This is a genomic window from Prosthecobacter fluviatilis (genome assembly GCF_055388355.1).
This window is the reverse complement of sequence record NZ_AP043782.1, coordinates 1,322,523-1,547,139: the sequence shown is the minus strand read 5'-3', so window position 1 is coordinate 1,547,139 and position 224,617 is coordinate 1,322,523. Positions and strand designations below refer to the sequence as shown.

General features: G+C 60.2%; 198 protein-coding genes, 3 tRNA genes and 1 other RNA gene (1 of these 202 running past the window's edge). 131 read left to right on the top strand and 71 right to left on the bottom strand.

From position 1 onward, the window contains the following. The 3 genes in view from ACZ5WW_RS05950 to ACZ5WW_RS05940 are tightly spaced (at most 46 nt apart) and all read left to right on the top strand, a layout consistent with a single transcriptional unit that may run on beyond the window. Nucleotides 1-637, top strand: partial view of an ABC transporter permease gene (locus ACZ5WW_RS05950; protein ID WP_377166765.1) — the 3' portion only. Its footprint begins 122 nt before the window's first position; only the last 637 of its 759 coding nucleotides appear in the window; its start codon lies beyond the left edge, outside the window; the stop codon is at nt 635-637. A 43-nt stretch (nt 638-680) separates the two neighbouring features. Beyond that, nucleotides 681-2,630, top strand: coding sequence for a Gldg family protein (locus ACZ5WW_RS05945; protein ID WP_377166767.1), 1,950 nt, complete (start codon nt 681-683; stop codon nt 2,628-2,630). A 46-nt stretch (nt 2,631-2,676) separates the two neighbouring features. Then, the gene (locus ACZ5WW_RS05940; protein ID WP_377166769.1) at nt 2,677-4,125 is read left to right on the top strand and encodes a DUF4340 domain-containing protein; all 1,449 of its coding nucleotides are present in this window, start codon (nt 2,677-2,679) and stop codon (nt 4,123-4,125) included. A 470-nt stretch (nt 4,126-4,595) separates the two neighbouring features. Here ACZ5WW_RS05940 and ACZ5WW_RS05935 read toward each other — a convergent pair whose 3' ends face one another. After that, the gene (locus ACZ5WW_RS05935; protein ID WP_377166771.1) at nt 4,596-5,159 is read right to left on the bottom strand and encodes a cob(I)yrinic acid a,c-diamide adenosyltransferase; all 564 of its coding nucleotides are present in this window, start codon (nt 5,157-5,159) and stop codon (nt 4,596-4,598) included. Nucleotides 5,160-5,378: 219 nt separating this feature from the next. Continuing rightward, entirely contained in the window at nt 5,379-6,368 is a 990-nt protein-coding gene (locus ACZ5WW_RS05930) for a rhomboid family intramembrane serine protease (RefSeq protein WP_377166773.1), read from the bottom strand. Between the two features lie 94 nt (nt 6,369-6,462). On the opposite strand from ACZ5WW_RS05930, the gene ACZ5WW_RS05925 reads away from it, so the two are divergent. Together ACZ5WW_RS05925 and ACZ5WW_RS05920 are read left to right on the top strand one after the other, a co-directional pair. Next, a complete protein-coding gene (locus ACZ5WW_RS05925; RefSeq protein WP_377166775.1) occupies nt 6,463-7,665 on the top strand; it encodes a magnesium transporter in 1,203 nt (400 codons plus the stop codon). Beyond that, on the top strand, nt 7,662-8,624 hold the full coding sequence (locus ACZ5WW_RS05920) for a hypothetical protein (RefSeq protein ID WP_377166777.1): 963 nt from the start codon (nt 7,662-7,664) through the stop codon (nt 8,622-8,624). Before ACZ5WW_RS05925 ends, ACZ5WW_RS05920 begins: the two co-directional genes overlap by 4 nt. Here ACZ5WW_RS05920 and ACZ5WW_RS05915 read toward each other — a convergent pair. Further along, complete coding sequence (locus ACZ5WW_RS05915; protein WP_377166779.1) at nt 8,529-9,443, bottom strand: LysR family transcriptional regulator; 915 nt, start codon at nt 9,441-9,443, stop codon at nt 8,529-8,531. The genes ACZ5WW_RS05920 and ACZ5WW_RS05915 overlap by 96 nt on opposite strands. Before the next feature lie 91 nt (nt 9,444-9,534). Between ACZ5WW_RS05915 and ACZ5WW_RS05910 the strand changes: the two genes are divergently transcribed. The 12 genes from ACZ5WW_RS05910 to ACZ5WW_RS05855 all read left to right on the top strand — a co-directional run bounded on the left by ACZ5WW_RS05910 (nt 9,535) and on the right by ACZ5WW_RS05855 (nt 26,389). After that, on the top strand, nt 9,535-10,635 hold the full coding sequence (locus tag ACZ5WW_RS05910; protein ID WP_377166781.1) for a CmpA/NrtA family ABC transporter substrate-binding protein: 1,101 nt from the start codon (nt 9,535-9,537) through the stop codon (nt 10,633-10,635). Next, complete coding sequence (locus tag ACZ5WW_RS05905; RefSeq protein ID WP_377166783.1) at nt 10,632-11,915, top strand: CmpA/NrtA family ABC transporter substrate-binding protein; 1,284 nt, start codon at nt 10,632-10,634, stop codon at nt 11,913-11,915. The genes ACZ5WW_RS05910 and ACZ5WW_RS05905 overlap by 4 nt, the downstream gene beginning before the upstream one ends. 105 nt (nt 11,916-12,020) lie before the next feature. Beyond that, a complete protein-coding gene (ntrB, locus tag ACZ5WW_RS05900; RefSeq protein ID WP_377166785.1) occupies nt 12,021-12,824 on the top strand; it encodes a nitrate ABC transporter permease in 804 nt (267 codons plus the stop codon). Nucleotides 12,825-12,844: 20 nt separating this feature from the next. Continuing rightward, the gene (locus ACZ5WW_RS05895) at nt 12,845-13,765 is read left to right on the top strand and encodes an ABC transporter ATP-binding protein (RefSeq protein WP_377166787.1); all 921 of its coding nucleotides are present in this window, start codon (nt 12,845-12,847) and stop codon (nt 13,763-13,765) included. Then, nucleotides 13,762-14,640 (top strand): ABC transporter ATP-binding protein, encoded by an 879-nt coding sequence (locus ACZ5WW_RS05890; RefSeq protein WP_377166789.1) that lies wholly within the window; start codon nt 13,762-13,764, stop codon nt 14,638-14,640. Before ACZ5WW_RS05895 ends, ACZ5WW_RS05890 begins: the two co-directional genes overlap by 4 nt. 104 nt (nt 14,641-14,744) lie before the next feature. Continuing rightward, the gene (locus ACZ5WW_RS05885) at nt 14,745-16,145 is read left to right on the top strand and encodes an alginate export family protein (protein WP_377166791.1); all 1,401 of its coding nucleotides are present in this window, start codon (nt 14,745-14,747) and stop codon (nt 16,143-16,145) included. Nucleotides 16,146-16,320: 175 nt separating this feature from the next. Beyond that, nucleotides 16,321-17,526 carry an MFS transporter gene (locus ACZ5WW_RS05880; RefSeq protein ID WP_377166793.1) on the top strand — a complete coding sequence of 402 codons (1,206 nt, stop codon included), beginning with the start codon at nt 16,321-16,323 and terminating at the stop codon, nt 17,524-17,526. 31 nt (nt 17,527-17,557) lie between these two features. Next, on the top strand, nt 17,558-19,189 hold the full coding sequence (locus ACZ5WW_RS05875; RefSeq protein WP_377166795.1) for a bifunctional protein-serine/threonine kinase/phosphatase: 1,632 nt from the start codon (nt 17,558-17,560) through the stop codon (nt 19,187-19,189). A gap of 39 nt (nt 19,190-19,228) precedes the next feature. Beyond that, nucleotides 19,229-20,863: a diflavin oxidoreductase gene (locus ACZ5WW_RS05870; RefSeq protein ID WP_377166797.1), complete on the top strand. Its 1,635-nt coding sequence runs from the start codon at nt 19,229-19,231 to the stop codon at nt 20,861-20,863. Then, nucleotides 20,853-22,598, top strand: coding sequence for a NirA family protein (locus ACZ5WW_RS05865; protein ID WP_377166799.1), 1,746 nt, complete (start codon nt 20,853-20,855; stop codon nt 22,596-22,598). The genes ACZ5WW_RS05870 and ACZ5WW_RS05865 overlap by 11 nt, the downstream gene beginning before the upstream one ends. 15 nt (nt 22,599-22,613) lie before the next feature. Further along, the gene (locus ACZ5WW_RS05860; RefSeq protein WP_377166801.1) at nt 22,614-24,194 is read left to right on the top strand and encodes a DmsC/YnfH family molybdoenzyme membrane anchor subunit; all 1,581 of its coding nucleotides are present in this window, start codon (nt 22,614-22,616) and stop codon (nt 24,192-24,194) included. A 2-nt stretch (nt 24,195-24,196) separates the two neighbouring features. Next, complete coding sequence (locus ACZ5WW_RS05855; RefSeq protein WP_377166803.1) at nt 24,197-26,389, top strand: molybdopterin oxidoreductase family protein; 2,193 nt, start codon at nt 24,197-24,199, stop codon at nt 26,387-26,389. Nucleotides 26,390-26,455: 66 nt separating this feature from the next. Here the strand turns inward: ACZ5WW_RS05855 and ACZ5WW_RS05850 are convergent, their stop codons facing one another. Both ACZ5WW_RS05850 and ACZ5WW_RS05845 read right to left on the bottom strand, forming a co-directional pair. Further along, nucleotides 26,456-28,987, bottom strand: coding sequence for a DEAD/DEAH box helicase (locus ACZ5WW_RS05850; RefSeq protein ID WP_377166805.1), 2,532 nt, complete (start codon nt 28,985-28,987; stop codon nt 26,456-26,458). 83 nt (nt 28,988-29,070) lie between these two features. Further along, entirely contained in the window at nt 29,071-30,024 is a 954-nt protein-coding gene (locus ACZ5WW_RS05845; RefSeq protein WP_377166807.1) for a YHYH protein, read from the bottom strand. A 112-nt stretch (nt 30,025-30,136) separates the two neighbouring features. Here ACZ5WW_RS05845 and ACZ5WW_RS05840 point away from each other — a divergent pair, with 112 nt between their 5' ends. Continuing rightward, nucleotides 30,137-31,312 (top strand): AraC family transcriptional regulator, encoded by a 1,176-nt coding sequence (locus ACZ5WW_RS05840; RefSeq protein WP_377166809.1) that lies wholly within the window; start codon nt 30,137-30,139, stop codon nt 31,310-31,312. Nucleotides 31,313-31,317: 5 nt separating this feature from the next. Beyond that, nucleotides 31,318-31,800, top strand: a complete 483-nt coding sequence (locus ACZ5WW_RS05835; RefSeq protein WP_377166811.1) for a hypothetical protein — start codon at nt 31,318-31,320, stop codon at nt 31,798-31,800. A 91-nt stretch (nt 31,801-31,891) separates the two neighbouring features. Here the strand turns inward: ACZ5WW_RS05835 and ACZ5WW_RS05830 are convergent, their stop codons facing one another. From ACZ5WW_RS05830 to ACZ5WW_RS05795, 8 genes are all read right to left on the bottom strand, one after another. Then, nucleotides 31,892-32,389: a hypothetical protein gene (locus tag ACZ5WW_RS05830; protein ID WP_377166813.1), complete on the bottom strand. Its 498-nt coding sequence runs from the start codon at nt 32,387-32,389 to the stop codon at nt 31,892-31,894. Nucleotides 32,390-32,441: 52 nt separating this feature from the next. After that, the gene (locus tag ACZ5WW_RS05825; protein WP_377166815.1) at nt 32,442-32,918 is read right to left on the bottom strand and encodes a DUF2127 domain-containing protein; all 477 of its coding nucleotides are present in this window, start codon (nt 32,916-32,918) and stop codon (nt 32,442-32,444) included. 74 nt (nt 32,919-32,992) lie between these two features. Further along, nucleotides 32,993-33,961, bottom strand: a complete 969-nt coding sequence (locus ACZ5WW_RS05820) for an FAD:protein FMN transferase (RefSeq protein ID WP_377166817.1) — start codon at nt 33,959-33,961, stop codon at nt 32,993-32,995. A 286-nt stretch (nt 33,962-34,247) separates the two neighbouring features. Beyond that, the gene (locus tag ACZ5WW_RS05815; RefSeq protein ID WP_377166819.1) at nt 34,248-34,649 is read right to left on the bottom strand and encodes a roadblock/LC7 domain-containing protein; all 402 of its coding nucleotides are present in this window, start codon (nt 34,647-34,649) and stop codon (nt 34,248-34,250) included. 66 nt (nt 34,650-34,715) lie between these two features. Continuing rightward, the gene (locus ACZ5WW_RS05810) at nt 34,716-35,369 is read right to left on the bottom strand and encodes a GTP-binding protein (RefSeq protein ID WP_377166821.1); all 654 of its coding nucleotides are present in this window, start codon (nt 35,367-35,369) and stop codon (nt 34,716-34,718) included. Between the two features lie 55 nt (nt 35,370-35,424). Continuing rightward, nucleotides 35,425-37,833 carry a hypothetical protein gene (locus ACZ5WW_RS05805; protein ID WP_464694217.1) on the bottom strand — a complete coding sequence of 803 codons (2,409 nt, stop codon included), beginning with the start codon at nt 37,831-37,833 and terminating at the stop codon, nt 35,425-35,427. Continuing rightward, entirely contained in the window at nt 37,796-38,347 is a 552-nt protein-coding gene (locus ACZ5WW_RS05800) for a hypothetical protein (RefSeq protein WP_377166825.1), read from the bottom strand. The genes ACZ5WW_RS05805 and ACZ5WW_RS05800 overlap by 38 nt, the downstream gene beginning before the upstream one ends. A gap of 574 nt (nt 38,348-38,921) precedes the next feature. Further along, nucleotides 38,922-39,140, bottom strand: a complete 219-nt coding sequence (locus ACZ5WW_RS05795; RefSeq protein ID WP_377166827.1) for a hypothetical protein — start codon at nt 39,138-39,140, stop codon at nt 38,922-38,924. A gap of 215 nt (nt 39,141-39,355) precedes the next feature. Between ACZ5WW_RS05795 and ACZ5WW_RS05790 the strand changes: the two genes are divergently transcribed. From ACZ5WW_RS05790 to ACZ5WW_RS05775, 4 genes are all read left to right on the top strand, one after another. After that, a tRNA-Glu gene (locus ACZ5WW_RS05790) sits at nt 39,356-39,430 on the top strand. 183 nt (nt 39,431-39,613) lie between these two features. Continuing rightward, on the top strand, nt 39,614-40,558 hold the full coding sequence (locus ACZ5WW_RS05785) for a GDP-L-fucose synthase family protein (protein WP_377166829.1): 945 nt from the start codon (nt 39,614-39,616) through the stop codon (nt 40,556-40,558). Nucleotides 40,559-40,611: 53 nt separating this feature from the next. Next, on the top strand, nt 40,612-41,895 hold the full coding sequence (locus ACZ5WW_RS05780; protein ID WP_377166831.1) for a class I SAM-dependent methyltransferase: 1,284 nt from the start codon (nt 40,612-40,614) through the stop codon (nt 41,893-41,895). 398 nt (nt 41,896-42,293) lie between these two features. Beyond that, nucleotides 42,294-44,051: an ABC transporter ATP-binding protein gene (locus ACZ5WW_RS05775; RefSeq protein WP_377166833.1), complete on the top strand. Its 1,758-nt coding sequence runs from the start codon at nt 42,294-42,296 to the stop codon at nt 44,049-44,051. A 192-nt stretch (nt 44,052-44,243) separates the two neighbouring features. On the opposite strand, the gene ACZ5WW_RS05770 is transcribed toward ACZ5WW_RS05775, so the two are convergent. The 3 genes from ACZ5WW_RS05770 to ACZ5WW_RS05760 all read right to left on the bottom strand — a co-directional run bounded on the left by ACZ5WW_RS05770 (nt 44,244) and on the right by ACZ5WW_RS05760 (nt 47,256). Beyond that, nucleotides 44,244-44,813, bottom strand: a complete 570-nt coding sequence (locus tag ACZ5WW_RS05770; RefSeq protein WP_184338114.1) for an elongation factor P — start codon at nt 44,811-44,813, stop codon at nt 44,244-44,246. A gap of 314 nt (nt 44,814-45,127) precedes the next feature. Continuing rightward, nucleotides 45,128-46,444 (bottom strand): DUF1552 domain-containing protein, encoded by a 1,317-nt coding sequence (locus ACZ5WW_RS05765; protein ID WP_377166835.1) that lies wholly within the window; start codon nt 46,442-46,444, stop codon nt 45,128-45,130. A 206-nt stretch (nt 46,445-46,650) separates the two neighbouring features. After that, a complete protein-coding gene (locus tag ACZ5WW_RS05760; RefSeq protein WP_377166837.1) occupies nt 46,651-47,256 on the bottom strand; it encodes a 3-keto-disaccharide hydrolase in 606 nt (201 codons plus the stop codon). 333 nt (nt 47,257-47,589) lie between these two features. On the opposite strand from ACZ5WW_RS05760, the gene ACZ5WW_RS05755 reads away from it, so the two are divergent. Next, nucleotides 47,590-48,153 carry an early set domain-containing protein gene (locus ACZ5WW_RS05755; RefSeq protein WP_377166839.1) on the top strand — a complete coding sequence of 188 codons (564 nt, stop codon included), beginning with the start codon at nt 47,590-47,592 and terminating at the stop codon, nt 48,151-48,153. Between the two features lie 73 nt (nt 48,154-48,226). On the opposite strand, the gene ssrA is transcribed toward ACZ5WW_RS05755, so the two are convergent. Continuing rightward, nucleotides 48,227-48,578: a transfer-messenger RNA gene (ssrA, locus tag ACZ5WW_RS05750) on the bottom strand. Nucleotides 48,579-48,823: 245 nt separating this feature from the next. Between ssrA and cysS the strand changes: the two genes are divergently transcribed. Next, nucleotides 48,824-50,233 carry a cysteine--tRNA ligase gene (gene cysS, locus ACZ5WW_RS05745; protein ID WP_377166841.1) on the top strand — a complete coding sequence of 470 codons (1,410 nt, stop codon included), beginning with the start codon at nt 48,824-48,826 and terminating at the stop codon, nt 50,231-50,233. Nucleotides 50,234-50,292: 59 nt separating this feature from the next. Here cysS and ACZ5WW_RS05740 read toward each other — a convergent pair whose 3' ends face one another. Further along, on the bottom strand, nt 50,293-50,922 hold the full coding sequence (locus tag ACZ5WW_RS05740; protein ID WP_377166843.1) for a hypothetical protein: 630 nt from the start codon (nt 50,920-50,922) through the stop codon (nt 50,293-50,295). 194 nt (nt 50,923-51,116) lie between these two features. Between ACZ5WW_RS05740 and ACZ5WW_RS05735 the strand changes: the two genes are divergently transcribed. Next, a complete protein-coding gene (locus ACZ5WW_RS05735; RefSeq protein ID WP_377166845.1) occupies nt 51,117-52,370 on the top strand; it encodes an NAD(P)/FAD-dependent oxidoreductase in 1,254 nt (417 codons plus the stop codon). A 143-nt stretch (nt 52,371-52,513) separates the two neighbouring features. Here the strand turns inward: ACZ5WW_RS05735 and ACZ5WW_RS05730 are convergent, their stop codons facing one another. The 3 genes from ACZ5WW_RS05730 to ACZ5WW_RS05720 form a co-directional block, all read right to left on the bottom strand. Next, nucleotides 52,514-53,944, bottom strand: a complete 1,431-nt coding sequence (locus ACZ5WW_RS05730; protein WP_377166847.1) for a DNRLRE domain-containing protein — start codon at nt 53,942-53,944, stop codon at nt 52,514-52,516. Next, the gene (locus ACZ5WW_RS05725; RefSeq protein ID WP_377166849.1) at nt 53,941-54,471 is read right to left on the bottom strand and encodes a sigma-70 family RNA polymerase sigma factor; all 531 of its coding nucleotides are present in this window, start codon (nt 54,469-54,471) and stop codon (nt 53,941-53,943) included. The genes ACZ5WW_RS05730 and ACZ5WW_RS05725 overlap by 4 nt, the downstream gene beginning before the upstream one ends. Before the next feature lie 438 nt (nt 54,472-54,909). Then, nucleotides 54,910-55,848, bottom strand: a complete 939-nt coding sequence (locus tag ACZ5WW_RS05720) for a TlpA family protein disulfide reductase (RefSeq protein ID WP_377166851.1) — start codon at nt 55,846-55,848, stop codon at nt 54,910-54,912. A 116-nt stretch (nt 55,849-55,964) separates the two neighbouring features. On the opposite strand from ACZ5WW_RS05720, the gene ACZ5WW_RS05715 reads away from it, so the two are divergent. Continuing rightward, on the top strand, nt 55,965-57,410 hold the full coding sequence (locus ACZ5WW_RS05715) for a 3-keto-disaccharide hydrolase (RefSeq protein WP_377166853.1): 1,446 nt from the start codon (nt 55,965-55,967) through the stop codon (nt 57,408-57,410). A 148-nt stretch (nt 57,411-57,558) separates the two neighbouring features. On the opposite strand, the gene ACZ5WW_RS05710 is transcribed toward ACZ5WW_RS05715, so the two are convergent. From ACZ5WW_RS05710 to ACZ5WW_RS05690, 5 genes are all read right to left on the bottom strand, one after another. After that, nucleotides 57,559-59,508, bottom strand: a complete 1,950-nt coding sequence (locus ACZ5WW_RS05710) for a DNA topoisomerase IV subunit B (protein WP_377166855.1) — start codon at nt 59,506-59,508, stop codon at nt 57,559-57,561. 262 nt (nt 59,509-59,770) lie between these two features. After that, complete coding sequence (locus ACZ5WW_RS05705; protein WP_377166857.1) at nt 59,771-60,658, bottom strand: sugar phosphate isomerase/epimerase family protein; 888 nt, start codon at nt 60,656-60,658, stop codon at nt 59,771-59,773. Nucleotides 60,659-60,721: 63 nt separating this feature from the next. Further along, nucleotides 60,722-62,071 (bottom strand): hypothetical protein, encoded by a 1,350-nt coding sequence (locus tag ACZ5WW_RS05700; RefSeq protein WP_377166859.1) that lies wholly within the window; start codon nt 62,069-62,071, stop codon nt 60,722-60,724. A gap of 352 nt (nt 62,072-62,423) precedes the next feature. Further along, a complete protein-coding gene (locus ACZ5WW_RS05695) occupies nt 62,424-64,268 on the bottom strand; it encodes a GreA/GreB family elongation factor (RefSeq protein WP_377166861.1) in 1,845 nt (614 codons plus the stop codon). 144 nt (nt 64,269-64,412) lie between these two features. After that, nucleotides 64,413-65,654 (bottom strand): class I SAM-dependent rRNA methyltransferase, encoded by a 1,242-nt coding sequence (locus tag ACZ5WW_RS05690; RefSeq protein WP_377166862.1) that lies wholly within the window; start codon nt 65,652-65,654, stop codon nt 64,413-64,415. Nucleotides 65,655-65,945: 291 nt separating this feature from the next. On the opposite strand from ACZ5WW_RS05690, the gene ACZ5WW_RS05685 reads away from it, so the two are divergent. Then, nucleotides 65,946-68,048: an AMP-binding protein gene (locus ACZ5WW_RS05685; protein ID WP_464694216.1), complete on the top strand. Its 2,103-nt coding sequence runs from the start codon at nt 65,946-65,948 to the stop codon at nt 68,046-68,048. Between the two features lie 120 nt (nt 68,049-68,168). Here the strand turns inward: ACZ5WW_RS05685 and queA are convergent, their stop codons facing one another. Further along, entirely contained in the window at nt 68,169-69,149 is a 981-nt protein-coding gene (gene queA, locus ACZ5WW_RS05680) for a tRNA preQ1(34) S-adenosylmethionine ribosyltransferase-isomerase QueA (protein ID WP_377166866.1), read from the bottom strand. Nucleotides 69,150-69,385: 236 nt separating this feature from the next. Here queA and ACZ5WW_RS05675 point away from each other — a divergent pair, with 236 nt between their 5' ends. Next, nucleotides 69,386-70,513, top strand: a complete 1,128-nt coding sequence (locus tag ACZ5WW_RS05675; RefSeq protein WP_377166868.1) for a Gfo/Idh/MocA family protein — start codon at nt 69,386-69,388, stop codon at nt 70,511-70,513. A 127-nt stretch (nt 70,514-70,640) separates the two neighbouring features. Next, nucleotides 70,641-71,324, top strand: a complete 684-nt coding sequence (locus ACZ5WW_RS05670; protein WP_377166870.1) for an SDR family NAD(P)-dependent oxidoreductase — start codon at nt 70,641-70,643, stop codon at nt 71,322-71,324. 31 nt (nt 71,325-71,355) lie between these two features. Here the strand turns inward: ACZ5WW_RS05670 and ACZ5WW_RS05665 are convergent, their stop codons facing one another. Together ACZ5WW_RS05665 and ACZ5WW_RS05660 are read right to left on the bottom strand one after the other, a co-directional pair. Then, the gene (locus tag ACZ5WW_RS05665; RefSeq protein WP_377166872.1) at nt 71,356-72,093 is read right to left on the bottom strand and encodes an RluA family pseudouridine synthase; all 738 of its coding nucleotides are present in this window, start codon (nt 72,091-72,093) and stop codon (nt 71,356-71,358) included. Nucleotides 72,094-72,098: 5 nt separating this feature from the next. Further along, nucleotides 72,099-72,794 (bottom strand): M15 family metallopeptidase, encoded by a 696-nt coding sequence (locus ACZ5WW_RS05660; protein ID WP_377166874.1) that lies wholly within the window; start codon nt 72,792-72,794, stop codon nt 72,099-72,101. Nucleotides 72,795-72,856: 62 nt separating this feature from the next. Here ACZ5WW_RS05660 and ACZ5WW_RS05655 point away from each other — a divergent pair, with 62 nt between their 5' ends. Beyond that, the gene (locus ACZ5WW_RS05655) at nt 72,857-74,098 is read left to right on the top strand and encodes a prepilin peptidase (protein ID WP_377166876.1); all 1,242 of its coding nucleotides are present in this window, start codon (nt 72,857-72,859) and stop codon (nt 74,096-74,098) included. Between the two features lie 192 nt (nt 74,099-74,290). Here ACZ5WW_RS05655 and ACZ5WW_RS05650 read toward each other — a convergent pair whose 3' ends face one another. The 5 genes from ACZ5WW_RS05650 to rsfS form a co-directional block, all read right to left on the bottom strand. Beyond that, on the bottom strand, nt 74,291-75,889 hold the full coding sequence (locus tag ACZ5WW_RS05650; RefSeq protein WP_377166878.1) for a sulfatase family protein: 1,599 nt from the start codon (nt 75,887-75,889) through the stop codon (nt 74,291-74,293). Nucleotides 75,890-76,182: 293 nt separating this feature from the next. Continuing rightward, nucleotides 76,183-77,694 carry a sugar ABC transporter ATP-binding protein gene (locus ACZ5WW_RS05645; protein ID WP_377166880.1) on the bottom strand — a complete coding sequence of 504 codons (1,512 nt, stop codon included), beginning with the start codon at nt 77,692-77,694 and terminating at the stop codon, nt 76,183-76,185. 16 nt (nt 77,695-77,710) lie between these two features. Continuing rightward, entirely contained in the window at nt 77,711-78,169 is a 459-nt protein-coding gene (locus tag ACZ5WW_RS05640; protein WP_377166882.1) for a hypothetical protein, read from the bottom strand. A gap of 80 nt (nt 78,170-78,249) precedes the next feature. Then, nucleotides 78,250-79,290: a sugar ABC transporter substrate-binding protein gene (locus tag ACZ5WW_RS05635; RefSeq protein ID WP_377166884.1), complete on the bottom strand. Its 1,041-nt coding sequence runs from the start codon at nt 79,288-79,290 to the stop codon at nt 78,250-78,252. Nucleotides 79,291-79,376: 86 nt separating this feature from the next. After that, nucleotides 79,377-79,850 carry a ribosome silencing factor gene (gene rsfS, locus ACZ5WW_RS05630; RefSeq protein ID WP_377166886.1) on the bottom strand — a complete coding sequence of 158 codons (474 nt, stop codon included), beginning with the start codon at nt 79,848-79,850 and terminating at the stop codon, nt 79,377-79,379. A gap of 120 nt (nt 79,851-79,970) precedes the next feature. Between rsfS and ACZ5WW_RS05625 the strand changes: the two genes are divergently transcribed. The 3 genes from ACZ5WW_RS05625 (at nt 79,971) to ACZ5WW_RS05615 (ending at nt 83,664) form a co-directional block, all read left to right on the top strand. Beyond that, nucleotides 79,971-81,383 (top strand): hypothetical protein, encoded by a 1,413-nt coding sequence (locus ACZ5WW_RS05625; RefSeq protein WP_377166888.1) that lies wholly within the window; start codon nt 79,971-79,973, stop codon nt 81,381-81,383. A 68-nt stretch (nt 81,384-81,451) separates the two neighbouring features. Next, nucleotides 81,452-82,960, top strand: a complete 1,509-nt coding sequence (locus ACZ5WW_RS05620; RefSeq protein ID WP_377166890.1) for a sensor histidine kinase — start codon at nt 81,452-81,454, stop codon at nt 82,958-82,960. 26 nt (nt 82,961-82,986) lie between these two features. Further along, complete coding sequence (locus ACZ5WW_RS05615; RefSeq protein ID WP_377166892.1) at nt 82,987-83,664, top strand: response regulator transcription factor; 678 nt, start codon at nt 82,987-82,989, stop codon at nt 83,662-83,664. Here the strand turns inward: ACZ5WW_RS05615 and ACZ5WW_RS05610 are convergent. From ACZ5WW_RS05610 to ACZ5WW_RS05600, 3 genes are all read right to left on the bottom strand, one after another. Beyond that, the gene (locus ACZ5WW_RS05610) at nt 83,655-84,923 is read right to left on the bottom strand and encodes an exo-beta-N-acetylmuramidase NamZ family protein (protein ID WP_377166894.1); all 1,269 of its coding nucleotides are present in this window, start codon (nt 84,921-84,923) and stop codon (nt 83,655-83,657) included. The genes ACZ5WW_RS05615 and ACZ5WW_RS05610 overlap by 10 nt on opposite strands. A gap of 65 nt (nt 84,924-84,988) precedes the next feature. Then, nucleotides 84,989-87,250, bottom strand: coding sequence for a peroxiredoxin family protein (locus tag ACZ5WW_RS05605; RefSeq protein ID WP_377166896.1), 2,262 nt, complete (start codon nt 87,248-87,250; stop codon nt 84,989-84,991). 113 nt (nt 87,251-87,363) lie between these two features. Then, complete coding sequence (locus ACZ5WW_RS05600; RefSeq protein WP_377166898.1) at nt 87,364-88,227, bottom strand: ThuA domain-containing protein; 864 nt, start codon at nt 88,225-88,227, stop codon at nt 87,364-87,366. A gap of 150 nt (nt 88,228-88,377) precedes the next feature. Here ACZ5WW_RS05600 and aroE point away from each other — a divergent pair, with 150 nt between their 5' ends. From aroE to infC, 3 genes are all read left to right on the top strand, one after another. Then, on the top strand, nt 88,378-89,262 hold the full coding sequence (gene aroE, locus ACZ5WW_RS05595) for a shikimate dehydrogenase (RefSeq protein ID WP_377166900.1): 885 nt from the start codon (nt 88,378-88,380) through the stop codon (nt 89,260-89,262). A 15-nt stretch (nt 89,263-89,277) separates the two neighbouring features. After that, nucleotides 89,278-89,556 carry a hypothetical protein gene (locus ACZ5WW_RS05590; RefSeq protein ID WP_377166902.1) on the top strand — a complete coding sequence of 93 codons (279 nt, stop codon included), beginning with the start codon at nt 89,278-89,280 and terminating at the stop codon, nt 89,554-89,556. A 441-nt stretch (nt 89,557-89,997) separates the two neighbouring features. Then, nucleotides 89,998-90,831: a translation initiation factor IF-3 gene (infC, locus tag ACZ5WW_RS05585; protein ID WP_377166904.1), complete on the top strand. Its 834-nt coding sequence runs from the start codon at nt 89,998-90,000 to the stop codon at nt 90,829-90,831. Between the two features lie 113 nt (nt 90,832-90,944). Here the strand turns inward: infC and rpe are convergent, their stop codons facing one another. After that, nucleotides 90,945-91,619, bottom strand: coding sequence for a ribulose-phosphate 3-epimerase (gene rpe, locus ACZ5WW_RS05580; RefSeq protein WP_377166906.1), 675 nt, complete (start codon nt 91,617-91,619; stop codon nt 90,945-90,947). 71 nt (nt 91,620-91,690) lie between these two features. Between rpe and tadA the strand changes: the two genes are divergently transcribed. Then, nucleotides 91,691-92,248 (top strand): tRNA adenosine(34) deaminase TadA, encoded by a 558-nt coding sequence (gene tadA, locus ACZ5WW_RS05575; RefSeq protein ID WP_377166908.1) that lies wholly within the window; start codon nt 91,691-91,693, stop codon nt 92,246-92,248. A 287-nt stretch (nt 92,249-92,535) separates the two neighbouring features. Here the strand turns inward: tadA and ACZ5WW_RS05570 are convergent, their stop codons facing one another. Beyond that, complete coding sequence (locus ACZ5WW_RS05570; protein ID WP_377166910.1) at nt 92,536-93,162, bottom strand: hypothetical protein; 627 nt, start codon at nt 93,160-93,162, stop codon at nt 92,536-92,538. Nucleotides 93,163-93,501: 339 nt separating this feature from the next. On the opposite strand from ACZ5WW_RS05570, the gene rpsL reads away from it, so the two are divergent. From rpsL to ACZ5WW_RS05420, 30 genes are all read left to right on the top strand, one after another. Further along, entirely contained in the window at nt 93,502-93,906 is a 405-nt protein-coding gene (gene rpsL, locus ACZ5WW_RS05565; protein WP_377166912.1) for a 30S ribosomal protein S12, read from the top strand. Nucleotides 93,907-93,940: 34 nt separating this feature from the next. Further along, entirely contained in the window at nt 93,941-94,414 is a 474-nt protein-coding gene (gene rpsG, locus ACZ5WW_RS05560; protein ID WP_377166914.1) for a 30S ribosomal protein S7, read from the top strand. Nucleotides 94,415-94,461: 47 nt separating this feature from the next. Further along, on the top strand, nt 94,462-96,612 hold the full coding sequence (gene fusA, locus ACZ5WW_RS05555; protein WP_377166916.1) for an elongation factor G: 2,151 nt from the start codon (nt 94,462-94,464) through the stop codon (nt 96,610-96,612). A gap of 40 nt (nt 96,613-96,652) precedes the next feature. After that, on the top strand, nt 96,653-96,961 hold the full coding sequence (gene rpsJ / locus ACZ5WW_RS05550; RefSeq protein WP_294398955.1) for a 30S ribosomal protein S10: 309 nt from the start codon (nt 96,653-96,655) through the stop codon (nt 96,959-96,961). 38 nt (nt 96,962-96,999) lie between these two features. Continuing rightward, nucleotides 97,000-97,653, top strand: coding sequence for a 50S ribosomal protein L3 (gene rplC, locus ACZ5WW_RS05545; RefSeq protein WP_377166919.1), 654 nt, complete (start codon nt 97,000-97,002; stop codon nt 97,651-97,653). Between the two features lie 17 nt (nt 97,654-97,670). Beyond that, nucleotides 97,671-98,282, top strand: coding sequence for a 50S ribosomal protein L4 (gene rplD / locus ACZ5WW_RS05540; RefSeq protein ID WP_377166921.1), 612 nt, complete (start codon nt 97,671-97,673; stop codon nt 98,280-98,282). Nucleotides 98,283-98,284: 2 nt separating this feature from the next. Beyond that, on the top strand, nt 98,285-98,569 hold the full coding sequence (gene rplW / locus ACZ5WW_RS05535) for a 50S ribosomal protein L23 (RefSeq protein WP_377166923.1): 285 nt from the start codon (nt 98,285-98,287) through the stop codon (nt 98,567-98,569). A 36-nt stretch (nt 98,570-98,605) separates the two neighbouring features. After that, nucleotides 98,606-99,445: a 50S ribosomal protein L2 gene (gene rplB, locus ACZ5WW_RS05530; RefSeq protein ID WP_377166925.1), complete on the top strand. Its 840-nt coding sequence runs from the start codon at nt 98,606-98,608 to the stop codon at nt 99,443-99,445. A 24-nt stretch (nt 99,446-99,469) separates the two neighbouring features. Then, nucleotides 99,470-99,748: a 30S ribosomal protein S19 gene (gene rpsS / locus ACZ5WW_RS05525; RefSeq protein ID WP_377166927.1), complete on the top strand. Its 279-nt coding sequence runs from the start codon at nt 99,470-99,472 to the stop codon at nt 99,746-99,748. 22 nt (nt 99,749-99,770) lie between these two features. Next, nucleotides 99,771-100,550: a hypothetical protein gene (locus ACZ5WW_RS05520; RefSeq protein WP_377166929.1), complete on the top strand. Its 780-nt coding sequence runs from the start codon at nt 99,771-99,773 to the stop codon at nt 100,548-100,550. Between the two features lie 26 nt (nt 100,551-100,576). Beyond that, complete coding sequence (gene rplV, locus ACZ5WW_RS05515) at nt 100,577-101,014, top strand: 50S ribosomal protein L22 (protein WP_377166931.1); 438 nt, start codon at nt 100,577-100,579, stop codon at nt 101,012-101,014. A 33-nt stretch (nt 101,015-101,047) separates the two neighbouring features. Continuing rightward, entirely contained in the window at nt 101,048-101,836 is a 789-nt protein-coding gene (gene rpsC / locus ACZ5WW_RS05510) for a 30S ribosomal protein S3 (protein ID WP_377166933.1), read from the top strand. 46 nt (nt 101,837-101,882) lie between these two features. Then, nucleotides 101,883-102,305 (top strand): 50S ribosomal protein L16, encoded by a 423-nt coding sequence (gene rplP / locus ACZ5WW_RS05505; RefSeq protein WP_377166935.1) that lies wholly within the window; start codon nt 101,883-101,885, stop codon nt 102,303-102,305. A 17-nt stretch (nt 102,306-102,322) separates the two neighbouring features. Next, entirely contained in the window at nt 102,323-102,541 is a 219-nt protein-coding gene (rpmC, locus tag ACZ5WW_RS05500; protein WP_377166937.1) for a 50S ribosomal protein L29, read from the top strand. 35 nt (nt 102,542-102,576) lie between these two features. After that, on the top strand, nt 102,577-102,861 hold the full coding sequence (gene rpsQ / locus ACZ5WW_RS05495) for a 30S ribosomal protein S17 (protein WP_377166939.1): 285 nt from the start codon (nt 102,577-102,579) through the stop codon (nt 102,859-102,861). Between the two features lie 42 nt (nt 102,862-102,903). Then, complete coding sequence (gene rplN / locus ACZ5WW_RS05490) at nt 102,904-103,272, top strand: 50S ribosomal protein L14 (RefSeq protein ID WP_294398988.1); 369 nt, start codon at nt 102,904-102,906, stop codon at nt 103,270-103,272. 5 nt (nt 103,273-103,277) lie between these two features. After that, nucleotides 103,278-103,562, top strand: a complete 285-nt coding sequence (gene rplX / locus ACZ5WW_RS05485; protein ID WP_377166941.1) for a 50S ribosomal protein L24 — start codon at nt 103,278-103,280, stop codon at nt 103,560-103,562. 90 nt (nt 103,563-103,652) lie between these two features. Next, on the top strand, nt 103,653-104,237 hold the full coding sequence (gene rplE / locus ACZ5WW_RS05480) for a 50S ribosomal protein L5 (RefSeq protein ID WP_377166943.1): 585 nt from the start codon (nt 103,653-103,655) through the stop codon (nt 104,235-104,237). Nucleotides 104,238-104,264: 27 nt separating this feature from the next. Then, nucleotides 104,265-104,654 carry a 30S ribosomal protein S8 gene (rpsH, locus tag ACZ5WW_RS05475; protein WP_377166945.1) on the top strand — a complete coding sequence of 130 codons (390 nt, stop codon included), beginning with the start codon at nt 104,265-104,267 and terminating at the stop codon, nt 104,652-104,654. Nucleotides 104,655-104,677: 23 nt separating this feature from the next. Then, on the top strand, nt 104,678-105,217 hold the full coding sequence (gene rplF / locus ACZ5WW_RS05470; protein WP_377166947.1) for a 50S ribosomal protein L6: 540 nt from the start codon (nt 104,678-104,680) through the stop codon (nt 105,215-105,217). A gap of 18 nt (nt 105,218-105,235) precedes the next feature. Next, the gene (gene rplR / locus ACZ5WW_RS05465) at nt 105,236-105,592 is read left to right on the top strand and encodes a 50S ribosomal protein L18 (RefSeq protein WP_377166949.1); all 357 of its coding nucleotides are present in this window, start codon (nt 105,236-105,238) and stop codon (nt 105,590-105,592) included. A 19-nt stretch (nt 105,593-105,611) separates the two neighbouring features. Then, nucleotides 105,612-106,208 carry a 30S ribosomal protein S5 gene (gene rpsE, locus ACZ5WW_RS05460; RefSeq protein WP_377166951.1) on the top strand — a complete coding sequence of 199 codons (597 nt, stop codon included), beginning with the start codon at nt 105,612-105,614 and terminating at the stop codon, nt 106,206-106,208. Between the two features lie 31 nt (nt 106,209-106,239). Next, nucleotides 106,240-106,683, top strand: coding sequence for a 50S ribosomal protein L15 (gene rplO, locus ACZ5WW_RS05455; protein WP_377166953.1), 444 nt, complete (start codon nt 106,240-106,242; stop codon nt 106,681-106,683). 94 nt (nt 106,684-106,777) lie between these two features. Next, nucleotides 106,778-108,280 carry a preprotein translocase subunit SecY gene (secY, locus tag ACZ5WW_RS05450; RefSeq protein WP_377166955.1) on the top strand — a complete coding sequence of 501 codons (1,503 nt, stop codon included), beginning with the start codon at nt 106,778-106,780 and terminating at the stop codon, nt 108,278-108,280. After that, on the top strand, nt 108,277-109,128 hold the full coding sequence (gene map, locus ACZ5WW_RS05445) for a type I methionyl aminopeptidase (RefSeq protein WP_464694215.1): 852 nt from the start codon (nt 108,277-108,279) through the stop codon (nt 109,126-109,128). The genes secY and map overlap by 4 nt, the downstream gene beginning before the upstream one ends. Nucleotides 109,129-109,644: 516 nt before the next feature. Continuing rightward, entirely contained in the window at nt 109,645-110,907 is a 1,263-nt protein-coding gene (locus ACZ5WW_RS05440) for an MdtA/MuxA family multidrug efflux RND transporter periplasmic adaptor subunit (protein ID WP_377166959.1), read from the top strand. A 27-nt stretch (nt 110,908-110,934) separates the two neighbouring features. Beyond that, nucleotides 110,935-114,039 carry a multidrug efflux RND transporter permease subunit gene (locus ACZ5WW_RS05435; protein ID WP_377166961.1) on the top strand — a complete coding sequence of 1,035 codons (3,105 nt, stop codon included), beginning with the start codon at nt 110,935-110,937 and terminating at the stop codon, nt 114,037-114,039. After that, nucleotides 114,036-117,158: an efflux RND transporter permease subunit gene (locus ACZ5WW_RS05430; protein WP_377166963.1), complete on the top strand. Its 3,123-nt coding sequence runs from the start codon at nt 114,036-114,038 to the stop codon at nt 117,156-117,158. The genes ACZ5WW_RS05435 and ACZ5WW_RS05430 overlap by 4 nt, the downstream gene beginning before the upstream one ends. Next, nucleotides 117,155-118,564: an efflux transporter outer membrane subunit gene (locus tag ACZ5WW_RS05425; protein WP_377166965.1), complete on the top strand. Its 1,410-nt coding sequence runs from the start codon at nt 117,155-117,157 to the stop codon at nt 118,562-118,564. The genes ACZ5WW_RS05430 and ACZ5WW_RS05425 overlap by 4 nt, the downstream gene beginning before the upstream one ends. 140 nt (nt 118,565-118,704) lie before the next feature. Next, complete coding sequence (locus ACZ5WW_RS05420; RefSeq protein ID WP_377166967.1) at nt 118,705-119,085, top strand: RidA family protein; 381 nt, start codon at nt 118,705-118,707, stop codon at nt 119,083-119,085. Between the two features lie 7 nt (nt 119,086-119,092). Here the strand turns inward: ACZ5WW_RS05420 and ACZ5WW_RS05415 are convergent, their stop codons facing one another. Then, nucleotides 119,093-120,778: a formylglycine-generating enzyme family protein gene (locus tag ACZ5WW_RS05415; RefSeq protein WP_377166969.1), complete on the bottom strand. Its 1,686-nt coding sequence runs from the start codon at nt 120,776-120,778 to the stop codon at nt 119,093-119,095. Between the two features lie 332 nt (nt 120,779-121,110). On the opposite strand from ACZ5WW_RS05415, the gene ACZ5WW_RS05410 reads away from it, so the two are divergent. Both ACZ5WW_RS05410 and ACZ5WW_RS05405 read left to right on the top strand, forming a co-directional pair. Continuing rightward, a complete protein-coding gene (locus ACZ5WW_RS05410) occupies nt 121,111-121,707 on the top strand; it encodes a WcaF family extracellular polysaccharide biosynthesis acetyltransferase (protein WP_377166971.1) in 597 nt (198 codons plus the stop codon). A gap of 69 nt (nt 121,708-121,776) precedes the next feature. After that, nucleotides 121,777-122,607 carry an FkbM family methyltransferase gene (locus ACZ5WW_RS05405; RefSeq protein ID WP_377166975.1) on the top strand — a complete coding sequence of 277 codons (831 nt, stop codon included), beginning with the start codon at nt 121,777-121,779 and terminating at the stop codon, nt 122,605-122,607. Between the two features lie 72 nt (nt 122,608-122,679). On the opposite strand, the gene ACZ5WW_RS05400 is transcribed toward ACZ5WW_RS05405, so the two are convergent. Further along, nucleotides 122,680-123,420, bottom strand: coding sequence for a glycosyltransferase family 25 protein (locus ACZ5WW_RS05400; RefSeq protein WP_377166977.1), 741 nt, complete (start codon nt 123,418-123,420; stop codon nt 122,680-122,682). Between ACZ5WW_RS05400 and ACZ5WW_RS05395 the strand changes: the two genes are divergently transcribed. The 20 genes from ACZ5WW_RS05395 (at nt 123,398) to ACZ5WW_RS05300 (ending at nt 146,754) form a co-directional block, all read left to right on the top strand. Then, complete coding sequence (locus tag ACZ5WW_RS05395) at nt 123,398-124,786, top strand: lipopolysaccharide biosynthesis protein (protein WP_377166979.1); 1,389 nt, start codon at nt 123,398-123,400, stop codon at nt 124,784-124,786. The two genes, ACZ5WW_RS05400 and ACZ5WW_RS05395, sit on opposite strands and share 23 nt — an antisense overlap. A 190-nt stretch (nt 124,787-124,976) precedes the next feature. Next, entirely contained in the window at nt 124,977-126,245 is a 1,269-nt protein-coding gene (locus ACZ5WW_RS05390; RefSeq protein ID WP_377166981.1) for a lipopolysaccharide biosynthesis protein, read from the top strand. Between the two features lie 19 nt (nt 126,246-126,264). Next, entirely contained in the window at nt 126,265-127,143 is an 879-nt protein-coding gene (locus ACZ5WW_RS05385) for an FkbM family methyltransferase (protein WP_377166983.1), read from the top strand. Between the two features lie 146 nt (nt 127,144-127,289). After that, a complete protein-coding gene (locus tag ACZ5WW_RS05380; protein ID WP_377166985.1) occupies nt 127,290-128,222 on the top strand; it encodes a hypothetical protein in 933 nt (310 codons plus the stop codon). 40 nt (nt 128,223-128,262) lie between these two features. Beyond that, complete coding sequence (locus ACZ5WW_RS05375) at nt 128,263-129,099, top strand: methyltransferase (RefSeq protein ID WP_377166987.1); 837 nt, start codon at nt 128,263-128,265, stop codon at nt 129,097-129,099. A 25-nt stretch (nt 129,100-129,124) separates the two neighbouring features. Beyond that, nucleotides 129,125-130,102, top strand: coding sequence for an exostosin domain-containing protein (locus tag ACZ5WW_RS05370; RefSeq protein WP_377166989.1), 978 nt, complete (start codon nt 129,125-129,127; stop codon nt 130,100-130,102). 69 nt (nt 130,103-130,171) lie between these two features. Beyond that, a complete protein-coding gene (locus tag ACZ5WW_RS05365; protein WP_377166991.1) occupies nt 130,172-131,053 on the top strand; it encodes a hypothetical protein in 882 nt (293 codons plus the stop codon). Between the two features lie 140 nt (nt 131,054-131,193). Then, nucleotides 131,194-131,982 carry an FkbM family methyltransferase gene (locus tag ACZ5WW_RS05360; RefSeq protein ID WP_377166993.1) on the top strand — a complete coding sequence of 263 codons (789 nt, stop codon included), beginning with the start codon at nt 131,194-131,196 and terminating at the stop codon, nt 131,980-131,982. A 69-nt stretch (nt 131,983-132,051) separates the two neighbouring features. Next, nucleotides 132,052-133,074 carry a glycosyltransferase family 9 protein gene (locus tag ACZ5WW_RS05355; RefSeq protein ID WP_464694214.1) on the top strand — a complete coding sequence of 341 codons (1,023 nt, stop codon included), beginning with the start codon at nt 132,052-132,054 and terminating at the stop codon, nt 133,072-133,074. 76 nt (nt 133,075-133,150) lie between these two features. After that, nucleotides 133,151-133,882, top strand: a complete 732-nt coding sequence (locus tag ACZ5WW_RS05350; protein ID WP_377166996.1) for an FkbM family methyltransferase — start codon at nt 133,151-133,153, stop codon at nt 133,880-133,882. 210 nt (nt 133,883-134,092) lie between these two features. Continuing rightward, nucleotides 134,093-134,992: a hypothetical protein gene (locus ACZ5WW_RS05345; RefSeq protein WP_377166998.1), complete on the top strand. Its 900-nt coding sequence runs from the start codon at nt 134,093-134,095 to the stop codon at nt 134,990-134,992. An 18-nt stretch (nt 134,993-135,010) separates the two neighbouring features. Continuing rightward, nucleotides 135,011-136,234: a glycosyltransferase family 4 protein gene (locus ACZ5WW_RS05340; RefSeq protein ID WP_377167000.1), complete on the top strand. Its 1,224-nt coding sequence runs from the start codon at nt 135,011-135,013 to the stop codon at nt 136,232-136,234. A gap of 27 nt (nt 136,235-136,261) precedes the next feature. Continuing rightward, entirely contained in the window at nt 136,262-137,386 is a 1,125-nt protein-coding gene (locus ACZ5WW_RS05335) for a glycosyltransferase family 4 protein (protein ID WP_377167002.1), read from the top strand. Between the two features lie 56 nt (nt 137,387-137,442). Beyond that, the gene (locus tag ACZ5WW_RS05330; RefSeq protein ID WP_377167004.1) at nt 137,443-138,162 is read left to right on the top strand and encodes a class I SAM-dependent methyltransferase; all 720 of its coding nucleotides are present in this window, start codon (nt 137,443-137,445) and stop codon (nt 138,160-138,162) included. Between the two features lie 301 nt (nt 138,163-138,463). Beyond that, nucleotides 138,464-139,912: a hypothetical protein gene (locus tag ACZ5WW_RS05325; RefSeq protein WP_377167005.1), complete on the top strand. Its 1,449-nt coding sequence runs from the start codon at nt 138,464-138,466 to the stop codon at nt 139,910-139,912. A 30-nt stretch (nt 139,913-139,942) separates the two neighbouring features. After that, nucleotides 139,943-140,833: a glycosyltransferase family 2 protein gene (locus ACZ5WW_RS05320; protein WP_377167007.1), complete on the top strand. Its 891-nt coding sequence runs from the start codon at nt 139,943-139,945 to the stop codon at nt 140,831-140,833. Continuing rightward, complete coding sequence (locus tag ACZ5WW_RS05315) at nt 140,830-143,130, top strand: glycosyltransferase (protein WP_377167009.1); 2,301 nt, start codon at nt 140,830-140,832, stop codon at nt 143,128-143,130. Before ACZ5WW_RS05320 ends, ACZ5WW_RS05315 begins: the two co-directional genes overlap by 4 nt. Before the next feature lies 1 nt (nt 143,131). Then, nucleotides 143,132-144,307 (top strand): glycosyltransferase, encoded by a 1,176-nt coding sequence (locus tag ACZ5WW_RS05310; RefSeq protein WP_377167011.1) that lies wholly within the window; start codon nt 143,132-143,134, stop codon nt 144,305-144,307. A gap of 178 nt (nt 144,308-144,485) precedes the next feature. Further along, the gene (locus tag ACZ5WW_RS05305) at nt 144,486-145,421 is read left to right on the top strand and encodes a GDP-L-fucose synthase family protein (RefSeq protein WP_377167778.1); all 936 of its coding nucleotides are present in this window, start codon (nt 144,486-144,488) and stop codon (nt 145,419-145,421) included. A 115-nt stretch (nt 145,422-145,536) separates the two neighbouring features. After that, a complete protein-coding gene (locus tag ACZ5WW_RS05300; protein WP_377167013.1) occupies nt 145,537-146,754 on the top strand; it encodes a glycosyltransferase family 4 protein in 1,218 nt (405 codons plus the stop codon). Here ACZ5WW_RS05300 and ACZ5WW_RS05295 read toward each other — a convergent pair. Together ACZ5WW_RS05295 and ACZ5WW_RS05290 are read right to left on the bottom strand one after the other, a co-directional pair. Beyond that, nucleotides 146,726-147,799, bottom strand: a complete 1,074-nt coding sequence (locus ACZ5WW_RS05295; RefSeq protein WP_377167015.1) for an alpha/beta hydrolase — start codon at nt 147,797-147,799, stop codon at nt 146,726-146,728. The two genes, ACZ5WW_RS05300 and ACZ5WW_RS05295, sit on opposite strands and share 29 nt — an antisense overlap. Before the next feature lie 43 nt (nt 147,800-147,842). Further along, nucleotides 147,843-148,538 carry a zinc metallopeptidase gene (locus tag ACZ5WW_RS05290; protein WP_377167017.1) on the bottom strand — a complete coding sequence of 232 codons (696 nt, stop codon included), beginning with the start codon at nt 148,536-148,538 and terminating at the stop codon, nt 147,843-147,845. A gap of 142 nt (nt 148,539-148,680) precedes the next feature. On the opposite strand from ACZ5WW_RS05290, the gene ACZ5WW_RS05285 reads away from it, so the two are divergent. Beyond that, nucleotides 148,681-149,421, top strand: a complete 741-nt coding sequence (locus ACZ5WW_RS05285; protein ID WP_377167019.1) for a hypothetical protein — start codon at nt 148,681-148,683, stop codon at nt 149,419-149,421. A gap of 94 nt (nt 149,422-149,515) precedes the next feature. Beyond that, a complete protein-coding gene (locus ACZ5WW_RS05280; protein WP_184337899.1) occupies nt 149,516-149,755 on the top strand; it encodes an acyl carrier protein in 240 nt (79 codons plus the stop codon). A gap of 295 nt (nt 149,756-150,050) precedes the next feature. On the opposite strand, the gene ACZ5WW_RS05275 is transcribed toward ACZ5WW_RS05280, so the two are convergent. From ACZ5WW_RS05275 to mutL, 5 genes are all read right to left on the bottom strand, one after another. Continuing rightward, nucleotides 150,051-150,374, bottom strand: a complete 324-nt coding sequence (locus ACZ5WW_RS05275) for an FtsB family cell division protein (RefSeq protein ID WP_377167021.1) — start codon at nt 150,372-150,374, stop codon at nt 150,051-150,053. An 8-nt stretch (nt 150,375-150,382) separates the two neighbouring features. Further along, nucleotides 150,383-151,669, bottom strand: a complete 1,287-nt coding sequence (gene eno, locus ACZ5WW_RS05270; protein WP_377167023.1) for a phosphopyruvate hydratase — start codon at nt 151,667-151,669, stop codon at nt 150,383-150,385. A 396-nt stretch (nt 151,670-152,065) separates the two neighbouring features. Next, nucleotides 152,066-152,476, bottom strand: a complete 411-nt coding sequence (locus ACZ5WW_RS05265) for a hypothetical protein (protein ID WP_377167025.1) — start codon at nt 152,474-152,476, stop codon at nt 152,066-152,068. A gap of 324 nt (nt 152,477-152,800) precedes the next feature. After that, complete coding sequence (locus ACZ5WW_RS05260; protein WP_377167027.1) at nt 152,801-154,096, bottom strand: DUF1501 domain-containing protein; 1,296 nt, start codon at nt 154,094-154,096, stop codon at nt 152,801-152,803. 230 nt (nt 154,097-154,326) lie between these two features. Beyond that, the gene (mutL, locus tag ACZ5WW_RS05255; RefSeq protein WP_377167029.1) at nt 154,327-156,270 is read right to left on the bottom strand and encodes a DNA mismatch repair endonuclease MutL; all 1,944 of its coding nucleotides are present in this window, start codon (nt 156,268-156,270) and stop codon (nt 154,327-154,329) included. 136 nt (nt 156,271-156,406) lie between these two features. Here mutL and ACZ5WW_RS05250 point away from each other — a divergent pair, with 136 nt between their 5' ends. From ACZ5WW_RS05250 to tgt, 5 genes are all read left to right on the top strand, one after another. Beyond that, complete coding sequence (locus ACZ5WW_RS05250; protein ID WP_377167031.1) at nt 156,407-156,739, top strand: HesB/IscA family protein; 333 nt, start codon at nt 156,407-156,409, stop codon at nt 156,737-156,739. Between the two features lie 149 nt (nt 156,740-156,888). After that, nucleotides 156,889-157,683 (top strand): hypothetical protein, encoded by a 795-nt coding sequence (locus ACZ5WW_RS05245; protein ID WP_377167033.1) that lies wholly within the window; start codon nt 156,889-156,891, stop codon nt 157,681-157,683. Nucleotides 157,684-157,871: 188 nt separating this feature from the next. Continuing rightward, nucleotides 157,872-158,981 carry a phosphoribosylglycinamide formyltransferase gene (purN, locus tag ACZ5WW_RS05240; protein WP_377167035.1) on the top strand — a complete coding sequence of 370 codons (1,110 nt, stop codon included), beginning with the start codon at nt 157,872-157,874 and terminating at the stop codon, nt 158,979-158,981. Further along, on the top strand, nt 158,978-160,987 hold the full coding sequence (locus tag ACZ5WW_RS05235; RefSeq protein WP_377167037.1) for an ATP-dependent helicase: 2,010 nt from the start codon (nt 158,978-158,980) through the stop codon (nt 160,985-160,987). Before purN ends, ACZ5WW_RS05235 begins: the two co-directional genes overlap by 4 nt. A gap of 75 nt (nt 160,988-161,062) precedes the next feature. Continuing rightward, nucleotides 161,063-162,718, top strand: coding sequence for a tRNA guanosine(34) transglycosylase Tgt (gene tgt, locus ACZ5WW_RS05230; protein WP_377167039.1), 1,656 nt, complete (start codon nt 161,063-161,065; stop codon nt 162,716-162,718). Between the two features lie 141 nt (nt 162,719-162,859). Here the strand turns inward: tgt and ACZ5WW_RS05225 are convergent, their stop codons facing one another. Continuing rightward, a complete protein-coding gene (locus tag ACZ5WW_RS05225; RefSeq protein WP_377167041.1) occupies nt 162,860-163,117 on the bottom strand; it encodes a DUF1232 domain-containing protein in 258 nt (85 codons plus the stop codon). Between the two features lie 157 nt (nt 163,118-163,274). Between ACZ5WW_RS05225 and ACZ5WW_RS05220 the strand changes: the two genes are divergently transcribed. Both ACZ5WW_RS05220 and ACZ5WW_RS05215 read left to right on the top strand, forming a co-directional pair. Next, nucleotides 163,275-164,555, top strand: coding sequence for a tetratricopeptide repeat protein (locus tag ACZ5WW_RS05220; protein WP_377167043.1), 1,281 nt, complete (start codon nt 163,275-163,277; stop codon nt 164,553-164,555). A gap of 131 nt (nt 164,556-164,686) precedes the next feature. Next, on the top strand, nt 164,687-165,139 hold the full coding sequence (locus ACZ5WW_RS05215; protein WP_377167045.1) for a hypothetical protein: 453 nt from the start codon (nt 164,687-164,689) through the stop codon (nt 165,137-165,139). A gap of 93 nt (nt 165,140-165,232) precedes the next feature. On the opposite strand, the gene ACZ5WW_RS05210 is transcribed toward ACZ5WW_RS05215, so the two are convergent. Further along, nucleotides 165,233-166,933, bottom strand: a complete 1,701-nt coding sequence (locus ACZ5WW_RS05210; RefSeq protein ID WP_377167047.1) for a glutamine--tRNA ligase/YqeY domain fusion protein — start codon at nt 166,931-166,933, stop codon at nt 165,233-165,235. 164 nt (nt 166,934-167,097) lie between these two features. Here ACZ5WW_RS05210 and ACZ5WW_RS05205 point away from each other — a divergent pair, with 164 nt between their 5' ends. The 4 genes from ACZ5WW_RS05205 (at nt 167,098) to hemB (ending at nt 169,720) form a co-directional block, all read left to right on the top strand. Then, nucleotides 167,098-168,408, top strand: coding sequence for a phosphoribosylaminoimidazolesuccinocarboxamide synthase (locus ACZ5WW_RS05205; RefSeq protein ID WP_377167049.1), 1,311 nt, complete (start codon nt 167,098-167,100; stop codon nt 168,406-168,408). A 91-nt stretch (nt 168,409-168,499) separates the two neighbouring features. After that, a tRNA-Asn gene (locus ACZ5WW_RS05200) sits at nt 168,500-168,574 on the top strand. An 8-nt stretch (nt 168,575-168,582) separates the two neighbouring features. Further along, nucleotides 168,583-168,657 (top strand) — tRNA-Met (locus ACZ5WW_RS05195). A gap of 88 nt (nt 168,658-168,745) precedes the next feature. Continuing rightward, entirely contained in the window at nt 168,746-169,720 is a 975-nt protein-coding gene (gene hemB / locus ACZ5WW_RS05190; protein ID WP_377167051.1) for a porphobilinogen synthase, read from the top strand. Between the two features lie 19 nt (nt 169,721-169,739). On the opposite strand, the gene ACZ5WW_RS05185 is transcribed toward hemB, so the two are convergent. The 3 genes from ACZ5WW_RS05185 to ACZ5WW_RS05175 all read right to left on the bottom strand — a co-directional run bounded on the left by ACZ5WW_RS05185 (nt 169,740) and on the right by ACZ5WW_RS05175 (nt 173,806). Then, nucleotides 169,740-172,583: a DUF1553 domain-containing protein gene (locus ACZ5WW_RS05185; protein ID WP_377167053.1), complete on the bottom strand. Its 2,844-nt coding sequence runs from the start codon at nt 172,581-172,583 to the stop codon at nt 169,740-169,742. Nucleotides 172,584-172,623: 40 nt separating this feature from the next. Further along, complete coding sequence (locus tag ACZ5WW_RS05180; protein ID WP_377167055.1) at nt 172,624-173,331, bottom strand: class I SAM-dependent methyltransferase; 708 nt, start codon at nt 173,329-173,331, stop codon at nt 172,624-172,626. A 247-nt stretch (nt 173,332-173,578) separates the two neighbouring features. Next, on the bottom strand, nt 173,579-173,806 hold the full coding sequence (locus ACZ5WW_RS05175; protein WP_377167057.1) for a hypothetical protein: 228 nt from the start codon (nt 173,804-173,806) through the stop codon (nt 173,579-173,581). A 136-nt stretch (nt 173,807-173,942) separates the two neighbouring features. Between ACZ5WW_RS05175 and ACZ5WW_RS05170 the strand changes: the two genes are divergently transcribed. From ACZ5WW_RS05170 to purU, 7 genes are all read left to right on the top strand, one after another. Beyond that, on the top strand, nt 173,943-175,004 hold the full coding sequence (locus tag ACZ5WW_RS05170) for a hypothetical protein (RefSeq protein WP_377167059.1): 1,062 nt from the start codon (nt 173,943-173,945) through the stop codon (nt 175,002-175,004). A 161-nt stretch (nt 175,005-175,165) separates the two neighbouring features. Beyond that, nucleotides 175,166-176,188, top strand: a complete 1,023-nt coding sequence (plsX, locus tag ACZ5WW_RS05165) for a phosphate acyltransferase PlsX (protein ID WP_377167061.1) — start codon at nt 175,166-175,168, stop codon at nt 176,186-176,188. Further along, nucleotides 176,175-177,191, top strand: coding sequence for a beta-ketoacyl-ACP synthase III (locus ACZ5WW_RS05160; RefSeq protein ID WP_377167063.1), 1,017 nt, complete (start codon nt 176,175-176,177; stop codon nt 177,189-177,191). The genes plsX and ACZ5WW_RS05160 overlap by 14 nt, the downstream gene beginning before the upstream one ends. 173 nt (nt 177,192-177,364) lie before the next feature. Further along, nucleotides 177,365-179,608 carry a glycosyltransferase family 4 protein gene (locus tag ACZ5WW_RS05155; protein ID WP_377167065.1) on the top strand — a complete coding sequence of 748 codons (2,244 nt, stop codon included), beginning with the start codon at nt 177,365-177,367 and terminating at the stop codon, nt 179,606-179,608. After that, entirely contained in the window at nt 179,605-181,071 is a 1,467-nt protein-coding gene (locus ACZ5WW_RS05150) for a glycoside hydrolase family 130 protein (protein WP_377167067.1), read from the top strand. Before ACZ5WW_RS05155 ends, ACZ5WW_RS05150 begins: the two co-directional genes overlap by 4 nt. A 174-nt stretch (nt 181,072-181,245) precedes the next feature. Beyond that, complete coding sequence (proB, locus tag ACZ5WW_RS05145) at nt 181,246-182,022, top strand: glutamate 5-kinase (RefSeq protein WP_377167069.1); 777 nt, start codon at nt 181,246-181,248, stop codon at nt 182,020-182,022. A 12-nt stretch (nt 182,023-182,034) separates the two neighbouring features. After that, nucleotides 182,035-182,895, top strand: a complete 861-nt coding sequence (gene purU / locus ACZ5WW_RS05140; RefSeq protein ID WP_377167071.1) for a formyltetrahydrofolate deformylase — start codon at nt 182,035-182,037, stop codon at nt 182,893-182,895. Nucleotides 182,896-182,923: 28 nt separating this feature from the next. Here purU and ACZ5WW_RS05135 read toward each other — a convergent pair whose 3' ends face one another. The 6 genes from ACZ5WW_RS05135 to ACZ5WW_RS05110 are packed head-to-tail and all read right to left on the bottom strand — an operon-like array spanning nt 182,924 to nt 186,913. After that, the gene (locus tag ACZ5WW_RS05135; protein WP_377167073.1) at nt 182,924-184,525 is read right to left on the bottom strand and encodes a glycoside hydrolase family 75 protein; all 1,602 of its coding nucleotides are present in this window, start codon (nt 184,523-184,525) and stop codon (nt 182,924-182,926) included. 46 nt (nt 184,526-184,571) lie between these two features. After that, complete coding sequence (locus ACZ5WW_RS05130) at nt 184,572-185,249, bottom strand: ABC transporter ATP-binding protein (protein WP_377167075.1); 678 nt, start codon at nt 185,247-185,249, stop codon at nt 184,572-184,574. A 39-nt stretch (nt 185,250-185,288) separates the two neighbouring features. Then, nucleotides 185,289-185,750, bottom strand: a complete 462-nt coding sequence (locus ACZ5WW_RS05125; RefSeq protein WP_377167077.1) for a tRNA (cytidine(34)-2'-O)-methyltransferase — start codon at nt 185,748-185,750, stop codon at nt 185,289-185,291. A 6-nt stretch (nt 185,751-185,756) separates the two neighbouring features. Continuing rightward, entirely contained in the window at nt 185,757-186,266 is a 510-nt protein-coding gene (locus ACZ5WW_RS05120; RefSeq protein WP_377167079.1) for a GtrA family protein, read from the bottom strand. A gap of 51 nt (nt 186,267-186,317) precedes the next feature. After that, nucleotides 186,318-186,635, bottom strand: coding sequence for a glycine zipper domain-containing protein (locus ACZ5WW_RS05115; RefSeq protein WP_377167081.1), 318 nt, complete (start codon nt 186,633-186,635; stop codon nt 186,318-186,320). Nucleotides 186,636-186,676: 41 nt separating this feature from the next. Further along, on the bottom strand, nt 186,677-186,913 hold the full coding sequence (locus tag ACZ5WW_RS05110) for a glycine zipper domain-containing protein (protein ID WP_377167083.1): 237 nt from the start codon (nt 186,911-186,913) through the stop codon (nt 186,677-186,679). A 212-nt stretch (nt 186,914-187,125) separates the two neighbouring features. Here ACZ5WW_RS05110 and ACZ5WW_RS05105 point away from each other — a divergent pair, with 212 nt between their 5' ends. Continuing rightward, the gene (locus tag ACZ5WW_RS05105; protein ID WP_377167085.1) at nt 187,126-187,737 is read left to right on the top strand and encodes a hypothetical protein; all 612 of its coding nucleotides are present in this window, start codon (nt 187,126-187,128) and stop codon (nt 187,735-187,737) included. A gap of 3 nt (nt 187,738-187,740) precedes the next feature. On the opposite strand, the gene ACZ5WW_RS05100 is transcribed toward ACZ5WW_RS05105, so the two are convergent. From ACZ5WW_RS05100 to ACZ5WW_RS05085, 4 genes are read right to left on the bottom strand one after another with little or no spacing between them, the layout of a single operon-like run. After that, the gene (locus tag ACZ5WW_RS05100) at nt 187,741-188,865 is read right to left on the bottom strand and encodes an AMP-binding protein (RefSeq protein ID WP_377167087.1); all 1,125 of its coding nucleotides are present in this window, start codon (nt 188,863-188,865) and stop codon (nt 187,741-187,743) included. Then, nucleotides 188,850-189,815, bottom strand: coding sequence for an enolase C-terminal domain-like protein (locus ACZ5WW_RS05095; protein WP_377167089.1), 966 nt, complete (start codon nt 189,813-189,815; stop codon nt 188,850-188,852). The genes ACZ5WW_RS05100 and ACZ5WW_RS05095 overlap by 16 nt, the downstream gene beginning before the upstream one ends. 60 nt (nt 189,816-189,875) lie before the next feature. Then, nucleotides 189,876-190,772, bottom strand: coding sequence for a 1,4-dihydroxy-2-naphthoate polyprenyltransferase (locus ACZ5WW_RS05090; protein ID WP_377167091.1), 897 nt, complete (start codon nt 190,770-190,772; stop codon nt 189,876-189,878). Nucleotides 190,773-190,820: 48 nt separating this feature from the next. Continuing rightward, a complete protein-coding gene (locus ACZ5WW_RS05085; RefSeq protein WP_377167093.1) occupies nt 190,821-193,562 on the bottom strand; it encodes a PVC-type heme-binding CxxCH protein in 2,742 nt (913 codons plus the stop codon). Between the two features lie 88 nt (nt 193,563-193,650). On the opposite strand from ACZ5WW_RS05085, the gene ACZ5WW_RS05080 reads away from it, so the two are divergent. Further along, a complete protein-coding gene (locus ACZ5WW_RS05080) occupies nt 193,651-195,876 on the top strand; it encodes a trypsin-like peptidase domain-containing protein (protein ID WP_377167095.1) in 2,226 nt (741 codons plus the stop codon). A gap of 26 nt (nt 195,877-195,902) precedes the next feature. Here ACZ5WW_RS05080 and ACZ5WW_RS05075 read toward each other — a convergent pair whose 3' ends face one another. Next, complete coding sequence (locus tag ACZ5WW_RS05075; RefSeq protein WP_377167097.1) at nt 195,903-196,745, bottom strand: class I SAM-dependent methyltransferase; 843 nt, start codon at nt 196,743-196,745, stop codon at nt 195,903-195,905. Nucleotides 196,746-196,835: 90 nt separating this feature from the next. Here ACZ5WW_RS05075 and ACZ5WW_RS05070 point away from each other — a divergent pair, with 90 nt between their 5' ends. The 11 genes from ACZ5WW_RS05070 (at nt 196,836) to ACZ5WW_RS05020 (ending at nt 209,594) form a co-directional block, all read left to right on the top strand. Beyond that, complete coding sequence (locus tag ACZ5WW_RS05070) at nt 196,836-197,807, top strand: L,D-transpeptidase (RefSeq protein ID WP_377167099.1); 972 nt, start codon at nt 196,836-196,838, stop codon at nt 197,805-197,807. A 9-nt stretch (nt 197,808-197,816) separates the two neighbouring features. After that, nucleotides 197,817-199,238, top strand: a complete 1,422-nt coding sequence (locus ACZ5WW_RS05065; RefSeq protein WP_377167100.1) for a M81 family metallopeptidase — start codon at nt 197,817-197,819, stop codon at nt 199,236-199,238. A gap of 56 nt (nt 199,239-199,294) precedes the next feature. Next, on the top strand, nt 199,295-200,953 hold the full coding sequence (locus tag ACZ5WW_RS05060; protein ID WP_377167102.1) for a prenyltransferase/squalene oxidase repeat-containing protein: 1,659 nt from the start codon (nt 199,295-199,297) through the stop codon (nt 200,951-200,953). Between the two features lie 113 nt (nt 200,954-201,066). After that, complete coding sequence (locus tag ACZ5WW_RS05055; RefSeq protein ID WP_377167104.1) at nt 201,067-201,261, top strand: hypothetical protein; 195 nt, start codon at nt 201,067-201,069, stop codon at nt 201,259-201,261. Then, nucleotides 201,254-203,638 (top strand): cytochrome-c oxidase, cbb3-type subunit I, encoded by a 2,385-nt coding sequence (gene ccoN / locus ACZ5WW_RS05050; RefSeq protein WP_377167106.1) that lies wholly within the window; start codon nt 201,254-201,256, stop codon nt 203,636-203,638. Before ACZ5WW_RS05055 ends, ccoN begins: the two co-directional genes overlap by 8 nt. 20 nt (nt 203,639-203,658) lie before the next feature. Continuing rightward, entirely contained in the window at nt 203,659-203,811 is a 153-nt protein-coding gene (locus ACZ5WW_RS05045) for a hypothetical protein (RefSeq protein WP_377167108.1), read from the top strand. A 10-nt stretch (nt 203,812-203,821) separates the two neighbouring features. After that, nucleotides 203,822-204,457, top strand: a complete 636-nt coding sequence (locus ACZ5WW_RS05040; protein ID WP_377167110.1) for a cbb3-type cytochrome c oxidase N-terminal domain-containing protein — start codon at nt 203,822-203,824, stop codon at nt 204,455-204,457. Nucleotides 204,458-204,472: 15 nt separating this feature from the next. Continuing rightward, nucleotides 204,473-205,906 (top strand): cytochrome c oxidase accessory protein CcoG, encoded by a 1,434-nt coding sequence (gene ccoG, locus ACZ5WW_RS05035; protein ID WP_377167112.1) that lies wholly within the window; start codon nt 204,473-204,475, stop codon nt 205,904-205,906. After that, nucleotides 205,869-206,051 (top strand): hypothetical protein, encoded by a 183-nt coding sequence (locus ACZ5WW_RS05030; protein WP_377167114.1) that lies wholly within the window; start codon nt 205,869-205,871, stop codon nt 206,049-206,051. The genes ccoG and ACZ5WW_RS05030 overlap by 38 nt, the downstream gene beginning before the upstream one ends. After that, nucleotides 206,048-206,740: a sulfite exporter TauE/SafE family protein gene (locus ACZ5WW_RS05025; RefSeq protein ID WP_377167116.1), complete on the top strand. Its 693-nt coding sequence runs from the start codon at nt 206,048-206,050 to the stop codon at nt 206,738-206,740. Before ACZ5WW_RS05030 ends, ACZ5WW_RS05025 begins: the two co-directional genes overlap by 4 nt. Before the next feature lie 505 nt (nt 206,741-207,245). Then, entirely contained in the window at nt 207,246-209,594 is a 2,349-nt protein-coding gene (locus ACZ5WW_RS05020; RefSeq protein WP_377167118.1) for a heavy metal translocating P-type ATPase metal-binding domain-containing protein, read from the top strand. 312 nt (nt 209,595-209,906) lie between these two features. Here ACZ5WW_RS05020 and ACZ5WW_RS05015 read toward each other — a convergent pair whose 3' ends face one another. Further along, nucleotides 209,907-210,605: a class I SAM-dependent methyltransferase gene (locus ACZ5WW_RS05015; RefSeq protein WP_377167120.1), complete on the bottom strand. Its 699-nt coding sequence runs from the start codon at nt 210,603-210,605 to the stop codon at nt 209,907-209,909. Between the two features lie 353 nt (nt 210,606-210,958). Continuing rightward, the gene (locus tag ACZ5WW_RS05010; protein ID WP_377167122.1) at nt 210,959-212,242 is read right to left on the bottom strand and encodes a sulfatase family protein; all 1,284 of its coding nucleotides are present in this window, start codon (nt 212,240-212,242) and stop codon (nt 210,959-210,961) included. 117 nt (nt 212,243-212,359) lie between these two features. Between ACZ5WW_RS05010 and ACZ5WW_RS05005 the strand changes: the two genes are divergently transcribed. Genes ACZ5WW_RS05005 through ACZ5WW_RS04995 form a run of 3 tightly spaced genes read left to right on the top strand, consistent with a single transcriptional unit; the run spans nt 212,360 to nt 215,091 of the window. Next, a complete protein-coding gene (locus ACZ5WW_RS05005) occupies nt 212,360-213,094 on the top strand; it encodes a hypothetical protein (protein ID WP_377167124.1) in 735 nt (244 codons plus the stop codon). A gap of 39 nt (nt 213,095-213,133) precedes the next feature. After that, on the top strand, nt 213,134-214,594 hold the full coding sequence (locus ACZ5WW_RS05000) for a DUF1501 domain-containing protein (protein ID WP_377167126.1): 1,461 nt from the start codon (nt 213,134-213,136) through the stop codon (nt 214,592-214,594). 14 nt (nt 214,595-214,608) lie between these two features. After that, on the top strand, nt 214,609-215,091 hold the full coding sequence (locus tag ACZ5WW_RS04995) for a hypothetical protein (RefSeq protein ID WP_377167128.1): 483 nt from the start codon (nt 214,609-214,611) through the stop codon (nt 215,089-215,091). A gap of 6 nt (nt 215,092-215,097) precedes the next feature. Here ACZ5WW_RS04995 and ACZ5WW_RS04990 read toward each other — a convergent pair whose 3' ends face one another. Beyond that, nucleotides 215,098-216,072, bottom strand: a complete 975-nt coding sequence (locus ACZ5WW_RS04990) for an endonuclease/exonuclease/phosphatase family protein (protein WP_377167130.1) — start codon at nt 216,070-216,072, stop codon at nt 215,098-215,100. 83 nt (nt 216,073-216,155) lie between these two features. On the opposite strand from ACZ5WW_RS04990, the gene fabG reads away from it, so the two are divergent. After that, complete coding sequence (gene fabG, locus ACZ5WW_RS04985; protein ID WP_377167132.1) at nt 216,156-216,902, top strand: 3-oxoacyl-[acyl-carrier-protein] reductase; 747 nt, start codon at nt 216,156-216,158, stop codon at nt 216,900-216,902. Nucleotides 216,903-216,943: 41 nt separating this feature from the next. Here fabG and ACZ5WW_RS04980 read toward each other — a convergent pair whose 3' ends face one another. From ACZ5WW_RS04980 to ACZ5WW_RS04970, 3 genes are all read right to left on the bottom strand, one after another. Next, nucleotides 216,944-217,774, bottom strand: a complete 831-nt coding sequence (locus ACZ5WW_RS04980; protein ID WP_377167134.1) for a CPBP family intramembrane glutamic endopeptidase — start codon at nt 217,772-217,774, stop codon at nt 216,944-216,946. 2 nt (nt 217,775-217,776) lie between these two features. Beyond that, entirely contained in the window at nt 217,777-218,811 is a 1,035-nt protein-coding gene (gene sppA / locus ACZ5WW_RS04975) for a signal peptide peptidase SppA (RefSeq protein WP_377167136.1), read from the bottom strand. A gap of 193 nt (nt 218,812-219,004) precedes the next feature. After that, entirely contained in the window at nt 219,005-220,468 is a 1,464-nt protein-coding gene (locus ACZ5WW_RS04970; protein WP_377167138.1) for a hypothetical protein, read from the bottom strand. 127 nt (nt 220,469-220,595) lie between these two features. Between ACZ5WW_RS04970 and ACZ5WW_RS04965 the strand changes: the two genes are divergently transcribed. Together ACZ5WW_RS04965 and ACZ5WW_RS04960 are read left to right on the top strand one after the other, a co-directional pair. Beyond that, nucleotides 220,596-221,918 (top strand): glutamate--tRNA ligase, encoded by a 1,323-nt coding sequence (locus tag ACZ5WW_RS04965; RefSeq protein ID WP_377167140.1) that lies wholly within the window; start codon nt 220,596-220,598, stop codon nt 221,916-221,918. Between the two features lie 34 nt (nt 221,919-221,952). Beyond that, entirely contained in the window at nt 221,953-222,462 is a 510-nt protein-coding gene (locus ACZ5WW_RS04960) for a hypothetical protein (RefSeq protein ID WP_377167142.1), read from the top strand. Between the two features lie 89 nt (nt 222,463-222,551). Here the strand turns inward: ACZ5WW_RS04960 and cutA are convergent, their stop codons facing one another. After that, on the bottom strand, nt 222,552-222,869 hold the full coding sequence (cutA, locus tag ACZ5WW_RS04955; protein WP_377167144.1) for a divalent-cation tolerance protein CutA: 318 nt from the start codon (nt 222,867-222,869) through the stop codon (nt 222,552-222,554). Nucleotides 222,870-222,881: 12 nt separating this feature from the next. Between cutA and ACZ5WW_RS04950 the strand changes: the two genes are divergently transcribed. Together ACZ5WW_RS04950 and ACZ5WW_RS04945 are read left to right on the top strand one after the other, a co-directional pair. Next, complete coding sequence (locus ACZ5WW_RS04950; protein WP_377167146.1) at nt 222,882-224,045, top strand: two-component system sensor histidine kinase NtrB; 1,164 nt, start codon at nt 222,882-222,884, stop codon at nt 224,043-224,045. Between the two features lie 241 nt (nt 224,046-224,286). Next, nucleotides 224,287-224,568 (top strand): SWIB/MDM2 domain-containing protein, encoded by a 282-nt coding sequence (locus ACZ5WW_RS04945; RefSeq protein ID WP_377167148.1) that lies wholly within the window; start codon nt 224,287-224,289, stop codon nt 224,566-224,568. Nucleotides 224,569-224,617 lie beyond the last annotated feature (49 nt).

Below are 224,617 nucleotides of genomic sequence, written 5' to 3'. Positions count from 1 at the left end.
GTTCTTTTTCTCACGCCTCCTGGACAGTGACGACGTTTCGCTGGCCACCCGTTTCTTTGTCTGGCACCCGTGGATCTACACGGTGCTGGCGCCGGCCGTGGGCATGCGCCTGTGGTCTGAGGAGCACCGGCTGGGCACCATCGAGCTGCTCATGACCATGCCGGTCTCCCCCTGGCAGGCCATCTGGGGCAAGTTTCTGGCGGCTGCGGTGATCTGGTTGATCGGCCTGGCGCTGACCTTCCCGATCGTCGCGACGGTGGCTTATCTGGGCAATCCTGACAGCGGCCCGATCATCAGCGGCTACGTGGCCAGCTACCTCTACGCGATGGCATGCCTGGCGGTGACCTCCGCCATCAGCGCCTTTACGCGCAGCCAGGTGGTGTGCTTCATCATCAGCGTCGCGTTTTGCCTGCTGATCGCCCTGATCGGAGATCCGGGCCTGACCCAGACGGTGGTGAACGCCGTGCCAAACGGGATGGAGAGCGTGGTGCGGTTCATCAGCTACTTCAGTTTCATGGATCACTTTTTTGAAATGACCAAGGGCATCTTCGTCCTGCGTGACGTGCTCTACTTTGTTTCCGTCATCGTTGTGGCGCTGCTGGTGACCGACCTGGGACTCCGTTCCAAGCGCGCCTGATTGTTCCCTGAGCCTTCATTATCCAACCTTTCCTATCATCATCATGAGCGCTTCAAACAAGAATGCCTCTGCCGGCATCATCACCGTGTTGATCATCGCCATCATTTTCGCCCTGAACTTTCTCGTGGGCTGGGTGAATTTTGGCAACGTCCGTCTCGACCTGACCGAGGACGGTCTCTTCACCCTCTCCCAGGGGACGAAGAACATTCTCAGCCGGATCAACACCGATGAACCGGTGTCGATCAAATATTATGCCACGAATGACGACCGCGTCATGCCAAACGTCCTCAAACCGCATGCGCGGGCCATTGAGGATCTTCTGCTGGAATATGAGAAGCAGAGCAACGGCAGCGTGTCCCTGGAAGTCATCCATCCGAACCCGGACACGGATGACGAGGACAAGGCCAAGGACGATGAAATCCGCGGCATGCAGGTCAATCAGGAAGGCGACCAGATCTATCTGGGGCTGACGGTCCAGTGCCTTGACCGCAAGGAGATCTTGCCGTTTCTGAATCCGGAAGATGCCACGGCGCTGGAATACGACGTTTCCCGCGCCATCGCGAAGGTCATCAAGCCGACCAAGACGGTCATCGGCTACATGAGCGCGATGCCCATCGGCGGCGTGCCCTCCATGCCGTTCCAGCAGCAGCGTGGCCCGGAAGCCTGGGCGCTCATCCAGCAGCTTCGTTCTGACTACGAGGTGCGCGAGATTTCGATGACAGCCGACAAGATCGACAGCGACATCACTGTCCTTCTCGTGGTGCATCCTGCCGACATCGGCAAGACGGCCGAGTATGCCATCGACCAGTATCTTCTAGGCGGCGGCAATGTGATCGCCTTTGTGGATCCGCAGAGCCTGCTCGCCCAGGCGATGAGCAGCCAACCCAATCCGATGACCGGCCAGCCGGGCAACATGATCAACACCTCCTCCGATCTGCCGAGTTTGTTCAAGGCCTGGGGCATCGGCTACAAAAAAGACATGGTGCTGGTGGACATGAACTACCGTGGCAATCTCCAAGGCCGCCTCATGCCGACGGCGTTGCAGCTCCCCGGCCAGGCCATCAACCAAGACGACCGTGTGACCTCCGGTCTGCAGTCCTTCACCCTCATCAACTCCGGTGCCTTGACCGTCGAAAATAAGCCTGGGCTCAATGTGATCACGCTCGTGAACAGTTCCGAGGCTTCGGAGCTCATCGACACGGCTGCGGCTGACAAACTGCGCCGGGAGCCCATGGTCAACTTCAACGCCAGCGGCAAAAAGCAGGTGCTGGGCGTGCGTATTGCCGGCAAATTCAAGACCGCCTTCCCGGATGGCAAGCCTGCGGCTGCCGCACCCTCCAAAGAAACCGGAGGCCCTCAGCAGGATGCCAGCGCACCTGGAGCCTCCGAGGCGAAAGCGCCTGAAAAGAAAGCCGACAACTCGCTCAAAGAGTCCAAGGACAGCGAGCGCAACGTCATCCTCTTTTCCGACGCCGACATGCTCTATGATGCCTTCTGCCTGAAGCAGGGGGAACTCGGAGTGGGCCTCGTGACCAACGGTGGCAACCTGCCCATGGTGCTGAATGCCGTGGAAGTGTTCGCCGGCGGCGGTGACCTCATCCAGGTCCGCAACCGCAAGTCTCCGGTGCGTCCGTTCATCAAGCTGAAGGAAATGCGCGAGACGGTGGAGGAAAAATACCGTCCGCAGCTGGTCAATCTCGAGAAGGAACGCCAGGAGCTGGCGGAAAAGCTGAGCAAGGCGCGTCCGCAGCTCGACCTGAAGAAGGGGGCTCTGATCGTGGACCAGGGGACGATGAACAACATCAAGGAGATGGAAAAAAACACCAAGACCATCGACAAGGAAGTGCGGAACATCCGCAAAGAGGTCAACAAGGAGGTGGAATTCCGCAAGACCTTGATCAAGACCCTTAACGTGCTGGTTGTTCCCGTGCTGGTGGGAATGGTCGGGCTCATTTTTGCCATGCAGCGTCGCACCCGCACGGCGGCGGCCTGATTTCGCAGTTTAAAACCAGTCAACACACTGTCTTTTCCTCAAAGCCATGAAGAAGATCATCATCCTTTTGGTTGTACTCGCCGCCATCATCGGCACCGCCCTGGTTCAATCCAAAAAGCGTACTTCACTGCTAAACCGCTCGCTCGTGAGCGTGAAGGCACGGGAGCTGTTGTTTCCGGAGTTTGACATCAACGGCATCAAAAAAATCGTGATCAAGGAGGGCAAAGGTGAAACCACCCTTGTGGTCCAGAACGATACCTGGGTCGTCCAGGAAAGAGCGGCATACCCCGTGGAGAAAGAGAAGCTGCAGACCGCGCTGCTGAGCCTGAAGTATGAAAAGATCAAAGGCGGCCGCCGCATCGGCAAGGACTCCTGGAGCAAGGTGGGGGTGAACTCTCCCGGAAATGCCAACACCACTGGAGCAGGCACCCTCGTGGAATTGTTCGACGAGAAGGGCGCCCTGATGCACTCTTTGGTGCTCGGCGGGCAGGTGAGCAGCTCCGGCGGCTCCAACAATGAGCAGATGCGGATGTTTGGCGGCCCTGCAGGCAACCGCTTTGTCCGCATTCAGGGAGAAGACACGATTTGGGAGATCAATGATCAGCTGCCAGATCTGGTGGCGAAGCCGGACACCTGGCTGGCCAAGGGCTTCTTTGATGTGCAGAAGCTCAAGTCGGTGGAAGTCACCGCTGCAAAGCCGGCTGATTCATGGAAAGCCTCACGTGCCAATGAGCCTGGAGAGTTCACTCTGGATGGAGCCGGTCCCGGCGAAAGCATCGACACGGCCAAGGTGTCCCTCGGCAGTTTGTTCTCCAGCCCGACTTTCAATGACGTGCTGAGCAAAGACAAGGCTGCGGACATCATGAAAGACGCGGTGAAGGCAAGGCTCGTCACCTTCGATGGATTCACCTACACCATCCTGACTGCCAAGAAAGCAGGGCAGGGGGACGGCGACAAATACTACGTCACCGTCACTGTCAGCGGAGAGTTCCCGAAAGAGCGCGCCGCCGTGAAGGATGAGAAGCCGGAGGACAAAAAGAAAAATGATGAAGCTTTTGCTGCGGAAAAGAAGAGGCTTGAGGAGAAGCTCGCTGATGAGAAGAAGTTCGAAGGCTGGGTCTATGAGGTCACGGAATACACAGTGAGCAGCCTCCTGAAAAAGCGCTCTGAAATCCTTGCGGCAGCTCCACCGGCGAAACAGCAGGCTCCAGCCACAGGAAGCGGCGCAAGTTCTTCAGGACTGCCTGACATCAAGAAAATGATTCCAGGCCTGAACACTCTGCCAGCTGCGCCGGGCAGTGCTCCTGCTCCAGCCACGCCCGAGGCAGCTCCCGCAGCTTCCATCAACGTGAATACGCCTGCAGTGCCTCCGCCTGCTGTTCCAAAACCGGAGATCAAGCCAGCTCCGGCCCCTGCGGCCAGCCCGGCTCCTGCAGAAAAGCCGGCGGCCGCACAAGAAACGGCCAAGCCTGCAGCTCCGCAGGCCAAGCCCTGAGCATTGATTGATAGATGCAAGTTTCAAGACGGAGTGGTGCCTCGCATCACTCCGTTTTTCTTTTGGGGGAAGACATGGAAAATCGGGGCTGAAAACACAGTGCCTGATCAGGCAGATCGCGGCAGCGAACAGCGTGTCTGGATCATCTTCAATGATGGCGGATGCGTTTATGAGCCTTGCTGAAACACGTGCATGGAGCGAATCACCTCCCCCTCTCGGGAGCAAGGCATCGCCTAGGACATGTTTGGTGAACCGAAGATGAAATGACGTTTTCGTTTCGTTGTTAACTAGTGATAACTGACTTGAAACTGCTGCTTGGGCGGGTTTTTGCGGATACGATTTGGACGTTACATTTTCGGGTTGGAAATTGAATCGATCCAAAATCTCTGGGAACAACTATTTCATCGTTGTCGGTGTTTCGGTGAAGGAAACGCTTTAAGCGCTATAATTTTATTGAAACGACTGGCTGGTTACATTTGCACAGGGGCGTTATCGGTCACTTGTTCTTCCCATCTCGCAAGCAGCCAGAGTACATCTGACAGGCGGTTGAGGAATCGTATGAGTTCCTCATTTGGAATGTGATCGGGGGTGCCTTGCAGATCAATGACGCTGCGCTCAGCTCGGCGGCAGGCGACACGGGCAAGGTCGGCATACGCACCACTCATGACTCCGGCTTCTCCAGGCAGGGCCCAGCCTTTGAACTTCAGGGCACCGCCCGCCTCCAACTTGGCCACCCAGTCATCCAGCCAGACGACATTGGAGGTAGAGATGCGTTCCGGGTGGCTGGCGGCATAGCGGTCTTCATTTCCCGGTGGGGTGGCCAGTTCCCCCATGAGCTCGATCAGCCAACGCTGAACTTGCGGGACAATTTGCCGCGTCTCCTCGCGGGCTGCTGCGATGCGCAAGGGGCCCAGTGCGGCATTTAATTCATCCACGGCACCGAGGGCGTGGACACGGGGATGGGATTTTGCGAGGCGGCAGCCAAAGAGCAGATCGGTCTGGCCTTGGTCTCCTTTGCGGGTGGCGATGGACATGGTAAGAGATGACTGGCTTTGAATGAATGGTGAGGGGGGGCTTACTCGTCTGGGAAGCTGCCTTGCGGTGATGGCTGCAGGTGGGGGGAGAGTGCGGGAGGCGGGACCTGGGTTGTTGTCCCTTTCCGACACGAGCGCACCATCCATCCGGCCAGCAGGGTCAGCAAAAGCAAGGCTGCCAAGCGTGTGGAACGTGTGGAAAGCATGAAACGACGCTTTTCAGCCTCCTTTTGACTGCCGCTGGCGTCGTTCCACTTCACGGCTGGCTCGTTCCAGGGTAAGCAACTCCTCTGCGGTGAGGCTGTCTTTGCCGTGGAGGTTCATCTTGTCCAGCAGGGGATTGACCACCTGCTCCATCCAGGCGTCTGCGGAGTCCAATGATCCCGGTGCAGCGAGTGGGGATGTGTCAATTTCGCGCTCGGTCAATGGGCGCACTCGGGTGCGTGCCATAGCCGGCCTGCGCTGCTGCTGGTAGCGGGGAGGCTGCCATTGGCTGGCGTAGGTCAGGGGCCTGCCTCCATAGCCGAGGCTGCGTGCATAAAACCACCCCAGCGAAGCACCGCCGAGATGGGCAAAGTAGGCGATTTTCATGCCCTCGGGCAGGATGTGAAACAGCACACCCGTCAGGCCAAAGACCAGCTGGATGATGAAGAGCCCCTTGGCCAGGGTCCAGAGCCTCAGGTGAACAGGTATGATGAAGTAGATGAAGGCGGTGATCTTTTCATCCGGCAAAACCACCGCAAGGGCCATGAGCAGTCCAAAAACCGAAGCCGAGGCTCCCACCAGAGGTGTGCTCACGTCACCCAGCACAAAGCCGTTCACCGCCATCTCTGTGAGGGCCCCCGCGATGCCGGACAAAAGGTAGATCAGGGTGAAATGGCGGCTGCCAAACAGGTGCTGCACCCCGCGCCCCGCGAACCACAGCATCATCATGTTCAGGGCAAAGTGCATCAAATTGCCATGCACGAACATGTAGGTGAGCAGTGTCCAGACATTGCCGCGTGTCAGTTCATCCACACTGACACCGCCCAGCGGTATGTAGTCTCCCGTCCGCGGGTGCCGGACTCCGCCGGTTTCGAACAGGAACTGCATGACGAACACCGCTACATTGATCCCCAGGATTGCATGAAATGCGGTGAATCCCCGCATCACTCCAGCGACGGAACGTGGCGGTCCTTCACGCATGTAATCACGGTCATACAGGGACATGGTGGGGAATGTGCCCGACTGAACGTCCTGCGCGAGGTTTTTTTCGCGTTGGCGATGACAAGCGACTCCAGTGCGGCTAACCTCCCGCCGCAGTATGAAATCGACCTCAGACTCTCTGCTCGACGCCGTATCCCAAAGCGGGGCGCATGATGCCGCCGACCTGCTGGAGCAAGCTTCCGGAGAGGATGCCGCCCGGGTGCTGCAGCAGCTCAATCCCATGGTGGCGCAGCACGTGCTGAACGAGATGGAGGATGAGTCGCGGACTGCCGCCCTGACTTTTGTCCCGCTGAACAAGACACGGCAATGGGCCCGCAACCTCGAGCACCCGGAGGACAGCGTGGGCCGGCTCATGGAGGAGCCGGTGGCGGTGTTCCGCCCGGAGGCCACCGCGCGCGACACCATTGAGGAAGTGCGCAAGCTCGCCAAGAAAGCCTTTATCACCTACGGGTACATCACCGACGAGCAAGGCCGGCTGCTGGGGCTGCTGGTGATGCGGGACCTCATGCTGGCCGAGCCCGACGCGCGGCTGGCGGACGTGATGATCAAGCAACCCTTCACCCTGGCCCCGGACATGGAGCTCACGGACGCGATGAAGCTTGTCGTGAACAAGCATTACCCCGTGTATCCGGTGTGCAGCAAAGACGGCATTCTGCTGGGGCTGGTGCGCGGGCAGACTTTATTTGAGGCGCGCGCGATCGAGATCAGCGCCCAGGTCGGCTCGATGGTGGGGGTGGAAAAAGAAGAGCGCCTGACCACACCGCTGCTGCGCAGCCTGCGCTTTCGGCATCCCTGGCTGCAGATCAATCTCGTGACCTGTTTCATCGCCGCGACGGTGGTCGGAGTTTTTGAGGGGACGCTGGGCCGGCTGGTGCTGCTGGCGGCGTTTTTGCCGGTGCTTGCAGGGCAGTCCGGCAACACCGGATGCCAGGCTCTGGCGGTGACCCTGCGTGGTATGACCCTGGGAGACCTGAAAGCGGGGGATGAGCGAAAGCTCGTGATCAAGGAGGGCCTGCTGGGTTTGTACAACGGCATGCTTGTCGGCATTTCCGCCGCCATCGGCATGGGGATCTATGCACACATGAACAACAATCCCAATGCTTTCATGCTGGCCTTTGTGGTGTGGGTGGCGATGACCTTTAGCTGCGTGGTCAGCGGCCTGAGCGGCGCCTTGATCCCACTGCTGCTGAGGAAGTTCGGCGCTGATCCGGCCACGGCTTCGAGCATCTTTCTCACCACGGCGACGGATGTGATCAGCATGGGCACCTTTCTCGGGCTCGCGACGCTGCTGGTGCCATGATCGTGTGGGAACGGGATGAGTGGCGGGCGCGCATGCATGAGCATGCCGGACGAGTCATGGCGCATGCGGACGCTTTTGTGGAGCGCCGCAGCCGTGATGCGAAACATCCGGTGCATGACTTTCTGTTCACTTATTACAGCTTTGCGCCAGCGAAGCTCAAACAGTGGGTGCCGCCCTATGGGGTGGCCATTGAAGTCACAGCGGAGGATCTCGCCGAGTGCCCCTGGCTGCAGGGGGAGCGTTTTTTGTGTGTGAAGAACCGACTGAGCCTGGACACCCGGCGTTTCACTCAGCGGGAGCGCGAATTTGCCGCGTGGGTGGCCATGCTTTGCGCGCGCATGCTTGGCAGGGCAGGGAGGTTTGCGTGCTACGGGCTGCATGAATGGGCCATGGTTTACCGCCAGTCGGCGCAGCAGGTGAGGCATCAGGGATATGAGCTGCGTCTGCCGCCGCATGAGCTGGCGGCTTTCGTGGAGTCACTGCCTGTGTGCTGCTCCCACTACGATGCCTTTCGTTTTTTCACGCCTGAAGCGCGGCCTTTGAATGTGCTGCAGCCGACGCTGGAGTCGCGCCCGGATTTCGAGCAACCAGCCTGCCTGCACGCCAACATGGATTTGTACAAATGGTCGTCAAAGCTCTGGCCGTGGACCGGCTCTGATTTGATCGGGGCTTGTTTTGAGCTGGCGCTTCAGGGGCGGGACCTCGATATGCGGGCCAGCCCCTATGACCTGAAGTCGCTCGGGTATGAGCCGGTGAGAATCGAAACGGCAGAAGGCCGCGTGCGGTATGAGCGTGAACAGCGTGAACTGGCGGCCAAGGCGGCGGAGCTCCGCAGAAGGCTGCTCGAACAGACTTCGGCGCTTTCACAGGCGGTCATTGCTCATCCGCCGTCCCACCTCCTCGCAAAGTCCGATGAAGGTGCGCTCGGGCAGGTTCAAGGGGCGGTTCTTGAGAGTTGAGACAATCCAGCGGCGCTTGATCTTCGCCTTGGGGAGTGGCAGCGCGATGAGCTGTCCTGCTTCGATCGCGCTGCGGGCGATCCAGCGTGCTGCAATCGCCACGCCGATGCCGAGCTTGGCCAGTTCCACCGTGGCCTCGGAGCTGCCCAGCTCGATGAAGGAGTGGAGACGCACGCCGTTTTTGAGGAAGTATTCCTGAATCATGGAGAAGTTCAGGCTGTTGCGGCTTGCGACGATGAAGGTTTCGTTCGCGGCATCCTTCAGTTTGGGCCGCGTCTGCACCCAGCGGTGCAGCGGCGAAACCAGGAACTCCAGTTCATCATCAAAGATGGGGTGGCAGTTCATGCGCGAGACATCGAGAGGGCGGAGGCTCACCGCCAGGTCAATCTCATTGCCCACCAGGCGTTCAATGGTGTCGGGTGTTTCTCCGCAGATGACTTTGATTTCATAGAGCGGAAAGGATTCTTTGAATTCGCGCAGGACGGTGGGCAGGATGAACTGCGCCGCGGCGGTGGTGCAGCCAATCTTCAGTTTCCCGCGCGGTGTCTGGTCCAGCGTGCCAAGAACTGAACGCGCATGACTCATGGACTGCAGAATCGCCTCCGCATGCGGCAGCAGCTCGCGTCCTGCGTGTGTGAGGTGCACGCGTTTGCCCTGGCGGTGGAAGAGCATGCTGCCCAGATCTGTCTCCAGGGACTTGATGGCATGGCTCACGGCGCTCTGCGTCAGGTGCAGCTCGCGGCCTGTCTGGGTGAAGCTGCCGCTGCGTGCCAGGCGAACAAAGGCGCGGAGCTGTCGGGTGTCGATGGCTTGGTCCATGAATGGAATTCATACATCGATTGAAAAACTTTGCGCGTAGTTTATGCAGGAAATATCGCGGACTGGTCCCTCTGCTGCTGTTGTGTGGGGCATGCCAAAGCTCGCCAAGATCGAAAAGCCTGCCGTCTCCGCCTCCTACAAGCCGGTCCGCATCGGGTTCATCCCGCTGGTGGATTGTGCACCTCTTCTGGTGGCGAGGCACCTGGATCTCTTCGGCAAGCACGGCGCCCGGGTGGAGCTGAGCTGCGAGGTCGGCTGGGCCACCGTCCGTGAAAAGCTGCTCTACGGCCAGCTCGATGCTGCGCATGCCATCGCCGGTCTGGCGCTCGCCATGCGCCTCGGCCTCAGTTCGCCGCCCTGCCGCGTGGTGGCTCCCTTTGTCTTCAATCTTCATGGCAATGCCATCACCCTCAGCCGCGATCTCTGGAACCGCGGCGTGCGGGATGCCGCCAGCCTGAAAAAACTCATCCGCAGCTCCTTCAGCCGCCGCTTCACCTTTGCCATGGTGTCGCGCTATGCCTCCCACTGCTTCCTGCTGCGCCAGTGGCTGCAGTCCGGCGGCATTGATGTGGAGAAGGACGTGCGCATCGTCGCCCTCCCTCCCACGCAGATGACCTCCAGCCTCGCCGAGGGCCTCATCGACGGCTACTGTGTCGGCGAGCCCTGGAGCTCCTATGCTGTGGAGCAGGGCATCGGCTGGATCGCGGCAACCAGCGCTCAACTCGCGCCGGAGCATCCGGAGAAGGTGCTGCTCTCCACCGAGCAGTTTGTCTCCACACACACTGCGGAGGTGCAGGCTGTCATCAGCGCCCTCCAGGAGGCCTGCGAATTCTGCGACCAGCGCGAGAACCGTGCCGAGGTGGTCCGCATCCTGGCCGGCAGCGGCTACTTCTCCGTCAGCGAAAAAATCCTCAAGCGCTCCCTCGTCGGCCCGCTGGACCTCGGCACCGAGAAGTCCGTGGAGGTGACCGATTTTCACATCTTCCACCGCCGGGATGCCAACACGCCGGTGAGCAGCCGGGGTCGCTGGCTTCTCGACCAGTTCATCGCCCATGGCCTCATCACCAGCGCCCAGTACACCGCAGGGGGCACCGCACTGCGCGAGGCCTGGAATGCGGATCTCTCTTTCCCTCAAGCCAAAGCCGCCGCCAGCAACAAAAACATCAAACGCATCCAGCAACTCCAAGCATGAATCCATCCTCTCCGCTCACCCGTCGTTCCCTCCTCCGCTCCGGCACCACCGCAGGTCTCGGTGCTCTCTTCTCCGGCCTGCCTCAGGGCTGGGTGGGCTCCGCCTACGCCTCCGACGCCCCTGAAACCGCCGACCTGAAGTTTGGCATGATCGCCCTCACCGACTGCTCCAGCATCGTGGTGGCGCATGAAAAGGGGCTCTTCAAAAAATATGGCATCAACTCCACCGTCAGCAAAGGTGCCAGTTGGGCCGCCATCCGCGACTCGCTCACCAATGGCGACATCCAGGCCACGCACATGCTCCTCGGCATGCCCATCGCCAGCACGATGGGCCTGGGCGGCGCGCCCAAGAAGCCCATGATCGTGCCGTGGATCGTCAACCGCAACGGCCAGGCCATCACGCTTTCCAACACCTTCAAGGGCAAGGTGGCCGATGACCCCAAGGCGCTGAAGCCTTTCGTCGATGAAGCCAAGGCCAAGGGAAATCCCCTTACTTTTGCGATGACCTTCCCGCCTGGAACGCACGCCATGTGGCTGCGCTATTATCTCGCCGCCGGCGGCATCAATCCCGGAGACGCCGCCGGTGCCGGCGCGGACATCTCCCTGATCACCGTGCCGCCTCCCCAGATGGTGGCCAATATGAAAGTCGGCAAGATGGACGGCTTCTGCGTGGGCGAGCCCTGGAATGCCAAGACCATCGCCGACGAGATCGGCTACACTTCCATCGCCACCCAGGGTATCTGGAAAGATCATCCTGAAAAAGTCTGCGCTTTCACCGAGGAGTTTGCCGCCAAAAATCCCAAGACCGTCAAGGCCGTGCTCAAGGCGCTGCATGAGGCCAGCGTCTGGCTCGACAAGATGGAAAACCGCGAGGAGCAGGCAAAAATCGTCAGCGCCGCCACCTACATCAACTGCCCGCCCGAGGCCATCCTTGGCCGCCTGCAGGGCAAGTATAACATGGGAGACGGCCGCAAGTACAAGGACCCGAACTACATGATCTTCAGCGACCGCAACTGCAACTACCCCCAGGCCAAGTATGCCAAGTGGTGGCTCACGCAGCTTCGTCGCTGGGGCTTCACCGCCGGCGCTCCCGACTACGAAGGCGTGGCCAAGCAGGTCATGCGCTCGGACATCTACGAAGAGGCCATGAAGGAGATCGGCTACGCCCATGGCGGCGTCGATGACAAGGCTGAAACCCTCTTCGATGGCGTCACCTTTGACCCGAAGGCCGACCTCGAAGCCTACGCTGCCTCCTTTGCGGTCAAAACACCCAAAGCCTGAAACCCTCAACCGCACAGCCGCACAATGCACCTGATCCAACGCTTCAAGCTCGAGTCCATCCTTTTGCCGGTGGTGGCAATATTAGTTTGTGGGCTTTTATGGTATATGATTGCCGGAAAATCCATCACGACTGAAAAAGTGGATGAATTTGGTGACAAGATCAAAGTCACCAAACGCGAAGGTCTCTCGGCAGACCTGCCCACGCCCGGGGAGACCTGGACGGCCAGCAGGCTCTACATCACCGAGCCTTTCGCCAAGCGTGGGGAGCTGGATCAGGGCATTCTGCGGTTCACCTGGATGTCGCTCGTGCTGGTGGCGGAGGGCTATTTCATCGCCCTCGTCGTCGGCACGCCGATTGGGTTCTTCCTCGGACTCTCGAAGAAGTTCACCCAGGCGTTTGATCCGCTCATTCAGGTGCTGCGGCCAGTGTCCCCGCTGGCCTGGCTGCCGCTGGGCATGATCCTCTTCAGCGGAGTCAAATTCGTGAATGCCGACGGCCGCACCACCTTTGGCGCCTCGGACGCCGCCGCGCTTTTCACCATCGCCATCTGCGCCATGTGGCCCACCGTCATGAACACCGCCGTGGGCGTGCGTGCCGTGCCTCAGGACTACCTGAATGTGGCCAAGGTGCTGAAGCTCTCCAAATCCCGCACGCTGTGGAAGGTGCTCGTGCCCGCCACGCTGCCCTACATGTTCACCGGCTTCCGCCTCAGCCTCGGCATCGCCTGGCTCGTCATCGTCGCCGTGGAAATGCTCACCGGCCGCCCCGGCGTCGGTGGATTCCTCTGGCAGCAGTACAATGCCAACAGCTACGCCCACATCATCCTCTGCATCCTCACCATCGGCGTCGTCGGCTACGTGCTGGACCGGCTGATGAGCGTGGTGGAGTCCCGCTTCAAGACTGCCTAACCCCAAACCCAGATCCAGATATGCCGCTTATCGAAATCAAAGGTGCTTCCAAAGGCTTTGGCCAGCCGGGTGCGCGCTCGGAGGTGCTTAAGGAAATCAATCTCGCTGCCGAGGAAGGAGAGTTCGTTGTCATTGTCGGTTACTCCGGTTCTGGCAAATCCACTTTGATCAACCTCATCTCCGGACTTGTGACACCGGACACTGGCGAGGCTCTCATCGAGGGGCGTCGCATCACGGAACCCGGTCCGGATCGCGGTCTTGTCTTCCAAAACTACTCGCTCCTGCCCTGGCTCACGGTGGAGGAAAACATCGCCCTCGCCGTGGATGAAGTCTTCAAGGACTGGACTCCGCAGCAGCGCAAAGTGCATGTGCAAAAGTTCATCACCATGGTGAAGCTCGGACACGCCTCCCACAAGCTGCCCAAGGAGCTGTCTGGCGGCATGCGTCAGCGCGTTTCTGTGGCGCGCACAATCGCCATGAACCCGAAGGTGCTCCTGCTGGATGAGCCGCTCAGCGCGCTCGACGCCCTGACCCGAGCGCAGATTCAGGACGAGATCAGCGAGATCTGGCGCGAGAACCTCACCACCGTGCTGTGGATCACCAATGATCCCGATGAGGCGCTGCTTCTTGCCGATCGCGTCATCCCGCTGCTGCCCACCTCACCCGCCACGCTCGGAGAGCCCATCCTCGTGGACATCGAGCGGCCGCGGGACCGCCGCACGCTTAACCATGATCCGAGATTCAAAAAACTCCGCGCCCAGCTCATCAATACGCTGCTGGACGCCAAAGGCCGCAGCAAGGTCAAATCATCGGTGCATGTCTCCCTCCCAGACATCCTGCCGGAGGATCTCACCACTGTGAACAGCCTGCAGTTCCTCAACCGCTCCGGGCCCAGACGCCGCGGAGACCACCAGCGCGAAGAAGTGGAGGTGGCCGCATGAAGACCGCAGCTCCACCCATGCTCGAACTGGATCGTCTGTGGAAGACCTACGACAGCCCCAAGGGGCCGCTGACGATCGTCAAAAACTTCAACCTCAAGCTCAAGGAGGGGGAGTTTGCCACGCTCATCGGCCACAGCGGCTGCGGCAAAAGCACCGTGCTCATGATGGTGGCCGGGCTGAGTGAGCTCAGCCAGGGAAACATGATCCTGGCCGGACGCGAGGCTGCCGGCCCCGGCCCGGACCGAGGGATTGTCTTCCAGTCTCCCTGCTTGCTGCCCTGGATGACGGCCTTTGAGAATGTCATGCTCGGGGTGAACCAGGTGTACTTCACCGCCAGCAAATCCGAGCGCCGACAGATGGCCGAGTACTATCTCACCATCGTCGGCCTTGGGGAGGCCATGCACAAATACCCCGGGGAGCTCTCGCAGGGCATGCGCCAGCGTGTCGGCATCGCCCGTGCCTTTGCCCTGCAGCCCAAGATGCTGCTGCTGGACGAGCCCTTTGGCATGCTCGACTCACTCACCCGCTACGAGTTGCAGGAGGTGCTGCTCGACCTCTGGCGGCGCAACCGCATCACCACCCTCATGGTCACCCATGACGTGGACGAGGCCATCTTCCTCTCCGACCGCGTCATCATGATGACAGACGGCCCCGAGGCCGAGGTGGGGGACATCCTGCAGATCCCCTTTGAGCGCCCGCGCAACCGGCGGGAGATCATGGAGGATCCCCGCTACTATGAGCTGCGGGAGCACCTCATCACCTACCTCAACGACCGCTCCCACATCCGCCCCAGCCGTGACCCGCAGTTTGTCCCCTCTCCGGACATGGCTGCGGAGCTCGCCACCCACGGCACCCCTTTCCCTGCCGCCGCCTAGCCGAAAAACACCGCCCCCATGCCCTGCCATGCAGAAAGCATGAAGAAATACCATAAAGTAATATAATAGAACATAAACGTACGCACGCTCACCACCTGACTCCCATGAAACGGATCGCCCCACTTCTGCTGGCCACCGCCTCCATCGCGCTCGCCCAGGCTCCTGCCTCCAAGACCACTGCGCCGGCCCCTGTGCCCGGCTTCACCCTTGCGCCTCCACCTCCGACGTATGCCCCCATGAAGATGGGGAACTTCACCTTCGATGTGCAGGAGAAAATGCGCTACGAAATCCGTGACAACAACTTCGACTTCAACAGCGCCGTCAACAGCGTGCAGGACGCTGCCTGGCTGCTCCAGCGCTTCCGCCTCGGCATTGGCTATGACATCAATCCCTGGATCAAGCTCTACGTGCAGGGCCAGGATGTCCGCGAAATCGGCGGAGACCGTGGGCACACCATCGGCGTGAACGGTGCTGAAGGAGATGACATCTTCGACATCCTCAAGGCCTACATCCAGATTGGAAACGCGAAAAAGGGATTCAGCTCCACGCTGGGCCGCCAGTTCCTCTCTTTTGGAGATCAGCGCCTCATCGGACCGCTGGAGTGGGCGAATCAGGCGCGCACCTTTGACGCCTTCAAGGTCCGCTACACCGCCACCAAGTGGTCTGTGGACGCCTTCACCGCCAGTCCGGTGAACTTTGCCAATAATAAGTGGAACAAGTCAGACCTCATCGACCAGGCGGACCACCGCAACGCCTTCTTGAGCGGGGTTTACTTCAGCACGCTGTTTGTGCCCTTCAACACGACCACGGACTTCTACGCCCTGCACTACCGGGATGACGGCCAGGCCACCTTTGGCGCCCCAATCGGCTCCACCAGCTTTGTCACACTTGGCACCCTCTGGAAGGGGGACCCCAAGAAGCTGAAGGGCTTTGACTATGAAACAGAGATGGACTTCCAGACCGGCAAGGTGGGCGGACGCTCCTTGACCGCATATGCTGGCCACTGGGCGGTCGGCTACAACTGGCTGAAATCCGCCTGGAAGCCACGCTTTGGCCTGCAGTTCAACTATGCCAGCGGAGATGGCGACCCCAATGACAAGCAGGTGGGCACCTTCCAGAATCTCTTTCCCACCAACCACCTCTTCTACGGCTACATGGACACCACCGGCTGGATGAACATGTACAACCCCCAGGTGAACTTCAGCTTCATGCCCACCGCAAAGATGAAGGTCATGCTGGACTACCACCTCTACTGGAATGCCAACAACGCCGACTCCTGGTACCGTGCCAACGGCGCTACCAAGGTGCGCCCCGTCAATTCCGCTGCCATGAATGCCAGCAGCTTCCGAGGCCAGGAGCTGGACCTCACCATCAGCTACAAGCTCAATCCGCATGTAAACATCCTCACCGGCTACAGCTACTTCGTCGCAGGAGACTATCTCAAGCAGACCGGTGCCGGCAGCAACGCCCAGTTTGGCTACGTGCAGATGCAGATTGATTTCTGATCCCACCACGCCTCCCAGCCATCCTCCGCACGGGTTTCAGCGGCGGATGGCTGGATTTATGCATGAACAAAATCGATGGATTATATAAAAAACATTCAAATTGTTATTTAACTGTCGTGTCGATTTTGGCACGCCTGCGGCTCATGAGAAAGACACCGCCAAACAACGCCCCCTCATGAAACTTTCCGCTCTCAAGACCTCCGGCCACTGGCCCACGCTGCTCACCTCTTTCCTCTACTTTGATGTCAGCTTCATGGTGTGGACCATCCTCGGCGCGCTCGGCGCGCAGATCGGCACCACGCTGGGCCTCACCCCGCAGCAGAAGGGGCTCATGGTGGCCGTGCCCTACCTCTCGGGTGCCTTCATCCGCATCCTGCTCGGCATGCTGGTGGATCGCATCGGTGCCAAAAACACTGGCATCATCGCCCAGCTGATTGTCATCGCGGGCATGACCATCGCCTGGCTCACGGGCCTGCATCAGTTCTCCCACACGCTCATGCTCGGCGTGGTGCTCGGCGTGGCTGGTGCCAGCTTTGCCGTGGCGCTGCCACAGGCGGGCCGCTGGTACCCGCCGCACATGCAGGGCCTGGTGCTCGGCCTGGCTGGTGCAGGAAATGTGGGCGTGGTGATTGATGCTATCCTGGCTCCGCGCCTCGCCGTCATCTACGGCTGGAATGCAGTCTTTGGTCTCGCGCTGATCCCGCTGGTGCTCGTGCTGGCCTGCTACATCCTCTTTTCCAAAGAAGCCCAGGTGCAGGTGAAAAAGAAACGCCTCGTGGACTACGCCCATCTGCTCAAGGAAAAAGACGCACACTGGTTCTGCTTCTTCTACACCATCAGCTTCGGTGGTTTCTCGGGCCTCGCGGCGTCCCTTATCATCTATTTCACCTCCGAGTTTCACCTCGCCCCGGTCGAGGCCGGCACCTGGGCCGCCATGTGCACGCTCGTCGGTGCGCTGGGCAGGCCGGTCGGTGGTGCGCTGGCAGACCGCCTCGGCGGCATCCGCGCGCTGCATGTGTTCTTCCTGGCTGCGGCGCTGGCGCTGGTGCTCGCGGCCTTTGCAGGCACGCTGCCGCTCTGCGCGCTCGGCTTCTTCCTGGCATCCTGCGCCTTCGGCATGGCCAATGGCTCCGTCTTCCAGCTGCTGCCGCAGCGCTTTGCCAAGGACATCGGTGTCATGACCGGCCTCGTCGGCTGCGGTGGTGGTCTCGGCGGCTTCATGCTCGCCAGCTCTCTCGGATATTCCAAGGGGATCACCGGCAGCTACCTCGCCGGCCTGCTCGCCTTTGCCACGCTGTGCGTCTTGGCCCTCATCGGACTGAATCTGGTGAAGATCCGCTGGCGCACCACCTGGGGTGCTCTCTCCGAGGCCCGCATCTGATCATCCTTCTTCTTCATCTCACGCCGCTGCCATGAAAATTCTCACCACCAGCCACGGGATCGCTCGTGAGGAGGGCTCCGCCTCCTCCGACGCCTTCGCCGTGCGTGCGTGGGATGAGACCGTCATTGCCGTCCTCAGCGACGGTGCAGGCAGCGGTGCTCCTGCACGCGAGGCCGCGCAGCGTGCTGTCAGCTCGCTCATTGAAAACTACAGCGCCCGCCCGCGCTCCTGGTCTCCTCGGCAGGCGCTCACCACCTTTGCCCGCATCCTCAATCACTCCCTCTACCAGGAGTCCCAGGTGCGCTATGAGCGCACCGAGATGGTGGCCACGCTGGCCGCCGTGGTCATCGAGGGGGACACGCTCCACGGCATCAATCTCGGAGACTCCGGCGTCTATCTTTGGCGCAATGGCGGCCTCCACACGCTCTCCACCGCCCATGTGGAGCTGGAGCGTCCAAACGTGCTCACGCGCGCTCTCGGCATGCAGGCGGAGGTTGAGCCCGAATTCTTCTCCCTCAGCCTGCAGGATGGAGATGTGGCCATGCTCTGCTCTGACGGAGTCTCCAATCACGTCTCCGAGGAGGATCTCTCCACTGCGCTCTCCCGCCACAGCTCCGCCCGCAGCATCGTCCTCTCCGCACGCCAGCAGTCCAGCGAGGAGACGCTCGATGACATGAGCGCCCTCGTGCTCGACATCCAGCAGACCGGCCGCCTGCGCGCGATGAATGCGCGCTCCCTCACCATCCCCGCCACGCTGAGCAAAGGAGATGTCATCGACGGCTACGAGCTCATCCGCTCCTTCCACGGCACCAGCCGTGTCTGGCTCGCAGAGAAAGACGGCCACCGTGTCGTCATGAAGTTCGCACCCGTGGAGGCCATCGACAGCGCCCCGCACCTGGAGGCCTTTTCGCATGAGGTGTGGAATGCCACTCGCGCACAGTCCTCCCACTTTGTGCGCGCCTATGAGCCGCCAGCTCTCACCACGCGCTGCTACCTCATGGAGTTCATGGATGCGCCCAGCCTCGCCGCGGTGCTGCGGGAGCGCACTCTCTCCGTGGACTCCGCCATCGCTCTGGGAAAATTCCTTGCCGAGGCTGTGCAGGTGCTGCTGCGCCTGGAACTCGCCCACGGCGACATCAAGCCCGAGAATATCCTCTGCATCGGTGACTACACGCGCCTCACCTTCAAGCTTGTCGACCTCGGCAGCGCCGCCGCCATCTTCTCCGTCTCCTCCCGCGCAGGCACCGCCAGCTATCTCGCGCCCGAGCGCTTTCATGAGGCGCCCATCAGCGAGCGCACGGAGATCTTCGCCATCGGCGCCACGCTGTACCAGGCGCTCACCGGAAAGCTGCCTTACGGCCAGATCGAGCGCTTTCAGACGCCCGCCTTCCACGCCGCGCGCCGCCTTTCCAGGATCAATCCCAACATCCCCACCTGGTTGGAGGCCGTCATCCATCGCGCCATCGCCATCCAGCCGCAGCGCCGCTACCAGCACTACTCCGAGCTGCTGCATGATGTCTGCCACCCTGACCGCGTGCAGCCTTTTCATGAAGCCGACACGCCCCTCATCGAGCGCAACCCGCTCGCCTTCTACAAGATCGGATTCTTCATCCTGCTGCTCACCGCGCTCTGCCTCGCCTTCAGGCTTCTCACGCTGAAGTGACGTCGTCCACCGCCGCCTTTCCCTACCCCCGCCGCCGCTATGCCCACAGTCCCCATCATACCAGAAAATGCACCTTTCTCCGCCGAGCAGAGAGCCTGGCTCAATGGCTTCCTCGCCGGTGTACTCAACCGCGGTCCCGCAGCCGCAGGCGCCGCTCTGCCTTCATCACAGGCGGCTGCCATCCCGCTCTTGATCGCCTTCGGCAGCCAGAGCGGCAATGCGGAAAGTTTGGCCAAGCGGCTGGCCAGGGAAGCATCGGGTCGGGGCTTCGCAGCGCGCGCTGCGGGCCTCGACTCGCTGCAACCCGCCGATCTCATCAAGGACAAGAACGTCCTCCTCATCACCAGCACCTGGGGGGAGGGGGACATGCCGGACAACGCCGTCTCCTTCTGGGACAGCATCAATCAAAATGGCAGCAGCCCGAAATTTGACGGCGTGCAGTACAGTGTACTCGCTCTCGGTGACAAAAACTATGGCGATACCTTCTGCCTCGCTGGCAAGAAGCTCGACGCCCGCCTCGCCGAGCTGGGTGCACGCCGCATCACAGACCGTGTCGATTGCGACGTGGAGTTTGACACCCAGGCCAAGCAGTGGAGCAGCAGCGCCTTCACCGTACTCAGCGGCTCCACCGCCGCACCCGCCGCTGAGGCCGCCGTCGAAGAAGAAACCGGCTGGAGCAAAAAAAATCCCTTCCCTGCAAAGCTGATCGACAACACCCCGCTGAACACTCGCGGCAGCAGCAAGGACACTCGCCACATCGCCTTCTCCCTCACCGGCAGCGGTCTCAGCTACGAGGTGGGAGACGCCCTCGGCGTCTTCGTTCAAAACTGCCCGGACGTGGTGGACACCATCCTCGCCGCGCATCAGCTCGATCCCCTGGCCGAGGTGCCGCTGCCAGATGGAGGCACCGCCACGCTGCGTGCGGCGCTCATTGCGCATTACGAGATCCGTCAGTTCTATGGAAAGCCAGCCGCACAGACCGGCATGGCCCCCGCCGCCTTTGTGGCAGACCTGCGCAAGCTCCAGCCACGTCTCTACTCCATCGCCTCCAGCATCAAGGCGCATGCGGACGAGGTGCACCTCTGCGTAGGCGCCGTGCGCTACAGCACGGATGGCGTGCATCACAAAGGCGTGGCCTCCACCTTCCTGGCCGACCGCCTCCCGCTCGGAGAGACCACCGGCATCTACTTCCATGCGGCCAATCACTTCCGCCTGCCCACCGATCTGACAAAGCCCGTCATCATGGTCGGCCCCGGCACCGGCATCGCCCCCTTCCGCGCCTTCCTGGAAGAGCGCGAAGCCACCAAGGCCCCCGGCAAAAACTGGCTCTTCTTTGGCGACCAGAAGCGCGCCTCCGACTTCCTCTACCACGACCAGGTTATCGGTTGGGTGCAGGGCGGCCACCTCACACGGCTGGACACCGCCTTCAGCCGCGATCAGGAGGAGAAGATCTACGTGCAGACCCGCATGCTCCAGGCCGCCAATGAGCTCTGGCAGTGGCTGGAGGAGGGCGCGCACTTCTACGTGTGCGGAGACGCCAAGCGCATGGCCAAGGACGTGGACGACGCCCTGCACTCCATCATTCAAACCGCAGGCGGCAAATCCGCCGACGAAGCTTCCGCTTACGTGAACCAGATGAAAAAGGAGAAACGCTATGCCCGCGATGTCTATTGAACCACTTGCCCTTGCGCCATCCCCCTCTGCCGACTTTACCGGCGAGCAGAAGCGCTACCTCGAAGGCTTCTTTGCCGGCATCGCCGCCGGCGGGGTCTCCTTCGGAGATCTTTCCGCCGCACCTGTGGCCGCCGCGCCTGCAGGCCCCGCTCTCGATGACCTCACCAAGGAGGAGCGCATCAAGCGTGAACTCCACCCCTTTGACGCCATCGAGCAGCTCGTCATGGACGCGCGCTGGAATGCCAAGCCCGAGCCCGAATCCGTCTTCCGCTACAAGTGGAACGGCCTCTTCTGGCTCAATCCCGTAAAGGACGGCTACATGTGCCGCCTGCGCATCCCCGGCGGCATCGTGAAAAGCTACCAGCTCCGCGAGCTGGCCGCCATCGCCCGCGATCTCACCACCGGCTACATCCAGATCACCACGCGGAACAATTTTCAAATCCGCCTCATTGAGCCGAAAAATTGCCCCGAGGTGCTCCGCCGCATTCAGGGCTGCGGCCTCCACTCCAAAGGTGCTGGCGCGGACAACATCCGTAACATCACCATGAACCCCTGCGCGGGGTATGATCCGCATGAGCTCATCGACGTGCGCCCGCTCGTCCATGAGCTGGCCACGCTCATCATCGCCTCCAAGGAGTTCTACGATCTGCCGCGCAAGTTCAACATCGCCTACGACGGCGGTGGGCTCATCTCCGCTGTGGAAGACACCAACGACATCGGCGCCAGCGCCGTGCGCATCACGGAAAACTCCGAGGGCATCGAGCCCGGCGTGTACTTCCGCATCGCCCTCGGCGGCGTCACCGGTCATCAGACCTTTGCCAGCGACTGGGGTGTGATCGTCAAGCCCGAGCAGCTCAATGATGTGATGGTCGCGCTGCTGCGCGTCTTCATCCAGTTCGGCGACCGCACCAACCGCAAAAAGGCGCGCTTCAAATACGTGGTGGAGGACAAGGGTCTCGATGGCGTGCTCGTGGAGGCTGAGAAGTTCCTGAAGTTCAAGCTCACGCGCCTTGCGCCGGACGCCGCCTGCCAGGCCAAACGTGAATTCTCGCAGCAGGGGCACTCGCATGTGGGCACCTACCCGCAGAAGCAGGAGGGGCTTGTTTATGTCGGTGCCAGCGTGCCGGTGGGACAGCTCACCGCACGGCAGCTCGATCGCATCGCCGATCTCGCAGACAGCTACGGCTCCGGCGAGGTGCGCCTCACGGTGTGGCAGAATTTCATCATCCCCAACGTCAAGGCTGCCTACGCCGCCACGGTGGCCAAGTCGCTCAAGAAGCTCGGCTTCCCCACGGAGCAGTCGAATCTCAAGAGCGGCTTCGTGGCCTGCACCGGAAACAAGTACTGCAAGTTTGCTGCCAGCGATACCAAGGGCCACGCCATCGCCATGATGGAGTACCTGGACAAGCGCGTGAAGCTCGACAAGCCCGTGAACATCCACTTCACCGGCTGCGCCCACTCCTGCGCCCAGCACTTCATGGGAGACATCGGCCTGCTCGGCACCAAGGTGAAATCCGTGAGCGGAGAGGGCTACCACATCACAGTAGGAGGTGGTTTTGGCGAGAATCGCAAAATCGGCCGCCAGATCTTCAGCGGCGTGGCCTTTGAGTCTCTCGGCACCACGCTGGAGGCCATGCTCAATGGCTACCTGAAAAACCGGACAGAGGGCGAAACCTTCCACGCCTTCTGCAACCGCCACACCGTGGGAGAACTGCAGGTGGTCTTCAGCTGCTAAGCCATGATCCGCGACATGGAGCGTTCAATCTCAGCCGGAGGCTCCGGCGCTAGCATCATTGACGCCGCCCTCCGCGAGCAGCAGACGCTTCGTACGCCCGTCGCCCTCTTCTCCGAAGAATACGACTCCCGCTCCGTGCGTGAGCGCTTCACGCACCTCATCCCCCTCAGCAAGCCGCAGCCGGGGGAGCAGTACGCCTTTGAGGTCAATCTCGACGCCTGCACCGGCTGCAAGGCCTGCGTGGCCGCCTGCCATTCCCTCAATGGCCTGGATGAAGGAGAGAGCTGGCGGGACATGGGCCTGCTCGTGGGCACGCGCAAGCAGCCCTACCTGCAGACCGTCACCACCGCCTGCCACCACTGCGCAGATCCTGCCTGTGCAGACGGCTGCCCCGTGCTGGCCTATGATAAGGACAGCAGCACCGGCATCGTGCGTCATCTGGACGACCAGTGCATCGGCTGCAGCTACTGCATCCTGAAATGCCCTTACGATGTGCCGAAGTTCAACCTCAAGCGCGGCATCGTGCGCAAGTGCGACATGTGCCAGGGCCGCCTCGCAGAGGGAGAGGCCCCCGCCTGCGTGCAGTCCTGCCCCAATGAGGCCATCAAGATCAAGGTCGTGAAGATCGATGTCGTGCCAGATCGCGGTAGCATGATTGCCGGTGCGTTTGATTCCAGCTATACACGCCCCACCACCACCTACATCTCCACACAGCCCGTGCCCTCCGCCGCGCAGCCAGCCGACGTCGGCCGTCTGGATCTCGATCACGGTCATCACGATCCGCTCGCATGGATGCTCGTTCTCACTCAGATGAGCGCCGGAGCCTTTACTTTCTGCGGCGCAGCCATGTGGCTGCACCTGCTCACCCTGCCGCAGGCTGCCATCACCAGTGCTGCTGCGCTCATCGTCGGTCTGGCGGGCGTGGCTCTCAGCACGCTTCATCTCGGCCAGCCGCTCAAAGCCTGGCGCGCTTTCCTTGGCTGGCGCAAAAGCTGGCTCTCCCGAGAGATCATGGCCTTCGGTGCGCTGCCGGCAGGCGGCACGGCTATTGCTGCCACCTGGTGGCTTGGAAACATCGAGTGGATGCGCCTCGCCGTCACCGGCACCGCAATCGCCGCACTCCTCGCGGTGTGGTGCTCCGTCATGGTCTATGTGGACACACGCAGGCCCTTCTGGTCGCTGAAGAATGTGAGCGTCAAATTTCTCGGCACCACACTGCTGCTGGGTGCTGGCTTGTGCGCCGCCGTGTGGCATTGGGCCGGAATCACGGCCGCCACGTGGGCCATGGCGCTGGTCCTTCTCTTCCGCTGGACCTTGTCACTGTGGGAGATCTCCTCCTACCGCCGTGCGCTGGCAGATGAGGCCTGCCTCTGGCACAAATCCGCACGCATCCTGCAACGGCATCTCCCGCATCACATCGAAGCACGTGGCCTACTGCTCATCGCCACCGGCCTGCTCATACCGGTGACCATCGCCGGTGGTGCTGCCGCCCATTGGATGTTCACCCTCTCGCTGCTGCTCACCTTCGGCAGCCAGCTCATCGAGAGGCTCTATTTCTTCACCGCCTCCGCAGGCTCTAAAATGCCAGGAAACTGACCATGATGAAACTGCCCGCCATGACCTTGCGCGAGTGGGATGGCCCGCTCACCGCCGACCTCGTGCGCGAGCCCGCGCGCTTCGGGCTCGGTCAGGTGCCGGCGCATCTGCTGCCAGACGCCGCTACAAAAGCCGTCTGCGGCTTCTGTTCCACCGGCTGCGGTCTGAAGGTGCATCTTAAAGACGGCGCTGCGGTCAATCTCACACCGGACCCCGACTATCCCGTCAACATCGGCACCGCCTGCCCCAAAGGCTGGGAAGCGCTGAGCGTGCTGGACGCACCCGACCGCGCTCGCATGCCGCTGCTGCATGGCAAAGAGGTGGACTGGGACACCGCCCTCAAGTACTTCTGCGATCAGATGCGCGCCGTGCTGGACAAGCATGGCCCCGAGGCCGCCGCCTTCATCAGCACCGGGCAGATCATGTTTGAGGAGATGGCCTTTCTCGGTGCGCTGACCAAGTTTGGCCTAGGCATGATCCATGGCGATGGCAACACCCGCCAGTGCATGGCCACCGCCGTCACCGCCTACAAGGAGAGCTTCGGTTTTGATGCGCCTCCTTTCACTTACGCGGACTTTGAGGAGAGCGATGTCCTCGTCTTCATCGGGGCCAATCCCTGCATCGCCCATCCCATCATGTGGCAGCGCGTCCTGCGCAACAAGCGCAACCCGCAGATCATCGTCGTCGATCCCCGCGCCACGGAGACCGCTATGGCCGCCACGCAGCATTATGCCATCAAACCCAAAAGCGACCTCGCCCTTCTCTACGGCATCGCCCATCTCATCATCCGGGACGGCGGAGTGGACACCTCCTTTGTGGAGGAGCACACCACCGGCTTCGATGAGTTCGAGAAATTCCTCGCGGACTACCATCCCGCACGCGTCTCGGAGGAGACGGGCATTAGCGTGCATCGCCTTGTGCATTTCGCCCAGACCATCATCCACGGCACGCTGCGCGTCTCCTTCTGGTGGACCATGGGGGTGAATCAGGGGCATCAGGCCACACGCACCGCCCAGGCCATCATCAATCTGGCGCTGATGACGGGAAACATCGGCAAACCCGGCACCGGTGCCAATTCCATCACCGGCCAGTGCAATGCCATGGGCTCGCGCCTTTTCTCGAACACGACAAATCTTCTCGGTGGCCACGACTTCCGCAATCCGCGCCATCGTGAAAAAGTCGCCGCCGCCACCGGCATCCCCGTGCAGCGCATCCCCGACCGCCCCAGCCTGGCGTATGACCAGATCCTCAAGGCCGCCGATGAAGGCACCGTGAAAGCCCTCTGGTTTGTCGCCACCAATCCCAGCCACTCGTGGATCGACCAAAATGAGATCAACCGCATCCTCGACAAGCTCGACTTCATCGTCGTGCAGGACATGTACTGCAGCACAGAGACAGCCAAGCGCGCCCACCTCGTGCTGCCCGCCGCAGGCTGGGGGGAAAAGGACGGCTGCTTTATCAACAGCGAGCGCCGCATCGGCTACAGTCCCAAGGTACGCCGTGCTCCGGGGCAGGCGCTTGCGGACTTCCACATCTTCCGCCTTATCGCCCATTACTGGGGCTGCGAGGATCTCTTCCGCGCCTGGAGCACGCCCGAGGCCGTCTTCCGTGTGCTGCAGCGCTGCACCGAGGGCCAGCCCTGCGATATCTCCGGCATCGCCGGCCATGAGATGGTGCAGAAATCCAGCGGTGTGCAGTGGCCGCTGTCCAAAGATGACGCCGCCAAGTTCAAAGCCACCACCTGGAAGGAGCGCCGCCTGTTTGAGGATGGGAAGTTTTACACGCCCGACAAACGAGCGAAGTTTGTCTTCGAGGCCCCGCAGGCCATTCCGGAGCAGCGCAGCACGGAGTATCCGCTCGTCCTGATCACCGGCCGCGGCACCAGCGCTCAGTGGCACACCGAGACGCGTACGGGAAAGTCCGCCGTGCTCGCCAAGATGATCCCGCAGGAGCTCATGCTCGATCTCCATCCCAACGACGCCGCCCCTCTCGGCATCCGCGAAGGCATGCCCGTGCGCGTTATTTCCAAGCGTGCCGAACTCACCGCCAAAGCCCGCCTCACCACCTGCGTGAGGCCCGGTGAAGTCTTCCTGCCCATGCACGATCCTCGCGTGAACCAGCTCACGCATGCCTCCTTCGACCCTCACAGCCGCCAGCCCAGCTACAAGCACTCGGCGGTGCGGGTGGAAAAGTAGCCCAGTTGCACCGCAACTGGACCGGAAAACCTCTCAGTTGCGGCGCAACTGAGCAACTATGATGAGCTACCCAATCTTCCCCACACCCTTCAGCACCAGCGTCGGCTTTCCATCCTCCCGTGCCTGCGCCAGATCCACGCTGAATTCCGCCTGCCAGTCGTTCAGCTCTTCGGGGTCGATCAGCACCTGGCAGACGCGCCATGAGGCCTGGTCTTCGCTTGGATCCACGTAGGTGTGGCGGCCGTTGCGGGCTTCGTTGTCCAGGCGGATGCGCTCGTGCTCGGCGTAGTATGGGTCCATCATGGCAGCCAGGGCGTCCGCGTTCACGCCACCTGTCACGGTGGCTGCGGCGGTGCCATAGTTCTCCAGAGAGAGAGGACGCAGGAAACGGAAGATCTCGGTGCGGATGAGGGCGGTGAACTCGCGCTTGTTGCGCGTGATGTCGGGCGCCTCCTCGCGCTTCTCCACCACCTCGTCCGGTTTGAAATTCGGGTCGCGCATGCGCTCCCATTCATCCAGCAGGCTGGAGTCCGTGCCGCGCAGCACGCCGGCCAGCCAGGCCTCCATCTCCTGCACGGACTCATTTTTAAAATTCTCCGGCACGGTCTGCGCCAGCACCTTGTGCACGCTGGAGAGGTGGCGCAGCAGCACGCCTTCGGCGCGATGCAGTTCGTAGTCGTTGATGTAGTCGCTGAAGCTGCGGAAGTTCTCAAACATCTCCCGCACGATGCTTTTGGGCCGGATGTTTTCCTGGCCGATCCATGGGTGCACCTCGCTGAAGGCATTGAAGGTGCTGTAGATGAAGTCGCGGCAGGGCTTGGGATATTCCAGCTCCTCCAGCCGCGCGATGCGCTCCTCATACGGCACGCCTTCGTTCTTCATCGCAGTCATGGCTTCGGTCTTCACCTGATCCAGCTGCTTGCGCAGAATGATGTCCGGGTTTTCCAAAATGGACTCGCACAGCGTCAGCACATCCGCCGCGTAGGTGGGCGAGGCGGGATCGATCAGCGCCAGCGTGTCGATGAGGTACAACGACAGCGTGTAGTTCAGCGAAAAATCCTCCTGCAGCTCCACATTCAGCCGCAGCTTGGTGCCTTGAGCATCGCGTTGCTTGGGTGGAATGATCTCGATGATCTTGCGCTGCACCAGCGCGCGGAAAAGCTCCCACGCGCGCTTCTCGTGCTGCTTTTTTGCGTTCGTTGTTTCATGCGAGTCCGCGATGAGCTGGCGCATGGCCGCGCATTCGTCTCCCTTGCGGCTCAGGACCTGGAGCAGCATGCCGTGGGACACCTGAAAGCGGGATGCCAGAGGCTCAGGTGCGGCGTTTTGCAGCTTCTTGTAGGTGTCCTCGTTCCAGCCCACAAAGCCCTCCGGCGCTTTCTTCTTCACCATCTTGCGCAGCTTCTTCGCATCGCCTGCGGCCTTGGCATCCATCTTTGCATTTTCGATCACGTGCTCCGGTGCCTGGCACACGACGTAGCCCACATCGTCATAGCCGCGCCGTCCGGCACGTCCGGTGATCTGGTGAAAATCCCGTGCGCTCAGCGTGGCCACCTTCTCGCCGCCGTACTTGCTCAGGCGTGTCAGCAGCACGGTGCGGATGGGCACATTCACCCCCACGCCCAGCGTGTCCGTGCCGCAGATGACCTTCAGCAGCCCGCGCTGCGCCAGCTTCTCCACCAGCACACGATACTTCGGCAGCAGCCCCGCATGATGAATGCCCACGCCGTGGCTGATGTACTTCTTCACCTCCTTGCCGTAAGGGCTCGTGAACTTGGACCCCACCAGCGACTCCTTGATCGCGGCCTTCTCCGCTGTGCTGCAAAAGTTCAGGCTCATCAGGTCCTGCGCCGCCTGGGCGGCCTCGTTCTGCGTGAAGTGCACGAGATACACCGGCGCCTTGTTCGCCGCCACCAGCTCCTGCAGCGTCACATCCACCGAAGTTTGAGCATAGCTGAACTCCAGCGGCACCGGCCGTTCATAAGCCGCCACCACGGTCGTCTCGGCCTTCGTCAACGTGCTGAGCTTCTCTTTGAAAAAATCAGAGCCGCCCATCGTGGCGGACATCAGCAGAAAGCGCGCGTTGTTCATCGTCAGCAAAGGCACCTGCCAGGCCACGCCGCGCTCGCGGTCGGAGTAGTAGTGAAATTCGTCCATGACCACCTCGCGGAAGGGCGCGTCGGCGCCGTCCCGCAGGGCGTAGTTGGCCAGAATCTCCGCTGTGCAGCAGAGGATGGGCGCGCTGCGGTTCACCGTGGCATCCCCCGTGGCCATGCCCACATTCTCCGGGCCAAAGTCGCGGCACAGGGAGAGAAACTTCTCATTCACCAGCGCCTTGATCGGGCAGGTGTACACGGAGCGCCGCCCCTTGGCCAGAGAGCGGAAATGCAGCGCCAGCGCTACCAGCGATTTGCCCGATCCCGTGGGCGTGTTCAGGATCACATTGCGGTCATCAAAGAGCTCCAGGATCGCCTCCTCCTGCGCGGGGTACAGTTCCAGATTTTTCTCCGCCACGTAGTCCAGAAACGCCGCCAGCAGTTCGTCATTGGAGCAGTCGGTGGATTTCGGCAGTCGGCGCAGCAGCGGGTGGTCGGTCATTCGGCATCACCCATAAAGTAGTACAGTTGCGCCGCAACTGGTCTGGAATCAATCCGCACCCGTTGCGGCGCATCTGGGCAGCTTTAAAACGGCGGCGGGCCAAATCCCGGAGGCCCGGGAGGGCCTGGCGGGCGCATGCCGCCGGGGCCGCCACGACGGCCACGTCCTGGAGGGCCAAAGCCGCCACCGGGAGGGCCACGGCGGGCAAAGCTGGCGTCCGGCGTGCCGGCAAACTGGCGCGGCACATACGGGTAGGTGTCCGTTAGCACGTAGTAGTAGGTGCCTTTGGGAAACTCAGGCGTCACACCGTAGCGTCCGTTGCTGGCGTCCAGGTCGCCTTTGCCCTCCACGTATTCGTAGTCCTGCACAAAGGCGCCGTCATACTTGCCGCCGGGAGATCCCGCCGGGCGCGTGCCTTGCTTCACCGCATAGCTGGCTACCAGCTTCTTCACCAGGCTGTCCGAGTTCTTGGCGTCGCTGTAGGCATAGGGGCCGTAGATGGGGAAGCCGTCCGCCGCCCAGCCGACGAGCACCATCTTCTTCTGGTCGCCCGCCAGCTTTTCGATCAACCCGGTGGGTATGCCGTGGTAATGATACGCGCCATTGGGCTGCACATGCGCATTGCTGGAGTCCAGCCCCAGATCAATAGCTCCGCCGTGCGGCTCGTACTGCCAGCCGCTGGCCGGATTGCCCTGCCACCACTCCGCAGCAAAGGGGTCAAACACCACGCCATTCACCCCGATGCCAAAGGGCTGCATATGGTATGGCACCGGCTTCTCAGCCACCTTCGGGTGCAGCGGCACCTTGTAGTCATACCTTTGCGGCCCGATCACGTTCGGGTTGTGCCGGTTGGGGAACTGCCCCGGCGTGTGGTCTGGGATGCCGTTGGCCTGGATGCGCCGGTACTCCCTGTCCGTGGAGATCTTCACCTCGTTCGGCGGCAGCTGTGACGAGGCCGCCAGACAGGCCGTCACGAGGATCGTGCAGCCTGCTTTCAGCAGCAGGGCAGGGGAGGCTTGGGTACGGGAGAGGCGCATGTTGCGCAGGGTAACCCTAAGCCGTTTGTTTCGTTACAAAAATAATGCCTTCGCCCGTTGCGCTGCTCTTCGTGCTTGCGTCCATGGGCAGATTCCGGTTTGCATCTCACCCATGCCGCAGGCTCCTCGCACCAACCCCGCACGCATCCCGCAGGTCGCCGTACTTGTGGATACCTCACGCTCTTACGGGCGCGACATCGTGCGCGGCGTCCGCCGATATGTGGCTGAGCACGGCCCGTGGTCGCTCTACCTGGAGCCGCGCGATCTCCACAGCCGCTTCCCCGACTGGCTCAAAGACTGGCCCGGAGACGGCATTCTCTCCCGCACGGTGGATGCCGCGCTGCTGCGCCAGCTCAAGGCCACCAAACTGCCGGTCATCGAGCTGCGCACCACCGTGCTGCCGCACAGCTTTCCCTTTGTCGGCATGGACAACAGCATCGTGGGCACCCGTGTGGCCGAGCATCTGCGCAATCGCGGCTTTCAGCGCTTTGCCTGCTACCTGGACACCTCGGAGGCCTTCTTTGAGGAGCGCTGCACTTTCTTTGTCAAAACCCTGCGCGCCCAAGGCTTTGACTGCTCCGTTTTCAAATCCAGCCGCCGCCTGCGCTGGGACGCCCACCAGCAGGCGTTGTCCGAGTGGCTCGTCTCGCTGGAGAAACCCGTGGGCGTCTTTGCCGTGAATGATCAGCTCGGTTTCTGGTTGCTGGATGCCGCGCGGCGTGCGGGCATCGCTGTTCCTGAAGAGGTAGCCGTGGTGGGCGCGGAAAATGACACCATGCTCTGCGACACCGCCTCTCCGCCGCTCTCCAGCGTGCGCCTGCGCGGCCAGGCCGCTGGCTACGAGGCCGCCCGCCTGCTCGATGCCTGGATGAAAAAGCAGCGCATCCCCAAGCCTGGAGAAAATCATCTGCTCCCACCTGGAGACATCGTCGTGCGCCAATCCAGTGACATCGTCGCGGTGGAAGATCCGCGCATCGCCGCTGCGCTGCGCTTCATCCGCCAGCACGCCACCGAGCAGATCGACGTCGCCCGCGTGGCGCGCGAGACCGCGCTCTCCCGCAGCGTGCTGGAGCGCCGCATGAAGGCCTTCATCGGTCGCAGCCCAGGGGAGGAGATCAACCGCATCCGCTTTGCTGCAGTGGAAAAGCTGCTGGTGGAGACCGACCTCACGCTCGATGCCATCGCCGCCCGCTGCGGCTTCACGCACCCGCAGTACATGGCGGAGGCCTTTCGGAAGCGCGCGGGCATGACGCCGGGAGAGTTCAGGAAAAAGAAATCTTTGCTGTGAAACCCATGAAGCTTCCCTTGCTCATAGCCTGCTGTCTGTGGCTTGAATTTGCCGTTGGGTGCACCAGTCGCCGTCAAGATGAAGCCAAATCCGACTTTGCCCGGCTCTACATGGGCGGCTTTTTTGCCAGCACGGTTTATGAAATCAAAGGCAGTCGGATCACCGTGATCCGGACGAGTGATGTTGCAAAAGCCAGGAAGGCATCCCGACTTTTGTCGGAGGATGAAGTCAGCCGCTTTTGGAGAGAGCTGGACTCCCAAAAAGTCTCTTCCTGGCGACCCTCCTATTTTTTCCAAACGCAGGACGATCGTCCGGCATGCTCCTACTTGTCGTGGGAATTGACGGTCCGAAAGAACTCCAAGGAATGGCAGGTTCGTGGCTGTGATGCCTATCCTCGTGATCGAGACCCGCGCCAAATGATCGAGCATAAACTCTCCAAGCGATTTGAGCGTGTCTGGCAGGCCTTCAGCCGCAACATACCAGAGTAGAGTAGGATAGCTGGCGTGACGTGGAGCGCACACTCCATTCCAACACTACCCAGAACCGGCTGAAGCCGGTACTACAATACCCTGACCTGGCTCATGCCCCCTGCCGCTTCTCCTTAAACAGCCTCACTGTCTTCAGGATCATCGACGCGCGTGAGCCAAAGACGAACTGATCAAACTCTGGTCGCAGCTCCAAGAGGTACAGGCACATGGACTCCAAGTTTTTAAGGTCCGCCCCCATGAAGGAGATGGGTTTGCGGTCGGAGAAATAAAACTTCGCGCCCGTGCTCATGGCGATCTCCACTTTGGTCAGGCTTTCCACACGTCCCTCGCTAAGCTTCCAGCGACGGCACAGCCAGTGGGATATCATGCCATCCTCGATCCGGATGGACACGAGCAGGGTGGGCAGCACAAACAGGGGAATCATCACGCCTATGCCGAGAGGAAGAGCCAGCAGCACCTTGAAGTCCAAAGGGCGTCCTTCGTGGTGGCTGAAGCCTGCGGCTGCTGCCGCTGCCACGGCTCCAATGATCAAGCCTGCGATCAGGGTGGATCGAATCTGCTTCCAGGTGTTGCCGAATTCCATGCACATGATGTGGTGGGTTTAGCGTATAGATGCCTTTGAGGGCCATTCAAATAAAGGCTCAGCCTTGCGCCTGCTTCTTGCGGCGCTTTTGCAGCAGCACCTTCGCCATCAGCAGGACCACCACCAGATTGACGACCAGTGCGCCCACATGAATGACAGTGATCTTCCGCGCGATTTCGTAAATTTCAGCCGGCAGGTAGATGCAGCCGCCCACCAGCGCCAGCCACTCCGCCCAGGTCTTCTGCTTCCACAGGCCGTAGGCCTCCACAAAGCGAATGGTCGAGTACAGCAGCGCCATGCCCGCCATGAGCCATAGCTTGTGGTCATTGAGCGAAGACATCAGGTCGATGAAGATGTGCGGGTATTTCCTCGCGGGGTCCATGTGCAGATGGGCCACGATCTCGCCGCTCAGCGCATGCAGGTCGCGGTGCAGCAGCCCCAGCAGGCCAAAGCCTGCCAGCAGCACGAGGGTGCCCTTGGCCGCTTCGATGGCGGCCACCACATCAAGACTCTTGCGCAAACCGGAGGAAGTCATGTTTCAGAATGCGCGGTGGAAGAGAGGCATCAATCAGAAAGCAATAGGCTTTCTTGCCGCTGTGTGCGGTGCGGTTACTTCGCGTCTGCGGTTGTCTGCGCAAACTTCACCGTCACTCCCTTGATCTGCGAAGCCGCTTTCTCTCCACGTTCCTTGCCCAGCACACACATGGCCGTGGCTAGGGCGTCGCTGGTGGTGCAGTCGGGGGCGATGACCGAGCAGGCGATTCTCTCCGTGAGCCCCATGCCGGTGAAGGGAGACACGATGTGCGAGTACCGCTTTCCTTCGATCTCGGTGAACTGATACAAATCCCCCGAGGTGGACACGCCGCAATTGTGCAGGCGCACGGAGATCAGATCCTCCTCCGGCTTCTGAGTGGCAAACTGCCGCAGCTTGATCTCCCACGCATCCTCCCCCGGTGGTGGATCGCCGATGGCGATGTCTCCGCCCGCCATCATCAGCGCGCTGTTCAGGCCGTGCTCACGCAGCACCTTCAGCCCCGCATCCGCCGCATAGCCTTTGGCGATGCCGCCCACATCCAGCAGCATTCCCGGCTTCAGTAGCGTGAGCGTGTGCGCCTTTTCATCCAGCCGCAGGGCGTGCCAGTCCGTGGCGGCCAGCGCCAGCTGCCGCCTCTCTGCAGGCGGGAGCTGGTGCGTGCGCTTGGTGCGCCGCCAAAGATGCGTCAGGTTTCCGCAAGTGATGTCAAAAGCCCCGTCGGTGATCTCTGCTAGCTGCTGCGAGCGATGCACCAGATCGTAGAGATCTGCGCTCACTTTTACCGGCTTGTCCGGTCCGGCATTGCAGCATTGGATCAGCTCGCTGTTCGGCTCGTAGTCGGAAAACACCGCATTGAGCGCGGCGATGCGTTTGAAGGCCGCGTCCGCCGCCTTCTCCGCCTGCGCACGGTCTTGCGCATGCACGGAGATTCGGAAGGTGGTGAACATCAGCGGTGCGGAGAAATCAAAGCGCTCCAGTGCACGTGCCGGGAGTGCGCAGAGAAGGAGAGGAAGCAGGAAAAGCCGGGCTGCTGCGGAAGTCATGAAGGCGCGGGGGATGGGTGGGGCATCCCTATCACAGCCTACTCAAACAATCACCGCGATTGTATCACTCCAGAAGGTTTGGCAAGGCACAGCTCTTTGCTTGGAGTGCTGTGTTCACATCGGCTCAGGACGAGCGTCCCTGTGGCTGTCGGCCTGCTTGCTGCCACGGGGCGTGTTGCGGCGGCGGAGTGTCCCGGAGCCGGCTAAAAACCTGCGCTCCCAGTGCGGACTGGTCTTCCCAGCGTTGGCACTTGAGGCAGAGACTTTGGGCGCTCGTTGCAGGCGCTCACCACCGTGGAGGCGCGTGCATGGCATCGCTGAGATCCAAGGCGGGAATTGGTGGCGTTTGCAGTAGAGGGGAGATGGGACGCATCAGCCGGGTGCAGGCATCTCGCAGGGCAGGGATGGTAGCTGAGCTCTTGCAGCGGACCAGCAGCAGGCGGTGGTGCGGCAGGGCGTGCAGGTAGATCACGCCGCTCTCATGCTGCTGCACAATGTCCAGGCACTCGCCGTTGCCAGAGCGGCGGCCCAGCTCGGCGGCGGCGGAGAGGGTGGCATGCGCCAGCACCAAGACGGCGGCGGTGGGCGGTGCATCGTCTCCAGCGCAGGCCAGCACGCGTCCGGCGTCATCGGCGACGGTAGCCTGAATGACAGCCGGCAGGGATGACACGAGCGCGGCGAGTTCCATGGGAGAGTGGGGTGGCGGCGGAAAAAAGTCAGGATGGAGGGCGGTGCTCTGCGGCGGCGCGGCGTCTCAGGCGGCGGCTAGCTCCTGCGTGCGCATCTCCTTGGGCGTGCCGTTGCTGTCTGGCGGTGCGGTGCGCAGGCGGAACTGATGCAGCACGGCCTGGGAGATGGCATTGAGCGTGGCGAGCACGTTGCGCCCGGTGCGGGCGTCTGACTCGAAGCTGAGGAACGGCGTGGGCCGGTTGTTGAAGAGGTACTCCAGGTACTCCACCGGCGCAGCATTGGGCAGGTCGCGCTTGTTGTACTGGATGACGATGGGCAGGCGCTCCAGCGCACTGCCGTTCATGCGCAGGTTGGCTTCCAGGCTTTGCAGGGACTGCAGGTTGTCGCGCTGCCGGTCCATCTGGGAGTCCGCCACAAAGACGACTCCGTCTGCCTGCCTCAGCACGAGCTGCAGCGTGGCGTTGTAGGTGATCTGGCCGGGCACGGTGTAGAGGTGGAAGGAGGTCTTGTAGCCCGGCAGGGCATCGGCCTCCACCGCGAGGAAATCAAAGAAGAGCGTGCGGTCCTGCGCCGTGGAGAGGGAGACGAGATCGCTCCGTCCGGTGGGGTCCAGCTTGGCGTGGATCTGCTGAAGATTGGAGGTCTTCCCGCTGAGCGGTGTGCCGCAGTACACGATCTTGAAGCTGATGGTGCGGTCGTCGTGATTGATGCTGGGCATGGCTGAGGGGGATGACGAATGGGGAGTGAGGGATGCCGCAGCCTGTCGGTGCGCCTTAGCCCAGCATGCGGTCGAGTTCGCGTGCGATGAGGGTGATCTTGTCGCGCATGCCGGTGGAGGGTTCAACATTGTGCAGCACACCAACGATGGAACTCCCCGGGAAGCAGAACGTGATCAGTCGCCCGCCCGCATTGAGGGTGAAGGTCTCCGCCCCGTCGATGCCGATGAGCGGGGCAAGACCGCGAATCTGACGCGCGATGTCCGGCACCTGGCGCTGGAACTCCAGGGCTTCCGGCTTGGAGGGGTCGGCGTGATTGAGGACGTGGGAGCCGTGCAGGCAGACGCAGGCGCTCAGGCCCTGCTGCAGGGCCAGCAGCTCCACGACACGCGGTGCCGTGAGCTTTTCCTCGGTGCTCAGCAGGGCACGCAGCAGGAGCTGGTCCGTCTGGGTGTCGAGCGGGGAAAGTCCGAGGTAGGAATGCTTGACCTCTGGCATTTTGGCAGAGCCAGCCAGGGTGGCGGGCTGTGCTGCGGGCCTGAATTCCGGCTTTGGCTGCGATGGTGCTGGCTCAGAGAAGAGGGGCACGGCTGCGGAGGCGGCGCTGAAGAGGCTGCGTGAGGCGGGCTGTGACGCTGAAGATGCCGTGCTGGGGAAGGAGGGTATCTCCTCCAGAGCTGGGGCGAAGGAGGGCGTAGGCTGGAAGGGGGCCGGAGATGGTGCGGAGAAGAGGCTGGCGGCGGGCTTGACCTCGGGGGCCGGGGCAAAAATCGAGGCTGGCTGCTGATGCGCGGTGGGTGACTGCCCGAGCAACTGGGCGCTGTTGAAGCCTGACTCCGAATGGGGTTTGGTGGCTGCCAGCGGCCCGGAGGAGGGGGCAAAAGGATCGAAGGGCTTGGTGGTCGCTCCGGAGAACGGCGCATGGTGTGCAGATGCCGCAGGCGAGGGCGGCGGAGCTCCAAAGGCGGGGAATACGCCTGAGAGGGGCTGCAGTGGCTTGGATGGGGTGGCCGCAGTCGGCTGCACGGCTGCAAAGGGAGCAGGTGCGGGTGGCGGTGGCGCGGCTTCGGCGGGAGGGGCAAATGCAAATGATCCAGGCCCTCCGGTTGGAGCCGTGGAGCCAAAGGCTGGTGCTGAGGCCGGGGCACTGAACGCCGACGGCGCTGAAGTACCTCCGTTCTGGGCTGGGCCAAACGCCGGGATCAGCGGTGATGCCGCGGCGGGCTGGCCCTGCTGTGCGAAGGCGGAAAGTGCCGCGCCAAACGTGGGTGCCTGCGCCGCTGGCTCTGCCGCAGCGGGTGCGCTGGCAAACATGGGCTGCGGGGACTGCTGCTGCGGCATGGGCTGCACCGAGAGGCGTGAGGCGGTGTTTTGCGCCTGGCCGGGGTTGCCAAAGGAGGCCCCTGCCGGCGCGGCGGCAGGGGCTGCAGAGGCGTTGGTCATGGCATGAAACACCTCGTTTTGCGGCAGCTTGATCCTGAAATCACGCTTGGCGCTGGCGATGGTGTTGCGGAAACCGAGGTCGGAGATGCCATCGATCAGCATGCCGAGTTCCACGATGATGTTGCCGGAAGAAATCTGCTCGTTGAGCACACTCACCGGAACGCTGGTGGTGATCCATGCTGGCAGGGTGGTCGGATTGAAGCCGAGCTCTTCGACGCTGTAACCACCAAGCACGGCGGCAAAGCCGAGCTTGGCCATGCCGGAAGTCGCACCGCCGGGCGTTGCGGACTGCGGCTGAGGGGCAAAGGGATTCCGCGCTGACGACTCCGCTGGCGGAGCGGCCTCCTTCATTGCTGAGACAAACGGAGAACCGAATGGCAGTCCAGGAGCTGGCGCCACGTCTGAAGGTGTGGATGCCTTCTGCTGGGAAGAGGGCGTGAAGAGGGTGGAAATGGAGGCCGCAGACGGGCCCATCGAAGGTGCCGAGCCGCCTTCCTGCGGTGCAGGAGCGAAAAGAGAAGCGGGTGCCGCAGCGGGAGTCTGCTGCGAGGTGCCAAAGGGAGCGCCGCCCAGGCTGCCGCCGAGCAAGAAAGGCGAGCCCGCAGGTGGCACTGCGGGAGACTGCTGCGGAGCGCTGAAGGGAGAGCCGTTGGTGCTGCCGCCCATGGAGAAAGGTGAGCCAGCAGGTGGCGCTGCGGGAGTCTGCTGCGAAGTGCCAAAGGGAGAGCCGTTGATGCTGCCGCCCATGGAGAAAGGCGAGCCAGCAGGCGGTGCTGCGGGAGTCTGCTGCGGAGCGCTGAAGGGAGAGCCGTTGGTGCTGCCGCCCATGGAGAAAGGCGAGCCAGCAGGCGGTGCTGCGGGAGCCTGCTGCGGAGTGCTGAATGGAGAGCCGTTGGTGCTGCCGCCCATGGAGAAAGGCGAGCCAGCAGGCGGTGCTGCGGGAGTCTGCTGCGGAGCGCCGAAGGGGGAGCCGTTGTTGCCACCACTAGCAGAGAAGGGAGAGCCGTTGGTGCTGCCGCCCATGGAGAAAGGCGAGCCAGCAGACTCGGGTGCCTTGGGCGTTTGAGGGATGTTGAAGGGCGAGCCATTGGAGCCCGCACCCATGGAAAAAGGCGATGCTGCCGGGGAATGCCCCATCTGAAAGGGGGAGCCAGCGGGCGCTGGTGCGGCACCTCCCGGCTGGCCTAGCGAGAAAGGCGATGGCACCGATGCTGCGGACGGGGCTCCGCCCTGGCTTTCGCGTGCTTGGGCGATCAGCCCCGGAAGCTTGGCCGCAGGCAGCGCCACGAGCCGTGGGTCCTGGGGGGGAGATGGGCACCTGAAAAAGTGCGGGGCAGACACGGTAGAGCTCAAACACCGGCAGGGCCGCCTGTCCGCTGCGCAGCGCGTTTTCCAGCAGGGCAGGGGGCAGGGACAGCGGCTGCTCTGCTGGCAGGGCCCCCATGCGCACGACCTCGGCGGGCAGCTGATTGATGACGTCTCCCACCGTCAGCGGTGTATTCGTGGGCGTGGCACCGATCACGCTGAAGGGGGACATCCCTGCAGCTGAATTGATTGGCGGTGCAGCGATCGGTTCATTGCCAGCGGTTTTGAAGAGCGGGCTTCCTCCCATTTGAAAGGGGGAGGCTCCGGCTGAAAACTGTTGGGGGTGAGATGCTTGCATGAAAGAGAGGCTGTGTTTGCCAGCCACTCTCTGGAGATGTGTTACCGCGAAGTTTTGCGGAGCGTCCTGCCTCGGTTCGTTAGAACCGACTCCACGCTGAAACAAACTTCGGAACGAAAAACTCATCGGCAGATGAAGCGGCCCGACATAGCAAGATAGCAAGCCTGTGTGAAAAATCTAGTAATTATAAACAAATACCTCGGCATTTGAGTTATTTAACTGAGGTTAATTATTAATGAACGATTGTTCAAGCATTTTCCACTGTTTTCATTTCTTCTGAACCATTGCTCAGCAACCCTTTCTCCAGATGCTTTTGAACATGCGTTTTGCTCAGTGATCCCTTCGCAATTACAACGCCCCGATGTCCCGCATGCATTCTCTGCCCTGGGACTTGCTAAAAAAGCTCGGGGGCTTTCCTACTCACGAGCTATGACTTCAAAGATTGCCCTCATTCCCAAGGCGCGTGCTTGAGACGCCATCCTGCTGGATGCTGGTTTGAGCTGAATTGCTGATAATCGCCGCGCTCTTGGTCTTTCGCGGCGGGCGCATGAGCGAGATGAGAAGATGGATTTGCGATGGGTGATTGAGCCATGCCATAACCGCTTTCGCCAAACAGCTTGGAGTGTGGGCTGTTCGGGAACGTGCGTGCTTGGAGCCAACGGCTCATGACACGTGCAATGACGCGAGGTGCTGCGGAACGACGCCTACTGCTCAAATATCAGGATCATTCGCGTACTCGCGCCGCAGTCCGCACAGGGGGTAAAAAAATCGGCTGCGAATGTGCTGGCGAGGGGCTTTGCACTTTTTTCATTTTATTATCATTTTCCTCTTGCGAAATTTCACATCGAAAGCACTATCTCCGCCCGCTCAATCCGAGCAAACGACCCCTTCGTCTAGCGGTTAGGACACATCCCTTTCACGGATGCGACACGAGTTCGATTCTCGTAGGGGTCGCCACTCTCTCCAAGAGAGTGGCGGCCAGAGGTGATCAGCAAAGACTGAATCCCAGGCCTGCATGCAAAGACCTGCTATAAAATAGCATGACATGTTTTCACCCGCCCGTTGCAGCCTCCGCAGCATTGTCGCTTGGAAACTGAACCTGTGCTGGACACCGCACGTGCTTCCGCTAGGCATGCAGGCATGTCTTCATCAGGCGGCAAACTATTCATCACCGGTCATCAGGGTCTCGTCGGACGCGCGCTGCTGCGCCATTACGCTGACAAGCCCGAGTGGCAGATCATCACCCGAACCAAGGCCGAGCTGGACCTGCGTGATCAGCATGCCACGGATGCTTTCTTTGCCGCAGAGCGGCCGGACCAGGTCATCCTGGCAGCTGCGACGGTGGGCGGCATCAAGGCCAGCTACACCCAGCCGGTGGATTTCCTGCTCAACAACCTGCAGATCCAGAACAGCGTGCTCTCCGCCGCGCACCGCCATGACACGAAGAAGCTGCTCTTCCTTGGGAGCACCTGCATCTATCCGAAGGTGGTGGAGATGCCCATCCGTGAAGACAGCCTCATGACTGGGCCGATGGAGGAGACCAATGCGCCCTACGGTGTGGCCAAGATCGCGGGCATCAAGCTCTGCCAGGGCTACCGGCACCAATACGGGCGCGACTTCATCTGCGGCATGCCGGCGAACCTCTACGGCCCCTTTGATAATTTTGATCCGGAGCACTCGCACGTGCTGCCTTCGCTGATCCGACGTTTTCATGAGGCCAAGCTGACCGGCGCACCCAGCGTCACCCTCTGGGGCAGCGGCAAGCCTACGCGGGAGTTTCTCTTTGTGGACGACCTCGCCTCCGCCTGCGCCTTCCTGCTGGAAAACTACAGCAGCCCCGACATCATCAACATCGGCACCGGCTCGGAGATCAGCATCCGCGATGCGGCGGAGGCTATCAAAACCATCATTGGCTACACCGGGGAGATCCAGTGGGACACCACGCAGCCGGACGGCAACCCGCGCCGCCTGCTGGACGTCAGCCGCATGGAAAAACTCGGCTGGAAGGCAAAGACCGACTTCCGCCAAGGCGTGGCCCGCACCTACCAGTGGTTCCTTGAAAACCGCGCCACCGCCCGCGTCTGATCCTGCCCATGAATCTAGCTGGACACACCAGCACAACAATGCCAATTGAGCCCATGGCCATCCAAGCTTTCCGCCCCGTCCTCATCACCCGCAACACCTGCCGCATCTGCGGCTCCCGCAGCCTCACTCCCGTCGTCAGCCTTGGAGACCAGTTTATTGGCGGTGTGCTGGCCAGCGAGGACGGCAGCGCGCTCATCAAACGCAAGGTGCCGCTCGATCTCGTGCGCTGCGACCCCTCCCAGGATGAAAACGCCTGCGGCCTCGTGCAGATGCGCCACTCCGTGCCGCCGAAGGTTCTGTATCACCGCTACTACTACGAGTCCGGCATCAACCAGTCCATGATCGACAACCTCACGGGCATCACCCAGCTCGTGGAGCAGACCGTGGGCCTGCGTGAAAAGGACATCGTGCTCGACATCGGTTGCAACGACGGCACGCTGCTCTCCAGCTACAAGACCAAGGGCCTGCGCCACATCGGCATCGACCCCTCTGACGTGGCCCTCAAGGCACGTGCCAAGGGTTTCACGGTGGTGAATGACTTCTTCTCCGCCCGCGCCTTCAAGAGCATTCACGCCACGGAAAAGGCCCGCGTGGTGACGAGCATCTCCATGTTCTACGACCTGGAAAACCCGCACGCCTTTGTGCAGGACATCGCCGACGTGCTGGCCACGGACGGCATCTGGATCCTGGAGCAGAGCTACCTCCCTGCGATGCTGGACATCAACAGCTTTGACACCATCTGCCACGAGCACCTGGAGTACTACTCGCTGGCAGTGCTGGAGCGCCTGTTTGGCGACCACGGTCTGGAGGTCATCGACGTGCATCTCAATGATGTGAACGGCGGCAGCTTCCGCCTCGTCGTCGCCAACGCCGGGCAGGTGAAGCCATCCGCCGAAGCCGCCGCCCGTGTGCAGGAACTGCGCATCCGCGAGTTTGAAATGGCGCTGGACTCCGACGCGCCCTACGCCGTCTTCCGCGACAACATCGAGCGCATCCGCATCGACCTCGATGCCTTCCTCAAGAAGGCCAAGGCCGAGGGCAAGCTGGTGCACGGCTACGGTGCCTCCACCAAGGGCAGCACCACCCTGCAGTACTGCAATGTGACGCCGGACCTGGTGCCTGCCATCGCTGACCGCAACCCGATCAAGTGGGGCAAGTACACCATCGGCACGCAGATCAAGATCATCTCCGAGGAGGAATCCCGCGCCGCCAAGCCGGACTACTACCTCGTGCTGCCGTGGCACTTCATGCCGGAGTTCCTCAAGCGTGAGAGCGACTTCCTGGCCCGCGGCGGCAAGTTTGTGGTGCCGATGCCCCAGGTGCATCTGGTGGGCTGAGTTCCGCTTCGATCTCTTCAAATCAGCTCCGGTGCCGCAAGGGCCGGAGCTTTTTTCGTTTTGAGGGCAGCTGGACTATGGGGATCTTCGCTGAATTTGGAGTGCGGTCGCGGAGGGAGGAACGACCGCAGCTACCGCTTTCCGATGGCCGGGTGGAGGAGCGGGCATCTTCGAGCCTTCGAAGGTAGAGGCTCTCACTGGACATGCAGCTCTCGAGAGGCAGGAATCCTGAGCCTGCCTCGAGACTTTCGAAAGCGGCAGCCTCACTCGTTCCTCGTGCTTTCGCCGCATGGTTTAAAAACGCGATGCCGGCATTTCCTGGAATTGAATGCCTCTCCTGCGCATCAAATTCCACATCCGCTTGAATCCCACGCCGCGCTCGCTCGTCTAGCCTCTCCATGACTCTTGCGCCTGCTCCCATGACCAACAGCGCTGCCCTGCGCCGCCTGCTCGTGTTTGCACGCGCGCACTGGCGGATCGCGCTGCTGCAGCTCGGGCTGGCGGTGGCGGGCACGGGGTTGATCTATGTCTTTCCGGGGGTGGTGCGCTGGTTTGTGGATGAGATCATCCCGCAGCGGCGTGCGGACCTGATCTGGCGCGCGGGTGGCCTGGCGCTGCTGGCCTTTGCGCTGCGTGAGGGGCTTTTCTATGTGCGCACCCGGGTGAACTGCACCTTTGAGCAGCGCATGATCACCGACCTGCGCGGGCGGCTGCACCGCAAGATGGCGAGGCTGCCGCTGGGGTGGTTTGACCACCAGAGCACGGGAGACATCCTCACCAAGCTGGCGGATGATGTGCCTGCGACACAGCGCGTCATTTTGGAAGGCATCGAGCAGGGCTGCACGGCGCTGTTGCAGATCCTCGTCACCGCCATCGTCATGATGGTGGCGGACATGAAGCTGGCGCTGCTGGTGCTGGCGCCCACTCCTTTCATCGCGGCTGGCGGGTGGATCTACTCGCGCTGGGTGTCTCCGCGTGCCACGGCGGCACGGGAGGCCACCAGCGCGCTGAATGCCACGCTGCACGACACGATCTCGGGCATCCGCCAGATCAAGAGCTACACGGCTGAGGAGATGCGGCAGTGGCGGTTTCTGGCCGCCAGCCAGCGGCTGCAGGACCGGCAGACGCGGCTGATGGCGGCGTGGGCCTTTTATGCGCCGTCCATGACGCTGCTGGGAAATGCGGGCCTCGTGCTGCTGCTGATGGCGGGCTCTTGGTGGTGCGTGCAGGGGGCGATGACAGCGGGGCGGCTCATGGAGTTTCTGCTGCTCGTCGGCTTTCTGTATGAGCCCATCTCCCGCCTGCATGGGGTGAACCAGACGCTGCTCAGCGGACTGGCTGCTGCGAAGCGCGTCTTTGCCATCCTCGATGACGAAACGGAGGAAGATCTCGATGCCGGGGAGTCGCTCTCTGCAGTGCGCGGCGAGGTCGAATTCAACGGTGTCACCTTCGGCTATCGCGATGACAAGCCGGTGCTGCATGACATCTCGCTCAAGGCGGCTCGGCATCAGACCATAGCCATCGTCGGCGCCACGGGCTCGGGCAAGAGCACGCTCTTCCAGCTGCTCACGCGTTTCTACGATCCGCAGGGTGGCACCATCACGCTGGACGGCATTCCTTTGCCAAAGCTGAGCAAACGCTTCCTGCGCGCCACGCTGGCCTACGTGACGCAGGAGGCCTTTCTCTTTGCCGGAACCGTGCGCGACAACCTCCTGCTCGGTAAACCCTCCGCCACCGATGACGAACTCTGGGCCGCCCTGCGCGACGCCTGCGCGGAAGACTTCGTGCGCCGCCACCCCGAAGGGCTCGATGCCGAGGTGGGCGAGCGCGGCGTCCTCCTCAGCGGGGGGGAGCGCCAGCGCCTCGCCCTCGCCCGCGCCTTCCTCAAAGATGCCCCCGTGCTCCTGCTTGATGAAGCCACCTCCGCTGTGGATGTGAAGTCCGAGCACCTCATCCAGACCGCGCTGGCCCGCCTGCGCGCCAACCGCACCAGCCTCGTCATCGCCCACCGCCTCAGCACCATTGTGGAGGCAGACGTGATTTACGTGCTGCATCTGGGGCGCATTCTTGCCAGCGGCACGCACGAAGAATTGCTGCAGAGCTCATCGTATTACCGGGAAATGGCCGCGCTGGCGTTTGATGAAGGAGCGGCATGAGTCCGGAGTAGCGCGGGCAATCTTGCCCGCAAAGAGTGCGCTCTACACGGGCAGGATTGCCCGTGCTACTGACGGTGCACGATGCTCCGCCTCATGTATTCTACATTACCCAATCCGATTCACCCCAGACAACAAAAACGCCTGACCGTTTTCACGATCAGGCGCTCTTGAATGGATTCGATTCCGCAGAACTTAGTTCGCGCGGCCGAGGTAGGTGCCGTCTTCGGTCTTGACGCTGATCTTGTCGCCAGGGCCGATGAAGAGGGGGACCTGCACGCGCATGCCGGACTCCGTGGTGGCTTCCTTGTACACGTTGTTGGCGGAGTCGCCCTTCACGCCAGCAGGGCTGTCGGTGACGGTCATGATGATGTTGGCGGGAAGTTCGATGCCGGCGACGACGTCATCCGCAAAGACGACGAGGTACTTCTGGCCTTCGATGAGATAGCCGCGGGTCTTGGCGTCCAGCTTGTCCTCGCCGATGAGCACGTCTTCAAACGTTTCGGGATGGATGAAGTGGTAGCCGTCGCCGTCCTTGTAGCTGAATTCGTGGTTGTCCTTCACGAGGTTCACGGATTCGAGCGACTCATTGGAGGTCATGCGCAGGTTGTACATCTTGCCGATGGTGATGCTGCGGACGGACATCTGCACGAAGGAGGCCATGCGCGGAGGCGTCTTGAGTTCGGTGTCGGTGACGACGCAGACGTCGTTGTTGTAGCGGACGGCGTGTCCCTTGCGGAGATTGATAACTGGGGTGGCTGGCATAAGAGCGTGTTTCCTTGGCGAGTTTGGCGTGTTTTGCAAGCTCTGGTTCGCAACCGCCGACGGGCAGGGGAGTGGGCTGCATAGTGCGGGAACGGCCTCCAGCCAGCCAGGAGGGGGACCATCCAGGACCTTCGGCTTTGGGAAATCCGGGTGCGATGGACGATGCGGGCGCGTGAGGGATCAGGATGATCCCTCTCCTGCCGGAGGCACTGGGCGGGTTTGTAAGGAGTGGGACCATCCTGGTCCCACACGCTCCACAGACACCCCTTCATTCCGAGCTGGCAAGACGCGTTGCTTCTCTCGCACACACGGCCCTAGCTCAGCGCCAGCGCGCCGCCCTCACACAGCTCCTTTTTGCCAAAGGTCTGCAGATCGTGCCCCATGCCCTGCGCCACGGCCATCCAGAGGCGGTTGTGGGCGGCTTTGTCAAACTTGAGGCTGCGGCCCATTTTGAACCCGCAGCCGCCACCGATCATGATGTAGGGGATGTTGTCCAGAGTGTGGGTGTTGCCCTTGCCGAGTTCGTTGGTCCAGACGAGCAGGGTGTTGTCCAGCATGCTGCCGCCGCCGGTGGCCTCGGGAGTCTCGCTGAGGCGCTTGGCCAGGTAGGCGAACTCTCCGGCGAACCAGGTGTTGATCTTGAGCAGCTTCTCGTAGCTGTCTTTTTTGTCGTCGGGGTCGTGGGAGAGCGAATGGTGGCCCTCCTCCACACCGAGCCAGCGCATCTGCGCCATGCCCACGCTGCGCATGTACTGTAGCGTGCCGATGCGGGCCATGTCATTGGCCAGGGAATTGACGAGGAGGTCGATCTGGATGCGGCTGATCTGCGGCGTGTTGTCGTTCACCAGCTCGATGCTGGGATCCACCTGCGGCACGGGGTGCGCCAGCTTGCCCTGCTTGTCGGCATCTGCCAGGTCCTGCTCCATGCTGCGCACCAGCGTCATGTGCTGGTCCAGCAGGGCTTTGTCCCGCGCGCTGAGCTTGGAAGAGATGCGCTTCAGGTCGTCGCGCACGTCGTCCAAGATGCTGACGAGGCTGTCCTTGTCCTTCATCTTTCCATACACCTTCTTGAGAATCTGGTGCGGATCGTCGATGGGGGCCACGGGCTGGTTGCCACCGGCGTAGCACATGCGCGTCCAGGGATCGGCGCGCTCGGGCACGGCCACGCCGAACTCCAGGGAGCCAAAGCGCGTCTTGGTTTCCTTCTTGCTCTGGAGGAAGTTTTTGAGCTCCTGGTCGATGGAGATGTTGCTGGCCCATCCGGCGGGATTGCCGCCGCCGCCCATGATGTTGCCCTTGAGCAGTTCGTCGCAGGTGAGCAGGCAGCTCATGCCGCGCATGTGGCTGTCGCCATCGCCCTTCACCTTGTTGGCGATGCCGTGGAGGATGAGCATCTTGTCCTTGAATGCCTCCAGCGGCTTGAGGATGGACTTGAAGCTGAAATCCGCCCCCTCCTGATCCGGCCAGAACTCATTCGGCAGCGTGCCGTTCGGCGAAAACATGATGATCAGCCTCTGCTTGCGCTGCGGCGTGGGCGCACCCGTCAGGCTGGGCAGCCCGGCAAGAAAAGGCAGCGCCCCGGCGGAGATGCCGAGGTCGCGGAGAAATTCGCGGCGGTAGAGGTTTTTCATGGGGGGATGGGGGGCGGGCTGCCAGAGAGGCTCAATATTAATACCACCGCCGGGGAACCTATCTAGCACCGAGGCGCGGGCATTTATGATTTACGATTTACGATTGATGATTTGGAAGAGGCCGCAATGCGCTCCTCCTCTGAAATCATAAATTAAAAATCGTAAATCATAAATTCGCCCACATCCCACCTCACTCGCTTCTCACCTCACTCCACTTCCTTGATCTGAATGTGCCTGTACTCCATTACGCCGCGATCTCCCTCCAGGCCGATGGGGCCGGTGGCGGGGAGCTTGAGGGCGTCTTCGAGGACTTCGCCGTTGCAGGTGCAGTGGGCCACGCCGTCCTTCACTTCGACGATGATCTGGTTCCACTCCTGGGGCTTGTAGGCTTTCAGTTCCTTATACGGACCGGCCACGAGGTAGTCGCGGCACTGGAGCTGGGGCTTGCGGATGAAGACGCCGCTGTCGGCGTTCACGCTGGCGCGGAATTCGAGCTTGAGGGTGAAGTTCTTCGGGAACTCGGCCACGGTGTAGAGCTGTCCGGTGAGCTTGTCCATCTCCGTGGGGAAGGTCACGGCGATGACGCCGTCCTTCACGATGTACTTGCCCGCATCGGCGGCCTCGGTCTTGCCATCGTGCTTGGCGGTGATGGTGCCGGGGTTAGGGTCGTCCTTCTTGGTCTTCTCGCGGAAGCACCAGCCGGTGAGGTCCTTGCCATTGAAGAGGGAGGTGAAGCCCGCCTCCGGCTGCCAGTCCTCGGCATGCAGGGGAAGGGTGGCGAGGGCGAGGCAAAGGGCGGCGATGCGTTTCATGGTCGGGGCAGGGTGGGTGAAAGGAGAGAGCAGATAAACGCAGCTTTTTCTCCGGCCCTGCGGAAAAAAGCAAAACAAAACCGTGGGCGAAGCGGCCCGCAGCCAGCGGGGCGGCAGTCCCCTGATCGTCAGCGTCCGAAATCGCAGAGTCCTCCCCTGTTGCTCAGCAATAAGCTGCTTTCCGCCAGCCAGCGCATTCCATCCACCCACAGCCATGCAGTAGCGCCCACCTCGCAGTCGCTAACGTCTTTTTTTGTATGGCCCCTGCGTTGGGCGATGTCGGGCGGGAAGTTTTATCCTTGCGTGAATCCCGGGCTCCACAATATTCCTGGCATGAGAATGCTCCTCCTGCTGTCTCTGGCCTTGGGCGCTGTCGCAGCGGCAATCGCGGAAACCAAGCCCAAGTTTCAACTGGGCGCGATCTCCAAGGGCAGGACGATGCCCAGTTCCATACGCGTAAACGGCCAGTATCCTCCGGCAAAGGCGACGATCGAGTTCAGCGTGACACCCACGCAGGACATCCCGATGAAGGAGCTTGTAAACTTCATCTACTTCTTCAATGACCAGAACCAGCTGGTCCAGCAGAGGAGCGCGGCTCTGGACCTCGCCCGCATGAATTTTGACATGACCAAGACCCTGCAGAAGATGGAGGACTTGAGCCGCAAGACCAAGTCCGGGAGCTTCTCGGTGCCGGTGGATCTGCCGGAAACGGCACAGGCCGGCAAGAAATACCACTACCAGCATGTGATCCAGGAGAAGGACCCCAAATGGACCCACGTCGTGGTCGTGGCCGGCAGACGCGACGCCGACCTCAGCGCCCGGGTCTATCCCAAGACAGACCTCAAGTCCCTTAATTTCGCCGACAAAAGCAAGATCACCTACTGGTACCAGCCCTAGCCGCTGACGCCTTGCAGGCCGGGTGCTCCAACCCTAGTGTGTATGCCGCCTGTGTGGCGGTGGTTTGTGAAAATGGTGGAGGCGAGGGGAGTTGAACCCCTGTCCGAATCACCGTTGCCCGTAGCGTCTCCATGCTCAGTCTCATCTTTGGTCTCGGTGGGAGGCGGCTTGAGACAGCCTACTCTTCACCCAGCGTCCTGTTTGATCTCGTCTGTGACCCGGTCGCCCGGCCATCAGACCAGCCTGGTAGTGGCATCGTTCAGGCTACCAGACATTGCCTGAAGGATGTCGCAGTGCTTAAGCTGCGAGTGCTAGCTCGTTAGAGTTTGCATTTATGTTTTTGATCCGGTGTTTAACGAGGCCAACGAATCATCCTCGGCATGCAGCTCCGAACTAAGACGACCCGTCGAAACCAGTACGCCCCCGTTTTGGAGAGGATTCAAGATACCCCATCGCCGCGCAGGGTCAAGGGGCATCGGTAACAGCAAGGGGGCAGTAAGCGGCTGCTGCGCCAGTGGGCAGGCGTGGGGTTTTGGGAAGTGGCAGATGCTGCGGGATCCTTTTCCGGCCGATTTTCGTGCAGGAGGGGGCTCGACTGATTGACTGGCCACCAGCCACCGCATTCCCGCACTCGACAATCTCCATTCGTCATTCACCTTCACCGCCCCTCATGTCTGCCGCTCTGAAACTCCACGACACCCTCTCCCGCACCGACCGCGATGTCACGCCGCTCGACGGCAAAACACTGCGCTTTTACTGCTGCGGACCCACGGTGTATGGCCCGGCGCACATCGGCAACTTCCGCACCTTTGTGGCGCAGGACGTGATGCGCCGCGTGGTGGAGGCCTCCGGCACACCCACGCTGCATGTGCGCAATATCACCGACGTGGACGACAAAACCATCCGCGACTCGCAGAAGGCGGGGCAGACACTCACCGACTTCACCCAGGGCTGGACGCAGAAATTCCACGCCGACTGCGCTGCGCTGAACCTGCTGCCGCCGCATGTGGAGCCCAGCGCCGTGGCGCACATCCCGCATCAGGTGGCGATGATCGAAAAGCTCATCTCCGGCGGGCATGCCTACGCCGCCGCCGATGGCAGCGTGTACTTCCGCGTCTCCTCATTCAAAGACTACGGCCGCCTCAGCCACTTGGAGGACCGCGAGCTGCGCCTGGGGGCCAGCGAGGCCGCCAGCGCCACCGACAGCGACGAATACACCAAGGACTCGCTCACCGACTTTGCCCTCTGGAAAGCACGCAAGCCCGAAGACGGCGCCAACTACTGGCCCAGCCCCTGGGGCGAAGGCCGCCCTGGCTGGCACCTGGAGTGCAGCGCCATGATTCTCGAATACCTCGGCGAGGACTTCGATCTGCACAGCGGAGGTGTGGACCTCATCTTCCCGCATCATGAAAACGAGATCGCCCAGAGCTGCTGCAGCACGCACGGGAAGTTTGCGCATCACTGGATGCACGTGGCCCACCTCATGGTGGACGGCGGCAAGATGAGCAAGAGCATCGGCAATCTCTACACGCTGGCGGATCTGGCCGCGCGCGGCTACACCGCCGCCGAGGTTCGCTACGTGCTCATCTCCGGCCACTACCGCGCCCCGCTGAATTTCACCATGCACAGCCTCGACTCAGCACGTCAGGCCCTGCAAAAACTCGCGAAGGCCGACAAGGCGCTCGCCGCAGCAGTTCCAGCACTCCAGCACTCCAGCACTCCCGGCCCCTTCAGCGAAGCCTGGGAAACGCTGCTCAATGACCTCAACGTGCCCGGAGCCATGGGCGGCATCTTTGGCGTGCTGAACAAGCTCAAGCCCGCCGCGCTCTCCGCCGAAGAGGCCGCCGCAGCCCGCAGCGGCCTGCACTTCATGCTCGGTGCCCTTGGCATCGTGCTGCCCCCCGTGGCCGAAGACGCCGTGGCCGACGTGCCAGCCGAGATCCAGGCCAAGGCCCAGCAGCGCTGGGACGCCAAGCAGGCCAAAGACTGGGCCGCCGCCGACACCCTTCGCAAAGAACTCGAAGCCGCAGGCTGGCTCATCAAAGACAGCAAAGAAGGCTTCACCGTCGTGCCTAAGTGATCGGCGGAGTGTGATCGTCCCGATCCCCCCCTCCGTCGCTCAGGTGTGGCGGCGGCTGCTTAGCCTTGGCTGCGGGCCTGCGCGGCGTCCTCGGCCTTGGATTTCTCGATGTCTTCAAACGAGCGCCGCACCTTTTCGAGCTGCTGGCGGTAGTGCTGGGCGTCACCGTAGTCGAAGAAGAAGCGGTAGCGGCTGTGCATGGACTTCATGCGCAGCGCGTGCTTGATGGGGCACCAGTACTGCTCTGTGCGCGCGGCCACTTCGGAGGCGCAGGCGAGCACGCCGTTGGCGTAGCCGCAGTACTCGCAGTTAAATTTCTCCGCCCAGTTCAGGTAGGCCAGGTGGCGGCGGTCCAGCCGGATGTAGTCGCTGCGCTTCACCTTGGGGATGCCGTAAATGGGAAAGCAGATGGCCTGGTAGACGACCATGAACACGTCAAGGAGCACGATGGGGATGATACATGACCAGATGACGGGCGTGGTCAGCAGGATCATAAAGCGGGAGTCGCGGATGTAGGCGGTGAAGCGCTTGAGCAGCAGCCGGTGCTGCGCACGCGCCTCCTCGGTAAAGCGCACCCGGCCCTGGCGCACCTCGTAGAAAAATTCCATCTCCTTGCGCTGCAACTCGCGCAGGATTTCCTTTTCCAGCGACTGCATGCGCTCCAGCAGGGTTTCGAGCTTTTCATTCATGGGGCCAAGGGTAGGGGATGAGGCTGCAGGGGTGGTACGCTTTTTGTGGGGCGGTTCTGGCGCAGGCGCCGGGCGGCCCGGGGCAAAAACTGTGGACGGGAGATGGCAGCGGGGTGAAAAAATATCGCACGCCGGGCCCGGCTTGCTGTGGAGTTTTTCTTGCGGCCTGTGCCGACCCCCACCATTCATTGCGCATGAGCAAACCCTGGGATGTCATCATCATCGGCGGCGGGCCTGCGGGAGCCACGGCTGCGGCCACGCTGCGTCAGGACGGTCGGTCAGTCCTCGTGCTGGAAAAGTCCCGTTTCCCGCGTTTTCACATCGGCGAGTCGCTGCTGCCGTACAATCGTGAAATCTTCGATGAGCTGGGCGTCTGGGCGAAAGTGCAGTCGGCAGGCTTCATGGTGAAACGCGGCGCGCAGTTCTGGATGGGCGACGGCTCGATCCATACGCGGATGAATTTCTCACGCGGCTCCTTCACCGAGTTTCCCGAGTCCTTGCAGGTCGAGCGTGCGAAGTTTGACGACATCCTGCTGCGCCATGCCGAGGGGCTGGGCGCGGAGGTGCGTGAGGAGGCGCTAGTCATGGAGCATCGCGTTGAAAAAGACCGCGTCACCGTGAAGTATCGCGACAAGGACGGTACGGAGCATGAGGTGCAGGCCGCGTTTCTCATGGACGCCAGCGGGCTGGGCAACTTCACCGCAAACCGCGAAAACCTGCGCGAGTACTACCCCGGGCACAAAAAGATCGCCATCTTCGGCCACTACAGCGGCGTGCAGATGACCACCGGGGAGGAGAAGGGGGACATCCTGATCATCCGCCGCGAAAACTCGTGGTTTTGGATGATCCCGCTGCAGGACGACAAAACGAGTGTGGGTCTGGTGCTGGACCAAGCAGACTTCAAGGCGCTGAAGCAGGACCCGCAGCAGGCCTTTGATGACGCGGTGCTGAGCACCCGCGCCGTGCACGACCGCATGATCAATGCGAAGCCCATCACACAGGGGCATGTGCTGACCGATTTCTCCTACACGAACCGCAGACTTGTTTCCGACCGCCTTGTGCGCGTGGGAGATGCGGCTGGGTTCATCGACCCCATTTTTTCCAGCGGGGTGATGCTGGCCATGATCAGCGCCCGCCAGGGGGCGCAGGCCGTGCACGCCGCCCTCGCCAGCGGCAAGGCACGCACCTTTGGCATGAAGCGCTACGAGTGGGCCACGCGCCGGCATGTGAGCCGCTTCTGGCAGTTCATCGAGCGGTTTTACACCCAGCATTTCGCGCAGCTTTTCTTCCAGCCAACCAACCGGTTTCGCGTGGTCTGCGCCATCAACTGCGCCCTGGCCGGCCGTACCCGTATGACCCTAGGCACCTGGTGGCGGCTGCGCCTGTTCTTCACCCTTGTGTGGATCCAGAAACGCTTCCCACTGGCGAAGCCGATCAAGATTCAGTGATGGGACTGAAGACAGCCTTGCAGCTGTGCAACAAGGGAGGCTCCGCGACGCTGGGCGATGACAGTCCGGGACTGATGAGCCTTCAGATGTAGGCGTAGCGAGTCGATGTAGGCGTAGCGAGTCCTTGTTCCGCAGGGATAAGGCTACTTTGAGCCCAGCCTCACCCGCAGCATCGGCGCAGACCGCGTTCCGTTTTCTTTGGTGGCAAATGCGTGCACGAGGCCGCTGTCCTGGGTTTCATTGGTTTCGCGGCAGATGATCAGGGTGGCGATCTGGTTGGTGTCGGCGTTGAGGAAGTCGGCCAGGTCTATGCCGCGCAGCTTGCGGGTGCCGCGGTTGATGCCCTGGGCGATCTCAAATTTCCCCAGCAGCTTCACCTTGGCGGCCACGGGGAGGTGGCGCTCGGGCTGGGCGGGGTCGTGCGCGGGGGCCTGCTGCCAGGTCAGACCGCTCTCCTCCCAGGCGTCGGTGCTTTCGTCCAGCACGCCATAAACGGCAAAGGTGCTGTCCGGCACAAAGCTGGCAAAGCCGAGCTCACTGGGCTCGATGGTGAGCACGAGCTCCGCATCCTGGATACTGCGGCCGCTGAATTTGCTGAGGTCAAAGGCGATGTAGCCCTTGCGGTTGAGGTCGGGCTTGGTGTCGCCGCTGTGCTTCACACGGAAAAAGGGATGGGTGCCAAAGTCATGCGGGGCTTTGTCGGAGGACTGGATGTAGCTGTCCTTGCCATGGCCAAAGGCGGTGGTGATGGCCTGCCAGCCGTCTCCGGCGTCCATGACAACGGCGGGCTGCCAGCGGCTGGGCTCGGCATCGGCGTCATCGCCGGCGGAGGGATGCATCTGCTTCTGCGACCAGCCACGGTCCACGCGCTGGCCTTTCTGCAGCTTTTTGGAGGCGGCACCGGATTTGTCGTCCACCTCCACGAGGCCCTCCATCACCTGCACGAGGTACTTGCCGTCCTCTCCGGCGCTCAGGCCGAACTTGGTGCCCCAGTCGATGACTTTGGCGTCCTTGGTATCAATGCTGAATCCTTTGGCCTGCGGGGGCACTTCCGCGACGAGTGTGCCGCGGCGCAGCTTGCAGTTCATGCCGTCCAGCACCTCCACGGTGGCGGGGGCCTCCAGCACCAGCTCCGCGCCGCTGTCAAAGCGGATGACGGCGAGGCCCTCCATGAGATCGAGCATGCCCGGCTTGAGGCGCGCGCCCTCCACGGTGGGCAGGCTGCTGCCGGCCCACTGGCACTGCTGCGCACGCACCAGTGTGGCCACGGTGCCGTCCCGGTGGCCCTGCAGCCAGAAGAAGCCCAGAGTCACGCAGGCCGCCGCAGCGGCGGTGATGGCATGCCGCCACCACACGGTGCGCGGTGCAGGGGCGGGGGCTGGCTCTGCCTGCGAATGCCAGGAGTCGTCAAAGCAGAGCTCGGCACGCTGATGCAGGGCCTTGGCAAAGAAGGCGCGCGAGGCTGCGTTGTCGCGCAGTTCGGTCTCCAGCGCGGCAAGCTCCTCCGCTGTGAGCTTGTCATCGGCGTAGCGTTCGGAGAGTTCCAGCAGGCGAAATTGATCGGCGGGCTTCATGCTTCGGCTCCTTCCAGTTTGAGTTCCTTTTCCACGCAGGACATGAGGTTCATGCGGATGCGGCTCAGCGCGCGGTACACAGCCCCCACGGTGCTGCGGATGCGCTCTGCCACGCCATCGATTTCAAGGTCTTCAAAGTAGCGCAGGGTGATGAGCTGGCGGTGCGCGGCGGGAAGCTTGGCAACGCAGGTGCGCAGGGCATCGCCACGGCGGTCTGTGCTGTCGCTGAGCTTGGAAACCTCGTCGTGCAGCAGCTCCAGCACCTCGTCGCTCAGCGGGGTGGCCTCGCGTTTTTTCTGGCGGCGGTGAGTGAGGATCTGATGAAAGGCGGTCTTGCGCGCCCAGGCGAGGAAGTTGGTGCCGGGCTCAAACTGGTCAAAGCAGCGCCAGAGGATCATCTTGGTCTGCTGGAGAATGTCCTCCGCATCATGCGGGGCTGGCACCAGGCTGTAGACGTACACGCCCAGGGCGCGGTCGTGCCGCGTGAGCAGTTCGAGGAATTCCTGGGTGCGGTCGGGGGAGGACATGGCGTGGTCGTGAAGGCGGCATATGAGCCGCCCTATGACTTGTACAGTCGCCTGCGGCATTCAGTTGGACAAAATATTTCCCACCCAGCAGCCCGCTCAAGTGCCAAGGCTTGGCCTCTTTTTGAGCACCACGGCAAAAAGGGCGAAAATAGCCGTCTGCAGAGCGCTGAACCATCCCTTTTAAGCTCGAGCAAGCCTGATGCAACCTTTCGACAAAGCGAACAAAGTCAGGATGAACCACGGGGACACGCCAGCAGGCGGCGAGGATTGTGCGTTCGACATTACGCGGTGAATGTAAAACATGAGAGGCAGACCAAGGGTGGCTGCCCCGGCAGATTGAGAACGGCGCCTTTCATAAATTCACAGGCAAAGAGCACCTGCCATGGTTTCTGTCAGCCGCCGCGTGCGATGAGGCAGGCCTGATTCGCCTTCAGCGCCTCACTCAGTGGGCCGGGGCTCGATCGTCGCGTCGATCTTCTTCAGCGCGACCCACAGCGCCGGGTCTTCCGGGTGGCCGTTGAAGAGGACTTTGCCTTCAGGGGAGAGCAGCACCATGCGCGGGATGGTGGCGATCTCCAGCGCCTGGGTGTAGGGGCGCTCGGCGGGCTCGATGAGCCAGGGCAGGCTGGCATTCTGCTCCTGGCGGATGCGCTCTGCCGTGGCCTCCGCGTTTTCATCGTCCTTGTTGATCGCCGCCACAACAATGCCGTGGGAGGTAAGAGCCCCCGCTTTGGCCTTGAGAGCAGGCATCAGCTTCATGCACGGGCCACACCAGGAAGCCCAAAAGTCCACCAGCAGCGCCTTCTTGCCACCCAGCACGTCATGCAGCGTGGTGGCCTCCCCGCCGGAGGTGGTCAGCGGCGTTTTCAGGTCGATCACGAGCTCCGCCATCTTGGCCTCCAGGCGAAACTTTTCCATGGCCTGGATGAAGACGGGCGCCTGCTGCGGGCTGAGCCAGATGGCCTCCAAGATGTTCTGCTTGAAGCCCACCGCATCTCCGGCCTGGGAGGCCTTCATCGCCTTGATGTAGGAGATGAAGCTCTTCACCGTTTCCAGGCTGGGCAGCGCCACGGCATTGGCTGGGTCAAAGCTGCTGGCCAGAATCTCCACCTCCGGCAGGATCTTCACCAGAAAAGGCGTGCTCTGCTGGCGCAAGCCCCAGATGAGCTTCGCCTCGATGATCTGCTGGCGAGGGACGCCGGCCTTGTTTGCCTCCTTGGCCAGTACCTGCAGGTCCTCCTCCGAGATGTCCTGCGAAAAGAGCTTTTGCATCAGCGCCTGGGCACCGGCGGCGGCCTCCCCCGCAGCGGGAGCCTGGGCATTCAGGGAAAGCTGGCAGCAGCAGCTGAAAAGCAGAACAAAAATGGCAGATTTCATGAAGGGGAAAAGCGTCCCGATTTTTGTGACCAATGTCGAGCAGAAAGTGACCATCGAACCGCAGAATGAAAGATGCCCGCTGTGGGATGCGACTCCTTTGCTTCTCTCACCCATCCATGAAACGAACACTGACCCTGACCCTCCTGCTCGCCGCCGCCGCATTCTGCCGCGCCGAGGACAATGTACCACCACCCGGATTCACCGCGCTCTTCAACGGCAAGGATCTTTCCGGATGGTATGGCTGGGGCACCCAGGACCCGAATGACCTCTGGAAGATGACCCCGGAGGAGCTGGCCGCGTACAAAAAGAAATCCATCGAGGGCGGCCTCGTGGATGCCAAAGGCAACGACAAGGGCGACCACGTCAACGCTCACTGGAAAGTCGAGGACGGTCAGCTCGTCAACGACGGCAAAGGTTTGTACCTCACCACAGACAAGGACTACGGCGACTTTGAACTCATGGTCGATTACAAAATGCTCCCTCTTGGCGACAGCGGCATCTACCTGCGCGGCATCCCGCAGGTGCAGATCTGGGACTTCACGGAGAAGGACGAAAAAGCCGTCGCACTCGGCAAGCCCTTCGGTTCCGGCGGCCTCTGGAACAACAAGAGCCCCGAGGGCAAAAACCCCACCAAGCTCATGGACAAGCCTCTCGGCGAGTGGAACACCTTCCTCATCCGCATGGTGGGCGAGCGCGTGACCGTGACCTTCAACGGCGAAGTCGTGGTGAAAAACGCCGTGCTGGAAAACTTCTTTGCCAACCGCAAGGCCGGCTACCTGGCCTACGGCAAAAAGGACGCCAAGGCCGAGGCAAAGCCCGCTGAGAAAATGCCCAACGGCTTCTTCCCAGATCCTGCCTTTGCCAAAGGCCCCATCCAGCTCCAGACCCACGGCAGCGAGATCCGCTGGAAGAACGTTTACATCCGCGAGATCCCCGCTGAAGAAGCCAACAAGGAACTCGCAGGCAACTGGGCCGAAGACGGCTTCAAGGAATACGTCAACGGCAAGGACCTCAGCAACTGGCAGGGGGCCGTGGACAGCTACGAAGTGGTGGACGGCGCGATCACCTGCAAGCCCGGCAAAGGCGGCGACCTGCTGACCAAGGACGAATTTGAAAACGGCATCATCCGCGTGGAGTTCAAGCTCCCCCCTGCCGGCAACAACGGCATCGCCCTGCGCACCCCTCTCGGCGGCCATTCCGCCTCTGATGGCCTGGAGCTTCAGGTCATCGACAGCGACGGCTACAACGCCAAGCAGGCCGCCGCCGGCAAAAAAGGCCTGGAGCCCTACCAGTACCACGGCTCCCTCTACCATTGCGCTGGTGCCAAGCACGGCTACCTCCGCCCCGTGGGTGAGTGGAACTTCCAGGAAATCCAGGTCGATGGCCAGAAGATCAAGGTCATCCTCAACGGCACCAAGATCCTCGACGTGGACATCGACAAGCTCGATCGCAGCCTGATCGCCCACCCGCCGAAGGGCCTGGACCACACGAAGGGCTTCATCGGCTTTGCAGGACACAGCGATCCTGTGGTGTTCCGCAGCTTCAAGGTGAAGGCGAAGTAAGCGCCGGGAGTTCTCTGCAGCCAAGTCTCAGTAACCCGTCAGGCCGAAAGGTCTGACGGGTTTTTTGTGGGGAAGTAGTGCGGGCAATGCTGCCCGCAGAGAGCGCTTTCTACACGGGCACGATTGCCCGTGCTTCCTGCGGCCCACCTCACGCCGCCTCCGCGATCGCCGCTGGCTCAGCCGTCTCCTTAAACTCCAGCTCCTGCTCGATGCGGAGATTCTCCACGATGTAGCTCTGGCGCTCAGGAGTGTTTTTGCCCATGTAGAAGGAGAGCATCTCCTTCACGCTGCGGTGCTCGGAGGGGAGGGCGTTGCCGTCGGCGTCGGTTTCGTGGTCACGGATTTTCACGGGCTCCAGACGCATGTGCGGGCCGATGAAGTGCTTGAACTCATCCGGGCTGATCTCGCCCAGACCCTTGAAGCGGGTGATCTCGGCGCTTTTGCCGCAGCGGTGGATGGCGCGCTGGCGCTCCTCGTCGCTGTAGCAGTAGTAGGTCTCCTTCTTGTTGCGCACGCGGAAGAGCGGCGTCTGCAGGATGTACAGGTGTCCTTTGCGCACCAGCTCGGGGAAGAACTGCAGGAAGTACGTGATCATCAGCAGACGGATGTGCATGCCGTCCACATCGGCATCGGTGGCCAGCACCACGCGGTTGAAGCGCAGCTCCTCCAGGTCTTCCTCAATTTGTAGCGCGTTGGCCAGGAGATAAAACTCCTCGTTCTCATACACGATCTTGCGGGTCAGGCCGAAGCAGTTCAGCGGCTTGCCGCGCAGGCTGAAGACGGCCTGCGTCTCCACATCGCGGCTCTTGGTGATGCTGCCGGAGGCGCTGTCACCCTCGGTGATGAAGAGGGTGCTTTCCTCGCGGCGCTTGTCCTTGGTGTCAAAGTGGATGCGGCAGTCGCGCAGCTTCTTGTTGTGCACCTTGGCCTTGCGGGCGTTTTCACGCGCCGCCTTCTGGATGCCGCTGATCTCCTTGCGCTCTTTTTCGTTGGAGTTGATCTTCTCCTGCAGCGCCTTGGCGATGTCCGAGTGTTTGTGCAGGAAGTTGTCGAGCTGGGCGCTGATGACGCTGGTGACGTGGCCACGCAGGTTGCGCCCGTTGGGCTCCATGTGGGTCGATCCCAGCTTGGTCTTCGTCTGCGACTCAAACACGGGCTCCTGAACCTTCACGCTCACGGCGGCGATGAGGCTGCCGCGCACGTCGGCGGGGTCGAACTGCTTTTTGTAAAACTCACGGCACTCCTGCACGATGGCCTCGCGGAAGGCAGCCAGATGCGTGCCGCCCTGCGTGGTGTGCTGGCCGTTGACGAAGCTGTAGTACTCCTCGCCGTAGCCCGTGCCATGGGTGAAGGCCACCTCCACGTCCTTGCCTTCCAGGTGGATGATGGGGTACTGCGGCTCCTCGGTCAGCTTGGAGCGGATCAGATCCATCAGGCCGTCCTTGGACTTGAACTTCTCCTCACCCGCCGGGGTCTTGAGGAGCAGGGAGAGACCTGGATTCAGCCAGGCGTAGAAGCGCAGCATCTCGCGCACAAAATCCAGGCGGAAATGCGTGTCGTCAGCAAAGCTCTCCGCATCCGCACGGAAGGCGATGCGTGTGCCGTTTGGCTCGTCGCAGGGCTTGGGCTTGCCCATGTCATAGACCACGAGGCCCTGGCTGAACTCGATGGAGCGCGTCTGCTTCTCACGCACGGCCTGGATTTCGAAGAATTCGGAAAGGGCGTTCACCGCCTTGATGCCCACGCCATTGAGGCCGACGGATTTTTTGAATGCTTCGCTGTCGTACTTCGCACCCGTGTTGATCTGCGCGGCGCACTCCAGCAGCTTGCCCAGCGGGATGCCGCGCCCGTAGTCGCGCACCGTCACGGTCTGGTCGTCGGTGATGGTGATCTCGATGGAATTGCCAAAGCCCATCACATGCTCGTCGATGCAGTTGTCCAGCACCTCCTTGAGCAGCACGTAGATGCCGTCCTCCGGCAGGGAGCCGTCTCCCAGCTTGCCGATGTACATGCCCGGGCGCAGGCGGATGTGCTCGCGCCAGTCGAGGGATTTGATGGAGTCTTCAGTGTAGTTGTGGGCAGGAGCAGGGGCGGCCATGGCGGAGGGGCAAAATCAGAATTCTAGCCTCTGAAATGGCAGAGGGGCAGGGGGGTGTCAAGGGGGTGTACTGCTCATACGAGCAGCGAAAAGGGAGGGGGAATGACGAATCACGAAATCCGAATGACGAAATAATGCCGAAGCTCGAATGCGCATACGCGTTGCAAGGGGGCTGCGCGTTACGGCTCGATGCTAGCTTCGGCCTTTGGCATTCGACCTTATTTCGTCATTAGGGCTTACTCATTCGTCATTTTCCTGGAGCTCAGTCCTTCACGCTCTTCCGCGCCTCCGTCACCAGATTCATGAAAAGCTCGCGCTGTTCAGCGAGGGCTGCCACGCGGTCTCCGGCGGGCAGCTTGTGGGCCTCCAGGCAGACGTGGCCTTCGTAGTCGGCCTCCACGAGGAGTTTGGCCAGCTTGTCCAGAGGGTAGGTGCTCTGGTTCACGCCACGGATGTGCGTGGTGTGGCCCAGAAGGTCTTTGACGAGGGCAAAGTTGGCCTCCAGTCCGGCGCCGTTGAGGTCGGTGTCGTTGGAGTTCCAGCACACACGCACGTTGTCACGGGCGGCGGCGTCCATGATGGTCTTGATGTTCGGCAGCTCGGAGGTGTCCTTGCCGTGCACCTCCAGGCGGATCTCCTGGCCAAAGCCCAGCGCGTAGTCTCCCAGTTCAGCCAGCGCCTTGCCGATCTGCACCAGCGTTTTTTCCGCCGGCACGTCCTTGGGCAGCGCGTTGGGCTTCACCTTCACGCCGGTGCCGCCGAGGTCGTGGCAGAGCTTGATGTACTGCTTGGCTCCTTCGATGTTCTTCTTCACCTCATCCTCCTTGGGGGAGTGAAATTCGTAGTTCGTTCCCATGCCCAGCAGGTCCACGGGCGAATCTTCAAACTGCTTCCTCACTGCGGCGCGCTCCTCGGGCGTGAGGGCGGGGCTGACCTTGTGCGCGTGGTCGATGCGGAGCTCCACGCCCAGCACCTGCGCGGTTTCACAGTTTTTCAGCAGCGTGGGCAGGTCCCAGTCCGCGCCCCACATGTAGGTGACGAGGCCAAACTGGATGTTCTCCCCCTTGTAGCTGAGCTTGGAGTCGGCGGCAAAGGCGGCTGCGGCACTGGTGCCGAGGACGGTGTGGAGGAAGTGGCGGCGGGAGGGCATGGTGGTGGTGTTTAACGCCCGCCATTTGCTTCTCATTGCAGGCACCTGCCAAAACTCATGCCATCACGGCGCTTCCTGCGCGGCTTTTTTCTCCGCTGCGATGTCCTTGCGGCGGAAGCCCTGCACGCGGCCGTTGCCCTTGTAGAGGTAGATTTTTTTCACGTCCTCCAGCCGCATGATCACCCACGGGGAAAGGATGTTCCGGCCGTTCTTGGTGTAGACGATGTTGTCTGCCAGATGCACGCAGGAGTGGAAGGCGTCCCCCGTGGTGTTGTCCAGGAAGAAGAGGATGTCGGCAAACTGGTAGGGAGGCTCCACGGGCACAAACTGCTCCAGCACCTGGCTGGTGGCCAGCCGTGCGTCCAGCAGGTACTCGTGCGGCTCGTAGTTGAAAAAATTGAGCGAGGTCCAGTGGCAGTCCGGCATGATGCCGTGCTTGGCCATGTCCAGGCCGGGGTAGGTGTAGAGCAGTTTGCGCGCGAGGGCTGGCAGGATGTGCACAATGCCGAGATCATCCACCCCATCGAGCTCGATGATGGAGCGCACCAGGGGCTCCAGGTCCTTGCGGCGGATGCCCGTGCCAAAGCTCCAGTACTTGATGACCTCATCGGCGTTGGAGTTTTTGTCCAGCTTGAGGCGGATCATCAGGTTGCGCGTGCGTGTGCAGGCTTTGAAGATGGCGCGGGCCTCGGAGTCTGACTGCGCGTAGTTCAGCAGCGCAGGGATGTCGCTGAAGGCCGTGGCCTCGCCGCGGGCATAGCTGAGCTTGCTGATCTTGTTGATGATTTCAGGCCGCAGCTTGCTTCCTTTGTACCACTCCTCCACCGTGGTGCCAATGATGAGCACCGGGTCGGCGTGGTATTCGTTTTCGGGGTACTTTGCCAGTTCCGTATAGATCACCGCACGGGTCTCCGGAGTCAGGGCCTCCAGCTCTGCCAGCGGGGGGAGAAGGTGCACGTAGGCACCCTCTTTGACCATGTGTTTCGGGTCCAGCAGCGTAGCGATGAGAGACTGGGAAATGCCTGCCTTGCTGAGGAAGGAGGGCAGGTTCAGCAGCGCGGCGGCTGGAAAGGTCCAGCGCGGCACGGGGCTGGGCAGCGGGAATTCTTCGATCAGGCTGGCCGGAGCCTCCAGGTAAACGTAGGCGCACTTCATCTGCCCCCACGGGCCGGGGTTGGCATCAAAGACGGCCGGGTCTTGCGTGGGTGCAACTGGCTGCGGCGTGCCGAGCCCGGTGCCACTGAGGATGACACTGAGATTGTTGTTCTGGCCGGGCATCTGACCCGCTGCTTCAGGCTGCGTCAGCAGTCCGAGAACGGCTGTCGCCAGCAGGGGAAGGCGGGTGCTGCGAGCTGCAAAGATGTTTTCTCGAAGGCTCCTGAGGGGGAATAAGGGGCGGGAGACTGGAGGCATTGGGGGCGTGAGGTGTGCACAGAAATGCACAGAAAAAGTGGCAGTCCCCTGGGTTGGCGGGGCTCAGATTTTACAAACGTGAAGCAGGATTGAAAAAAATCATCCTGAATCCGCATGCAGCGCAAAATCTCCACTGCTGGCGTAAATGTTAGTCGTGGTTCCGGCCAGCGGGGCCATTTTTGTCCCTTCACTTAACGCAGTGCCGCCATCAAGAATGAGAGTGCGCCGCCTGCTGCCGGAAGGCAACAGGCTGGCGCACACGCGCAGCCGCTGAGGCCGCTGCTCCTTGCGTGATGCAAGGGGGGAGGGGACTCTGCTTGAGAGCCGGTCCTATCCCGTGAGGGTGGCGTATTTACGGCTTGAAAGCCCGCACCGCCGTGACTTTGGCCCTGCGGCTGACGTGGTGGCTGTCTGTCGGCAGCTCCAGCTCCTCGCCGACAGCCTTGCCGATCAAGGCTTTGGCCGACTCCGAGAGGTAGCTGATGATGTTCTTGTCCAGGTCGCCGTCCCAGGCTCCCAGGATGGTGAAGGTCTCCTTCTCACCGGAAGGGATGTCCTCGACGTCCACGACGGTGCCGATGCCGACCTTGTCCGTAGGCACGTTCGCAAAGTCGGTGCCGCGGGCGTTGCGCAGCTCGCGTTCCAGCTTGCCCTGCATACGCAGCAGGACGGACTGCTGGTCGCGCGCGGCCTTGTAGCCGCCGTTTTCGCGCAGGTCACCCTCATCACGGGCGATCTGGATCTCGCGCTTGTTTTCCGGGATCTTGACGTTGACCAGGTCTTCCAGCTCTTGCTTTTTCTTCTCCAGGCTTTCCCAGGAGACGATGAGGGAGTCATCCTTGTGGGTGGCCGAGGCGTTTTCGTCCATCAGGGCCTCCATTTCAGGGCGCACCTTGATGATGCGGGCCATCAGGGAGCGGCGGGTGAGCTCGTCAAAGAGGGATCCGTTGATCAGGCGTTTGGCCAGCAGGCGTACATCCTCCTCCTCTGCCTCCGCCACCATTTCGCCCAGCAGCGTCTTGTCATCTGAGAGCAGGTCCTGCAGGCGGCCGGTGCGCTTGGGCCCGCCCTCCATGTGGTCGCTCTCAATGACACCGAGGATGGCATGACCCAGATCAATGTCGAAGACGGACTCCGCCAGGCCTTTGCGCTCGCGGGCCATCCAGATCAGCAGATCAGCGGAGAGCATGCGGTTGCGCAGGGATTTCTTCAGGGCTTCTGCCAGCACGTCGAGCTCGTCGTTGGCATCCAGCACGGTGGCGATCTCGGCCACGGCGCGTCCGCCGGTCTTGGTGAGGTGGTGCAGGATCTCGGGCACCCAGCCACGGTTTGGGAAGGCCTCGGGGAAGGCACGGTAGATGCGTGCCAGGAAGCCGGAGGAGAGGCCCTTGATGGCGTCTGCCAGCACTTCCTTGGTCTCGGTGATCAGGTCGGAAATTTTCATGGACCCCATCGGCGAGCTCGCCTCCAGGCTTTCGATGAGTTCGTCGCGTGCCAGCAGGAGTTGCAGGCACTCCTTGAGGTTGAGCTTCACGCTCTTGCGTGCGGAGTCTGAGATGTCCTGGAAAACGGGGATCAGCTCGGTCTTCGGATCGCTGAAGAGGTCAATGTCCTTCTGGATGCTGGCCAGCGTGGCGAGCTTGGACTTCAGGTCACGGGCGGCGAGGAAGGACTTCACCATCTGCGTGCCGGGGTTTTCCGCCTGGTCACGCAGCACCAGCTTCTCGGTGCGCTTGGCCGGAACGACGATGTGGCGGTGCGTCTTGAGCGCGCGCTTGGCGCCTTCCCACCACTTCTTGTAGTCGGCGTCGGAGACGATGCGGCCCTTCAGCAGCTTTTCCAGGTCGTCCAGGTGCAGGGTGTTGCCGCTGCTCTTCAGCGCCAGTTCCACTAGTGCAGGCGGATTCTTGGCAGCCATTTCCTTCAGCGAGTCGAGGTCTGCCAGACGGCGGGCCAGGAGGTGGTCGGGGGAGATGATTTCCAGCGAACTGATGGCAAAGGCGAGCTTGAGCGGATGGCCGGGCTTGCCTTCAAAGTCGATCAGCAGGCGGTCACCCAGCAAATCCCATTCGGCGATCTTGCCGACGCCCCAGCTTTTGTGCAGAACGAAAGTTCCGGGTTCAAGTTTGGAAAGTTTTTCGCCGTCAGCAGCAGGGAGCTTGCCTGCAGCCACAATGTTTTGCACCTCTGGATTCATGGGACGCTTAGAGTAAACAGTCGTGACGTGTAGGCAAAGGAAACCTGTGACGGATTCGCCCTTCTGCTCCAGGGTGGCAATCAGTGTGTCAGTCAATCAGTAAATCAGTGGCGGCGGGCCTGCCACACCACTGATTCACCGGAATCACCACGCCAGGCACCACAGCACCTTCAAATACCGGCTCTCCGGGCAGTTGGACATCACCGGATGGTCGGTCCCGGCTCCGGTGCGGTCAATGATCTGCAGGCGGCGCTTGTTGCGGTGCGCGGCACGCATCACGATCTCCTCAAACTCAGCGACATCCAGCAGGCCGGAGCACGAGCAGGTGACAAAGAGGCCACCGCGCTTCAGCAGGCCCAGCGCCACGGCGTTCATGTCAAAGTACTTGTTGCGGCCCAGTTGGCCTTCCTCTGCATCGCGGGAAAAGACGAGCTTTGGCGGGTCCAGCACCACAGCATCCCAGAGCGCGCCGTTTTGCTGCATCTGGCGGCTCCACGTGAAGGTGTCAGCATGCACCCAGTCGATGCGGACCTGGTTCAGGTCTGCGTTTTTCCTGGCCTGGGCGATGGCTTTTTCATCCAGGTCCACCCCGGTCACATCCTCGCAGCCGCCGGATACGCGTGCGCTGAGGGCAAAGCCTCCCGTGTAGCTGCACAGGTCCAGCACCCGCCGTCCATGTGCAAGCTTGCCAAATTTCAGGCGGTTGTCCCGCTGGTCGCAGAAAAAGCCGGTCTTGTGCCCGTCCTCAAAGCTCACCTGGTAGCGCACGCCATTCTCGCGGATGCGCACGCTGCGTGGGGCGGGGGCGTCCGCCTCCGGCACGTCGGCGTATCGCATGCCCTCGATCCGGGCGATGTCCGGATCGACCTCGATGAGATGCTGCTTGGTGCCCAGCGCGGCGTGCAGCTTGGGCAGCCAGCGGGAAAGACGGCGCCACACACCGAGGGTGGTCACTTCGATGGAAAGCACGTCCGCGTAGCGGTCCACGACCAGGCCGCTGAGGCCGTCGCCATCGGAGGAGATCACGCGCCAGGCATCCGTGGTCTCATTCAGCCGGAGAGTCTTCAGGCGCAGGTCCAGCGCGGCATCCAGCCGTGCGTCCAGCAAGTCCTCATTCAGCACCTCCTCGCCGTGCTGGAGCACGCGCAGCGGCACCTTGGCATTCGGATTGTAAAAGCCGCTGCCAAAGATCTGCCCCTCCTTGTCATACACGTTCACCAGATCGCCAGGGCCCGCGTCCGGGGAGACGGCGCGGAGCATGTTCGGATACACCGCAGGGTGGAAGGAGAAGTATTTCATCTGCGCCCAGGGTCGCAGCCAGTTCTCGCTGCCAGCAGGGGGCGGAGCGGGAGATTCACGGCGGGGATAACGTGGGGGAGGGGGCATGACAGAAGTTGGCGGTTGTTAGCAGTGGCTGAAGGCCCGCTGAGCGGGCGCTTGCCGTGGTTTGCCAGAACCTCTTTCCACAGCCAGCCCCCCTCAACAACTGCAAACCATTGCCAACAATCGCAAACTCTCCCCTCCGCCCCTTTTCCCGCTGGCATGCGCGTTGCTCCCTGCTTAGGTGGGCCTTCACTCCTCCACGCGCATTCACCATGGCCTCTGAAAAGCCCGTTTCCCTCAAAGACCTCACCATCCTCGGCAAAGAGAACCTTCCCTCCGGGGGGGGGGGGGTACATGATCCTGCCAAGCCAGCTGGGCTATTTTGACCTGCTGCGCCTGGAGGTTGTGCTCGAAGGCCGCCCGCTGGTCTATGTGGTGAAAAAAGGTGCCGCCCTGCACCCCCTGCTGCGGGTGCACCTGGAGCGCGACAGCGTGCACGCCATGGAGTTCACCCCCGGCGAAACGGAGATCTCCGCCTACCGCAGCGCCTTGGCTGAGGCTGCCAAAAGCGGCGCCGTCGTCATTTACCTGCCCGCAGAGGCCGCCACCATCTCCGCCCCCATGACCACCGTGCCGGGCACCAAGCTGGAGTTTCTCCTCAAGGGGGAGATTCCCGTGCTGCCGCTCTACGTGCACAGCCGCCAGGACACCGCACTGCCCATCGAGCGCCGCTACACCGACGCCGAGGTCGTCTTCAATTTTGGCAAGCTCCTCCAGGGGGCGGACGTCAATCTCGCCAGCTACCAGGAGTCCCTCCTCGTTCTCGCTGAGGAGAGCTTTGGTGAATCTCCCGCGCTGGACATGAGCCTGGGCTACGCCCTCATCCGCGGCTTTAAAAAACACGGCACGCGCAACAGCGTTGTGGACGGCAAGGACGAGAAGATTCTGCGCTTTGACAAAGTCTTCGCCACCGCGCTCGCACTGGCCCAGGTGGTCAAGCAGGAGACGCAGAAGCAGCGCGTCGGAATCATCCTGCCACCGGGGCTCGGTGGCCTCATTTGCAACGTGGCCGTGGTCCTGGCTGGCAAGATCCCCGTGAACCTCAACTTCACCGCCGGACGTGCCGCCATCGAAAGCGCCATCCGCCGGGGCGAGATCGACCGCTTCCTCACCGCAGACATCTTTGTGCGCAAGATGCAGAGCTTCCCCTGGCCGCCCAGCAAGCAGCTCATCCTCATCGAGCGTATCCTGCCCAAGATGAAGGCCTCCATCGCCAAGTGGCTGGTGCTCAGCAAGGTGCTGCCCGCCGCCCTGCTGGCTGCGCTGCTGGGCATCTCAAAGAAGGGCGGACGCCGGGAGGCGCTGCTGCTCTTCACCAGCGGCAGCTCCGGAGAGCCCAAGGGCGTCGCGCTCACGCACCGCAATCTCATCTCCAACGTGCTGCAGTTTGGCAGCCGCCTCGGCATGCAGACCAATGACAGCATCCTCGGCTGCCTGCCGCTCTTCCACAGCTTTGGCTGCACCGTCACGCTCTGGTTCCCCATCATCTACGGGCTGCACCTCGTCACCTACCCCTCGCCCATGGAGGTCAAGAAGCTCGCGCAGCTCATTGAGAAGTACCGCGTCACTCTCATGATCTCCACGCCCACCTTCCTGCGCAGCTACCTGCGCGGCGTGAACCGCGAATCGCTCGCCTCGATCAAGTACTGCGTCACCGGCGCTGAAAAGCTGCCCAGCACCGTGGCAGACGCCTTTGAGGCACGCTTTGGCAAGACCGTGCTCGAAGGCTACGGTCTCACCGAGACATCTCCTGCCTCCAATCTCAACCTCCCTGATCCCGTGCCGCTCGGCGATGAGGCAAGCGGTTACTGCTGGCTGCCCAGCCACCGCCAGGGGTCCGTCGGCCACATCGTGCCCGGCATGGCTGTCCGCATCACCAACCCTGAGACAGACAAACCCGTCCCGCTGCACCAGAGCGGCATGATCTGGTTCAAGGGGCCCAACGTCTTTGAAGGCTACCTCAACGATCCCAAGCGCAGCGCGGAAGTGCTGAAGGACGGGTGGTTCCGCACCGGGGACATCGGCCGCCTCGACATTGATGGCTTCCTCTACATCGAAGGCCGCCTCAGCCGCTTCTCCAAGATCGCCGGAGAGATGGTGCCGCATGAGACCGTCGAAGAAGCCCTGGTCAAAGCCATGGGCCTCGAAAACGAAACCGTGCGCAAGATCGCCGTCGTCGGCGTGCCGGACATCGACAAAGGCGAGGCGCTCATCCTCCTCACCAGCATGCCTGGCGGTCCCGAGCACCAGGAAATCCTCGACCTCCGCTACCGCCTGCTCGACAAAGGCATGCCGCCTCTGTGGATTCCCAAAAAGATGATCCGCGTCAGCGACATCCCCGTGCTGGCATCAGGCAAGCTGGACGTGCAGAACTGCGAGAAGATCGCGAAGGGCTGAGCATGAAAGTAATCCAGTTGCGCCGCAACTGGCCTGGGAAAGTGATGCGGGCACTCCTGCCTGCAAAACGAGCGTCCCGAGACATTCGCTGCGGGCATGAGTGACCGCATCATTTCCAACTCACACAATCATCATGCAGTCGCCGTAGCTGAAGAAGCGGTACTTCTCCTTTATCGCCTCGGCATACGCCTCCAGGATCAGTTCGCGTCCGGCCAGGGCGCTCACCAGCATGATGAGCGTGGACTTGGGCAGGTGGAAATTGGTCAGCAGTCCGCCGGCGACTTTGAACTCAAAGCCCGGATGAATGAAGATGTCCGTGCTGCCCTGGGTGGCGATGACTTTTCCGTGATCGCGCGCCACGGTCTCCAGCGTGCGCATGGCGGTAGTGCCCACGGGGATGACGCGCTTCGCCTGCTGAACCGCCTGCGCGGTGGCTGCTGAAACCTCATACACCTCCGAGTGCATCTTGTGCTCGGCGATGTTTTCCACCTTCACGGGCTGGAAGGTGCCCACGCCGACGTGCAGCGTCACAAAGGTGTGGGGCAGGGGATCTAGCACCTCCGGCGTGAAGTGCAGCCCGGCGGTAGGGGCGGCGATGGAGCCCTCGGCACGCGCGAAGACTGTTTGATAGCGCTCGCGGTCGGCGGGCTGGTCCTCGCGCCCCATGTAGTGGGGCAGGGCCAGATGCCCGTGCTTGGACTCATCCACCACGCGGTCAAACTCGATGATGCGGTCGCCATTGTCCTCCATGATCTCCACCACTGTGCCCGTCGCTTCACCGATGGAGAACGTGTGGGCCACGCGGAATTTCTTCCCCGGCTTCACCATGCAGCGCCAGCGCGTGGGTGTGAGCATCTGCAGGCGCAGCACCTCGTGGCCTTTGTCCGTGAAGTAGCGCGCCGGGACCACGCGGGTGTCATTCAGCACCAGCAGGTCTCCTGCTTCCTTGGAAATAAATTGCCCCACGTCCCGGAACATGCAGTGCTCGATGCGTCCCTCCTTCCGGTGCACCACCATCATGCGCGAGGCAGACCTCTCCGCCAGCGGCTCGCTGGCAATGAGTTCGGGTGGCAGGTGGTAGTCGAAGTCGGAGGTGAGCATGGGGGCGATTGTTTGCAGTGGTTTGCGATGGTTTGCAATGGCTGTCAGAGGAGCGGGGGCGTTGGCGTATTCGCTTGGTCAAAGTCTTCAACGATTGCAAACAACGACAAATCATCGCCAACCATCGCAAACGCTGCGCGGCGGCCTCCTGTCCGATTTCTCCTAAACTTTGTCCTTCCCATTTCACTTCGCTCCCGCCTATAAACCCGGCGTTCATCCTTTCATTAACCAACACCATGTCAGACAAAAAGCTCAACATCGCCGTCGTCGGCCTCGGATTCGGGGCGGAGTTCATCCCCATCTGGCAGCGCCATCCGCTGACCACCTGCTACGCCATCTGCCAGCGCGATGAGAAGAAGCTCAACACCATCGGCGATGCCTTCGACGTGGACGTGCGCTACACCGACTTCAAGGCGATGCTCAAGGACCCGAACATCGATGCCGTGCATATCAACTCGCCGATTCCTGATCACGGCTGGATGAGCATCGCCGCGCTCAAGGCGGGCAAGCACGTGGCCTGCACCGTGCCCATGGCCACCAGCATCGAGGACTGCAAAAAGATCTGCGATCTCGTCAAGAAAACCGGCCTTAGCTACATGATGATGGAGACCGTGGTCTATGCCCGCGAGTACCTCTACATGAAGGAGCAGCTGGACAAGGGCACGCTGGGCAAGCTGCAGTTTGTGCAGGCCTCCCACCAGCAGGACATGGACGGCTGGCCCAACTACTGGCCCGGCCTCCCCCCCATGTGGTACGCTACGCACTGCGTTGGCCCTGTGGCCGGCCTCATCGGCAAGCCCGCCGAATACGTGAGCTGCTTTGGCTCCGGCACCGTGCGCAAGGAGCTGCAGAAATGCTACGGCTCCCCCTTTGCTGTCGAGACCGCGCACATCAAGTTCAAGGGCACGGACGTGAACGCCCGCATCATCCGCAGCCTGTTTGACACCGCCCGTCAGTATCGCGAAAGCATCGACGTCTATGGCGACAAAGTCTCCATCGAGTGGCCGCTCATTGAGCACGAGCCGCTCATCATGCACCGCGCCAAGCTGCCCGAGCACAAGATCCCGAAACTGGTCAAGGCGCCCGACTTTGCCAAACGCCTGCCCAAGGCCATTCAGCGCTTCACCACCAAGGGCGTGTATGACCTGGGCAAGAAGACCCACCTCAGCTTTACCCAAGGAAGCGGCCATGGCGGCAGCCATCCGCATCTGGCGCACGAGTTTGCCAGCGCCCTCGCTGCCAAACGCCAGCCCTTCCCGAACGCCACCCAGTCTGCCAACTGGACCTGCGTGGGCCTATGCGCCCACCAGTCCGCCATGGCGGGTGGCAAGATCGTGAAGCTGCCGACTTTCACGCTGAAGTGAGTCTTGGCTCTGGGACGCCCGGCTTGCGGGCAGGATTGCCCGCGCTACGGTCGGCCATCGCTCCGGGTGTAGGACGAACATCCATGTTCGTCCTGCCCACTCGTTCCGCCAGCCGCCGCAGCCCTGCATGTCCACCCCCGCCACCTCCCATCTACCCACCGCCGTCATCACCGGCGGGGCAGGGGGCTTGGCGCAGGCTATCGCCGCCGAGCTCCTGAGTGCGGGCTTCATCGTTCTCGCTCCGGGCCGTGCCGAACTGGACGTGAGCAGCGCCTGCTCCGTGCGCGCCTTCTTCACCGCACTGCCTGCGCTCGACCTCCTCATCAACAACGCCGGCGTCTTCCGCGATGGCCCCGTGCTCAAGATGACCGAGGCCGATTTCGACCACGTCGTGGACGTGAACCTGAAGGGCGCCTTTCTCACCACCCAGGCCGCCGTGAAGCTCATGTCCAAGCAGCGCCGTGGCCACATCATCAATATCGGCTCCTACTCCGCGCTCAGCGGGCCGGCCGGCCAGGCCAACTACGCTGCGTCCAAGGCCGGCCTCATCGGCCTGACGCAAAGCACCGCCAAAGAGTACGGTGCGCGAAACATCCGTGCCAACTGCATCCTGCCCGGCTTTCTGGAAACCAAGATGACCCGCCATCTGCTGGAAGACGCCGCGTGGAAGGAGAACCTGCTCAGCGCCCACGCCCTCGGCCGCCTCAACAGCCCTCAGGATGCCGCGCGCTTCATCGCCTTTCTCCACAGCATGGAGAACATCAGCGGCCAAGTCTTCCAGCTCGACAGCCGCGTGCGGCGCTCGGTTTGAAGTACGACGGGCAAGAGTGCATGGCGTACCTTTACCAATCAAACTCCTCAGGCAGCGGAGCCTCCCAAGCTGCGGGAAAACCTTCGAGGTTCAGTTCCAGCCTGGACGAATGCAGCGCCTGTCGTGGCAGTATGAGCCTTTTTTCCAGTGATTCGGTCCACCCCGTCTCGATGAACTCCAGGTAGCAGCGGTCGTTGCGGCCATAGAGCTTGTCTCCCACAATCGGCAGGCCCAGGTGATGCAGATGCACGCGGATCTGGTGCATGCGCCCCGTCTCCGGCCGTGCCTCGATCAGCGCATGTTTTTCACCGCCGCGTTCAAACCTGCGCAGCGTGCGGAATGCGGTGAGGCAGGGCGTTCCTTCGGAGTGCACCACCTGCTTCACCCAGATGTTGCTCGGCTGCACATCGCGCGCATTGGCGATGGGCGCGTCCAGCGTCAGCTCCTCCCACTCCGGCCAGCCGTGCACCAGGGCGGTGTAGGTTTTGTGGATGCGGCGCTCCTGCATGGCCATGCCAAACAGCCGCGCCAGCTCGTGGTTCTTGGCAATGAGCACCACCCCGCTGGTCTCGCGGTCCAGGCGGTTGATGATGGAAACCTGCCCGCCATTGACGATCTCGTAGGAAAGCAGATCGCACACGCGATGCCACAGCGTGGGCGGGCCCTTGGGATCTCCCGGATGGATCTGCAAAGGCGCGGGCTTGTTGACCACGATGTAGCCTTCCGCCTCGTCGATGACGGTGAAGGTGGCGTTGTTCCGAATGCTCACGGCGGTCACATCGCAGGAAGGGCAATCTGCCAGCCGTAAACAATGGGCTGGGGGTGATTGAGATAGTCACCGTCATCAAAGTGCCACCACTCGGACTCCAGCTGGATGAATCCGGCCTGCTTCATGGCGGCCTGCAGCAGCTGCAGGTTTTGTTTCACCAAAGGGTCTTTCCCCGTGTAGTTTCTGCTGGCATGGGCAAAGTCCTGGTCAAAGCCCGTGGGCATGCGCTGCTCTCGGCCCTGGGCATCCACCAGCGTGAGATCCACCGCGATGCCGCCGCAGTGGCGGCTCCACCCCGCATTGGGAGAGAGAAACATACCGGTGCTGCCGCCGGACTTATGAAGCGTCTCCTGCGCCTCCGGCGGGCGGTACGCATCCCAGATGAGGAGTCCGTAGCCCTGGGCTTGCAGGATTTTCTGGGCCAGCTTCAGCTTTTCAGCCGTCTCCCGTCGCAGCAGGCACGGCATGTCTGCGGGGTAGATGGGGTGGCCGGTGACGTTGCTGGCGGTCGCGTAGCGCAGATCCACCCCGATGCCTGGCACCTCGGCGCGGACATCGACGAGGTTGCGCTTTTCAGCGAGAGCCACGGAGCGGTTTGTTTCCTGGCTGCTGCGCCGAGGCACCGGATGAGCACAGGAGGAAAGAGTGATGACAAGGGGCAGGAGGGCACAGTGCAGGAGCTGGCAGGAATATGAAGTCATGCGGAGTTTTTGCTTCCGTACACACGCACGGCAGGCCAAGTTTGCAAACTCAGCCAATTTCCATGCGCTTTCAAATCCTCAACACCCTGCTGCATCTGCTGGCCTTTTACATGGGCGCAGGCATCGGTTCGTTTCTGAATGTGGTCATCTACCGCCTGCCGCTGGGCATTTCCGTGAACAATCCCCGGCGCAGTTTTTGCCCCTCCTGCAAATACCAGATTCCCATGTGGCAGAACATCCCGCTGCTCAGCTGGCTGCTGCTGCGTGGCAAATGTGCGAACTGTGGCAGTGGGATCTCCATCCGCTACTTCCTGGTGGAGCTGCTGACCGGCATGGTGTTTTACCTGGTCTTTCTCAAGGTCAGCGGGGAATACGCGGTGGGCGGAGATCCTTGGCCCAAGATTCAGGTCTGGGGGCCACAGGTGCTTTGCCTGTGGATCTTCATGAGCCTGCTCATCTCAGGCACCTTCATTGACATCGACCACTTCATCCTTCCTCACAGCATCACCATCGGCGGTGCTGTGGCGGGCGTGCTCTGCTCCTGGTGGGTGCCAGCCCTCATGGCGGAAACCACCCATCTCCGTGGCCTGCTCGTCTCCCTGGCCAGCGCCGCTCTGGGACTTGGCGGCTTGTGGATCGTGGTGGAGCTGGGAAAGCTGGCCTTTGGCAAGGTGAACCACCGGCAGAAGCCCTCCTTTCTGAAATCAGCCTCGCCCGGCATGTGCAAGGTCGCCGGCAAGCTCATGGGCAGCGAATGGCTGGACGGTCCGGTGAAATGGAGTGTGGTCCAGGAAGATGAAGAAACGCCCCCTGTTGTTTCCATCGGCGCCAAAAAAATGTCGTGGGAGGACATCTATGGCTACCGCGACTCCGACCACATGGTGGTCACTTGTTCGGAGTTGCAAGTCAACGACCGCTCATGGCGCGACGTCACAGCCGTGATGTGGATGGAGAAACTGCTCGTCAAATCAGAGGGCGGCGGGGAGGAGTTTCCGCTGGAGGGCGTCAAGACCCTGCACGGTACGGTGTCCCAGGTGGTGATCCCCCGCGAGGCCATGGGCTTTGGCGACGTGCTCTTCCTCATGATGATTGGCTCCTTCTGTGGCTGGCAGGCGGTGCTCTTCACCATCTTTGCCGCCTCGGTCATAGGTACCCTGTTTGCCATGGTTCCGCGTTTTCTGGGCAAAGCCGAATGGAGCGCCAAGATCCCCTTTGGCCCCTATCTTGCCCTGGGCGCGGTCCTCTGGGTTTTCTACGGTCCCCAGGTGGTCGAATGGTACGTGAGCAAAACGATGTGGAGATAGGTCAATCCAGTGCCAAAGACGAGGGCTGGGCCATGCCCAGCACGTGATTGATCGCAGACCGTACGGCTTTCTCGCACCACAAGAGACACGAAAAAGCGACGCCGGCTCGCTTGTCGCGGTCCAAACGGGGACACGAAAGGGAGCAATAAAATGCAAGCCTTGGTGCATTGCAGCAAGGCTGCCATCTGGCTGTTATTCCGCTTTCTTAGCCCCGGCCTTCTTCTTGCCAGCACCTTTGCCTTTGCCCTTGGGCTGCTCCTGCACGGGCGGATTCACCTCGCCGTCAAAGGCCTTGTTTCCGTGGGTAAAGCGCGGCGGTGGCATGGTCTCCTTCACCTCGGCCTGCAGGCGCAGGATCTCGGCCTTCAGTTCCTTCACGGTCTCGGCATAGGCGGGGTCGTTGTAGAAGCTCTTGGTTTCCAGCGGGTCCTTCTCTCGGTCCATCAGCTCCCAGTCGTCCACATCCGGCTTGTAGTAGTGGATGAGCTTGTACCGGTCGGTGATGACGCCGTAGTGCGGGCGCACGCGGTGCGGCACAGGGTACTCGTAGTAGTGGTAGTAGAGCGATTTGCGCCAGTCGGCCGGCTCCTCGCCTTTGAAAAGCGGCACCAGGCTGCGGCCATGCACCTCAGGAAGGTTCGGGCACTGGGCGATGTCCAGGAAGGTGCTCGCAAAGTCGATCAGGCTCACGATCTTGTTGTTCACGGAGCCGGGCTTGATGACGCCAGGCCAGCGCACAAGGAAGGGCGTGCGCAGGGACTCCTCAAAGATCCAGCGTTTGTCGAACCAGCCGTGCTCTCCTAGGTAAAAGCCTTGGTCGCTGCTGAGCATGACCACAGTGTTTTGGGTGAGGCCCTCTTTGTCCAGGTAATCGAGCACACGGCCCACGTTGTCGTCCACCGCTTTCACGCAGGCCAGGTAGTCGTGCATGTAGCGCTGGTAGCGCCATTTCACCAGATCACGGCCTGCAGGTGCGGCTTCGCGGTACTTCGCATTGCGCGGCTCGTAGTAGGCATCCCAGGCCTTCTTTTGTTCCGGGGTCAGATTCCCTGGAGTCACCAGCTTGGTGTCGCGGTCCGTCATCGTGCGGTCGATGCCCATGTCGTGGTCGCTCACAGCCTTGCTGCGGCCGGAGTAGCTGTCAAAGAGCGTCTCGGGTTCCTCATACACGCGGTCTTTGTCAAAGTCGAGGTAGCGTGTGGGCGGCTCCCACTCGCGGTGCGGGGCCTTGTGCTGGCACATCATCATAAAGGGCTTCGTCTTGTCACGCTTCTGCAGCCAGTCGAGCGTGAGGTCGCCGATGATGTCGGTGGTGTAGCCTTCGTACTTCACGTTCTTGCCGTTGTCGATCATGGGCGGGTTGTAGTACACGCCCTGGCCGGGGAGCACGTTCCAGTAGTCGTAGCCCACGGGGTCGGTCATGAGGTGCCATTTCCCGATCATGGCCATCTGGTAGCCGTGCTCGTGCATCACCTTGGGGAAGGTGGGCTGGCTGCTGTCAAACTTGCTGTTGCTGTTGTTATAGAAGCCGTTGGCGTGGGAGTACTTGCCCGTCTGGATGACTGCGCGGCTGGGGCCGCAGATGGAGTTGGTGACGAGGCAGCGGTCAAATCGCATGCCTTCCTTGGCCAGGCGGTCCATGTTCGGCGTGTCGAGCAGTTTGCGGTGGTCGCCGTAGCAGCTCATCGCCTGGTAGGCCAGGTCATCGCAGAAGATGAAGACGATGTTTGGCGGCTGCGCAGCACTGGCGGCGGTGGCCAGAAAAAGGGAAGCGAGGAGTGTGCGGATCATGGCAGGTGCAGAAGGATGGAATGAAGTGCGAACGAATCAAACAGGGCGTCTTTGCATAAAACTTCGCCTTTGCCGCAGCCTGTGGAGTGCGGTCGCGTCGCGAGGAACGAGCGCAGCTACCGCTTTCGCCGTGCGTGTTGGTGTGGGAATGCCCAGGAGACCTCCGAATGCGGGAGCTGGTGAATGCTCATCCTCCCAGCACTCACGAAAGCTGCGAGACGCTCGAAAGCGGTAGCTGCGATGCAGGCCTGCGCCTGGCATCTCCGCGCTCGCACTCCTCAAGCTGCCTCGACTCACCCTGCATGCCCCATGGCCGCAGCCATCAGCTTCTCCTGCGTAGCTTCGCTTCGCGTGAACGACCCGCCGATGCGCCCCTCGTTCAGCATGAGGATGCGGTCGCTCATGCCGATGAGTTCCGGCAGCTCGCTGGAGACGAGGATCACCGCTTTGCCCGCGGCGGTGAGCTGGTTGATGATCTTGTAAATCTCCAGCTTGGCCCCCACATCGATGCCGCGTGTGGGTTCGTCCAGCATGATCACGGAGGGCTCGGTAAGCAGCGCCTTGCCCAGCACCACCTTCTGCTGATTGCCACCGGAGAGCTTGCCCACCACAGCCTCAAGTCCCGTGGCCTTCACGCGCAGGGAGCCAAAGATGTCCTGATTGCGCCGGATCTCCGCATTCCGCTGAATGAACCCGCCGCGCGTGATGCTGCGCAGGGAGGACAGGGAGAGATTGAAGCCAATCGTCTGCTCCAGATGCAGACCATAGCGGCGCCGGTCTTCCGAGGCGAGCACCAAGCCGCGCTGGATGATCCTCTCCGGTGTCAGCCCTGAAAGCGCGCCACCCTTCAGCTCCACATGCCCGGAAACCGGTCGGCCCCAGGCCCCAAAGAGATGCATCAGCAGCTCTGTACGCCCTGCGCCCATCAGGCCGCCGATACCCAGCACCTCGCCTGCACGCAGCTCAAAGCTGATGTCCCGCAGCCGCGTCAGGTCCGTCTCGGCATCCGCTGCTGTGAGCGAATCCACCCGCAGGATCACCTCTCCGGGCTGCGTGCTGCGGCGGGGGAAGAGATCGCCGATTTCACGCCCGACCATCTGGCGGATGACTTCGGCCTTGCTCGTGTCAGCGGCATTCTTGGTGCCCACCGTGGAGCCATCTCGCAGCACCGTGATGCGGTCGGCAATGCCAAAAACCTCATCCAGCTTGTGGGAGATGTACACGCTGGCGATGCCGCGGCTGCGAAGATCGCGCAAGATGTCCAGAAGGATCAGCACCTCATGTTCAGCCAGTGCGGCAGTGGGCTCATCGAGAATCAGAATCTTGGAGTTCTTTGCCAGCGCCTTGATGATTTCCACAAGCTGCTTCTGCCCAACGCCCAGCGTGCGCACCGGGGCAGCGGGGTCCAGGTCCACCTTGAAGCGCTGCAGCAGCGCCTGTGCCTCGCGGTGCATGCGTGGCCAGTCAATGAAAGCTCCCCAGCGCCTCGGCTCGCGCCCCAGGAAGATGTTTTCCGCCACCGTCATTTCTTCCACCAGCGCCAGCTCCTGGTAGATCACCGCGATGCCCGCCTTCTCCGCATCCTTGATCGTGGCAAACTTCGCCTCTTCACCACCCACCTCAAAGCTCCCCTCATAGCTCCCATGTGGATGAATGCCCGAGAGCAGCTTGATGAGCGTGCTTTTGCCCGCGCCGTTCTCGCCGCAGAGCGCGTGTATTTCCCCCTCCTGCAGATCAAACGAGACGTCCTTGAGAGCGGTGACGCCGGGGAAGCGCTTGGTGATGTTGTGGGCTGCGAGGAGCATGACTGCGGCAGAGAGACTATTCCACCAACATGAGCCTGAAGCTGGCCCGAGCGGAGTCCGCAGCCCGGAGAGCATCGCCAAGCGCCCGCAGTTCAAACAGGAGCGCTTCGGCATCCCCAGTTTCGGAAACGTCGTCCGGATTTTCCTCAAGTGCGCCGATCAGGCCATCGATGGTGGGCAGGGCATCGGCGGGAGTGAACCACTCCTCCCAAGGTCCTTGAATATCATCAAGCTCGGAAGGGTCTCCTTCGAAGTCCTCCGGCACCGGGCGGTTGTCTGCAAAGGAAGACAAGGGCCGCCAGCCAGCCTCAGTGGCGAAGCTGTCAAGCTCCTCACAGACAGAGAGGATTTCACAGCAGCCGTCAGGATAGCAAGCGAAGGCGGATGAAGGCTGAGAAGGATTGAATTCAGGGTGAAAGCCAAGGCTCATGGTGAAGGTATGTTGATCAGGAGCAAAAAGCGGTGCTGGTGTCAATGATGACCTTAAGGGATGCCTGCATCGACCGTTCAGACGGCGTCTGCTGTAGTTTCCTTGTTCCTATCTGTGGGTTCGTGCTATTGGAAAACATCCGCTTCCTTGCGGAAACCATCCTTCACAACGGTCTCGCGCAGGTTTTCCTTCGTCACGGAGACAATGTCCAGCAGCACGGTGGGCACCTCGACCTGACCGTTGGGGATGGCATCCTTGGCCACCAGCGGCTTGCGCTGCGCGAGTTTGAGCGCCAGTTCCGCAGCCTTGGTGGCGATGCTCTGGATGGGTTTATAAACGGTCATGGACTGGGTGCCCTGAGCGATGCGCTGACACGCAGCGAGGTCGGCGTCTTGACCGGTGACGATGATCTTTCCGGCCAGCCCTTCCTCCATCAGTGCCTGGATCGCGCCGCCCGCCGTTCCGTCGTTGCTGGCGAGGATGGCGTCGAAATTCGGGCCGTTTTTGGTGATGGCGGCATTGGTGATCTTCTTGGCGCTCTCGGGTTTCCAGTCTTCCGCCCAGTCTTCAAAGATCACCTCTACCTTGCCGGCGGCGATGAGTGGCTGCAGCACGTTGTCCTGCCCCTGCTTGAAGAGCTTGGCGTTGTTGTCCGTCTTTGCGCCATAGATCCGGATGAGGCGCAGCTTGCCTGCTGCGGGGATGCGCTCTGCCAGGAACTTTGCCTGCAGCTCGCCCACCTTCACATTGTCAAAGGTCAGGTACAGATCCAGGTCGCAGTCCGTGATGAGCCGGTCATAGGAGAGCACCGGAATGCCCGCCTGATGCGCCAGTTTCACCGCCTTGGCCATGGCCGCGCCATCGTGTGGGATGATGACGAGCGCGTCCACTTTCTGGGTGATGAGGCTCTCCACATTTTGCAGCTGGATCGCGTCGTTGCTGTTGGCGGACTGCACCAGCACATCAGCCCCAGCGGCCTTGATTTTCTCGGTGAAGAGATCGCGGTCCACCTGCCAGCGTTCCTCCTTGAGCGTGTCCATGGAAAGTCCGATCACAGGACGCTGCCGCACCGTCTTCCCGCCTCCAGCGCCACCCCGCGCGATCACAAGACCGGTGATGACGCTCAGGGCACAGGAGACGAGAACGAGCAGAATGCGGGCGGACATGCCCGCTGTTTTAGCGAAAGCGCAGGCCTAGTGCAAGCGTCCCGCGCGCGGTTTGAAAACCCATCGCCGCAACCGGGAGGGTTGTGCTACTTCTTCTTCGCCGCCTTTTTCGCGGGAGCCTTCTTGGCGGCTTTTTTAGCAGCAGCTTTCTTGGCAGGAGCCTTTTTGGCGACCTTCTTCGGCTTTGGCTCCTTGGGCTCGGGTGCGGGGGCTTCGACGGTCAGTGCCAGCTCAGGGGCATCGCCCCACAGCTCTTCGAGGGCGTAGTACTCACGCTTTTCAGGGGTGAGGATGTGCACCATCACGCTGCCATAGACGAGGATGATCCACTGGCTCTCGAAGTTGCCGTCCTTCACCGTGGGTGGCGTCTGGTGCTCCTCCTTCATGCGCTGCACGATCTCGTCGCGCACGGCGCGCAGCTGCGGGGTGGACAGGGCGGTGCAGAGCACAAAGTAGTCGGAGATGGGCGAGAGTCCGCGCAGGTCCAGGATGCGGATGTTCTCCGCTTTTTTGTCATCGGCGTAAAGGGCGCAGGCGCGGGCAATTTCGAGGTCTTCCATGGTGGTTTGTTATCTAACGCGCAGTCATAAGCATGTATTTGGGGCTTTTGACAGAACTTTTACACTCCCATCATGCAGCGTTGACGCAGGCTGCCGCCCATGCGCCACTCTCACGGCACCATGAAAATCCGCTCACGCCGCTGCTTTTGTCTTTTTCTTCACCTCGCTTGTGCCGGCACCAGCCTGCTTCATGCGCAGCAGGAAAAGCCCAAGGATCCCTTCATCAAAGATAAAAAGGTGGCGGCTGCTGTCCCCGCATCTGGAAAAGAAACGGGCGGCGAGCCCTATGGCGCGGGGAACGGGGCTGCGGCAGCGTCCCCCCAAAACGTGCAATGCCTGATCGAATCCTTCACCCTGCCGCAGGCGGACTACGCTGCGCTGCTGGATGCGCCTGAAGGCCATGACAGGCTCCACGCCCACTTGCTGGCCGCAGTGAGGGCTGGGACAGGCGCTGCAAGGCTGGACGCGTGCCACCTTATCACCACGAAAAGCGGCACCAGAAGCACTTTTGAATCTGTTGACGAGCTCATCTACCCTACGGAGTGGACGCCGGCGGATCGTGCAGGAGTGCAGTACCCCACGGCCTTTGAGATGCGCCAGATGGGGGATGTTTTTGAGTTTGAAGCCACGCTGGATGCTGAAGGCCGGACGCTGGCGGTCACGCAAGCGTTCAAGCGGGACCGCTTTTTAGGCTTCCGCCCGTACAAGGCGGACACCACTCTCAAAGGCATCCCGGTGATGGATGTCCTCTCACGAAATTCCTCCTCCGCCTGCCGCATGCTGCCTGGCTATCCCACGCTCATTGCCACGCTGAAGGATGCACAGCCGGGCGGCATCATGCTCGTCTATGCCACGCTTCAGGTCGTGACTTTGCCGGCGCCAGCCCCCAAGGCGGTTCCTGAAACGAGGCAGGGAAATCTGATCCTCACCGCAAGGGTCATTTCCGTGGACCGCATGAAGGGCTGGGAGCTTCTCAAAAAACATGCGGCAGACGGGGCTGCCTGTCTGGCGGCTTTGAAGCCCATGCTGGCGCAGAAGGAGGCCGCTCTGGAGCACATTGCCACCATCACGACGCAGTCAGGTGTGAGATCTCTGCACGAGTCAGGACTGATCCACACCTACGGCACCGAGTTTTCACCTCCCACAGAGGGCGTGCCAGCCCAGCCTGGCGACAATCCCAAAAAGCCGGGCACACCGGCCCGGCCGCCAGGACTGGCTGGTACCACTGCCCAGGAGCAGCGTGGCACCGGCTTCCGCCTCGAATTGGAGCCCACTGTTGAAGGTCCCTTTGTGCACCTCACCCTGGCTCCCGAGAATGTCAGCATCACGAGCAATCTGAAGGATAAAAATTACGATGAGCACTATCCTGAGCTGCCGCTTTTCTCCGTGCAGAAGACCACCACCGGCTATGCCCAGGTCATCGGCACCACCTACCTCATCGGCACCCTCAATCCGCCTGGAGACACGGGAGCGAACGAACACAAAGATGATGGCCGCATCTGGCTGCTGTTTATGGATGTGAACCCGGAATGAGTGCCGCTGCCCTAGCTTCCTCGTCCCGGCCCGCACCGTCAGTTTCCGGTGCGGGCCTCATGCTGGGCATGATGCTCGCACTGGCCTTCTGCATCGCCGCAGGAGGCGTCCTGGTGGCACGGAGGGAGACGGAGGTGCGGCGTGAGCGCGACCGCCAGGCACAGCATGCGCTGGACAGCGCCATGCAGGCGGAGGCGCGCAAGCTGGAGGAACTCTATGAAGGGCATCTCAGAAACACTGGCTCCCTGCTGGCGCAGTCCATGCGCGACAGCGAAGGCGCCCGCCGCATGGCGCAGAATGTAGAGGGAGTGCGGCGCGTGTCCTGGCTGTTTTGGAAAAGCGCCAGCCCGGAGACGCACCTCAGCATCGGTTTTCCTGCGGACCCGCCGCAGCCGGAGCCCACCATCGAGCGTGAGCACGGCGGCCTGCCGCGTCTGCGCGTGTTGCTCGATTCCAAGCGCCTCTTTGCCGACGTGGGCGGTCAGAGTTCCGGTTGGATCGATGAGCCCGGCAAGCCGCTGATGTTTTACGTGCAGGTGCTCGCCACGGCTGTGGTGCTGACGATTGAGCGCAGTGAAGTGGAAGCCGTCATGAATGGTTTTTTCCAAACATGGCTGCTCCAGGAGTTTCGTGCCGTGGAGCGGCTGGGCGGCCCGGATGCCGTGCAAGACGGGCACGGGAAAATTCTCTGCTCCGTGGGCAGGCCGCCAGCCCAGCGGCCGGATGTGATCGCGCCGGTCATCTCGCGCTTTGGCGTCTGGCAGATCGTCTCCTGGGACGAGCGGGTCATGCGTGCGGCCTACCACACGCCGACGCTTGCCGGGGCCTTGTCTCTGGCCCTGCTGGTGGCGGGTTGCGGCATAGGCATGAGCGCGCAGCAGCGCCGCGCAGCCCGGCTGGCGCAGGAGCGTGTCTCCTTTGTGAACCGCGTCTCCCATGAGCTGCGCACGCCCATGACGAATATCCTGCTGAATTTGGATGTCATCGCGGAGTCGGTGCCGGAGTCCGCAGTCAAGCGGCTGGGGCTGGTGCGTGAGGAGGCAGGGCGGCTGAGCCGTCTCATCGAAAACGTGCTGACATTTTCCCGCCAGGAGCAGGGGAGCTTGAAGCTCAATACCTGCCCATGCCTGCCAGCAGAGACCGTGAGCGGCATTGTGCGGCAGTTTGAGCCAGCCTTGCTGCGGCGTGGCATCACGCTGAGCCATGGCCACGAGGGGGGGGACAGCGAGGTGGTGCTGGATGCCGACGCCCTGGCGCAGATCACGGCAAATCTGCTCTCCAATGTGGAAAAATACGCGCCGAATGCCCCGGCAGCTGTACACACCCGGCAGAGCGAAGACTCATTCACGCTCACGGTGAGCGACGGCGGACCGGGTATTTCCGCCAGCGAGGCCGGGCACATCTTTGAGCCCTTCTATCGTGTGGATGACCGCGTGCAGGCCGGGGTTAGCGGCGCAGGGCTCGGGCTCAGCATCGCACAGGATCTGGCTCAGCGGATGGGCGGCTCGCTGCGGCTGCTGCCGATTGAGAAGGGCGCGTGTTTTGAGTTTCGCGTGCCGCTTGAAAAGCATGCCTGAACCTTTGACCATGCCGCGACCTACCCATGACCATCCTCCTTGCTGAAGACGATCCCGTCACCCTCGAAAGCCTGGCCGCATGCTTGCAGCCGGAGGGCTTTCGCGTATTGCTGGCGCGTGATGGCGAAGAGGCACTGATGCTTTGGCGCAAGCATCGACCCGACCTTCTGTGCCTGGACATCATGATGCCCGGTATGGATGGCTACGAAGTCTGCCGCCGCGTGCGCGCAGAGGATGCCGGAGTGCCCGTTTTGTTTATCTCGGCCAAGAGCGAGGAAATCGATGTCGTCGTCGGGCTGCGTCTGGGGGCGGATGACTTTGTGCGCAAGCCCTTTGGCAAGCACGAACTCATTGCGCGCATCGGCTCCGCACTGCGACGCACACAGGTGGCCAGGTCTCCGGTGGGCAGGTTTCAGATGGGCTCCTTGTCTGTGCTGCCCGCAGAGCTCCGTGCGCAGCGCGAGGGCGAAAGCATGGACCTTACCCCGCGTGAGGTGTCCATTTTGAAACTGCTGCATGAGCGCGCCGGGCAGGTGCTCAGCCGTGACACCCTGCTGGATGTGTGCTGGGGACTCGACTACATGCCGGAAAGCCGCACGCTGGACCAGCACATCGCCAAACTGCGCAAGAAGATCGAGCGCGAGAGCGAGGAGATCATCGAGACGGTACGCGGTGTGGGCTACCGCTGGCGTGGTCAGGGATAAAGCAGGAAACGCTGCCTCTGGGAGCGGAAGCCCTGATTGTAGCTCTGCCACCTCGACACGATGCTCATGGCCGGCACGCCGCGCCGCAGGTCGTGGTATAGGGACTCGCTGCCATACACCTTGTTAAAAAGGTTCAGCTTGGACCCTCCCATGCGGCCGATAACCTTGCCACCGGAGAGGCGGTTGATCTCTGCCAGCAGCAGCACATCCAGCGCGGTGATGTCTGCCGTGGCACGGGGGGAGATGTTGAGGCGCACCCCGCCAAAGCCATTCTTCGCATAAGGTGAGTAGCTCACGCCGGGCGTGTTCAGCCGCTGGCAGTAGGCATACAGCGCCTGCGGATTTACCCCGCTGCCACCTGCGTAGCCAAAGGGGTTTTCCGTGCCGATGCCGATGTCCACCGAAGTCGCACCGCCCAGGATGCCCGTTGCCAAATAATAAAAAGGGGAGGTGGCATGTGGAATGTTTGGGGAGGTCTGGTACCAGCGCAGCCCCGTGTCCTGCCACGTCATGCCGCGGCTCCAGCCCTGCATTTTCACCACGTCCAGCCTTGGCACCCGCGCCACCCAGCCGCGGGAGCACGCCATCATGGCCAGTTCACCGGCCGTCATGCCATGTACGTAGGGCACCGGGATCTGGCCCACGAAGGATTTCCATTTGGACTCCAGCGGCGGTCCTTCCACACGCCAGCCGCCCAGCGGATTGGGCCGGTCCAGCACCACAAACTGCTTACCGCATTCCGCCGCCGCCTCCATGGCCACGATCATGGTGCTGATGTAGGTGTAGCTGCGGCAGCCAATGTCCTGGAGGTCAAACACCAGCACATCGATGGGGGCCAGCATCGCTGGCGTGGGCTTGCGCGTCGGGCCGTAGAGGGAGTACACAGTCAGGCCCGTCACATTGTCACGCCGCGTACTCACATGCAGCCCCGCGCCGATGGTGCCGTCAATCCCATGCTCCGGTGCATACAGCGCCACCAGATTCCGACCCAGCCCGCGTTGCATGGCCGTCCGCGTGCGCTCCCCGCGTCCCGTCATGCTCGTCTGGTTGGTGATCAGACCCACCCGCTTGCCACGGATCAGGTCAAAGCCACGCGACTCCAGCACATCGATCCCCAGCATGAAGGGCCCCTGCTGCGGCTGATAGGACGGCGCTGTCTGCTGCTGCTGATAAGCCTGCGGCGCAGGCAGCTGGCACGCAGCCAGAACAAGAGAGCCCAGGGCAGCTGCGAGCGGAAAAAATATGCGGGGGAAAAGCATGCGCAGTCTTTAGCGGCGAATGCCACAAGCGGCAACGTCACGGATCAGCGAAATGCACGAGCCGCTCACTTGCCTGCCTGGGCAGTGGAGGCTGCCGGTGAGTCGAGCTGCAGCAGGCGCTTGGATTCCTCCAGGGCGAACTTGGCATCCTTGAAGGGCTCCCAGCTGATGTCCTGCCAGCGCTGCCTGCCCTGCGTGTCGATGAGAATCGTGGCATGCAGGTTTTCGTTTTCGAAGTCGTCGTGAGCCCGCACCTTTTTGAAGGCCGCAAGGCTGGCGTCGCTCAGGATGGGGAAGGGGAGAGGCTGGTCGGCTTTGAGGTTGAGCTTGGGGCGAATGCCTGTGGCGACCTGCGGAGTTTCGAGCGTGACGGCTACGAGTTGAATGCCCGCCTTGTCGAATTCGGCGGCAGCCTTTGCGAAAGCCTGGATTTGCTCGACGCAATGCCCGCAGTCATGGCCGAGATAGAAAAGGAAGAGGGTGGGCTTCTTGGCGGTAAAGTCGGTGCTTTTCACAGAGTTGCCATCAAGCGTCAGGGCTTCAAAAACCGGAGCCTTGGGGGCACTCCAGTGGACAGGGCCGAGCGTGGTGATTTCAGGCCGGATGCCGCTGTCGGTGCGTTTTGGAGCTGGCGCAGGCCAGTCGCTCTGGATGCCGAAGGATTTGGCGAGGGAGTCGAGGCGTTTGGCGATCGGCAGATCACGATCCATGGCGTAGGCCAGCTTGCGGGTGTCTTCGAAGGCTTTCTTAGCCTCCTCTGTTTTGCCGCAGGCCTGGAGGACTTCGGTCTTCGTGGCAAGGCCGACGAGATCCTGGGTGAAGCTCTTGGTAAGTTCAGCGGCCTGCACCTTGTCGTCAAATATGAGCCAGTAGCGGGCGAGACGTTCCTTGGGGATGTCGAGTGACTTGAGGTCTGCCAGCAGTTTGTTCGTTTCGGCGCGGCGGATTGGGCCATCCTTGCTGCCAAGCGCCACGAGTGCCTTGAGTTCGGCGATGGCACTGGCTTTGGCCTTCACTTCCGACCTGGGGCTTTTTTTGGGCTTGGTCTCCGGGGCCGCTGGTTTGGAGTCTGACTTGGCAGGTGCTGCGGCCTGTTTGTCGTCAGTCTCGGCCTTCGGAGGCGGCGGTATGACCACGGCTTCGAGTTGCTTCAAGGCTGCGGCGGTGGCGGGCACGTCGCCGAGCTGAAAACAGGCAAGCCCCATAGCGTGCAGACGTGTGATGTCATGGCTGGCCTGGCCAACAGGTGTCTGGGTGAAGGCTTTGACTTCATTCCAGTTTTCCCATTTCAGGAGGGTCTCGATCAAGCGGGTGCGGCCGTAGCTGGCGGAGGTAGAGGGCTTATCCAGAGTGTTATAGACGGGGTGGCGGGGGATGGCGATGAGACTGCGGGCCAGGGCCTCGGCGTCTTTGGCGCGGCCGAGGTCGTTGTAGGTGCGGGTGAGCCACTCCTCGTTGTGAGCGTAATTGTGTATCTGATCCGGCAAAATATAGGTGCGGATCATGTAGGCGTGGTCCACGCGGGTGCTGGCCTCCTGCTGCCAGGCGGCGTCATCCGGGCGCTTCAGCTTGGAAAAGGTGTGTCCGGGCATGTGCCACATATGGGCAATGCCAGGGGCGGCCTGTCCGCAAAGCGCGCCCGACTTGAGGGCGAATATGGGCTTGGTCTGATCCCACAGGTGGATGCGGTAGTGGTGCGCAGGGTGGTTCGGCACGGCTGCGAAGACCTGATCCAGCAGGGCATCGACCGCCTGCAGGCTGGACATGGGGGCCTCTTCGCGGGAGAACCAGATGCGCCAGACGAGGAAGGCCTTGGCTTCGATGTCCTTGGGGTCGTCCTGCACGAGGGTCTCGAAGTCCTTGATGCAGTCGAGGCTCTTCTGCCTTTTGTCGCGTTTGTCGGGGTCGCGGTAGAGATTTTCGAGGGTTGCGATCCATTTTTGCTCGCGTGGCGAGGCCTTGGCTTTGAGCGGGGAGGCTTTCTTGATGAAGGCTTTGGCGCGCTTCTCGTTGTTCACGTTGGCCATGCTCATGCCCCAGTAGGCCATGGCGCAATCGGGGTCGATGGCGGCCACCTGACGGAAGGAGCGCTCGGCCTCATAATACCAGAAGCCGTGGAGCTGGCCGACGCCCTGGGTGAAGAACTTCTGCGCGTCCGGGTTCTTGGAGCTGATGGGGAAATGCACCGCATCTCCGCAGCCGGGAATGAACACCGCCGCCTGGCGGGGCCCCTCATTGAAGGCCTCACCGTTGGCGGAATGTCCGGGGTCGCCGTGAGCTTGAAACGAGAATGCAAGAGCGAGAGCTGGAGCAAAGATGTGGCGCATGGGAAGGCAAGTAGAACGCTGCAAGGGGGCAGAAGTTAAGATTTGTGGCGTAAAAAAGCAAAATGCCCGGAGGGATAACCACCGGGCATTTGCAAAGCTAACCATGGGAAGTCTTATTTTCCATATCCCGGCTCGGCCTTGCCGTTCTCGTTGATGTGGCCGGTGGTCCAGAGGATGGCACGGGTCACGAGGTCGAGGTAGCGGGTGTCTGAGACGGTGGCGGTGTTGTGGCCGATGGTGGTGCTGAAGATCTTGGTCTTGTTCGGGCCGTATTCGTTGGTCCAGGCGACCACGCTGGTGGCTTCCGTGGGCTTGGCATCGGGAGGCAGCGTTTCGCCTTTTTTGGCCTTTGGCGGCACGATCTGCACCCCGGTGGCCAGAGCCTTGCCGGTGAGAATCTGCACGTTGTTGTAGAGTTCCTCCTTGATGGTGGTCCAGTCTGCCATGCCCTGGGTGATGGGGTGGTTCTTGTCTGTGAAGGTGATGGCGATGGGCTCCTGCGGGCCGTGGCCGGTGGACTGGAGGCCCAGCATCTCGTACCAGCCGGCGTTGTCCGCGCCAGCCTTCACGGGCTCGCGGAAATTGCCCCAGCGGTAGCTGTGCATGGCGCAGTGCAGATTCACGGCGGGCTTGCCAGCTTTGTGCGCGTCCAGAATGGCACCGACGTAGGCAGGGTCGGTCACATCGGCGCTGCATTCATCGTGGACGATGACGTCAAAATCCTTGGCCCAGTCCTTGGCCTTGTAGATTTCAAAGGTGGCCTTGGTGGTTTTGTCGGGATTGTAGGCGACATCGACAATGGCGTTCAGACGGGCTTCGATGCCTTCCTTGAGCACGAGGTGCTGCTTGTCGTATTCATGGCAGCAGCCTCCGGCGACTATGAGGACTCGCAGCGGCTTGACGGCGGTGTCGGCGGCCTGGGCGAGGAACAGGGCGGCTGTGACGGTGAGCGTGAGAAGAGGAAAGAAAAGTCGCATGAGGGGATGGTTGGTTGGGAGGGGGCTGTGCAGCTGATTGCAGCGCGGATGGAACGGGATGTCGAGCGGGAAAATTGCGGGCAGCTTTGACAGCCCGTGGTTCTGCGGCATGTCTGGGACGTGGGAGATTTTTTATCATTCGAAGATTTGATGAACTGGAACGCAGCGGCCGGGCGCTTCACGCCGCCTGCCCGTCTGGCGGTGATCGGGGACCCTATCGGCCACTCGCGCAGTCCGCAGATGCACAACCCGGCGCTGCAGGCCTGCGGCATCGACGCGCAATACATCCGCGTGCAGGTGCCCGTGGGCAGCGTGGCGCAGGCCTTTCGCCAGTTTGCCGCTTGCGGCTTCCTCGGCGTCAATATCACCATCCCGCACAAGTTTGAAGCTTTGGATGCGGTGGACGTGCTCGATCCGCTGGCGCGCCAGCTCGGTGCGGTGAACACGCTGGCCATTCGCGAGGGCACTCTCCACGGCTACAACAGTGACGGCCCCGGCTTTCTCCGCAGTGTGAAGGAAGCGTTTGGTGCAGATATCAAAGACCTGCGGGTGCTCATCATCGGTGCAGGTGGCGGTGCCGGGCGTGCGGTGGCGGTGCAGAGTGCACTAAGGGGCTGCCCAAAACTGGTTTTGGTGAACCGCTCGCAGGCTAAGGCTGAGGCTGTGGCAGCTGAGATTGGCACGCTGGGCTGCTGCCCTGAGGCGACTGTGGCGTCATGGAGTGATGATGCGCTGGCAAGAGCGCTGGCAGAGGTCGATTTGATCGTGAATGCCACTTCATTAGGAATGAAGCCTAGTGACGCCAGGCTGCTGCCCGAAGGTGTGCTGAGGGCAGACCACCTTGTTTTTGACATGGTCTATCGCGCCGATGGCTGCACCCCGCTGCTGGCGGATGCCAGGGAGGCAGGGGCGAGGACAGTGGACGGGCTTTCACTCCTGCTGCATCAGGGGGCCATCTCCTTCGAGCACTGGTTTGACCGGCCAGCCCCGCTGGAAGCCATGCGTGCAGGCTTGCAGAAAGCCGTGCTGGGGTGAACAGTTTGCGCTCGCATGAGCTCCTCGCGCCATTTTGTCCTCAGCTTTTTTGGGCCTGTTGTCGCCAGCGGGTTTTTTTGCGGGTTCATCTGGCTGATCTGGAGCTGGCTGGAGCGCCATCACATCCCGCCCCTGGTGACGATGCTGGTGGGAGCGCTGGTGGTCGGCATGATCACCCGGCGAATTGTGCGCAGCTGCGTGGCGGTGACCTGCCCGTTTTGTGGTGGAAAAAGCTACGAAATCCCTCACCGGGGGAACCGGTTTATGTGCCAGGTCTGTGGCAAAGACCACTAGGAAATGTTGAGTGGCAATAAATCGGCTTGCTGAATCTCATGAAAGTCGTTACCTATATGCAGCGTTTGAGTCCATGACTCTGCCAACGGCTTTCCACTGAAAGCGCTTTAATCTGACTTTCTCCGCATGTTTTTTTCTTTGTCGCGTACACATACCCCGCATGAACGGGCGGCAGGTGACGCGTGCATGCCGGAACCGAGTCCGTGCTGATATGATGTTTTTTACAGCGCGTCTCATCACAACCCTTTTCCAGGTGTCTGCCACAAGGCGGCCTGGAGTTTCGAACACACCCGGAGGTATCCCATAAGCAATCCATTCCAGCAGTTGAGCGGCGGCAGTTTTGCGCCACGTCCCCAGCAAAACCAAGGCACCGGAGGCCCGCCGAGGCCTGCGGGCCAGGCAGGCCCCCCTAATTCAGCGCCGCGTCCAGCCGGACCACCCATGGGCGCCCCCCGTCCTTCAGGGCCTCCGCGTCCGGCCGGTGGCTATCAAGGATCTGGTGGTGGCTTTCGCCCCGGCGGTGGCAATCGTCCAGGCGGACGGGATCGTCCGAACGGCCGTTTTGTCGATCAAACCCGTGTGAATGAGCGCATTCGCGCGCCGAAGGTGCGTGTGGTCGAGGAGGATGGTCATCATCAGCTGGGGGTGATCCCCACGGCGCAGGCCATTCGGATCGCCAAAGAGCGTGGACTGGATCTGGTCGAGGTGGCTCCGAACGCTGACCCGCCCGTGTGCAAGATTGTCAATTACGGCAAATACAAGTACATTCAGGAGAAGCACAAGAAGGAGGCCCACAAGCATCAGAAGGGCGGCAAGGTGAAGGAAATGAAATTCCGCATCGGCATCGACCCTCACGATTACCTGATCAAGATCACGCATGCCGAGGACTTCCTGGCGGAAGGGCACAAAGTGCGCATCCAGCTCCAGTTCCGCGGGCGCCAGATGGCGCATCAGGAGCTCGGGCACCAGCTGGCCAAGAAGATCAAGGAAGACCTTCTGACCATGGGGCATGTGGATCAGGATCCGCGCATGGCGGGCCGTAACATCAACATGCAGCTCAGTCCTTTGCCGGAGCGTCAGCGCCACCGCAAGTTCAAGACGCACCTCAAAGGTGTGACTGAGCACAGCGACATCATCCACCACGAAGGGCATGACCCGCGTGAGGACAAGCATGATGAGCACGACGATCATCATGATGACGACGATCATCATGGGGAAAATCACAGCCAGCAGGCTCCCCCTGTGAAGCTGGCCCCAACGCCGCCTCTGGAGTAGTTGTCTCCCATAGATCACGAAGGGCAGGACTTGAGTCCTGCCCTTTTTATTTTGGGTGCTGACTGGCGACAGGCCTGGTTTCCTGGGCGTGAAGCAGCGGGGTGCGTCTCAGTTTAGGCTACCGATGCCGCGAGCTCGCGCATGGACTGCTCCATGTCCGGCGGGCCGAAGGAGGAGGTGCCGCAGACGAAGAGGTTGGCGCCGTTCTTTTTGGCGATGGGGGCGGTGCTTGTGTAAATGCCGCCGTCCACTTCGAGGTGGTAGTTCAGGCCGTGGGCGGCGCGGTAGTCGCGTGCTGCAGCGAGCTTTGGCATGGTTTCCTTTTCCATGAAGGGCTGGCCGCCGAAGCCGGGCACCACGGTCATGACCAGAAGAAGGTCAATGTCGCGGACAAAAGGCAGGGCGGCCTCAAACGGGGTACTCGGGTGCAGGGCCAGGCCGCAGTGGAGACCCGCCGCGCGGATGCGTTTCAGGGTTTCGGCGACGCTGGTGTCGTAGTTTGCCTCGACATGGATGGTGATGTTTTGGGCTCCAGCCTTGATGAAACGCTCCAGGTAATGGTCCGGGCGGTGGATCATGAGGTGAACATCCAAGTACATGTCGGTGCATTTGCGCACGGTCTGCACCATCTGCGGGCCGAAGGAGATGTTGTCCACGAAGTTCCCGTCCATCACGTCCAAGTGCAGCCACTGGGCTCCGGCGGCGGAGGCGCGCCTGACTTCGAGGTCGATCTTGGACCAGTCGGCAGCCAGCAGGGAAGGGAGGATGAGGTTCGTCGAGTGATGCATGGGGCTGAGATAAGGTTCCGGGTTTAAAGTTCAAGGTTTGAGTTATGCTGGAGCGCGTTTAATGAACCTGTGTGACTGACCCCCTGATCATCAATCCCTACGACGACGAACATTTCATGCGCGAGGCGCTGCGCCAGGCACGCAAGGCGGCGAAACAGGATGAGGTGCCCATCGGGGCTGTCATCGTGCACCAGGGCAGCATCGTCGGCCGCGCGTGGAACCAGGTGGAGACGCTGAAAGACGCCACAGCCCACGCGGAAATGCTGGCGCTCACCCAGGCTGAAAGCGCCCTGGGCGACTGGCGACTGACCGACTGTGACCTGTATGTGACCAAAGAGCCCTGTCCCATGTGTGCGGGGGCGATCATGCACTGCCGGGTGCGCCGCGTCATTTTTGGCTGTCCGGATGTCAAGGGTGGTGCCGCGGGTGGTTTTTGGAACCTCCTCCAGGCACCGAATCTCAATCACCGCACGGAAATCACCGCCGGGGTGCTGAATGACGACTGTGTCCGCATTCTGAAGGAATTTTTTGCTGAGGCCCGCCGCCGCCGAGCGGAGGGGCTGGAGCATAAGAAGGGTGCGGCTAAGGAGGCGACGGAGGATGGTGGCCTCGTTTTTGACGGGCCGTGAGGTGTGCTGGCTTTTCTCCTGGCTCCGGTTGATCATGCTCGGAGTAGGTCATGGAGACGGCCTGGTGAGCGATATTCACGAAGGGTGTAATGCTGGCGCTGGCAGGGGGAAGTTGGGAGAAAAGGTTTTCAAGATGCTTGCGCGTCATGATTGCCTTTCGGATTTCGGTGATCCTATATCACTGGTTTTGAATGAATCAGGGCATTGGTTGCCCTGATATGGCATCCAAGAGTTGGGAGGCTGTTCAAAAAACAGGCGGAGGAGCCTGCTGCGGGTAAGCTGCGGAGCTATTCATCCCCAGCAAAGGAGGCTATCACCCGAGGTTCTGTGCCCGACTTGAGCGCAAAAATTTCACAGCTGGCCGCATAGGCATCAGAGGCGTAGCGCTCGGCAAGATCGGCGGCAAACTCATCAACCAGCTCAGCCTTTGCTGGAAATATGTAGAGGGAGTGGCGGTCAGGGGTGGCGGCCCAGACTTCCTGGCCAAACAGGTCTGCGAAAATTTTTGGCAGGGAAGGGGCGATGATCAGGGTGGCGAAGAGCGGTGACTCACCACGATAAACAGCGTAGGCGATCCTGCCGTCTTCGCCCTTGATGAGTTCCGGCTTGAGCTGGAGGAGGCGCTTGTCTGCAGCGGTTTTGGCACGCGCTGCGAAGGATTCGACACTGAGGCCCAGCTTGGCGAAGGCCTCAGGTGTGTAGGCCTCAACACCGTTGAAGGCCTCGGTGCTCTCACGATAGCAGGTGAAAACGGTGCGCTTGGAATTGGGCAGAGTGATGGAATAGGCGCCGCGCAAGGCTTTGGGCTCCGGCATGAGGAGAAGGGACTCCAGCTTGCGCTCCGCTGGGGCTGGCTGCTGCTGGGCTGGGAGGGGGTGCAGCAAAAGAACAAAGAGGCAGAGAAGCGTGCGCATGATGCCAGTGTGGCGTGAAGTGATGACGATGCAAATACATGGGATTAATGCCCTTGGATGAGCTTTTTTGTGTGAGAATGCGTTAACAAGTGAGAGGCAATGTGAATAATTATTGCAAAAAGATCGAAATACCGCTTGCGGGGTGAGCAGGACTCGCCAAGATGCGCGCTCCCAAGGCCCAGCCTTCCCCCACGAAGCTGGCAAATCAAGATCCTCCACGGAGGCTCTTCATTATCGGAACCAGAACCGGAAAAGTCTGCGTATGCTCAATGTGAGCATGGCGCGCTGTCCCCCGAAACTGGCTACGAACAAAGCCGAGGTTCACAGCTCTTTCACACCATGCCCACCATCAATCAACTCGTCAGACACGGCCGCAAAGACAAAGCGGTAAAGTCGAAGTCTCCTGCGCTTGCCAAGTGCCCGCAGCGTCGTGGCGTCTGCCTCCAGGTGATGACCCGCACCCCCAAAAAGCCAAACTCCGCTCTGCGTAAGGTGGCCAAAGTGCGTCTGACCAATGGCTACGAAGTCATCGCCTATATCGGCGGTGAAGGTCACAATCTTCAGGAACACAGCATTGTGCTCGTCCGTGGTGGTCGTGTGAAAGACTTGCCCGGTGTGCGCTATCACATCGTCCGCGGCACCCTTGACTGCCTTGGCGTTGATGCCCGTCGTCGTGGCCGTTCCAAGTACGGTGCAAAGCGTCCAAAGGCAGGTGCTGCCGCCGCTACTGCGAAGAAGAAATAATTTCCGCTGATCTCACTCTTTATCTCATCAAGCCATGGCCCGCAGAAAACGCGTTTACACCAAAGAAGCCCGCAAGGACAGCCGTTACGACAGCGAACTCGTTGCAACGCTCATCAGCAACATCATGCTTGATGGCAAGAAGTCGCTCGCAGAGCGCATCGTTTATTCCGCCATTGAGACGCTCAACGACAAGACCGACAGCGTCGATCCTCTGGAGCTCTTCAATCGTGCGATTGAGAACACCAAGCCACGTGTCGAAGTCAAGGCTCGTCGTGTCGGTGGCGCCACCTACCAGGTCCCACTTGAAGTTTCCCCACGCCGTCAGGAGTCCCTGGCCATGCGCTGGATCGTCGGTTTTGCCCGTGGCCGCAAAGGTCAGGCAATGCACCGCGCCCTGGCCAATGAGCTGAAGGACGCCGCGCAAGGGCAGGGGAACGCCGTCCGCAAGCGTGACGACGTCCACAAGCAGGCTCAGGCCAACCGCGCCTTCGCCCACTTCCGCTTCTAATCGCTCCCACTTCACCTTTTCCGTCCACTTCACGTTTTTTCCGACCCATGTCGAACCCCAACTCCCCCAACCGCGAATTCCCACTTGAGCGTACCCGTAACATCGGGATCTGCGCCCACATCGACGCGGGCAAGACGACCCTGACCGAGCGTATTTTGTTCTACACGGGCATGATCCACAAGATCGGTGAAGTGCATGACGGCGCTGCCACCACCGACTGGATGGAGCAGGAAAAGGAACGTGGTATCACCATCACCTCCGCTGCTGTGACCGCCAAGTGGAAGCAGCTCAAGGAAGCTGGCATCTACAAGTCCCGCGAACTCGAAGACATCCGCGTCAACATCATCGACACCCCAGGACACGTGGACTTCACCGCTGAAGTGGAACGTTCCCTCCGCGTGCTCGACGGTGCGATCTTCGTGCTTTGCGGCGTGGCGGGCGTGCAGCCCCAGTCTGAAACGGTGTACCGCCAGGCTGAAAAGTATGGTGTGCCCCGTATCGCCTTCGTGAACAAGATGGACCGCACCGGCGCCAACTTCTTCAACGTGGTGAAGGACGTCCGCACCAAGCTCGGCGCTCCTGCTTTCCCGATCCTGATCCCGATCGGTGCTGAAGAAAATCTGATCGGCCAGATCGACGTGGTCAACCAGAAGTCCATCATCTACTCTGATGACGAAAAGTTTGGCTCCAAGTACACCGTGCGTGAACTGGAAGGTGACGAAGTCGCCACTGCCAAGGCAGCCTATGATGAGCTCCTCGATGCCGTCTGCAGCGCTGATGAAGAGCTGGGCATGATGTTCCTCGAAGAACAGCCCATCGGTCCGAAAGAACTCAAGGCCGGCCTCCGCCGCGCAGTGATCGCCAACAAGATCATCCCGATGGCCGGTGGTTCCGCCTTCAAGAACAAAGGCGTTCAGTATCTGATCGACGCCGTGATCGATTACCTCCCGGGCCCGCTCGACATCGAAGCCCAGAAGGGCACTGTGGTGGATGAGCCCGAAAACATCGTCGAGGCCAAGCCTGACGATAACGGCAAGTTCATCGCTCTCGGCTTCAAGCTGTGGTCGGACAAGTTTGGCCGTCTCGTCTTCTTCCGCGTTTACTCCGGCAAGGTTTCCAAGGGTGACACGATCTACAATCCCCGCACACGCAAGTCTGAGCGCGTGGGCCGCTTGATTCAGATCCAGGCTGCGGTGCACAAGGACATCGACACCTGCTACTCTGGCGATATTGCCGCCCTCGTGGGTGTGAAGGATGTCCGCACTGGCGACACTTTCTGCGACGAAAGCCTCGAAGTGCAGCTTGAGCCGCCGACCTTCCCAGAACCGGTGATCTCGATGGCCGTGGAGCCAAAGACCAAAGGCGACCAGGAAAAGATGGGCAACGCCCTCCAGCGTCTCTCCGAAGAAGATCCGACTTTCTTCGTCAAGACCGACGAAGAAACCGGCCAGACCATCATCGCTGGCATGGGCGAGCTTCACTTGGAAATTCTTTGCGACCGCCTCAAGCGCGAGCACAAGGTGGAAACAAACACCGGCAAGCCTCAGATTGCCTACCGCGAAACCCTCACACAGGAAGCCGATGGCGAAGGCAAGCTGGTCAAGCAGTCCGGTGGTCGTGGTCAGTATGGACACGTGGTCATCAAGGTGCGTCCTGGTGAAAAGGGCTCCGGCATCGTCGTCGAAAACAAGGTGGTCGGTGGTACGATTCCGAAGGAATTCATCAACCCTGCGAAGGCTGGCTGTATCGAAGCCGCACTGAACGGCATCATCGCCGGCTATCCGGTGATCGACATGCACATCGACCTGGTCGATGGTTCGAGCCACGAAGTGGACTCCAACGAAAACGCCTTCAAGATGGCTGGTATCTTCGCCGTGAAGGACGCCCTCAAGAAAGCCAAGTGCATCCTGCTTGAGCCGATCATGGCTGTGGAAGCCTCCACACCTGAAGACTATCAGGGCGACATCATGGGCGACTTGAACCGCCGTCGTGGCAAGATCCAGGGCATGGACAGCCGCGGCACCACCGCCATCCTGCGTGCCGAAGTGCCGCTCGCAGAAATGTTTGGCTATTCCACCGCCATCCGCACCCTTTCCTCCGGCCGCGCCAGCTACTCCATGCAGCCTTCTCACTTCGAGCAGGTGCCGCAGCAGATTGTTGAGCAGATCGTCGAGCAACGTGGAGGCTCCAAGGCATAACGCCCAAGCGCACTGAAACCCTACCCTAAGGACCAACGTCATGACAAATCAACGCATCAGAATCCGCCTCCGCGCCTATGACTACCGCGTGCTCGACAAGAGCACCGCAGACATCGTCGAAACCGCGAAGCGCACAGGCGCACGCGTCGCAGGCCCCATCCCGCTGCCGACCCGCATTGAGAAGTTCACCGTGAACCGCTCTCCGCACGTCGACAAGAAGTCGATGGACCAGTTTGAAATCCGCACGCACAAGCGCCTGCTTGACATTGTGGATCCCACCTCCCGCACTGTGGACGAGCTGAAGAAGCTTAATCTTCCCTCCGGCGTGGACATCACGATCAAGATCTAACTTGGTCTCATCACTTTTAAAAACAGGAGGACACACTCATGAGTCTCGGATTGATCGGTAAAAAACTCGGAATGACCAAAGTCTATGACGCCAAAGGCGACGCGATTTCGGTCACAGTGGTTGATGTCAGCGGCAACACCATCATTCAGGTGAAGCGCAGCGATGGCAAAGACAAGTACAGCGCAGTGCAGGTGGGCTACGGTGACCAGGAAAAAGAATCCCGCGTCAGCAAGCCTCTTCTTGGACACTTCAAGAAACACGGCTGCACGACCGCCAAGCGCATCGTCAAAGAATTCCGTCTTGCCAGCGACGACCAGCTGCCTGCGGCTGACGCGAAGCTCGACGCCAGCATCTTCAGCAACGGCCAGGTGGTTGACGTGATCGGCAACACCAAGGGCAAAGGCTTCCAGGGCGTTGTGAAACGCTGGAATTTCGCCGGACAGCCTGCTTCGCATGGTCACATGATGCATCGTCGTCCTGGTTCCATCGGCTGCCGTCTGACTCCCGGTCTCGTTTGGAAGAACCAGAAGATGCCCGGCCACGACGGCACCACGCGCTGCACCACGCAGAATCTGGTTGTCGTGCAGAGCCGCCCTGAAGAAGGCATCCTGCTCATCAAAGGCGCCCTCCCCGGCAACACTGGCAGCATCGTTGTGGTGCGCCCCGGCAAAAAGGCTGTCGCCAAGAAATAACCACGAGGAACTGAATCATGTCCGCGACCATTCTCTCAGCCGACGCCGCCAAGGCGGCCAACATTCAACTGACCGAGGGCTACAAAGGCTCCCAGGCTCTTAACGACACGCTGGTGGCCTACCGCGCCAACCGCCGCCAGGGCAATGCCCACACCAAGAACCGCTCTGAAGTTTCCGGCTCCGGCAAGAAGCTCTGGAACCAGAAGGGAACCGGCAACGCCCGTATGGGTTCGAAGCGTTCCCCCATCTGGAGTGGTGGTGGTGTCGTCTTCGGCCCACGCAACACCACGGTTTGGGCCAAGAAAACCACCAAGAACACCCGCAAGCTTGCTCTTCGTGCCGCTCTGACCGCCCGCATCCTGGACGGGGAAGTGCTTACCACCGCGAGCTTCGCCGTGGCTGATGGCAAGACCAAGAGCTTCATCGCTGCTGTCAATGGCCTTACCACCGCGAAAAACGTGCTCCTCATCGGCAAAGGCTTTGATGAGCTCACCTTCCGCGCCGGCCGCAATGTCCAGAACGTTCAGCTTATCTCCGCTGACGAAGTGAATGCCGAGCACCTTCTGCGCTATCGCAGCGTTGTGGTGACCGGTGACGCCCTTGAAACCCTTGCCAAGAGGACCGCCTGATCATGAAAGACCTTCATAAAGTCATCAAAACCATCCGTCTCAGCGAAAAAGCCACGCTGCTGGGCGAAAAAAACAACGAGTACGTGTTCTCCGTCGACGTCGAGGCTACCAAGATCGACATCAAGCAGGCCATAGAAAAGCTCTTTGGCAAAAAAGTCACCGGTGTCCGCACTGCGAACTATGACGGGAAGGCCCGTCGTGAGCGCCGCGCCGATTACGGCCGCACCAACCACTGGAAGAAAGCCATCGTCCGCCTTAAGGACGGTGAGAAGTTCGACCTCGCGTAAACCCAGGCACGCAACCCTTTAACTCATTTTACCGTCATGGCGCTGAAAACATTCAAGCCTACCACGCCCACCAATCGCTACAAAGAGTGGAACTCCTTCGAGGAGATCACCAAGCATTCCCCGGAGAAAAGCCTCACCGTGGCTCTCCGTAAATCCGGTGGCCGTAACAACACTGGCCGTATCACCTGCCGTCATATCGGCGGTGGTCACGACAAGCGTTACCGTCTCATCGATTTCAAACGCTCCCGCCGTGATGAAGCTGCCAAGGTGGTCGGCATCGAGTACGATCCCAACCGTTCTGCCCGCATCGCGCTTGTCGAGTACAAAGACGGCCAGCGTGCTTACATCCTTGCTCCAAACGCCCTCGCAGTGGGCGCCTTGGTCATGGCTGGTGAAAAGGCTGCTCCTGAAGTCGGAAACGCGCTTCCTCTGAGCAAGATCCCTCTCGGAACTTCGATCCACAACATCGAACTCTCGCCTGGAAAAGGTGGCGTCGTCGCACGTGCCGCCGGTCAGGCTGCAGTGCTCTCCAACCGTGAAGGTGACTTCGCCCTGGTGCGCATGCCATCCGGAGAAATCCGCAAGATCCTTGCCGTTTGCTACGCAACGATCGGTCAGGTTGGCAATGTGGAACACATGAACGTCGTCAGCGCCAAGGCTGGCCGCACACGCTGGCAGGGCACACGCCCAACCGTCCGTGGTATGTGTATGAACCCGATTGACCATCCGAACGGTGGTGGTGAAGGTCGTTCCAAGTCCGGTGGTGGTCGTCAGCATCTGCTGAGCCCTTGGGGTCACGCCAAAGGTGAGAAGACCCGCAACAAGAAGAAGGCTACGAACAAGCTCATCATCCAGAGCCGTCACGCCAAGAAGTAATCCATTCCTCATTCCAGCAATCACATGGCACGCTCACTCAAAAAAGGCCCGTTCGTTCAGCAAGCTCTCCTCGACAAGGTGGACAAGCTCAACGATGCCAAGCAGAAACGCCCCATCAAGACCTGGGCCCGTTCCTCCATGGTCACTCCTGACCTTGTCGGTCACACCTTCCTTGTTCACAACGGCAAAGACTTCGTCTCTGTCTATGTGACGGAAAACATGGTGGGGCATCGGTTGGGCGAGTTTGCCCTGACCCGTATGTTCAAGTCTCACGGTGCCGTCACCGTCAAGGCTGCCAAGTAATTCCTGAGCCCCTGGCACCGACATGTCACTCCGCGCTTCCATCACTTTCACCACGCTCTCGCTGCTTGTTGCAGCGGGTGTGGCCGGAGTGCGCGCGGATGACAGGCTCGAAAACCAGGAGCTTCACATCTCGCTTCAAGTTGCCGCTGCCAAGATCCAGGCACAGGATGCTCAGCTTCTTGCCGCCAAGGACAAGAATGACGCTCTTGCGCAGAGTGCAGCGGCTGCCAACGCCGAATCCAACGAGCTCAAAGACCGCTACGAGAAGCTGCGTGGTCTTCTCGAAGGACTGGGAGTTGGGGCGCTTGAAAACAACAAAGACCAAACACAGGAGCGCCTGCTCGCCGCACTCAGCGACTTGCGCATCATGAAAGAGCAGCGGGACGAACTTTCCAACGCTCTGATTGAACTGGCTGAATCTGGAATGGGGCTGATGAAAAGCGCACAGAGCGCTGATCCAGCCGCCGCTGACCGACTTAACAAGGCCATCACCGCCGCTGATGCCGCCCTTGTCAAAGCTGGTGGTGGACAGAGCGGTCAGGCCGTGGGTGATCTGCAAAACGCGCGTGTTGTGAGCCTGAAGACAGAACTTGGCATTGCCGTTCTCTCCATTGGTGCCAAGGACGGCGTGAAGCCAGGAATGCCTTTTGAAATTTACCGCGAAGACAAGCCCATCGCCAAAGTCCTCGTCACCGAAGTCCGCAACTCAGTTTGTGGCGCTGTGGTCCAAGAACTGGCCACTGCCAATGATCCCGTCCGTGTCGGTGACCGGGGTCGCGTCGATCTCAACAAATCTCTCTAACGAAGTCAAGAACCCCCCCTCGCTTTATGTCCGTCCGCTCCGTCCTCAAATACGCCAGGATCTCCTCGCAGAAAGCCCGCCAGGTCACACGTGCCATCACCGGCATGCCAGTTTCCCAGGCGCTGAGCGTTCTCGACTTCACTCCAAAGAAAGCCGCCTTCCTTGTTGGCAAAACCCTTCGTTCGGCGATTGCCAATGCGGAGAACAACCATGAGCAGGATGCCTCCGAGTTCATCGTTCAGTCCGCAGTTGCCACACCGGGACCTGCACTGAGCCGCATCATGCCACGCGCCCGCGGTTCTGCAGCTCCGATCAAGAAGCGCATGACCCACATCACCGTCATCATCGGCGCGCCGAAGGCTGAAGAAGCCAAGGCCGAAGGTGAAAAGAAGGCCCCGAAATCCGCCCGCCGCAACGCTCCTGCCGTCAAGAAGGCAGCCAAGGCCAAGAAAGCTTCTGAATAACCGCAACGCCACCCAACCGCACCTCTTCACTTTATGGGACAGAAAGTAAATCCGATCGGCTTCCGCCTTGCAGTCACCAAAGACTGGCGCTCCAAGTGGTACGCACCTGAAAAAGAATACGCAGACTCGCTCCACAGCGATCTTGCCATCCGTGCTTACCTCAAGGAAAAGCTCATGCAGGCCGCCATCTCCAAGATCGTCATCGAGCGCGCTTGGAACCAGGTGCGTGTGACCCTTCACACGGCCCGCCCAGGTCTCGTCATTGGCCGCAAAGGTCAGGAAATCGACGTGATGAGCCAGAAGGTCTCCGAAATGTGCGGTGGCAAACAGGTCAAGATCGACATCTTCGAAATCAAGCAGCCAGAACTCGACGCCCAACTCGTCGCAGAAGCTGTGGCCGTTCAGCTTGAGCGCCGTATTTCCTTCCGCCGCGCCATGAAGCGCTCCGTGCAGACCGCCATGGACATGGGTGCTGACGGCATCCGTCTCCGCTGCGCCGGCCGTCTCGGTGGTGCTGACATTGCCCGCGCCGAGTGGTACCGCCAGGGCAAGGTGCCCCTTCAGACGCTTCGTATCCCGATCGACTACGGCTTTGCTGAAGCCCGCACCGTTTATGGCATCATCGGCGTGAAGTGCTGGATGAACCGTGGTAATGCTCCTGAAGGCGTGTCCCGCCCTTCCGGCGAGCGTCGCCCGCGCCGCGATGACCGTGGTGATCGCCGTCCAGGCGCTCCTGGTCCCCGTGGTGGTGACCGCCGCGGACCTCAAGGTGGTGGTGGCTATGGTGCCCCAGCTCCTGCACCCGCTCCAGCCCAGGCTTAATTGCCCAACTTTTCTGAACTAACCCCTTTTTACCGGACCTAGACGTATGGCCCTTCTTCCAAGCAGAGTAAAATATCGCAAATCGCAGCGCGGCAACCGTGGTGGCAACGCCACCAGCGGCAACAAGCTGGACTTTGGTGACTTCGGTCTCCAGACTCTTGAGCGTGGCTGGATCAAAAACATCCACATTGAAGCCTGCCGTGTTGCCATCACCCGCTTTTTGAAGCGTAAAGGAAAGGTCTTCTGCCGCATTTTCCCGCACAAGCCCGTCACGCAGCGTCCGCCTGAAGTTCGAATGGGTAAGGGTAAAGGCTCCCCGGAATTCTGGGTTGCTGTGGTCCTTCCAGGGCACATGCTGTTTGAAATTTCCGGTGTCAACGAGGCCACCGCCCGTGAAGCCTGCCGTCTCGCCGCCACGAAGCTGGGCCTGCGCTGCCGCTTCGTCAGCCGTGAAAGCCTGCACAAATAAACTACGCGAACTGAATTATGAAGATCAAAGAACTCCGTGAATCGACTGTGGAAGAACTTTCCGCACGCCGTCGCGAACTGAAGCAGGAAGCGCTGAATCTGCGCGTGCAGCAGAGCGCAGGTGGCGGTCAGCTCGAAAACCCCGCCCGTCTGACCCACATCCGTCGCGAGATCGCCCGGATCGAAACCATCATCACCGAACGCGCCCGCGCTGCGGCCGCCAAGAAGGCCGCCTGATCCGGTCATCAACCCACTGAAGCAATTTTAACATCATGAGCGAGACCACCGCAGCAGCCCCTGCAGCCACCGAAAAAACACCCGTGCGCAAAACGCGCGTCGGCGTCGTGGTGTCCGACAAAATGACGAAGACCATCGTCGTCAAAGTCGAACGCCGCGTTCCGCACCCAATCTTCAAGAAGATCGTGCGCAAAACCTCCAAGTTCTATGCCCACGACGAAAATGGTCTGGCCAAAGAAGGTGACAAGGTGCTCATCGCCGAAACCCGCCCGCTGTCCAAGCTGAAGCGCTGGGAACTGATCGAAGTGCAGAAGCACTAATTCGCAATTTGAACCCTTAAACCAGACCAGGAGAAACAGCTTATGTTGCAAATGGAGTCCTCAATCCCGGTGGCTGACAACACCGGTGCCCGACTGGCGACGATGATCGGCGTGCTCGGCAAGAAAAACACCCGCTTCGCTTATGTCGGCGACATCATCACCGCGCACGTGCGTGAGTCCACGCCGACAGCGGCTGTGAAAAAGGGTGAAGTCGTCCGTGCCGTGATCGTGCGCACTTCGCATCCGATCCGCCGTGTTGACGGCTCGATCCTGCGTTTTGACCGCAACGCCATGGTCATCATCGACAAAGACAACAACCCGCGCGGCACCCGTATCTTTGGCCCTGTGGCCCGTGAGCTGCGCGACAAAAACTTCATGAAGATCGTTTCCCTCGCACCTGAAGTGCTGTAATCCCCATGAGCCGTACCAAGACCCACGTTAAAAAAGGCGACAATGTCGTCGTCATTTCCGGAGCCGCCAAAGGTGCCCAGGGAGTTGTCCTGGAAGTGCAGCCAGGCAAAGGCCGGGTGCTCGTCGAAGGCGTGCGCATGATCAAGAAAGCGATCAAGCCCACCCAGCAGAACCAGTCAGGCGGCTTCCAAGACAAGGAAGGCCCCATTCATATCTCGAATGTCAAGCGCGTTGATGCGCCTGTGAAAGAGAAGAAAAAGAAAGTTGCGAAGAAGAAGGTCAAGGCCTAAATCAACGCCCCCCATTTGCCTCCCCCCTCGCCGTCGTCGCTCCGCACGGGGCGATCACCGAGGGAAAGGCGGCACAGCCCAAACTGAATCATGGAACACATCCTACAGACCCTCTACAAAGAAAAGCGTACCCAGCTGAAAGATCAGCTTGGTCTTGCAAACATCCATCAGGTACCACAGCTCAAGAAGATTGTGGTGAACTGCGCCATCGGCAGCCAGTCCGAGCGCAAGCAGGCGATCGAAGACGCCGTGAACGAAGTGACTCTGATCACCGGCCAGAAGCCTGTCATCACCAAGAGTAAAAAAGCCATCGCCAACTTCAAGCTGCGCGAAGGTGAAAATGTCGGCGTCAAAGTCACTCTCCGTGGCAGCAAGATGTACGACTTCATGATGCGTCTCGTGCGCACCGCAATTCCCCGCATCCGTGACTTCCGCGGTGTTGCCCCCCGTGCCTTTGACGGCCGCGGCAATTACACGCTCGGTGTTGCTGAGCAGTCGATCTTCCCTGAAATCGAGCTCGACAAGATCAAGCGCCCCCTTGGCTTTGACATCACTTTCGTGACCAGCACGAACAACGATGACCATGCGCGTGAAATGCTGCGCACCCTTGGCATGCCGTTCCGCACACGCACTGCCCAGCCTAAAAAGGAAGATGGCACTGAAGCCGCCGCATAACCCCAACACCCGGACACCCTCAGCGTCATGACCGACCCGATTTCAGACTTTCTCACCCGCATCCGCAACGCCTGCGCCGCACAGCAGGAGCAGGTGCTCATTCCTTTCTCCAAGATGAAGGCAGAACTTTGCCGCATCCTTCAGGAAGAAGGCTACATTTGGAGCTATGAAGTGGACACCAGCGCCGCTCATCCCCGTCTCAAACTCAAGCTCAAGTACCAGGACAAGACTGCCGTCATTCGCAAGATTGACCGTGTCAGCAAGCCTGGTCTGCGCAAGTACGTCGGCAGCACCGAGATCCCTCGTGTGCTCGGTGGACTGGGCATTTCCATTCTTTCCACACCCCGCGGCATCATGACCGGCGCCAAGGCCCGCAAGGCCAAAGTGGGTGGTGAACTCCTCGCCACCGTCTGGTAAACCCCCAACCCGTCACAACCATTATGTCACGCGTAGGCAAACAAATCATTTCTATTCCAGACAAGGTCACCATCAAGATTGGTGATGACCGTTCGGTGCAGGTCAAGGGCCCCAAGGGAGAACTTGGCTGGACCCTTCCCCTCGGTGTTAAAGTCAATTCGGACGACAAGACGATCAACGTCACCCGCGAATCCGAAGACCGCAAGGTGCGTGCCCTTCATGGCACCACTCAGCGCCTTATCTCCAACATGCTGATTGGAGTCAGCCAGGGCTACACCCGCAACCTTGAGATTCACGGCGTCGGTTTCCGCGCTGCTGTCAAGGGCACCAACATCGACCTTCAGCTTGGGCAGTCCCATGACCGTCTTCATCCGATCCCGAAAGGGGTGAAGGTGACCGTCACTGAAAACACCAAGATCGCCATCGAAGGCATTGACAAACAGGTTGTCGGCCAGCTTGCCGCTGACATTCGTGCCTACTACCCGCCGGAGCCTTACAAGGCCAAGGGCGTGCGTTATGTGGGTGAACACATCCGCCGTAAAGCCGGCAAATCTGTCAAATAATCTCCGGAGATACTCAACATGGCTCTTACCAATCGCAAAGAAATTCGCGCTCGCATTCACAAGCGCATCCGCCGCAAGCTCAGCGGCACAGCCGAGCGTCCCCGCCTCGCCGTTTACTTTTCGAACACGAACGTTTACGCCCAGGTCATCGACGACGTGGCAGGGAAGACGATCGTTTCTGCTTCCACCAAGGAAAAAGGTTATGGCGCTGGCAAGGCCAACGTCGAGAACGCCACGAAAATTGGCAGTCTCCTCGCTGAGCGCGCCATGGCAAAAAACATTACCGAAGTGGTCTTCGACCGTGCCGGTTTCATCTATCATGGCAAGGTGAAAGCCCTTGCTGATGCCGCCCGCGAAAAGGGTCTGAAATTCTAAAACCGCCTCACGTAAACTTATGGCCGAAGAAACAGTAGTTATCGATCCCCCAGCCGCCGCCGTCGCGGAGGCTCCAGCAGCTCCGACTCCCTCCTACGGTGGTTTCCGTGGTCGTGATGATCGTGCGCCGCGTGAGACGGATGGCGTCGAAAAAGTCGTTCACATCAACCGATGCGCCAAGGTGGTCAAAGGTGGTCGTCGCTTCAGCTTCAGCGCACTCGTCGTTTCCGGCGATGCCAAGGGCAAAGTGGGCTGCGGTTTTGGCAAGGCCAACGAAGTCTCTGACGCGATCAAGAAGGCGACGGAAGCTTCCCGCAAGAACATGCTTTCCATCTGCCTGAAGGACAGCACCATCCCACATGAAGTGGTTGGTTCCCATGGCGGCGGACACATTCTCCTCAAACCTGCCACAGCGGGTACAGGCATCATCGCAGGTGGTGGTGCCCGTGCAGTGCTCGAAGCTGCAGGTGTGAAGGACGTGATCGGCAAATCTCTTGGTTCCAGCAACCATGCCAACGTTGTTCGCGCGACGCTCGCCGCACTTACGGCCCTCCGCCCTGCTGATGAGATCCTCCGCGCACGCGGCAAGGAAATCAAAGAGCGCAAGGCACTCTGATCGAATTCCCCCTTTTTCCATTTAATTTTTCATGCAACTCCAAGACGTCAAACCCCGCCCCGGTGCCAAAAAGCGCCGCAAGCGCATTGGCTGTGGCGAAAGCTCAGGCCACGGTAAAACTTCCGGTAAAGGCAACAAGGGCCAGATGGCCCGTGCAGGTCGCGGCATCCGCCCCGGCTTTGAAGGCGGTCAGATGCCAATGCATCGCCGTTTGCCGAAGAAAGGTTTCAACAACAGTCTCTTCCAGGACGCCATCGAAGTCGTGAACGTCGGTGAACTGAATGAAGCCTTCGACGATGGTGCTGTCATCAATGAAGCTGCTCTCCGCGAAGCGGGGCTTGTCAGCCGCAATTGCGACATCATCAAAATTCTCGGCACTGGTGATCTTTCCCGTAAACTCACCATCGAGGGCGCGAAAGTCAGCGCTACGGCCCGTGAAAAGATTGAGAAAGCCGGCGGCTCCATCGCTGCCTGATTTTTCTGACCCAACCAACCTCTTTGATGGGCCGGTCTCCGCGCAGCGAATGCTGTCAGGAAGCAGGCCCATCTTCGCTTAGAGTCTTTCTCTCATGATCTCTGCTTTCGCCAACAGCTTCAAAGTTCCCGAACTGCGCTCACGCATCCTTTTCACTCTGGCGATGATTGTCATCGTCCGTATCGGCACGTCCATCACGCTTCCGGGTGTTGACGCGACTGTGCTGAATGCCTGGATTGAAAACAAGGCGGGAGACAATGCCTCGGGCGCCTCTCAAGTCGCCGCGCTTCTGAATATTTTCAGCGGCGGCGGGCTGCAAAACTGCGCTATTTTTGCTCTTGGCATCATGCCTTACATCAGTGCCAGCATCATGCTGCAGCTGCTGACGGCGGTGTGGCCTCCTCTGAGCAAGCTTGCCCGTGAAGAAGGCGGGCGTCAGAAGATCACGCAGTACACCCGTATTGCCACCATTGTTCTCTGCGTGTTTCAGGCGACTCTGCTTGCGCAGTCTCTGCACGACCCTGCGCAGAACTATCTGATGGCCGGCCTGCAGGATGCCATCGACAAACTTGGCGGACGTCCTCTGGTTCCCAACTACGGAGCTGGATTTGTTTTCACAAGTGTCATCACCATCACCGCCGGCACCATGCTCATGATGTGGCTTGGCGAGCAGATCACTGACCGCGGCATTGGCAACGGTGTCTCGATTCTGATTTGCGTGAACATCGTTTCAGATCTTCCAGGTGCCCTGATTCAGGTCTGGCAGACTTTCGTGGGCAGCATCAAGGCCAGCCCCGCCAGCGCCTTCACACTGGTACTCCTCATGGGCTTTATGATTCTTGTGATCGCTGGTGTCATTGCCCTGACCCAGGCGACGCGCCGAATCGCGATCACCTACGCCAAACGCGTTGTGGGCCGCAAGGTTTACGGTGGACAGACGCAATACCTGCCGCTGAAGATCAATTATTCCGGTGTCATGCCGATCATCTTCGCCCAGGCGATCCTTCTGTTCCCCTCCACCATTCTTGCCTCACTCTTCAAAGATGTGAACTGGATCCAGCGCATGGCGCTGTTTATCAGCAGCGGCTGGGTCTACTATGTCGCTTCCTCCCTGCTGATTTTCTTCTTCAGCTATTTCTGGGTGGCCACGATGTTCCAGCCGACGCAGATTTCTGAAGACCTCAAGAAGAGCGGCGGCTACGTCCCAGGCATCCGCCCGGGCAAGCCCACAGCCGATTTCCTTGATTTCACCATGAGCCGTCTCACCTTTGCCGGTGCGATCTTCCTTACCGGGCTCTATGTGATGCCAGGCATTGTCAGCAGCTCGATGAAAATCTCCAGCTCGGCTGCCCAGTTCTTCGGAGGTACGAGCCTTCTGATTCTTGTGGGCGTTGTCCTCGACGTGATGCGCCAGGTGGAAACACACCTGCTGCAAAGCCACTATGATGGTTTCCTGAAGAAGGGCCGCATCCGTGGCCGTGTGGATCGCATCCAGCAGGGTGCCCGTGCTGTTGACTCCACCACTGTCGTCTGGCTGTGGGTCGCTCTTGCCATCATGGTCTTGATTGGCGTTGTGTATAAACTCGCTCTCAAGTGAGCCTCATCCAGCGCGTCATGGCTTTTGTAAAATCGGGGAACATCCCCATCCGTCACGGCGCGCAGCAGCAGGGCATTCGCCGTGCCTGCCAGGTGGCTCGCGATGTGCTCATCAAAACCTCTGCACAAGTGCATGCAGGGGTGACGACTGCCGAGGTGGATCGTTTCGCAGCCGCCGAGATCAAGGCTTGTGGAGCCACCAGCGCCTTTTTGGGTTATCGTCAGTTTCCAGGAACGATCTGCATTTCCATCAACGAGGAAGTTGTTCATGGCATCGGCGGACCTCGCGTCATTCAGGATGGAGACATCGTGAAAATCGATGTGGGGGTTTATTACGACGGCTGGGTTGGAGATAACGCTCTGACTGTTCCTGTGGGCAATGTGGCCAAGGAAACGCTGCATCTTCTTGCAGCGACGGAAGAGTCTTTGCTCAATGCCGTGAAGTTTGCGCGAGACGGGTGGATGCTCGGAGATCTGTGCCACAGTGTTGAGCACCATGTGACGCAGTATGGTTACACCGTGGTGCGTGAGTTTGTCGGCCATGGTGTCGGCAGAAAGCTGCACGAAGAGCCTCAGGTGCCAAACTATGGCAAGAAAGGTGATCGGCCACGGCTCAAAGCGGGAATGACCCTTGCCATTGAGCCCATGATCAACATGGGAACGGGAAAGACGCGCATCCTCGAGGATAAATGGACTGTGGTGACGACGGATCGCAAGCCCTCAGCGCATTTTGAGCATGTGGTGCTCATCACGCCTGACGAGCCTGAGATTTTGACAGCGCGTGGGCGGATGTTCCCGAAGGGGGTCAACGACCTCACTCCACGACCGGTTTCTGAACTCGGCAAGTGAGCCTAGGTGGCGGATTTTTGTTAAGTGCTTTCTTCTGCACACAGCCTGCCTGTGATTTTTTCCGGTGCTTGAAGCTTGTGGTGTGACTGGCGAATGAAACTTTGACCGGTGACAGGTGCTGGAGTGACATTTCAAACGTAAGGCTGCTGGTTGGCGTTCCCATCAGCACATCGTCACTTTTGCCAAGGCGATGCATTCGCTGCCATTGATTGCACGTTAGTCGGCGATTTTGAGCAAGGCTGGCAGCGTGTTCTTCAGAGCTGAGAACTGCAGGGGGATTTGAATGGTGCAAGGTGGGGATTACCAATGAATCATGCTTGGCGCTACATTGACTAGGCTGACGGCTTGTCGTGCACAGCTACAGTCGAGTCATGGACAGAAGCTGATCTTTTTTTAATTATGCTTTCCTGCTGCTGGACTGCTACTTCACGCATGTCAGATTCGTAGCTTTGCATGCGCCGAGTCGGAACTTTGCATTCAGAATTCGGTTACATCTGCCATGCCAAGACACTTGAAATGAACGAATCCACCCCTCCCATCAATCCGTCGTCAGCCAAAGGACGCGCCGGATGTTTCATCATCATCTTTCTAGCCCTTGCTGGCGGCGGCTGGCTGTGGATGCACCGGCCCGAGCCTGCGGCGGCTGGTGCTCCCGGGGGCAGGGGAATGCGCGGCGGCACGGCGGCTGTGACCGTGGGTGAGGTCAAGCAGGAGAATTTCGATGAGTGGGTCAGCCTCGCGGGCACCGTGACACCGCTGTATGTCGTGACCGTGCGCAGCCGTGTGGACGGCCAGCTCGACAAGGTACACTTCGTTGAAGGACAGATGGTCAAGGCTGGCGATTTGCTGGCGGAGATCGACCCGCGCCCCTTCCAGGTGGCGCTGGACCAGGCCCAGGGGCAGCTCGAGCGCGATGAGGCCCTGCTGGCTAATGCCAATAAGGACATGGACCGCTACACCATGCTGCTGAAGCAGGACTCCATCGCCCGCCAGCAGGTGGACACGCAGGCCTCGCTGGTGCGCCAGTATGATGCTGCGCTGACCTCCGACCGCGCCGCAGTCGCCAGTGCGGCCCTGCAACTCAGCTACACCAAAGTCACTGCACCGCTCACTGGTCGCGTGGGACTGCGCCAGGTGGACCCTGGCAACATGATACGCTCCACTGACGCCAACGGCCTCGTCATCATCACGCAGATGGATCCCATCGGGCTTGTCTGCAATATCCCGCAGGAGCGAGTGGACGCCGTGCGCAGGCGTCTGGCCTCGGGTGACAAGGTGCAGGTCGAAGCCGTGGACAAGGAGATGAACAAGCTTCTTGGTCGCGGCCACCTTCTCACTACCGACAACCAGATTGATCTCACCTCCGGCACACTCAAGCTCAAGGCGCAATTTCCCAATGCGGACGGCCTGCTTTTCCCCAATCAGTTTGTGATTGCGCGCTTGCTTGTGAACACGATTCCCAATGCCACCGTAGCACCGGCCAACTGCATCCAGCGCGGCTCCAAGGGAGCGTATGTCTATGTGCTGCAGGAGGCGGACAGCACCGTCAGCATGCATGTCGTCACCACTGGCCCCACACAGGGGGACCGTGTGCTCATCACCGAAGGACTGAAGCCCGGAGACAAAGTCATCACCCAGGGGGTGGACCGTCTGCGCGAGGGAGCCAAGGTTGAGGTCATCATCCCTGGCAAGCCGCCCGCGGGCAGGCTGGCCAAAGGCGGAGACCAGGACAAAGGAAAAGGGCAGGGGAAAGGCGACAAAGCCGCCATGCTCCCCTGATGAAGGCCACTGCTTGAGCCCCTGCACATGAACCCCTCACGCATCTTCATCGAGCGGCCTGTAGCCACCACACTGCTGATGGTGGCTGTACTGCTGGTGGGCGGGCTGGCCTACCGCCTGCTGCCGGTTTCGGCACTGCCGCAGGTGGACTACCCTACCATCCAGGTCGTCACGCTTTATCCCGGAGCAGGCCCGGAGGTGATGACCTCCTCTGTCACCGCGCCTCTGGAGCGCCAGTTTGGGCAGATGCCCGGCCTCGCGCAGATGTACTCCATCAGCAGCGGTGGCTCCTCCGTCATCACCCTGCGCTTCACGCTGGGGCTCAAGCTCGACATCGCCGAGCAGAGTGTGCAGGCCGCCATCAATGCCGCCGCCACGCTGCTGCCCACCGACCTGCCCAACCCGCCGGTTTACAACAAGGTCAACCCTGCCGACGCGCCCATCATCACGCTGGCGCTTACCTCGCACTCTCTGCCGTTGATCAAGGTGCAGGATGCAGCAGACACGCGTCTCGTGCCCAAGCTTTCGCAGATCTCCGGTGTGGGCCTCGTCTCCCTCAGCGGCGGCATGCGTCCGGCGGTGCGCATCCGCGCCAATCCGGTGGCACTTTCCGCGCGCGGCCTCAGCACGGAAGATCTGCGCAACGCCATCGCCGCCGGCAATGTGAACCAGCCAAAGGGCGGCTTCGACAGTGCCACGCGGAGCAGCACCGTGGACGCGAATGACCAGCTCATCTCCGCAGACGACTACCGCAATCTCGTCATCGCCTGGCGCAACAACGCACCGGTGCGTGTCATTGATGTGGCCGATGTGGTGGATGAAGCGGAAAACGTGCGCCTCGCCGCCTGGGCGGACGTGCAGCCCGCTGTGGTGGTGAATGTGCAGCGCCAGCCCGGTGCCAACGTCATCGAGGTGGCGGACCGCATCAAAGCCCTGATACCCAAGCTCAAGGAAAACCTGCCCAAGGCTGTGGACGTGCAGCTTCTCACCGACCGCACCACGACGATCCGCGCCTCGGTGGAGGACGTGCAGTATGAGCTGCTGCTCTCCATTGTGCTGGTGGTGGCCGTCATCTTTGTCTTCCTGCGCAGTGTCAGCGCCACCATCATTCCTGCCGTGGCCGTGCCGCTCTCCCTTGTGGGCACCTTTGCCGTCATGTGGGTCTGCGGCTTCAGCCTGAACAACCTCACGCTCATGGCCCTGACGATTGCCACTGGCTTCGTGGTCGACGACGCCATCGTGATGATCGAAAACATCGCGCGCTACATCGAGGCGGGAGAATCTGCCATGGAGGCTGCGCTCAAAGGTGCGAGGCAGATCGGCTTCACCATCATTTCCCTCACGCTCTCGCTCATCGCCGTGCTCATTCCGCTGCTCTTCATGCAGGACGTTGTGGGCCGCCTGTTCCGTGAGTTCGCGATCACGCTGGCCATTTCCATTGTCATCTCCGCCGTTGTCTCCCTGACGCTCACTCCCATGATGTGCGCCCGCTTGCTCAGGCATGGCGGGGAGGGGCCCATCGCGCAGATGGTCTCGCGCGGGTTCGATGCCGTCATCGCCCTCTACGGACGCGTACTGCGTGTGGTGCTCAATCACGGAGCCACCACCATGCTTGTCTTCATCGCCACGCTCGTGGCCACCGGAGTGCTCTACGAGAGCGTGTCCAAGGGCTTCTTCCCGCTGCAGGATACGGGGCTCATCCAGGGCTTTGTGGAGGCTCCGCAAAATGTGTCCTTCTCCGCGCTCGGGCGCAGGCAGCAGGCGCTGGCGCGGCTCATCCTCGAAGACAACGCCGTGCAGAGCGTTTCCTCCTTCATCGGGGTGGATGGGGTGAACACCACGCCTAACACGGGCCGCCTGCTGATCAATCTGCGCCCGCGCCATGAGCGTGATGCCACCGCCATGCAGGTGGTGCGCCGCCTGCAGGACAAGGCCAATCACCTGCCGGATGTGCAGCTCTACCTCCAGCCTGTGCAGGATCTCAACATCGAGGACCGCGTGAGCCGCACGCAGTTCCAGTTCACCCTCCAGTCTCCCGACATGGAATCCCTGCAGGAGTGGACGCATGCGCTGGTGGAGGAACTGCGCGAGTCCCCGCTGCTCGCTGATGTGGCCGATGACCTGCTTGATCGCGGCCTGCAGGCGCGTGTCATTATTGACCGCGAGACCGCGAGCCGCCTCGGCGTCACCGTCGCCGCCATTGATGCCGCTCTTTACAATGCCTTTGGCCAGCGGCTCGTCTCCACCATCTTTACTCAGAGCGGGCAGTACCGCGTGGTGCTGGAGCACGACCTGGAGTTTCAGGATGGGCTGGCCGCCTTTGACCAGGTGCGAGTGCCCTCCACCACCGGGCAGCAGGTGCTGCTGAGCGCCGTGGCCAAAATCGTTGAGGAGCCTTCGACGCTGGCCATTGCCCATCAGGATCAGTTTCCCGCCGCCACGGTGTCGTTCAATCTAGCGCACGGTGTCTCCCTAGGTGCTGCTGTGGCGGAGATCCAGCGCATCAAAGACGAGATCAACATGCCCGAGAGCATCGAGACCGCCTTTGCCGGTACCGCCCTCGCCTTCCAGAGCGCGCTGAGCAATCAACTCCTGCTCATCCTCGCCGCCGTGGTGGTCATGTACCTCGTGCTTGGTATTTTGTATGAGAGCTTCATCCACCCGCTCACCATTCTCTCCACGCTGCCCTCTGCCGCTGTGGGCGCGCTGCTGGCGCTGAAGCTCACAGATACCGAGCTCGGTGTCATGGCCATCATCGGCATCGTGCTGCTCATCGGCATCGTGAAAAAGAATGCCATCATGATGATTGACTTCGCCATCGAGGCTGAGCGCGAGCACGGCATGGCTCCGCGAGAGGCCATCTACCAGGCTTGTCTGCTGCGCTTCCGACCCATTCTTATGACCACGCTGGCCGCGCTGCTCGGTGCGCTGCCGCTCATGATTGGCCACGGGGAGGGCTCCGAGCTGCGCCATCCGCTGGGTCTCACCATGGTGGGCGGCCTGCTCTTCAGCCAGCTCCTCACGCTTTTCACCACTCCGGTCATCTACCTCATCTTTGACCGCTTTGCTCCCTCTGCCCATCGCAGGCAGGCGGCCGAGCAGCCGGCAGTCGCCAGTCCCGCCATCGCATGAGTTTTACGGACACCTTCATCCACCGGCCCGTGGCGACGACGCTCGCCACGCTGGCGGTCGCATTGGCAGGTGCCCTGGCGTACAACAATCTGCCGGTGTCCGCGCTGCCACAGGTGGACATGCCCTCCATCTCTGTCTCCGCTTCGCTGCCGGGTGCCAGTCCGGAGACCATGGCCGCCACGGTGGCCACGCCGTTGGAGCGTGCGCTGGGCCGCATCGCGGGTGTCACGGAGATGACCTCGTCTTCTTCGATGGGCTCCACGAGCATCAGTCTGCAGTTTGACATCAGCCGGGATGTGGACAGCGCTGCGCGGGACGTGGAGGCCGCCATCAATGCCTCCCGCAGCCTGCTGCCCACCGGCATGCCGGGAAATCCGACCTACCGGAAGATGAACATGGCGGACTCGCCGATCATGATCATGGCGCTGACCTCGGATGTGGCGACGCCCGGGCAGATGTATGACGTGGCCTCCACTGTCATCGCGCAAAAGATCTCGCAGGTGGACGGCGTGGGAAATGTCAGCATCGGCGGCAGCTCGCTGCCCGCAGTGCGCGCCACCATGAACATGCCCGCTCTCACGCGCGCCAATCTGACTATGGAGGACGTGCGTGCCGCCATCACCGGCGCCAACGTGACCCGGCCCAAAGGTGTGGTGGAGGACCGCAGCCACCGCTGGCAGGTGGTGGCCAGTGACCAGCTCTCCCATGCCGAGGAGTACAAAAACATCATCGTCAGCTATAGCAACGGAGCTGCCGTGCGGCTCGCGGATCTGGGCGAGGTCACCGACGCCGTGCAGGATGCCTACAACTACGGCAGCACCAACGGCAAGACCTCCGTCTCCTTCATCGTCTTCCGCCAGGCCGGGGCCAACATCATCGAGGTGGTGGACAAGATCAAAGCCCTCATGCCGCGCCTGCGCGCCATGATTCCCGCGGCCATGAACCTGGAGATCACGATGGAGCGAACCATCACTATCAAGGCCTCCATTGATGATGTGCAGCACTCGCTGCTCATCGCCATCGCGCTGGTGGTACTGGTGGTGTTTGCCTTCCTGCGCCGTGCACGCGCCACGCTCATTCCCGGAGTGGCCGTGCCCGTCTCCCTGCTGGGCACCTTTGGAATCATGTACCTTTGCGGCTACAGCCTGGACAATCTCTCGCTCATGGCCCTCACCATCAGCACCGGCTTCGTGGTGGATGATGCGGTGGTGGTGCTGGAAAACATCACGCGGCATATCGAAAACGGCATGCCCGTCATGGAGGCGGCGCGGCGCGGCACGCGGGAGGTCACCTTTACCGTCATCTCCATGAGCATCTCGCTCGTGGCCGTGTTCATCCCCATTCTGCTCATGGGCGGCCTCATGGGCCTGCTCTTCCGTGAGTTTGCCGTGGTGCTCTCCGTGGCCATCGCCGTGTCTCTCGTGGTCTCCCTCACCACCACACCGATGATGTGTGCACGCATGGTCAGGGCTGATCCTCATGATCACAAGCCGGGTTTCTTCGCCCGGTTTTCGGAGGGCATCTTCCTGTGGGTGCAGTCCTTCTACGCCTACACGCTGCACATCGCGCTGCGCCACCGCTGGATCACGCTGGGCTCCCTCTTCGGCATCGTGGGCCTCACAGGCTGGCTCTACGTCACCATCCCCAAGGGTTTCTTTCCTCAGCAGGACAACGGCCTCCTCATCGGCAGCATCAGCGCAGACCAGAACATCTCCTTCCAGGCCATGCGCGACAAGATCATCACCATCGCCAATCTCGTGCAAAACGACCCCGCCGTGGCCAAGCTCAATGCCAGCTGCGGCTCCGACTCGCGCATGGGCGGTCCCAAAAACACCGGCCGTGTTTTCGTGGCGCTCAAGCCCCTGGCCGAGCGTGAGCCCATGGACGCCATCCTCGCGCGCTTTCGCGGCAAGCTCTCCAAAATCCCCGGCGCCATGCTCCTGCTCATGCCCTCGCAGGATCTGCGCATCGGCGGGCGCTCCAGCCGTGCGCTGTATCAATACACCCTCATGGCCAATGACGTGGCCACCCTCCGCAATGTGGAGCCCAAGGTGCGCCTGGCGCTCCTGGGCCTCAAGGAGCTCACCGATGTGAACAGCGACTTTGAGGACAAAGGCACCGTGACCCGCCTCGTGGTGGACCGCGATGCCTGCGCCCGCATCGGGGTAACGATGCAGGCGGTGGACGCCGCCTTAAACAGCTCCTTTGGCCAGCGCATGGTCTCAACCATCTATGCGCCGCTGAATCAATACCGCGTCATCCTTGAGGCTTCTCAAAACGACGATGCAGGCGCCATCGAGCATGTGATGGTGCGCGCCACCTCCGGCAAGCTGGTGCCGCTGAATCAGCTGGCACGCTGGGAGGCTGCGCCTGCGCCGCTTTCCATCAGCCATCAGGGGCAGTTCACCGCGCTCACCTTCTCCTTCAATGTGGCGCCCGGAACCTCCTTTGCCCAGGCCACCGAGGCGGTGACCGAGACGGTGGACAAGCTGGGGCTGCCTGAAGACGTGCAGCGCACCTTTGCCGGCACGGCGGGTGCCTTCCAGGCCTCCATGGACAGTCAGCCTATCCTGATCCTCACGGCGCTTATTGTGATCTATCTCGTGCTGGGCATTCTCTACGAGAGCTTCCTGCACCCGCTCACCATCCTTTCCACGCTGCCCTCCGCCGGGGTGGGGGCGCTGCTGGCGCTGTATGTCTTTGGCATGGACTTCAATGTCATGGCGATGATCGGCATCTTCCTGCTCATCGGCATCGTGAAAAAGAATGCCATCATGATGATCGACTTTGCGTTGCAGACGGAGCGTGAGCGGGGGCTGGACTCCTTTCAGGCCATCTACGAGGCCTGCCAGCTGCGCCTGCGCCCCATTTTGATGACGACCGCCGCGGCCCTGCTGGGTGCGCTGCCGCTGGCCTTCGGAAGCGGTGTGGGCTCTGAGCTGCGACGCCCGCTGGGCATCGCCGTGGTGGGCGGGCTCATCGTCAGCCAGGTGCTCACCCTTTACACCACGCCGGTTGTGTATCTCTTCCTCGACAGCCTGCGCCTGCGCTTCCTGAAAAAACACCGCATCTCGCCCGTAACGCATCCTGCCTCTGCTCCCGCTCCTGCCGCTCTATGATGACCCGTTTTCTTTTCCCGCTGCTCACGCTGGTGGCTGCCGGCTGCAGTTTCAGCCCGAAAAAGCAGGCTCCCGCCATGAGCCTGCCTGCAAAGTTTAAAGAGGGCTCTGGCTGGAAAGTGGCAGAGCCCGCCGATCATCTGCCGCGGGGCAACTGGTGGTCCATTTTTCATGACAAGGATTTGGATGCGATCATGGCCAGCCTGGAGGTCTCAAATCAGTCGCTGCAATCCGCTGTCGCCAAGGCTCAACAGACGTCTGCGCTGCTGACGGCGGCAAAGCTCGCTTTTCTGCCGACCGCATCCGCCACGAGTGATTACACCGTCAATCTGAGCGGTGCGCTCGGCGGCTCCGGCAATGCGAACTCGATCAACGCCGCCCGCAGCGGCTCCGGGGTGAAAAGGATCCAATCTGTCGGCGGCACAGCCAACTGGGAGCTGGATGTCTGGGGGCGGCTGAGGCACACCGCCAAGGCAACCAAGGCGGACTCCGAGGCGGCGATGGCGGATGTGGAATCCACCCGGCTAACTTTGCAGGCGCAGGCGGCGCAGAGCTACTTTTCCCTGCGAGCCGCGGATGCCCAGAGGCAGCTGCTCGAGCGGCAGGTGGCCAGCTATGCGAAGTCTCTGCAACTCACCCAAAACCGCAAAGCCCAGGGGGTGGCATCTGAGGCGGATGTGGCCCTGGCTGCCACGCAGCTGGCCACTTCGCGTGCGGCCTTGATCGAAACCGGCGTGACACGGGCGACGATGGAACATGCGATCGCGGTACTGACCGGGCGTGCTCCCGCAGATTTTGGCCTGAAGCCAGCGACCCTGGCCTCACACATTCCTGCTGTGCCGTCCACGGCTCCCTCCACGCTGTTGCAGAGGCGGCCAGACATCGCTGCCGGGGAGCGGCGTGTGGCTGCGGCGAATGAGCGTATCGGTGCCTCCATCGCCGCGTTTTTCCCCACCATCAGCCTCGGGGCCGCGACCGGCTGGCGTGCCTTGGCCAATCTTTTTGCGCAAGGCAACAACTTCTGGTCTTTCGGGCCTGATGCCACGCTCAACCTGCTGGACAGCGGACAGCGTCTGGCCGCGAAGGCACAGGCAGACGCGACATGGAGGCAGGCGGTGGCGGACTATCGTCAGGCCGTGCTCACTGCCATGCAGGAGTCTGAAGACGCGCTGTCCACGCTGCGGATTCTTGCTGCCGAATCAGCCGCCCAGGACGAGGCTGTCCGAGCAGCACGGGAGAGCGAGCGGATCGCCAACAACCAGTATGAAGCGGGTACTTTGAGCTACATCAACGTGACTACCGCGCAGGCCTCGGCCCTGAATGCAGAGCGCAGTGCCATCGATCTTCGCTCGCGCCGACTCAACGCCACTGTCGCCTTGGTCAAGGCGCTGGGAGGGGGCTGGTGAACAGTGCCCCATCGGTGTCGGGGGGGGGCATGAATGACGGCTGGAAAGACCGAGGAGGAGCCTGAAACTGGAGGAGGACGAATCTGTAGCGAAAGCATGTCGGGGCTTGAATCGCAGTGTTGGATCGTTATGAGAGCCGCATGGAACTCATCAACAACACTCCCCAGGTGCCGGCTGCCGTAGGACCGTATTCGCAGGCGGTGAAACATGGCGGCCTGCTCTTTTGCTCAGGCCAGATTCCCATCGACCCCGCGGTTGGAAAGATCGTGGCAACTGATGTGGAGGGGCAGACGACCCAGGTGCTGGCCAATATCCGTGCGCTGCTGGAGGCTCAGGGGCTCACGATGAGTGCGGTCATCAAAGCCACTGTGTTTCTGCAAAGCATGGCTGACTTTCCCAAGGTCAACCCGCTGTACGAAGCAGCCTTTGCTGGGCACAAACCCGCACGGTCAACGGTGGCTGTGGCCGGACTCCCCCTGGGGGCCCTGGTGGAGATCGAAGTGACAGCCGCGCTGTCCTGAGGCTTGCTCAAGGCCTTCCAAGATCCAGCACGCAACGGAAGCCCAGGTCTGCACGGGCGACATTTTTGAGGGCATGATAACGGGCTGATGTCAGCAGGGCATCCTTGTCAAAGCTCAGCCAGCTGCCGCCACGAATGACATGCTCATCCGGCGCGCCAGGCCACTCGTCCATGCACCATTCAGAGACATTGCCCCCCATTTCATGCAAGCCCAAGGCGTTGCCACGCGAACTGTCAACGGGTGCGGTATATGAATAGTTGTCCGTGGTTCCGGGGATTTTGGTGGCATCCAGATTGGCTGTAAGTGACTGCGGCTTCCAGTCATCCGCCTTGGAGGGCCAGGGATAGTGTGTCTTATCGGCAAGGTGCCGCGCTGCGGGATCCGCACCGGTTTCATTTTTCAAGCCAGCCGCCAGGCTCCACTCGGTGTCAGTTGGCAGGCGGTAGGAAGCAGTGGCGGGGATGAGCTTGCTAGCGCGGTCGCGCTCGGTGAGCCATGCGCAGAAAGCCATGGCATCCTCCCACGAAACACCTGCGGCAGGATGATTTCCCCCCAGGAGGAAGGAAGGCTTCTTGCTCCAGGTGCGCCCCGCATCGCGCAGCCAGGCTTCGAAATCACGCACACTTGTTTCAGTGGCACAAAAGAGGGTGCTTTTTTTGTCCTCCAGCGGGACGAAACGCATGCCGAGAGCATTCATAAAGATGCTGCCATCTGCCACGGCCGGCTTGAGGCTGGCTGGGTCTGGCAGGTTTGCATCATCACCCTTGCCCTGCATTTTCTTGCGCAGGGCCTCTATCGCAGTGGAGTCCACCTTGCGGCTTTCAGTCATGGACTTCATGCGTTCCTCCAAGGCCTGCTTTTTCTCCGCATCAGATGCGGCCAGCAGGCTTGCTGTGCGGTGTTTGTCATCAAAGACACAACGGAAACCGATGGTGGGGGCGCGGAGATCCGCCGGGACGATGTACTGGTAGCCCGAGGCGAGGCACTCCGCACGGAAATAGGCCCAAGAGCCGCCGCGCAGGACCCCCATGGGTTGTGCACGTATCTCCACTGGCTGGGTCCATTCCCAAACATTGCCCGAGAGATCATGCAATCCCTCCCGGGTGGGAGGAAAGCTTCCCACCGGTGCGGTGAAGGCATAGCCGTCATTCGCATAACCGGGAATCTCACCATCGGCAAAATTGCCAGCCTTTGCGGGTGGGGGCCAGTCCTGCCCCCAAGGGTAGATCTTGTCGTCCAAGAGCCGGTCTTCGGTGCTGAGGCTGACCTTCTTGCGCCCACGAGCCAAGCCCACGGCGGAGTCCCACTCTTCCGGGGTCGGAAGGCGATAGCTCTGAGAACCGTCAATCAGATGCCGCTCGCGCTCAGTTTCAGTGAGCCAGTTGCAGAAGGCCACGGCATCTTGCAAATTCACCCCTACGACCGGGTGTTCTGGCGACTGCTCAAAGTGCGGCTGGTAAGACCAAGGATATTTCTTCTGCCGCAAAAACTCGTTCCACTCCGAGAGCCGTGTTTCCCATATGGCAAACTGCACCGTCGTCCCAGGCACACTGGTGAACCGGGTGCCCAGACTGCTCACTTTTGGCGCATCCAATCCTGCACCACCCAGTGTGTTGCCGGTTTGGGCATGAGCGGCAAAACACGCGGCCAGGCCAAAAACAAAGACAGTCAGTAGGAAAGGGGGGCTGCGCATGGCATTCGGTAGATGCAAAAAAGGGCGGGTTCATCCAAAAAAACTCCGGGCAAACACCAGGTGCACAATTTGAAGGAGAAAAACGAACGCTGCCAGCCCTGCTTGGTGTCAAACTGTTAACATAGCTGGGAACTTTATCCTTTGCGCTGGCTATCAGCATGGTACAGTTCGCTCCTTTATTTGATTAAATGCCGTTCCACCGTCGGCAAACCATTCAGGTCGCCTCTCAAGCGACCAAGGGCGGCAGCTTGGCTGCTTGATTCCCTTTAAGTGTTGCGGTGCCATTTTGGCACCTTGAAGCGCGGCAGGTTTGACCTCTGAAGTTTTTGACAATGGATCTGTCGAAGTTTTCAAATCAAGGATTTGAGCGTGGCGCGCAGCGCTGGAAAGAAGCTGTATGGATGATGGTCAAACGGGTTTTCTTCCAAACTTCCGTTCCCTGGCCGTCCGCTCTGAGAGCAGCATTGCTGCGATGGTTTGGTGCCAAAGTGGGGGCTGGGGTCGTCATCAGGGCGAATGTCAACATTTCATTCCCTTGGCGATTGGTTGTTGGAGACTATGTCTGGCTGGGGGAGGAAGTCATGATTCTGAGTCTTGCCCCGGTGACCATCGGTTCACATGTGTGTGTCTCACAGCGCTCTTTCTTATGCACTGGGTCACATGACCATCGCAAAGAAACGTTTGATCTGATTGTTGGTGGCATCACCCTGGGGAATGGCAGTTGGGTCGCCGCGCAGTCATTTATAGGCCCTGGTGTGGAAGTAGGCAGTGGCAGTGTGGTCAGTGCGGGCAGTGTGGTGATGAACTCTGTGCCCGCACGCACTCTTGTCCGAGGAAATCCTGCCGTCGTGATAAAGACACTGGCGAGGAATTTCGACAGCCCCCTTGATGGACCGGCAAAAGCTAGCGAGCGTGAAACAGAGGCGTGAAGTTTGGGCTCTCAGCCATGAGCGCTGATGTAAGCTCCGGGATCAATTTGGGTGTTAGGCACTTCTTTAATGAGCCGTCTTGCAAGCTTGCTGCATCATCCGAAGCCGCTTCGATTTTTGCTCGCGCAGATATTTTGGCGCACCGGCTGGGGGCGGCGGATGAAATTCCCCCTGCGTGCGTTCAGGCTTCATCTGCATCCGGCCAATCTTGCCTGGCAGCTTTGGGTGGACCGCCACCAGCGTGATGCGGACATGCAACTGATTCGTGATCTTCTCAAACCCGGAGATACCATGATCGATGTCGGAGCCAATATTGGATTTACCGCCATAGAGGGAGCTCAGGCAGTCGGTGTGAATGGTGTGGTTCATGCCATTGAACCGCATCCTCGCATTCACCAATGGCTGAAGGAAAATCTCGCTCTCAATCAGATGGCTCCGCCACAGGTGCAGTGTCACGCAGTCGCTGTAGGCGAGGCGGCAAGCGAGAAGGGGGGGCTGCTCACGGACAGCCGCCGAGATGATATGAACTTCGTGATCGCTCCAGGATGCGAGCGGCATTCATCCATGAATCAGAAAGGAATCACGGTGCCTGTCAGCACGCTGGACGTTATGTTTTCAGATCTGCCGCGATGTGATCTCCTGAAAATCGATGTGGAAGGAGCGGAGCTTGCTGTTCTTCGCGGTGCCAGCAGGTTGCTCAAGAGTACAAGCAAGGTTTTGATAGAGGCAGGGGATCCAAATTCAGTGCGCCATGGCAGCAGCGCTGACGAATTGCTGGCCCATTTGGAAACTGCTGGGTTTGAAGTGAGCAATGCTGACCAAGACGATAAAGGTGGCACCCCCATTAACATTGAAAACTATCGCAGGCATGTCGGCAACTGGCTGGCAATGCGCCGCTAACTGCTGTACGCAAAGTTTCTTATCTCTTGTGCCTGATGCACCAAGATCTGAATATCAGCGAGAATTGGATCTCTAGGGTCTGGGGGGATTCAGGTGCTTGTCGTTCATCCAGCTCTCAAATGCCCCCTGAGTGATCAGAGGGGGCTCTGCCCAGTAAGACTGAACTTTAAAGGCATTTCCAGCGGCATTCAAATGCCAGTCAATAGGCCGATCAAACGGTGGAGCGGCAAACCTGCTGGCTAGAATGCGCTCTGCATAGCGGGGATGAATCAGGTAAGCCTCGGTGCAACGGGAGCAGCCACCGCCACCCCACAAAAAGCCACGTTTCCATCCGCGCCAGTAGATGTGCTTTTCCGGACGACGCAGCCACCAAGGCACATGCAGATTGCATCCCAGCCCGACAAAACACAGCTCCCAAGTTGTGGGCAGTGCAGCGAGGCAAGCGCTCAGTGCGGGTAGAAACCCGGGGCGAATCAAGACATCATCCTCCAGGATCAGGTGCCAGGCATGCGGATTGGCCACCACTGCACGATACACTTCCAGGTGCTTTAGTATCAGCGAGATGGAGCCTGCTGCTATCGCTTTAGGGTCTCCCCATTCGCCGCGCTCATAAGCGCCCCCCTCAAGCACCTCCTCACGGTCATGGGCTGTCATCCAGTGTACGGGAAAGCGATTCAGGCCATGCTCTCGAAGCGCCCGCTCCATGTGTGCCCTGCGCTCAGTCAGGCGGGTGTAATGAATCACATGGATTTGCAGATTTTCCGAATTGAAGGCGACGGCTGCTTTTTCCATGAGCATCAGCCAGTCTTTCACGCGTCACATTGTTCCTGCAACTGGTAAGAGTTGTGGGTTGTTAGGTATCCATTTAATTCGAATGTTTTTATGGCTGTCACACCATCATAATCGGCTTCGCTTGTACCGATGGAGCGTGACTTTTGGCGGCTTTGCGGTGGTGCAGCTTTTGGTTCAGTTGCTGAATGCAGGCGCAGGCTTTTTGCTGGTGCGCACCCTGGATAAGCCGGATTATGCCTGGTTTACTATCGCGAGTAGCATGAGCGCTGCTCTTGCTGTTTTGGCGGATGCGGGTATCATTCATGCAGTGACATCCATCGGCGGAGGCGTCTGGCAGAACAAAGCCTCTTTGAAGGGGGTGGTAATTGCGGCTTTGCGTTTGCGGATGAAGTTGTCCGCTTTTGCCTCAGTGCTGGTCGCGGCTATCTCGATTTGGCTGCTTTTGCGCAATGGCGCGGGGCTGCCCGCTTCGCTGGCGCTGACCTTGCTGGTGGTGGCCCCAATCTGGCACATTGCCACCACATCCATTTTCAGCGGCGTCAACCGGCTGCACTCGCGCGCCCGGCAGCTGCAGGTGGCCGATCTAGTGCCCGCACTGGTGCGCGCAGTTCTTACAGCAGCTCTGGCCTTACTAGGGAGGCTATCCCCAATTACCGCTTTGCTGGCGGTGCTCTTCGCTCATCTCACCCAGTATGGCATTGTCCGCTTTCAGGTGCTGCCATTGTTGGGAGGTGTTGCTCCTTCGAATGTTGTCATGCACACCGAACACATTTGGAAGGTTGTACAACAACTGCTGCCAAACTGCATTTTTATCTGTGTGCAGGGACAGATCGCAACCTGGCTTATTAGCGTCTTTGCCACCGCCAGCGAGGTCTCGGACTTGGGCGCGCTGAACCGGTTGGCGATTATCTTTGCCGTGCTTGCTGGGCCGCTGGCACAGTTTGTATTTCCAGCCTTTGCACGCGCCAGAGATAAAAAACGACTGAGGGCTATCGCTTTCGCACTGGTGGCGGGCACGACGCTCTTCAGCGCTACAGTGCTAATTTTCGCTGGTTGGCATGGCGACTGGTTTCTCTGGATTCTTGGCGGCAAATACACGCATCTTCAAGGGGAGCTCCTGCTGGTGCTCACGGGTATGGCGCTCACAAATCTGGCCGGCTACGTTTGGGCACTTAATGCCGCCCGTGGATGGAACCATCTTGCCTGGCTCAACATCCCCCTGACCCTAGCTGCTCAGACTACTGCCGCTTTTTTGTTGCCTCTCAATACTGTGGCTGGCCTGGCCTGGTTCACCATCACTACGGCGTCGGTCCAGTGCTCATATGCCCTACTTTCCTGCATACGGGGATTCAGCCACGACCCTTGCAGTTCTCCAACTCCGGCGTGATGAAGGAAAAATCAGCCTTTCGCTCTAATCCCCTTATTTGTGAATCAAGCACCTTGTCACAGGATCATCCGCAATCAGCTTCGATTACTTCTGCCTGCAGGCTAACCTCGTGTAAGGGGAGGACAAACAACATGAGATCTGATTTCATATTTCAGCAGAAGGACATGCGGTGCACGGAACGAAGGCTTTGATGTTTTCAGCATCACGTATAGCCAGATGGCGCGGTCCTTTGCTGGCCTTTTTAATGGGGCAGCCTGTGGTTCAGTTTCTGAACCTCTTCACAGGCTTTTGCTTGGTGCGCTGGCTTGATATTCAAGAGTACGCCATGTTTGGGATCACGTTCGCATTTCAGTCCACTGTCACTCAATTGACAGACCTTGGATTTTCTGGTTCCGTGGTGGCACTTGCGGGTTCACGTAGCCATGACCCTGAAGTTTTGGGAGGGTATCTTTACTCGGCGCGCTATTGGCGCTCAAGATTGCAGGGGGGCATACTGCTGCTGGCGGCTGTGGCTTTTCCCTTGATCGTTTGGAAGCAGCCTTGGGATACGTCCGTTAAGTTGCTGCTCTTTATAAGTATTTCTATGGGGGTGTTGTTTCAGAACTGGAACATGTATGGCGCAGCTTTGCTAGTTCATCGTGCACTGTGGAAATATTATACCCCGCAGATTTTTGGGGCAGTGCTCAGACTGGCTTTTTGTGCAGGACTCTACATCTCCGGGCTGCTTTCTGCATGTGCTGCCGCTATCAGTGCAGCACTTCTTCTTGGTTACACAGGCATAAGCTATCGTCGCTCATCCCGAACCTACGTTCAGGAGCCACTGAATTGTGAACCGTCACGAAATGCTGAGATGCTCCGGTATCTCGCGCCAATCATTCCCGCAGCTGCCTTCACAGCCCTCCAAAGCCAGGTACTGGTCGGGATTATCGCGGTTTTTGGTTCTACCCAGAACATCGCAGAAGTAAGCGCTTTGGGACGCATAGGTCAGCTCTTCGTCTTGCTAGCAGCCTTCAATGCCGTTTTTATCGAACCGTATATTGCGCGCGTGTCACTTGCCATTCTTGGTAGAAGGTATTTCCAGATTCTCGGAGCGGCGGTAGGGATATCTGCTATCATCACTACGGTCGGTTTCGTGATACCTCAGCCTTTACTCTGGCTTCTTGGCCAAAAGTACGCGGGCTTGCATGAAGAGATTGGCTGGGTCATTTTGAATAGCAGTCTATGTTATCTGGGTGGTGTGATGTGGACGATACACGCCGCCAGACGCTGGGTTTTCTGGTGGAGTACCATTGTTTACATAGGATCTACAGTGCTTGTTCAGGCTGTATGCTTGCTGACAATGGACCTCAGTCATACTCTTGCGGTTATTAAATTCGGTTTGTTTAGCACCTGTGTGGGGCTGGGACTCCAAACTGCCATCGGTATTTATGGTTTCAAGTCAGGGAAAAGTTGTGAATGATGTTATACTCAGATCGTAAATGAACTTAATTAAACGTCTTTTCAAGCAGTTGGCTCCGCCGATTCTCCAATCTTGGATCACTAAAGCAGTCCGTCATTTTCGCTTGCGATGGCATAGTGCGTCTCCAGACACCCAAGCTAAAAGACTTCAAGTAGCACATAATCGTCTGAATTCGAATTTGGCTTATGGAGAGTTTGTTTTGCGTGAAGGCATGCATTTTTACCTGCATCCCGAATCATTCGAACCTTTTGAGGCTTTTTGTTATGTTTATCCTGAAATGGTGGAGGAAATGGACTCTTTTCTTGCACTTACCAAAGATAGGCTGAACCTGCTGGATGTAGGAGCTTTGCATGGAGTCTTTTCACTTGCCTTCACCGCATCAAGCCCTGATAAAAAGGCTGTCGCTGTGGATGCATCTCCCTTCGCCTTTGCCCGGCTTCTCTACAACGTTCACAAGAATGCTCCTGGGCAGGTGATTCCAGTAGAGTGTGCTTTGTCGGATGAGTCAGCACTTTTGCAGATGCATTACGAGTGGGAACATGCTGTTGTGGCTAGCATGTCGTCAGGGAATTCAACCACGTTCTCTGTTCCTGCTGAGCGCGGTGACGAAGTCTGCTCAAAACTTTCATTTAAGCCCGATGTCGTCAAAATTGACGTGGAGGGGCATGAGATTTCAGTGCTAAAAGGACTTTCATCTGTAATTGAAACCTATAAACCTCTTATTTTTCTGGAGTATCACCCACAGAGAGTCGCCCAAGAGGGGCGTTTAGTTGCTGACTTGATAAGTCTCTTAGATTTATGGGGCTACTGCGTTTTGCAAAAAGATGGATCGTTGATGCCGCCATCAATCTTGGAAAGATTCTCGACGGATCAAAGGATAATTCTAAAAGAATTCTGATTGTTTTGCTTTTTCAACAGCAGGCACCTTCATTTTTGATAAAGGCTTAACTTCTGTTTTATCATTGCTGATGACAAAAATGAAAACATTCCAATGGGTCCAAATATTGAAGGATGTAATTAATTTTGATTAAATGTAATTGAGTAATGCCGAAAAATTTAATTCTGACTGCTAATTATGCCGGTCGTAAACTTGAAATGCCAAAAGCATTTCTGCGTAGTCTACGTGCGACGGGTTGTCAGGCTGATGTAGTTCTTATAGCCAACCATGGAAGTGCTGCGGATAGGAAGCATCTTGCTGCACTCATGCCCGCTGCTCGCCTTTGGGTGCCGATACCCAAACAGCGGTACCGCATTTTTCGTCGTCTCGCTACGACCTTCCCGTCGCTGGCGCGCTTAGTGGCACGCAAGATGCGGCACGCTTGGCAGCATCACCCCGAGCGCCGGGTGGAGATCGAGCACAAATCAGCCTACCTGCTCAATATCACCTGTTCGCGTTATTTCCTTGCTCGACAATTTCTGCTTCAGGTGGGTGATCGTTATGACCATGTCATGCTGGCCGACAGCCGGGATGTGGTCTTTCAGCGTGATCCTTTCGAGGGGCTTCCAAGCGGTCTGACAACTGGACTCGAGAGTGGACTGGTACGCGATCAGCCAGGCAACTGCGAGTGGCTGCAGCATTTATATGGAGATGATCCCTCCTTTCCAATGGCTGATGTTATGGCTGAGAAGGTCATCTGCTCTGGTGTCACCCTCGGAGATACCGCTTCCATCTCCTCTTATCTGAAACGCCTTTGCGCCGAGTTCATGGATAAACTGCCGCGCATGATCCATCATCCCTACCTTGATCAAGGCGTCCACATCGGGTTGTTGCGAACCGGTCAAATTTCGGGAGTACGGCTCACGTCCAATGGCGAGGACTGCATCGCCACTTTATGCACCAGTAATTTGAGTGAGTTCACTTTTGGCACCTCGAGTGGGTTGTTGGCGGCTAATGGCCAGCCTGTAAGGATAGTGCATCAGTATGATAGGCACGCTGATCTTGCAGATAAGCTTCTTTCTCATCTTTTGAAGGGATGAAAAGCTCGATTGCGTCGAAATAATTTGATTGTGCTTCCGAATGCATCCGCTCATTGATAAAATTCTTCTCCCATTGGATCGGGCGCTGACTGTGAATATAATTTGGCGCCCAATTGAAGCGACGCTGATTCGATTTAGCCGTGGTTTGCGCCGTCGCCGAACACGGATGCAAATTGAGCATTTGATGGAAAAATTGCGGAAGCAACCGGAGGTGCGGCAGGGGCGTTTCGCAGGCATGCGCTACGCAGCCATTGAAGCTACTTGTAGTGCAGTCATACCCAAATTGCTCGGTACGTATGAATCTGAACTCGACTCTGTGTTTGAACGTGTATTCGCGAATGCCTATGAGCAAGTTGTCGACATTGGCTGTGCGGAAGGCTATTACGCAATTGGTCTCGCCTTACAGTTTCCTGGCTGCCATGTTTATGCCTTTGATACTGATTTTCGCGCCCAAGAACTCTGCCGTAAAAATGCCCGTTTAAATAAAGTGGAAGATAGAGTTGCTGTTGCAGGGGAAGTCACTGCTGAAAAACTTGCCGATACTATCCAGGAACGACGATGTCTCATTGTCTGCGATTGTGAAGGATTTGAGAGGAATCTCTTCAATCATAAGACCGTGGGTGAGTTTTATAAGTCTGATTTACTTATAGAAACACATGATTTTATCAGGGATGGAATTAGCAAGTATCTGATCGGTTTGTTTGCAAATACTCATCAAGTCCAAGTGCTGCATAGTATTGATGACCTGCAAAAAGCACACACATATGAAAGTGACCTTGCAAGCAATCTCGATTTTGAAGCGAAACAGTTGGCTTACGCAGAGGGGCGGCCAGTTATAATGGAGTGGCTGTTCCTTACGCCACACTTGAATATTTAATTTGAGGTGTTTTTGATTAAAAATTTTGAAGGTTCACCTGCTTAGTTGTTACCCTGTTCGTGAAGAGCCATCGGTGCCTGAATGGCTTCGACTTCATAGTCGTTCTGAGCATTTTGAACTGACAGCCGATCCCATCGACGCGGAATTGATTCTCTTTGCGGAAACCTATGCAGGACTCGACCCCTATTTTTTGGATGTCATCCGACATCCCGTGTTTCGTCGTTTTACCCAGAAATGTGTGCTGTACCATATCAGTGACATTACTCAAACTTTGTGCCGGACGATATCTCCATCAATTGACAAAAATCACTCAAATCTCCAGTGCCGCCGCAGCTTTTCCTATGTCGTTCGTGCTCACGACAATCCCTATCTGAATCAAATGGCTTTGGCCGACGTGCCGACTCGTTACTTGTTCTCATTTGTGGGGGATCCCAACAGTCATCCAATTCGTTCACGTATTCTTGCCCTCGAACGTCCTGATGCATTGCTGAAAGCTGTGACAGGCACTTCCGCCACGTTCATGAACGAGAGTGAACGTGCTCCTTTTCAGCAAGGTTATCTGCAAACCATTCTTGAATCCCAATTTGTGCTTTGCCCTCGAGGACATGGACCAACCTCCATGCGCTTGTTTGAAGTGATGCAACTTGGAAGAGTGCCCGTCATCATCGGTGATTCATGGCTTCCAGTCTCGGGGATTCCATGGCAGGAGTTTGCAATTTTTGTTCCGGAAACCGAGATTGAACAGATCCCGCAAATCCTAGGCACCTTTCGTCATCGTGCCATTGAGATGGGGGCGAGGGCGCGTGCAGTTTGGGGGGAGCATTTCTCTTCACACAATGCGGCCATGGGGCTCTTGGAGCGAGCTTGTGAACTGCTGGCAGTTCCTTATGGCAGACGCGAGCGTATCTTGGACTTGATGGAACTGCGTTCCCCCAGCCACTGGCGCATTTTGGCCGCATCGGTCAGACGTATTCTGCTTCATGGGGCTGCCGCTGTTAATTAATATCTGTTAGGGGCACTCTTGACCGGCTCACATTCTTTTTGACATGCCTCAGCTGGTGATCTGAATTTCATGAAACTTGAATCTATTGTCACCTTGGCAAGCCCCGAAGTTCGGCTGCGCTTCATCGCCATGGAGCGCTCCTTGCGTGCCACCGGTTGCAATTTGCCCCTTCGTGTCATTCCCTATAATGAGGGTCGATTTGACCTGCCCGCCAACGCCGAATGGTGGGAGGACATAGAAATGTCAGAATGGCTGAAATCCCGTGGCGCGCATCCTGCCATGAGAAAGTGTCAATGTTTAACAATTGCCAACTTTCAGTTTGTTGATGCGGATGTCATTTTTTTGCGCAACCCGGCCGAAATTTTGAAACCATTGGATGGGTTTGTAACTTCCTGTGGACATTGGAGAAACACCGGACATACGGTTACACGGCAGTCGTGGCCGATCTTTGCAAGCATGTCCACAATGTGGCAGAAATGGGTGTTTAACTCTGGGCAGTGGGCTAGTGACCGCATATTACACACCCGGGAGTCGATCTATGAATGTTGTGAATCCAAGTTTAAGGAGACATGCCTGACGTATAACAATTGCGACCAGCCGGGTATCAATCTTCTCGTTATTTCTTCGGGCGTTCCTGTTCACAATCTCACCCTGCCGCCTTGGAACATGGAATCTACATGGGCAGGTGACTATCTTGGTTCAAACTTTGAAAGTTATTGGGGCGATGTCGATCGCAAACCCTACCTGCTGCACTGGGCGGGTTGTGCTATGGATAAACGCCGCCCAATCGATGGACTCATGGAGAGGTTCTTGAATCCAGACGAATTAAAAGCATGGCGCAGTGATGTCGAAAGCTGCGCGCGCAGTAGCGTATCGGGAATTTTACGTTCCATTCCATGGCGACTATATCGTGCAATAAGATGTTTTAAAATGAGCTTATTCTCAGAATGAGCCTTTCATCAAATTGGTTCTGAATTAAAGCGAATACATACTGCAATTGGGATATTTTTTCTTAAAAATGCCTCACTAATGCTTTGGGCCTATCTAAGTTGAGTTAAAGTAAATTGTAATTTTTTAGACATCAACCTTTTATGCGACGTTTGCTGCATTCACTTCTTTCAAGACATGCAAGCTTGTATTTGTATATGCTTCGTTTGTTGAAGCGTGGCACAATTGAAAAAAAAATCTTTCTTGCCCTGATACGTCCTGGCGATGTTGTTTTCGATGTGGGGGCTAACGAAGGTTATTTCACTTTGCTGGCTTCGGATCTTGTTGGCAGTGGTGGTAAAGTACACGCATTTGAACCAGTTCCCCCGACTTTCAGAAAAGCCGAAGCTAATTTACTTCAAATGCAGGTGTATAACAATTATTGTTTAAACTTGTTTGCCTGCTCAGACGAAGCTGGTGACGTCATGCTACATGTCCCAGAAAAAGATTTTGGGCAAGCCTCAATGCGTGTTCAAGACGCTGGATCTTGGAAAGATGTTCAAAACATCGAAACGTATTGTTCTCGTGCCATCCGATTAGATGATTATATAAACGAGCATCAGATCTCTCGAGTGGATTTTATGAAGATCGATGTGGAAGGCGCAGAACTTCATGCTCTTAGGGGCTCTCAAAAGATGATTGGCCGGTTTCGTCCAATGCTGTTTCTTGAAGTGTGCGAGTCTTGGATGCGAAATTTTCAGTGCGCTCCTCCCGATCTGGCTGCATTTCTTTTGGACCATGGGTATACAGACTTCTTTATTGCGGGCAATAAAGTGGAACGAACGAGTGACATAAAGAGGGCTTTGGCTGAGCTTCCGGTGACAGCTTCTGTAAATGTGTTGTGCGTCACTGCTGCTCACGCAGAGCGTATTGAGCGAATGAGTCTTATCTGAGGACACATGGGGTGGAAACGGTCAGCACTTGAAAGCCTTGTTTGGATTGCGTCACGCTTTGCTGCAAGCGTGAACAAATGTCCAGACAGCCCTCAATCTATCTTTGTTTTAAGAAACAATGACCTTGGGGACTTGCTTGTCATTACACCTCTTTTTGAGGCTTTAAAGATGCTCTATCCCGAGGCTCGGATTGTTGCAGGTGTGGGCGACTGGAGTCGGCCAATACTAGAAAACAACCCGCATGTCAGCGAAGTGCTATCAATAAATGCACCCTGGCACAATCATATTGTGCCAGGCCAGACGCCTCTGGGCGCTTTTCGCTACATATTGCGCTCGCATGAGGTTTCGCTGTTAAAGTCGCGTCAATTTGACATTGGAATTGATGTGCTTGGCAGCCAGTTTGGTTCTCTTCTATTGATGAGGGGTGGTATTCCTTTCCGCCTTGGGGTGAAAGGCTACGCCGGGGGGCATTCAGCAGCCCAGCGATATTTTGACCTCGATTATTGCAAGTATGTCGGGCGCTCCTCCTTGCTCTTTGCCGAATTGTTAGGAGCGATGCAAGTTCCCTCAGCAAAGCCACAAATTTTTCTAACGGCTCAGGAAATGGCGTATGGCGATGAAATGTGGGCTGAACATGGTGGGCGCAAGAGACGAATCGTCATCGGTCCCGGAGCTGGTTTTGCCGAAAAATGCTGGCCACTGGGGCATTATGAAAAATTGATTCGTGCTTTGACTTTGGATGCTCGTAATCAAGTGGTTGTCGTAGGTGGGCCGCGAGAGATGGCGGTTGGGGCTCAGTTGTCGTGCGGAAATTCTGCTGTGCGAAACCTGACGGGGCTTACAACTCTGCGTGAAACTTTTTCCTTGGTGGCCCAGGCGGACTTGGTGATTTGCAATTCAAGCCTGTTGATGCACGTGGCGGCTGCCTTTGAAAAACCATCTGTTGTGTTGTTGGGGGAATGGTTTGATTCAGCCGCTCTACATGCCTTGCAATGGGGCTATGGCTCTCTGACACATGTATGTGGAAGAGACCAGGAGCATGAGGATATATACTCACCGGAAGAGGTGCTGGATTTAGTTTCAAAATTATGAAATACAGATTTTGGATCACCTCGTAGATTTGTTTGGTGGGAGATAACAATTGAACGATAAAAAATGAGAGGACAAGATGTCTACGAGAATTACTACTTTAATACGACGCTTCTTTTCTGCCAGACAGTTGGGGGTGACATTCCATCGAGCATCGACGTTTAAACTGCCAAGTCGCTTGCGGCTTCAATCGGGAAAATGGCTGCAACTGGAGCTGCCGGAAGATGAAGGCAGCCGTACGGCATTTATTGATCTGCTCCTTGATGACTGTTACGGATTACGGCGACTTCCCCGAAAGATGCTCACAGTGGCTGACATCGGTTGCCATGCGGGGCTGTTTTCCATTGCGGCACGGTTGCAATGGCATGAAGCTATGATTCATGCTTACGATCCTAATCCTGCCATGCAACCCTATTGGGCTAAGCATTCAGAGCAGGTGGGCTTCAGGGGGCACCTCGAAGCTGTTGGTTTAAAAGCTGAAACAGTGTCTCTATTAACTCATCCAGATTCGGTGCAAACGAGAATTGAAAGCTCGGAATCAGGGGGGATTGCTCAAATTTCTTTCCGCGAGGTGATTGAGCGGCTGGGTGGGGGGGCCGATTTAGTGAAGTTAGATTGTGAAGGAGCGGAGTGGGACATTCTAAAAGATCACGAAAGTTGGAAAAAGGTGAATTATCTTACCATGGAGTTTCATCTTTGGGCTGGCTACACGTTCAAGGAGCTAAGCCAGGCAGTCGAAAATTTGGGTTTTACCATCACATATCAAGAAATGGCGGGTGCCGATTTTGGTCTTCTACAGGCTAGACGTTAGTTTATAGTGGCTGTCTGAGAAAGTGGCGTTCATTTCATCAACTGCAATTATAGCTAATAGATGCTAATGGCTGAAATGGTTCAGTTTATACCTCCGGCTACTGGCTCATGTGGGGTGAAAGATTATGCAAGGTGCTTGGCCAAAACTTGGTATGGGGAAATTGAACCATATAATCAGGTGTATTCTGTGGCCGCTCAAACTTGCCGAGTAATGACTTCGCTTCCCATTGATCCCCAAAATGCGCATTCGCGGGCGGTGATCCTGCACTATTCTGGTTATGGCTACGCAAGACGAGGGGCTCCTGTTTGGCTTGTCCGATTCGTCGAACGATTTCGGAAACTGCATGCCAACATTCCTTGGCTCACTATGTTTCATGAAGTTGCTGCCTCGGGTCCTGTTCACACAAGCGCGTTTTGGACACGGCCGTTGCAGCTCTGGGTGGCTAAACGTCTGCGGAAGGTTTCAGACAGAGTGTTCACGAATTGCACAATGAATGCTAATATTCTATGTGAAGCCAAACCAAACACCAAAGAAGGGATTCGCATTGTTCCGGTTTTTTCAAATTTTGGCGAACCAGCCACGCTTGCTTCTGTGAATGATCGTCACTCACAGTTGGTAATTTTCACTTCAAACTTTGGACGTGGGAATCCGACACCAGAGTTTTGGCAGTGTGTCGCCCAGACAGTGGCTCTACATCACATAGAGCGTGTGGTCCTCATCGGTCGACCGGTGAGTTTGTTGCCTGAAGTGCCGTTTCCTATTCAGCAAACTGGTTTTCTGGAAACTGAAAAAGTTTCTGAACTGCTAGGTCAGTCTCGTTTTGGCTATGCATTTTTTGGCCCCTTGCTGCTTGGAAAGTCTGGTATTTTCGCGGCTTTTGCTGCTCATGGGGTGATTCCGCTCATTCCCGTTACTGACAAGACTCTTCCTGATGGATTAATTGCAGGCTTACACTATCTACGTCTCTGCGATAAATCTACTACTTTGGAGACCGAAAAAGTGCAGAAGGGATTGTTTCAGTGGTATCGTCAACATGACCTGATAACCACTGCTGCAGAATATATGAATGCAGCAGACCGGCTGCAAAACGGCAGCCGTTTATATTTGTAAACTCTGGTGAATTCTTTTATGTCATCGCCCCGCGCCATCGATGTCGGTTACTGCGGCGTGCATACAGCGTTTGAATGTGCGCTCGCAGCTCAGGAGTGTGGATGGCTGCGAAATTTTCACTGTTCCATTTATGATGCTCCCGGCAAATGGGGGGGCTTGGCAAGCCGCTACCTAGGGGGCGAGGCTCTCCGCAATCGTAGGGTGGATGGACTGGATCCAAGGCATATCTGTGAGTATCCTTTGCCTTGGCTTATTGATACTCTGGTGCGACGTTTTGGCGCCAAGGGGGAGTCCATGATGATGTTTACAGCATTCGATGCGCACTGCGCGCGAAAGTTGGAGCAGCAACCGCCAGATCTATTTGTGAGCACTGAGCGGAGTGCACTTAGGTCCTTGCAGATTGCTGCGCGTCTTGGGATTCATACCGTCCACGACTGTCCTCAGTTGCACCCTGTTGAGCTTGAAAAGCTTATGCAGCAAGCCTCGGATGCCTGTGATCTTCCTTGGAAAGGATTTCCAGATGGTGAAGCCATGATGGAGAGGAAGTTGCAGGAATATGAACTGGCCAGCCGCCTCATGGTCTATTCAGAGTTCCATGGGCAGAGTTTTGTGCGCCAGGGGGTGGCTCCTGAAAGGCTCTTTCAGAACCCACTGTGGGTCGATACCGATTTCTGGCAACCTGTCACCGCTGTAAAACGCTCTTCGTTATCGACTGGGACACTTCATCTGCTCTTTGTGGGCGAGCTTTCTATTCGCAAAGGCCTGCCATTCCTCTTCAAAGCGCTGGAACTGCTAGGCGCCCCTGTGCGTCTCACTTTGGCTGGTCGGCCCACTGATCAGATCGTGGTGCCCTCTCGTATTGGTCGTGCCGAAATCGTTGCCACGGGTCCGCTCACCAAACACCGCCTACGTGAGCTCTATGCCGAACATGACCTGCTGGTGCTGCCGTCCGTCGCCGACGCCTTTGGATGGGTGGCAGTAGAGGCCATGGCCTGTGGCATTCCTGTGTTACTGTCGGAAAACTGTGGTGCACCAGTTCCTGACCCTGCATGGCGTGTACCCGCCATGGATGCGGTGGCCCTTGCGGCTCGTTTGCAATTCTATCTAGATCATCCGGACAGACTTGGAGAGTGCGCTGCACAGTGTAGCTCCTTTGCCTCCCAGTTTATTCCAGTCCATTTTCGTGAGCGGGTTCGCCAGCAGTTCGCAGACTGGCTTTCTCCAATAGCGGGCACAAACTAAGTTCCAAGGCCAGTAAACCCTGCCTGCATGCGTATCCTGCTCCATTCCCATACGTTTCATCCTGCCGTAGGAGGTGTAGAAACCATCTCGGCCACTTTGGCGGACAACCTCGTGAAAACGGGGCATGACGTGCTCGTGGTGACCGAGACCCCTTTTCGGGAAAAAGACAGCTTTTCTTACCGAGTGGTGCGTGGAGCCTCATTTCGCACTCTTCTCAAACTGGCTCGTAATGTCGACATCATTCACTCGAATGGTGCAAGCTTGAAAATGGTTCCCTTAGCGTTGTTGGCCGGTAAACCCTTTCTTTGGACACACAACGGCTATCAAGTTAGTTGCATCGACGGCTTGGGTTGGGATGCGACCGGTCCAACGCCTATGACGCCTTTGGCCTCGGCCATGCATCACGCTAAAATCCGAGGCTTCTGGTCTGCTTGTCGTGCTTTAATCATCTTGGGAATCCGCCGTTGGGTTGCCCATCACGTCGCTTTCAACGCGGCAGCCACTCACTGGATCGCCAAGCGGCAGCCACTGCCACGACAAATCGTGCTTTATACCCCGTATCCTCTGGGACAATTTCTCTCTCGCAAAATCTCTGTTCCAGAGGCCTATGATTTTGTGTTTGTGGGGCGTCTCGTGAACGAGAAAGGAGTCGAAACTCTCCTCAAGGCACTCTCAATTTTACGCATGCGTCCGAATGGCGCCAATGCTACGCTTTTGATTGTGGGAGATGGTCCTTTACGCGAGCCGCTGCAAGCGCTAACGCGAGACTTATCGCTCGAAAAGGCAGTTCGATTTGCTGGTGCGCTCCGAGGGGAGTCGCTGCTTCACGCCATGGCATCTGCTACGGTGGGGGTCGTTCCTTCAGCTTATGAGGAACCTATGGGTGGGGTTGCCCTTGAAATGATTGCCTCGGGCCGAAGTGTGATTGTCTCAAGGAATGGAGGTATGTCGGAGTGTGTCGGCGATGCAGGGGTCAATTTTAAAAACGGCAATGCTGACGACCTTGCCGAGAAGATGAGCACGATGCTGGGCAATTCAGAAACGTGTCGCGCTTGTCTGCATGCAGCTGCTGAGCGAATCAAAGCTTTTGCCGAGGATTCGCTGACCCAAAAATACGTGGATCATTACCAAAGTATCATTGAAAATAAGTAGGTGAAAAATGATCTTCGAATTTAATTCGAAATATCAAGTGTGGCTATCATATATAAATGCAACGTTATATGTTAGAAAAAAGTATAGAGACTAATGACAAAGATCTGCTCGAACGCCGCATCGAGGCTTCCAAAGAGTCTAAAGGGACGAGCAGTGGAGCAGTTATTAATCATGCCTTGAGTGTTGCGTTGGGGGCAGGGGGCACGCGGAGCCTGCTTGAGTATGGGGCTGGCAGGGGAGACCTGATCAGGCGTCTGATTGCATCTGGATGGAGCGGTCCTATCACAGGTGCCGATCTTTTCGAGCGACCGGAAGACCTGCCGGACCAAGTCACTTGGTTGCAAGCGGATTTAAACCTGCCTTTGGAATGGTCTGGGGGCGGTTTTGATGTCGTTGTTTCCACCGAGGTGATTGAGCATTTGGAGAATCCTCGGGCAGTCGCGAGGGAATTTGCCCGGCTACTGCGCCCAGGGGGGGAGGTAATCCTTACCACGCCAAATCAAGAGAGTCTGCGCTCGTTGTTAAGCCTTGTTGTGACGGGACATTTTGCTTTGTTTCAAGACAGTTGCTATCCGGCGCACATCACTGCCCTGCTGCGCAAGGATCTTCTTCGGGTGTTTCAGGAGGCCGGATTCATAAACATCAGGTTCAGCTACGTGGCGCATGGCGGAGTTCCCAAGTTGCCACATATCAGCTGGCAACAGATATCCGCGGGTCTGCTCAAGGGACGTTGGTTCAGTGACACGATCGTGATGTCTGCTAAGTTGAAAGCGTGAGAAAAAATGGCGATGCTGACTGTAGTCGGCTGCCTGGGGTAAGTGGCATGTTAGCAAAGTCGCTTTCATTTGGCATTTGTTTATTCAGCTGTTCTGGCCGAAATGCGGCTGCGTAAAGTGCTTGTTCATCTGCTTCCCGCATTGTATGAAATCCTGGAGCTGATATGGCTGGAGATTATGGCCTGTGGGCGTCGTATTACTCTTGCTCCCCATTCGTTTATTGCGCGTCTGATCGAAGCTCTGTCCGGCATGCGCTGGTGGGGCCTATTCTTGAAGAGCATGTTCACAATACATTTTTGATATGAAGTTGACAATTTCACAAATGATGGCGCTTGGTGCCATTGGCACCGCGGTTATCGTTTTCCTGGCCATGATGAACTGGCGGAGGGCTGTGCATGCGGCGCTGATTGTTGCGTTGCTTGAAGGTGCCATCCGCAAATGGGTGTTCCCACAAGGGTCGGAGTTAGTTTACTTTTTTAAAGACATCATTCTTCTCGGTGCTTACATTAAGTTTTTCATGTTTCCCGATCCCGATGTCCGGTGTTGGCGGCTGCGTGTTCCTGGCACATTCATCGCCTGTGTCAGCCTAATTCTGGTGTTTTTTGGGGCGTTGAATCCGAACATAGGTTCGGCTGTTCTGGCGGTTTATGGGCTCAAGATATATCTTTGGTACATACCATTGGCTTTCATGGTGCCTCTGTTATTCCGAGATGAACAGCATCTGACAACGCTTTTTTTCCGCTACTCCCTCTTTGCAATCCCTATCTGCCTTCTTGGCGTGGCGCAGTTTTTTGCGGGGCCTGATTCGCCCATAAACACCTATGCCACCAGTGATCTGGCTGGAGTGCAGACTGTGGCAACTTTTGGTGCGGGACAAGCCGCGAGAGCGAGGATCACCGGCACATTTTCCTACATTGGCGGTCATAATATATTCGTTGTTTTGTTCTTCATCATTTCGCTCTGTTTGTTCTTGGGGATGGAGGGACGGCGAAAACTGGTTTTGCTGTTTGGCAATCTTCCTCTGCTTCTAGCCAACGCCTTCATGACTGGGTCGCGCTACACGGTTTTTAGCTTGCTCGGAATTGCCGCCATTGTCGGCTTGACAGCAAGTATGAGCCGAGTCGGCAAAGCAAGAAACACTTTCATCTACATGCTCATTGGATTCATTGTTGCAGCGGGCGGGGTGACGGTTTTTGCTGGCAAGGCCATTGATGCGTTTCAGACCCGTAATAAAACAGCGGGTGATACTTTTGAAGGCCGGGTTTTATCCCACCCCCTGATTGCAGTTACGGCTGCGGCGAAGGCGGTGGATTTTATGGGGTTTGGCATCGGCACTTCACATCCGGCAACTCTGGGAATTCGGCGTGCGCTCAAATTAAGCAATCCTAAAAGGGAGTGTCCCTATTACGACTCAGAGATTGGCCAGTGCATGGCGGAATTGGGCTGGCCTGCATTTTTGCTTTGGTATGCATTTCGGACCATGATGTTAATGGACTGTTGGGCAAGTTTTCGACGCTCGCCACCTTCCATCTTTCGATCTTTGGCACTGGGTTTTACCTGTTTCCATCTTCTACAGTATTCTGGTCAAATGGTGCTGAATCACACGGCCAATCTATTTCTCTGCGCTACATGGGGATTCTGTCTCATTCCACGGCTGGAGAGTTTGGTGCATCGTCCTCGCCGTGCCAGACAGGTGCGGCAGTCTGGTGTTACTCTCACACGACAACCGGCGATGCGTGGCAGCCGATAGCAGCTGCTTTTGCTGCGCGCATGATGTTCAATGGGCTTTGCTAGCGTTCCAATAACAGCGGCTGTGCCAGCCTGTCAGCGTTTTGCCCAGCTGCGAATGACCCTGGAGCGCTTGCATGCCTGTCAACCGCTGCCAGTTGAAATCCTCGTGCATCTCGATGGTAACGATGCTGCATTGCGCGAGATGGTGCAGGCGGAATTTCCTGATGTGCGGCTGCTGCATTCAGCAGTCTTGATGGGCCCCGGGGGGGCACGGGAGCGGATGATGCGGGAAGCTTCCTCCAAATGGATTGCTCACTTTGATGATGATTCTTTCCCGTTGGATGCTGATTATTTTGCGAAAGCTTGGGCGCTTATCTCCAAAATGCCTGAGACGGCTGTCTTTTGTGCCAGCATTCTTCCGTTTGAGGAGCCGGATACGCAGGGGCTTTGGCTTCAGGCTTTTTATCCTGGCTGCGGCCATTTGATGAATCGTGAATGGTTCATGAAAACGCGGGGCTATCAGCCGGTGCCCATCGCTTACAACCTGGAGGAGGTGGATGTGAGCCTGCAACTGCATGAACTTGGGGGCATGTGTTTGCAATCCGGGGAGCTGCGTGTGTTTCATGATCACCTGCCGCCTGAGCGTGAGGATGAGAACACCCAGGTGGCGATGATGATCAATACCGTGATCTTTCCGCTGCTGCGTTATCCTGTGGCGTTGTGGCCTCAGGCATGTGGAAGCATCGTTCGCCGTTTGCTGCGGCTTGCTTTGAATGGTGAGTGGAAGGTCATTGGCCGTTCGTTTTTGGCGCTGCCCGGGGCGGTGCGGAAATATTTTCCGCTGCGAGCTCCTGTTAAATTTGCCAGTGCGCTTTCCTGGCTGTTGCTACGGCGCTCGCCAGTGCGGGTCGCTGCCGTTTCTTCTCCTGCGTCTTCATGACTGATTTCTCTTTCCATGCGCAAGACAGGCAGGTCTCCGGCCCCTTGACCGTCTGTGTGATCACCTACCTGACTTCACCTTACCAAGTGGAGTTTTTCAATGCCATCGCCGCCGGTGGCGAGGTTGTCCTGCGTGTCATCTACCTGCGTAAACAGCACAGCGAGCACCCGTGGGGGCAGATGGAGCTGATGCACGAGCATCTGGCTTTGGAGGGGCAGTATGAGGTGACCGGTGAAGCCATACGGTGGGTGTTGGGCGCCGATCTGACGGTGTGCAATTATTACACGCACTGGTTCGCGCTGACGGCGCTTCATTTGCGGCACCTGAGCGCTCGTCCCTGGGTGTTTTGGGGGGAGCGTCCCGGATTTCTACGGCTGGGCTGGCTAGGGCGGCTAGCCCGCAAGGTTCTGCTTTACCCCATCGCAAAGAGCAAGGCGCCCATTTGGGCTATCGGGCGTGCTGGTGTTGCCGGATATCTGCGGGACTGGGGGGCGGCCAAAACGTACGTCAATCTGCCTTATTTTTCGGGGTTGCGCCGCTTTCGCATTCAACCTCGCAGTGCTCCTGCGGATGAACGTGTGGTTTTATATTCCGGTCTGCTCAACACGCGTAAAGGTGTTCTCGCTATGGCCGAGGGGTTTCAGGCGGCTGCCAAGATTCATCCTAACCTGCGTTTGATCATTCTGGGTTCTGGCCCTTTGGAAAAGCAAATGCGCCAGATTCTGTCTCCTGTGGCTGAAAAGGTGCAGTGGGAAGGCTTTCGCGAATGGCATGAGATTCCCACTTTTTATGCCCGTGCAGATGTGCTGTGCCTGCCTACGAGGCATGATGGCTGGGCCATGGTGATTCCGGAAGCACTGGCGGCGGGGCTGCCTGTGATCACGACCGTGGATGCGGGGGCGGCACTGGAAATGGTCAGCCATGGGGTGAACGGGTGGCTGCTCCCCAATTCTGACGCCAAAGCCATTGAGAATGCCCTGTGCCTGCTTGCGAAAATTCCTGCAGAGGAACTTGCGCAGGGAAGTGCTGCTGCGCGTGAAAGCGTCAAAGGGCATACGCTGGATGATGGGCGCAGGCGCTTTGTGGCGGCTGCACACGATGCTATGGCGGTCTTTGACTGCCGTCGCGCAGAGTCTAAACGAGTCGCCACGCGTTTGCTGCTGACAGGAACCTACGCTCCTGATGGTCTGCGAAGCATGAAGCGCTACGTGAATCTCATTCAGCTGGTTACGAAACAGTGGGCGGGGGCTGTGGAGTGTGTTGAGCCGCCGGTGATACTGGGGGGGCGGGCCTGGATGCCTTCACGGCTGCGAAAGATGCTGGGGTTTGCCGACAAGTACGTTATTTTTCCGATGGTTCTACGGGGGCATGCCGCTTACTTGGCGATGTGCGGCTATCATTGCGTCATTCATGTCACCGATCAGGGGTGGGGGCCTTTGATTCCGTGGATGGGGGGCTTTCGCGTCATGGTCACGGTGCATGATTTGATCGCGGTTAGGGCCTCAATCGGGGAAATACCCGGCATGGGTTCCACGGGTTGGTGGGGCGGCTGGTTTCAACGATGCATTTTGTGGGCGCTTCGGTTTCCTTCCACCATTGTCTGTGTTTCAGAGAAGACGCTTCAGGATTGTAAGCGTCTGGTGGGCAAGGGACATGATTTTCATGTGGTGTTAAACCCGCTCGATCCAGAGTTTGCTCTGCAGCTCAAAGCCGAGAATGGGGTGCCGGATTTGCCGGCCAGCTTTTTGCTGCATGTCGGCAACGGGCTTTGGTACAAAAACCGTGCTGGAGTGCTGCGTATTTATGCGGCGCTGGTGCGGCACTCGGGGCTGAAGGCGGTCCCGTCCATGGTGATGATGGGGGATCCTGCCACTGAGGCTGAACGGCAACTGGCTGCGGATTTGGGAATCGAATCCTCCGTTGTCTGGATGGCGCGGCCTCCTACTTCATGGATTGTCAGTGCCTATGATCGGGCGCTGGCTCTCATTTTTCCCTCCCTTGAAGAAGGCTTTGGCTGGCCGGTGTTGGAAGCCATGTCCCGTGGGTGTCCGGTGTTCGCATCGAATCGAGCTCCACTGACGGAGGTCGGAGGTGGGGCGGCGGAATACATCGATCCTGAGGCTCCCCAGCAGGCTGCCATGCTGATTGCCCAGCGGCTGGAGCAGGGGGATGTGTGGCGCCGGCAATGTGCGCTCATGGGCCGTCAGCGTGCGGAAATGTTTTCGATCAATCACTTTGGCGAGCAGATGAGGGCGGTTTACGCCGGAATGTTTACAGAGAAGGCTCAAGGGGAGTGAAATGAATTTGACCATCATCCATGCCATACACTCCATCGACCCTGCGCATGGGGGCACGACGGAGGCTGTCAGGCTGCTGTCGCGGACTCCGGCTCATTTGAGGTCGGTGGTGATCAGTTCAGATGATCCAGAGACTCGGTGGGGCAGTGACTGGCCCTGTGAGGTTCGGCTGCTGGGGCCTGCGAAGTCGAAGTTTGGCTGGACGCCGAACTGGGGGGCTGGGCTGGGAGAGTTGCTGCAGCCGGGGGCCGTTGTTGTTGTGCATGGTCTTTGGCAGTACCATGCCGTGGCGGCCGCCAGAGCGGCGGACAAGGCCGGGGTGCCGGTGATCATCTATCCGCATGGCATGCTGGATCCCTGGGCGCTGCGGCAGTCGCGATGGCTGAAACTGACAGCCTGGTGGGCATTCAATCGTCGAGTGTTCCGGCTGGCCTCCTGTGTGTGTTTTACGACGGAGGATGAGCGACGTCTTGCGGCGCCAAAGCTGCGAAACATTCGCGCGCGGCAGGTTGTGGTGCCTCTTGGGGTTGAGGGGCCGCCGGCGTCAACGGAGTCTCTGAGACTCGAATGCGAGCCGAGCCATCCTGCGCAGTCAGGAAAACGGATTTTTCTGTTTCTTGGGCGGCTGCATCCCAAAAAGGGCTGTGATTTGCTTCTTGAGGCGTTTGCCCGCTGGAGAGAGGCGCATGATGCGGGCAGGACGGTGCACCTTCGCTTTGTCGGGCCGCCGTGCACGGACCATTTCATGCAGAGACTCGTGACGCAATGCGCAGACCTGGGGCTGAAAATGGACGAGGATGTCTCTTTTGCGGGTGGGGTGAATGGCAGGGGCAAATGGCGTGAGCTGGCTGCTGCGGAGGTTTTGGTGCTGCCGTCACACCAGGAAAACTTTGGGATTGTGGTGGCCGAGGCTCTCGCATGCCAAGTGCCGGTGCTGCTGTCTGACAAGGTGAATACGGCGCCGTTTATTGAGGAATACAGCGCGGGGCTGGTGGCTGACGACAGCGTGGCGGGTACTCTGCAGCTGCTGCAGGGCTGGTCGGCCAAATCTGCGGATGAAAAAATGCACTGCCGGGAGAATGCGCGGCGGCTTTATCTGGCCCATTTTGACATGGAAAAGGCGCGAAGGCGCTTTCTGGATGTGGTGGAGGACATGCAGGCCGGGAAGCGCTGCTAGAAGGCAGCTGCCGTCAGTGCGGCTGCTGCGGCTCACGCTTTCTGCGTGGACGGGCCGCGAAAGCGCAGGGGCTGTGCGCTGGTGAGACTTGCCACTGCTGACATAGTTGCTAAAAAAAGCTGGACGTTGCTCTCAAGCTGGCTGAACACGAAATATAGTGAATTTACTCTGAAGCATGATGAAGCTTTTTATTTCTGGTCATACAGGCATGGTGGGGAGCGCGCTGGTGCGGCGCTTTCAAAAGATCTCGGGTGTCACCATCGTCACTCGCACACGCCAGGAGCTGAATCTTTCTGACCAGGCGGCGGTTGCGGCCTTCTATCTCGCGGAAAAGCCGGACGCGGCCATCATTGCGGCAGGCAAGGTGGGCGGCATTCACGCCAACAACACCTATCCGGCCGAGTTCATCTATGAAAATCTGGCCATCGCGACGAACTGCATCCACGGTGCCTACAAGGCCGGGGTGAAGCGTCTTCTGTTTCTCGGCAGCTCCTGCATTTACCCGAAGCTGGCTCCGCAGCCCATGCCGGAGGATTGCCTGCTGACCTCGGCGCTAGAGCCGACGAATGAGGCGTATGCCATTGCCAAGATCGCGGGGCTGAAGATGGCCGAATACTACCGCAAGCAGTATGGCGTGGTCTATCACTCGGCCATGCCGACGAATCTATACGGCCCCAATGACAACTACCATCCGCAGAACTCCCATGTGATGCCGGCGCTGATCCGCCGCTTTCATGAGGCGCGGCTGGCGGAGCTGCCTGAGGTGGTGGCCTGGGGCACGGGCCGGCCGCAGCGTGAATTCCTGCATGCGGATGATCTTGCAGATGCCTGCGCGTTTCTGCTGCAGCTGGAAAATCCGCCGGATCTGGTCAACGTCGGCTGCGGCACGGATGTGACGATCCGCGAGCTGGTGGAAATGGTGGCTGAAGTGGTGGGCTACAAGGGGCAGATCGTCTGGGACAAGACCAAGCCCGATGGCACGCCGCGCAAGCTGCTGGATACCACGCGCCTGAACCAGCTCGGCTGGCAGCCGCAGATCTCGCTCAGGGACGGTCTGTCGCAGACCTATGCATCCTTCCTGGAGGAGATGCAGACCCACCGGCTGCGCGGCTGAGTGCCGCGTGGCAACTGTGTGCGCTGCGGGTGGCGGCGCAGACGTAGCTTTGGAGTAGCAGGTGTTATCCTGCAGTGTCTCTCGTTCTGAGGGGCGGTTGCCCGTTTGCCAGGCCATGAAGATCCTTCTGCTCAACCAGTGCTTCCATCCGGACCATGTGGCGACGGCGCAGCATCTCACGGATCTGGCGCATGAGCTGGTCAGATGCGGCCATCAGGTGACGGTGGTGGCGTCGTCGCGTGGGTATGACAATCCGGAGCTGCGCTATCCGGTGCGCGAGACGTGGCGGGGCATCGACATCCGCCGGATCTGGACGCCGGGGCTTGGCAAGAAGGCCAAGTGGCGGAGGCTGGTGGACTTTGCCATCTTCTGGGGCAATGCCACGCGCATTCTGTTCTTTCTGCCTCGGCAGGACGTCACGGTGTGCCTGACCTCGCCGCCGCTCATCTCTACGCTGGGCACCGTCGTGGCAAAGCTCAAAGGCGGCTCGGTGGTGCCGTGGGTCATGGACTTGAATCCGGATGAAGCTGTGGCTGCCGGGTGGCTGAAGGCCGGGGGCATCGTGGAGCGCACGCTCACGTTCATCCAAAACTGGAGCTTTCGGCGTGCCTCGCGCATCATCGCGCTGGACCGCTTCATGGCGGAGCGCCTGATGGCCAAAGGGGCGGGCGCGGAGGTCATCCATACGGATGCGCCGTGGTCTCACGATCAGGCGATAGGATACGACAGGGTAGGGCGCGAGGACTTCCGTGCGGAGCATGGGCTCGCGGGCAAGTTTGTCGTCATGTACTCCGGCAATCACAGTCCGTGCCATCCGCTGGATGCGGTGCTGGCGGCGGCGCAGGAGATGCGGGGGGAGGAGCGGCTGCACTTCCTGTTTGTGGGCGGTGGCAGCGAGTTCAAAAAGGTGCAGGCTTTTGCCAAAGAGCAGGCGCTCCAAAACATCACCTGCCTGCCGTATCAGCCGATGGAGAAGCTCTCGGGTTCGCTTTCGGCGGCGGATCTGCATCTGGTGGTGATGGGGGATGCTTTTGTGGGCATCGTGCACCCCTGCAAAATCTACAACATCCTCACGCTGGGCATTCCGTTTCTCTTCATCGGGCCGGATCAAAGCCATGGGGCTGATCTGGCGCGGCGGCTGAGTGATCCGGCACAGGGGCGGGTGGCGCGGAATGGGGATGTGGCGGGCATCGTGGGGCAGATCCGTGAGGCGCTGACGCTGGGGCCGCAGCCGGTCAATGCGGCGGCCATGGCACTGGGGGCGGAGTTTTCCCATTCGGTGCTGTGCCCGCGGCTGGTGCGGGTCATTGAGCAGGCCGCAGCACTCGCTTGATCAGCTCGTAGCTGGCAAAGCGCTCCGTATCTGGGAAATCGTGGTCGGAGTCGGGGTGGGCCACCTGCAGGCGTGACTCTGCTTCGTGCAGCCTGAACAAGGGCAGAGCTGCGGCTGCGATGCGGTCCACGCTCTGCCACTGGAAATTGGCATCGCGCAGAGGGGCGTTTACAAACACATGGCGTGGGGCGAGGCAGGCGATGAGCTCATAATGGTCCCAGGGGCAGTCCTGCGGGTGGCCCAGATAGTCTGCCATGCGCAGCATGTAGCGCTCCTGGATGTAGCCTTGAATGTTGCCGCCTTTGTAGTCGAGGATGGAATCAAAGCCGCAGCTTGAGACGATGACCTGGATGCGATCGTCAAACACAGCGGTAAAGATGGCATTGTGCCCGCCGAGAGAGTGGCCGATGGCGGCGTAGCCGTGGCTGCGGTCCACGTAGGGCAGGGAGTCCAGGTAGTCGAGGCCGCGGAGGTTGTCCCAGATGGCCTTCATGGTGCCGCTGGGCATGTGCAGCGCCTTCAGGTCTGGCTGATAATCCGCCAGCAGGGGATAACTGGGGGAGAGTGTGACAAAGCCGCGCTCGGCCATCTCCTGCGCGTATTGTCGGTGAGGCTTGCCGCCTAGGCCCACGACGACCTTGAAGCCGATCTTGTTTTCCGTGGGGTGCAGGCAGAGCACCGCCGGCGTTTTCGTGCCTGCGAGCGCCGTTTTGGGAATGCAGAGGTAAGCGGTGACCTTGCCGCCGGGCTGGGAGGTGTAGGTAATGAGCCGGCGCACATAGCTGCCGCAGTCGGTTTCCTCCACGATCTGCGGTTCCAGCGGGCAGCGCAGCTCAGGGCCGGGCAGAGGGCCTGCGACCTGCTGAAAGCCTGCCAGCGCCTCCGCACGGCGGCTCGCCCATTCGGCAGGGGTTTGGGCCATCTTGACCGTGCCGTCCTGGGCGCGATATTCCAGCAGGTTGGACCGGCTCAGGCCGCGGATCTTGGGCACGTCCTCTGAGAAGGCGAGGCAGGGCAGGGTGAGGGCAAGAAAAAAGCGGCGCATGGAAAGCCATACGCCGCCGCTGTGGGGTTTATTAGCGGGCTGCTCAGTCTTCGCGCCGGTTCCCGCCGAGCAGGAGCATGGCGTAGTAGAGGAAGGTGCCCAGGGCGCTGATGAAGGCCGCCACGTAGGTCAGCGCGGCCGCGTCGAGCACGCGGCTCATGGCGGCGGTTTCTTCTCCCGGGGCGATGGCGCCCGTGCTGGCCAGGATGCGCTTGGCACGTGCTGTGGCGTCAAACTCCACCGGCAGGGTGATGAGCTGAAACAGCATCACGACGCCAAAGCAGAGGGCGAGGATGGGCAGGGCGATCTTGGGCGCGAAATAGAGCAGGCCAAAGCCGACAAAGGGGATGATCTGACCCGCGAGGGTGGTGATGCCCACTGCGGCCATGCGCCACTGCAGCGGGGCGTAGAGCTGCTGGTGCTGGATGGCGTGGCCGCACTCATGCGCCGCCACGCCGAGCGCGGCGACGTTGGTGCCGTAGTAGTTTTCCTCGCTGAGCATGAGCTGCTTGTTCCCCGGGTCATAGTGGTCGCTGAGCTGGCCCTGTATGGGGTGGATGCTGACGTCGCGAATGCCGTTGATGTCGAGGATCCGCTGGGCGATCTGCGCTCCGGTAAAGCCGGACCGTGCCGGGACCTGGGAGTAGCGGGAGTAGGCGCTTTTCACGCGCCAGGAGGCAAAGAAGGACAGCGCCATCGTGCCAAGAAAAAGCAGGAGGTAGAGTGGGTCGATGTACATGGTTTTTTTTAGAATGATGTTTGCGCAAGATTACGCGCGCAGTGTGGTCTTGGATAGCGTGCGGGCATTGCAAAAATGGGCCTAGTTTGTCACACAAATCCCGTGTTGCTTCCCAGCTTGGCTGCGATTGAGTCCGCCGTTCATGGAAACCGCCGCCCCCGCCTCTCCCCCACCGGCTTCAGAGCCGATCATCTGCCGCATAGCGTCCTGGTACTACTACCGCCGCATGGGCCCGCTGGCGGTGCTGTTTTTGGTGTTTGGCGGCATGTTTCTCAAGGACGGCATCTGGGGCTACCCAGAGGTGGCCGCGCTGGCGCGCAAGAAGGAGTGGTTCATGAAGGAGTACCTGCCCTCCTTTGAGGCTGCCAAAAAAGAGGGGCGGCTGGAGCAGTGGATGGCGGACTCGAAGGCCAAGGGGCTGCCCACAGGCGTGGATGGCGACGTGCCGCGCTGGAAAAGCTACGCCGCGCAGAACGGCTGGGAGGAAGACCCCAAGCTGTACAGCGACCGTGAGATCGCCGAGCAGTTTTACTGGGCCTACGCCTGCTTTGCCGGAGCCCTGGTGGTGGGCATTCTCGTCCTGCTGAACAGGAACAAGGTGCTGCGCGCAGAGGCTGACCACTGGGTGACTCCGGAGGGGCGGCAGATACGCTACGCAGATGTGTGCCGGGTGGACAAACGCAAGTGGGAGCACCAGGCGCTGGCGTATGCCTGGTACCGGACGGAAGACGGCAAGGAGAAGCGCGCGGTGATCGATGACCTGAAGTTTGACGGCGCCGGACGTGTGCTGGAGCGCCTGCTGTCCCGGTTCAGCGGTGAATTGATCGAAAAAATCATTGAAACAGAGAGCGCCGAAACCGTACCTGAAGAGGCGAAAAAATAATGGCACCTCTTTGAGATTGAAAAAGGCGGGAATTTCCCCTTGCCAAAGCAAACTCAGCCGCTAAAGCTCCGCCCCATCCCAACAACCCCCATCTATGGCAGAAAACATCACAGAAAAAGTCCGCGACATCATCGTTGAACAGCTTGGCGTGAATCCCGAGCAGGTCACTTCCGAAGCCAAGTTCATCGAAGATCTCGGTGCCGATTCCCTCGACACCGTTGAGCTGGTGATGGCCTTTGAAGAAGAATTCGGCATCGACGTCCCAGACGAAGAGGCAGAGAAGCTTCAGTCCGTGGGCGATGTCGTCCGCTACGTCGAAGAAAACGCCGAGTAATATCGGTCCCCCTCAAGGATTTCAAACAAAAGCCAGGTGGTTCATTCCGCCTGGCTTTTTTGCTGTGGGTTGCGCGGGGGGGGGGGCAGATGGCTCCGCCATCAGGGAGGTCAACATCGAGAACAGACCCGTTTTCAACGAACGGTGGTATAAAACCTCTCCGCCACAGGCCTGTTTTTTAATGGCTCGTGATATGACAGGCGCGTGTTGCGCTGCTACACGTGATTTGCCTGCTGAGCCATGTGGACGGCGTCACCTCATGCATGCGGCTTTTCCGGCTGCATTCCCGCCCCTGCTAAAACCTCAGCACAAACTCGCCTTCCTTCTGCAGGTGCAGGCGGTCGCGGGCGGCCATTTCGAGGTAAGCGTTGTCGTTTTTGATCCACTCCATGCGGCGCAGGAGTTTGTCGCGGTCAGCCTGGAGCACTGTGCGCTCTTTCTTGAGCTGCTCCAGCTTCGTACGCATGGCGTTCTGCGTGTGGATGGGGTTGTCGCACAAAACGTACACGACAGGCACTACGAGCAGCAGCAGAACGAAGCGTGCCACCTTGAGGAATGCGCGCACCCAGACTTCCCAGCGTGACTGGGGCTCGGATGCGCGCACTTCTCGGTAGTTCATAGGGGGGCTTAGACTTTCATGCGGCCGCCAAAGATGGCGTTCTCGCCCAGTTCCTGCTCGATGCGCAGAAGCTGGTTGTACTTAGCGATACGGTCGCTGCGGCTCATGGAGCCGGTCTTGATCTGGCCGCAGTTGGTGGCGACGGCGAGGTCGGCGATGGTGTAGTCTTCGGTCTCACCGGAGCGGTGGCTCATGACGGCGGTGTAGCCGTGGCGGTGGGCGAGGTCGACGGCGTCGAGGGTCTCGGTGAGGGAGCCGATCTGGTTCACCTTCACGAGGATGGAGTTGGCCACGCCCTGGTCGATGCCCTTCTGGAGGAATTCCACGTTGGTCACGAAGAGATCGTCGCCGACCAGCTGGGTGGTGGCGCCGAGTTCCTTGGTGATGGTGCTCCAGCCTGCCCAGTCGTTTTCGGCGCAGCCGTCTTCGATGGAGATGATGGGGAACTTCTTCTTGAGCTCGGCGTAGTAGGCCACGAGTTCGGCGGCGCTGCGCTCGGACTTGTCGGACTTCTTGAAGACGTACTTGTTCTTGGCCTTGTCAAAGAACTCGGAGGAGGCGACGTCGAGGGCGATGAAGATGTCTTCACCGAGCTTGTAGCCGGCCTTGTCCACGGCCTGGGCGATGACTTCCAGCGCGTGGTCGGCACTCTTCAGGGTGGGGGCAAAGCCGCCTTCGTCACCCACAGCGGTGCTGAGGCCGAGGTCGTGCAGGATTTTCTTCAGGGAGTGGAAGACCTCGGCGCCGTAGCGGAGGGACTCGGAGAAGGTGGGGGCGCCTTTCGGCATGATCATGAACTCCTGGAAGTCAATGGGGGCGTCGGAATGCGCGCCGCCGTTGATGATGTTCATCATCGGCACGGGGAGGACCTTGGCGTTCGGGCCGCCGAGGTACTTGTAGAGGGGCTGGCCCAGGGTGGCGGCAGCGGCCTTGGCCACGGCGAGGGAGACGCCGAGGATGGCGTTGGCGCCGCACTTGGCCTTGGTCTTGGTGCCGTCCACTTCGCGCATGGCGTTGTCGATGCCGACCTGGTCGAGGGCGTCTGCGCCGATGAGGGCGTCTGCCAGCTCATTGTTCACGGCGTCCACGGCCTTGAGCACGCCTTTGCCGAGGAAGCGCTTCTTGTCACCGTCGCGCAGTTCCAGAGCTTCGTGTTCGCCAGTGCTGGCTCCGGAGGGGACGGCTGCACGGCCCATGGCGCCGCCTTCGATGTACACGTCCACTTCCACTGTGGGATTGCCGCGTGAGTCAATGATTTCGCGTCCGATGATGCGCGAGATGGTGAGTTCGTCCATGAGGATAGATTATTTAAGTTTTGCTAATTAATGGGGATTTTTCAAGAAGGTTTCGAGAAAAGTCCGGGGGAGGGGCTTCATACACCGGCGGAGCGGGGGTGCAAATGGTAGGTTTTGACGGAGGTGCAAGAGATGGCCCGGAGCGGCGGGGGAGGGAAAGACCTTGGGAGCTGGATCGGGAAGGGGGGCGGCTGAGCGTAAAGGCCATTTGTAGTGCGGTCGCGCAGCGAAGGATGAGCGCAGCTACCGCTTTCGGGCGCCTATGCGCTTTCGGGTGCTTAGTGGTGCTCGGAAAAGATGCCAGGCATGAGCGGCTCGGTGCCAAAGCCCCGGCACCTTTCTCGGCTGTGGTGCTCGCGGGGTTGCTCGAAAAGTGGCGTAAACAGCGGAGTTCTGTTAATGCTGCGGTGGAAAATAAGTTTCGGGGCTTTCTTTGGTATAGTCGATGCCATATAGCGTCACTGAAGTTTGCTCTGGACGCAGCATTGGTCTTGCGCGTCTGCCAAGAAGCGCCCTCAGGCGATACTTCTCGAAAGAGTCTCCGTAATAATAAAAAGCATCGTGAACACAACTCAGGCCAAAGCAACGTCCATCAGAGGCTACATAAAACTCTCCGTGGCCATGATCCACCTCTCCGACTCCCACAAGGGTGGTCTTCAACAACGACTCCCACTCAAGAACTTCCTTTGAATAGTAGCAACGATCTAGCAGTTTGAAATCAATGGATCCGCGACGCTGCCCCCACAACTTCGAGAGGATGTCTCTACTGGGATGGTCCTGTGGAATCCATTCAGGCAGGTCTGTCATCGCATCGGCATTATGGTTTGGCTAACATGGTCGATCATCCATAGATCGTGAGGTTCGTCAGCAGCTTTACGAAAAGATGTCATGCATGAGCGCGCATGACCCATGGCATACGGCCCAGTGCCCACGAAAAAAACGCGACAGCGTCTTGGACTGCGGTGGGAAGCGCAGCGCCACACCGCTTTTCGCAGGCCGGACGGCACGCTTAGGCCCATGAATACTCAGTACCCCGCGAAAGCGGTATCGTCGATGCAGGCTTGCGCCGTGCATCTCTGCCACCGCAGTCCAAGACGCTGTCGCGCTGATTGAGCGTCCTTTTCCTCCGCATTAACCAAACAGCTGCGTCACCGGCCTGCCCTTGTCCGCGACGGTGAATGGGCGCTTGCTTGGGCTGTAGAGCACCTGATCCAGCGGAATGCCCAGCGCGTAGGCGATGGTGGCGTTGAAGTCAGGGATGGTGACGGGATTGACGGTGGCTTCGTTTCCTCCGGCATCGGTGGCTCCATAGACCTGACCGCCCCGGATGCCGCCGCCCGCCATGAGGCAGGAGAAGCCGCGGGCGTGGTGGTCACGGCCGTCGTTGGCATTGATCTCCGGCGTGCGGCCAAAATCGGTGGAGAGCACCACCAGCGTTTCTTCGAGCAGGCCGTGGGCTTCCAGGTCCTGGAGGAGTGTGCTGAGGGCGGAGTCGAGCTCATCGCACAGTTCCGGCACGCGGGTGAAGTTGGCGTTGTGGGTGTCCCAGCTGCCAAAGGAGACTTCGACAAAGCGGACGCCGTGCTCGACGAGGCGGCGCGCCAGCAGGCAGCCCTGGCCAAAGCGGTCCGTGCCGTACTTGCTGCGCAGGGCGTCGGGCTCGGCGCTGAGGTCAAAGGCGGCAAGTTCTTCGCTCTTCATCATCTTGAGGGCGTCATCGTACATGTCGGCGTAGGCGCGCACGTTTTTGACGTTGTAGGTCTCGGCAAACTGGCGGTCGAGCTGCTTGGCCACGCTGAGGCGGCTGTTGAAGCGCTCCTCCGTGAACCACTGGTTGGTCTTGACGTTGTTGATGCCGCTTTCGGGGTCGTTGATCATCAGCGGTGCGAAGCGGCTCTCAAAGAAGCCCGCACCGGGATGGCGGCTGTCATTGCCGATCATCACGCTGCCGGGGAGCGTGGGGTTGCCACGGTCCTGAAACTTCTGCAGCCACGCACCCATGGAGGGGTGGCGGATGCTGCTGCGCATGGTGTAGCTCGTGTGCTGGTAGTAGTTGGCCTGCTCATGCGCGCCCTGCGTCGTCATCATGCTGCGGATGACGGCCAGCTTGTCCATCTGCCGGGCTATCAGCGGGATGTTCTCCGAGACGCGGATGCCATCCACCTTGGTGCTGATGACCTTGGTCAGCCCCATAATGTCCGGCTTTTCCGGCTTGGGGTCAAAGGTGTCCAGGTGGCTCATGCCGCCGTTCATGTAGAGGTAGATCACGTTGCGCGCCGTGGCGGCCTGCTTCAGCGGCGAGGCTCCCTGCCCGGGGGCGGCCAGGATGCGGGAGCCGAAATGGGCTGCCGTGCTGACACCGAGAAAGGTCTTGGCGGCACCGGAGACAAATGCGCGGCGGCTGAGGTCATTGCGAAGGGGATTCATGGACAGGGCAGGGGATGGGGATTGCGCCCCTTTAACGCTGGCAGGCGGAGGACTTATCACAAGATTTGTGCGGTTCGTTCCGTGGAGGTGGTGGTGGCTTGCTCGCGGTGGGTACGCGCATGCCCAACGTAGGCAGGGCTGACTGTCCTCAGCCAGCCGCCGTCGAAGCCCATGATCTTCGGATAAGAAACTGCCTGCCAAGCAGAGAGGAGTGTGGTGGCCGCCCTTGGCTAACCCGGCGCTCTGCGTCCAAACTTCCGCTCCAGCTCATTCGTGGAGATCTGCACCAGCGTGGGTCTTCCGTGCGGGCAGCAGTAGGGCATCTCGCAGGCAAAGAGGTCTTTTAAGAGGGCCTGCAGCTCGGGGATGGAGAGGACGTCGTTGCTTTTCACCGAGGCGCGGCAGGCGATGGTGGCGATGGCGTCCTCGCTCAGGCGCAGGCTGGAGGATTTGCTGCTGAGGCTGCTGAGCTCTTCGATGACCTGGTCCAGCCACGCGGCGGGATCGTCGGTCTTCAGAAACGCGGGCAGGGTCTCCACCTTGAAGATGTTGGGGCCGAAGGGCTCGATCTCGATGCCCAGGCGGTTGAGCGCTGCGAGGTTCTGCTTCAGCAGGTCGGCGTCGCGCGGGGTGGTCTGCAGGGTGATGGGTATGAGCAGCCGCTGACAGGGCACGCCGCCGGTCTCGATGGCGCGGCGGAATTTCTCAAAGTTCACCCGCTCATGCGCGGCGTGCTGGTCCATCATCACCAGCCCTTCTTTGCTCTCCATGAGCACATAGAGCTTTTGCAGCACGCCGATGATGCGGTACTCCGGCGGGGCAGGGGGCTCTGCGGGCGCAGCTTTGGCGGGGGCTGGCGCTTCCTCATTTTCCTCTTCCTCGTCAGGCGCTGTGGCGGGGGGGGCGTCCTGCTCTGCGGGTGGCTGAGGCGGGGGCTGCGCAGCGGTGTCTCTGCGTGCGGCGGCGATCCTTTGCAGTACATCCGCCACACGATGAGACACCGCAGATGCGGCTGGGGCGGGCGCGGGTAGCGGCGAGGGCACGGTGATGTCCCTCAGCGGTGCGGTGGAGGGAGCGACAGGCAGCGCAAACTGCTCCTGCCGGCTGTCTGGCACCACGGGCGTGCGCGGGGCGGAGGCCGCAGGCATGGCGCGTGCCGGCGCATGGCCGGAGGGGAGCTTGGCGGCATTTTCCAGCGTGTTGCTCACGCAGCGCGAGATGGCGTCGCGCACGCTGTGGCCGTCATGAAAGCGCACCTCCTTTTTGGCGGGATGCACGTTCACATCAAACGCATGCGGATCCATCTGGATGAACAGGAAGGTCACGGGGTGCTGCCCTTTCATCAGGGCCGTGTGGTAGCCCTCCCGCAGGCCGTAGGAGATGCTGGCGCTCTCGATCGGGCGGCCGTTCAGGTAGGTGGTCTGCATCTGGCGGTTGGAGCGGCTCATGCCCGGGCCGCCGATGTAGCCGGACACCGTGATGCCATGCCAGGTGGCTTCCTCCACCTTGAGCAGGCGGGAGGCCAGTTCGTCCCCCACCAGGCCGCGGATGCGCTCCAGCATGTCGCGCGTGGCGGGCAGGTGCAGCACCAGCTCCCCGTTGTGGGTCAGGGTGAAGGCTGTCTGCGGGTTGGCGATGGCATGCAGCCTCAGCTGCTGCTCCACATGGGAAAATTCCGTGTTTTCCGTGCGCAGAAATTTGCGGCGCGCGGGGACGTTGAAAAACAGCGAACGCGCCTCGATGACCGTGCCGGAGGCACCTCCATGGTCGCGCACGGCCACCAGCTTGCCGCCATTGACCTCGATCTCCGTGCCCACCAGCGCGGACCTTTCACGCGTGGCAAGCCGGAAGCGCGACACGCTGGCGATGCTGGGCAGTGCCTCGCCGCGAAATCCGAAGGTGTGGATCGCTCCCAGGTCCTCCTTGGTCCGTATCTTGCTGGTGGCGTGGCGCTCCAGACACAGCATGGCGTCCTCCCGGTCCATCCCGCTCCCATCATCCACAATGCGAATCATCGCGATGCCGCCGCGCTGGGCATGCACCTCGATGTGGCGTGCGCCGGCGTCCAGGCTGTTTTCCACCAGTTCGCGCACCAGCGCGGCCGGGCGCTCCACGACCTCGCCCGCGGCCACCTGGCTGGCGAGTGCGTCTGGAAGAATGCGTATTTTAGCCATGTATTTCGATAAAGTGAGGAATGGGAAGCGTAGCCTGTACCACCGCCCGGAAATGTTATCTTGGCTGCCAGATGGGGATTTGCAATCTCCGTGCTCCTCGGCCATCAGACACATGCCATCCATTGCCTGCACCCGCATGATTTCACTCACTTCCAGCGCCGTCGAACATCTCAAATCTCTCATCGCCGAAAAAAATGCAGATGAGAGCACCGGACTGCGTCTTCGCGTGGAGAAAGGCGGCTGCGCCGGCATGCAGTACGTCATGGCCCTGGACCACTCCCAGGTCGGTGACGAGGTGCACTCGCAGGACGGCGTCTCCATCATCATCGACCCCGAGAGCCTCGGCTACCTCCGCGGCTGCCAGATTGACTACGTCGATTCGCTGGCGGACGCCGGCTTCAAGCTCACCAATCCCAACGCTGCCCGGAGCTGCGGCTGCGGCACTTCATTTGAACCTCAGCCTACCTAAATCTAAGCTTCGGATTAGTTGATTAATTAGCTAAAAATGGAGCAAACTTGCTGCCAACTTATTCACAAAAATTCCTTTTCAAATTCCGTCAATATTGTAGAATTTGAACATTCCTGACTTATAGATACTAAAATTTTCGCAAATCTGTCATGCAAATTCGATTTTTGAGCGATGGCAACGAATACCGTTCTTACGGTGGAGGGAGTTTTTCCAAGAAGAAGGACTCTGGAGGCATTTTCTGGTGGACCATTCTCATCACTTTACTGATGGGCTTCGCGACATTTTGCTGGTTCTTCAGCATCATGGTCTTTGCTCACCCTGAAAAACCATTTAACTACCGCGTGCTCGCACGCTTCGACAAGCTGGACCCCCTTCGCAAGTTTACCAGCTACACCGTGCCTCAGGGCAAGTTCCTCCCCGCCCGCGATCTGCTGGCCGAATTCTATTCATTCAACCGCGAGCAGCTTGCGGTAAAAAACGACCTTCTCAAGCGCTCCTACATCCGCAACTACAAGCAGGAGCAGCCCCTCTATGTGAAGGGAACCTTTCAGGTGATTAATGCACGCCCGCTCACCGCCACCGACGTCATCACCGAAGGCTGGGTCGTGCGCGCCCGCTCCGCAGACATCGAAGACGTGGACATTGAGATCGTTCTTCCTGGCAACAAGGGCAAGGCGGATCCCTATCAGGTGGGCGACTCCTTGGTCCTCGACCAGAAGAGCACCTTCGCCGCAGCGCTGCACGTGCAGAAGTTTGATCAGGATCGCGTCTGCGTCACTCTGATGCCGCTCGCCTACCAGGGCTTTTCGACCAAGGCTGGTGAGCAGTTTAAAATGACGCCTCCCACCAAGCTCAACATGGACGCCTACTGGCCTCTCACTCGCGATCCCGGCGCCGCTGTGCTTGAAAGCAGCACGGCCAAGGTGGTGTCCAAACAAGACTGAGAATCCAGCAAATCGCGATTTTCAAAAAAGCGGAAGGCGCTCCCTTCCGCTTTTTTATGGCTGCGCAGTGACAGCGCGCAGAGCGGAGGCTGCCGACTGAATAATCATTGTGCTGGCATGCGGCCTCACGTTGCATTTCAGAACGCTCGTTCCTTGCATCCGCCAAGGTTCACGCCATTAGCAGAGGCATGCCCGAAGACTACACACCCGCCACCATCGCCGACGTCCGGCGACTGCGTGACACCCTGGACGCCCAGGGAAAAAAACTGGTGTTCACCAATGGCTGTTTTGATCTCCTGCATGCAGGTCATGTGCGCTACCTTGAGCAGGCGCGCGCATTGGGAGACGCCATGGTGGTTGCCTTGAATTCCGACGATTCCGTGCGCAAGCTCAAAGGTCCGGACCGTCCGCTCAACGCTGAAAATGACCGCGCCGAAGTGATGGCCTCGCTGCGTGCTGTGGACGCCGTTGTCGTGTTTGGAGATGAACGCGCCACGTCGCTGATCGAAGCCATCCAGCCGCACGTGTACGCCAAAGGCGGGGACTACACCGTGGAGTCTCTGAACCGTGAAGAGCGCACGGCTCTGGAGCAGGCGGGTGCTGAGATCCGCATCCTGCCTCTCGTGCCCGGGCGCTCCACCACCAAGACGATCAACAAGATGCAGGCGGGGGATGCGGGGGCGAAAAGCAGCGGGCTGCTGCGTCTTGCCGTGCTGGGCTCCGGTGCGGGGTCCAACCTGCGCGCCATCATCGCTGCCATCTCGGAGAAAAAGCTGAAGGCTGAGATTGCCGTCACCCTCACGGACCAGGCCGACTCGGGTTTCCGAAAGATCGCGAGTGAGGCGGGGCTGCCTGCGCTGCATGTGGACGGCGGTGCCAATCCGCACAGGCTCAGCGAAGCCGCGCAGAAGGAGATCTTTGAGCATCTGGAGCGTGCTCGCGTGGACGTGGTCGTGCTGGCCGGCTTCATGCGCATTCTCAAAGAGCCCGTCATCAGCGCCTATGCCGGGCGCATTGTGAATGTGCATCCCTCGCTGCTGCCCAAGCACAAAGGCGCCAATGCGCCGCAGATGGCCCTGGATGAGGGAGCCCAGGAAACGGGATGCACCGTGCATCTCGTCACCGCAGAAATCGACGCGGGTCTCATCCTGGCGCAGGCCAAGGTGCCGGTGCACGCTGGCGACACCGCCGAGACGCTGCATGCCCGGATCAAGGTGGAGGAGCACAAGCTGCTGCCGCAGGTGCTGAACGAATGGTGTGAACGTGGTCTTCCCGTCAGAGGTGCGGGTGCGTCATGAGCGGCTTTACCGGAACACTCAATGCGCAGCAGCGCGAGGCGGCCACGCACATCCACGGCCCGCTGCTCATCCTGGCGGGCGCAGGCACCGGCAAGACGCGCGTGCTCACCGCGCGCATCAGCTACATGGTGAACGAGGGCATCAACCCGAAGAACATCCTTTCGGTGACCTTTACCAACAAGGCGGCGAATGAAATGCGCGAGCGTATCAAGGGCATGGTGCGCGACGGCCTCGGCAAAAAGGTCGTCGTCGGCACCTTCCATGCCTTCTGCGTACGTCTGCTGCGCGAGTTTGCCGAGCACGTGGGCTACAAGAACAACTTCGCCATCTACAGCCAGGGAGAGCAGGAGACGCTCATCAAGCGCGTGCTGCAGACCCTGCTGGTGAAGGATGAGACGCTGGACCCCAGCATGGCGCTCATGCGCATCAGCAAGGCCAAGAATGCGGGCGAGAGCCTGGGGAATCCCGAAGAAAGCCTCGATGCCGCAGTCATGGAAAAGTACATGGACGAGATGCGCGGGCTGAACGTCATGGACTTTGACGACCTCATCATCCTCGGTGTGAAGCTGCTGGAGGAAAACGCCCAGGTGCGTGCCATGGTGCAGAGCCGCCACCATTACGTGATGGTGGATGAATTCCAGGACACCAACTCCCTGCAGATGCGCCTGCTGCGCGCGCTGGTGCCCGCACCCTACAACGTGTGCGTGGTGGGGGACGACGACCAGTCCATCTACGGCTGGCGCGGTGCGGAGATCACCAACATCACCGAATTCGAAAACTTCTTCCCCAATCCGCACGTGGTGAAGCTGGAGGAAAATTATCGGAGCACCACGCCCATCCTGCACACGGCCAACAGCCTCATCAAAAACAACGCAGGCCGCAGGCCCAAGTCGCTCTGGAGCCGCAACCAGGGCAAAGACCTTGTCCGTCTCATTGCCAACGAGGATGACAAGGAAGAGGCGGACATGATCGCGAAGGAAGTGGAGACCGCCCACTTTGCCAACAAGCAGGCGCTGGAAGAGTTCGCCGTGCTCTTCCGCACCAATGAGCAGTCACGAATCCTGGAGCAGGCCTTCCGCCAGCGCAAAATCGCCTACCGCGTGGTCGGTGCCCGCAGCTTCTTTGACCGGCGGGAGGTGAAGGATATCCTGAGCTATCTCAGCGTGCTGCACAATCCGCACGATGACATGGCGCTGCTGCGCATCCTCAACACCCCCACGCGAGGCATCGGCAGCGCCACCGCCGAGCTCGCGCGTGAGCGCAGCATGGAGAAGCACCACAGCATCTGGGTGGCGCTGTGCGATGAGGACTTCCTGCGCCAGATCCCTGAAAAGGGGCGCAATGCCATACGCACTTTCACCGCACTCATCACCAAGTACGCAGGCCCTGCCAGCACGCCCGGCACCAATCTGGTGGACATGACCCAGGCGCTGATCCTTGAGGTCGGCTACATGGAATATCTCAAGAAGGCCGCCAAAGAGCCCGATGATTTCGCAGGCTGGGAGAACGGCATCAATGAACTGCTGAAAAGCATGACGAACCATGCCGAGCGCGACCGCGCAAGCGGCCTCGCCGGGTTCTTGGATGAAGTCAGCCTCAATGACGACCGCGAAGAGAAGGACGACATCGAAAAGAAAAAGGGCGTGTGCCTGATCACCATGCACGCGTCCAAAGGACTCGAGTTTCCCGTCGTCTTCCTGCCCGGCATGGAGCAGGGCATCCTGCCGCACAAGCGCAGCTTTGACGAAGGCCGTGTGGACGAGGAGCGCCGTCTCTTCTACGTGGGCATTACCCGTGCCAAGCAGAAGCTCACCATGAGCTACACCCGCACGCGCATGAAGTGGGGCAAGGTGCAGAGCAGCATGCCCAGCACCTTCCTCAAGGAGCTGGACCGCACGTACGTCGAGGAGCTGGACTACACCAAGCACATGAACGAAACCACCACGCAGGAGGAGAACACCAATTTCTTCTCCGGTCTGCGCGCCATGCTCGCAGATCCGAAGTAACCGCGCTTCCCAGTGACCAGTGATGCGGGCACTTTTGCCCGCAACAAAACCGCCGCCCTCGCCCAAGCGTCCCGCATGTCGCCCTCCCGTCTCCAGTTTCAGCTCGATGCCCAGGCCTCCGGCTCCCGCGCACGCGCCACCACCTTCCGCACGCTGCACGGCACCATCCAGTCGCCGCTGTTCATGCCGGTGGGCACGCAGGCCACCGTGAAGGCGCAGACGCAGGAGACACTGCATGAGTCCGGCTCGCAGATCCTGCTGGCAAACACCTACCATCTGCTGCTGCGCCCCGGGCCGGAGGTTTTCAAGAAGCTCGGCGGCATCCACAAGTTCATGCGCTGGCCCGGCTCCGTGCTCACCGACTCCGGCGGCTACCAGATTTTCTCCCTGCCGCACTCGCGCGAGATGACGGAAAAGGGCGCGGTGTTTCAGAGCTACGTGGACGGCCAGCGCATCCTGCTCAGCCCGGAGCTCAGCATTCAAATGCAGCGCGCCATCGGCAGCGACATCATGATGGTGCTGGACCAGTGCATTCCCTCCACGGCGGATGAGCAGGCCGCGAGCGCGGCGCTGCAGATCACCCGGCGCTGGGCCGCGCGCAGTCTCGCTGCGCGGGAGGACTCGCCGCAGTCCATGTTTGGCATCGTGCAGGGCGCGCTGTATCCGCAGCTCCGGCGTGAGAGCGCGGAAGGGCTCATGGAGCTGGACTTTGACGGCTTTGCCATCGGCGGCCTGGCCGTGGGCGAGGAGAAGAACGAGCGCGAGGACGTGTGCGAACTGACGGCGGCGTTGCTGCCCTCAGACCGCCCGCGCTACCTCATGGGCGTGGGCACACCGCTGGATGTGCTGGAGGCCGTGCATCGCGGTGTGGACATGTTTGACTGCATCATCCCCACACAGGTTGCCAAGCGCGGCACCGCCTTCACCTCCCGTGGCATCGTGGAGCTGCGCCGCTCGGTTTACAAATTCAGCGAGGACCGCCTCGATCCCTCCTGCACCTGCCCCGTTTGCGCTACGCACACGCGCGCCTACCTGCACCACCTCACCAAGACCCAGGAGCCGCTGGGCTGGACGCTCGTGGGCCAGCACAACATCCATTTCTACCACCAGCTCATGCGCGAGGTGCGCCAGAGCATTCTGGAAGACCGCTTCCTCCCCCTCTACAAGGAACGCCGCGAGATCCTGCCCATCGAAGACGTGGACCATCCTGTGACGCCTCCCAAGCGCACCTCCACCAAAGTGGAGCATGTGGGCGACTACGAGCTGTGCGGCGATCCACCGACAATCCGCCACAGCGCCACCGCGCGCATCGTGTGCACCACGCCGCAGCTCGATGCGACCACCGAGTCCCAGATCATCCAGCACCTGCGACTCCCCGCCGACTCACCACCGCTCGTCGTGTGGGACACGCACCTGTCCGCCGCCGCCACCGCCCTTGGGGTGATCCTTCTTTACGAAGCCGAAGCCGCCAAAGGCCCCGTGCGCCCACTGCACCTCGTCAGCTTCAGCGATGATCTCTCGCCCCTGCGCCTCGCGCTCCACCACAAGCGCCATTTTCCCTACCTGCGCCACGGTGCCGCTGATACGCTGATCCGCAGGGATGTATGGGAGTCGCGCTACTGCGTGGGACTGAAGTGGACGCTGGTGCAGGACAACGCTGGGGAAGGACCTGCGCCCGATGTGGTGGTGGAAAGTACTCGCGAGCCTCTGGCAGGAGAGGGATCATCCTGATCCCTCAACGCTCCGCGTTCATCCAGCGCTCCGCCTTAGCCAGACCCTGTATCGCGTCGCGCATCCGCAAGGGGACCAGGATGGCCCCCCTCCTCCAAGCCATCCAGCGCTCCGCTTTTACTCAACGCCTCGTGCGTCGCATCACTTGCTGACATCAATGTCATGCGTCTTCGGCTCCGGTTTTCCCGGTTCTTCCTTGCGCTTGAAAAAATGCCCCAGATCCACGCCGAAGTAGGCCAGGCAGTTAATCAAGAGTGCCGTGGCCGCCGCCTCATCCAGATTGCCAAAGATGGGCGTGTTGTCGGGAATGAACTCCACAATGCCAAAGCCGACGTTCAGCAGATAGAGTGCGGACACGATGCCCGAACCAAGCACCACAAGGTCGCGAATCAGTTTCATAGGGGAAAGGGAGGAATGCCGCAGTATGCCTTCCCGCGCATCTCCACGCCAAAACATCCTTGGGCAAATTTTGGAATCCCGCCGTTGGAAGTCTGCCATCCGGCGTCTATAAAAGTCGCGCCAGTTTCGGCGGGCATCCAGCCGCCATATCCTCCCCATGAAGCCCTTTCTTGCACTCACCTGCCTGCTGCTTGTTTCCACGCACTGCTTGGGGGCTGACACCAGCCCGCAGGCCTACGAAACCGTCGTGGCACTGCTTGAACGGGGCAAATATGAGGAGGCGGAATTGGCTGCCAGAGAACTCACGGTGGCACGTGGGCAGGCCTACGGCGACGCGGACAAGCGAACGCTGGAGGCATGGATACAGCTGGTAAAGAGCCTCGCCTTGCTGAAACGGGGAGACGAGGCTGAGGCCCAGCTTCGTGCGCTGCTGCCTCTGATGTCGCAGGCCTATGGCGCGGAGCACCGACTGACTCTCCTCCACCAGTTCCACCTGATCCTGGCCCTCAGCTCGCAGTACAAGACCGCAGAGGCGGTCGAAATGTCACGCACCCTGATCCCCGTCCAGGCACGTGTGCTCGGCGCGGCTGACAAGGACACTTTGCAGACCTGCAAAAACCTTGCCTTCATGCTGGTCTTGCAGAACAAAGCCGTGGAGGCCGAAACTCAGCTGCGCGAGCTGCTGCCCCGCATGGTGCGCACCCATGGCGAGAAGGGGGCCGAAACAATCCGCTGCCAGACCTTGCTCGCCCATGCGCTGCGTCAGCAGGGCAAAAATGCCGAGGCCGAAAAAACGTACCGCCAGTGGCTCCCCCTCTCCGTGCGTGAGTTTGGCACCGCAGATCAGGAAACACTGATCGCGCGGTGCAATTATGCCCAGACTTTGCTGGAGCAGGGAAAGACGGCCGACACCGAGCAGGAATGCCGCCAGCTCATGCCCGCGTGCGAGAGCACGCTGGGGCTCGCGCATGAGTGCACCTTGCGCACTCTGACCTTTTACCTCCGGTCCATGGCCATGCAGCACAAAGGCGCCAAAGGGGAGGACGCCTGCCGCCGTTTGATCGCCGGCAGCACCCAGGCCAAGGGGCCAGATAACGTTGACACACTGGAAGCACGCAAAACTCTGGGCATCATCTTTCTTCAGCAGGGCAGGCTGGAGGAGGCCGGCGGCGAATACAGCAAGGTCATGCCCGACTTCCTCCGCGTGTTCGGTCCCGAGCACCGCGAGACCCTGCGCTGCCAGATCTGCATCATTGAACTGCTGGCGATGCAAGGAAAAAAAGCTGAGGCGGAAGAGCTGTGCCGCAGCCTGATCCCCATATCCACCCGTGTGCTGGGCCCTGGAGATACGGACACCCTGACCGCGCGCAAAATTTTGGCCGACCTGCTCAAGGGGGAGGCAAAAAAGGAGCGCCAAAAGAGCGGCTCACCGGGCTGACCGCATCCGGTTGGCTCTCCGCCCCCTCATTTGACCGGCTCGTCACCTGCTTTAACGTTGGTGCATGAACCTGGAACAAATCGACCGCGTGGCGCTGCGCTGCGGATAACCACCTGCGATCTGCCGAAGCCATGACCGCCTTTGCCATCTTTGAAGCCGTCGCTCTTCTGCAGCGCAGGCCCGTGGCTGTGCAGGCTCTTTGGGACGGGGACAGCAGCGGCTGGGTGATCAGTGTTCAAGCCGTTTACGCCTACGGTCCCTCCCATGGTATTGAAGAAGTGGCCCATTTGAGAGGTTCGGATGGCGACTTGCGCATCTTTAATCAGGCTGTGCCGCCGTGGCCTGAGACGCAGATAGCTTCCGAGGCAGGGCGGCTGATCGAAAAGCATCTGGAGATCCCATTCTTCTTTCCATCTCCTGTAGAACCCGAGTCTGACTGCCCGGACTGGTGGGATCGTCATCTCGGTAAAAAATGCCGCACGTGCAGCAAGCTTTTGCTGCAGGAGGAGACTCTGCCCTGGTTCGGTGTTTGCTATTTCTGTCATCTGAAGCAGCGAGGCGCAGACCCAAAAGAGGCGGACTGAGAAGTCCGCCTCATACCACCGGTAGGCACACCCGGAGAGCAGGCATGCAAGCGGCAGCCTGTCTCTCAAAGTCGCCCTAGGGGGGGCGCTTGATCACTTCTTCACCCACCCATCCTTCAGCGTCACCGTGCGGTTAAACACCGGCGCTCCGGGCTTCGAATCAATCGGGTCGGCATAGAAATACGCCACGCGCTCAAACTGCCACAGGCTGCCGGGGGCGGCGTCCTTCAATGAGGGTTCCAGCTTCGCATTCGTGATGACTTCCAGCGATGCGGGATTCAGGAACTTCGTAAAATCGCCGTCCTCGCCGGCATCCGCATCCGGTGTTTCCACGGTGAAGAGGCGGTCATACAGGCGCACGGTGGCGTCGATGGCATGGCGCGCGCTGACCCAGTGGATGATGCCTTTCGGCTTGGTGCGGCCTTCCGGCTTTTTGCCATGGCGGGTGGCGTCGTCGTAGGTGCAGCGCAGTTCCACGATGTTGCCTGCGTCATCCTTGATGATCTCCTGGCAGATGATGCAGAAGGCAAACTTCAGGCGCACTTCACCACCGGGTTTGAGGCGGTGGAAGCCGTCGGAAGGGAACTCCATGAAGTCGTCGGACTCGATGTAGAGCTCGCGGCAAAGCGGAACCTGGCGCGTGCCAGCAGAGGCGTCTTCCGGATGGTTCGGCGCTTCGAAGTACTCCACCTGATCCTCGGGGTAGTTGGTGATCACCACCTTGATGGGCCTCACCACGCCGTAGGCACGCCGCGCCACCTTGTTCAGGTCCTCGCGGATGGCGTGCTCCAGCAGCGCGATCTCGGTGAGGGAGTTGAACTTCGTCAGGCCGATCGTCTTGCAGAAGCTGCGGATGGCAGCGGCGGTGATGCCACGGCGGCGCATGCCGCTGATGGTGGGCATGCGCGGGTCATCCCAGCCATTCACCAGATCCTCCTTCACCAGACGCAGCAGCTTGCGCTTGCTCATCACGGTGTAAGTCAGGTTCAGGCGGGCAAATTCGCGCTGGTACGGCGCGCCGGGCAGGCCGTCCACGTTGTTGATCAGCCACTCGTACAGCGGGCGGTGGTGCTCAAACTCCAGCGTGCACAGGCTGTGGGTGATGCTCTCCAGCGCATCGCTCAGCGGGTGCGCGTAGTCGTACATGGGGTAGATGCACCAGGCATCTCCAGTCCGGTGGTGGTGCGCATGCAGGATGCGGTAGATCACCGGGTCACGCATGTTCATGTTCGGCGAAGCCATGTCGATCTTCGCACGCAGCACGCACTGACCTTCCTTGAATTCACCCTTCCGCATACGGCGGAAGAGGTCCAAGTTCTCCTCCACGCTGCGGTCAGCGCCCGCGCTGCGGGTGCCGGGGGAGGTCAGCGTGCCGCGGTTGGCGCGCATCTCCTCATGAGTCTGGTCATCCACATAGGCGAGGCCTTTGGTGATGAGCTGCTCGGCAAAGGCGTACAGCTTTTCAAAGTAGTCGCTCGCGTAGAAGAGGTTGTCTCCCCAGTCAAAGCCCAGCCATTTCACATCGGCCATGATGCTGTCCACATACTCCACCTCTTCCTTGGTGGGGTTGGTGTCGTCAAAGCGCAGGTGGCAGCGGGCATTCGGGGCGTGTTCCTGGGCCAGGCCAAAGTTCAGGCAGATGCTCTTCGCGTGGCCGATGTGCAGGTAGCCGTTCGGCTCCGGCGGGAAACGGGTGACGACCTGCCCGCCATTGCGACCTGCGGCGAGATCGGCGGCGATCATTTCACGGATGAAATCGAGGGAGGCTGGGGTGGAGGCTGCGGCTTCGGACATGGAGGGCGGAGTTTCGGCCCAAAGATTTAATTTCACGGACATTGGGGTCGAAGGAGGGCGAAAGTAGGAGACGGAAGTTTAAAGTTCAAAGTTTAAAGTTCAAAGTTCGCGCTTCTCTGTTCCCAGTTGCACAGGGGCGGAATCCGTTGTTTTTCCCAGCAACCATGTCCCATCCCGCCCCAGCGCCCACGCATCTCGATCTCTCAAAACTCGGCGAGCCCGTCTATCGCGGCTCGGTACAGAACCTCTACGCCGTGCCAGGGCACCCTGGCTACGTCGTGTGCGAGACCACCCCGGCAGGCTCCGTCTTTGACGTGGGCTCCATCTTCAACATCGAAGGCAACGACCTCAATCGCGCCATCTTCCGCCACGCCATGTACTCCAGGCTCGGCCAGCCGGAGACCTGGCAGCGTGTGAAAGCCGCCATCGAAAACACCCCCATGGACGCCGCCTGGCGCAAGGAGCTCCTCACCGGCCCCATGGAGACCATGCTGGAGCACGGCGCCGCCACCCACCATGTCGGCATGGTGGACGCCGTGACGGGGGAGATCGTGCGCACAGGGCTGCCTGCCAATCCGAGCTGCTATAATGTCGTGCGCCGCTTCCCGGTCATGCACCCGCCGCAGCGCACGCTGTTGGGTACCCATGTCTTTGACTACGCCCAGTTTCACCAGAGCGCCACGTACGTGGTGCCGCTGGAGTACATCGTGCGCTTTGGGGTCACCAGCGGCTCGTCCATCCTGAAAAAGTACCAGAGCCTGAGCGATGCGGCCAAACGCAGCTACGAGCAGGAGCTCGGCCTCTCCAAGCCCATGGGCGTGTGGGAGATGCTGGAGCGCCCCATCTATGACCTCACCAGCAAGTACGAGCCCGAAGACCGTGCCGTGAGCAAGCAGGAGGCCCTCATGATGTCCGGCCTCAGCAGCGATGATTTTCTGCATACCGTCAAGCTCGCCATTCTCGGCGGCTGGGCCGTGCGCGAGCTGCTGGAGAGCGCAGGCCTTCTTCTCTGGGATCTGAAGTGGGAGTTTGCCGTGGATCGCGAAGAGCTGCTCTTCGTGGACACCATCGACGCCGACTCCTTCCGTGGCACCACCTTCCTCGATGTGGAAGGGCGCAAGCTGGTCATCCATTACAACAAGCAGGCCATGCGCGACTACTACCGCATCGTGCATCCCGCTTGGTATTCCGGTATCAATGAAGCCAAGGTGCAGGCGCAGAAGATCGGCAAACCCTTCAAGCAGGTGCTCAAGGCCGGCCAGGCAGATGGCAAATGGCCCCAGACACCCGTGGTGGACATGGAGTTCCTTGATCTGCAGGCCCGCAAGACGGCGCTCATCCGCCAGCACGTCGCCGCAGAGCGCGATGCCGCAGAGATCCGTGCGGATCTCGAAGCCGCAGGTGCCGAGGAAGTCGAGTTTTACCGCCAGCGCGGTTTGCTGGGGGATTTGCTCGCGGCAAACGCGGTGATTTGAAAAACAGTTAAATTACATGCCAAAAACGCTTGCGCGATTGGCGAGAACGTTTATCCATCTCGCCCCCTTCTTCGGGAGCGGGAAAAGTGATTCCTGAGTAGCTCAGCGGTAGAGCGGGTGGCTGTTAACCACTAGGTCGTAGGTTCGAACCCTACCTCAGGAGCCATCGTCAACGGCAGAGTAGCTCAGGGGTAGAGCAGAGGACTCATAAGCCTTTGGTCGGGAGTTCAAATCTCCCCTCTGCCACCACGATAACCCCACACGTGGTTGGCATCATCGCAGCCGATAAAATTCGGCGTTTGCCCTTGGCTTTTCTCTCCGCCAATATTCACGGCAGATGAATCTCCCAATCCGCCCCCGCCGCAACCGCCAGTCTCCCGCCATTCGCGATCTCGTGCGTGAAACAGAGCTGACGCCGGGCCATTTGATCTACCCGCTCTTCCTTCAGGAAGGCAGCGAAAACACCCCCATCGCCTCCATGCCCGGCTGCACGCGCTGGAGCCTCGAAGGCTTGGTCAAAGAAGCTGGCGAAGCACACGCCCTCGGCGTTCCCGCTGTTGTGCTCTTCCCGCGCATTCCCGACGAACTCAAAACCCGCGGAGCCGAAGCCTGCCATGCGGACGACGGCCTCGTCCCACGCGCCATCCGCGCCCTCAAAAGCGCCCACCCCACGCTCACCGTCATCACCGATGTCGCGCTCGATCCCTACAACAGCGACGGCCACGACGGCCTTGTCGCCGATGATGGCCGCATTTTGAACGACGAAACCGTGGAAGTCCTTTGCCAGCAGGCGCTCTGCCATGCGCGTGCCGGCGCGGACATCGTCTCTCCCAGCGACATGATGGACGGTCGCGTGGCCGCTCTGCGTGCTGCGCTGGATGGCGCCGGATTTCAGTCCGTCTCCATCATGAGCTACACCGCCAAGTACGCCAGCGCCTACTACGGCCCCTTCCGTGGCGCCCTGGACTCAGCACCGAAGGCCGGGGACAAGAAGACCTACCAGATGGACCCCGCCAATGCGCGTGAGGCCCTGCGCGAAGCCGCGCTCGATGAGGCCGAAGGCGCAGACATCCTCATGGTCAAGCCCGCAGGGCCCTACCTCGACATTATCGCCAAACTTCGCGCCGCCACCATGTTGCCCATCGCGGCCTATCAGGTCAGCGGCGAGTACTTGATGATCAAAGCCGGGGCTGCCGGTGGCTGGATCGACGAAACCAAGATCATGAATGAATCCCTCACCGGCATCCGCCGTGCAGGTGCGGATATGATTTTGACCTACTTTGCCAAGCAGTGGGCCGCTGCGTGGCGGTGAAGCGTTGGCCATCCCTCGGTTAGTCGAGAAACCGGAATTCTGGCGTGGCCCACAGCGTCTGGATGAACCGTGCCCAGAGGTCTCTCACGTCATCCGCGCTCGCATTCCCTGACTGGCTGGATTCAAGGAACTCGCGCACCTGTCCCCGCTCCTTCTCCGTGGGGCCACGCTGCAAGGAGTTCTGGAACGCGGTGTCGATTCGTTTGCCAGTCTCAGGCGATGACTTGAGCACCACATCGGCGGCATTGCGCGCCTGCTCGATGACCTTGGGGGAGTTCATCAGAAAGAGGGCCTGGGTGGCGACGGTGCTCGTCGTCCTCTGGGCGATGGGCTGGTTGATGTCCGCAAAGTCAAAGACCTCAAACAGCGGATGCCGCACATTGCGGAATGCTGCGGTGTAGAGGCTGCGGCGCGTGTCGAGGAACTGGTAGCCGTACTCGATGTTCTGAATCTTCTGGTCGTTGGCATCCACCGCCTTGACTTCACTCACACCCGGGCCGCAGAAGGCGCGGTCCAGAGTGCCTGCGGCGGTCAGCATGGCATCTCGCAGGCATTCCGCGTCGAGGCGTTTGCGGTTCATGTGGCTCAGCAGGCGGTTGTCCGGGTCCTGCTGCGCTGCCGCGCCTCCATGGGCGGAGCTCATGCGGTAGGCGTGGCTCATGACCATCTGTTTGACCAGATGCTTCAGGCTCCAGCCGTCTTCGATGAATTTCAGGGCCAGATGGTCCAGCAGCTCAGGGTGGCTCGGGGCCTCGCCGGTGGAGCCGAAGTTGTCCGTGGTACGCACGATGCCTGCTCCAAACAGCCAGTGCCACACGCGGTTCACCATGATGCGTGCCGTCAGCGGGTTGTCGCGTGAGGTGATCCACTGCGCCAGTTGCAGGCGGCCGCTGGCATCTGCTGGCATGGCCGGGACGCTGCCATGGAGTGCGGCCTGGATGAATCCGCGCGGCACGGTCGCTCCCAGATTGCGGATGCTGCCGCGGATGTGGATCTTGGCGTCTTCAGGCGCAGTGTCATCCGCCACAGACATGGCTTCTGGGCGCTCAGCCTGGTTCTTTTGCAGCGCTTTGAGTTCCTTCTCCAGTTCTGCCAGCTGCTGCTTGAGCCTGGCCGCGGTGGGAGATTCCTTGGCTTTCGCCGCCAGCGGTTCCGGAGGCGTTTCATCTGCAGGTAAAAACTGCACCGCATCCACGGTGACGTAGCCCTGCGAGCCCGCGTTGGAGATGAGCACAAAGCCCTGTCCGTTCGCTTCAAAACGGTAGGTTCCCAGGCTGGCAAACTGCAGCCCTTTGAGGCTGTCAGTGGTCATCTTCACGCCTTTCAGTTCCTCTCCGTCCGCATGCAGGATGGTGGCTGTGGCGCTCTCGGCGCGGTTGGGCCCGGCATTGAAGGCCACACGCACCTCGTAGCGTCCGGTCTTCGGAATCTTCGGTGTGAAGGTGATGGTCTTCTCTCCTTTGCCCTCATTGTTGTCACTGAGATAGCCTGCGCCGATGTATGGCGCGTAGCTGGTGGACCTCTTCCACATGCCCACTTTTTGCGCAGCGCTGTCATCCACCACGATGCCAGGCAGGTCGCTCAGGGCGATGTTCTTGCGCGACCGCAGGTCCGCGCTGCCGGCATCCCGCAGGTTGTCTTTGAGCGCGGCGATCTGGTCCTTCAGCGCATTGACCTGCTGCTCGTGTTTCTGCAGCGCTGTTTCGGCCTCCCCGTCCAGCGGCAGCGGAGTGTCGATCCAGTGCGCGACGTTGTCGGTGTAGTTTTTCAGCGTCTTGGTGCTGCGCAGGATGCCCGCCAGTGCGTAGTAGTCCCGGGCCGAGATGGGGTCAAACTTGTGGTCATGGCAGCGGGCGCACCCGATGGTCAGCCCCAGGAAGGCACGGCCCAGCGTGTCGAGCTGCTCATCCACGATGTCCATCCGCAGCATGCCCTTGTCCTGTTCCTCGTAATTGGTCGGCCCCAGGGCCAGGAAGCCTGTGGCTGTCACCTGCCTGCGCCTTGCGGCAGCGTCCTTGGCCGGCAGGAGGTCGCCTGCCAGATGTTCGGTGATCATGCGGTCCACCGGCACATTGTCGCGGATGGACTCGATGACGTAATCCCGGAAACGCCACGCATCTTTGAAGGGCAGGGAGCGCCCCCCGCCGGAGGATTCCGCAAAACGGGTGATGTCCAGCCAGTGCGAGGCAAAACGCTCCGCAAAGGCGCTGGAGGCAAGAAGTTCATCCACGCGCTTCTCATAGGCCTCAGGCTTTGTGGGCACGGGCAGGCTGAGGTCTGGCGGCAGTCCGGTGAGGTCATAGGCCAGTCTGCGCTGCAAGACCGCAGGTGCGGCGTCCGGTGCAGGCGTCAGCCCATTGGCCTCCAGCCGGGCCAGGATGAAGTGGTCGATGTCATTGGCAGGCCAGGCCGTGTTTTTGACCCCGGGGACAGGCGCAGGCTTGGGGGGCTGAAAGGACCAAAAGCTGCCATCCGCCCGCGCAGATTTGCCACTCCCGCTGCTGCTGGCCACTTCGTCGCGTGGGTCAGGCGCGCCAGATTCGATCCATTGCTTGAGATCGGCGAGCTCGCTGTCCTTGAGCTTGCGCTTGGGCGGCATTCTCAGATCCCGGTCGGAGTAGCTCACGGCTTGCCACAGCTTGCTTTCGGCGGTCTTGCCCGGCACCAGAGCAGGGCCGGAGTCGCCTCCCGTCTGCCAACCGGCGCGGGAGTCGAGCCGCAGGCCGCCCTTCTGCTTGTCGGGGCCGTGGCAGTCGATGCAGTTCGCGATGAGCAGCGGGCGGATGCGCTGCTCAAAATGCGTCATGTCCGCCGCACTGGCGGCGGCGGTCACCAAAGCAAAGCAAAAGGCGCGGCGGATCATCTGAGTGGCAGAGGCAAACGAGACCCGTTTGCAGGCTCTTTCAGACGGTAAACCGCAAGATGTGGTGCTGCTGGTAGCTGTCGATGACCTGCGGCTCGGAAAGCCCCGCTCGTTTTGCCATCTGGCCGAGTTCGGCGAGAGTCTCGGGGAAGTCATAGGACTCCACATGCGCGCAGGCTTCGGCAAGGTGCTCAGGGTGCACCTCCGTCCACTGCGTGCGCATGCAGTTCAGGTAAGCCTCCAGGTACTGCTCCCGCGTCTGCCCCTCTTCACGCACCACATCCACCAGGATGAACTGCCCCTCCGGGGCCAGGTGCTCCGCGCAGGCGCTGAAAAGGCGCTGCTTGCTCGCAGCATCCAGATGATGGACGGCGAAGCCGCTGAAAATGATGTCAAAGGCGGAGTCCGTGTCTTCCACCGCCAGCAGCATGTCCTTGTGGTGCAGCCCGGTGTTGGAGAGCCCGTTCAGGTACGATCGCGCCTCCTCCAGGGCCGAGGCTGAGAGGTCCACGCCGTCATAGCTGGCCGGGGGCGCGCTTTGCAGGCATGGCGCCAGAAAGCGCGCATTGCCGCAGCCCAGATCCAGCAAGTGGTAGGCCCCCAGCTCATGGCGTTTCTGCAGCATGCGGGTCACGTGGCTGTAGATCTCCCGGTGAAACATGTAGTTCTTCTCGGAGATCGCATCGTAAAGGGTCCAGGCTTTGCGAAAGAGCGCGGTGTTGTCGTCTTGGGTAAGGGATAGGCTCATGATGGGCGGGATGCGGGGCTGGCGCAGCAGAGCAGCGCTGCCACCGCGCTGAAGGGGAGCATGCGGGGCAGCTTCCTTGCACATCCTGCTCTGGCTGTCATATTTTTTCAGCCATGCCCAGAGCTGCCCGGCGAGGGGCGGATGAAGGGCAGGGGAGAGCGCCGCCATGCAGCCTAAGGCAGGCGGTCCACCGTCAGGCGGCGGCAGGGCGTCATTCAGCCGACCTGCCACTCCCTTGCGGCCAGATTCAGTACGGACGCGGGACAATGATGTGACCGCCGGCATGCGGGCGGTACCAGACACCCCGGTGCGTGTAATATCTCACGCCACCATGGTAGTGAGGACGCGCGCCGACGGGGACAATGACGGGCCGCCCCACAGGCCTCACCACGGGGCGCCCATAGGGAGGGCCTACGTAGCAAGAGGTCATCGCGAGCAGGGCAATCGAGCACAGGAGCAGATGTTTGATTTTCATGGCAATCGAATTAGTAGCCCCATGGGACGAGGCTGCTGAAAAAAAATTCAGCGCGGAATGCCCGAAAGGCCGCGATTTCTACTTTCGTTTACTGCCGCCCTTTTCACAGTACTGCTCCCCAATCCACCAGCCTCCCATGACTCCAGACGTAGCCAAAGCCCAGCTCGACAACCAAGTCCGCGAAATCATCAACTGGCATTTCTCGCCGGAGACCGGCTGCTCCTTCTGGCTCGACTGGGCAAAGAAAAATTTCGACCCCCGCGGCAAGGTGAACAGCTACGAGGACATCCTGGCAAACTTCACCCATTTCCAGGACGAATGGCTCCGCGATCAGCAGCCGGAAGTCTGGGTCCCAGCCGCCTTCAAAGGCAAGCCCTTCAACGTCTTTGAAACCGGCGGCACCACCGGCATGCCCAAGCAGCGCATCGGTTGGAATGACTTTCGTGTGGACTACGAAGAGTTCAGCCACAAGCTCGACGACAAGCACTTCCCGCCGGGAGAATCCTGGATCATGGTCGGCCCCACCGGCCCCCGCCGCCTGCGCCTGGCCGTTGAGCACCTGGCCAACTATCGCGGCAGCTCCTGCTACTTTGTCGATCTCGATCCCCGCTTCGTGAAGAAGCTCATCTCCAACAAGCAGTTTGATGTGGCCCGCCAGTACATGGACCACGTGGTCGACCAGGCAGTGCTGCTCCTCAAAAATCGCAAGATTTCCGCCATCTTCACCACCCCAAAGCTGCTGGAAGCCCTCGCCGAAAAAGTGGACCTCTACGACGCCGGCATTCGCGGCTGCTTCGTGGGCGGCACCACCATGACCCCCCAGTACGTGCGTTTCATCGTCGAGGAAGTGCTGGAAAACCGCATCGGCTTCTACCCCACCTACGGCAACACCCTCATGGGCCTGGCCGCCAGCGTGCCCCTCACTCCTGAAGACAACTTCTCCGTCACCTACTACGCCCCGCAGCCTCGCGCGGTGCTCCGTGTCGTGGACCCCAAAAACACCGACCAGACCGTCGAATACGACGCCTGGGGCCGCGTGGAGCTCACCACTCTGACCAAGGAATTCTTCATGCCCCGCTTCCTGGAGCGTGACGAAGCCATGCGCCGCCGCCCCCGTGCCCCCTATGCCTGGGACGGCGTGGCCGACGTCCGCCCCTTTGGCGCGATGGAGAAGACCATTGTCGAAGGCGTTTACTAACACCCGCAGACAACCTGCGTTTTTTCAGCCGGGAGTGCAACGAATGCACTCCCGGTTTGTTTTTGTCCCTGATGGCCAAAAACTCCCATTTGCATTCCCCGCTCCGCACGCTTTAAGACTTGTCTCCCAATGCTCTTGAAGACTCTCACGCAACCGCAGGAATGAAGATCGCACTGGATGTCATGGGGGGCGATTTCGCCCCGCAAAATCCCATAGGTGGCGTCAAGCTCGCCCTCGAGTCGCTGCCAGCCATCACCAAGCTTTTTCTGGTGGGCGTTCCGGACGCTATTGAGGCTGAACTGAAGACTCAGGGCATTTCCAGCCCGAAACTGGAGATCGTCCCCGCCAGCCAGGTGGTGGAAATGTCCGACAGCGGGCTGGACGCCGTGCGCAAGAAGAAGGACAGCTCCATCAGCGTGGCTGTGGACCTCGTCAAGGCAGGCAAGGCGGACGCCGTCGTCAGCGCCGGGCACACCGGAGCCGCCGTCACCGCCTCCCTCATCAAGATGCGCACGCTCTCGCACATTGAGCGGCCCGCCATCGCCTCCATCATGCCCTCCCTCACCAAGCACTGGGTGCTCATTGATGCCGGGGCCAATCCGGACAGCGAGCCCAGCCACCTGGTGCAAAATGCCATCATGGGCAGCGCCTTTGCCCGCCATGTGCTGGGCCGTCAGAACCCGACCGTCGGCCTCATGTCCAACGGCACTGAGGAGGAGAAGGGGAATGCGCTTTGCAAGGAAACCGGCAAGCTCCTTCGCCACACCGCAGGCATCAACTTCATCGGCAACGTCGAAGGCCATGACGTCTGGGAAACTCCGCCGGATGTGGTCGTTTGCGACGGCTTCACCGGCAACGTCATTTTGAAAAACGCCGAGGCGCTGGCCCACACCATCTTCAGCATGGTGAAGAGCGAAATTAAGAGCGGCTTCTGGACGAAAATCGGCGGCCTGCTCGCCAAGCCCGCCTTCAAGCGCGTGCACCATCGCACCAACCCCGATGAAGTCGGCGGCATGCCGCTGCTCGGCCTTCGGGGCATCACCATCATCTCCCACGGCAGCGCATCTCCGCTTGCCATGAAGAACGCCATCCGGCAGGCTTGCGAATCCATCCAGCATCAGGTGGGGCCGCACATCGAGGCCGCCGCCACTGCCCATTCCATCTCCCTCCATGCCCGCTCCTAGTTCCCAGTCCTTTTGCGCTTCCAGCATCATCGGCACCGGCAGTTACATGCCTGAAAAAGTGCTGACCAACGACGACCTCTCCAAGATCGTTGACACTTCAGACGAGTGGATCACCTCCCGCACCGGCATCAAGGAGCGCCGCATTGCCGCGGAAGATCAGGCCACCAGCGACCTCGCCGCTGAGGCCGCCCGCCGCGCCATGGTCAGCGCCGGCGTCTCTCCGGAGGAAATCCAGCTCATCATCGTCGCCACCGTCACGGCGGACATGTTCTTCCCCTCCACCGCCTGCTTTGTGCAGAAGAAGATCGGAGCCACCAACGCCGTCTGCTTCGACATCTCCGCCGCCTGCTCGGGCTTCCTGTATGCCCTCCAGGTGGCACGTCATTTCATCAATACCGGAAACCGCACCACCGCCCTCGTCATCGGCGCGGAAAAGCTCAGCAGCCTCATCAACTGGCAGGACCGCAACACCTGCGTGCTCTTTGGCGACGGTGCAGGTGCTGTGGTCATCCGCCGTGCCGACGAGGAAACCGAGGCGCCCGGCCGCGTGCTCTCCACCGTCATGGGGACAGACGGCACCCTGGCAGACGTGCTCAAGGTCCCCGGCGGCGGCTCTGCCTGCCCCATCACCCCGGAAAACGTGGCATCCCACCCTAACACCATCCACATGGAAGGCCGCGAGACCTTCAAGCATGCCGTCACCCGCATGCTGGAGGCCTCCCAGCAGGCCCTGGAGATGGCCGGGCTGAGCCCTTCAGACGTGGCCCTAGTCATCCCGCACCAGGCCAATGCGCGCATCATCAGCGCCATCGCCGAGCGCCTGAACCTGCCGCTGGAGCGCGTGTTCATGAATCTGGACAAGTACGGCAACACCAGCGCCGCCACCATCCCTGTCGCATTGGATGAAGCCAACAAGGCAGGCCGCCTCAAAAAGGGCGATGTCGTCCTCCTCGTCGCCTTTGGCGGCGGCTTCACCTGGGCCAGCTCAGTGGTGCGGTGGTAAATGACCGCCCTCCTTCTCTGAGCGACTCCATAATCTCGAGGACTCCCGTTCCACGTGCAAATGAGGTGAAAGTGCTCATTGCTTAATGCAGGGCAGGCTGTCTGGTGAGGCATGTCGCAGCGTTTGAAAGGATTGACCTGAACTCGCCCGCTTTGCCACGGCGTATTGCTTTCTTGGGAAACTACCCTCCCCGGCTGTGTGGACTAGCAACCTTCACCCACGATCTTTGCGAAGCAGTCGCCGCAGCGGCCCCCTCCACTGAGTGCATTGTCGGCGCGGTCAATGACTGTCCTGAGGGCTACGAGTATCCGTCCCGTGTGCGCTTTGAGCTGCAGGAAAAAGACCTCGACTGCTACCGGCGGGCTGCGGATTTTCTGAACTTCAATAATGCCGAGGTGCTGTGTGTGCAGCATGAGTTTGGCATCTACGGCGGCCCGGCGGGCAGCCATCTGCTGACGCTGCTGAAGGAGGTGCGCATGCCGGTCGTGACGACCCTGCACACGATCCTGGGGCAGCCAAACACAGCACAAAGGCATGTGATGGAAGAACTCATCCGCCGCAGCGACCGCTTGATCGTGATGGCGCGCAAGGGGGCGGACATCCTGCGCGACACCTACGCCGTGCCAGACGCAAAGGTGGACATCATAGCCCATGGCATTCCGGACATGCCGTTTGCCGATTCGGACATCTACAAAGAGCAGTTCGGCGTGCAGGGGCGCAAAGTGCTGCTGACCTTCGGCCTGCTGGGGCCGGGCAAAGGAATTGAGCATGTGATCGAGGCGCTGCCAGAGATCGTTCGCAGGCATCCAAATGTGGTGTATCTCGTGCTGGGAGCCACGCATCCGCATTTGCTGGCGCGTGAGGGCGAACGCTACCGCCTCAGCCTCGAACGACTGGCTGAGGACTGCGGTGTGAAGGAGCACGTCATCTTTTACAACCGTTTCGTGTCTCTGGAAGACCTGAAGGAATTTATCGGAGCGACGGACATTTACCTTACTCCTTACCTTAACGAGGCGCAGGTGACCTCCGGCACGCTGGCCTATGTTTTTGGCGCTGGAAAAGCCGTGGTCTCCACGCGCTACTGGCATGCTCAGGAACTGCTGGCAGACGGGCGTGGCGTGCTGGTGCCGTTTCGCGATCATGCGGCGATCTCCGATGGCGTTTGCAGCCTGCTGAACAATCCGGAGCGCATGCGGAAGATCTGCTTGGATGCCTACGCGCTGGGGCGGGATATGATCTGGCCGGCCATGGCTGGACGCTACCTCGAATCCTTCCAGCACGCACGTGCAGACCGCAAAGCCGCGTCCCGCACGGCCTTCGCCGGCTGGACGCTGGACAACCGCTCTGGAGACCTGCCGCCGCTGCGCCTGGACCACGTCATGCGCATGAGCGACAGCACCGGCATTTTTCAGCATGCGATCTTCACCGTGCCAAATTTTCACGAAGGCTACTGCACCGATGACAACGCGCGTGCCTTCATCCTGTGCAACATGCTGGATGAAAACGGCGGTGGGCCACCTGTGGAAAACCTCAGCAGCTTGGCAACGAGCTATCTGGCCTTTCTGGCTGCCGCATTGAATTACACGACGGGGAGGTTCCGGAACTTCATGAGCCATGGACGGCAGTGGCTGGAGGATGCAGGCAGCGAGGACAGCCATGCGCGAGCACTCTGGGCCACGGGTAATGGCGCAGGACGCTCCCGCAACGAGGGGCATCGCCGTCTTTCCGCACAGTTGTTTGTTCGCGGTCTGGCCGCCGTAAGCGGCTTCACCTCCCCCCGTGCATGGAGCTTCACACTGCTGGGCATCCATGAATACCTGCGGCAAAACGAAGGCAGCGCGGAGATCAGCGCCATGCGCGTGATGCTCACCCGCCGTCTAGTGCAGCGCTGGAAGTATTCCGCCACGGATAAGTGGCCCTGGTTTGAAGACAGCGTGACTTATGAAAACGCCCGTCTGAGCCAGGCGCTGCTCCTCAGCGGACAGTGGATGCCGGATGCTGAGGCGCTGGAGATCGGCCTCAAATCGCTGCAGTGGCTCGTCTCCATTCAGAAGACACCCTCCGGCTGCTTCCGTCCCATCGGCAGCAATGGTTTTTATCATCGCGATGGCGCACGTGCCGACTTTGACCAGCAGCCGCTCGAAGCGCAGGCCATGGTCGCCGCATGCCACGAGGCCGCACGCGCTACTCAGGACGAATCATGGTCGCGCGAGGCAAAACGCTCTTTCGAGTGGTTTCTCGGCCGCAATGACCTCGGTCTTGCAGTGTATGACTTCACCACCGGTGGCTGTGGAGACGGCCTGCACCATGACCGTGTGAATGAAAACCAGGGCGCGGAATCCACCCTGGCCTTCCATCTGGCGCTGGCGGAAATGAACTGCGCCAAACAGCTGCACAGTCCCCCCTACACTTCATGAGTAACATCCGCCTGCGTCGTCACGAGATCACCCTGATGCCTGAAAGCGCACGCGTCATCATCCGCCCCTTCATCCCTGGAGACACCGGCCGCATCACCACGATCATTGGTCGTGCGCTGGCGCTGTCAGAGGAGGAGGTCGTTCGAGAGCTGGACGTGGTGCGTCACGAATTTGCGGCACGGCATTTCGACATCGCCAGCCTGCTGCAGATCCACTTTGAGAAAGTGCGGCATCATGTCTTTACACACAAGCCTCTTTCGCTGGAGCGGCAGCTTCTGATAGGTGCGCTGTTCTCTGGCGAGTACGCACTCGAGTCTGCGGCTATTTTCAATCCATCCATCGTCCCCCACCCGGATCAAAGCGGAGCGGAGGAAGGCGGGCTGCGTTTTGTGATGAGCCTGCGCGCCACCGGGGAAGGCCACATCTCGTCCATCGAATTTCGCGCAGGCTCCATCTCTGCGAAGGGAGCCATCACGCTGGATCCAGTGTCACGATTTGTCACCGTGCCGGAGATCGTGCCGAATCCGAGCTACAAGAAAAAGCGCTTTGTGATCAAGCTCTCCGAGATGGGCTTCGACGACCAGCACGCCACCGCTGTGATGGGGCCTCTGTCGGAGAACTTCACCCGCAGCGATCTGAACAAAAGCGTGGGCACCGTGCGGCACGCGGCGCAGCCTGCGACGCGTGACCTGACACGGACCTTGGAGTGCCTGCAGTGGCTGGCAGACTCAAACTACGAGCTGCGATTCTCCGAAAAACTGGCCATGAGCGAGCGCATTATCTTCCCCGTGTCCCCGAATGAGACGAACGGCATCGAGGATGCACGCTTTGTGCGCTTTCTGGAAGACGACGGACATGTGATGTACTACGCCACCTATACCGCCTACAATGGCCGCGCCATCCTGCCGCAGCTTATCGAGACGGAGGATTTTTTGAATTTCCGCATCCTCTCTCTGAATGGCAGCGCCGTGCAAAACAAAGGCATGGCGCTCTTCCCACGGCGTGTTGCCGGGCGCTACGCCATGCTCTCGCGCCAGGATGATGAGAACCTCTTCATCATGTTTTCAGACAGCCCCCATCACTGGAGCGATCCCCAGATCATACTGCGTCCGTGCGAAATGTGGGAGTCGGTGAAAATAGGCAACTGCGGCTCTCCCATAGAAACCGAGGCGGGCTGGCTCGTCATCACGCATGGCGTCGGCCCCATGCGCAAATACTGCATCGGTGCGGCGCTGCTGGACCTGAACGACCCCGCCAAGGTGATCGGCCGCCTGCGTGAGCCCCTGCTGGCCCCTGAGGGCAACGAGCGCGAGGGCTATGTGCCCAATGTCGTTTACAGCTGCGGCTCCATGCTTCACGGTCGCGATTTGATCCTGCCCTACGCCATGAGTGACAAGGCTTCGGCCATCGCGAGCATCTCGCTGGACGAATTGCTCGAAGAACTGCTGGCAAGCCGACAGTGATGCTCCGGTGTTGGAAAAAATGAACGGAACCGCACGCCTCTTGCGTGGGATGTGCGCCGCTGACCTCTGGTTTTTGAGGGTTTTGCAGCCCTTTGCGGTCGTGGCCCATCCCTTTTCACTTTCCACTTCTCTGTAACCCGCCATATTCTGCACCCCTTTTTGCCCTCTTAGATCATGGCCTCCAAGCGCATCGTCCTCAAATTCGGTTCCGGCATCCTCACGCGCAAAGACGCTCCAGAGCCTGATCCCGTTCAGCTGCGCAAGCTCGTGGAAGCCGTCGCTTTGCTGAAGCGTGCCGGGCACTCGGTGGTCGTCGTCAGCAGCGGCGCCGTGGCCTCGGGGCTGAAGCCGCTGGATTTCAAGCAGCGTCCCTCAGACGTGACCACCCTCCAGGCGCTGGCCGCCGTGGGGCAGACGCACCTCATGCACGCCTACGAGTCCCTGCTGCGGGATCACGGCCTGCACGTCGCTCAGCTTCTCGTCACACATGAAGACTTTGAAAACGCTGACCGCGCCCCGCGCGTGAAGGCTGTGCTGGACCGCCTGATGGAGTTCACCCAGGTCGTCCCCGTCATCAATGAAAACGACTCCGTCGCCATCGAAGAGCTGCGCTATGGGGACAACGACAAGCTTTCCTCCCGCGTCGCGCGCTTCTGGGGCGCGGATGTGCTCATCCTGCTGACCAGCGCCCCCGGCCTGCTGCGGGACATGAAGAAGCCCGAGGAAGGCCCGATTCCCGTGGTGGCGGACGTGGACGAGGTGATCCACCACGCCGAAGAGGAAAAATCCGCCCTCGGCACCGGCGGCATGATTTCAAAACTGCGCGCCGTGCAGGACGCGGTGCATGGCGGTGTGGAGTGCATCATTGCCTCCGGACGTCATGCCGAGCAGATTCCCCTCCTCATCGAAGGCCAGGGCATTTGTACGCGCTTCCCGGCCTCTCATTCGTAATCCTGATTCATCATGGCATCTCCAGACATCGCCACCCTCCTCATCCACTGCCCGGACCGCCCCGGCCTTGTGCATGATGTCACCGGCTTCATTTTTTCGCATCAGGGGAACATCATCGACCTGCAGCAGCATATCGATGAAGAGCAGAACGCCTTCTTCATGCGCCTGGAATGGAGCCTGGAAAACTTCACGCTGGAGAATGAGGAGATCGAGGCACGCCTGCAGCCCCTGGCACGCCGGCATGAAATGCAGATGCGCCTGAGCTTCGCCAGCCAGCGCAAGCGCATCGCCCTCTTTGTGACCAAGGAGAACCACTGCCTCTACGACCTCCTTGCACGCCATGAGTCCGGTGACCTTCCTGTGGACATCCCGCTGATCGTCGCCAATCACGACACCCTGCGCCCTGCGGCGGAGCGTTTTGGCATTCCGTTTCATCACTTTCCCATCACGAAGGACAACAAGCTCTCACAGGAGGCGGCTCAGATCGAACTGCTGCGCCAGCACCGCATCGACACCGTCGTGCTCGCCCGCTACATGCAGATCATCAGTCCGGCGATGATCGCCGAGTTTCCGCATCGCATCCTCAACATTCACCACAGCTTCCTGCCCGCCTTCGTCGGCGCCAAGCCCTACCATCAGGCCTTCCAGCGCGGTGTGAAGATTATCGGTGCCACCAGCCACTATGTCACGGCTGACCTTGACGAGGGCCCCATCATTCATCAGGATGTTATGCGGGTCAGCCACGAGGACAGCGTTCACGATCTCGTCCGCCTCGGGCGCGATCTTGAGAAAACCGTTCTCGCCAAAGCCCTCTGGTGGCATGTGAGAGACCGGGTGCTCGTCTTCAAGAACAAGACCGTGGTCTTCGACTGAGGCTGGGCCGCTGCCACACGGTGGCGGCCTATTTCTTCGCCTTCGCTCCGCTCGATTTGGCAGCGGAATCCTTGGCAGCACCAGACTTCGTCGGGTCTGCGGCTGGCACACTAGGTGGGAGAGTCACTGGCGCTGTGGCAGGCGGCTGCAGGGCAGGATTCATCGCCGGAGGCGTCAATGTTCCCGGAGTGCCCGGGGTGGCAGCGTCTGCGGCTGGTGGCGGCACCACCGGCGGCGGTTCGGGCTTCTTGAACGGGTCCTCCCACACATGCAGCGCATAGCCAGCCCCCAGTCCGCCGACTTCTCCCAGCAGCGCCTGGCATTTTTCCTGCCATTTGGCCAGGTTCGGTGCGCTGCGTTCCTTTTCGGCAGTGCCCGGAAAGATGAGATAGGTGACCTTCAGGTCACTCTCCGGGCGGATGTAAGGAGTCGCCTTGGGATTGATGGTTTTGGCCATCAGCAGCGAGGCCTCGCCCATCTTGAAGCTCGGGCCGTAGTCACCGCAGATGGCAGGATAGATTTTTCCTTCGTGAATGACGGCGGCGTAGTCGCCGATCTGCGGTGTGAATTTGTTCTGGTCCGCATAGCCGCGGAACAGCAGCGAAAGGACGATGAAGGGGTCCTTGTCCGCGATGAGGCTGCTGCGCACTTTGAAATCTGCCACCTCAAGCTTGAGCTGGTCGATCATGACCTTGAGCTCCCGGTTGCGTGCAGTGCTCAGGCCTTTCTTCGCGTACTCATCCTGGGCTTTTTGCAGGCGCTCCTCCCATCTGGCCAGGAGCGGATTCGGGGTCTTGCTCGTTTTGGCCCAGGCATAGCTCGTGAAAGGCTGGTAGTAGTCTGAAAGGTAGATGTACTCATCCAGCGTCGGCATGCGGTCACCGTCTGAACCGTCGGCCACGACGTCCATTTCTGACTGGATCAGCAGGGCACGGCGCTGCGTGGCCGGGTGGGTCAGTTCGAGGATCGTCTCGGTGTCATAGAAGTTGTGACGGTCCAGGATTTTGTTCAGCCGCGTCAGGTCGTTCTGCACCCGGCTGGTTTTGTTTTCGTACAGCTTGTGGTAGAAGCCGCTCACCTTCGCCGCCTGAAGCATCACCTCGAGTCCGGGCAGCATGGTGGGCAGGTTTTTGTTGATGCGCGAAAGCTCGTCCAGAGTCTGGTTTGCCTTCGGTACCCGGATGCTCAGCTGGAATTCCGCCTTGTAAGCTTCGGGATCAAGCCGCTCCAGGCTGGCGAAGCCGCCCTGCTCGGTGATCAGGTTCGTTTTGACGGTGATGCCATTGAACAAGGTGGCCACATCAATGTCTTTGCGCGGGATGTATTTCTCCGGCAGCGGCGGCTGGACTTCGCGTATGACCTCCTTGGTCACTTCTTTGACCACGGGCACCTCTTTGATCACATCACGCATCACATCGCGCGTGACGACGCGTTCCTTCGTGCTTCGTGCGGAGGCCACGATGTCTTGGATGCCTTTTTTGATCTTGCCGGCAAAAGGGGTGAATGGCAGCACCAGGGCAATGACCAGGGTCAGCAGAAACAGCACTTTGATGAGGGAGCCAAAGCACCCGCGTTTCGGACGCTGAGAGCCTGGCTGGGGAAGGGGGGGCTGTTTGGTTTCCGAAGACATACGCGTGTGGGAAATCTAACCACGTTTCAGCACCAAGGCCAGCGCATCATCCTTCTTCCAGACGGCCTTCTTTGAGAAGCAGCCGGCGGTCGCCCCTTTTGGCCAGGGTCTGATCATGCGTGACAACGATGAGGGTCTTCCTGGCCTCATCGACCACCTGCATCAGCATGTCGATGACGCCGCTGCCCGTGCTTGCGTCGAGGTTGCCCGTGGGCTCGTCGGCATAGATGATGCCGGGGTTGTTGATGAGCGCCCGGGCGATGGCCACGCGTTGCTGCTCCCCGCCTGAAAGCTCCGTGGGCAGGTGCTGGAGGCGCGCGCTGAGCCCCACTTTGTCCAGCAGTTCGCGCGCACGCTCTTCGGCTTTTTTGCCGCCGATCATGGCCGGAAGCACCACATTTTCCAGCGCCGTGAGTTCCGGCAGCAGAAAGTAATGCTGGAAAACAAATCCCATGACTTCGTTGCGCGTGCGTGCGCGCTCCGCCGCCGCCGCTTGGTACAATGAGCGGCCATGCACCAGCACATCTCCCGAAGTGGGCTGCTCCAGCCCTCCTAGCACGTAAAGCAGGGTGGTTTTGCCAGCGCCAGACTGGCCGCATAGAAACACCTTTTCCCCGGCGGCGACTTCGACATTGACACCACGCAGCACGGGCAGGTCATGCCCGGGGAGATGGTACGTGCGGTGCACATCGTGTGCGGCGAGTGGGGCTGCTTCCTGGCTCATGTAAATAAGGTGCGCACGCTCCGCAGATGCCACGCGGCGTCAAGGCAGGATGCCCGCCAGGGTGCGTTGTTTGAGCGCTTCATACATCACGATGCCTGCCGCCGTCGCCAGATTCAGGCTCCGCGTGCCCTGCATCGGGATGCGCAGGCACTTCTCCGGCTGGATCACGGAGGCCGGAATGCCCCGGGTCTCCGGTCCGAAAACGAGAAAAATTTCCTCCGCTGAAAGGTCGGCCTCCCAGTAGGTCTGCTCGCCCTGGCATTCGATGAACCAGCAGGCAGCCCCGGCGGGCTTCTCGGCGGCAAAGGCCTCCCAGTTGTCCCAGACCCTCACATCCACCTCGGGCCAGTAGTCCAGGCCGGCGCGCTTGAGCTGCTTGTCATCCAGGCTGAATCCAAGCGGCTTGATCAAATGCAGCCGGGCATTGGTGGCCAGACACAGCCGCCCGATGGCCCCCGTGTTGTGCGGAATTTCCGGCTGAAACAGGACGACGTTCAGCATGCGGCCTCAGCCTTTGAACACAAAGAATTTCCGGCAGATGAAATTGACCAGTGTGGATGAAACGATCAGCAGGAGCTGCGCAACGAAAGTGCTGATGCCGTACCACTTGATGAGATAAGGTCCGGAGACCAGGCCGATGCCAAAACCAATCGAACTGATGGTGGAGAAGTAGATGAACTCCAGCACCCGGTGATGCCGTCCCGGAGTGAAGACCCAGAGGGAGTTGGTCACATAGGCAAAGATGTTGCCAAAGAAGAAGGCAATGATGTTGTTGTAGATGCTGTTCACTGCGCGCACCGCATCGGTCACACCGCTGTCCACCAGGGCGGGATACATGCCCCAGCGGGAGAGGGAGTAAAAGATCACCTGGGTGATGGTCAGCGAGCCGATGCCGCAGATCCCGTACTTTATGAACTGGACCAGCGGATCGGTGTCGCGAATGTTCAGCCGTGCCCAGATAGCACGCCAGTCGTTCTCGCGGAAAAATGAAAGAGCCTCACCGATTTTTGACATCATCAGGTGAGGCTCTCCGGGGATCGTTGCTCTGCAAGCAAAGATGCGCTGCGTTTAGTAGTAGTGGTAGTTGCCGTTGCGGTCGTAGTAGCCCTGCTGCTGCTGGCGTCCGCGGTAGCCCTGCTGCTGTCCCTGGTAGTATTGCTGCTGGTTGCGCTGGTCACGAGCATTGCCAATGGCGTTGCCACCCAGGGCACCAAGGCCGGCACCGATGGCGGCGCCTTCCAGGCCACGTCCGCTTTGGTTGCCAATGATGCCGCCGACGGCTGCGCCGCCAAGCGCGCCAATCACCGAACCTGTTTGTGCATTAGGGCCCGAGGCGCAGGAGACCAGCGAGAGGGCAGTGAGAGCTGTGAGGAGGGTTTTTTTCATATGTTTAGGATGTGAGTGACTGGGATTGGACGTTGGTTGCATCAGTAGTAGTAGCCACGACGACGGTCGCGGGCGTTGCCGATGGCGTTGCCGCCCAGGGCTCCGAGCGCGCCACCGATGGCTGCGCCTTCCAGTCCGCGTCCGCTTTGAGAGCCGATGATGCCGCCGACGGCAGCTCCGCCAAGGCCGCCGATGACAGCCCCTTGCTGGGCACCTGGGCCAGTGGCGCAGGAGGAGAATGTAGCAGCAGTGAGAATGGAGAGGATGAGATGTTTCATAATAGTGTTAATATTGTGATCAAGCAGACTGCTTTGTCGTTAAATACGACTGAATTGTTCATAAAGAAAAGAGAAATCCTCCTGCACACGGCAGGTTCTCGCCCGGAATATCCCCTCCATGAGATCTCCGGACACCCCCGGCTTTCTTTATTTGACGCGCATTCTGCCTGCGGCTACAAAGCCGTCCGCCTCCCCCCCTATCCAACTTCCTTATGCACGTGCGTTTCTTCCTTCGTTGCCTGTTTGCAGTTTCTCTCGTCAGCCTCGCCGCGTTACCGGCCAAGGCGGAGCAGCTCTCTCTGGATCATCCCTGTGCCGCGCTGGTGAAAAAATATCTCACCGCCGTCGTCCAGCAGGACTGGAAAACCGCATCCCAGATGCTGGTTCCTTCCTCCTTGGAGCGCCGCCAGCGTGAAACGGTCAACATCATCAAGTCCGCCCCCACCATGTCCGACGAGGAGAACATGCTCGCCGGTTACAACGTCAAGGGCGTCAGCGATCTTGAGAAGATGACCCCTCAGGAGTTTTATCAGGTGGATCGCGAGGCATGGCACAAGAAGCTTAAGCTCACTCCTGAGGCTACCAAGCGGAAGCAGGAAACCCTCAAAGTCATCGTGCTCGGACTCGTCGAGGAAAAGGACAAAGGCTACGTGCACGCCACCGTCCGCACTTCCCAGGAAACTCTCACCGACAAGATTGAGGAGCTCTTCCTCATCTCTTTCATCACCGATCCGGCCAATCCCAAAAATTACCTCATCTCCCCCGAGATGAAGGACCGCCCTGTCATCACCCCGCTTGATGGCTCCGCGCCCAAGGAAAACTGATCGTCACAGCAGCCCTCGCAGTGCGCTCAGGAGCACTTTGCCCAGATCGCTGCGAGGTATGGCATTCAAAGTTCGGACATCCTGAATCTGCTCAAAAAGCCTCAGCGTTTCGTTGAGGCCTTTTTGCATCTCCGCGGCTTCGCTCTCACTCATGCCGCTCACGGCCAGCACCAGCCGGCTCTCTCTGCGCGCGTCTGCCACATCGCACACCGCCGCATCCGCAGTGCCTCGACCGAGCTTGAGCCGCAGCGCTTCGATCCGGTCCTGAATGGGGCCCAGCGTCACGAGTTCTCCCAAAATTTTCACCGTCCCTGCCATACGCCCCATGAATCGCAGGCATCGCATGCCATCCGTTTCAAAAATCTCCACATGATCTCGCGTGCGCAGTCCCTCGCCAGGGATGTTCTCCCAGCGCCAGCAGCCTCCCTCCCGCACGGCGTAGCCTCGGGCGAGTGCAGGGCCGCTCACGGTCAGCACACCTTCGGCATCGGTGCGCACTTGCCAGATTGGCAGCACCTTCAGTGCAGAGCCCGGGCATGACTGGGCGGCCACACTTGAGCCCGTCTCTGTCATGGCATAGGTGCGGTGCACCTGCCAGCCCAGGGCCAGCGCCTCGGCCTCCAGCTCGGCATTCAGGGCGCCCCCGCCCACCAGCACCGCACGCATGCGCGCTGGTGCACGCAGTCTTGCGGCCACGAGGTCAAAGACCTGTGTGGGCACCAGGGAGGCCAGCGTGGCCTGGGTGCTCTCACACGCCTCCACAAAAGACAGCGCACTCCATTTTCCCTCCAGCCTGGAGACGGCGCTGCCGCTGAGGTGCGCCCGTGCCAGGATGCCGAAGCCTCCCACATGGTGGGTCGGCAGTGCGAGCAGCCAGCGGTCCTCGGCTGTGATGCCAAAGTGCCTGTTCACCGCATCTGCGGAGATCAGCAGCGCCTCCTTGGTCAGCCCCACCCATTTGCGCACGCCCTCCGTCCCGCTCGTTTGAAAGAAACACCAGCCTTGCGCCTTCAGCCCGTGCAGCGCCATTTCCGCCAGCCCCTCTGCCTCCGGTGTTGTTTCGGAGTTTGCCACCCACACACCGCCCTCAGTCCAGAATTCGGGCCCGGGTTTTACAGCCGTCTCCATGGCAAACCCTCCAGGACATCTCCAAAACCCAGCCCGCCGCCGCTGCGGTCCGCTGACAAACAGCCCCCATGGGAGGTCACACGCTCAAAGAACTCATCCTTCTCGAACAGATGCTCGGTGCACAGTCCGCAGAAATCCAGCGCCTGCCCCTCGGACAGCGCCACCGCCGCCTCATAGGCCGCAAACATCTGGCCAAAGGCATGATCCATCGCCGAGGTCAGCACTAGCGGCTGCTGCGGATGAGTTTCCGCCACCGTGCGCCAGTCACGCCGCGCCGGTTTCACCACCACCGCATCAAAGCCCTGCGTGCCGTCCTTCCAGCCCTTGTCCAGCGCCAGCTTCACCCCCCACTTTTGTCGCACAGCTTCCCAGGCCTCCGCGTTGTAAGGGAAGGGGTCCTCCACGAAATCCAGCGCACGGTACACCCGCAGCGGCATGAACTCGATGAACTTGCCAAACGTCAGCCGGTCCAGCACGCCGTTAAAATCCACGCGCAACCGCACACCCTGCGTTTCAAACCGCTTCGCGCAGCCTTCCAGAAAGCGCGTTGTCTCGCCGTAGTTCGCAAAACCCTTCGCCTTGATCGCAGGCCAGCCTTCCGCCAGCACGCGCTCCATCTGCGCCTCGGTGTCGGTGGCAAAGCTCCACGAATAGTGGCTGCGCGGGATCTCCAGCCCCTCAAACAAGCTCACGCCCGCACGCCGCGCCTCTCCGTCCAGCTCCGCACAGCGCAGCGCCATCGCCGTCACCGGAGTCGTGACTCCTTCGCTCAGCAGCCTCAGCTGCTCCTCCACCGGAGCATCGCCAAATTCCGGCCACGGATGCACGCAGCCGTAGCCTCCGTTCACGCAGATCAGCGCTCCCGCAAACACTCTCCTCACGGAGGCCGCATTCAGTGCCACCCCGCTGCGCAGCAGGTATTCATGGTAGTAGATGGGGGCGTCGGTCATTCGGGTATGGGACTATACATCATAGACCGCCTGTCTGACCTCTTCCATAAAAGCCTTTCTTCACCGCATCACGTCCGCACTCTTCACGATTCCCCAGCTTATGAGTACGGCAAACAGCAGAAGCTGCCCCCCGCTCATGGCCAGCAGGCGGTTGTGCCCGCGGCCAGGCGGTTCGGCGATCACCCGCCACGCGACAAAAAAACCGATGGGCAGTGTGATCAGCGGCAGTGTGAAAGCCCTTGGCCAGCCCTGCTGAAACCAGTAAACGCCCGCTGCATGCGCTGCGGCTAGGAGTAACACAATCTCCGCCCGTGCAAACCCCACGCCTAAGCGCACCGCCAGCGTCTTTTTGCCGGTCTGCCCGTCCTCCGCGACATCGCGCAGGTTGTTGATCGCAATCAGCACCGTGCTCAGGCAGCCGATTTGGAAGCCGGCCACCACCGCCGCCACGTACCATTCACCCGTTTGCACAAAGGCCGTGCCCGTCACCGCCACAAAGCCGAAGAACAAAATCACAAACAGCTCGCCCAGTCCGCGATACGCCAGCGGCACCGGCCCGCCCGTGTAGCCAAAGCAGAAGTAAAGCGACGGAATGCCGATGAACAGAATTGGCAGCCCCCGCGCCTCAAACAGCGGCACCGCCAGCAGTGTCGCCACCGCCAGCATCAGCCACGCCGCCAGCTTTACCGCCTTCGGCGAAGCCACACCGCTGGCAGTGATACGCCGGGGCCCGATGCGCGCCTGCGTGTCCGCACCCTTGATCGAATCCAGCGCGTCGTTGAAAAAATTCGTCGCTATCTGCAGCGCCCCGCAGCTCCCCAGCGTGCAGAAAGCCAGCCACCAGTCGAAATGTCCCGAGATTTTCGCCGCCAGCGCACATCCCACCACGACAGGAGCAATCGCAGCCCCCAGAGTTTTAGGGCGTGCGGCGGCGATCCAGTCAAAAAGGTGAGGCATGAGGTGGAAGGAATGACGAATTCCTGACCCACCGCAAACTCTTCGTCATTACTTTGGCATCTCCACCTGCCCATTCGACATCAGGTAGGCGATCAGGTTCTTGACGTTTTCATCTCCCAACGCGGAGAGCAGTCCTTCGGGCATCAGAGACATGGGCAGCTGCTCCTGCTTCACGATCTGCGTGCGCTCGATGACGATGCGCTCGGCAGGCGTCTGCACCGTCAGCGTGCGCTCCGTCTGCTCGGGGATCACCCCGGTGATGGTGCGGCCGTCCTTGAGATTGAGCACGCTCACACGGAAATCCGCCGGCACCACGGCGCTGGGGTCCAGAATGTTTTCAAGCAGGTACTTCAGATTGTGGCGGTCGCTGCCCGTCAGTTCGGGCCCGATGGCACCACCCTGGCCGTACATCTTGTGGCAGGCGCTGCAGACGGCCGTGAAGATCATGCGGCCTTTGGACGGGTCAGCCTTGGCCAGCGTGTCCTTCGTCAGCAGTCCTTCCCATTTCGCAAACTCCGCCTTCTTTGCTTCCGGTGTGTCACGAATCTCGCCCCAGGCTTCGGTCAGCAGCTTGGTCAGGGATTCATCTCCGAGGCTGCGGATCTGCCGTGCCTGGAAGGGGGAGATCGCCGTCGTCGGCACCTTCTTGTCCTTCACCGCCTCCAGCAGCGCCTTGGCGTAGCTGGGGCGTGAGCTCAGCGTCGCCACCGTCGCGGCCTGCTGCTCCTCGCTGCGGCCCGGCCAGGGGTTCAGCATGGCTTTGGGGATGTTCGGGTCATCATAAGCGGCCAGCGCCTTGCGGGCATCGGTCCCCAGCACCTTGTCATTGATCTGGCCGCGTATCACCGCCAGCAGCTCCGGCTTGGCGCTGCGTGTCAGGCTCTTGAAGGCGTTCAGGCGCGCATTGGCGTCGCCCTCCGAATTTTTCACAATGGCGATCAGTTCATCCGAGGCACGGCCGCTGCCAAAGACCATGGAGAGTGCCTGAATGTTGGCGGTGCGGGTCTTGGCCTCTTCGGCGTCTCCTGCTTTGTCGGCAGAAGCCTTGGTCACAAACTCATCCCAGCCCTTCGGCTTCTTGGCAGAGCTGAAGCCATCCAGCCCAGCGGTGATTCCGGCGAGCACGTCTGTCCGGGCTTCGGGGCTGTTGTTCATCAGCGCAACCAAGGCATCCACCGCCTCAGGCTTTGCCTCGATCATCTCCGCAATCCGGCGGGCCACCAGCCTGCGCATGGTTGGCAGTTTTGCTTCCTTGATCAGCTCCACGCCCTTCATCGGATCGGCGGCCACAGCGGGCTCGATGCCATACCACACCATCAGCGGCTGCTGGCGGTCGTCTGCGTCCTCGGCGTGCCTGGACAGAGCCGTAGCGATAGGCCAGCGTTCTTCAAGCGGAAGGCGTTGCATGTCGGAGGCTGTTTGCAGGCGCACGAGTCCGTCCTTGCTGTCGGCATCCGCCAGTCCGCGCAGCGCACGCGGGGCAGGTCCGGCACCCTTTTCATACTGCTGCTGCAGTTCCATGCGGGCCCACCAGTTGTTGTCTGCGGAGCGCTCGCCTTTCTTGGGCTCCCCATACACAATCTTGTAAATGCGTCCGCTCGTCCGGTGCACGCCGTCGTTGTCGTGGCATTCGCCGCCGTCGCTCCAGTCGGAGACGATGACGTTGCCGTCGGGACAGGTGAGGAGGTCGATGCCGCGGAACCACTTGTCCTTGGCCTTCATGAAATCAGGCGCATGCTTGCCCACGTAACCGCAGCCCTGACGCTCCAGCTTGTCCACATTGATACGGTTGCCGTGCAGGTTGCAGGTCAGCACGGCGCCTTGGTACTCCTTGGGCCACAGACCGCCCTGGTAAATGAGCATGCCCACGTGGGCGTGGCCGCCGCCGAGCTCGTCGGTCTTGGGGCTGGCGCCGCTTTTGCGGATGTCACTCCACTTTTCCGCGCCGGTGTCCCAGTGGAAGTGGTCGGCGGTCTGCTCGATGACTTCATACACGTGCGGATTGAGATGCGTGCCAAACATGCGCCGGTAGTACGCGCCAGGGATGGCGTGCCAAAGGTGGCCGATGACGGTGTTGATGAAGAAGAGATCGCCATTGGCCGTCCAGTCATGGCCCCAGGAGTTGGTGCCGCCGTGGCAGACGGTTTCCAGGATTTTTTGCGTGGGGTGGTAGCGCCAGATGGCGCAGTTCATCCTCACCCGCTTGTCAGCCGGCGTGCCGGGCGCGCCTACCGCGGAGGTGTCGGTAATGCCGTGACGGCCATACAGCCAGCCGTCCGGGCCCCAGCGCAGACCGTTGACGATGTTGTGACCGATGGTTTTCACATTGAATCCGTCCAGCAGCACCTCGGGCTCCCCATCGGGAATGTCGTCGCCATTCTTGTCGGCGATGAAGCTCAGCGTCCCGTTGTTCAGCACCCACACGCCGCCGTAGCCGATCTCCACGCTGGTCAGATAGCTGCCGCCTTCCCAGAAGACCTTGCGGCCGTCGTGCTTGCCGTCTCCGTCCTTGTCTTCCAGGATGATGATGCGGTCCCGCAGCTTGGTGTCCCAGCGCATGGGGTTCTCGGCATAGGTGTAGTTTTCCGCCACCCAGAGTCGGCCCTTCTTATCCCAGCTCATCGCAATTGGCTGCTGCACATCCGGCTCGGCGGCAAACACCACGCACTTGAAGCCCTTCGGCAGCTCCATCGTCCGCGCCACCTCTTCCGCAGGCATGGGGTCGCCCTTTTCGGTGTTGAAGGGTTTGGGAAACTCGTCGGCCAAAGTGGCGAGAGTCGAAAAGGACAAGAATGACAGAAAGGCGGCGCGACGTATGCTCATAAACGAAGTGGACCTTTCCAAACGCCCGGTTCGTGCGCAATCTTCAATTCATCCCATGAAACACATCCTCTTTTCACTCGCCGTGTTTTCCGTGTGTTTTGGGGGAAGTCTTGCCGCCGCAGTCAAAGAAGGCGTCAAATCCAAAAGCCCCCAGGCTCGTACCGCCGCCGATCTCGCCGAGGCCATCCGTCCTTCGCTGGTCAAAATCACCCAGATCGGCCGTGAGGGCACCGACGGCATCGGTTCCGGCTTCATCGTGAGCGAGGACGGTTTGATCGCCACCAATCTGCATGTCATCGGTGAGGCCCGCCGCCTGCAGATCGAAATGCACGACGGCAAAACCCATGCTGTCACCGTCGTCCAGGCCAGCGACAGCCATCACGACCTCGCCCTGCTGAAAATTGACGCCAAAGGACTCAAGCCCCTGCCGCTGGGAGATTCCGGCAAAGTCCGGCAGGGAGAGCCCATCGTCGCCATGGGGGCTCCTGAAGGGCTGGGTTTCAGCATCGTGCAGGGCGTGCTCTCGGCCACGCGCGAGGTCGATGGCCAGGAGATGCTCCAAGTCGCTGTGCCCATCGAGAAGGGCAACAGCGGCGGCCCGCTCCTCGACATGCAGGGAAATGTCCTGGGACTGCTGACCTTGAAGTCTCTCAAAACAGACAATCTCGGTTTCGCCATGCCCGTGAACGAGCTCAAAATGCTGATCGAAAAGCCCAATCCTGTGCCCATGTCACGTTGGCTCACCATCGGTGCGCTCAATCCCAGACAATGGCAGACCTATCTCGGGGCGCAGTGGACGCAGCACGCGGGAGTCATTCGTTCCGAATCTGTCGGCTCAGGCTTCGGCGGCCGTGCACTCTGCCTTTCGACGCAAAAAGTGCCCGATGGCAGTTTTGAAGTTTCTGTGACCGTGCGTCTCGATGATGAGTCTGGAGCCGCCGGCCTCACCTTTTGCTCCGACGCTGCAGACAGGCACTACGGCTTCTATGCCTCGGGCGGCAAGCTGCGCCTCACCCGCTTTGACGGCCCCGATGTCTATTCATGGACCATTCTGGCGGATGTCCCGAGTGACGCCTACAAGGCCGGGGAGTGGAATACGCTGCGCGTCCGTGTCGAGCCGGAGCGCATGGTCTGCTTTGTGAACGGCAGGCAGGTCATCGAAAGCAGCGACACCGGCCTGCGTGGTGGCGCTGCAGGGCTGTGCAAATTCAGGACCACCGTGGCCCAGTTCCGCAATTTCCGCGTCGGAACTGACCTCGCTGAGAAACCGCTGCAGCCTGAGCTCGCCTCCCAGCTCCGCTCCAAGGTGGAGGAATACATCGCCGAAGCCACCAGCGCCGACAAAACGCTGGAAGGCCTGCTGGAAAACCCCTCTGCCGCCCGCCGCGTGCTGGTAGAGCAGCGCCGCAGGCTTGAGGAAGAGGCGGTCAAACTGCGCGATCTCGAGCGTGAGCTGCACCGCCGGGCCATGACCAAGGAAATTCTGGCCGAACTCGCCAAGCCCGAGCCTGAGATCAATCTGCTGCGCTGCGCCCTCCTGCTGGCGCGCCATGACAATCCGGAGATCGACATCGCAACCTACCTGAACAGCTTCAAGGCCATGGTGCTGGATCTCAAAGACGACCCCGAAATCAGCAAAGGCACCATTCCTGCCGTGAAGAGACTCAACCGCTACCTCTTTGAGGAAAACGGCTTCCACGGCAGCCGGGGCGACTACGGCAGCCGCTCCAACAGCTACCTCAACGAGGTCATCGACGACCGCGAAGGCCTGCCCATCACACTGAGCCTGCTCTACGTTGAACTCGCCTCAGCCCTGGGCGTTCAGGGCGTGTTTGGCGTGCCGCTGCCCGGCAAGTTCATGGTCGGCTACCGTGACGGTCCTGAAGGCGAGCTCCAGCTCGTGGATGTCTTTGAGCATGGGAAGCTCGTCACGGTCGAGCAGGCGGCGCTCGATCTCACCGAAGACGGTCATTTCCCGGAAGGATCCCTCTCGCCCACCACCAAGCAGGCCATCCTCCTGCGCATGCTGCGGAATTTGATGAGCAGCGTCTTCGACGACAGCCGCTCCCTCCGGGAGTCACTGCCTTATTTGAACCTCGTCCTGGCCATTGATCCTCAGTCAGCCGCCGAACGCCTCACCCGCGCCCAGATGCGCCAGCGTCTCGGGGAAAAAGCCGGCGCTCGCGAAGACGTAACGTGGCTGATCGACAACTTTCCCGCTGACGGCCCTCCCGAGCTCATGCAGCAGCTCGACCGCTGGCTGCAGTCGCTGCGGGAGTAAAGTTGCCCAGTTGCGCCGCAACTGGACTACTTTTTAAACCCCGCCAGCCGCACCCCGAACAGCCAGCGAAACGGCGGTTTCAGTGCCAGCGCCTTGCGCAGGCCATGCGGCAGCAGGTCCAGCAGCTTTTCGCAGATCACCGCTGGCCAGGTGGGAAGCAGGATGAATTTGCCACGCCCGCCGAAAATGACGCGTGTTTTTTCAAAGCCCACCTGCCGGAAAAGCGCGGACAGATCGCCCACGGTGTACTCCTTGAGGTGAAACCCCTTCGCCTCAGGGTCACAGATGCAGCTGATGTCATGCGGTCCGGTCAGACGGCTGGGCGTGATGCACAGATAGACCCCTCCGGGGGCCAGCGCCGCATGCAGATGCCGGAGCTGCTCCACCGCATCGTCCGGGTGCAGGTGTTCCATCAACTGGTTGCTATAGGCCACGTTCACACTGCCCGGAGCCACAGGGATGGTGCTGCCGTCAGAGAGCACCAGCCGCAGATTGTCAGGAAGCACGCGTTTGCGGGTGATTTCATCAGAGACGTCCACCGCCAGCACCTGGGAGACTCTGGCCGCCACCGTCTTGGCCAGCTCACAATCTCCCGGTCCGACTTCGAGAAACACGGTGTTCGGCTTCAAGAATGGCGTCAGAATCTCCATTTTTTCAGCCACATCGGCCGCCAGCCGTTCCGGGGAGGCTTTGTTGGTATGCTGCGGATGATCCGGAACACGTTTAAAAAGCTCATCATAGACCTCGGAGTAGAGCGTGCGGCGCTGCTCCTTGGTGGCATGCCGCAGCCGGTCGGCGAGCTCGCGCTCCACCTCATAATGCTGGCGGAGCTGTTCCGGGGTGCGGGTGTCGGTGACGGTGACTGGCATGGATGCGCAAAAATCTAAGCGGCAGATGCGGTTCAGGCAAGGGCGCGCACTTCCTTGCTCATTGAGGAAGTGCGAATTAGCATGGGGGCGATGCTGAAACACTTTCTTTTGCTCTGCCTGCTCACGGCTGTGGTCCAGGCCCAGGACCTGGGGCCGGCCAAGGACGATCCCTCTGTGCCCAAGGATCGCGACACCATCCTGCGCATCCAGATTTTCCTCGACAAGAACCTCTTTGGCCCCGGCAAGCTGGATGGTGCCGTCGGTGAGTTCACCTACAAAGCCGTGGTGAATTACAACTATGCCCATGGACACAAGGACCTCTACAACTGGGCACGAATCCAGGCGGCGGCCATGGACGAGGTCCCTGTGATCTTCGCCGCTTTCAAGATCACGCCCATCTTGACCCGCTATGTGACAGCCGACCTGCCCGAAGACTACGAAAAAGCGTCCGCTTATCCGTTCATGGCCTATCGCAGCATGCAGGAGCTCATCGCGGAACGGTTTCATACTGATGAGACCTTCCTCGCCGCCATCAACCCCGGCAAAAACATGGCCGCGCTCAAGCCCGGAGACATCATCGTCGTGCCAAACGTCAAGTCCTTCAGGATCGAGGACATCAAGCCCATGCAGAGCTTCAAGACCGACGCCTTGCTCAGCAGTCACACCATCGTGGTGGACACCACGGAGCGCATGGCTGCCATCTACAGTGACAAGGAGATGATGCTGGCCGCTTTTCCCATTACCCCGGGCAAGCCTCAGTTCATCCCCGTCGGTACCTGGAAAGTGGTGACCATGATGGCCACGCCCACCTTCCGCTACGACAAGCAGTTCCTCGAGGAAGGCGTGCGCGGGGAGGAGGCCTTTCAGATCCCGCCCGGGCCGAACAGCCCCATTGGCGTCATCTGGTGCGGCCTGAGCAAATCGGGCATCGGCCTGCACGGCACCGCCATGCCGCGCACCATTGGCCGTACCCGCAGCGCAGGCTGTGTCCGCTTTGCCAACTGGGACGCCATTCGACTTCCGCAACTCATCCGGCCAGGAACGCGCGTCATCGTGCGTTAATCTTCCACCATGCGCATCCTCATCGCCGGTCTCTTCCACGAGACCCACACCTTTCTTGACGGACTCACCCCGCTCTCTGATTTCCAAATCCGCCGCGGGGAGGAACTCTGGGCCTCCAAAGGCGACTCCTCACCGCTCGGTGGCGTCCTTGAATTGGCGGATGAATTTGGCTGGGAGATGATTCCTGCCGCCGACTACCGTGCGCAGCCTTCCGTCACCGTGGCGGATGAGGTCATTGAGCAGTTCTGGAACGACATCGCCCCCTATGCCGCCCAAGGCGGCTACGACGCCATCTATCTGGTGCTTCATGGTGCCATGGTCTCAGAAACGATCCTCGACGTCGAAGGCGAAATCCTTCGCAGGCTCCGCACCCTCACCACGGTTCCCATCTTTGGAGTCTTTGATCTGCATGCCAATTTCTCGCCGCAAATGGCTGCGCTGGCCGACTGTTTGGTAGGCTACCGCGAAAATCCGCACACTGACGCACGCGAAGCGGGTTTGATCGCAGCGCGCCTGCTGAACCGCTGCCTCACTACGGGCCAGCGTCCGCACATGCAGCTCCAGCAGCCCGGCATCATCTGGCCGCCGACCGGCACCGGCACTTCGAAGGATCCCATGCTGACGCTGGAAAAGATGGCTCGGCAGTTTGAAGGCGAGAATGAGTCGCTTTGGGCCATGAGCATCGTCGCCGGCTTTAGCTTTGCGGACACGCCTGACACAGGCGTTAGCTTTGTTGCCTGCACCACGGTGGATGCTACGCAGCAACTGGAAGAACTCTGCAAGCGTGCGCAGGAACTCAACCACCTCGGCCAGGTCACCGATCCGCCGGTAGATGAAGTGCTCGAACAGCTTAAGCCACGGTCTGAAGGTCTGACCGTGCTGGTGGAGCCCTCAGATAATATCGGTGGCGGCGCACCCGGAGACTGCACCGGGCTGCTGCGTGCCCTCATCCGCCATGGCATTCCAAATGCCGCCATCTGCATCAATGACCCGCAATCTGTCAGCCAAATCGCCGCTGGTGCGCGTAAAATTGCACTCGGTGGCAAAGGCAGCCGTCTGGATGCAGGCCCGCTCGAAATCGAGGTCGAACTCATCGCCTTGAACGACGGCAGATTTGAACTCGAAGACAAAAACAGCCATCTGGCCAGCATGTGTGGCGATGTCTTCGACATGGGCCGCTGCGCCGTGGTGCGGCATGCGGGGCTTACCATTCTCATTACCAGTGTGAAGACGCCGCCTTTCGATCTGGGGCAGTGGCATAGTCAAGGTATTGCGGTTGAGCAGCTTAGCGTGGTCGGAGTCAAGGCTGCGGTGGCGCATCGGCGGGCCTATGACAAGATCGCGGCACGCATGCTGTGGGTGGATACACCGGGACCTTGCAGCAGCAATCTGGCGGCGCTGCCGTTCCGACATCTGAAGCGCTCCAGGTAAAATACATCCCAAGAGGATCTTCGGTGCAGCGTCATGCGGTGTGATTCCACGCCGCCATGAACACGAACGATCCCAAACAACCGTCTGCGTATCAAGTGCCACCCGGCTGGGAGAGGTTTCAACCGCCGCCTGTGGCTGAGCCCGTTCTACAGGCTGTCCTGGTGGAGGACAGGCCGCCTGCACCGGCACGCATTCAGCCGCCTGCCCCTGCATGGCTGCGCTTCTGGCGGCAGATGGGTGGAGGCTCGCTCATGCTCAGCCTTGCGGTGCATGTGGGGCTGCTGCTGGCGGCGGGGGTCATCATCGTTGGGACACAGATGGCGAAGCCGGTGAATGATTTTATACCGTCGGGCCCGACGCAGGCGAGTGTCGAGGCTTCGCAGGATTTGGCATACAAGGTCAGCATGAAGCAGATGGATGCGATGGCGAGAAAGACGCCGCAGACGCGCATTGGGGTGGATGGGCCGACTGACTGCTTGCTGCCTGAGGCAGGGGTGATGGAACTTCCGGAGGCAGGGAATGGAACGAGCAGGCTGATGAGCGCATCCATTGGCAGCAAGCTCCCGGGCATGGAGGGCTCCGCCCCACCGACCATGCTGGCGAATTTGCCGAACATGTTTGGGGGGCGCTGCTCGATGCAGAGCAGGCTTGAGAAATTGAGGGAAAATGGCGGCACGGCGGAGTGTGAGATGGCAGTTTCCCGCTCATTGGCGTGGCTGAAGGGGCAGCAGAATGCGGATGGGTCGTGGGGGCGGGCGAACAAGGGGGCGATGACGGGTTTGGCGCTGCTTTGCTACCTGGGGCGCTGCGAGACGCCAGATTCTGCGTTCTATGGCGACAATGTGCGCGATGGGATGCTCTATCTGGTGGAGCTGGCGCGGAGAAATCCGCATGGGATTTTGGCGGAGAATCTTGTGTCGAATTCCGCAACTTATGAGCATGGGATCGCGACTTACGCGCTCGGCGAAATGTATTCGTTCTACCGCCTGGGCAACCGGAGCCTGCCGGGATTGCGCGAAACTTTCGAGAAGGGGGTGCAACTCATCATTGAGCAGCAGAATCCGCAGGGGTCATGGACCTATGGGGGCAGGGATGCGGGCCTGCCGACTGCCTACAACAAGGACAGCCGGGGTGAGGATTTGTCGGTGAGCGGGTGGCAGTTTCAGGCGCTGAAGGCGGCGAAGCACTCGGGACTGAAGATCGAGGGGCTGGATGGGGCGATCAAACGGTGCTGCGATTATCTGGAGTCGAAGCAGACGAAGGACGGGGGCTTTGGCAAAACGAACCGGGATGAGCACTACAACCAGTGGAGTCTGACGGGATGCGGGGTGCTGGGGCTGCAGACGCTGGCGCAGCACAAGGCGACGGCGGTGAAGAAGGGGATCCGGTTTCTGAGGGAGTTTCTGAGCGCCGAGCCGCTGGACTGGGAGCGCAACTGCAACCTGTACTGCTGGTATTACTACACGCAGGCCTTCTTTCAGGCCGGCGGGGAGGACTGGCGTTTTTACAATGCACAATTTTTGCCGCAAATCATCGGTGCGCAGCAGGCGGACGGCTCTTTCAAACGTGGGCGGCCCAACTGGCCTGCGGGTGACGCGGCGGATGCGATTTACAGGCAGTGCCTGTGCACGCTGCAACTGGAGGTCTATTTCCGGTACCTGAAGGTGGCTGACCGTGAGGAGCCGTCGATTTTTGAGAGGCAAACAAGGCGTTAATTGCACAGCCTCACAAGATCGGGTGAGGCATTACCAAGGGGGGGGTTGCAGCGAGGTTCAATCTGAGCTTTCGTAAGGCCAGCGTGAGTCCAGTATTCCGCAGCCTCTCTCTTATGGAAGTTTTTGCCGTCACCATCTTCGTCAGCCTCATGTTTGCCGTGTTATTTGCGGCGCTGTATCTGGCGGAGCGTGTGCAGCGGCGGAGGGGCAGCATCGAACAGGATGCACTGCTGCCGCTCGATGAGCCTGAGGGCCAGCGGGTGACAGTGCCTGCATCTTCCACCCACACCACCTTTTCCCATGACTAGCACCGCAGCCTCCAAAGTACCCATTGAGTTCAACGACAAAGTCGTGCGCCAGTTCATGCTGGCCTCGATCATCTTCGGCGTCGTTGCCATGCTCGCAGGCGTGTTCATCGCCAGCCAGCTGAACTTCCACCAGCTCAACCTTGCCGAATGGCTGACGTTTGGCCGTCTGCGCCCGCTGCATACGAATGCGGCGATTTTTGCGTTCGTGGGCAACATGATGTTCGCAGGCATCTACTACTCGACGCAGCGGCTGTGCAAATGCCGGATGGGCAATGACACGCTGAGCGCGATTCACTTCTGGGGCTGGCAGCTGATCATTGTGGCTGCGGCGATCACGCTGCCGCTGGGGCTTTCACGAGGCAAGGAGTACGCCGAGCTGATCTGGCCGATCAACGTGGCGGTGGCGGTGATCTGGGTGGTGTTTGCGATCAATTTCTTTCTGACGCTGCACAAGCGCAACGAGCCGAGCCTGTATGTGGCGCTGTGGTTCTACATCGCGACGATTGTGACGGTGGCGATGCTTTACATCGTGAACCACCTTTCGATTCCCACGAGCTGGACACACAGCTATGGCGTCTTTGCCGGTGTGCAGGATGCGCTGGTGCAGTGGTGGTACGGGCACAATGCGGTGGCCTTCTTCCTGACGACGCCGATCCTTGGCATTATGTACTACTTCCTGCCGAAGGCGGCAGAGAGGCCGGTGTATTCCTACCGGCTGTCGATCGTGCATTTCTGGTCGCTGGTGTTTCTTTACATCTGGGCGGGCCCGCACCACCTGCTGAACACGGCGCTGCCGAAGTGGCTGCAGATGCTGGGGATGTTCTTCAGCCTGATGCTGTGGGCTCCGAGCTGGGGCGGGATGCTGAACGGCCTGCTCACGCTGCGCGGTGCGTGGGACAAGCTGCGGACGGATCCGGTGATCAAGTTCTTCATCGCCGGGGTGACGTTCTACGGCATGTCCACCTTTGAAGGGCCGCTGCTTTCCATCCGTGTGGTGAACTCGCTTTCCCATTACTCTGACTGGACGATCGGTCACGTGCATGCGGGTGCGCTGGGCTGGAACGGCTTCATGGCCGCAGGTTTGTTCTACTGGCTGGCGCCCCGCCTGTGGAACACCCGCCTGTATTCCAACAGCATGGCGAACTTCCACTTCTGGATCGGCACGTTCGGCATCCTGCTTTATGTGGTGGCGATGTGGATCAGCGGCATCATGCAGGGGCTGATGCTGAACCAGGTCACGGCGGACGGGCTGGCGGTGAAGAACACCTTCCTGGACACGCTGCAGGCGATCCGCCCGCTGATGGGGCTGCGCGTGATCGGCGGCGGCATGTTCCTGCTGGGCTGGATTGTGATGTGCATCAACCTGTGGAAGACGATCCGCAGCGGCAAGCCGGTGAACGAAGTGCGCGAGGTGGCGGTGCTGCAGCGTGGCAACACGGACACGATGGGCATGAAGGAGACCTTCTTCAACGACCCGACGGCCTGCACGTTTGGAGCGCTGCTGCTGATCTTTGGCTGGATCTTCCTGCCGCCAGGAGCTGACGTGGCCTCGCTGATCTGCGCGATCGTCTTTGGCTACATGGCTGTGCGGCGGTTCCAGAAGACGAGCCACTCGTGGGCCAACTGGTACGAGAGCCTGCTGCACAACTACCTGCCGTTCACGGTGCTGACGTTTGTGGCGGTGGTGATCGGGGGGCTGATCCAGATCATCCCAACGGTGACGGTGAACAGTGCGAAGAATGTGGAGGACAGGCTGCAGAAGCTGTATGAGCCGCTGGAGCTTGCGGGCCGTGACATCTACGTGAGCGAGGGCTGCTACAACTGCCACTCGCAGATGATCCGCACGCTGGTGCCGGATGTGATGCGCTACGGCGACTACTCGCGCCTAGGCGAGAGCATCTACGACCATCCGTTCCAATGGGGCTCGAAGAGAACGGGGCCGGATCTGGCCCGCGAAGGCGGCCAGCGTCCTGATTCCTGGCACTACGAGCACCTGATGGACCCGCGGTCCATGTCTCCGCAGTCGAACATGCCGCCGTATGCGCACCTGAGCGGGAAGGCGTTTGACCAGAAGGCGCTGCCTTCGAAGATTGCGGTGCTGCGCCGTCTGGGAGTGCCTTACCCGCCGATGGATGCGACGGAGATCAAGATGAAGGCGCTGGAGCAGGGGGTGAAGATCGCCACGGAGCTGAAGAAGTCGAACATCGTGGTCCGGCCTGACAGCGAGATGGTGGCGGTGATCGCCTACCTGCAGAAGCTGGGCCAGTTTGAACAGCCTGCCGTGGAGGAAACCCTGACCAAGAAAGGGCAGGGCGTGCCTTTCCCGCTGTCGCCGATCATTCCTGACAAAGGCCGCCGGGACAACGGAGCCGAGTAACCCCCAACCTTTCCGCCGCCATGTACAAGCGCATCATTTATGAAAACTGGCACCTCGTGGTGCCCATCATCTCCTTCGCCACCACCGTGCTGGTCTTTGGCATCATGACTCTCCGGGGCATGCTGCTGCGCAAGGACAAGGCCGAGAACATGTCACGTCTGCCACTCGAATAATCCCCCCGCCATGGACTCCAAGAAGCCATCCCCCAACAACAACGAGCCAACACTCCGCGAACACGTCTATGACGGGATTCAGGAGTATGACCAGAAACTGCCGAACTGGTGGCTGTTCACACTGTACATTGCCATCGCGTGGTTTGTGGTGCACTGGTTGTGCTACTACCAGCTTGGTCTGGGCAGCAGCGACACGAGCATCATCGACAAAGCCATGGCGGAAATGCAGCAGGCGCGCGACAAGCAGATGGAATCCATCACGGATGAGCAGCTTTGGGCGCTTTCGAGGGATGCTGCGGCGGTGGAGGCCGGAAAGGCGACCTTCATGACGCCGGGCATGTGCGTCACCTGCCATGGTCCGGATCTCAGCGGGATGCTCAGCGGTGCCAAGCTGCCCGGCCTGCCGCTGAATGACCAGGAGTGGAAGCATGGCGGGAAGCCGACGGAGATTTTCAAGATCGTCCGGAAGGGCTCGCCTGACATCACCAAGGGCATGGCGGCCTGGGAACAGGTGCTGGGCATGAAGCGTGTGAGCGAGGTGGTGGCGTTTGTGCTGAGCCACCACAAGGAGGGTGAGCCGATCACCCGTGCTGCTGATTCACCACCTGCACCTGCAACCACCGCGCCAGCGCCCGCCGCGAAATAAAGCCGGGACACGTCTATGCCAGCCCCCAACCCCAACCTCGTCTCTCTCGGATCCATCAACCAGGATGGCAGTAAAAAAACGCTGCACCCTGCGGATGTGTCAGGCAGGCTGACGCGGGCAAGGCGGCTGGCGGCGCTGGTGCTGCTGCTGATCTATGTGGCGCTGCCCTGGATCCCGGTGAACGGTTTTCCGGCGGTGTTTCTGGATGTGCTGAACCGGCGCTTTCATTTCATGGGGCTGACGCTGGCGGTGCAGGACCTGTGGGTGGGGTTTTTCCTTGTCACGGGGCTGGGGTTCTCGCTGTTTTACGTCACGGCGCTGTTTGGGCGGGTGTGGTGCGGCTGGACATGCCCGTACACGGTGTTTTTGGAGCACATTTACCGGCGCATCGAGAGGCTGGTGGATGGCGATGCGACGGCACGGCGCAAGCTGGATGCTGCGCCGTGGACGGCGGGCAAGATAGCCCGGCGCGGGCTGAAGCACGGGCTGTATGTGCTGGCTTCGCTGATCATCGCCCACATCTTTCTGAGCTATTTTGTGTCACTGGAGAAGCTGTATGAGATGATGCACCACTCGCCGCAGGCGCATGTGATCGCGTTTGGGGTGATGCTGTTTCTGACGGCGGGGCTTTATGGGTCGTTCAGCTGGTTCCGGGAGCAGTTCTGCGTGATCATGTGCCCGTATGGGCGCATGCAGTCGGCGCTGACGGACGACCACACGATCAACGTGGGCTACGACAAGAAGCGTGGGGAGCCGCGCGGCAAGGCGGGCACCACGGGGGCGGGGGACTGTGTGAACTGCATGCGCTGCGTGCAGGTGTGCCCGACGGGCATCGACATCCGCAACGGGCTGCAGCTGGAGTGCATTGGGTGCGCGGCATGCGTGGACGCCTGTGACAGCATCATGACGAAGCTGGGGCGGAAGCCGGGGCTGGTGAGGTATGACTCCTTCACGGGATTTGGCGGCGGGAAGACGCGGCTGATCCGGCCACGCATCATTTTCTACACCGGGCTGCTGCTGCTGGGGCTGGGGGTCTTTGGCTTTGCGGCGAGCCGGATCGAACCGATGCGTGCGAATGTGCTGCGCATGCAGGGGTCTCCCTACTACGTGACGAACAACGTCGTGCGAAACCAGTTTTTGGTGAGGCTGATCAACAAGCGCAACGAGCCGCGGACATTCACGCTGGCGCTGGCCGGAGATCTGCCGGGCGGACTGGCGGCTGCGGGTGCGGATGCGCCTGTGACGATCGCCGCGCAAGGGGAGGAACTGAAGCCGCTGATGATCACGCTGCCGGAGGCCGCTTTCAAAGCACCCTTCAAACTCAGCATCACGGTCACCGACCTGAAGGATGGCAAGACCTACCGTACGAAGCCTTTCGAGTTTGCCGGGCCGGACCCAAGCCTGAAATCCAATGACTACCTCAATCCCAGCCAATACCTCCAAAAGTGAAGCCAAGGGCTTCATTGCGCGCCGCCCCTGGCTGTGGGTGGTGCTGGCGTTTGTCGTGCTGATCAGCGCCTGGAGCGTGCTGTTCTACATCGCCATCAAAAACCAACCGGAGGTCGTGCCGCTGAAGCAGCTGATACCGGCATGATGCAGATAGACACCAGTGCTGCCGCGTTTGTGGCCGGGATCGTCACCAGCGTGCATTGCGTGGGCATGTGCGGGCCGCTTTCGTGCTCATGGGCCGTGGGGCCCAAAGGGGGAGGGTTTATGCGGAGCACGGCCTTGTACCACAGCGGGCGCATGGTGTCGTATGGTGCGGCGGGTGCGATCGCGGGAACTCTGGGAGCGGTGCCGCTGGCGTTTTTCCAGCATGGTGCGGGCATGGTGCTGCCGTGGCTGCTGGTGCTGGCTTTTGCGTGCGTGGGGCTGGGGCTGGACGCCTGGCTGCCGAAGCCGCACTTTCTTTCCGCCGGGCTGCGCCGGGTGCAGACGGCGGCCTTTAAAATGAAGAGCACGCTGCGTGCCGCCATCCTGGGACTGGCGACGCCGCTGCTGCCGTGCGGGCCGCTGTATATGATGCTGGCGCTGGCTTCTGCGAACGGCAGCGCGGTGAAGGGGGCGGGCTTTGCCGTGGCGTTTGGGCTGGGGACGCTGCCGCTGCTGTTTCTGGCGCAGACGCAACTGCATATGCTGGGTGGGCACCTCCAGCCTGCCACGATGCGGAAGGTGCAGCGTGGCCTGGCGCTGGTGACGGCGGTGATTCTGGCGTGGCGGCTGCGTGACACGCTGGACTTTGGAAGCAGCGAGGCGGCGAGCTGCTGCCATGCGGTGAACTGATGCGCGATGCCATGAATGGGACAATACTGAAACGGGGCGTTGAGCGCGGCAGGCATGTGGCGGGGCTCTTTGCAGACGCTGCTGGTGAGCATGGGGTGGGACGGAGTGGTGGGTTTGCTTTCCGGATGGGCATGGCAAGACCCAGGGAAGCACTCGCTAAAGCTCGGCATCCCTGGGCTATATTACGCAACCCCTTTGGGGTTGGTGTGAGGCGGAGCAGAATGGCGGAAGATGGTGCTTCCCGTCCGAGCAGGCTGAACACGCCGGAAACGATGTGCGAGGGAAAGAGTGGCGAACGAAATCACGGCTGCATCCAGCGCCAATCATTTATGGGGCATGACCTTCCGATGCGGGATGACGTCAACACGCTGGCCCTGTGCGGGGCGTTACTCAGGCGCTGCAGCCAAGCGGCGCCAATGCGGCTGCCGGAGCGCTGCGGACTCGGAGGTGCGCACGCCTTGAGTGCCGGGGGCTTAACTGACGAAAATGCGATGGCTTAACATTTATGAACACGATTTGCCAGCACTGCGGGACGCCAGTCCCACCCACGCGAAGCGACGGCTTCTGCTGCTCAGGCTGCCGGTCTGTGCATGATCTGCTGCAGCAGGAGGGGCTGGAGCAATTTTACGATCTTAAATCCGGACTGAACCTGCCGCCGGTGCCGGCGCAGGCGATGAGGCAGCAGGACTATGGCTGGCTGGAAACGGCGACGCTGGCGGCCGAGGGCACGAGGGCGAGCGAGGATGTGGCGGCTGAGCTGAGCGTGTCTGTGCAGGGGCTTTCATGCATGGCGTGCATCTGGCTGATCGAGCGGGTGTTTGCGAAGCTGGGCGGGACGCAGATCCAGGTGGACATCTCCAGCGGCGAACTGCGGATGGCGTGGCAGCCGGGGAAATTTCAGCCGGTGGAGTTTGCGCGGGAGCTGCAACGCTTTGGCTACCTGCTGGGGCTGCAGCGTGCGGATGGCGGACAGCCGCGTGACAACACTCTTGAGCGCCGTACCGGGGTGTGCGGCGCGTTTGCGATGAATGCGATGGCGTTCTCACTGCCTGCGTATTTTGGCATGCCGGCGGATTTTGCCTTTGCGCCATGGTTTGACCTGGTGGCGGCAGCCTCGGCAACGCTGGCCCTGCTGGTGGGCGGCAGCTACTTCGCCCAGCGGGCGTGGCATGCGCTGCGCGCGGGGGTGCTGCACATCGACACGCCGATCACGCTGGGCATTCTGGCGGCGTATGCGGGCTCGATCATCGGGTGGCTGAGCGGGGAGCCGGGGCTGAAGTATTTTGATTTTGTGGCGATGTTCATCTTTCTGATGCTGGGGGGGCGGCTGGTGCAGCAGATGGCGGTGGCGAGAAACCGGCGCCGGCTGCTGCGTGACCCATCCATCCCGGAAGCGGAGATGCTGGAGGCGCTGCAGGCGGGGGCGAGCTTTACGGTGAAGCCGGGGCAGGCGGTGCCGGTGGCGGCGAAGCTGACGGATGAGCATGCGAGCATCAGCCTGGAGTGGATCAGCGGAGAGAGCGACTCGTGCACGCGGAGCAGCGGCCAACTGCTGCCCTCCGGGGCGCTGAACGCTGGAACGCGGACGCTGAATGCGGTGGCGCTGGAAGGCTGGAAGGAGTCAACACTGCACAAGCTGCTGGATGCACGCCGTGGAGGTGACCAGCGCGACCTGCGACTGGAAAAGCTGCTGCGCGGTTATTTGGTGGTGGTGGTGCTGGCGGGCGTGGTGGGCGGACTGTGGTGGTGGTGGCACACGGGGGAATGGGCGCGGGGGCTGCAGGTGATGATTTCGGTGTTTGTGGTGTCCTGCCCGTGTGCGCTGGGTGTGGCTGCGCCGCTGGCGGATGACATCGCGGCAAGCCGTGCGGCGGACCAGGGTGTGTTTGTGCGAACGCTGGGGCTGTGGAAGAAGCTGACGCGGCTGCGGCAGGTGGTGTTTGACAAAACGGGGACGCTGACGCTGGAGAACCCGCTGCTGACGAACCCTGAGGCGCTGAGCGGTCTGGACGATGATGCCCGGCAGATGCTGCGCCACCTCACCCGTGGCAATCTGCACCCGGTGAGCCGCAGCCTGTTTGACGCGCTGGGCGGGATGCCGGAGCAAGGCCTGGACGCTGAGGTGACAGAAGTGCCGGGGCAGGGGCTGCGCTGTGAGCATGCGGGCTGTGTGTGGGCGATTTCGCGACCGCAGGATGCGGGGGCTGACGCCATCTTTACGCGGGACGGGCAGACGCTGTGCGCCTTCCGCTTCCGTGATGCGCTGCGTGCTGAGTCTGTGGCGCAGATGGAGGCGCTGCAGGGGCGCGGGCTGCGGGTGGAGATCCTGAGCGGGGACCGTGAGGCTAAGGTGGCGGCGATCGCGAAGCAGCTGAACCTGCAGCGGGAGCAGTGGCAGCACAGCCTGACGCCGGAGCAAAAGGCCGAGTGGATTTCATGCCATGAACCGCAGAGCACGCTGTACATCGGTGACGGGGCGAACGACAGCCTGGCCTTTGACGCGGCCTCGTGTGCGGGGAGTCCGGTGACGGGGCGCAGCTTTCTGGAGCACAAGGCGGACTTTTATTTCCTGGGGCACAGCATGCGCTTTATGAGCAGCCTGCTGGACATCGCGGCGACACACCGACGTGCGGTGCATGCGGTGTTTGGCTTTTCAGTGACGTATAATATTGTCACTGTGATCGTGGGGCTGATGGGACATCTGAGCCCGCTGCTGGCGGCGATCCTGATGCCGCTGAGCTCGCTGGTGACGCTGTCGCTGGTGGCGCTGATTTTCCGGCGTGGCGGGAGTGTGGTGAAGAGGTATGCAGAGCCGGATGTGGTGAGCGAGGCTGAGTGTGTGACGGCGTGCTGAGGGGGGCTTCCCTGACTTCTAGAACGATGTATTCGAGCTCAAAGGCACATGCCGGAGGGTTGGGAAGGTCATGCTGGCTTCCGTGTAAGCGCTGAGCGGCAGAATGCTTCTCGCATACCTTCGGCATGCACCTCTAAATAGGAATGTTTTCTTTGCATGGTCCGGTGGTTCTCGCTACACCGCTTCGCGGTTTCGCTTCACCACCGGCTAATCTCTCTGCTCCCTGCCGGGAGCCTATGACATGATTGACTCGCTTGAGATAGGGAAGACCGATTCCGCCCATAAGACGGGTGCTCTAATACGCGAGTCAAACTAAATGAGGTGCGGAAAGCGACACGGCTCTGGTGGTGCATCTGAATCCGAGGTGTCTTCCAGATGCGAATGCGTTTTCACCCAGAGTTTCAAGGTGCCGTCGTAGGCTGTTTTGACGCAGGTGTAGCATTCGGGTACTTCGGCGCAGCTGCCGTAGTAGGTGACGATGCGTGTGCCGAGGGGCTTGAGCTCCAGTTGTTGCTGCACGTGGAGGGTGTAGTCGTCGTAGAGGCGTGACTCCATTTCCACATCGTGGTCGATGCGCAGCATGGGGAGGATGTTTTCCTCGAAGGGGTTGAAGAGATAGAAGGCATCGAAGGCGGCAAAGGAGATGGTGGTGATGTTGGCGTGAACGATTTCCGCGCGTGTGATGCGGAGGCGCTCCAGGAGATCGCGTGCGGCTTTGACGAGCCGGATGCGCTGCTCTACGCCGGTGAAGTGACCGAGGGTGGTGGCGGCACCTGCGGCGCAGAATTTTCCGGGGCCGCAGCCGATGTCCAGCACTCGGGTGCCTGGCGCTTCGACGAGCATCTGCGCGGCCATCTGGCAGACGTCGATGGGCGTCCAGTGGCAGGCGGACTGCTCGCGGATGTGGTCGGGGTAATGCTGGTCGAATTCGTGATCTCTGAATGCGGTCAGGAATTCGGTGTCGGACTCGATGGGGGGAGTCGAGGGCTGTGGGTAGAAACGGGTGGGCATGAGGTCGGCGGGGACTGCCAACTCGGCGGTCAGGTGAGCCTGTGAGTTTGTCGATCCGGGGAAGGGGAGCGAGAGGTTATTTCACGTGGAGAGCGTGCGATGCCTGCAAGAACGGCCTGAGCGATGAATCAACCTCTCCTGCGCTCCTTCAGAGCGCGGCCTAGAGCGAGAGAGTGCACATTCAAAACCCAGGGCTTGCGCTGACCATATCTGACTCCTGCGGGCCTTCGGCCCACGACGCAGGGCGATCAACCTGCCATGCTATGAATGGACTCATTCCCCAGAGACGTTTTACAACGCTTTCTGGTATCAGCTGGCGATGGGGCTTGTCGGGCAAGAGTGTCTGTCGTTCTTCATGGCTTCCACCATGAGTCCAGCTTTGAGCTCAAGGTTTTCACTTTGTCTGCGTTCTCGGCTGCGAGGTTTTTTTCTTCGGTGGGGTCTGCCTTGAGGTCGTAGAGTTCGACAATGTCATCGGGTTGGTTGGTTTTGTCGGGGATGATGAGCTTGTCGTGGCCGCTGATGATCCAGCGCCAGCGGAGGCTGGAGGCGGGTACGTTGAGATCGACGAAGTTGTGGGTGAAGCATTCGCCGTAGAGTGTTTTGCGGGCGGTGACGGCGGCGGGGTCGAGGAGATCGATGCCGGGGAAGGTTTTGGTGGGCGAGATGCCGACGGCTTTGAGGAGGGTGGGGACGAGGTCGATGGACTGGGCGAGGTCTTCGGACATTTTGGGCTGCACGTGGCCGGGCCAGCGGATCATGATGGGGGTGCGGAGGCCGCCGTCGTACTGGCTTTGCTTGGATTTTTCGGCGTAGCGGCCGGTCTTGGGATTGGTGATCCAGCCGTTGTCGCTGAGATAGACGAAGATGGTATTTTCCCGGAGGCCGCGGTCGTCGATGTGCTTGATGAGCTCGCCGCAGGTCTCGTCGAACCAGTCGACCATGGCCCAGTATTTGGCCACGTGTTCGCTGGGGGCTTTGTCCTTGTATTTGTCGAGGAGGCGCTTGGGCGGGGTGTGGGGATCGTGAGGCATCATGGGGGCATACCAGACGAAGAAGGGCTTTTGCTGCTTCTGAGCCTCGGTGATGAAGTCATAGACGGGCTGCATGGTCTTGCGGCCAATGTTGAGGCCTTCATCGCCATGGCGGCCGCCGTGGGTCATGCCGTGGGTGAAGCCGCCGCGCTCGTAGCTTTTCTGCCACCATTTGCCGGTCTGGAGGCTGAAGTAGCCTTTCTGCTTGAGCATGGTGGGGAGGGTGCCGGCTTCTTCGAGGTGCTTGCTGACGATCTCGCGGCCGGCATCGAACTGCGGGCTGCTCTGGAAGTCGCGGGGCTTCATGCCTGCGGGGATGGGGGGATCGTTGCTGGTGACCTTGTGCTGATGGGGGTAGAGGCCGGTGATGATGGCGGCGAGGCTGGGGCAGCAGAGGCTGCAAGGGACGTAGCCGCGGGTGAAGGTGAGGCTTTCTTTGGCGAGGCGGTCGAGGTTTGGCGTCTGGATGACGGGGTGGCCCATGAATGCGTAGTCGCTCCAGAGGTGATCATCGGAGATGATCATGACGATGTTTGGCGGTGCATCTGCGGCGGTGGAGATGCCGGTGAGGGCGAGGAGCGAGAGAAGGAGGCGGCGGAGCATGGGCGGATGAGAACGAAGGGGTGAAAGGGCATCTTGCCGGGCAAATGGGGGGCTCATTTGCAAGGAAGGGGAGAATCCTGACTTGCGAATGCGAGCCGCAACGACATCTCTAGGGAGATGATATGGAAACGCATGCGGCGCGTGGTGCCGGCGCTGAGCCTCTGCCTTTTTTCACTGACTGCGTGCAAGATGCATGTGGGCTCTCTGGCCTACAATGCGATGCACCGGGTGACGCGGCCGCTGACGTCTGAGCCGCTGGACTACCTGCCGTATCCGGACCTGAAGCAGTGGGCGGCGCTGCCGGGGCCGATGCTGGAGGTGCAGGCGGGCAGGCTGGTGCCGAGGAGTCTTTTCATCACGGATGCGGAACTGCCGAAGGGTGCGCCGAAGGCGAAGCGGCCGAGCTCGGGCATCAGCGGCAGGGCGGGGGATGTGATGGGGATGGTGACCTCGCTGCTGGCGATCGCGGCGGGCACGCACCCGGATGACAAGCTGGGGTCGATCGATGACACGCGGCGGCAGCTGGCGCTGAACGAGTTTCCGTTTGTGCTGCTGCAGGGGGAGGAGCTGGTGTATGTGAAGCAGGAGAAGCAGATGTGGCCACGGCTTGCCCGGGCTGAGAAGCGGAGCAAGATCACGGTGATCACGAAGGACGGGACATTTTTCGGGATCGCGCAGCGGATTCATTTCCGCAGCTCGTCCTCCGAGGTGGTGCTGGAGGGGGACCCGACGGTGCAGTCCGGGCAGCAGCACATCAAGGGGGCGAAGCCGGACGCGGTCATGGTTTTGGATTTTGCGAAGCGCCGTGTGCTGGTGAACGGGCCGGTGGTGGAGAAGAAGCTTTTCCGGTGAGGGCGCAAGCCTGCGGCATTTTGCGGCGTTTTGTCTGCCATGGATCCTTTTCTTGAATACCACCGCAGTCAGACGCGCCGGCAGTTCTTTGGCCAGACGGGGCTGCGCATGGGGAGTGTGGCGCTGGCGGGGATGCTGGGAGAGCGGTTTGCGAGCGGGGGCACGAGCCTGGTGCAACCTGCGCTGCCGGGGCTGCCACACTTTGCGCCGAAGGCGAAGCGGCTGATCTACCTGCACATGAACGGGGCGCCGTCGCAGCTGGACCTGTGGGACCACAAGCCGCAGCTGCAGCAGCACTACGACAAGGACCTGCCGGAGAGCGTGCGCAACGGGCAGCGAATCACGACGATGACGAGCGGGCAGGCGAGGTTTCCGGTGGCGCCGAGCATGTTCAAGTTTACGCAGCACGGGCAGTGCGGGCGGTTTGTGAGCGAGCTGCTGCCGCACACGGCGAAGATCGTGGATGAGCTGGCGGTGATCAAGAGCGTGCACACGAGCGCGATCAACCATGATCCGGCGTGCACGTTTGTGATGACGGGGAGCGAGGTGCCGGGGAAACCGAGCATCGGCTCGTGGCTTTCGTACGGCCTGGGAAGCGAGAGCAATGACCTGCCGTCGTTTGTGGTGTTTACGCCGACGTTTCCTGCGGCGAGCCAGGCGCAGGCTTTGTTTACGCGGATGTGGAGCAGCGGATTCCTGCCGACGAAGTACACGGGCGTGGCGCTGCGAGGACAGGGGGACCCGGTGCTGTATGTGAAGAATCCGCCGGGGGTGGATGGCAGCGACCGGCGCACGATGCTGGACGCGCTAAACCGGCTGAACACGATCAACCACGACCGCATTGGCGATCCTGAGATCCAGACGCGGATAGCGCAGTATGAGATGGCCTTCCGGATGCAGACGAGCGTGCCGGAGCTGACGGACCTGAGCAAGGAGAGCAAGGCGACGCTGGAGATGTACGGGGACGATGTGCACCGCAGCGGGAGCTTTACGCACAGCGCGATCATGGCGCGGAGGCTGATCGAGCGCGGGACGCGGGTGGTGCAGATCCTGCACCGCGGGTGGGACCAGCACAATAACCTGCCGAAGCTGCTGAAGGGGCAGGTGGATGACAGCGAGCGCGCGTGTGCGGCGCTGATCATGGACCTGAAGCAGCGCGGGCTGCTGCAGGATACGCTGGTGGTGTGGGGCGGGGAATTTGGCCGCACGGTGTACTCCCAAGGGACGCTGACGAAGGAGAACTACGGGCGCGACCACCATCCGCGCTGCTTCACGATGTGGATGGCGGGCGGCGGGGTGAAGGGCGGCATCGAATACGGGGAAACCGACGACTTCAGCTACAACATCGCGAAGGACCCGGTGCACATCAATGATCTCAACGCGACGATCCTGCACCTGATGGGGATTGATCACCGCAAGTTCAGCTTCAAGTTCCAGGGGCTGGACCAGAGGCTGACGGGGGTGGAGGAACACAGTCCGGTGAAGGCAGTTCTGGCGTGAGACTTTGCTCCATAGTGCTCCTGCTGCTGACCTGCTGCCTGATGAATGTGGCTGCAGAGGCCGGTGAAGTGATGACTCAGAGGGTGGCCTCGAATGAAAAGTACACGGCCGTCACCATGAGCGATCCCTCGCTGAACCTGGCGTCATGGTTTGTGCCGAACGAGTTGGGGAGATATGACAAGGGGTTCACGAAGGCGGCGGATCTCATTGAGCATTTCCGCCGCCAGCCGGCGGAGCGGACCGACATGGGGATCTTTGTCGTCAGCTACACGCATTCCGTGGTTCTGAACGAAGAGTCGAAGAAAAGAATGTCTTCTCATTTGCTGCGGCTGCTTGATTACAAGCCCTGGCGTGAGGCTGAGAATGAGCTGGTGCAGGAACTTGTGGACGCGGCGAACAGGGAGGGAATTCCGGTGTGGATCAATTTCACCAACGACATGAGAGGTCCCTACCCGAACAAGCTGCTCACGGATCCCAAGCGGACCCTGAAAAAGTGAGGCGGGTCAAGGTGTGATCTCGACTGTGACGGAGCGGTGGTCTGAGCCTATGTCCGGGCCTATGGTGCGTTTCCGGACGGTCAGGCCGCGTTTGAGGAGGACGTGGTCGATGGGGATCATCACGGGGAGGTTCAGGCCCCAGGTGGGAGGCCAGACGGGAGCTACGGAGCGAAAGTCGAGACCGCCTTTTTCACGGAGCAGGCGCATGCCTTCGCACCAGGGAGTGGCATTGAAGTCTCCGGCGACGATGACCTCCCCGGTGAGGCCGGAGACGAGGGTGGCGAGGCCTGACAGCTGCTCCCACCACGAGTGAGTCTTCTGGACGCCGATGGGCGCGATGGGGTGAGTGCCGATGAAGGTGAGCGGTCTGCCGAGGTGGTCCAGATTGAGGACAACGGTGGGAAGACGCCAGGACGTGAAGCGGCGGACTTCGAGGCTTTTCAAAGGGAGGCGGGTGTAGCAGGCGATGCCAAAACTGCCGTCGCTGAGCTCTTCGACACGGTGGGGGTACTTCACACGGAGCGGCTGCAGGGCTGTGCGCCAGGATTCATCGACCTCCAGGAGACAGACGATGTCTGCGTCTGCCTGCATGACATGGCTGACGGCAGCGACCTGGTTCTTGTTTTGCGTCAGGATATTGAAGGTGGTTACGCGCAGGGATTTTCCGGCAGGCGGCGCATCTGCCTCGGCTGTTTGATGGAAATCTTGGATGATCTGCGCATTCCAGAGGATGGAGACCAGAGAGACAAGGATGAGCCAGGTGCGACGGCGCAGCAGAGCGTAGAGAAAGATGATGCTGCAGACGACGACGTACTGAAGCCTGAAGTGGGAGAGGAGCACAAAAGGCCAGCCGTAGCGGCCCAGGCTGCCGAGCCAGGTGCAGGAGAGGGACAAAAAGACGAGGACGTCGCAGAGCCTGCCTAGCGAGACTGCTTTTTTGACGGGGATGGGATTGTCGGCAGGCGGCGCGTCGTCACTCATCGGCAATGGCGGAGGATAAGCGTGCCTGGGACTGGATGCACCTTCTTCTTGCGCGGCGATGCCTGCCGTTCATGGATGAAGGCATGGGTAAACTTCAAGACAAGATCGCAGTCGTCACCGGTGCCGGACGTGGCATCGGCAAAGCCATCGCCGAAACTTTTGCCGCCGAGGGCGCGAAAGTGGCCGTCGTCAGCCGCACACAGGCCAACTCACAGAGTGCTGCGGATGCCATCAACGCCAAGTATCCGGATTCCGCGAAAGCCTATGCGCTCGATGTGGCAGACGGGGCAGCCTGCGCCGAAGTGGGCAAGCAGATTCTGGCGGATTATGACCACGTGGACATTCTGGTGAACAACGCCGGGGTCACGAAGGACGGGCTGCTGCTGCGCATGAGCGAGGAAGACTGGGACGTGGTGCTGGACACCAACCTCAAGGGAGCCTTCAACATGGTGAAGGCGTTTCAGCGGAGCATCCTGAAGCAAAAAGGCGCGCGCATCATCAACATCAGTTCTGTGATCGGACTGATTGGCAATGCGGGACAGGCCAACTACGCGGCGAGCAAGGCGGGGCTTATTGGGTTCACCAAATCGCTGGCACGTGAGTTTGCGGGCCGTGGCGTGACCGCCAACTGCATCTGCCCCGGGTTCATTGCGACAGACATGACACATGTGCTCAATGACGCGGTGAAGGGGGAGATTTTGAAGAAGATCCCGCTCAATGAACTGGGCGCTGCAGAGGATATCGCCGAAGCGGTGCTGTATCTGGCCAGCCCCGCAGCCCGCTATGTGACCGGCCAGGTGCTGGCGGTGGACGGCGGGATGGTGATGTGATCTGGGTTTATATGCTGAATGCCGGATGTGGAATCCGGCATTCAGTCCCCAAAGAGCATGGCGATGATGCTCACGGCATTGAAGATGGCGTGAAGCAGCATGGTGACGAGCAGGCAGCCGGTGATTTCGTAGGCAAGGCAGAAGAGCACGGCGAGCACCCACAGGGGCAGCAGGCTGCCGACGTGCATGTGGATGATGGCAAACATGAGGGAGGAGCTGAGTGCGGCGAAGGGGGCGTCTGTGTAGCGCTTGAGCACGCCGTAGACGAAGCCGCGAAAGAGGGTCTCCTCCGCCAGCGGAGCGATGACCACCGCGAGGAAGATGACGAGGAGTTTGAAACCGATGCCGTCCGATTTTTGGAAGGCTTTCACGGTTTCCTGGGGATCCATGTCCGGCCAGAAATTCTGCAGCCAGGTGACGGAGACGGCGGACACGACGTTGACGGAGATGAGAATGATGATGGCGAAGACTCCGAGGGTCACGGCGAGTGAGCGCCAGTGCACATTCTGGAGACCGAAGAGTTCCGCCGGATTGAGGCCACGAATCTGAAAGAGGTAGAGGAGCAGGCCGGCACAGACAACGAGGTGAAACACCATGCCGAAAATCAGGCTGCTGTCATTGACGGCGTCACCGCCGGCGGTCTGCCCAGGCGTCTGCGGCTGCATGGAGAGGATGAAGAAGAGGCCGATGCCTGCCAGAAGAAGCAAATCCGGCGCTCCATAGGGGCGGGAGAGCACGGAGCCTTCGTGATTCCAGGAGACCTCCGGCCGGATGCGGCGCAGCATCCAGTAGCCGATCAGAGCCAGCGCTGTGGCGATGCTGACAAAGACGGACAGATCATGCAGGACTCCGTATGAATGGACATCCAGCATGATCAGTGGGCAAAGCTGGGGGGGAGGTAGTAAGGCACGCCTGGCAGCAGCTTGGGAAGGAGGCCGGTGCTTACGTCCAGCTGGACTTTGGCCGGCGGTGTCCCGGCTTTGGCCGATGCCATGCCGAAGGCGTCAAAAAGACTGACTTCGTGGCGATACTTGACCACACCGGCGTCTTTGGCCTTGCCGAGGGTGCGGGCGAGTTCATAGGCGTCCTCCACGTAGCCGATCTGGTCGACCAGTTTGGCGGCGAGGGCTTCACGCCCTGTGACGACGCGACCGTCTGCCACCGTGCTTTTGAGCTGTTCTTTGGGAACGCCGCGAGCTTCAGAGACGATGCCGAGGAAGCGGTCATACATCTGCATGACGAGATTCTGCACGTAGGCCTTTTCATCTTCGCGCATGGGGCGTGCGCCGCTGAGGGAGTCCTTGAATGCGCCGCTGGTAAAGGCGGTCATGGAGAGGCCCACTTTGCCGAAGAGCTCGCTGTAGTTCATGGTCTCGATGATGACACCGATGCTGGCGGTGAGGGTGGTCTCGCTGGCGACGATTTTGCTGGCCCCGCATGCGACGTAGTAGCCGCCGGAGGCGGCCATGGAATCCATGTAAACGACGACGGGCTTTGATTTGGCGGCCTTTTTCACCGCATTGTAAATGATGTCCGAGGCGGTGACTTCTCCGCCAGGGGAGTTGACCCTGAGCACGATGGCCTTGACCCGGGTGTCTGCGACGGCCTGCTCCAGTGACTGCTTGATGGAGTCCACGCTGGGCATGGATTCGGCAAAAAGCCCGCTCATGGACATGGATGAAATAACGCCTTCAAGGTCAATGTGGACGATCTTCTCCTGGGAGTTCATCTTGGGAGACTCAACGGTGACTTCATGGAGATGGCGTTTGGGACGGGCGGCTGAGAAGCCAGCACCTGTGCCGACATCCACGTCCAGCTTGCTCACGAACTGGCCTACATTCAGGCCCAAGCTGACGATGAGCCCGAGCAGAAGAAGGATGATCAGGCATCCATAGGATTTGTTGCTCATAAGGCTGCAACGCTACGCGGCCCGCACCCTCTTGCCAACCCTTCACACGGCAAATTTTACCATGACGAAGCCTGACTGTACCTGACGGAGCCTGATGCGAGTGCGGCTGATGGAGCGCCAGGTGGGCAGCGCAGGCTGGAAGCCTGCGGGCCATGGATAGGCCGGAGGCCTATCCTCCATGGCTGGGGCTGAGCTACTTGAAAAGCCCCTTGAGGCCTTTGAAAGAGTTGATCAGCCCTTTGGCCTGCTGCTCGATGTCATTTCCGAGGAGGTTTTCGAGTTTGACCTGGATGTCCGGTTTGACTTCGGGGCGTGAGAGGGAGCCGGTGATGGTGAGGTCGAAGGTGAGGCGGCCGCGGCTGTCTGAGAGGGCCTCCACAGCGAGCTTTGAGAGGGTGCGGTTGATGCCACGGCTGGCGATGCCCTGCATGAGGCTTTGCTTGAGGGCCTCGCCGCAGGAAAGGCGTGTGAGGAGGCCCTGCTGGTCTTTGGCGAAGTCCATCCAGGAGTCACGCTTGATGGTGTACTCGTAGTCGGGGAGCGCAAACTGGGCATCCTCAAGGAAGCGCATGGACTGCTCGCGGTAGAGGATGTGGGCTTGCACATCCTGCGCGAGGGTGCCGCCGATGCGGATGGCGCGGAGATCGATGCCGTACTTCATGAGCTTGTCGAGGTGCTGGCCTGCGGTGTCGCCGATGGTCATGTTTCCGCCGATGGAGGAGCCACGGTCAATGACGATGCGGAGGTCCGCAGCGGGGGACCAGAGAAGGGTGGCGGGGTCCACGGGATTCACATCTCCCTCGCCATGAAGGGTCATGTCTGCGAAGCGCACCTGACGCGGCTGGCCGCCGATCTGAGCGACGCCGTCCACCAGCACCTTGGCGGCGAGGCGGGCGTGAAGCCGGTTGTGGGCAGTGAGATCGCCGGGGTCAATGTCGATGTCCGTGAGGGCGAAGCTGAAGTTGCTGATGTCGGCGCTGAACTGAGAATCCACACCCCGGTTGGTGATGCGGAAATGGGCCTGCTCGATGCTGATCTCCTGAAGAGACAAGCGCTGGGCGCTGGGCTGAGGCTCTGCCGGGGCCGGGGGTGAGACGGGAGGGGTGGTCAGCGCGGGCGGCGGGGCACCTGGCGCAGGCACGGCGGCTACGGGTGGGGCGGACTGGACGGGGATGGCACGGGGCACCTCCTGCTCCTGCTGCATCTGGGCGAGTTTTTCCGGCGGTGGCTGGAAGAGCTTCTGCAAGGAGCTGCCTTCCTGCGGGCTGACGGACTCGGTGACATCCAGGCCTATGAGGCGGAGCACGCGTGGGAGGAACTGACGCTGCCAGAGGCCCTCGGGGACGAGCTCCAGGTAGGCCATCTGGACCTGAACGGGAGCGTGCTGCATGGGCGGACGTGCGGCGATGGGGGTGCCGGCGTACTGGTCGCGCGGGCCGATCTTGATGCCGCTGAGGCGCAGGCTGGGGGGCCAGGAGAAAATGGCCAGGTTGACGTCGTCGAGATGGACGCGTGCGTTGATGTGCTTTTCCGTCTCCAGGGTGAGACGCTCGCGACTCACATACTGGCGGAGCCACCAGACGCCACCGAGGGGGGCTGCCACCGCGAGCAGGAGCCCGAGGCCCAGAAGGATAAGCAGGATGCGAGAGATCTTCATGGTGCGGAGCATAAACAGGTGCGCCGCATTTGGAAATTTGAGATTTGAAATTTGAAATGGCGAATCCCGGCTATTGTCCTAGCCCCTTATGAGCGGGCAGGATTGCCCGCACTACTTCCTACCACCCATGTCCATCCGCGTCCGCTTTGCTCCTTCCCCCACCGGTGACCTCCACGTCGGAGGCGCCCGCACGGCCCTCTTTAACTGGCTGATGGCCCGCAAGGAGGGCGGCACCTTCATCCTGCGCGTGGAAGACACGGACGGCGCGCGCAATACGGCGGAAGCTTCTGCCGGCATCATCAAAGGCCTGCGCTGGCTGGGACTGGACTGGGACGAAGGCCCCGAGGCGGGCGGTGACTGCGGGCCGTATTTCCAGAGCCAGCGCAAGGACATCTACGATGCCTATTTCAAAAAGCTGGAAGACGCCGGGCGCGTGTATGCGGAGCCGGATGGTGCGCAGCGCTTCAAGTTCAGCCGCACGGCGATCACGGTGCATGACCTCGTCTGCGGGGACGTGACCTTTGCCCCCACCGAGGAGCCGGACATGACGATCCGCCGCCCGGATGGGAGCTACATCTTCCACTTTGTGAACGTGGTGGATGACATCGAGATGCGCATGACGCACGTGCTGCGTGGTGAGGATCATTTGTCCAACACCTGGAAGCACATTGATCTTTTCAATGCCTTTGGTGCCACACCGCCGACTTATGCGCACATCCCGCTGATCCTGAATCCGGATGGCAGCAAGATGAGCAAGCGTGATGAGGGCAGTGCCATCGAGCACAGCTACATGAACGCGGGATTCCTGCCGGATGCGGTCTTCAACTACCTGTGCATGCTGGGCTGGACGCCGAAGGCGGAGAGCGAAAAGCTCAATCGCACGGAGCTGACGGCGCTGTTTGATGCGGAGGCGATCCATAGCAGTAACGCGAAGTTTGACCTGAAAAAGGCGCAGTGGTTCAACGCGCAGTATCTGCGTGAGCTGAGCCCGGAGGCGCTGCTGGAAAACGCCCGGCGGTTCCTGACGGCGAAGGGGCTCGCCTGGAACGATGATGCGATGGCGGCGGCGGCGGTGCACAGCGTGCGCGAGAAGGTGAGCCTGCTCACGGAGCTGCCGGAGTGGGTGCATTATTTCTTCCGCGAGGACTACCCCTTTGAGGCGGATGTGGTGACGAAGCTGAAGGCCAAGCCGGAGAACGGCGGGCTGCTGAAGGCTGCTGCGGAACAGCTGGCGCAGGCCAGGGAATGGACCGAGCAGAGTATCCACGATGCGGTGGAAGCGGCGGCGAAGGCGCTGAGCGTGAAGCCAGGTGCGATGATGCCGCTGCTGCGCTTTGCGCTGAGCGGTCAGTCACGCGGGCCGGGGGTGACGACGATCGCGCATTTGATCGGGAAGGAGAAGACGCTGGGGAGGATTGAGAGGGCGCTGGCGGAGGTGGTGGGTTTGTGACGAATCAGACAACTCCTTTTTACGCCGAAATGTAATGCCGAAGTCTTCTTTGCCAGAGATTCCTTCCGACATCGTTTCGGCAGCCGAAGAGCTGCTATTACTTGAGTCTTCAGCGCAAGGATGTGTCATTGATCCTGCGGAATGGGGGCAGATATCACCTTTCATTGATTCGCTATTCCCTGAGTGTTACAAGCTATTGCTTCAACGTTTTCCTTTGGCAGGTAGAGAGTTTGATATCGATGAAGAAGATTTTTACCAAGGTGAGATCTACTTCTGGGAGCCTCATTTCTTTCGTGGAGTTGAAGATGGTGACGGAGTCTTACCTGTAGCAGGACTTTTGCTTGCCGATGATCCTGAGCTCTGGCCCTTCTGCGGAATACCGGACGGAAATCTTCTCGTGGCCCGAGGACGCGACTTTCAGTCTATCCAAATCTACAAGTACAGTGCCGGGTTTGGAATCGATTCGAGATCTCCGATCAACGATAGTTTGTGCGGCTTTCTCAAGCGATTGTTCCCTTCCGATTACGAGGGTGGCGTTGACTAATTCATTGTTATTGACGAAAGTTGCAGAGCATAAGTCGTCACCTATGCTCTAAACATAGCCCTCCTCATGACCGCATTCAGAAGGCTTTGTCATATCACGCACTCCCTGATCCATCGTGCATAGGCATCTGCCGCATGCTCAGGCTTGAGGGCGATGATTTCCGGGACGTCGTAGGGGTGGAGATAGCGGAGGCGGGATTCGAAGCGGGGATAGGCGGCGGGGGTGGTTTTGAAGAGGGCGAGGACTTCGGAGGAGGTTTCGACTTTGCCCTGCCAGCGGTAGATGGATTCGATGGCGGGGATGAGATTGACGCAGGCGGCGAGTTGCGATTCGACGAGGGCCGTGGCAGTCTCGCGGGCTTTCCCGAGGTCGGGGAAGGTGCAAAGGACAATGAGGAGGTCGTTCATTCCCGCCAACCTATGAGATCTGCGTTCATCGACAAGCTTATCAAACGCATGGACCGCCTGGAACCGGGCGAGGTGCAGGGCATCGTGCTGGAGCTGGCGCGGGAGAAGAAGTTTCAGGAGAAGGTGTTTGAGGCGCTGCAGGAGGGGGTGATCCTGCTGGATGACGAGGCAAAGGTCACGTATGTGAACCGCGCGGCGTGCACGTTTTTCGGACTGGAGAAGGATCAGGTGCTGGGGGGACGCCTGGCGCAGGGAGTGCGCGGGCTGGACTGGAACGAGCTTCTTATCCCCGGCACGGTGGTGAGCCGCGACCTGGAGGTGTTTTACCCGGAGAACCGCTACCTGAATTTCTACATCACGAGCATCGATGATGAGGCACCGCAGGGGTTTGTGATGCTGATCCGCGATGTGACGGAGACGCGGAAGCGGACGGAGGAGCAGCTGGAAAGCGAGCGGCTGAATGCCTTCACGCTGCTGGCCGCAGGCGTGGCGCATGAGCTGGGGAACCCGCTCAATTCGCTGACCATTCACCTGCAACTGCTGGAGCGCCGGCTTAAAAAAATGGGGGCGAAGGGGGCGAGCCTGCAGGAGCACCTGGATGTGGCGACGGGGGAGATCAAGCGGCTGGATTTCATCATCGGCCAGTTTCTGGCGGCGATCCGCCCGACGAAGCCGCAGCTGCAGCGGGTGCAACTGCGCGAGCTGCTGGATGAGTGCGTGAGGTTTCTCCAGCCGGAGATCGAGGCGGCGAAGGTGAAGCTGAAGCTGGAAATGCGCCCGGACCTGCCAGCGATGCCGCTGGATGCGGGCCAGATGAAGCAGGCGGTGTACAACCTGATCCGCAATGCGTGCCAGGCGATGCCGAAGGGAGGGACGCTGACGATCAGCGGGACGTTCACTGATTTTGAGGTGCGCCTGAGCTTTGAGGACACGGGGAAGGGGATCAATGCGGAGCAGATGGGGAAGCTGTTTCAGCCTTTCTCCACGACGCGGTCCACCGGGACGGGGCTGGGGCTGCTGATTGTGCGCCGGATCATCCGTGAGCACGGAGGGGAGATCGATGTGGAGAGCCGGGAGGGGCTGGGAACGCGGGTGAGCCTGTGGCTGCCGCTGGTGGCGAAGAATGTGCGGATGCTGGAGGCTGGGAGCGATGTGGACGTGAAATCTGACCTGTAACTGACTGATTTCCAGATGGTTGCCGGTTTGGGGGAGGGGTGGAGAGGCCGTGGTCCACGGGGTGGGGTGAAGTCTCCCTGCGGCTGTGGTTGCTGCTGATGGGCCGTTTTGAAAGACGATCTGCCTGAGGGATGGACGCGAGTGGTGGGTTTTGGGCTAAAGATTATCTTTATTACTTTAGGGCGATCGGCTGCATTACTGGGGTTGACCATGGGGCGTAGTTCTGCAAGCATCCGCCTCCATGTCTGACTCAACCAACCCGAAACCCGCCCGCAAACCCAACCCAGCTCTGAGCAAGCCCGTCCAGCCGGACGAGATTCTTGCGAAGGTCGTGGGTTCCGCCCCGCTTTCCCGTGGAGAGCTGACCAAGAAGCTGTGGGACTACATCAAGCAGCATGGTCTGCAGGATCAGGCCAAGAAGACCAACATCAATGCCGACGAGGCGCTGAAGGCCGTCTTTGGTGGCAAGAGCCAGGTGACCATGTTTGAGATGACCAAGCTGGTCTCCGCCCACGTCAAGTAAGACGGGCAGCCTGGAGCATTCCTGGCTATACAGGGAGCCTCCGGGCAAG

What these genes read in the sequence shown, in the direction of transcription:
- ACZ5WW_RS05945 (WP_377166767.1), top strand. Translation starts at nt 681, where the DNA reads ATGAGCGCTTCAAACAAGAATGCCTCTGCCGGCATCATCACCGTGTTG.
- ACZ5WW_RS05940 (WP_377166769.1), top strand. Translation starts at nt 2,677, where the DNA reads ATGAAGAAGATCATCATCCTTTTGGTTGTACTCGCCGCCATCATCGGC.
- ACZ5WW_RS05935 (WP_377166771.1), bottom strand. Translation starts at nt 5,159, where the DNA reads ATGTCCATCGCCACCCGCAAAGGAGACCAAGGCCAGACCGATCTGCTC.
- ACZ5WW_RS05930 (WP_377166773.1), bottom strand. Translation starts at nt 6,368, where the DNA reads ATGTCCCTGTATGACCGTGATTACATGCGTGAAGGACCGCCACGTTCC.
- ACZ5WW_RS05925 (WP_377166775.1), top strand. Translation starts at nt 6,463, where the DNA reads ATGAAATCGACCTCAGACTCTCTGCTCGACGCCGTATCCCAAAGCGGG.
- ACZ5WW_RS05920 (WP_377166777.1), top strand. Translation starts at nt 7,662, where the DNA reads ATGATCGTGTGGGAACGGGATGAGTGGCGGGCGCGCATGCATGAGCAT.
- ACZ5WW_RS05915 (WP_377166779.1), bottom strand. Translation starts at nt 9,443, where the DNA reads ATGGACCAAGCCATCGACACCCGACAGCTCCGCGCCTTTGTTCGCCTG.
- ACZ5WW_RS05910 (WP_377166781.1), top strand. Translation starts at nt 9,535, where the DNA reads ATGCCAAAGCTCGCCAAGATCGAAAAGCCTGCCGTCTCCGCCTCCTAC.
- ACZ5WW_RS05905 (WP_377166783.1), top strand. Translation starts at nt 10,632, where the DNA reads ATGAATCCATCCTCTCCGCTCACCCGTCGTTCCCTCCTCCGCTCCGGC.
- ntrB (WP_377166785.1), top strand. Translation starts at nt 12,021, where the DNA reads ATGATTGCCGGAAAATCCATCACGACTGAAAAAGTGGATGAATTTGGT.
- ACZ5WW_RS05895 (WP_377166787.1), top strand. Translation starts at nt 12,845, where the DNA reads ATGCCGCTTATCGAAATCAAAGGTGCTTCCAAAGGCTTTGGCCAGCCG.
- ACZ5WW_RS05890 (WP_377166789.1), top strand. Translation starts at nt 13,762, where the DNA reads ATGAAGACCGCAGCTCCACCCATGCTCGAACTGGATCGTCTGTGGAAG.
- ACZ5WW_RS05885 (WP_377166791.1), top strand. Translation starts at nt 14,745, where the DNA reads ATGAAACGGATCGCCCCACTTCTGCTGGCCACCGCCTCCATCGCGCTC.
- ACZ5WW_RS05880 (WP_377166793.1), top strand. Translation starts at nt 16,321, where the DNA reads ATGAAACTTTCCGCTCTCAAGACCTCCGGCCACTGGCCCACGCTGCTC.
- ACZ5WW_RS05875 (WP_377166795.1), top strand. Translation starts at nt 17,558, where the DNA reads ATGAAAATTCTCACCACCAGCCACGGGATCGCTCGTGAGGAGGGCTCC.
- ACZ5WW_RS05870 (WP_377166797.1), top strand. Translation starts at nt 19,229, where the DNA reads ATGCCCACAGTCCCCATCATACCAGAAAATGCACCTTTCTCCGCCGAG.
- ACZ5WW_RS05865 (WP_377166799.1), top strand. Translation starts at nt 20,853, where the DNA reads ATGTCTATTGAACCACTTGCCCTTGCGCCATCCCCCTCTGCCGACTTT.
- ACZ5WW_RS05860 (WP_377166801.1), top strand. Translation starts at nt 22,614, where the DNA reads ATGGAGCGTTCAATCTCAGCCGGAGGCTCCGGCGCTAGCATCATTGAC.
- ACZ5WW_RS05855 (WP_377166803.1), top strand. Translation starts at nt 24,197, where the DNA reads ATGATGAAACTGCCCGCCATGACCTTGCGCGAGTGGGATGGCCCGCTC.
- ACZ5WW_RS05850 (WP_377166805.1), bottom strand. Translation starts at nt 28,987, where the DNA reads ATGACCGACCACCCGCTGCTGCGCCGACTGCCGAAATCCACCGACTGC.
- ACZ5WW_RS05845 (WP_377166807.1), bottom strand. Translation starts at nt 30,024, where the DNA reads ATGCGCCTCTCCCGTACCCAAGCCTCCCCTGCCCTGCTGCTGAAAGCA.
- ACZ5WW_RS05840 (WP_377166809.1), top strand. Translation starts at nt 30,137, where the DNA reads ATGCCGCAGGCTCCTCGCACCAACCCCGCACGCATCCCGCAGGTCGCC.
- ACZ5WW_RS05835 (WP_377166811.1), top strand. Translation starts at nt 31,318, where the DNA reads ATGAAGCTTCCCTTGCTCATAGCCTGCTGTCTGTGGCTTGAATTTGCC.
- ACZ5WW_RS05830 (WP_377166813.1), bottom strand. Translation starts at nt 32,389, where the DNA reads ATGTGCATGGAATTCGGCAACACCTGGAAGCAGATTCGATCCACCCTG.
- ACZ5WW_RS05825 (WP_377166815.1), bottom strand. Translation starts at nt 32,918, where the DNA reads ATGACTTCCTCCGGTTTGCGCAAGAGTCTTGATGTGGTGGCCGCCATC.
- ACZ5WW_RS05820 (WP_377166817.1), bottom strand. Translation starts at nt 33,961, where the DNA reads ATGACTTCCGCAGCAGCCCGGCTTTTCCTGCTTCCTCTCCTTCTCTGC.
- ACZ5WW_RS05815 (WP_377166819.1), bottom strand. Translation starts at nt 34,649, where the DNA reads ATGGAACTCGCCGCGCTCGTGTCATCCCTGCCGGCTGTCATTCAGGCT.
- ACZ5WW_RS05810 (WP_377166821.1), bottom strand. Translation starts at nt 35,369, where the DNA reads ATGCCCAGCATCAATCACGACGACCGCACCATCAGCTTCAAGATCGTG.
- ACZ5WW_RS05805 (WP_464694217.1), bottom strand. Translation starts at nt 37,833, where the DNA reads ATGGGCGGCAGCACCAACGGCTCTCCCTTCTCTGCTAGTGGTGGCAAC.
- ACZ5WW_RS05800 (WP_377166825.1), bottom strand. Translation starts at nt 38,347, where the DNA reads ATGTCCCCCTTCAGCGTGATCGGTGCCACGCCCACGAATACACCGCTG.
- ACZ5WW_RS05795 (WP_377166827.1), bottom strand. Translation starts at nt 39,140, where the DNA reads ATGAGCCGTTGGCTCCAAGCACGCACGTTCCCGAACAGCCCACACTCC.
- ACZ5WW_RS05785 (WP_377166829.1), top strand. Translation starts at nt 39,614, where the DNA reads ATGTCTTCATCAGGCGGCAAACTATTCATCACCGGTCATCAGGGTCTC.
- ACZ5WW_RS05780 (WP_377166831.1), top strand. Translation starts at nt 40,612, where the DNA reads ATGGCCATCCAAGCTTTCCGCCCCGTCCTCATCACCCGCAACACCTGC.
- ACZ5WW_RS05775 (WP_377166833.1), top strand. Translation starts at nt 42,294, where the DNA reads ATGACTCTTGCGCCTGCTCCCATGACCAACAGCGCTGCCCTGCGCCGC.
- ACZ5WW_RS05770 (WP_184338114.1), bottom strand. Translation starts at nt 44,813, where the DNA reads ATGCCAGCCACCCCAGTTATCAATCTCCGCAAGGGACACGCCGTCCGC.
- ACZ5WW_RS05765 (WP_377166835.1), bottom strand. Translation starts at nt 46,444, where the DNA reads ATGAAAAACCTCTACCGCCGCGAATTTCTCCGCGACCTCGGCATCTCC.
- ACZ5WW_RS05760 (WP_377166837.1), bottom strand. Translation starts at nt 47,256, where the DNA reads ATGAAACGCATCGCCGCCCTTTGCCTCGCCCTCGCCACCCTTCCCCTG.
- ACZ5WW_RS05755 (WP_377166839.1), top strand. Translation starts at nt 47,590, where the DNA reads ATGAGAATGCTCCTCCTGCTGTCTCTGGCCTTGGGCGCTGTCGCAGCG.
- cysS (WP_377166841.1), top strand. Translation starts at nt 48,824, where the DNA reads ATGTCTGCCGCTCTGAAACTCCACGACACCCTCTCCCGCACCGACCGC.
- ACZ5WW_RS05740 (WP_377166843.1), bottom strand. Translation starts at nt 50,922, where the DNA reads ATGAATGAAAAGCTCGAAACCCTGCTGGAGCGCATGCAGTCGCTGGAA.
- ACZ5WW_RS05735 (WP_377166845.1), top strand. Translation starts at nt 51,117, where the DNA reads ATGAGCAAACCCTGGGATGTCATCATCATCGGCGGCGGGCCTGCGGGA.
- ACZ5WW_RS05730 (WP_377166847.1), bottom strand. Translation starts at nt 53,944, where the DNA reads ATGAAGCCCGCCGATCAATTTCGCCTGCTGGAACTCTCCGAACGCTAC.
- ACZ5WW_RS05725 (WP_377166849.1), bottom strand. Translation starts at nt 54,471, where the DNA reads ATGTCCTCCCCCGACCGCACCCAGGAATTCCTCGAACTGCTCACGCGG.
- ACZ5WW_RS05720 (WP_377166851.1), bottom strand. Translation starts at nt 55,848, where the DNA reads ATGAAATCTGCCATTTTTGTTCTGCTTTTCAGCTGCTGCTGCCAGCTT.
- ACZ5WW_RS05715 (WP_377166853.1), top strand. Translation starts at nt 55,965, where the DNA reads ATGAAACGAACACTGACCCTGACCCTCCTGCTCGCCGCCGCCGCATTC.
- ACZ5WW_RS05710 (WP_377166855.1), bottom strand. Translation starts at nt 59,508, where the DNA reads ATGGCCGCCCCTGCTCCTGCCCACAACTACACTGAAGACTCCATCAAA.
- ACZ5WW_RS05705 (WP_377166857.1), bottom strand. Translation starts at nt 60,658, where the DNA reads ATGCCCTCCCGCCGCCACTTCCTCCACACCGTCCTCGGCACCAGTGCC.
- ACZ5WW_RS05700 (WP_377166859.1), bottom strand. Translation starts at nt 62,071, where the DNA reads ATGCCTCCAGTCTCCCGCCCCTTATTCCCCCTCAGGAGCCTTCGAGAA.
- ACZ5WW_RS05695 (WP_377166861.1), bottom strand. Translation starts at nt 64,268, where the DNA reads ATGAATCCAGAGGTGCAAAACATTGTGGCTGCAGGCAAGCTCCCTGCT.
- ACZ5WW_RS05690 (WP_377166862.1), bottom strand. Translation starts at nt 65,654, where the DNA reads ATGCCCCCTCCCCCACGTTATCCCCGCCGTGAATCTCCCGCTCCGCCC.
- ACZ5WW_RS05685 (WP_464694216.1), top strand. Translation starts at nt 65,946, where the DNA reads ATGATCCTGCCAAGCCAGCTGGGCTATTTTGACCTGCTGCGCCTGGAG.
- queA (WP_377166866.1), bottom strand. Translation starts at nt 69,149, where the DNA reads ATGCTCACCTCCGACTTCGACTACCACCTGCCACCCGAACTCATTGCC.
- ACZ5WW_RS05675 (WP_377166868.1), top strand. Translation starts at nt 69,386, where the DNA reads ATGTCAGACAAAAAGCTCAACATCGCCGTCGTCGGCCTCGGATTCGGG.
- ACZ5WW_RS05670 (WP_377166870.1), top strand. Translation starts at nt 70,641, where the DNA reads ATGTCCACCCCCGCCACCTCCCATCTACCCACCGCCGTCATCACCGGC.
- ACZ5WW_RS05660 (WP_377166874.1), bottom strand. Translation starts at nt 72,794, where the DNA reads ATGACTTCATATTCCTGCCAGCTCCTGCACTGTGCCCTCCTGCCCCTT.
- ACZ5WW_RS05655 (WP_377166876.1), top strand. Translation starts at nt 72,857, where the DNA reads ATGCGCTTTCAAATCCTCAACACCCTGCTGCATCTGCTGGCCTTTTAC.
- ACZ5WW_RS05650 (WP_377166878.1), bottom strand. Translation starts at nt 75,889, where the DNA reads ATGATCCGCACACTCCTCGCTTCCCTTTTTCTGGCCACCGCCGCCAGT.
- ACZ5WW_RS05645 (WP_377166880.1), bottom strand. Translation starts at nt 77,694, where the DNA reads ATGCTCCTCGCAGCCCACAACATCACCAAGCGCTTCCCCGGCGTCACC.
- ACZ5WW_RS05635 (WP_377166884.1), bottom strand. Translation starts at nt 79,290, where the DNA reads ATGTCCGCCCGCATTCTGCTCGTTCTCGTCTCCTGTGCCCTGAGCGTC.
- rsfS (WP_377166886.1), bottom strand. Translation starts at nt 79,850, where the DNA reads ATGGAAGACCTCGAAATTGCCCGCGCCTGCGCCCTTTACGCCGATGAC.
- ACZ5WW_RS05625 (WP_377166888.1), top strand. Translation starts at nt 79,971, where the DNA reads ATGAAAATCCGCTCACGCCGCTGCTTTTGTCTTTTTCTTCACCTCGCT.
- ACZ5WW_RS05620 (WP_377166890.1), top strand. Translation starts at nt 81,452, where the DNA reads ATGATGCTCGCACTGGCCTTCTGCATCGCCGCAGGAGGCGTCCTGGTG.
- ACZ5WW_RS05615 (WP_377166892.1), top strand. Translation starts at nt 82,987, where the DNA reads ATGACCATCCTCCTTGCTGAAGACGATCCCGTCACCCTCGAAAGCCTG.
- ACZ5WW_RS05610 (WP_377166894.1), bottom strand. Translation starts at nt 84,923, where the DNA reads ATGCTTTTCCCCCGCATATTTTTTCCGCTCGCAGCTGCCCTGGGCTCT.
- ACZ5WW_RS05605 (WP_377166896.1), bottom strand. Translation starts at nt 87,250, where the DNA reads ATGCGCCACATCTTTGCTCCAGCTCTCGCTCTTGCATTCTCGTTTCAA.
- ACZ5WW_RS05600 (WP_377166898.1), bottom strand. Translation starts at nt 88,227, where the DNA reads ATGCGACTTTTCTTTCCTCTTCTCACGCTCACCGTCACAGCCGCCCTG.
- aroE (WP_377166900.1), top strand. Translation starts at nt 88,378, where the DNA reads ATGAACTGGAACGCAGCGGCCGGGCGCTTCACGCCGCCTGCCCGTCTG.
- ACZ5WW_RS05590 (WP_377166902.1), top strand. Translation starts at nt 89,278, where the DNA reads ATGAGCTCCTCGCGCCATTTTGTCCTCAGCTTTTTTGGGCCTGTTGTC.
- infC (WP_377166904.1), top strand. Translation starts at nt 89,998, where the DNA reads ATGGGCGCCCCCCGTCCTTCAGGGCCTCCGCGTCCGGCCGGTGGCTAT.
- rpe (WP_377166906.1), bottom strand. Translation starts at nt 91,619, where the DNA reads ATGCATCACTCGACGAACCTCATCCTCCCTTCCCTGCTGGCTGCCGAC.
- ACZ5WW_RS05570 (WP_377166910.1), bottom strand. Translation starts at nt 93,162, where the DNA reads ATGCGCACGCTTCTCTGCCTCTTTGTTCTTTTGCTGCACCCCCTCCCA.
- rpsL (WP_377166912.1), top strand. Translation starts at nt 93,502, where the DNA reads ATGCCCACCATCAATCAACTCGTCAGACACGGCCGCAAAGACAAAGCG.
- rpsG (WP_377166914.1), top strand. Translation starts at nt 93,941, where the DNA reads ATGGCCCGCAGAAAACGCGTTTACACCAAAGAAGCCCGCAAGGACAGC.
- fusA (WP_377166916.1), top strand. Translation starts at nt 94,462, where the DNA reads ATGTCGAACCCCAACTCCCCCAACCGCGAATTCCCACTTGAGCGTACC.
- rpsJ (WP_294398955.1), top strand. Translation starts at nt 96,653, where the DNA reads ATGACAAATCAACGCATCAGAATCCGCCTCCGCGCCTATGACTACCGC.
- rplC (WP_377166919.1), top strand. Translation starts at nt 97,000, where the DNA reads ATGAGTCTCGGATTGATCGGTAAAAAACTCGGAATGACCAAAGTCTAT.
- rplD (WP_377166921.1), top strand. Translation starts at nt 97,671, where the DNA reads ATGTCCGCGACCATTCTCTCAGCCGACGCCGCCAAGGCGGCCAACATT.
- rplW (WP_377166923.1), top strand. Translation starts at nt 98,285, where the DNA reads ATGAAAGACCTTCATAAAGTCATCAAAACCATCCGTCTCAGCGAAAAA.
- rplB (WP_377166925.1), top strand. Translation starts at nt 98,606, where the DNA reads ATGGCGCTGAAAACATTCAAGCCTACCACGCCCACCAATCGCTACAAA.
- rpsS (WP_377166927.1), top strand. Translation starts at nt 99,470, where the DNA reads ATGGCACGCTCACTCAAAAAAGGCCCGTTCGTTCAGCAAGCTCTCCTC.
- ACZ5WW_RS05520 (WP_377166929.1), top strand. Translation starts at nt 99,771, where the DNA reads ATGTCACTCCGCGCTTCCATCACTTTCACCACGCTCTCGCTGCTTGTT.
- rplV (WP_377166931.1), top strand. Translation starts at nt 100,577, where the DNA reads ATGTCCGTCCGCTCCGTCCTCAAATACGCCAGGATCTCCTCGCAGAAA.
- rpsC (WP_377166933.1), top strand. Translation starts at nt 101,048, where the DNA reads ATGGGACAGAAAGTAAATCCGATCGGCTTCCGCCTTGCAGTCACCAAA.
- rplP (WP_377166935.1), top strand. Translation starts at nt 101,883, where the DNA reads ATGGCCCTTCTTCCAAGCAGAGTAAAATATCGCAAATCGCAGCGCGGC.
- rpmC (WP_377166937.1), top strand. Translation starts at nt 102,323, where the DNA reads ATGAAGATCAAAGAACTCCGTGAATCGACTGTGGAAGAACTTTCCGCA.
- rpsQ (WP_377166939.1), top strand. Translation starts at nt 102,577, where the DNA reads ATGAGCGAGACCACCGCAGCAGCCCCTGCAGCCACCGAAAAAACACCC.
- rplN (WP_294398988.1), top strand. Translation starts at nt 102,904, where the DNA reads ATGTTGCAAATGGAGTCCTCAATCCCGGTGGCTGACAACACCGGTGCC.
- rplX (WP_377166941.1), top strand. Translation starts at nt 103,278, where the DNA reads ATGAGCCGTACCAAGACCCACGTTAAAAAAGGCGACAATGTCGTCGTC.
- rplE (WP_377166943.1), top strand. Translation starts at nt 103,653, where the DNA reads ATGGAACACATCCTACAGACCCTCTACAAAGAAAAGCGTACCCAGCTG.
- rpsH (WP_377166945.1), top strand. Translation starts at nt 104,265, where the DNA reads ATGACCGACCCGATTTCAGACTTTCTCACCCGCATCCGCAACGCCTGC.
- rplF (WP_377166947.1), top strand. Translation starts at nt 104,678, where the DNA reads ATGTCACGCGTAGGCAAACAAATCATTTCTATTCCAGACAAGGTCACC.
- rplR (WP_377166949.1), top strand. Translation starts at nt 105,236, where the DNA reads ATGGCTCTTACCAATCGCAAAGAAATTCGCGCTCGCATTCACAAGCGC.
- rpsE (WP_377166951.1), top strand. Translation starts at nt 105,612, where the DNA reads ATGGCCGAAGAAACAGTAGTTATCGATCCCCCAGCCGCCGCCGTCGCG.
- rplO (WP_377166953.1), top strand. Translation starts at nt 106,240, where the DNA reads ATGCAACTCCAAGACGTCAAACCCCGCCCCGGTGCCAAAAAGCGCCGC.
- secY (WP_377166955.1), top strand. Translation starts at nt 106,778, where the DNA reads ATGATCTCTGCTTTCGCCAACAGCTTCAAAGTTCCCGAACTGCGCTCA.
- ACZ5WW_RS05440 (WP_377166959.1), top strand. Translation starts at nt 109,645, where the DNA reads ATGAACGAATCCACCCCTCCCATCAATCCGTCGTCAGCCAAAGGACGC.
- ACZ5WW_RS05435 (WP_377166961.1), top strand. Translation starts at nt 110,935, where the DNA reads ATGAACCCCTCACGCATCTTCATCGAGCGGCCTGTAGCCACCACACTG.
- ACZ5WW_RS05430 (WP_377166963.1), top strand. Translation starts at nt 114,036, where the DNA reads ATGAGTTTTACGGACACCTTCATCCACCGGCCCGTGGCGACGACGCTC.
- ACZ5WW_RS05425 (WP_377166965.1), top strand. Translation starts at nt 117,155, where the DNA reads ATGATGACCCGTTTTCTTTTCCCGCTGCTCACGCTGGTGGCTGCCGGC.
- ACZ5WW_RS05420 (WP_377166967.1), top strand. Translation starts at nt 118,705, where the DNA reads ATGGAACTCATCAACAACACTCCCCAGGTGCCGGCTGCCGTAGGACCG.
- ACZ5WW_RS05415 (WP_377166969.1), bottom strand. Translation starts at nt 120,778, where the DNA reads ATGCGCAGCCCCCCTTTCCTACTGACTGTCTTTGTTTTTGGCCTGGCC.
- ACZ5WW_RS05410 (WP_377166971.1), top strand. Translation starts at nt 121,111, where the DNA reads ATGGATCTGTCGAAGTTTTCAAATCAAGGATTTGAGCGTGGCGCGCAG.
- ACZ5WW_RS05405 (WP_377166975.1), top strand. Translation starts at nt 121,777, where the DNA reads ATGAGCCGTCTTGCAAGCTTGCTGCATCATCCGAAGCCGCTTCGATTT.
- ACZ5WW_RS05395 (WP_377166979.1), top strand. Translation starts at nt 123,398, where the DNA reads ATGAGCATCAGCCAGTCTTTCACGCGTCACATTGTTCCTGCAACTGGT.
- ACZ5WW_RS05390 (WP_377166981.1), top strand. Translation starts at nt 124,977, where the DNA reads ATGTTTTCAGCATCACGTATAGCCAGATGGCGCGGTCCTTTGCTGGCC.
- ACZ5WW_RS05385 (WP_377166983.1), top strand. Translation starts at nt 126,265, where the DNA reads ATGAACTTAATTAAACGTCTTTTCAAGCAGTTGGCTCCGCCGATTCTC.
- ACZ5WW_RS05380 (WP_377166985.1), top strand. Translation starts at nt 127,290, where the DNA reads ATGCCGAAAAATTTAATTCTGACTGCTAATTATGCCGGTCGTAAACTT.
- ACZ5WW_RS05375 (WP_377166987.1), top strand. Translation starts at nt 128,263, where the DNA reads ATGCATCCGCTCATTGATAAAATTCTTCTCCCATTGGATCGGGCGCTG.
- ACZ5WW_RS05365 (WP_377166991.1), top strand. Translation starts at nt 130,172, where the DNA reads ATGAAACTTGAATCTATTGTCACCTTGGCAAGCCCCGAAGTTCGGCTG.
- ACZ5WW_RS05360 (WP_377166993.1), top strand. Translation starts at nt 131,194, where the DNA reads ATGCGACGTTTGCTGCATTCACTTCTTTCAAGACATGCAAGCTTGTAT.
- ACZ5WW_RS05350 (WP_377166996.1), top strand. Translation starts at nt 133,151, where the DNA reads ATGTCTACGAGAATTACTACTTTAATACGACGCTTCTTTTCTGCCAGA.
- ACZ5WW_RS05345 (WP_377166998.1), top strand. Translation starts at nt 134,093, where the DNA reads ATGACTTCGCTTCCCATTGATCCCCAAAATGCGCATTCGCGGGCGGTG.
- ACZ5WW_RS05340 (WP_377167000.1), top strand. Translation starts at nt 135,011, where the DNA reads ATGTCATCGCCCCGCGCCATCGATGTCGGTTACTGCGGCGTGCATACA.
- ACZ5WW_RS05335 (WP_377167002.1), top strand. Translation starts at nt 136,262, where the DNA reads ATGCGTATCCTGCTCCATTCCCATACGTTTCATCCTGCCGTAGGAGGT.
- ACZ5WW_RS05330 (WP_377167004.1), top strand. Translation starts at nt 137,443, where the DNA reads ATGCAACGTTATATGTTAGAAAAAAGTATAGAGACTAATGACAAAGAT.
- ACZ5WW_RS05325 (WP_377167005.1), top strand. Translation starts at nt 138,464, where the DNA reads ATGAAGTTGACAATTTCACAAATGATGGCGCTTGGTGCCATTGGCACC.
- ACZ5WW_RS05320 (WP_377167007.1), top strand. Translation starts at nt 139,943, where the DNA reads ATGGGCTTTGCTAGCGTTCCAATAACAGCGGCTGTGCCAGCCTGTCAG.
- ACZ5WW_RS05315 (WP_377167009.1), top strand. Translation starts at nt 140,830, where the DNA reads ATGACTGATTTCTCTTTCCATGCGCAAGACAGGCAGGTCTCCGGCCCC.
- ACZ5WW_RS05310 (WP_377167011.1), top strand. Translation starts at nt 143,132, where the DNA reads ATGAATTTGACCATCATCCATGCCATACACTCCATCGACCCTGCGCAT.
- ACZ5WW_RS05305 (WP_377167778.1), top strand. Translation starts at nt 144,486, where the DNA reads ATGAAGCTTTTTATTTCTGGTCATACAGGCATGGTGGGGAGCGCGCTG.
- ACZ5WW_RS05300 (WP_377167013.1), top strand. Translation starts at nt 145,537, where the DNA reads ATGAAGATCCTTCTGCTCAACCAGTGCTTCCATCCGGACCATGTGGCG.
- ACZ5WW_RS05295 (WP_377167015.1), bottom strand. Translation starts at nt 147,799, where the DNA reads ATGCGCCGCTTTTTTCTTGCCCTCACCCTGCCCTGCCTCGCCTTCTCA.
- ACZ5WW_RS05290 (WP_377167017.1), bottom strand. Translation starts at nt 148,538, where the DNA reads ATGTACATCGACCCACTCTACCTCCTGCTTTTTCTTGGCACGATGGCG.
- ACZ5WW_RS05285 (WP_377167019.1), top strand. Translation starts at nt 148,681, where the DNA reads ATGGAAACCGCCGCCCCCGCCTCTCCCCCACCGGCTTCAGAGCCGATC.
- ACZ5WW_RS05280 (WP_184337899.1), top strand. Translation starts at nt 149,516, where the DNA reads ATGGCAGAAAACATCACAGAAAAAGTCCGCGACATCATCGTTGAACAG.
- ACZ5WW_RS05275 (WP_377167021.1), bottom strand. Translation starts at nt 150,374, where the DNA reads ATGAACTACCGAGAAGTGCGCGCATCCGAGCCCCAGTCACGCTGGGAA.
- eno (WP_377167023.1), bottom strand. Translation starts at nt 151,669, where the DNA reads ATGGACGAACTCACCATCTCGCGCATCATCGGACGCGAAATCATTGAC.
- ACZ5WW_RS05265 (WP_377167025.1), bottom strand. Translation starts at nt 152,476, where the DNA reads ATGACAGACCTGCCTGAATGGATTCCACAGGACCATCCCAGTAGAGAC.
- ACZ5WW_RS05260 (WP_377167027.1), bottom strand. Translation starts at nt 154,096, where the DNA reads ATGAATCCCCTTCGCAATGACCTCAGCCGCCGCGCATTTGTCTCCGGT.
- mutL (WP_377167029.1), bottom strand. Translation starts at nt 156,270, where the DNA reads ATGGCTAAAATACGCATTCTTCCAGACGCACTCGCCAGCCAGGTGGCC.
- ACZ5WW_RS05250 (WP_377167031.1), top strand. Translation starts at nt 156,407, where the DNA reads ATGATTTCACTCACTTCCAGCGCCGTCGAACATCTCAAATCTCTCATC.
- ACZ5WW_RS05245 (WP_377167033.1), top strand. Translation starts at nt 156,889, where the DNA reads ATGCAAATTCGATTTTTGAGCGATGGCAACGAATACCGTTCTTACGGT.
- purN (WP_377167035.1), top strand. Translation starts at nt 157,872, where the DNA reads ATGCCCGAAGACTACACACCCGCCACCATCGCCGACGTCCGGCGACTG.
- ACZ5WW_RS05235 (WP_377167037.1), top strand. Translation starts at nt 158,978, where the DNA reads ATGAGCGGCTTTACCGGAACACTCAATGCGCAGCAGCGCGAGGCGGCC.
- tgt (WP_377167039.1), top strand. Translation starts at nt 161,063, where the DNA reads ATGTCGCCCTCCCGTCTCCAGTTTCAGCTCGATGCCCAGGCCTCCGGC.
- ACZ5WW_RS05225 (WP_377167041.1), bottom strand. Translation starts at nt 163,117, where the DNA reads ATGAAACTGATTCGCGACCTTGTGGTGCTTGGTTCGGGCATCGTGTCC.
- ACZ5WW_RS05220 (WP_377167043.1), top strand. Translation starts at nt 163,275, where the DNA reads ATGAAGCCCTTTCTTGCACTCACCTGCCTGCTGCTTGTTTCCACGCAC.
- ACZ5WW_RS05215 (WP_377167045.1), top strand. Translation starts at nt 164,687, where the DNA reads ATGACCGCCTTTGCCATCTTTGAAGCCGTCGCTCTTCTGCAGCGCAGG.
- ACZ5WW_RS05210 (WP_377167047.1), bottom strand. Translation starts at nt 166,933, where the DNA reads ATGTCCGAAGCCGCAGCCTCCACCCCAGCCTCCCTCGATTTCATCCGT.
- ACZ5WW_RS05205 (WP_377167049.1), top strand. Translation starts at nt 167,098, where the DNA reads ATGTCCCATCCCGCCCCAGCGCCCACGCATCTCGATCTCTCAAAACTC.
- hemB (WP_377167051.1), top strand. Translation starts at nt 168,746, where the DNA reads ATGAATCTCCCAATCCGCCCCCGCCGCAACCGCCAGTCTCCCGCCATT.
- ACZ5WW_RS05185 (WP_377167053.1), bottom strand. Translation starts at nt 172,583, where the DNA reads ATGATCCGCCGCGCCTTTTGCTTTGCTTTGGTGACCGCCGCCGCCAGT.
- ACZ5WW_RS05180 (WP_377167055.1), bottom strand. Translation starts at nt 173,331, where the DNA reads ATGAGCCTATCCCTTACCCAAGACGACAACACCGCGCTCTTTCGCAAA.
- ACZ5WW_RS05175 (WP_377167057.1), bottom strand. Translation starts at nt 173,806, where the DNA reads ATGAAAATCAAACATCTGCTCCTGTGCTCGATTGCCCTGCTCGCGATG.
- ACZ5WW_RS05170 (WP_377167059.1), top strand. Translation starts at nt 173,943, where the DNA reads ATGACTCCAGACGTAGCCAAAGCCCAGCTCGACAACCAAGTCCGCGAA.
- plsX (WP_377167061.1), top strand. Translation starts at nt 175,166, where the DNA reads ATGAAGATCGCACTGGATGTCATGGGGGGCGATTTCGCCCCGCAAAAT.
- ACZ5WW_RS05160 (WP_377167063.1), top strand. Translation starts at nt 176,175, where the DNA reads ATGCCCGCTCCTAGTTCCCAGTCCTTTTGCGCTTCCAGCATCATCGGC.
- ACZ5WW_RS05150 (WP_377167067.1), top strand. Translation starts at nt 179,605, where the DNA reads ATGAGTAACATCCGCCTGCGTCGTCACGAGATCACCCTGATGCCTGAA.
- proB (WP_377167069.1), top strand. Translation starts at nt 181,246, where the DNA reads ATGGCCTCCAAGCGCATCGTCCTCAAATTCGGTTCCGGCATCCTCACG.
- purU (WP_377167071.1), top strand. Translation starts at nt 182,035, where the DNA reads ATGGCATCTCCAGACATCGCCACCCTCCTCATCCACTGCCCGGACCGC.
- ACZ5WW_RS05135 (WP_377167073.1), bottom strand. Translation starts at nt 184,525, where the DNA reads ATGTCTTCGGAAACCAAACAGCCCCCCCTTCCCCAGCCAGGCTCTCAG.
- ACZ5WW_RS05130 (WP_377167075.1), bottom strand. Translation starts at nt 185,249, where the DNA reads ATGAGCCAGGAAGCAGCCCCACTCGCCGCACACGATGTGCACCGCACG.
- ACZ5WW_RS05125 (WP_377167077.1), bottom strand. Translation starts at nt 185,750, where the DNA reads ATGCTGAACGTCGTCCTGTTTCAGCCGGAAATTCCGCACAACACGGGG.
- ACZ5WW_RS05120 (WP_377167079.1), bottom strand. Translation starts at nt 186,266, where the DNA reads ATGATGTCAAAAATCGGTGAGGCTCTTTCATTTTTCCGCGAGAACGAC.
- ACZ5WW_RS05115 (WP_377167081.1), bottom strand. Translation starts at nt 186,635, where the DNA reads ATGAAAAAAACCCTCCTCACAGCTCTCACTGCCCTCTCGCTGGTCTCC.
- ACZ5WW_RS05110 (WP_377167083.1), bottom strand. Translation starts at nt 186,913, where the DNA reads ATGAAACATCTCATCCTCTCCATTCTCACTGCTGCTACATTCTCCTCC.
- ACZ5WW_RS05105 (WP_377167085.1), top strand. Translation starts at nt 187,126, where the DNA reads ATGCACGTGCGTTTCTTCCTTCGTTGCCTGTTTGCAGTTTCTCTCGTC.
- ACZ5WW_RS05100 (WP_377167087.1), bottom strand. Translation starts at nt 188,865, where the DNA reads ATGGAGACGGCTGTAAAACCCGGGCCCGAATTCTGGACTGAGGGCGGT.
- ACZ5WW_RS05095 (WP_377167089.1), bottom strand. Translation starts at nt 189,815, where the DNA reads ATGACCGACGCCCCCATCTACTACCATGAATACCTGCTGCGCAGCGGG.
- ACZ5WW_RS05090 (WP_377167091.1), bottom strand. Translation starts at nt 190,772, where the DNA reads ATGCCTCACCTTTTTGACTGGATCGCCGCCGCACGCCCTAAAACTCTG.
- ACZ5WW_RS05080 (WP_377167095.1), top strand. Translation starts at nt 193,651, where the DNA reads ATGAAACACATCCTCTTTTCACTCGCCGTGTTTTCCGTGTGTTTTGGG.
- ACZ5WW_RS05075 (WP_377167097.1), bottom strand. Translation starts at nt 196,745, where the DNA reads ATGCCAGTCACCGTCACCGACACCCGCACCCCGGAACAGCTCCGCCAG.
- ACZ5WW_RS05070 (WP_377167099.1), top strand. Translation starts at nt 196,836, where the DNA reads ATGCTGAAACACTTTCTTTTGCTCTGCCTGCTCACGGCTGTGGTCCAG.
- ACZ5WW_RS05065 (WP_377167100.1), top strand. Translation starts at nt 197,817, where the DNA reads ATGCGCATCCTCATCGCCGGTCTCTTCCACGAGACCCACACCTTTCTT.
- ACZ5WW_RS05060 (WP_377167102.1), top strand. Translation starts at nt 199,295, where the DNA reads ATGAACACGAACGATCCCAAACAACCGTCTGCGTATCAAGTGCCACCC.
- ACZ5WW_RS05055 (WP_377167104.1), top strand. Translation starts at nt 201,067, where the DNA reads ATGGAAGTTTTTGCCGTCACCATCTTCGTCAGCCTCATGTTTGCCGTG.
- ccoN (WP_377167106.1), top strand. Translation starts at nt 201,254, where the DNA reads ATGACTAGCACCGCAGCCTCCAAAGTACCCATTGAGTTCAACGACAAA.
- ACZ5WW_RS05045 (WP_377167108.1), top strand. Translation starts at nt 203,659, where the DNA reads ATGTACAAGCGCATCATTTATGAAAACTGGCACCTCGTGGTGCCCATC.
- ACZ5WW_RS05040 (WP_377167110.1), top strand. Translation starts at nt 203,822, where the DNA reads ATGGACTCCAAGAAGCCATCCCCCAACAACAACGAGCCAACACTCCGC.
- ccoG (WP_377167112.1), top strand. Translation starts at nt 204,473, where the DNA reads ATGCCAGCCCCCAACCCCAACCTCGTCTCTCTCGGATCCATCAACCAG.
- ACZ5WW_RS05030 (WP_377167114.1), top strand. Translation starts at nt 205,869, where the DNA reads ATGACTACCTCAATCCCAGCCAATACCTCCAAAAGTGAAGCCAAGGGC.
- ACZ5WW_RS05025 (WP_377167116.1), top strand. Translation starts at nt 206,048, where the DNA reads ATGATGCAGATAGACACCAGTGCTGCCGCGTTTGTGGCCGGGATCGTC.
- ACZ5WW_RS05020 (WP_377167118.1), top strand. Translation starts at nt 207,246, where the DNA reads ATGAACACGATTTGCCAGCACTGCGGGACGCCAGTCCCACCCACGCGA.
- ACZ5WW_RS05015 (WP_377167120.1), bottom strand. Translation starts at nt 210,605, where the DNA reads ATGCCCACCCGTTTCTACCCACAGCCCTCGACTCCCCCCATCGAGTCC.
- ACZ5WW_RS05010 (WP_377167122.1), bottom strand. Translation starts at nt 212,242, where the DNA reads ATGCTCCGCCGCCTCCTTCTCTCGCTCCTCGCCCTCACCGGCATCTCC.
- ACZ5WW_RS05005 (WP_377167124.1), top strand. Translation starts at nt 212,360, where the DNA reads ATGATATGGAAACGCATGCGGCGCGTGGTGCCGGCGCTGAGCCTCTGC.
- ACZ5WW_RS05000 (WP_377167126.1), top strand. Translation starts at nt 213,134, where the DNA reads ATGGATCCTTTTCTTGAATACCACCGCAGTCAGACGCGCCGGCAGTTC.
- ACZ5WW_RS04990 (WP_377167130.1), bottom strand. Translation starts at nt 216,072, where the DNA reads ATGAGTGACGACGCGCCGCCTGCCGACAATCCCATCCCCGTCAAAAAA.
- fabG (WP_377167132.1), top strand. Translation starts at nt 216,156, where the DNA reads ATGGGTAAACTTCAAGACAAGATCGCAGTCGTCACCGGTGCCGGACGT.
- ACZ5WW_RS04980 (WP_377167134.1), bottom strand. Translation starts at nt 217,774, where the DNA reads ATGCTGGATGTCCATTCATACGGAGTCCTGCATGATCTGTCCGTCTTT.
- sppA (WP_377167136.1), bottom strand. Translation starts at nt 218,811, where the DNA reads ATGAGCAACAAATCCTATGGATGCCTGATCATCCTTCTTCTGCTCGGG.
- ACZ5WW_RS04970 (WP_377167138.1), bottom strand. Translation starts at nt 220,468, where the DNA reads ATGAAGATCTCTCGCATCCTGCTTATCCTTCTGGGCCTCGGGCTCCTG.
- ACZ5WW_RS04965 (WP_377167140.1), top strand. Translation starts at nt 220,596, where the DNA reads ATGTCCATCCGCGTCCGCTTTGCTCCTTCCCCCACCGGTGACCTCCAC.
- ACZ5WW_RS04960 (WP_377167142.1), top strand. Translation starts at nt 221,953, where the DNA reads ATGCCGAAGTCTTCTTTGCCAGAGATTCCTTCCGACATCGTTTCGGCA.
- cutA (WP_377167144.1), bottom strand. Translation starts at nt 222,869, where the DNA reads ATGAACGACCTCCTCATTGTCCTTTGCACCTTCCCCGACCTCGGGAAA.
- ACZ5WW_RS04950 (WP_377167146.1), top strand. Translation starts at nt 222,882, where the DNA reads ATGAGATCTGCGTTCATCGACAAGCTTATCAAACGCATGGACCGCCTG.
- ACZ5WW_RS04945 (WP_377167148.1), top strand. Translation starts at nt 224,287, where the DNA reads ATGTCTGACTCAACCAACCCGAAACCCGCCCGCAAACCCAACCCAGCT.